This is a genomic window from Aeribacillus sp. FSL k6-2211 (assembly GCF_037966125.1).
Taxonomy (GTDB): domain Bacteria; phylum Bacillota; class Bacilli; order Bacillales; family Aeribacillaceae; genus Aeribacillus; species Aeribacillus composti.
Genome location: NZ_CP150190.1, coordinates 3533357 through 3764042 on the forward strand (window position 1 = coordinate 3533357; position 230686 = coordinate 3764042).

Below are 230686 nucleotides of genomic sequence, written 5' to 3' on the forward strand. Positions count from 1 at the left end.
TACGGAATAGAACTCATTGGACCAGAAAATGGAAAGAGGGCTCTCCTTGGAAACATTATAATGGAGAAATTGGATGAAAAAAGTTTTTTGCAAGCAATTGAAAGGCAGATAAAAGAAGAGAAAAATGAAAAAAGGGAAAAAATTTTTGAAATCATTGATGAAGAAAAAATAAAAACGGTTGAAGGAGTACTTGAAAATTTTCGGCAAACCATTTTATTTTCTATTGCGGACAGTGCCTATATTGCTCTTGCAGTCCATTTAATGCTGGCAGCGGAAAGAATCCAAAAAGGCGAAACAATCGATATCGATCCTCAAGTTTTTCAAGAATTGAAAGGCACAAAAGAATTCGAATCCGCCCGCATGATCGTCAAAGAATTGGAAAAAGCCTTTCAGGTCAAGTTTCCTGAAGCGGAAATCGGCTATGTCGCGACTCATTTATTAGGAGCGCGCAGAAAAGAAGATAAAGATTTTTCCTTCTTTGATGTAGATGTAGACATTTCAAGAAAGGTCCATGCGCTCATTGAATTTGTTTCCAACAAAACCGGCTTTCCCTTGACGGAAGATCAATCTTTATATCAAGGGTTGGTAGCCCATTTTGTCCCTGCTATTACACGTTCAAAAGAGAAGATTCATACGCACAATCCTCTGCTGCAACAGATCAAAACAAAATTTTCCGCCCTTTTCGCGTCTGTCGAAGAAGGGGTAAAAAAAATCTTTTATGATCTTCAGTTATCAGAGGATGAAATTGGCTTTCTCGTACTGCATTTTGGCTCCGCTTTAGAATCAAAGATGGAGAATATTTCGCTGCAAGGATTAGTTGTTTGCCCCAGCGGAATCGGTTCTTCCAAAATGCTGGCAACGAGACTTCGCAAGGAATTTCCTGAAATAGAAAACATTCATATTGCTTCTCTTATTGATTTGAAAAAGCTGGATGTCAGCCAATACGATATTATTATTTCAACTACCGATCTTCCGTATCGTCATGTGCCATATATTACAGTTAATCCGCTGTTAAATGAGCATGATATCGCCAAAATAAAAAGGTACATGAATGAAAAGCTGACAGAATTCAAAAGAAGCGAAAACAATGTTCCGGGCATTCCTTTCCGGAAAAATCCTTCAAACGATATGATTCACATCATCGATCAATTTTTTGAACTGGGCGATATTATCAAAACAGTTTTGCTCCATTTCAATGTGAGCTTGCTTGAAAATACAGGACAGCATAAAAAAAATCTTTTGGAAATCGCCCGCACATTGCATAAAGAAAAATTGATCACAAATGATGAATCCGTTGCGAAGAAGCTTTTGGCGAGAGAACAAAAAGGAGGATTGGGAATTCCCGGGACAAAAATTGCTTTATTTCATTTAAAAGATGAAGAAGTATTGATTCCTTTATTTCGTATTTATGATTTGGACAAAGCGGACAACGTCCTCGGAATGGACGGAAATGCGATGGAAATCAGCCGGATATTGCTGCTTTTAGCTCCTGAACAGCTAACTCAAAATAAGCTGGAAATATTAAGCCAAATCAGTTCATCTATTATTGAGAGCAATAGCAGTTTAACACTATTTGAAAGCGGAGATGAAGCAGCTGTCTATCATAAGCTGAATGAGATTTTCCATCGTTATATGAAAGAAAAATTTTTTAATTGGAGTGACTAAGATGAAGCAAATATTAACAGCAGAGAATATTGTTTTAAATGCAAAAGTGGACAATCAGGAGGAAGCTATTAAATTAGCTGGAAAGGTTCTTGTGGATAACGGCTATGTGAACGAACATTATATCAGCAAAATGCTTGAAAGAGAACAAATCACTTCCACATACATGGGAAACCATATAGCTATTCCTCATGGAACAGAAGAAGGAAAAAAAGACATTTTATCATCAGGTATTTCCATTATTCAAATTCCTGAAGGCGTAGAATATGGAGAAGGCAACATTGCTAAAGTAGTGTTCGGAATTGCCGGAAAAGACAACGAACATTTGGAGCTCTTGTCGAAAATCGCCATCCTTTGCTCAGAGGAAGAAAATGTTGACCGTATAATCAATGCAGCAACTAAAGAAGAATTAATCAATTTATTCAATGAGGTGGAATAAACATGATCGCTTTGCAGTTCGGCGCTGGAAATATAGGAAGAGGATTCATCGGCGCTCTTCTAAATCAAGCTAACTATGAAATATATTTTCTTGACGTGAATGAAAATCTAATCTCTGAGCTAAATAAAAGAGGAAGTTATATCATCGAATTAGCCAGCGAAAAAAAAGAAACAATCACCGTCACAGGTGTCAAAGGAATTAACAGTGCAAAACAAACTGACAAAGTTATCGATCTCATTTGCCAAGCTGACTTAATTACAACGGCTGTCGGTCCAAATATTTTAAAAATCATTGCACCGACAATCGCTTCAGGACTTAAGGAACGATTTAAACAGTCAGTCCAGCCTTTAAACATTATTGCATGTGAAAATATGATCGGCGGCAGCCAATTATTAAAAGAAGAAGTGGGCAAATCGCTTACAGATGAAGAAAAACAAAAATTGGATCAATATGTTGGCTTTCCTAATGCAGCTGTCGACCGCATCGTTCCATTACAAACCCACGAGGACCCTTTAAAAGTTTCTGTTGAACCATTTTTTGAATGGGTCGTGGAAAAAAAAGACATAAAAGGAAGCTTGCCAAATATTCAAGGAATCACCTATGTTGACGACTTAAATCCATATATTGAGCGCAAGTTATTTACTGTCAACACTGGACATGCTACTGCAGCTTATTTAGGCTATTTCAAAAATATAGAAACAATCGACAAAGCTGTATTGGACCCGTTTGTCCGCCCAATTTTAGAAGGCGCGCTAGCTGAAACCGGCGACATGCTGGCGAAAACTTATCATTTTGATCGTTCCGAGCATCAAAAATATATCGATAAGATTATCTCTAGATTTGAAAACAAACAAATTTCCGATAATGTCACTAGAGTAGCCAGATCACCTATTCGCAAGCTTGGCGCAAACGACCGATTAATTTTACCAGCAAAAAGATTAATGGAATTCGGTCAAAAACCTGAAAATCTTGCAACAGCCGTAGCAGCTGCGCTATTGTTTGACTATAAAGAAGACCAAGAGGCAGTCGAATTGCAAGAAATCATTAAAACAAAAGGAGCAGCTGCAGCTTTGAAGCAGTACAGCCAGCTTGACGAAAACGACCCGTTAACAAAACTAATTCTTGAAAAATATGAACAGCTCATCAAATTGAAATAATGTAAGCAGGATGGTTCATTCTGCCTGTTTAAACACGGGGCTGTCCGATAAGTCCCTAAAATGAAGCAAGTGGAGAAAAACAATTCGTTTCTCTCCACTTGCTTTTATATTTTTTCGATTTTTATCTGAAAGTAGCTGGCGGATGCCGGCTACTTTCAGGAAGTTGTGGGCTAATGCCACAATCCCGTCAATCAAATGTAATGAACAAGAAAACATATTCATCATTCACAATCAATACTAAAACTATACAAAGAAGGCTGACTCAACATCGCTGAAAAGCAATTTGTTGAATCAGCCTTTTACTTTTGATTTCTCCGATGCTCTCGCCATGAATTGGAATATATGATAGGAAGATGCTGCGCTTTTTCCAAGGAATATACGTAAACAAAACCTTCTATATTTTGCCGGCTATCCTTGACCCAAACACGCTCATACTCATTATTCGGCCGGCCTTCTAAAAAATCCTCCAGCAAATCCATTTGCCTTAATCCTTCTTCTGTTACAATGAGCCATTCACCGGCAACTTCGTCTTCTCCTTCATCAAGAACAAGCGCTGGATAATCTCCTACATCATATAGGCGTCCTTTCACATGCCCCTTTTTGCAAGAGATTAAATAGGGCTCTACAACATGATGATTTGCTTCGCCGACTAACAACGTTCCATACACAAAAACTTGATAAAGCATGGCAGCTCACCTCAAAAAGTATAATCAGATCAGCGAACACCGACATTTAGTTGAAAAAGAGCTATTGCACACTTCAAAAAGCATAGTCCGGTCAGCGTGTCTATGAAAGCTAGTATGTATAAAAATTTGTTTCTTAGACGACAAATACTTCGGAAAATCAAGTTGAAATGAGCGATTGTCCACCTTAAAAGCATAGCCTAGCCAGCGTGTCCTATGAAAGCTAGTATGTATAAAATTCGTGCCTAGACGACAAATGTACCGGCAAACTAATTGAAACGAGCTACTACCCACCTCAAAAATCAAGTTGAAATGAACGATTCCCCACCTCAAAATGCATAGTCTGGTCAGCGAGACTATGAGAGTTGACATGTATAAAAATTTGTTCCCTAAGCGGCAAATGCACCGGTAAACTAATTGAAAAGAGCTACTACCGAATAATTTTCATAATCATCCGATTCAATACTTCGGAAAACACTAGTCCCATGGCGATAGCTCCTGATATGATAAAAGCTTTAGCTGCTAGTTCAATCGCCGTAAAATAGTCTTGCTCGACTACATGACGCATGGCATCATACGCAATCCCTCCTGGGACAAGCGGAATAATACCTGGAACAGAAAAAATGATGATCGGCGCTTTATACATTTTCGTAAACAAGTGACTAATGAAGGCAACAAGAAGCGCTGAAATAAATGCAGTGATAATTAAATCCATCTTAAAATGAATCAAGAATAAATACGCAAGCCATCCAACTGCTCCCGCAATTCCGCATGCAAATAACGTCTTTTTTGGTACATTAAAAATAATTCCAAATGCAAATGCTGCAATAAAGCTTGCTGCAAGTTGTGACAGCATGACAACAATCCTTTCAATTAATAAATCGATAAAACGATGGCAATTCCTGACCCGATCGCAAAAGCTGTTAAAAACGCTTCAGCTCCCTTTGATAATCCCGCCACTAAATGTCCTGCCATCAAATCGCGGACAGCATTCGTGATATGCAGCCCCGGCACAAGAGGCATGACAGAACCGATAATAATTTTATCTAAATCTGTCCCGATGCCCAGCTTCACCTGCCAAATGGCTGTAAATCCAATGACAAACGATGCTAGGAACTCTGAAAAAAATTTAATTTTAGCAAAACGATGAACATAAACTAAAAATGCAAAACCTAAACCGCCTGAAATCATGGCAGGAACAAAATCTGCCCACTTTCCTTGAAACATGATTAAAAACCATCCGCTCAAGATGGAAACGGAGGTCAATTGCAGCCAAACTGGATATTCAGGTTTTGATTCGTCTATTTGTTTCAGTTCCAACAAAACTTCATCAACAGATATTTCACCCTGCGCCATCCTTCTAGAAATGTTGTTCACCATCGCAACTTTATTTAAATCTATTGTCCGTTCCAGCACACGTACAAGTTTTGTCTGTTCCATTTCGTCAATGGAAAATATAATTCCAGTGGGCATAGCAAAACAATGAGACTGCTTTACACCAAGCGATGTAGCCATCCTCTGCATCGTATCCTCAACGCGGTACGTTTCCGCTCCATTTTCTAGCATAATTTTACCAGCTAGCAAACAGGCTTCAATAATCTTGTTGGAATTTAATTGCACGCTAATCTCTCCAATAAACTTCATTTCCTATTATTATATCCAAGTCTTTTGGTAAGTGAATGGCAAAACGATTCAGCCTTTTATAGGTCTTTAAGTATTAAATCTTAGCACCTCATCGACCAAATGCTCAAGCTTTTTCTTCTGATCAATTTGGGACATCACCGCGTAAATCAGCGCTCGCCGCGGAACAGAAGATTGCAATTCTTCCTTTAGAAAGGATAGCAATTCCTTTTGCTCCTCATCTGCCGATTTTTTTATTTTATCAATTTGATTGAAAAGGGATTCCTTTTTCTTTTTCCGATTCAAAGCCTCTTCCGGCTCCAGCCTTTCTACTATATCCGGATCAAATAGCTGATCCTTCGCTTTCACAACATTTTCCGCTATTTTTTCAATTCTTCTCAACGAATAAGCGATTATGCTGTTAATTTCTATTTCTGCTCCGGCAGTGACAGCGAAATGAATGGCGTTTTGAACCATTCCATACAACAACACGGCCAAATCAACCGAATACGGACGTATTTGTTCCCCGAATACTTCTGCAATCCTCTTCTGTGCCCAGCAAAGTTCATCAAAATGATACTGCTGCACCAATCCTTTAAGCTCTTCATCTTCTGACATCAGCACACCATAAAACAGAGCGAATAGTTTATTTTCTTTACTGATTTCCATCTTGACTTGAATTTGTTCGATAAACGCGTTTTTATCGTTTGCTTGCCTGCCAGCCAACACTTCCATTCTCCGCTGATCTGTTTCCATTTTAATCTTTTCAAAAATACTAATTAAAAGTTCTTTTTTCGATGAGAAATAATTATAAAATGTCCCTTTCGATATCCCGCTTTTATCTAAAATATCTTGAACTGATGTTCTCACAAATCCCTTTTCAACAAAAAGAGTATGCGCCGCTTCCATTACTTGTCTTTTTCGATCGTTCAATTTGACTGCACATCCTTTATGATTGAACTCAAAAATAAAAGTTATTGTTGATTTTTTTATACTATCAGTATATATTATTATTATCTTTTATAACAACAGTATAAAATAATATACTATAAGTACAAGGAGGATTCTCGCTTGACCAATCATGAAACATTAAACAAACCGCCTTATGGGATGATTGCCATTTTATTTGTTGGTGCCTTTGTGTCTTTTGTTAACGAAACGTTTCTAAATGTTGCACTTCCATCCATTATGAAGGATTTTGAAATATCTCCTTCATCCGCGCAATGGCTGTCAACAGGCTACATGCTGATTAATGGGATTTTAATTCCTGCCAGCGCATTCTTGTTGCAAAAGTTTACGAATCGCCAACTATATTTAACAGCAATGAGCTTGTTTACAGCCGGTACAGTGCTAGCTTCACTTTCGCCGACATTTGGCGTGTTATTGGTTGCAAGAATGTTTCAAGCGGCCGGTTCAGCGATCATGGCTCCCTTATTAATGAATGTCATGCTTGTCGCTTTTCCTGTTGAACGGCGCGGCACAGCAATGGGATTTTTTGGACTCGTAATGATCACTGCGCCAGCGATAGGGCCAACGCTATCCGGATGGATTGTTGAGCATTATTCATGGCGTACATTGTTTGACATCGTTATTCCGATCGCTGCTCTCACACTCATCCTTGCAATCTTTAAATTAAAAAACATTTTGCCGCAAAAACAAATATCTTTGGATATTTTATCGCTCATCTTATCAAGCATCGGGTTTGGCGGCATTTTATACGGGTTTAGCTCCGCCGGGGAAAAAGGCTGGGATTCCGTTCATGTATATGGAACCATTATTGTCGGAACGATCAGCTTAGTCTTATTTATTATGCGGCAATTAAAAATGGAAGAGCCTCTTTTGCAATTTCGAATTTATAAATATCCGATGTTCGCCTTATCATCCGCAATTTCGATCATTCTTTCGATGACGATGTTCTCAGCGATGCTGCTTATGCCAATATATATTCAAACAATTCGCGGCATTTCACCTTTTGATTCCGGACTTTTAATGCTGCCGGGAGCAATCATCATGGGAATTATGTCGCCGATAACAGGAAGGCTTTTTGATAAATTTGGTGCTAGAGCGCTCGCCATTATCGGCTTATCTATTACCATTTTTACAACATATGAATTCAGCCACTTAACAATGGATACATCCTACAGCTTTTTAATGCTTATGTACTCATTAAGAATGTTGGGAATGTCGATGGTGATGATGCCCGTCATGGCAAACGGAATCAATCAGCTGCCGCAAACCATGAACCCGCACGCTACAGCGATGAACAACACGTTGCAGCAAGTTTCAGGAGCTGCTGGTTCAGCGCTGCTGGTCACGCTCATGCAAAACAAAGCAGAGTCGGAAGCGGAGCGATTGGCGCAATCCGCAGCGGGTGATCCAGCAAAAATGGCCGATATCATGAATGAAGCAATGCTAAATGGAATCAACTTTTCTTTCAAAATATCAGTGTTAATTGCACTGATCGCCCTCGTTCTCACTTTCTTTATCAAACGGGCAAAACCAGAAGGAGAAACATTTTTAAAACAATCCGCATCATAAAATAGAAAGCCTCTAGACTAAGTTCATCAGTCTAGAGGCTTTTTCATTCAAAATATCTAGATTTTCCAGCCGGAATTAAAAGGCAGCTTCAACAGCAGCTGAACATTTCATACCTATTTACTTATCATCAACCCTCTTATAATCAAAAAGCTGCAGAGACTGCTTCAATAATATGTTCTGCATCAGAAGTTGACATCCGATACAGTTGCCCCATTTTTCTTTTGAAATCGCCTTGCCGCATGGAAACAAATAAGGCTTGATCCGACAATATATTTAACCCGTTATTTTCTCGTGTAGCCGAAGCATTCAATTTTTTCTGCGGATTTACAGCGCTTCCCAAACAGCGGCGATTCCTTGTCCTCCGCCAATACATGCAGATACAGCGCCATATTTTTTGTTTCGCCTTTTTAATTCATAAATAAGAGTTGTCGTGATTCTTGTTCCGCTTGCAGCAAGAGGATGTCCTAGCGCAACGGCTCCCCCATTTACATTACCTATTTCAAGATCAAAGCCTAATTCTTTTTGGCATGCTAAATATTGAGCAGAGAAAGCTTCATTGATTTCAATTAAGTCCAAATCAGAAATCGTTAAATTTGCTTTCTTTAATGCATTTTGAATAGCAGGAACCGGACCGATCCCCATATACTTCGGTTCTACTCCTACAACATCCCAGGAAACAAGGCGGGCAATCGGTTTTAACCCCTTTTCTTCTGCATAATCACTTGATGCAATGACAACAGCTGCTGCTCCATCAACCATACCGCTTGCATTTCCCGGCGTGACAACACCATTTTCAATAAATCTAGGCTTTAATTTACTAAGCTGCTCCATGCTCGTATGGCGGATATGTTCATCTTGATCAATAATGATGTCTCCTTTTTTCCCTTTCACAGTAACCGGTACAATTTCTTCTTTAAAATACCCTTTTTCTCTCGCTGCAATCGCACGCTCATGGCTAGATAAAGCATGACGGTCAATTTCTTCCCTCGTTAAATTATATTTGACAGCTAAATTTTCAGCTGTTTCAGCCATTGTGCAGCCGCCATACGTATCATATAGTCCATCCCATAACCAGTCTTCTACAACAGGCGAACCTAGAGGACTTCCCCATCTCATACCGCGAATGACATGCGGTACTTGACTCATATTTTCCGTGCCGCCAGCCAGCACAACATTTGCTTCTCCCGTTAAAATGTAGCGGGCGCCTGTTAGGATTGCTTCAATCCCCGTCCCGCATAAACGATTAATCGTTACGGCAGGAACTTCAATCGGGGTGCCGGCTTTTAATCCAACATGTCTTGCTAAAATGTGTGCATCTCTACTTGATTGCTGAACGTTTCCAAACACAACATGATCAATTTCATCAGGCGAAATATTAGATTTTCGAATAGCTTCTTTAGCCGCAAATGCACCTAAATCAGTCGCAGTAGTGTTTCGAAATGATCCAGATATTTCAGCAAATGCCGTTCTTGCTCCTTCCAGCAAAACGATATCTTTCATTTTATTCACTCCTCTAAACATTTCGGTATTCCAACAGTTCCTTTGCATGTATCAAATATTTCTGATGCGTTAGTGTATAAAAAAACGTTTTCATTTATCAGAATAATGAAAATTATTTACACGCTCATTATAAAATTACGAAAATTAAATAACAATGTTAAAAATACTTAAAAATCAAAGGAGAATTCAGCAAATTTGCGTATAGATGAACTAAACGTCAGGTAAAAACGTTTTTTCAAAAACAACCGCTGGATTGTTAATAAGGTAAAAAATGGAATGATGTCAAAATAAGTTGGGGTGAATATTTTCGATCATTTGATGAAAGTATGATGGTTTAGTATTGGATCTTGAAGAATTAGAGATACATTATATTCTAGAAAAAAAGAATTAATTATTAAACCACTCTGGAATGTACAATTTAAAAATGGTAGAAACCCGGAAAAGAAGATGGCAGCTTATCTTATGGTACTAATCCGGACGTGTTGTTTTTAAAAACCAATCATCGAATATTACATTTCTCGCTTTAAGAAAAGGACAGGTCATTTTTATGTACGAACGTTCTGGTTGTTCGATTATTTTTATGGCGCTTTCTTTATATCCCTTTTCCAGCTTGGTTCTTTCGTTTTGAGCAATAGCGAACTTTTCATGAGTTAACCTCTTTTGTTTCTACTAGAGTTCTATATAGAGACAGCGAATACATTCTTAAATGGTTCTGTAAAATATAAATAAATGAAAAATTTTACTTGGTGTGACAAAAAAAGGGAGGTAAAATGAATATTAAGTAATTGCAATATATTGTATAGGTTTAATAAAGAATTGGTGATTAAAATATTTAACCATACCTAAAAAAGCAGTTTTCGTACTTCTAAAGAAGCGAAATATTAAAAAATTTAAAGAAAATAATACGTGATGAAGCCTTTTTTGGTTGGATTAGAAGTAAAGACGAGTTTTATCTAACGCTGCTAAAGAGTTACTTTTGATCTTAAAACTCAGCTTACTTCTCTTCCCAGCTAGACTACTAGATACTTCATATTTCTGATGATGATTTAACAGCTTTTAATCGAAAAAAAGGATCATTATTTTTGAAAGAAGGTGCGAAAATGATTAAAGAGCTTCATCGTTCTTTAATGGAACAATTCGAACTATTGGTTTCGTGGAGAAGATATTTGCATCGGCATCCTGAGCTTTCTTTCCAAGAAGAAAATACACCAAAATTTATTGCAGAGAAGCTTTCCTCCTTTGGGATTGAGGTAAAAACCGGTATCGGCGGAAATGGAGTTATCGGAATGATCAAGGGCGGAAAAGAAGGAAAAACCATTGCCTTCCGCGCTGATTTTGATGCGCTTCCGATCCATGAAGAGAACGACTCTCCTTACAGATCGTCCGTAAAAGGAGTTATGCATGCCTGCGGCCACGACGGGCATACAGCAGCTCTCCTCGGGGTTGCAAAAGTATTAAGTGAAATCGATCGCAGCCGTTTAAAAGGCAACATCGTATTCATCTTTCAGCACGCGGAGGAAAAACCGCCCGGCGGCGCCAAGTTTATGATTGAAGATGGATGCCTAGACGATGTTGACCTTGTATTTGGCGCACATGTTTCCACTGATATTCCGTACGGCAAAATAGGCTTACGAGAAGGACCCGTTATGGCTGCTGTCGATGCATTTACGATTCAAATAAAAGGAAAAGGAGGCCATGGGGCCCGTCCGCATGAAACAGTAGATGCTCTTGTCATCGGCAGCCAAATTGTGAACTACTTGCAGCAAATTGTCAGCAGACGCGTGAATCCGATAGATTCAGCTGTTGTGACAGTTGGTGTGTTTCAAGCAGGAACAGCTTTCAATGTCATTGCAGAAAACGCTAGAATAGAAGGGACAGTAAGAACATTTAATCCAAACGTTAGGAAGCAAATTGAGGAAGAGATCAGAGCGATTGTTCAAGGGCTATGCCAAGCTTCGCACGCAAGCTACGAAATTGATTATTTAAACGGCTATCCTCCAGTTATCAATCCTAGAAATGAAACCGAACAATTGCGAGCCATTATTAGCGAGACGTATGCATCTGACTGTTTTTATAATTATCAGCCGTCAATGGGAGCTGAAGATTTTGCATACTACTTAAAGCATAAACCAGGTGTTTATTTTCATGTCGGTGCAAGAGGAGACGATCCAAAAACTCATTATCCTCATCACCATCCCCGCTTTGACTTTGACGAGCGTGCGCTTCTCGTCTCAGGGAAAATATTTTTAAGTATTGTCAATCATTATCTTTTACAATAAAAAATGATGTCAATTAAAAGTGGTGCAACAAATTCGAAATGTACATTGAAACAACAACAATGATGATTTTATGTAGCGAAACTGTCAACAAGCAAATGCACATTCTGTTCAGCCGCTTCGATCCATACGTTAAAGAAACGCAAACAAAAAATGCGAAATTTTGTACGCAAAGTAATAGTTTACAAGGAAATGCAGGTTTTCTGTTATAAGGAGAAAACCTGCATTTTCAATAAATTTTTGAAAACAGCTTACGTACATTTTTCGCGTTTTATTTCTATATTTCTTGAGAGATGTTTTTGGTGTATAATAATGTTCATTGAGCTTAAAATTTCCCATTGGCGAGCTACTCGCCTGGGACTTTTATTTTTTTCTTTTCCGGTGTGTTACTCCATTTGAAAATCTTATTTAAAAACTTGTAAATATTTTTGCTTTCTTTCGCAAGTAGCGGTCCTACGATCGCTAAAATAAGAACATAAAGGGCAGTAAAAGGAGTTAAAATGGGATTTAATCCTGCTGTAATCCCTAAATTTGCAACAATGATCGAAAATTCTCCACGAGCCATAATGGTTAAACCAATATTGGTAGAAGCTTTATGGGATAGCCCCGCTTTCCTCCCCGAAATCATACCAGCTACAAAGTTCCCAGCAATTGTGAGTGCGGCAGCGCCTAAAGCTAACCAGATCGCACCAGCTAATGTTGATGGATCAATACTCAATCCAAAGCTGAAAAAGAAGATTGCGCCAAAGAAATCTCTAAACGGAACTACCATATGTTCAATGCGGTCTCGATAGTCAGTTTCTGAAAAAACTAGACCTAACAGCAATGCGCCAATCGCTTCTGCAACATGAAGGGTTTCTGAAAACCCAGCAACAAAAAACAATGTAGCAAATATAACAATAATGAAAATTTCGTCAGATTTAATATTCAACCATTTATTTAATAAAGGCGAACCTTTTCGTGCAATGAAAAAAAACAGCAGCATATAGCCAACCGAAATAAGAACAGAGGTAATGATACCGAGGACAGAAGTAGAGCCGGCAAGCAAGACACCTGACATTGTGGTTAAAAATAAAGCAAGAAAAATGTCGTCAAATAAGATGATCCCAAGGATTAACTCTGTTTCTGGATTTGCTGTTCTTTTTAAATCAACAAGGACTTTGGCGACGATTGCACTGGAAGACACGCTGACAAGCCCAGCAATAATAAGAGTCTCCATCCATGGCATCCCGACGATAAATCCATATAAAAGGCCTAAAACAAAATTGATTGCTACATAAAGACTCCCGCCTACCACAATATTTCGGCCTGATTTCATCAATTTTCCAACAGAAAATTCCAAACCTAAATAAAAAAGCAAAAACAGAACACCAATGCGTCCTAAAAATTGGATAATTTCTTTACTTTCAATAAAGGTTAAGTCGATAATCCCAATCGTTGGGGCATGCGGGCCAACAAGCATACCTAGGACAATCAGGAAAGGGATAATGGAAAATTTAAGCTTATTTGCGATAATAGCTGCAATTGCAACAAGGACAAGTGCTGTACCAACTTCAAAGACTAAATGATCCATCTATAAACCTCACTCCTTTCCTTTGTTCGATAATAAGTTGTTAACTAGTTGTTTTAGTTGGTTTCGTTCTCCTGAAATTACTAATGTATCGCCTGCCTCAATCACCGTATCCGGACCTGGGTTGTGTGTCTTCTTTGTCTTTTTTTTCTTAATAGCAATGACCGTAACTCCATAATTGTTTCTTATATCAATCTCACCGATCGTTTTATTCACAACTGGTGCACCAGGTTCTACTTGATACCATTCAATAATTAAATCATCAAACGCAAAGTCAACGGTTTCTAATGCTTTAGGTTTATATGCCATTCCGCCTAAAATTCCAGCAATTTGTCTTGCTTCTGAGTCATCAAATGTGGCAGTACTTAAAACCTCATCATGATCATCTGAATCAAAATGATAAATTTCTCTCCGTCCATCATCATGGATGACAATAACAAGCTTATCTTGGTTCTTTGTAATAATTTCAAACTTATATCCAATTCCCGGAAGTTCACTTTCTCTAATATTCATGTAAAAATTCCTCCTTATAAATGTTTTAAATGAATGGATTAAGGTTGTTGAATATTAAAGGTTTACATCAATTTCCGTTCTAATTTTTTCATCTTTCGAAATTCCTAGATATTTGAGTGTTTCAGAAGGAGACGAATGGTGAAAATATTTCTGAAGCAAAGAAATGGCGACTCCTCGTTTATAGGCATGAAATCCAAAGGTTTTACGCATAGAGTTCGTTCCAATTTTCCCTTGTATGCCGACCGCTTCTGCGGCACGATGGATAATGCGGTAAGCCTGTTGACGCGTGATGGGCTTTTTCGTTTTCGCGGACTGGAATAAATAATCTTCGCGGTTCAATTGTCTCGATTGGATATAGTGGAGAATCGCCCTTTTTACTTTTTGGTTGAGATACACTTCCTTAGTCGTTTTAGATTCTTTATGTGGAAGCAGATAAAAATCCTTTATGTAGCCGTCATCCCCCAAAACATCTCCTACTTTTATTTCCAATATTTCTGTGATCTTTAAACCGGTATTGATGCCAAACACAAAGAGTACATAATCTCGCTCTGAATGCTTTTTTAAATATCTTTTCATGGCATTGATTTGTTTTATATCTCTTAGAGCTTCAACATATTCCATATAGTTATTCCCCTTAATCCACGTTACTTAATACTATTATATACTATTATTATGTAACACGCAAACAAAGCTTTGGATTTTAAGACGAAAATAAGGGATAAGGTAAACAAACTGTTTTTTTTATGTTTAGCATGTTTAGCAGTTCTGTTATTCCTAAAAAAGAGGAATTTTAATATGTAATCCTGCCCGTTTCAAGCCTTCTTTAAACAATTTTGCATACAGTATTTTCTTTATTCCATTTCATAGGAAACAATTTAGGTACCTGCTTTAAATCTTGCACTTTTATGAATTTCGCTTGAACCTCATCGCTTCCCAAATTTCGAACTGCACCTTTGTCCTTTTGCGGCATGCCCTAAGCCCATATTGTGCGCCATTAAAATAATCGTTTTTGCTCAATATCACAAAATCATCAAGAAAAGACTGATCTATTTCTAGAAAATCGGCTTATTGACGCCCCCATTAATGTTTTAGAAACGTTGATATATCGGTGTTTATGATTTTTTGTTTTCAATGGCGATTTGACTTTCTAAGACAGCCTCCAAAGTCATCACAACCAAGCACAATTGAAAGAAACAGTTATGCTATACTTTTATATAAAAAAATGACGATTTTTCGTTCTGTTTGTGGCACATGATAAAGACGTTTTGAACTGGGGTGAAAAGCCAATGCACATAAATGGAATAGAAGTGAAAGGTAAAGTTGTCGACAGACAATCTCGTTGCAAGCATTACCATAAAGATGTGGATATTATTGCAATCAAATTTTATTGCTGCCAGACTTATTATCCATGTCATAAATGCCATGAGGAAGAGGGATGCGGAAATCCACAAGTTTGGCCCAAAGCCTTGTTTGATGAGAAGGCGATTTTATGCGGCCATTGCGGGAAAGAATTGACTATTAATGAGTATTTGCACAGTGCATATCAATGCCCGAACTGCAATGCGCAGTTTAATCCAGGCTGTGGACTTCACCGTCATTATTATTTTGAAACTTAAAAAATTCATTTCAAAACGCATTACAAAAAGCCATTTCAAACTTACATTTATCAAAGTTTGAAATGGCCCTCATTTTTTAAAATAGACGTGTGTTACATACAATCTCAAAAACTAACTAAATTTTAAACTGCTGTATTAATCGATCAAAATCCATTGCTTCTTTATCCAAATGTTTTGCTGAATTTGCTACTTCCTTCATAGAAGAATTAGACTGTTCAGCAGTAGCTGTCACCTCTTCTATTCCAGCTGCAGATTCTTCTGATACAGATGCAATACTTTCAATGGATTCTCCCATTTTTTTCGTATTGTCAAGAACACTGTTAATCGATTCTGACATACCGCGAATTTTATGCGAGACTTTTTTAATGGTCTCTTTTAGTTCATTAAAGATATCACCTGTTTTGGAAATAGTTTCCGTACCTTCTGCTACGTTTCTATAGCCATCCTCCAATGAAATAACAACATTTTTAGATTCAGTTTGAATGCCTTGAATGATAGAAGTAATTTCCGAAACAGAGGAAGCTACCTGTTCTGCAAGCTTGCGCACTTCATCAGCGACAACTGCAAAACCCTTTCCATGTTCTCCTGCTCTCGCAGCCTCAATCGCAGCATTCAACGCTAAAAGGTTTGTTTGATCGGCAATTTCTTGTATGACGTTAATTAATTTGGCAATATCGTTTGTTTTTGTATCTAACCCTTTTACCATTGCGAGTGAACCTTGAATTTTCGCATCAATTGATTCCATTTTTTCGATCGATTTTATCATTGCCTGACTGCCATCCTCCGTCAGCGTAAGCATGGAGTCTGAAAACGTCTGCACTTCTTGTTGATTTTTTAATACATTTGTTACGATCGATTCAAATTCATTCATCTGTTCTAATAGCTCTGATGCAGAGTTCGCTTGTTCTTCAGCACCGCTTGATAATTCCTGCATGGTAGAAGCAATCTGTTGGCTGCCTTGCTGAACCTCTTCGGAATATTGTGACAGCGTTCTGCTTTGTTTGCTTAAATTGCCTGAAACATTTGTCATATGTCCAATAATCTGATGCAAGTTTCCTTTCATTTTATTCATAGCATTGATTAATTGGCCGATTTCGTCTTTACCGTCATAAATGACTGCATGACCTTGCAGGTTCCCGTCTGCGATTTGATTCGCCATTTTTACTGCTACAAGTAAATTTTTCCTTATCGTCCGCGTAATAAGGAAAACCACTGTTACCCCAAGAACGATTGATAAAAGGACAGATAAAACCAATATGAGTAGGCTGTGCTGCATAACATTGAATGTTTGATTGACAGCTACAATGCGTTCTTCATCTACGGCCTTTGTCAATTGATCTAGCTGAGCAACTGTTTCTGTACGCAATTCAGCGATTTGTTCTCTTAACTTGCCGATTTCTTCCTTGTTTCCACCCTTCAAAGCCGGAACTAGCTGGTTTAAAAACAGATCATTAATCATTTCCTTGTTTGTTTCAATATTTGCTAATAAATCCCGTTGATTTTTAGTCTCCAGTTGAGACTCTATTCCCTTCTTTTTGTCTTCATACTCCTGCATACGATCATTAAACTCTTGCAAGTTTTTTTCATCCATTGTATTTATATAATCGGCCACTCGTATGTCAGCAGCTCTGAAAAGCGAAGCCATTTCTGTTATATGTACAGCCTTTTCTCCTCTACGGTCAATTTGTTCAATGTTGTTTTTTATTTGAAAAAATTGGTTTCCTATAATAATAGACGCTATAATAAATAATCCCACTGTTACGATCAAACCAATTGAATATTTCCAGCCAATATTTAAATTTTTATACATCCGTATCATAATAATCCCCCTCGTACCTTCTTATGTAACTTTTTTTCTTTTTCTAGTTGGAGGTTACACATCGGCAAAGAACGTATGGAATCACTAAAATGAAAGCGGCAAAGCAGGAAGCTATTTGAATATAGCTGTTGCAAAAGAGCCGGAAAATACTAAAAAGAAAGCAGGTAAGCCAGAAAGCACTTAAGCTGCCGCATAACCAAAAATCTTTCTATTTTTAGCACCGACTAAAATATAAAAACAACCATTTCGGGAAAAATGCAATATAAAATCTTTCCGAATGGCATCACGAATAAGAAGCAAGCCGAATGCTAACCAAATAGATAAAATATTTTTCCTTTAGAAGCTTATATTCATTATCGTCTCACCGCTTTTTCAAGCCATTGGAAACTCCCCCTAAACCAGCCTCTGATTCATGCAATGCTAATTTCTCTTGCATTATGACAAAAGCACTAGTATATGTTTCATTTTAAACCTTTACAAAAATATTTTCATTAAAAAACTTAAGGATTACAACAAACTTGGGCAATAAGGCACTCAACACAAATTATTGTGAAATTTCAATCTCTTCACATATCTAAAAAGATGTGACAATTCAGACATGTATAAAGCAAAGGGGGATATGGAGTATTTTAACCCACGCATCCGTATTGGATGCGACTCAATGTTTTATCTAAACTAAGTGGGATATAAAGATTTCAATCCACGCATCCATAAAGGATGCGACGGCACGTTGGGGCCGAAACGGACAGCATATTATTATTTCAATCCACGCATCCATAAAGGATGCGACGGCGTAATATTGCGTTTTTAAAAGTAAAAATTGGATTTCAATCCACGCATCCATAAAGGATGCGACGAGCACGTATGGTTTGAAGATGAAATGATTAGTTATATTTCAATCCACGCATCCATAAAGGATGCGACTTTTTCGGAGACAAACCTATTCAAGATATTATTAATTTCAATCCACGCATCCATAAAGGATGCGACATGCGCATTGTATCAAATTTGTCGAAAAATAAAGATTTCAATCCACGCATCCATAAAGGATGCGACTCTGTATCGATAGGATTCCCCATAAATTCTTGTGAATTTCAATCCACGCATCCATAAAGGATGCGACCTTCACCATCCCATTGCGACCACTTCTCGAGTAAATTTCAATCCACGCATCCATAAAGGATGCGACCAGAGTTGTCAAAAATCGTAAAACAAAAAATTAATATTTCAATCCACGCATCCATAAAGGATGCGACGTTTTTAGTATTCGGGTTCGTTATACCTTTTTTATTTCAATCCACGCATCCATAAAGGATGCGACTACAATAAGCCGAGCACAAAATCAGTAGCATATCAATTTCAATCCACGCATCCATAAAGGATGCGACTGCTTCTTGCTTTTTAGTTTCAGAGACAATATCGATTTCAATCCACGCATCCATAAAGGATGCGACAAGGACGTCGAGGCATACCTCAAAGACAAAAAAATTTCAATCCACGCATCCATAAAGGATGCGACCTTTATGCCCAGTCTTATTGTCCTTTCTAAGTTTAATTTCAATCCACGCATCCATAAAGGATGCGACCTTTATGCCCAGTCTTATTGTCCTTTCTAAGTTTAATTTCAATCCACGCATCCATAAAGGATGCGACATCAACCCAAGGCTTAGTCTCATTTAATACTAGATATTTCAATCCACGCATCCATAAAGGATGCGACTTACTGTCAGTTGCGTTTCGCCCTGCGCATTTTTATTTCAATCCACGCATCCATAAAGGATGCGACTTTCGGCAGTCAGCTTGCCCCACCAAGCTGTTGATTTCAATCCACGCATCCATAAAGGATGCGACATTTAAAGATCTTACTAATGTTTTCTTCCGTTATCGATTTCAATCCACGCATCCATAAAGGATGCGACGTCGGGTATCGTCCGTGGCATTTGGATGTAGTGAAAATTTCAATCCACGCATCCATAAAGGATGCGACGTCGGGTATCGTCCGTGGCATTTGGATGTAGTGAAAATTTCAATCCACGCATCCATAAAGGATGCGACATAAGTTCGGCGATTGGCTTGATACAAAACAAAAATTTCAATCCACGCATCCATAAAGGATGCGACTGAGCATTTGCTGAATTTTTTGTCGGAAAGGATATTTCAATCCACGCATCCATAAAGGATGCGACGAAACAGACCGTCTTGCAGCTAAGCTGGATTATTTATTTCAATCCACGCATCCATAAAGGATGCGACGACAGCGCAAGAACTCAATAAGTTAAAGCAAGAAATTTCAATCCACGCATCCATAAAGGATGCGACTTTGTCCAGCCTTTTATGTTCTTCGTTATGACATTATTTCAATCCACGCATCCATAAAGGATGCGACATAGCCGTTTTGTTTAATCGATCTTGATACTGTATATTTCAATCCACGCATCCATAAAGGATGCGACGCCGATGTTTATTTGCACGTATCACGAAAACAGATTTCAATCCACGCATCCATAAAGGATGCGACGGAAACGATTTAACGGTAACTCGTGGATATGCCGATTTCAATCCACGCATCCATAAAGGATGCGACGTTTTTCACTTCTTCCGCTTCTTGCGCCTTCTTTTATTTCAATCCACGCATCCATAAAGGATGCGACATCACAATCCTGATCATGCCTATACGGATCCGTTATTTCAATCCACGCATCCATAAAGGATGCGACTTTAGGAGGACTTACTCAGTATATTCAACCACGAGATTTCAATCCACGCATCCATAAAGGATGCGACGTCATCAATACTACGACAAATACAAACGCAATAAAATTTCAATCCACGCATCCATAAAGGATGCGACCACAGCTGACTGTCCCCACGATCGGGAGTTTGGTATTTCAATCCACGCATCCATAAAGGATGCGACACTGAAGAAATCGCCAATCCCATTCGCATAACCAGATTTCAATCCACGCATCCATAAAGGATGCGACCTGACCTTCTTATATATAACTTCACCGTTTACAAATTTCAATCCACGCATCCATAAAGGATGCGACGTTCCGGGAGCGCTCAAAAAAGCTATCGATATTTTATTTCAATCCACGCATCCATAAAGGATGCGACGGCCATTGTGCAACCGAGATTAGACAGCATTTCCATTTCAATCCACGCATCCATAAAGGATGCGACAAAACTGGGCAATTGAAGGCTTTTTATGACCATGATTTCAATCCACGCATCCATAAAGGATGCGACCTGTTTCAGCATTAGACATTCTAGTTTCTAACGCTATTTCAATCCACGCATCCATAAAGGATGCGACTCTTCCCAAAATTCATCTTCATCTATAACATCAAATTTCAATCCACGCATCCATAAAGGATGCGACAGCGCTTAACCATGGATGGGATTGCAGAGGCGTTATTTCAATCCACGCATCCATAAAGGATGCGACGGTGTAGTCCGCACACGTTCCGTCACACTTTCGCATTTCAATCCACGCATCCATAAAGGATGCGACCTATTTGTACTTGTTAAGATACCGTAACAATGATATTTCAATCCACGCATCCATAAAGGATGCGACAAAATCCAAATCTCATCTATCCTGGGCAAAAGTTATTTCAATCCACGCATCCATAAAGGATGCGACCTGAATCTCTCAAACGAACTGTTTGACAATGTTTCAATTTCAATCCACGCATCCATAAAGGATGCGACTCTTTTAGATGTTCAATATACTGATCTTTGTTTTATTTCAATCCACGCATCCATAAAGGATGCGACTTTATGGAATATTGCGTATCGGCCGTCATAATGGGATTTCAATCCACGCATCCATAAAGGATGCGACGCGAATGATTTAGAAAAAATCGATACAGCCGTTACAATTTCAATCCACGCATCCATAAAGGATGCGACGTAAACGCCAGGTAAAAACTTCTCAATCGCTTGGTATTTCAATCCACGCATCCATAAAGGATGCGACTGAATATCTCAAACTGCCCAAACGTGAACAAGATATTTCAATCCACGCATCCATAAAGGATGCGACATCGTTGGCTCGTTTGCACACCATCTGTAAGGCTTATTTCAATCCACGCATCCATAAAGGATGCGACGCCCTTGCTGGGTTGGTTGAATAGATTCAATATTAATTTCAATCCACGCATCCATAAAGGATGCGACAGCACGTTGGGGACGAAACGGACAGCATATCATCATTTCAATCCACGCATCCATAAAGGATGCGACCTGATCAATTTTCAATAGGAGGGATTGACGAATATTTCAATCCACGCATCCATAAAGGATGCGACGTATCTACAGTCAACTCAAACAATAAATCGCGAAGATTTCAATCCACGCATCCATAAAGGATGCGACTCCAATGCATTTTCGAGTAAAGCCTGCACCTGTATTTCAATCCACGCATCCATAAAGGATGCGACTTCTGTCGGCAGTACAACATACATCAAGCAATAATTTCAATCCACGCATCCATAAAGGATGCGACCAGATACGCCGGTGAACCGTTTGCCGTCTTTTACAATTTCAATCCACGCATCCATAAAGGATGCGACCATATCGAATATTTTTCCATCTTTTTTAACTATATTTCAATCCACGCATCCATAAAGGATGCGACGCGATCGGATACTACAAACGCAAGAACAATAAACATTTCAATCCACGCATCCATAAAGGATGCGACGATGTTGACTACTAAAGCGCTCGAATACGCACAAATTTCAATCCACGCATCCATAAAGGATGCGACACTTTCTTGCACATTCTTTGCATTGATTCATCCGTGATTTCAATCCACGCATCCATAAAGGATGCGACTGTTAAAGCCGGCGGAAAAAACCGCAAAAATGATGATTTCAATCCACGCATCCATAAAGGATGCGACGCGTACAAAATTTCGGACAGTCCGTGCAAAAAATTATTTCAATCCACGCATCCATAAAGGATGCGACGCTAATACCGAGCCAAGCCCGACCGGAAACGGCGGATTTCAATCCACGCATCCATAAAGGATGCGACGTTTTTTCACGATTTCATCTACTTTCGATTGTGATTTCAATCCACGCATCCATAAAGGATGCGACATGTAACTGTAATATTTGTAGCGTCGACGGTAACATTTCAATCCACGCATCCATAAAGGATGCGACGCGTTTTTTCACGATTTCATCTACTTTCGATTGTGATTTCAATCCACGCATCCATAAAGGATGCGACGGAGTGAAGGCGAGACAAACGATCTTCAACTGGCATTTCAATCCACGCATCCATAAAGGATGCGACCTAAACGTTATCAATCGAACATACAGACGGCAGTTATTTCAATCCACGCATCCATAAAGGATGCGACCGCCCAACCTGTTGTTGTCGCCATCTGATCCCAAAATTTCAATCCACGCATCCATAAAGGATGCGACGTTCTGTCGGCAGTACAACATACATCAAGCGATAATTTCAATCCACGCATCCATAAAGGATGCGACCGTTCGTTCGTTTCAAATGTTTTTTCAAACATACATTTCAATCCACGCATCCATAAAGGATGCGACCAAAGCGCGTCCCAGTCACCTGTAAACAACGCAGAATTTCAATCCACGCATCCATAAAGGATGCGACCTTTGACTGTTTCCAAACTAGAAAAACAGCTTGGATTTCAATCCACGCATCCATAAAGGATGCGACGACTTGCTCCTAAATCTAGCAATTTCCCGAAAATATTTCAATCCACGCATCCATAAAGGATGCGACCACATCGTCCAACGAATAGACGTTGCGGTTGACGATTTCAATCCACGCATCCATAAAGGATGCGACAACGTGGCTTAGCGGATTAATACAACGCTTTAATATTTCAATCCACGCATCCATAAAGGATGCGACCGGTGTGCAAGAGATGAAAACGCTGGGTGACGCAATATTTCAATCCACGCATCCATAAAGGATGCGACGGAAATACAGCAAATCGATGCAGGGCCGGTGAATATTTCAATCCACGCATCCATAAAGGATGCGACGTTGGATACAAGGATTACTTTTATGTAGGACTTGGGGAATTTCAATCCACGCATCCATAAAGGATGCGACACCGTCGACATCAAGATATCAGAGATTTCATCGAAATTTCAATCCACGCATCCATAAAGGATGCGACTTGAATTCGGGAAAGACCTGATCGGGATTGAACGATTTCAATCCACGCATCCATAAAGGATGCGACTGCCGTTGGGTCTTATCGCGGGCATTCAACGAATATTTCAATCCACGCATCCATAAAGGATGCGACCGGTGACGGTGACGTAAACTATCATTTAATCGATATTTCAATCCACGCATCCATAAAGGATGCGACGTCGTTAGTTTATCGCCAATTCTCGACATGGACATTTCAATCCACGCATCCATAAAGGATGCGACATCTTTTAAAATTGGAACAACGTAGCTAGAACATTATTTCAATCCACGCATCCATAAAGGATGCGACGATGAACTATTCGGCAAAAACGCTAAATTCGCAATTTCAATCCACGCATCCATAAAGGATGCGACTGGGATACCCCATATGACGTCGCCAACAGTCCGAATTTCAATCCACGCATCCATAAAGGATGCGACGGATATGGGCCCGAACGTGAAGATGGCACAAGATTATTTCAATCCACGCATCCATAAAGGATGCGACTTTCCAAAGCCGGTCAAATTCCTGCACTTCTTTCATTTCAATCCACGCATCCATAAAGGATGCGACGAATATATCAAGCCATCGCTGAAATGGGCTGATTTATTTCAATCCACGCATCCATAAAGGATGCGACTGGAACTGGCGGCGTTGATGGTTCAGTTACGCTTATTTCAATCCACGCATCCATAAAGGATGCGACACAGACAGCACAAAAATATGAGAAAAGGAGTTGAATTTCAATCCACGCATCCATAAAGGATGCGACGAGTAATCAGCAGCCAACCACGAAACCACGTTACAATTTCAATCCACGCATCCATAAAGGATGCGACCTAAAATTTGTTTGATTCTATTTTGCGCTTCCTATTTCAATCCACGCATCCATAAAGGATGCGACAGCGATTTTTCCTCAAAATTACTTAAATTGATGTAATTTTGACAAAAAACCACCATTTTCTTTATAAAAATAAAGAACTTTTTTCAAAAAAAAAATAAAATATGGCAATAATTTCAAAAAAATCAGGTGCGAATGCATCAAGAATTTCAAGCTCACTATACATTCGCACTAAAAAATTATAGGATCCTCTAAATCAAGTGATGCTTTCACACCTATATGCTCTACTCTAGACTTATAATTGTTTCCTAGTTGATAGAACCTGAGACTATCTTTATTTTCATCAATAATATTGGTAAGTTCTAATTTTAAAGCTGTAAATTGGGCTGCATCGACGTTACATTCAAAAACTGAATTTTGGACTCGTTGGCCATAATTTTGGCATACTTTTGACACTTTCCTTAATCTTTTTTGTCCTGCACTGCTTACAGTACTAACATCATAAGTTATTAAAACTAACAAAATTTACACCTACTTCCATAAAAATGGTGGATACTCATCCAAATCATCACGTAAATGACGGGCCAATAGTAAAGCTTGTGCATGTGGAACTAATCCCCAAGTTATTTTCTCGCCTAAATATGGATGTGTTATCTTGTCTTGTTTTCTATTTTGCCATGCAGATAAGAATTTCTTTCTAGCTTCATCTGTCATAATTACAGCTCCATTTTCTTTTTTTATAAAATCCTCTTTGTTAACAATTTTTTTATTAATCAATGTTAAGACAAACTTATCTGCGTAAACACCCCGCAATTCTTCCATTACATCTAAAGCTAAAGATGCTCTTCCTGGTCGATCTCGATGCAAAAAACCAACATATGCATCGAGACCAACCCCCTCCAACGCTGATGCCATATCATTTGCCAATAACGTATAAGCAAATGAAAGCATTGCATTCACGTTATCTAATGGCGGTCTTCGTGATCGCGAGTGGAAATAAAAATCCTCTTTTTGCTGTAATATCATCTGATTAAACAGTTTATTGTAACTTATAGCAGCTTGTCCTTCCAAACCTCTTAATCTTTCTAAATCTTCACACTCTCGCACATCATGAATGATAGATGATAAATGTTGAGAGATTTCTTTAAAAAGAGCTACATCCACTCGTAATGGATAATCTCTAGTCATTCTTTCTATTATCCATTTATTGTTATAAATCTTTCCAATAATAAAGTTACGTGCAATTTTTACCGACATAACTTCATCTTCAGACACACGATATTGTTTCTTTCTAAGGATGACGTTACCCTTGCTTTTTCCGATCACTCTTGCCAGAAATCGACCGTTCTTAGTTAAAAAAACTAATGAAATATTTTTTTCTGCACAATATCCCATTAATGCAGGACTTGCACCAGTATAGCCAAAGGATACGATTGATTCTAAATTATGAAGCGGTAATCTACCTATCTTCTCATTCTCTTTTAAAAGGACAATATTATCGCCGTCTAATGATAAATAAACATCTGATTGAGTGATAAATAATGTGTTAAGCAGTTTTTTCATTCTTTTATCTTTCCTTCAATATAACTTTTTACAGTCCGCTTATTCATTAAATTTGGCAAACAAATATTTTGGAGGGAACAGTTTTTGCAAAAAGATCCAGTTTTCACTTTAGGCGTATACTTGCGCTTATAATGATCATGCATTTCTAAGACAATTGACCTTACTTTATTTTTATTTTCTAATGTTATAGGTATTTCTACTCTCCGTTTTATCTCGTTATAAAACATATATCCTGTGTTTATTTTGCAAAGTAACATCTCCTCTAAACACATAACTTGTGCTGTTAATTGCAATATATCTGAATCATTTATTTTCGGCTTTCCACGTTTATATTCTATAGGATAGGCAACATATTTTCCTTCAGCACCCACTATTTCTACACCATTATTATCTTTAACAAATTCAACAACATCACAAACACCGGTAATTTTCAGTTCATTTGACTTTACAGGCATTGCTCGAACAATCAGTTTATTGCCACGCTTCTCTCGAATAAATGGCTTGTCAGCTTTTCGATGAAGATATTGTCCTTCAATCGTTCTTACATTTTCTTCCCATTGCTGTTCAATATGAATGAGAGCCCATTGGCGTCTACAAAATTGAAAATGCTGAATACCGGACAACATTAAATAAATTTCTTCCTCATTATTTACCATCGATGACCACAGCTTTTAAACCATCTAGCTCATTTAAAGTGATCGTATAATCATCAATCGATTTTGGTTCTTCCACATTTTTTTCAATTTTTAATAAACGATGAACTTTAGCGGAAGAATATTGTCCCAGTTTTGAATTGTGCTCCCACCAATAAACTTTGTGCACTTCCATGCTTCCTTCAGGTCTCGCAGCAGATGCGTCATTCTCAAACAATGTAACAAGAGCTTGTTGGATTTTTAGAGCATCTTCATTTGTAAATCCTGTTTTTTCTGCCAATTGCGTATTCATACTGCCGTAAAAAACATACACACCAAAATCAACACGATGCTTCATTCCCATAGTGTCAGAGCTGCGTTTTTCATTTGTTACAGAATTTACACTTTTTGTAATCTGCATGCTGACAATATCAACAGGGTCGACACTTGTTGCCGTATGGATTGAAACAGGACCACGAACACCGACAGATAAATCGGATCCTTTAAAGGCAAAAACTTGACCAAAGGCCCGGACATCTATCCATAACTGGCAAGCTATCTTCGCAAACTCTTCACTTGAGCCGTTTTTAGAACTCATAATTTTCTTTAATTCCGGGTGTGCTTCTGCACGCTCTTTTAAACTTTTAAAATCATCGACTTTTCGATCATTCGATTGAACAAAAATGGACTCTCCCATATCCTGCAGTCGATTTCTGATTTTCCGTTTAATGGCCACATCCGAAATCTCTCCATGTCCGTCATAATTTTGTCTCGGACGGTTTCCATTCAATGGATCTCCATTCGGATTGGCTTTTTTAACCGATAATACAACAGCAAAATCAATTTTATGATCTAAGATTGACATATTACATTCCTCCTACTTCATTAGATGGTTCAGTATTTTTTTCTGATTTTTGATATAATGCATGTCGTTGGCTATAAAAACCTAATAGGTATTTACCAGATAACGGTTTGTTATTAAAATCTTCAAATTTAATTCTAGAAGCCACTTCATCAATTAGTTTGGACAAATATAGCCCTCTTGTCCCGAGCCTCATTTGATAAGGTTGAATACTTTCCTGAATGATCTTCCATGTTCTTGCGGGGTGTTTAGAAAAAGCGTTCATATATCTGATGGCGTTAGTAGCTCGCGTTTCATCAGAATCTAAAGCGCGTCTTTCCAACACATCCGCAATTGCTAATAAACGGCCAAATAAATAATCGCGGTCGTTATTTTCTGTATCTAGCGCCACATTTAATCCCTCCTGTTTATTAATTAAAGCGCAGGCAATACTTAGCGTTTTTTCCCATTCCCAGTTTTCCATTGCCACTGGATTTGAAGCGCGATAAAAAGCGCTTCTTATAATGTCTAGTGGAATTTTTTTATCATCGACAATGCAAGGAAAGATGCGCTCCATCAGCCCTTTCACCACTTTATCATTTGCTGTCGGCCCGTAAGCAGCAAACGCGATATCTTTAGTCGCGGGAGCCCCGTAAAATTGAACCGTTTTCTTTTGTTCATCTTTTCGATAACGATGGAGCCACACACAAGTCGAATGCCATTTAATCAGTCTATCCAAATACAGTTTTCTATCCATATTTCGATAATAAAGCACCGCAAGACGCCCCGGGGTAGCAGAATCAAGGATTAAAATATTCACCTCAGACTTTGTTGTCAGATTCGCTTTATAACCCTCCAAAGCTTTGGCTACTTCATTGGCAAATTCCTGATTCGTAAACGATTTTCTTTCTTTTTTTTCTAATGGCATGGGATGGATAGCAAAAGTATCTTCTGTCGGATCTGGAAGATTAATTTCATCATTTCCCCATACAAGAAACACGCGTTGGTCAATGATTTTTCCCTGCCTGTTAATCAGCCATTTCAATGCATTATGCGCCTTTTGGGAAACATCATAACTAATGCTGGCCACTTCATTACTTTCATGGAAACGTCCCCTGAACGTAAAACCACTCGTATCATTGGCAGAAATTAGTTTCGCTTTATCGCCAGCATTTCTAATTTTGTTTGCGTGTTTGTCAGTGCGTGGCAGCTTTTTTCCCGTTACATAACATAAATCTTCATCGCTATTATTTAACAGATCTTTGTAGTAGGAAATAAATGAATCATACATTTCAGGATCGTTCCAAACCTTTGTCAATATAGTACGAGGTGAATAAACATTAAAGCGAACAAAAGCACTCTCCACTCCAGCGCTAATGACTGAAAAGATAGGCGGTTTGCTCCCATACAAAGATTCGTATTTTTTATCCCATTTATCGATTAAATGCCCATTAGGATCTAAGTACAAAACGTTTGCATCCACTAAATCTTTAATTAGCCGCTTTTGGCTTAAATAGTTATAAATACTTTTTACTTTTTTTGTTGCATAGGGTGATTCTGCCCAATCTTTCAACTGTTGAATATAATAGCTAAAAGGTTCTTCTTTTTTTATTTTTCCACCATATGTAACAAAATCGCCTGCTACATAACTTAATTTATCGTGAAGCGGATAAGGAGCTATTTTCGTACTAGTCCGGTTCGCGGCATCTTCTGTGCAAGGGATGACAGTCACCTCTTTAATGACTGTTGCCGAATGGAATTGCCCGTCTTCTGTGATATTCACTTCAATATGCGCGGTTTGAGTCGTATGAGAAATCGGCAACAAAGTATACTCTTGTTCATTATGCTTTTTTTCCATTACACCTACACGATCTAAATTGGATTCATATGTCTCATATAAATTTAATAACCAGCTCATTTATTCACCTCCCCCTCCTAATTGATTTAGCAGTTTTCATCAGCAGATTCAATATTTGTTTTATCGAAATGCTTCGGATCCATTTTTTTGATTTTTCGAACATGTGTACATTGATCTGGCCTAATAAACTGAATAATGCCATTCTTCATAACTGGATTCCATAGACGTACTTCCATTTCGTTTCTACCGGTTTCATCTGGATAATTAATCCCATGAACCATGGTACCTAGATGAATATCGCCATAATCATCATAAAATCCTTCACCTTCACCAAATACACACGGTTCAACATACCCTTGGCATTCTCTAGTGCCTAAAAAGATATCTCTTCGTCCTCCAGCTTTCAGTGAACGTTTTAGTATGTTGTGATGCTTATGTTCGTTGCGATCAAAAGCAAGATCAGGACGGTGCGGATTAAAAACAAAATGTGCACGCACTTGATATCTTACGTCTTTTAAATACGTATAATGAGCCAGTGTATTTCCCCCACCATATTCAATTGGCCGAATGCCTTTGGATTCCATTCGAATCGGATTCATCACTCGAACCTCATCAATGATAAAAAGTATGGTGGGCTTCCAATAAATCGACTCGACAATTCCTTTTAACGCCTGGTAGGTTGGCACTTGATAGGACAGCTTTTCACCTCCCATTTTTGTCAAAGGATCCGTGAATAAGGCGTAATCACCATAAACTTCAAATTCAATAGCGTTTCTCAATACAGACACCTCCTTTTTGAATTTTTTAATAATTTAATAATAATCTTTTTTCAGAAAATATTCAAATTAAATAATATAGTATATGAAATATAATATTTGAATCTTGATTATGGTATAATAAATTGTCGCTTTTAAAAGCGTGGATTGAAAAATATATTATATTATTTGAAAGAGGGTGCACCAATAGTAATTGGCACCCTTTTGATTGTACTTTATTTTATTTAAGACCCCAGACCCCTCTTAAGTAAGCATCTTTTAAAATATACTTACATCCAAATGGCTGTCATTTTCAAGGTTGAGGCCGAATTCCTTATCATATGCTCCTTCTTTTAAGGCTAGGACTTTGCCGTCTAAATAACGCACTAACCCATCATTTTTGATTAATTGTTCGCGCTCATAATCGAAGATGTTGATCGTATATTGCTGAGCCTTTCGCAAAAGCTGGGAAAATTCATAAATGCTTTTATTGCTATTGAATTCAGCGATAATTTCTTTACCATCACCATACGGAACAATTACGGAAGTAGTCATGTCGTCAATCACTCGGAAATGTTCAGCCGCTGTTTTATAGCTGCTTACTAAAAATAACGGAGGAAGCGCACCATTTTTTTGAAAATATGCTTGGCTATAGGAGCTTTTTCTTCTATTGGCTATCAATAGCTCTACCATTTCTTTTTTCAATTTCGGTATAAAATAATTCAAACTCTGCTTGAATTCCGTATAATACTCTTTAAAATATCTTTCCATCGCTTGCATAGACAAGATGCTGCCACCATGATTGGCCTGATCGCGGCTTATATCAATCAAAATTCTTTTCGCAACTTCTTTTCCAACAGCTATTTCTTTTAAACGATTTAACTTTTCTTCTTCATGGTCTATAACATAAACATTTTGTATGTCCTTTTCACCGTGCCGATTGCATCTGCCTGCAGCTTGTGCAATGGAATCTAATCCTGCTAATGAGCGAATCACACAATCGAAACTAACATCTACCCCCGCTTCAATCAGTTGGGTGCTTACACAAATTACTTTATTACCCTCTTTCAGATGATCTTTTATTTCACCTAAAATTTTATTACGATGAGCAGCACACATTGATGTACTCAAATGATAAATTGGTAAATTTAACTTCTTCATTTTCAATTGAGTATATAGATCTTTCACAACTGATTTCGTATTTAAAATAACTAACACACTTTGTACTTCTCTTATTTTTGCCTCAATAAAATTGGATAGTTTTTCATTATTAAATGTTTCATTTGTTGCTTTATCAATGATTTCCACCCGTTTAAATGCATTAATTACATAATTTAGGTTTTTGACCATTTCCGCATCCGTATTTATTTCTAATTTATGCTCAACGAAGTCTAATGCTGGTTGAGTTGCAGTGCAAAGCACGATGCTGGAGCAACCATAAGTTTTTAAAAAGTTTAGTGCCTGATTAAATAGAGATACACATGAAATAGGAACTTTTTGCACTTCATCAAAAATAATCACTGAATGACTTAAATTATGTAGCCTCCTAATATTTCTACTCCCATTTGCGTAAAAAACGTTCAAAAATTGTACAATCGTTGTAAAAATAATTGGTGAATCCCAATTATCTTTGGCTAATTTTAATTTTTGTTGCACACTAATCAAGCCATCTTGATTTTCATCATCATCTATATCTTCAATAACGTTTGAATGATGCTCTAATATATTGGCATCATCTTTTAATATTTTTCTAACTTCTTCTGCGTTTTGTTCAATAATAGTTGTATAGGGGACTACAAAAATGATGTGTTTTTTGTTATAAAGTTTCGCGTGTTTAAGAGCATATCTTAAACTTGCTAATGTTTTCCCTCCACCAGTTGGGATAGATAACGTATATATTCCTGATGCTCTCTCAGCAAATTTATCACACTGATCAGACATTTCTTTTCTTAGAAGATTAATAGGTGTACAGGCATCCTTTTGTTTACTAAATGAATTGATTTTTCTCATGAGCCTTTCGTAGTATATATCAAATAACTCTTCATGATTGTTTATAGGGTCATTGGTTTTATTTTCTTCAAATAATCTTGTATTCGTTCTATCAGCATCAATTAAAGCACTAAATACAAATTTGGTTAAAAACATTAGTTGCTTTTCATAATTTCCTGATGACTCTTTTGCTAAAAATTGTTTTAACTCTTCAGCTGCTTTGTCAACATAATTATGAAAATCTCTCTCATTCATAACATATTTAAAAAAATATTGCTTTATCCTATCAAATTCAGGCAATTCTTTATCACGAACTCTTTTTAAGTAATTTGATTCTAAATCTGGATTTAAAAAATCTTGAAGATACGAGTGATGAGAAATTATCGCATTTCCCACCACTTCTGCTAAGAGACCTTTATGAGGATCTAACTTCTCGCTTGTATGAAAAATCTCATAGAGAAGTTTCCCACCTGCAGTTGAATGGTCAACACTTCCTCTTCTAGGCGGTGCATCAGGATTATTTACTGCTTCTAATATGTATTTTCTAAATTCATTTGTGCATTTTCCAAGATCATGAAGCACACCCGCAAGACCAGTTAAATGTCTTACACCTAGCTTTTCCCCATAGGATTCAGCTAAATCTCTTACTTCTAACAAATGATCTTTAACAGTTTGTATTTTATTATCACTTTCGCGTATATGGGCAATAAACTTCATTTAATCCCGCTCCCTGCGATATTTTTAAATATTTGCACCTACTCTAGATACACTAAAATTTCATATTAATATTCGATAAAGCAACGGGTAGCCTTTCAACCTCAAATTGGCATCGAAGTCTCATTTCTTTTCCCTCCAAGCTTTTCTATCATCATCCTATCATCTATTCCGGAACTTAATATGTCAGTTTAAAAAATTTTTTGACATTTTTTCTACTTCTTCCTCGACGCTTTGGCGAAGTTCATTCGGACCGAGCACCTGAACTGCAGATCCCATGCTTAATACAAAACTAGTTAATTCCGGCAACCCGGACATCGTCGCCCGAAAAATGATGGATCCATCTTGTTGTTGCTCTATTTCTTGATCCTCTGAATAGATCTTTTCACTTAAAATCTTGGAAAATGGTGGTTTTACATGCAATTCAACAAAATAGGTATCAGCATAAATACTCGTTTTACCTATATAGTCTTCGAGCCGAAATGATTCATCACGCTGAAACCTTTCTTCATATATTTGATAATCTTGAATTCTAGTTAATTTAAAATCACGATAATCATTTCTCAGCTCACAATAAGCAATGCAATACCAAAATTTTTTATACGGAATCAGTTTGTAAGGATGAATGATGCGTTCAGTGCGGTCTGAATTTAAAGCCTCATAAACAATTTTCACTTTTCTGCGAGCCGCGATTGCAAAATTTAATTGTTCATACTTATCTTTTTCATGATTCCAATCGACATTTGCTTTTTCCTCTAAAATAATTGGCTGCCATTCAGACGAAGACTGAATCTGCTGTTTGGAAATACTTTGAATTTTCATGACGGCACTTTCAAAATCATTGAATTGCAAAAAGGTAGGATGATTTTTTAAATATTCACTTGCCTTTACTAACGCTTCTAATTCTTTTGGTGAAAGCGACAAGTATTCAAAAATATTGCTTTTCGGCAGAACATAACCTCCATATCTTCCCCTAGCTGTCTGAATATGGAATCCAGCCATTTCTAATTGATCTCGATAAACTCGAATAACCCTTTCACTTAATTCAAGTTCTTCTGCTAATTCTTTAATTTGCATTCGTCCTCGTGATTTCAATAAAAGAAGCATTCGAAAAGCATTGACAATTTTCGACATAATGATACCTCCAAAATACCTAACAACATTTACGTGTAATATTTTACCATAGTAAATTAATCCTATAGATAATCTGTATGGAAAATTTATAAAACTTTTGAAATTAGGTCTATTAGAACAGAGTGTGATCGCTTCAACCACAGAAGATGCTCTTGCCATCGGCTTTTCATAGTAAAGGTATCTTTAGCACACGTTAGGTGAACAAAGGCATGGACATTTCATAAAAAACCGTCGAGCAGAAATTGAGGAAGATATTTTTGAAGGAAAACTTACAGAAGATAGGATCATTTTGAAAATATAGGAGAATTGGCTTTATCCACAACTAAATGCAAGACAACTTGATTACGTGTCAAAATTTTATCCTCATTCCTGCTCTTTTTTCGCGCATAAAAGCAAGGCTCTTTGCAGAAGGATCAGTGCTCGCAAACGGCGTCATTGTTTTTTGCTAATAAAATCCTAAAGGGTCAAAGTCACAATGAATCCATCTTTATCTCCTTTTTCACTGATTTCCTAAGTCAGCTAAATCAATTGCTGGGATATACAGTCGAAAATAATGAAGAAAACGTTGATAGTTGATCTCGTTAACAGCAAAACAGCTGCAGACATCGGAGGATTCATTTTTTCCACATGAAAAGCATTGTTTCTTTGATTTCTTCTCTTGCTATGTTCATGAACGAACACAGAGGACAGTGTGTGAAAGCGGGACGAATAACGTAATGCAGATTTCCATAAAATAACGCTGATTCGCTCTGTTATTCTTTTCAGCCCAACCATTTCTAAATTTGCAGCATGCTTTTTAAAAAAATGAAGCAAAAGTGTTGACTAATTTATAGTAATCTTATAGGATTTAATTGACTAATGAGTCAGTCAGGGGGGGTATAGTGCAGGCAGAAGCTCGAAGACAGGAAAGAAAACAGCAATTATTGCAAATTGCATTAGAATTATTTGCGACAGTTGGCTATGAAAAAACGAAAGTCTCAGATATCGTCGCAAAAGGCAATGTGTCCCAAGGGACATTTTATTGGTATTTTAAAAGCAAAGAAGCGATCGCGCTTGAGATGCTGGAAATAGGTCGTGCCCAACTTTTAGATGCAATCAAACTAGGGTACCGCACAAAAAAAGTGGACTTGCAAGATTCCGTTGCTTCCACGACACAAATGTTTGAACGTATTTTTCATTTCGCTGAAAACAATAAGTATTTCATGAACATATTGCTAAAAGGCATTCATTCTCAGCCAAAGATACAAGAAAAAGTGGAAGAGATTAAAGCAGACATGGAAACAGCTTTTGCGGAAAATATTGCACAGGCCAAAGAACTGAAAATGATCTCGCGTGAAGTAGATCCAAAATTACTGGCAGTATTCATCATGAGCCTCCTGGAAGGAGTTTTAGCCAGATGGCTATTTCAATCGCCATCATCAAAAGATGCATTACAGCAAAAAACACTTCAACAGCTCATTGAAGAAACTGTACACTTTGAATTTTTTGGAATCTTTGGTGTCTAATGAAGGAGGATAAACATGAAAAAAATAAGATGGTTCATTTCACTCATTGCAATAGCAGCTCTAATACTTTCAGCATGCGGCAATAACAATGATCAAAAAGAAAAACAAACTCAAGATCAAGAGAAAAACGCATTACAGGAAATCAAAGATAAAGGCGAAATCACTGTCGGCATTATGGGTACTTATGCACCGTATAACTTTATGAATGAAAACAAAGAATACGACGGCTTTGACGTTGACATTGCGAAAGAATTGGCAAAACGTCTAGGAGTTAAAGCAAATTTTGTTGCACAAGAATTTTCTGGTTTAATTCCAGGGCTTCAAAAAGGTAAATTTGATATTTTAGTAAGCCAAGTGACAATCACAGATGAACGGAAAAAACAAATCGATTTTACAGAACCATATATTACAAATAAAGTCAAAGTGATCGTTCGGGAAGACAATAATGACATCAAATCTGTTAATGATTTTAAAGGAAAAACAATCGGAGTTGGGCTTGGTACGAATGATGAAGCATATTTGCGAAATGAATTATTGCCAAAAGTGGGCGATTTTAAAATCAACACATATGATGACGTGATTACAACATTAAAAGACTTGGATGCTGGCAGAATTGATGCAACGATCAACAATGTCTATGCATTAAAACCAGTCATTGAAGAAAACGGCTATAAAATTAAAGCCGTCGGCGATCCAATTAAGGAGGACCAAGCTGGCGTTGCTGTGAAAAAAGGCAATAAAGAATTGGTGGATGCTTTAAATAAAGCATTGAAAGAAATGAAAGAAGACGGAACATATAAAGAAATTTATGTAAAATGGTTTGACGAAGAGCCGACCGAAGAATGATGAAAGTAGGTTGCCAAAATGGACTTAGTCATTGAAAACTTGCCTTTTTTGTTAAAAGGGGCATATTATACATTACTCATTACTGTAGTTTCCATGTTCTTCGGTTTAATCATTGGTTTAATCATTGCGATTGCCCGGCTTAAGGGCAATCGCATTCTGCGTGGTATAGCAAGAGCCTATGTGTCCATTATTCGGGGGACACCGGCATTGGTGCAAATCGTCATCGTTTATTATGGCTTAGTTGATTATGGGATTGAATTAGGCCCATTAACTGCTGCGTATATTGCACTAAGTATTAACATCGGCGCTTATGTTTCAGAAGCGTTTCGCGGTGCGATTCAATCCATACCAAAAGGGCAAACAGAAGCAGCGCTCGCAACTGGTATGACGGAACGCCAGGCGATGCGCCGAATTATCATCCCTCAAGCGATTCGCTACGCTATCCCCCCACTTGGCAATACATTTGTCGGAATGTTAAAAGAAACGTCGCTCGTATCCGTTATTGCGGTCACAGAATTAATGCGCTCTGCTCAATTATTAGTGGCGCAATATTATGTTTACATGCCGTTTTATGCAGCCATTGCAGCGATGTATTGGATTATGAGTACATTCTTTACATTTTTATTAAATAAAATCGAAAAACGGCTGTCTGTTTATTAAGGTGGTGACAGCATGATAGAGATTAAAAATTTACAGAAAAATTTTGGACAGCATGAAATATTAAAAAATATTTCATTATCCATTCCAGCCCATCAAGTAGTGGCAGTCATTGGTCCAAGCGGTTCAGGAAAAAGTACGTTTTTAAGATGCATCAACGGACTTGAAACAATTACAGGCGGCACCATTACAGTCGACGGTCACGTGATTGATGCAAATGCTTCAAAAAAAGCACAACAAAAAGAAATTTATGCCATTCGTCGAAAAACAGGGATGGTGTTTCAACAATTTAATTTATACCCGCATAAAACGGCCGTCCAAAATGTAATGGAAGCTTTATTAGTAGTGAAAAAAATGCCGAAGGAAAAAGCATACAGCATCGCAGCCAATTTGTTAGAAAAAGTCGGGCTTGCAGCAAAAGAAGATGCTTATCCGTCTCAGCTGTCAGGCGGGCAGCAACAGCGTGTAGCGATCGCAAGAGCTCTTGCGATGGAACCGAAGTTGATGCTATTCGATGAACCGACTTCTGCACTTGATCCGGAGCTTGTAGGAGAAGTATTAAAAGTAATGAAAGAATTAGCAGAAGACGGCATGACGATGATTATTGTAACGCATGAGATGAAATTTGCCCGGAGTGCCGCTGACCGCATTTTATTTATGGCAGACGGCGTTATCGTAGAAGATGCGAAGCCAGCAGCATTTTTTGAACATCCGCAAACAGCGCGGGCACAAAAATTTTTGCAACAAGTTACAGAGTTTTAAAAGAGAGGAATTGAACAATATGCAAATTAAAGCAACATGGCAGGGCGGCCGTGCTTTTGAAGCAGTCGGTCCATCCGGATACAAAATGGCAATGGATGCCACGGAAAACTACGGTGGAGAAGGAAGTGCCGCAACCCCAACAGAAATGCTCCTAGCGGCTCTTGCCGGCTGCATTGGAATTGATGTAACGATGATTTTAAGACATGAATTAGATCATATTGAGGCAATTGATATTACAGTCGACGGCACGCGTCGCGAAGAATTGCCCTCTTCTTTCACCGCTTATACCATCACATTTACAGTAAATGGGGATATAACGCCGAAAAAAGTTTGGCGCGCCATCCAATTAGGCAAACAAAAATATTGTGCGGTTTCTGCATCTTTAAAGGGTGACGTTACGTTCAAACTAATATTGAACGGCAAAGAAATTCCTGCTGAAAAAGAGTGAAAAAACGAAGTAAAGTTTTGATTGCAAAGGATATTGAAAAATCTTTTGCAATCATTTTTTATACAAATTTTGTTTTAGCAGCTGCCTTTAACTACCTATTTTCTTGTTTCTAACAGCTGTTCCGCTGTCCAAGCCGGAGTGTTTGCGGTTTTAACTAACTATTTTCTTGATTGGGGCTGTCTAATAAGTCGTTTTTTCGGCTTATTGACGGCCCCCTTTATGTTTTAGAAACGTTGAAATATCGATGTTAATGATTTTTGGTTTTCAATAGGGATTTGACTTTCTGGACAGCCCCGTGCTACATTTTTTGTTTTTGCTGAAAAAAATAAACGACCTTTTCCCGCAATTCATTTGGAAAAGGCCGCAATTCGGATATCTATTCTTTTTCCAATCAATTTTTGTAACTTTCTTCACAAAAATCGCTCTGCCATCTTTTATTTATAAATTTTCGACAGCACGCTCATCTTCTTTTACATAGGAATATGCTAGCTCATGGAAGGACACTTGATTTCCAATAACATAGTCATGTTGTTTTCGATTTTCATGCGCTTTTTGGAACACATCGCTGTGGAACCAACCTTCGAAGCTTTCTTTGTTCTCCCATGTTGTGTATACACGAACTTCGTCATAATCTTTTAATCCGTCTGTTACTAAGAGATCTAAACGAATGAACCCAGGAAATTTCTCAATTCCCTTTCTAATTTTAAAACGCTCCACTAACTTTCCGGAATATCCTTTTTTCACGCGAATGGAATTGGTAACGATGTACATTCTTTTTTCCCCTTTCTTTTGAATCGTTTTGGAATAAACATTGGTTTTCCATCCATATCATGGATGGAGACAGAAATACCAAATACCTCTTCAAACATTTTTTCCGAAAATACTTCCTCTGGACTGCCTTGTTGATAAATCGTCCCGTCTTTCATCACGATTAAGCGGTCACTATACTGTGCGGCTTGATTCAGATCGTGAAGAATCATGATGACCGTCCTGTTATACTGTTGATTGATCGTTTGGACAACCTCCAAAATTTCCAATTGATGTACAATATCTAAAAACGTGGTCGGTTCATCCAATAATAAATATTCAGTACTCTGGGCAAGAACCATCGCAATCCACGCTCTTTGCCTCTCGCCTCCTGATAAGGAGGACAAGTGTTGATGTTCATATTGTTTCACATTGGCAAGAGCTAACGCCCAATCAACGATTTCTTTATCTTCTTGACTGAATGGGGCAAATTTGCGTTTATAAGGGTTCCTGCCGAACTCTACTAATTCACGTACGGTAAAATCGAGCGTAACATCATGTGTTTGCGGCAGCATAGTTAATTGTTTTGCGATATCTTTTCGATTCGCAGAAACGATATTTTTTCCATCGAGAATGATCTCGCCATTTTGGGGCTGTAATAAGGCAGCGATGAGCCGCAGCAAGGTGGATTTTCCTGATCCATTAGGCCCGATAATACTAATCACTTCACCCTTTGGCAATTCCAGATTCATTTCGTTGATGCCGAATCGTTTGGAATGGTGGTAAGTCAGATCTTTAACGGTGAGCATGCTTCACTCCCCCTTTAAAGACCAAATATAGGAAAAACGGACCGCCTAGAAAAGACAGCAGGATCCCTACCGGCAGTTCAATAGGATCAAACCAGCTTCTTGCCGCAGCATCTGCGAACACAACGAGTATGCCGCCGCCTACACAGGATAATGGCAGCAAATAACGATAATCGTTTCCGATGAGCAATCGAATGATATGCGGAACGATAAGCCCTACAAATCCTACCAGTCCAGCAACACTGACGGCTATTCCAGCTAAAAGAGCACTGACAAAAATTAAGAAAAATCTGCTTCTTTCCACTTGATGGCCTAATAAAGTGGCCACCTCATCCCCCAGCATCAGCATGCGGATATGTTTGATGGAAAAAAACGCTAATACCAGTGCAAAAATGGCATAATAAACAATCATCTCTACATGCACCCAGCTTACGCCGCTAATCCCGCCATTTAGCCACGGCAGAACCGCTTGAACTTTGTCGCTATGTAAAATCATAATACATGACATGATCGCACCTAAAAAGGCGTTGATTGAAATCCCGACCAGCATAATTCGAACAATGGAAGTTCCATCTTGCCAAGCTAGCAAATAAATGAGCATAGCCGTAAGAAAAGCGCCAAGAAAGGCTGCTAAAGGCAAAATGTGCAGTTGATCGGGATACAGCACCATGATCACCGTCGCTGCCAGTCCTGCCCCAGACGTCACGCCAATAATACCGGGATCCGCAAGCGGGTTTTTCATTACACCTTGTAAGATAGCACCCGAAACCGCTAAACACATGCCGACAAGCAGCCCAACGAGAATCCTTGGGAGCCGCAAATCCCAAACAACACGGTACACTAACGATTCCTTATCGCCCATATCCGCAAAAAATTCCTTAAATGAAATAGAGATACTGCCTGCTGTCAGGCTATAGAATACGCTTAGAAACAATAAGATGATCAGAATGATGATAAGCCATATTCGTTTCTTTCGATTCATCATGAATCCTTTCCTATATCTTTCAAGCTTTGACGCATATATTCCACTGCTTCTGTGATCTTTGTCCCCGGATTAGTGCCAAACAAATTCGATGGCAGCACCACAATGTTTCCTTTTTTTACTGCATCTAAGTTTTTCCAAGCTGCATTTTTTTCCATTTCTTGTTTAAATGCTTTTTCTACCCCGCTAGGATCACCGTGTGTGATTAAGTAAATGATATCTGGATCAGCTTCCACCACACGTTCTACCGCTAATTGAGCGTATTGCGGATATTCTTTTAACTTTGGAAAGTTCGATGCTACATTAATTCCGCCCGATTTTTCTAAAATATCTCCTGCCAATGACGTTGGGAGAGCTGCTAAAAATGATCCAGGTGCTCCATAAACAAGCAATGCTTGAGCTTCGGAAGCTTCCGTTTGCTTCTCAACGACTTGCTCGATTTGTTTAATCAGCTCTTGAGCTTTCGATTCTTTACCGAGAAGAGTTCCATATGTTTCGATGTTTTTCTTTATATCTTCAATGGAATTCGCTTCCGTCATGAGAGTTTGTATTCCTTGATTCTCCAATGCGGGGATGTTTTTATCAAAACCAACATTGGCAATTAACACATCTGGCTTCAAACTTACGATCTTCTCTATATTCGGCTGGTGTGTATTTCCGATTTCTTCTACTTTTTCTAATTCTTCCGGTATCTCTACCTTCGTACTAGGCCTGCCGACAATTTCCCCTCCTAATTGATGAATGATATCCATATCACCGATCGTTAATGAAGCAAATTTTTTCGGATGAGTGTCAAAAGCAACTTCACGACCTGATGCATCGGTCACTTTCACTTTGCTTTCTGTTACTTTTGTCCCTCCTGTTGATTCAGTTCCTTTTACCCCGCATCCGGTAAATAAGAGCAATAAGAAAAACGTGAGGGTGAATTGGAAAAGTTTTGTTTTCAAAAGTATCCCTCCTTTACCATTTTAATTAAAAATGATTATCATTGTCAATTGTTATTTTCGAAATTTTCAACCATTTACTTGTTCTCCTTTAATTTTGCATGTATGACAAGTCTCCCTTCTCCTCCAGGAAACGTGTAATCACAAGTAGATAAAGTTAAAATTTGATCATTCGGTTCGATATCAATATCGGTCTTATAAATGGAACGATCTTTTAACTGATTGACAAATGATAAAAATTCGTCATCAGAGGAAAATTCAGTATCGATATAATAAAAATCTGTAGTCGTTTTATATACTGAAAAGATTTCAGCATCGTAGCTTTCATATAACGTATCAAAATAAATGGTGCGGTGATGCTGGAAAAACGATTCATCCAGATATTTATCTAATTGTCCAAACATCGTGTCATCTTTCATACGATGTCCGTAAAGGATAACATTTTGATTTAGGCCTTTCACATCATTTCGATAATCCATAAAAATGCTTCCAGCCCTTGATTTCTCTTTTTTATAATTTCTTGTTAAATAAAACTCATTGTTTTCCGCTTGAAGAATCGGATACGAAATGTATGTGTCGGGAATTTCAATCCAACCAACAATATCTTGGTTAATGCGCTGCAATTCAATAAAAGACGAACGAATTCTTTCAAAGTCCTTGCCTTCGTGAGAAGTTCTCTCGGTACGATTTTCTTGATAAACCTCTTGAATTTCAGCTAAAACTTGCCGGTTTGTATAGTAATCGTAAAGGATACTTATAATTTGATACGCTGAAAAAAACAAAATCCCAATGCAAACAATGCTAACGAGTTTCCCAATGATCTTTCTCAATCCCCGATCATTCATGTCGCATTGTCATTCCTTCTAGCAACTCCCATTGGCACAACATAAAATCCGCTTTGATCATTATGATTGACTATGGCTCTTACCCCATAAATGCTTTCAATCATTCCTTCCGTGATCACTTCTTTTGGAGAACCTTCCGTCACAATTTCGCCGTTTTTCATCACAATAATCCAATCACTATAACGAATGGCTTGATTCATATCATGCAGCACCATCACAATCGTAATGTTATACTCCCTGTTTAACTTCTTGATGAGCTCTAAAATTTCGAATTGATAATAAACATCCAAATATGTTGTCGGTTCATCCAAAAACAAAATAGGAGTTTTTTGCGCCAATGCCATCGCTATCCAAACTCGCTGTCTTTCTCCCCCAGACAGCTGTTCTACTTTTTCTTTTCGTTTTGATTGCAAATTGGTAATGGAAAGCGCCCAATCAATCACTTCTTCATCCTCTTCTGAGTTATAATGATGAAAAAAACTTTTATACGGCATGCGGCCGTAGCTCACCAGGTTTTCGACATTGATATCAAAAGGAATTTCATTTTTTTGATGAACAACCGATAGTTTCTTCGCCAATTCCTTCGGCTTATATTGTTGAATCAATTTTCCGTCCAAAATAATCTGGCCTTTTTGCGGTGCATTGTGGCTAGACATAACTTCTAATAATGTGGACTTTCCGCATCCATTCGGACCGATAATCGTCGTAATTTTACCAGGTTCAACAGCAAGGTTAATTGATTTTAACTGATCCTCTTTTTGATTATATGAAAATGAAACATTTTTAACCTCCATAGATGCGATCACTCCTTCTAATCAATATAATCAAAAAGGGACCGCCGATTAATGACATAATGATGGATGCAGGAAGTTCCGTCGGCGCTAAAAACACCCTTCCGATTGTGTCGGCCGTTAAAATAAGCAAAGCTCCTGATAAAATGGAGAATGGTGTTAATATTTTATAATCTGAACCGACTAATAGCCGTCCAATATGGGGAATTAGCAAACCGACAAATGCAATGACCCCAACAGTTGCGGTTGTGACGCTTGCCAAATAAACTGCAATCGCAGATATAATAACCCGAGCTCTTGTCACGTGAAGCCCCAGATTTCGCGCCGTTTTATCTTGTAAAGCCAGCATGTTGCACCAAGAATAAACGAGCAAGGACAATATTAAACCGATGGAACCATATATAACAATTGTTTGAACATCGTCCCACGTTTGTTGAGATAATGTTGATGCAGTAGCTTTCGCAGAACTGGTTGTCGTATAGCCTCTGTAGTTAAAGGATTCATATAATGCAGTAAACACCGCATTGACTGCCACCCCAACTAAAATTAATCGAAGGGGGCTGAGTCCTGATTTCCATGAAAAGGAATAGACAAGAAAACAGGCAAGTATCCCTCCAAGAAAAGCAAACAGCGGCATCCAAAAAAACAACGTAGGAAAGAAGCTGATCATAGTTAATGCAACAAAATTGGCTCCTGAAGAAATCCCGATGATCCCAGCTTCCGCCAAAGGATTTCTCATAACTGCCTGCAATAATAATCCCGATACCGCCAAATTTGCTCCAGCAAAAAGGGACACAATGATCCGCGGAAATCTCATATCCTTTATGACTTCTACATCTTCATTTCCACCAAACAAAAGGCCTCTGATCAACTCAGCAACGCCAATTTCCAAACTTCCGTTCACAATAGAGAAAAAAGTGACAACAACCAGCATTGTGGTCACTACTGCAAAAGTTAGCCACGTTTTCTTCATGGATCAGCACCCTTTTCTTTTTTTGTCCGCTTATTCATGAAACTCAGGATACAAATATTTCACCAATTCATCTAAAGCTTCATCCGCTCGAATGGTTGCGGTAGTCGGGAACAATTCTTCTTCCAGATCATACACCCTGCCATTTTTGACAGCATCAAAATGCTTCCATATATCGTTTTTCTTAAATTCTTCATCGAACATTTTGACTACTTCCTCCGGCATGCCGTGAGCAAGCCTTAATATGACATCGGGATTGGACTCATATAAATATTCTGTGTTAGATTCTAAATACTCCACTTTCTCTCCTTGAATCACGTTGTTTCCACCCGCCAATTTCACTAGATCGCCAATATAGGAATGCTCTGTTGCCACTAAGTAACTTCCGGGAACTCCGAGTAAGATTAAAACATTTGGTTTTTCCAAGTTACGAGTTTTTTTCTGGATTTCTTTTACTTTTTTTTCGAATCTATCAACGATCTTCTTCGCTTGTTTTTGTCGTTCATATTTTTCTCCGAGTGCAAGAATTTCCTTTTCCATTGATTGAAGACTGGTTAAATCCAAAAAATCTACTTGAACGTTATGTTTTTCAAACACTGGCTCTAAATCATATTGAATAGTTGAAACAGAGTATACATCAGTAGGTTTTAAAGACATCAAAACTTCCATATCAGGATTTTTAGCATACCCCACTCTTTTCGCATTCTTATACCGCTCCGGCAGTTTTTTGCTGCTTGTGGGGACGCCAACTAAATCAATATCTAACGCATCAAAAATTTCCGTAACGGCAACAGATAATGAGACAACTCGATGATCCTGTTTTTTCGGCTTTTTTTGTTCCGTTGATTCAGCAGCAGATGAAGAACAACCGGCGACGACAACCAGCAGCATTATCAAAAGGATCAGCCATCCCATTCTTCTTTGTTTACACACTTAAACAAAGCCTCCCCGCTTTCGACCGACCTAAAAAGTCGTTGTCATATTTTTTAAATAAGAAAATGTTGTCTTGATGCGCATGTCCGCATCAAGACAACAGTCAGGTTATTTTTTCAAATGAATAAGGAGCCTTGAGCGATTCTTCCAAACTATGATGGCAAGAGATCCTAGCAGCAATGCCAAATACAAACCAATTTGGGAAAGATCAGCCGTTTTGGCATTCACGGTTGAATTATTTGAGTTATTGGAAGCGTCATCGTCTGTCGACTGTTGATCTGCATCTCGGTTAAAGGTTAGTGAATCGTCATCACTATTGCTATTTTGTTGATTTTGATCCTGATTTTGGTTTTGATCTTGATCGGTGGAATTCGTATTCTTCGTTGGAACGCCTGTTCCATCATATGGTTTTACACTATCTGGATCAAAAGCAATTTGGATATCATACGTATTGTGATATTGAAGATCTGGAATATCCACCTTGATCTTAGCATTCACTTTTTTAGATAAATCTTCGATCGGGAAACCTACTACTCTTGTATCTTCTTTTTCATTTTTGCTTCGCACTTCCACATCTTGATATTGGCCGTTTCTTTCCACTTGTAATTTCGTGATCCATGAGCTTTTTAGCAATGTGAACGCAACATCTAATTGTCCATTTTTTACAGTTAATAGTGCCGGGCTGACAACATAATCATTGACCATTGACGGTTCTTCTGTACCATTTTTTAATACAGTAAATTCCACGGTATATAAACCGTCAGCCAACTCATTTCTTGTTTGGCCGCCATTGTTATTTCCAGAATTTTGATTGTTATTGTTCGATGGATTGTCTCCAGGCTTATTTGTACCCGGATCTTTCCCAGGATCTTCTGGTTTTTGTCCATCCTCATCCGGCTGATCCTTCTTTACTGGTTTGATGCTGTCTACATCAAACTGGATTTGAACCGTATAAGATCCATCATAACCATATTGCGGTATAACAACTCTTGTTTGAACATTCAGTTTTTTCGTTAAATCGTCCACTTCAAACTTGACGACTCTTGTGTCTTCTACGTCATTCGTCGATACAACCTCCGCATCGACATATTGACCGTTTCGCTCTACTTGAAAGCTTTTAATCCATCCGCTGTTTTTTAACGTCACGGAGACGTATTTTTTGCCATCCTTCACCGATAAGTGAGCCGGTTTCACAGTATAGCCATCCATCATCGAGATATCTTCTGTCTTGTCTTTCAAGAACTTAAAGTCAATCGTATATTCACCGTCTTGAAGCTCTTCAGCAGGCTGTTCATCCTGATCGCCATCTTCTCCCGGCTGCGGATTTGGCTCAGTATCTCCAGGAGTTGGATCTTTCGGCTCTTCCCCATCTTCTTGACCCGGATTTTCAGGCTCTTGGCCTCCTTCTTCCGGCTGCTCCGCCTGCACTGGTGTAATGCTGTCTACATCAAACTTGAATTGAACGGTATGCGTCATTTCATACATGTTCGGAACCGAAACAGTCAATTGAGCATTCAATTTTTTTGTTAAATCGTCTACTTCAAACTTGACGACTCTTGTATTTTTTTCTACATTCGTCGATACAACCTCTGCATCGACATATTCGCCATTTTGCTCTACCTTAAAGCTTTTAATTAATGAACTGCTTTTTAACGTCAATAAGACGTATTTTTTACCGTCCTGCACTGTTAAACGGGCCGGCTTCTCTGTATAGTTATCCATTGATGAGATATCATCTGTCCCGTTTTTGAACACTGTCAAGTCAATCGTGTATTCTCCGTCTTGAACCTGTTCTCCAGGCTGTTCATCTTGATCACCGTCTTCTCCAGGTGCTGGATCTTTCGGTTCCTCGCCATCTTCTTGACCCGGATTTTCAGGCTCTTGGCCGCCTTCATCCGGCTGTCCATCCTGCACTGGTGTAATGCTGTTTACATCAAACAAGAATTGAACAGTATGAACCGTATCATATACACCTGGTACGGCAACTCTTGTTTGAACATTCAGTTTTTTCGTCAAATCATCTACTTCAAATTTGACGACTCTCGTATTTTCTGTCTCATTCGTCGATACAACCTCCGCATCGACATATTGACCGTTTCGCTCTACTTGAAAGCTTTTAATCCATCCGCTGTTTTTTAACGTCACGGAGACGTATTTTTTGCCATCCTTCACCGATAAGCGAGCCGGTTTCACAGTATAGCCATCCATCATCGAGATATCTTCTGTCTTGTCTTTTAAGACCTTAAAGTCAATCGTATATTCACCGTCTTGAAGCTCTTCAGCAGGCTGTTCATCCTGATCGCCATCTTCTCCCGGCTGCGGATTTGGCTCAGTATCTCCAGGAGTTGGATCTTTCGGCTCTTCCCCATCTTCTTGACCCGGATTTTCAGGCTCTTGCCCGCCCTCTTCCGGCTGCTCTGCCTGCACTGGTGTAATGCTGTTTACATCAAATTGGAATTGAACCGTATGAACTGTATCATATACACCTGGTACGGCGACTCTTGTTTGAACATTCAGTTTTTTCGTTAAATCATCCACTTCAAACTTGACGACTCTCGTGTTTTCTGCTTCATTCGTCGATACAACCTCCGCATCGACGTATTCACCATTTCGTTCTACTTGAAAGGTTTTAATCCATTCGCTGCTTTTTAATGTCACTGATACATATGTTTTGCCGTTCTGCACTGTTAAGCCGGCCGGCTTCACGGTATAGCCGTCCATTGTCGAGGTATCTTCTGTTCCGTTTTTCAAGACCCTAAAGCCAATCGTGTATTCTCCGTCTGCTAAAGCCGATTCAGCAAAAACAGGCTGTATTTTGACGGTCGGCAATAATAGCAGGAAAACCATAAAAATGGCAAAAAACTTTCTAATCCTTTTCTTCACAAGAAACCTCCCCTTCTACGAAACTTTAAATCTAGATTTGAATTTAAAAATTAGAAATGCTGCAGATAATAAAAATAAACCGATGAAAACATAAAGTGACGTGCTGTCACTAGTTTCCGGATTATTTTCTGTCTGCTTGTCTGTTTCATTTTGATTGTTTGTTTTATTTTGACTACTTTTTTCATTGCTTGTTTTTGTAGAAGCAGAGGTAGATGATTCTTTTGAACTATTAGAATCTGAGCTAACAGCTTTAATGCTATTTTGATCAAACTTTAGTCTTATTGTGTAATGGCTGTCATAAACACCCTCTCCAGGAAATTCGTCTTCTGGAATATAAACATGTATTTGAGAGGTTACAATGTCGGGAACTTGATCTACTTCAAATTGCGCAACTCTTTTATTTGCAGAAGTATCTGTGCTTATCACTTTTGTATCTACATTAGAAACTTTAAATTCTTTAATCCACGAACTATGATTTAATCTTACTTGAACAAAGTATTTGCCATTTTTCACAATTAGTTTTGCAGGCTTTTCCCAATAATCATTGGCTATGGATACCGAATCATTATCTGCTTTTAAAACTTTATAGTTGATGGTATATGTTCCATCAGCCAAGGAATTATTCGCCGATGCCGGCAATGAAGCATAAAAAACTACAAAAAGTAAAAAGACGACTGAAAAAATTTTTTTCATTTTTTGATCCGTACCCTCCTTTAAAATTTAATTAATAGATTGTTATATTCCAGAATTAAATAGCTTTCCCCCTTTCGGCCACTTATCAATAATGATTCTCAATCTCAAGAGTCATTTTATTAATAACGATTCTCATTGTCAATAAATTTTTATGAATCTTCCAGTTTTCCATCATTATAGAAATTTTTCATTTAGTAGTTTTTTATTTAGTTGGATACTCCGTATTAGAAGACTTTAGTCGAACTTTTTACAAGAAAATAGAAAAATCTTGTTTAATTGAATTTCATCCATAAAAAATAATTTGTATTTATCAGAATGATTGATTCGCCTTATGTCTGAAAAATTATTCGGACAGTGTATTATTCATGTGAATATAGGCTATCGATTAACAAAATGAATAGAAAAAAATGGAGATGCAACAAATTAGATCAGTTCCCTTTTTTCGGACATGAGGTAGTGTGATGTTAAGGCCAAGGGGGAAAATGAAATGGAAGATTTGGAGTATTTTTAAAAAATGCTTTTTCATTGATTAAACTTTATTAAGAAAATTTAATGTTTGTACCAGCACTTTCTTCTTTATGTATCGATAACGCAATATGAACTCCATAAAAATATGTATGGAGAAGCTGTTATCTCCATAAAAATAAGTTTAGTTTCTATAAAAAAGTAATATAGAGCAGATACAAAAACGGTAAAAATTAGACATAAACTTTTTTTAAAAAGTTTGAATACGAAATGGAGTGTGAAATGAAATTAATTATTTTTGAATAATTTTTTTAAATAATATTCGCCAGCTGTTCTATATGAGTTTACAACTGGGCAATAAAGTATTGAAAATACATATAAGCATTTCTTCAAACAATAATATTTTCGCTGCACCTACAATGAAACTTCAAAACAAGCTCATAATACTAGTAACTCTCATTTCTTTTTATCAATTTGTCCGATCTGTACAATCAACTGTTGACTTTCAAATTATTAAGATCTATTATTATAGAAAATTAAACCTAGCTAAATAGTATGATTTAAATTTGACACGACTCTAGTTAGATGGTGCAGATTTTTGAATGGATAAAAGGTGCAGACGACGAAGCGGTAGGTACAGATTTAGCATTACTCATCTACTAACAGAGTGTGGATCAAATACATCCTCTCGTTCATCAATTGACACTGCAAAGATAGTGATTCAAAAGCTTGCATATGACAGAGCCTATCCTTATGCAAATGAAATCATATATAACTTATGACTGCACAGTCAGTTGGATTAATAAATGTTCAGGCATTTAGAATGCTCATTCCTCAAACGTCGGCTGCAGCACTTTCAAATTTTTGTACAGCCACTGTCAATTTTATTAAAGCACATCATTAAGTCATAGGGTGCCATTGCATGAAATAATATTAAGAGCCTATCATGTCGCAATTTTTTGAATTTTATATTGATATGTAGTTTTGGAGAATATTTATAAAACTACCAGACTTAAGCTTGAAGGCAAGAGGTGGATAACATGCTGGAAATTAAAAATGTACATAAATCATTTGGGAAAAACAAAGTTTTAAACGGAGTTGATTTAAAAATAGATAAAGGGGATGTTGTCGTCATTCTTGGACCGAGCGGATCAGGAAAGACAACACTGCTAAGATGCATAAATTTTCTTGAAAAAGCAGATCAAGGTCAGGCAATTTTTGGGGATATTCAGGTTGATCTTCATAAAGCAACCAGAAAACAAATTCATGCAATAAGACAAAAGACTGCATTTGTATTTCAAAATTACAATTTGTTTAATAATAAAACAGCATTAGAAAATGTAACAGAGGGGCTCATTATTGGCAGGAAGATTCCAAAAGAAAAAGCGAATGAAATTGGAAAAAAAGCATTGGATAAAGTAGGACTGTCCCACAAATACAATGCTTACCCTAGTGAATTATCGGGCGGGCAGCAGCAAAGGGTTGGCATTGCAAGAGCGATTGCTTTAAATCCAGACATCATTTTATTTGATGAACCAACTTCCGCACTGGATCCGGAATTAGTTGGTGAAGTTTTAACAGTTATGAAGCAAATTGCCAAAGAAGGAACAACAATGTTGGTTGTAACTCATGAAATGTCTTTTGCGAAAGATGTTGCCAATCGGGTGATTTTTATGGATGGCGGAGTCATTGTAGAAGAAGGATCACCTAAAGAAATTTTCACACATCCAAAAGAAGAAAGAACAAAACAGTTCTTAAAGCGGGTAATACCCGAGGATTTTACTTACTATATTTAAACAATTGAACAGCCTTTGTCCTTTCACATCACTGTAAATACAGACCCAAACATAGAATTCCTAGCCCTAAACGATTCAAATACGAATTGTTTAGGGCTTTTGCCGAATATTGATTGATTTCCTTCAATATCCTTTACGAGCACCACTATTCAAGCTGTTTCCACTGGGCATCCTACGGAATGAACATATCAGGATGTGGATTCTCCCGTAAAAATAAAGAACCTTCGAAAAGATCCATCTTTTCCCATTAAAGCATTAAATATCTATTTCAGCCAAATATTTTAACGACACGACAAGCAAAAGCAAGTTTCTCAAGAACGTGGTAAAATAATAGCATCAGCATAGCACTGTTCAGCAGCGCTGTATTCTTTCGAAATGCATGAGTACAAGCACTTTATTGATCCAACAGTAATGCAAATTCTCACCCGTTATACGAAGAAGTTTTTCGCGGAAGATTTCGATCAAGTGGCAATTATACAAAGCTGAATATCTATCCATATGTTTCCGGCAAAAATGTCCTATTCTTTTGGAACCCGGCAAATGTAAGCATCGTCGTCTATGCAATGAACAAGCAGTTCATCGGTTTTACCCAGATTTTATCCCATACGTTCGCCAACGTTTTCTAAAATAGGCAATTTTGAAAACGTTTACTTTTTATAATTTGTCAGATTTCCTGACGATAATATTGAGAATGCTGCATTTTAAAAAAATAATCTATTTAAAGACAGTTTAAATGGGCTGCTGCTTTTAATAAAGACGGAATATTTTCATTATAGATTATTAAAACCATTTTAAGGAGGTGGAATCATTCAATTAATGATTGCAGATGTTGTGCTTGAGCCTAATACCATGATCGCTGCCGAATGTAATGAATTGATGACGACACCTTTGATTTGTGAAACTGCTGAACAATCGGCAAGATTAATTCAAAATAACTATGAACTAACAGAGATTTTTATATATGCTGACCCCGTGTTTTTCTACTTAGCAAAAGCGCGTTTCCTATTAGTAATTTTTCGTATTACATCCCTTTTGCAGGATAAATGATCGGCAAAGAATCGATCAATCAAAAAGGAAAGCCAGGCCGAATTTAGGAAAAATCAATATCATGAAATTAGCAAAACACGTAAATGAAAAAGGAAAAGCAAATATTTAGTTTTCTTCATAACTGTAAATCCTTGGAGAATTGGCTGCATTTATAGAAGCAAACAAAATGTAATCTGCGATTCTCGGTGTTTGGCTGACCATGTAGATATTCTTTTTTTCGCTATATTACTCTTTATGTTACCTTCGGCGGTATGAGCTTCTTGCGCAGGATATTTTAGTACGAATATTGTTTAGACTCTCCTAATTGTTTAGAATTTTTTCAATAATGATCGACTAAACGGGTGATTCTTGTTCATTTCAATTGACCCTTCATTATTGGTTTAAGACTGTAAAAATGCAAAAGGGGGGCAAGAATTAATGAGGAATTCATTAGGCTATCCACAATTACTTTCGCAGTTGCGGCAAGACGATTCCCTAGACCTTTTGGCAGACCGTATTGGTGAAATGCTTGAATGTCCAATTACGATAGAGGATTCAAATCATCAGATCATTTCCTACAGCAGACATAAGGAAAATGTAGATGAAGCAAGAATGGCCACGATTATGAGTAGAAAAGTGCCAGATAAAATCATTAACAGTCTTTGGAAAAATGGGATTATGGCAAAACTGTTCGAAAGCGATGAACCTGTTATTGTCCCTGCAATCAAAGAAGTTGGACTAGGCAACCGTGTCGCTGTTTCGATTCGAAAACATAATGAGGTTTTAGGTTTTATATGGGCACAAATCAATGATAAAACAATGGACGATGATCAATTGCATTTGCTCAAGGAAGCTGCAAAGCTTGTGAAAAACCAGCTCCTCCTTCAGCGAATAAGAAAACGAAAAGAAGAAGAGAGTCATCAAGAATTTCTATGGAAGCTATTAACAGGTCATCTGAACGATGTGTCTAAGATTAAACACCAGGCTAAACGAGTTGGGGTTAATCTGGATGGAAGGCTTGCTGTTGCTATCATTAACTTTGAAAATGATATAACACAAGCTATTGAAAAACATGCCTATTATTTAGCTGAAACATTGCACCAAGTTCAAGTAGTCAGCAAATTATTTGATCAAAATCAACTAATATTGCTTACCCGGCTCAGAACAGAAAAAGAGGCGATTAACGCTCTTTCCGGTTTTATTAAAGATTTTATCAACAAAATAAGTATGCGTTTACAAATCCGAAATATATCTGGTGCTTTCGGCTCTGTTTACCATTCTCCGGAGCATGTTCATTGCAGCTATAAACAAGCATTGAAAGTATTAAGGCTTAAGGAAAAATTCCCCGATGAATTACAGCAAAAATATAGTTTTCAGGAGATCGGCATCTATCAGTTTTTAGATGAACTTTATCAAATCCGAGTTCGTGACCACTATCAAAGTGAGGCAATCAAAAAATTAAGAGAGTATGACCTCAAGCATCACACCGATTTATTGCTTACGCTTAAAAGTTATTTAGAATGTGACTGCAATGTTTATCAAGCAGCGCAATTATTACATGTTCATCCGAATACGTTAAATTACCGTTTAAAAAGAGTAGTAGAAATAACAGGAGTAAACCTGAAAGACCCTAACCAGAAAATAACATTATTTCTGGATTTAAAACTTGAAAGCATGAATGTCGAGTAATTTGTATATTTACACAAATTACTTTTGCGGTTTTCTGATTTTTTCATAAAGTAAGGTTCAACTAAAAGAGATATGATAGTGGTGCAGATGTTATTTTAAGGAGATGGTGAGGATGATCATCGGGGTACCGAAAGAAATTAAAAATAATGAAAATCGTGTAGCTATCACACCTGCAGGGGTTGTGCAATTAATAAATGCAGGACATAAAGTAGTTATTGAAGCAAACGCTGGAATCGGAAGCGGTTTTACCGATGAAGAGTATAAACAGGCTGGTGCCGAGATTGTTGAAAGAGCTTCAGAGGTTTGGGAAATAGCAGAAATGATTCTGAAAGTAAAAGAACCCCTCCCGGCTGAATATGTATATTTCCGAAAAGGGTTAATTTTATTTACCTATCTTCATTTGGCAAATGAACCGGAATTGGCCAAAGCTTTAGTGGAAAATGAAGTGACCGCTATTGCTTATGAAACAATTACTGTCAATAATACATTGCCATTATTGACACCAATGAGCGAAGTTGCCGGCCGCATGGCAGCTCAACTCGGGGCGCAATATTTGGAAAAATCTAAAGGAGGAAAGGGAATACTGCTAAGCGGTGTTCCTGGTGTCAAACGCGGGAAAGTCACGATTATTGGCGGCGGTGTAGTCGGAACGAATGCAGCAAAAATTGCACAAGGCCTTGGTGCAGATGTAACAATTATTGACTTAAATCCTGCTCGCCTGCGTCAATTAGAAGACATTTTTGGTTCAACTGTGCAGACGTTAATGTCAAATCCTTATAATATTGCAGAATCTGTCAAAGACTCCGATTTAGTTATCGGTTCGGTGCTGATTCCCGGTGCAAAAGCACCTAAGCTTGTAACGGAAGAAATGGTAAAATCTATGCAGCCCGGGTCAGTCATAATCGACGTTGCTATTGATCAAGGCGGAAACTTTGAAACGATTAATTATGCAACAACTCATGACAATCCTATTATCGAAAAATATGGAGTGCTGCATTATGCAGTCGCCAACATTCCAGGTGCGGTTCCACGTACAGCAACAATTGCCCTAACAAATGTCACGATTCCATATGCTGTGCAAATTGCTTCCAAAGGTGTAGTTCAAGCAATTAAAGAAAGTGAAGCGATTAAAACAGGCGTGAACGTCATGAATGGGAATATAACCTTTAAAGCAGTAGCACATGACCTTGGCTATGACTATGTTCCAGTCGATGACGTTATCTCCGAACGATTGTATTCTTAAAACGGTGATGAAACACCCTTCATGCTTAGCTGTGAAGGGTGTTTTTAGGATTCTTTAAATGGACGAACGTTCATTTGCATTTTTATTCCATCTTTTTTTCGGCACATCATGCCAATTATTGAATAATAATTCTCAACAACACTCAGCAACTGAAAATTAGATGTGTGTCTTAATGCCACCGTGTACGGACTTTGCATACCATAAAATCCAGAAGGGGAGATCGCGTCCAACAACGATCTCCCCTTCTTATGTATCTACTATTCTTCTAATAGCAATGATTTAAGTTCTTCTAATCCTTTTTGACGCTCAATTGGATCCAGAAACCCCACGCATGAATAGATTCTTAAGCAATAAAAAAACACCCATTCACAATTGACCATCAGCTAAAATGAATGGGCATTTAAAAATTTTTAGAGCATATGTTCAGGAAAAACCTACTTTGGGACTGGAGGCTGCTTTATTTTATCGAGTAGAGGACTCTACATAGCCTTTCTGACCCAGCACATAGAAGACATCTTGACGGCTCTCCAAAATGTAGGAGGGAGCAGGCTTGCCTCGGTTCGCCCGGTGAGAAGCAAGGTGAGCCTCGCTCTTCTCCCAGGCTTTCCAAGCCTCTTCTGATTCCCAGCGAATCATAATTAGGATCTCTTCATTCCCTTTTCTCTTCCTTTTCTTAAGCACGCTTAAATCGATAAAACCCGACTGCTGTTCGATTATTCCCTGTGAAGTGAAGCGGTCAACAATTCGATCGGCATGTCCTTCTGTCACTAAAATAGTTTTTATTTGAACAAACACTCACATTACTCCTTTCATTATGATTATACATTATTATAATTGATAACAATTATCATTTTCAATAATACCCGCAAGAAATATTCATCTTTTTTCAAAACTCTTCTCTATCAATTCATTTAAAAAGATGATGGCCAATAGCAAAGCGCCTGATCCACAGCACAACATATGACGATATAGCTCCGCTGTCCCCACCAGATGAAAAATTGAATTGCCGGCACACTATCACTATTTAATTGTTTCTCTACCTGTCCGGCTTTCGTATCAGATACTCCATTAGCCAAGATAATATTCATTCATTATTTTAAAAAACTATTTTAATATAAAAGTTCACAACAAAAAAACACACGTTTATGAAGTCAAACGAAATCAGCTCCTAACATGTATTTTTTACGTGACAATATTGTTGTCAATCTTGATAAATAAGTTTAAATTTTATCCAAGACAGGTGTCTTTTTACGAACACAAGTTTTACAATGCTTTTAAGGCTGCGGCAGAGCAAGCTCTTTATTGTCAAAAATGGCTTCTCCATAATTCCATTCAAATTCCGCATGTGTGTAACACCGTAAGGATAAACTCTTTTGGTTATCATAATAAAACTCCCCATGAAGATAAACAGATTTTTATTTTTTAATCTGTCTACCTAATGGGGAGGCATATCAAAAATCAAAACGTCATTAAAACAAAAAACACATAAACATCAATATATAAACGTTACGAAAACATTAAAGGGGAGGTCTATAAGTCGAAAAAACGACTTATTAGACATCCCTCTTTTTTTCGTCGTGACAAAAAATTTTTAAAAACGGATTATTTTCAATTATATTCTATTATTCTGCAATTTTTTTATATTATCTCTGCTTTAAAATCATTGACTTATCAGTCTCTTTTCTTTATTATAGAAACAATTATCCACTGATGAAAAGTGGCTGTTTTAAACTTTATTCATTCCACACCTTTGTTTCTCATCCAAGAAATTAGCTATAAACCGGTTCTTTTTCGTTTACACCAGAGATCGGTTCTTGTCCGTTTAGACCAAGCGTCTCTGCTGTTGAAGTATGAAGTTCATGGAAAAGATCCGGGTTTTCCACTAGTGACACACCATAAGAAGGAATCATTTCTTTAATTTTCGGTTCCCATTTATTCAAATGTTGAGGGAAGCATTTTTTAATTACTTCAAGCATTACGTGTACGGCAGTAGAAGCTCCAGGAGAAGCACCTAGCAATGCAGCGATCGAGCCATCTGCAGCCGTAACAACTTCTGTACCAAATTGAATCGTTCCTTTACCGCCAGCTTCAGTATCTTTGATAATTTGCACACGTTGGCCTGCGACGACTATATCCCAGTCCTCTGATTTAGCCGTCGGGATAAATTCACGCAACTCATTCATGCGCTTTTCTTTCGTTAACAGAAGCTGCTCGATCAAGTATTTTTCCAAAGAAAAGTTTTTAAAGGCTGATGCCAACAAAGTTACGAAATTGTGCGGTTTTACGGAAGCAAACAAATCCAAATTTGAACCAGTTTTTAAGAACTTAGGCGAGAAGCCTGCAAACGGTCCAAAGAGCAATGTTTTTTTGTTGTCGATATACCGTGTATCAAGGTGCGGAACTGACATAGGAGGTGCACCAATTTTAGCCTTACTGTAAACTTTTGCATGATGCTGCTCTACAACTTCTGGATTATTACATACCATAAATAATCCGCTTACAGGAAAACCACCAATATGTTTACCTTCTGGAATACCAGATTTTTGAAGCAAGTGCAGACTTCCCCCGCCGGCTCCAATAAATACGAATTTAGCCTTATGGATTTCAACTGAACCGCTATTGAGATCCTTCACTTTCAATTCCCACAAACCGTCGCTTGTGCGTTTAATATCCTTAACACTATGCTTGTAGTATATTTCGACATCTTTCTCTTTTAAGTAGTCAAATAACATGCGTGTTAAAGCTCCAAAGTTAACATCCGTACCTGAGTCGATTTTGGTTGCTGCGATCGGTTCATTCGATGTACGTCCTTCCATTATAAGCGGAATCCATTCTTTCAGTTTTTCCGGGTCATCAGAAAATTCCATTCCTTGGAATAATGGATTGTTTGATAGCGCTTCAAAACGTTTCTTTAAATATCTCACATTATTTTCCCCTTGGACTAAACTCATGTGGGGCAGCGGTCTGATGAATTCCTGCGGATTTTGTATTAGATTGTTTTTTACAAGGTAAGACCAAAACTGTCTGGAAACTTGGAACTGTTCATTAATTTTTATAGCTTTGCTAATATCAATAGATCCATCCGGTTTCTCGGGTGTGTAGTTAAGCTCACATAGTGCAGCATGCCCCGTTCCTGCATTATTCCATTCATTAGAGCTTTCTTCTCCTGGTTTGTCGAGTTTTTCAAACACTTTAATTTCCCATTCCGGCGCTAATTCTTTCAACAGTGTCCCTAAAGTCGCACTCATAATTCCGGCACCAATTAAAATAACGTCTGTGTTAGTTTGTCTGCTACTCATTTTTCCCCATCCTTATCCCCAAATATTTGTAGAAAGGATGCAGGCGACCTGCCTAATTCAAAGCTCTACATGGCTTTCGCCACACGCCTTTTCTACAACAATTATATCTTAATTATAGTATATCATTATTTAAGTATAGTTCATTATTAGTATTTCTAATTAAAGTCCATCACGATTATTTATAGATTTACAGATTCTATATCAACTTTATACAACCAGACCGCTAAAATTAATTTTTTCTTGAAAATGAATCATTTTACTCCACCAACATATCCTATTATTCACCAATCATCAGATATCACCTGAACGAATGAGATGTGCTGTTTAAATAAGAGTTTCTACCGATAAAGAAGATCAAAAAAGAATCCATAAGCAGTCAAATAGAGCTCTTTATGGGATATATCTTGGTTAAAGGGGGATATCGAAAATTTTTACGTTGATGCAAACACGAACAGTTACACAAAATAAAACAGATAAATCACCTCTTCAAACAACAGATGATGAACATGTCACTCAATTATAAAATCAGTCACTTATTCTGCCTCCCAAAATAGATAATTTTAACAAACAGTTCCAATTGTTTTTTAGGATTTATCCCTTTGTTTGCTTATCTTGCCAGCAGCGATGATGTTCTGTCATTTTTTGGCGTGGATTTCACTCTATGCAAAAAAACACAAATTTTTACATATAGGATGTATGTTTGAATTTGATCATTTAATATTAAGTCACTTTACAGAGGATCGACCACATAAAAAAATGAGCCACTTGATTTCCCAATTTTCAAAACCTCTCTTATGCTTGTAAGTATCAGAACATTCAAACATAAAGAGAGGAAGAAAAGGATGATCAGTATGGCTCAATTTCATAGTTTCCTACGATTCTGAAGCTCTAGTAATTTTTTGAATCAACATTTTTCAATTCCTTGAAAAACCGCTTGAAGCATCTTTTCAATCTCGATGACCGGATCTAGTTCCTTTTCGAAAATAAACCAATCATATAAAGTTCCCCGCATGCACCTGGAAATGATCATGGCCAGATCTTGTATTGAAAAATCTTTGGTGAACTCCCCTTTTTCCTGTCCCTCTTGTAAGTAATTTTCAAGAATGTGATATAATCTTCGATTCGTATCCGCCAGAAATTTTGCGCTTTGGGGATTCATATAAATCGTTTGCATTAACTCTTTCCCTAAATCGTTTTTCAAATACTTCATTTGTGTGATGGAAAGACGTATAATCTTTTCCTTAGCAGATAAATCATTCGGCAATGTTTTGCAAAATTCATCATAAAAGTTATCAATTTCCTTAAACTTTTCCAAAAAAATTTCTGACTTCGAAGCAAAATGCCCATAAAAGGCTCCCTTCGACGTTTTGCTTTTCTCGACGATTTCATCCACAGTGACTTGGTTATATCCTTTTTGACTAAACAGCTCCAAAGCTGTTTCCAAAATTCTTTTTTTGGTTTTAAGCGCTTTTTTTTGCTTTGCATTTAATGTCATAAAAAAATCCCCTTTTTTCCTAACTCAACTTGTCTTTTATTATATCTAATGGTCTTGGAAAACCTATTATACAAAATATTCTAAATTAACAAAATATTATTGACAAATCAAATATATTGAAATAAACTATGGTCTATAAAGACTACAGTCTATTTTTTATGTAAGCGTTTACTATAGGGGGTGAAATCGATGGATATTATTGGAGAAAGAACGATAATCGATTTGCTTCATGAAAAATGCAGGTTACACGGAGATAAACCATTTCTTGTCTTTGAAGATAATAACAAAAAAACCACCATGTATACTTATCAGACGTTTTTGCAAAAAGTAAATAAATTCAGCCGAGTACTTTTGGATTTAGGGATTCAAAAAGGCGACCGGGTTACTCTCCATCTTCCAAATGGTTCTGACTTCATTGTCTGCTGGTTTTCATTAGCTAGAGTCGGTGCGGTTATGGTACCAACAAACATCCTCTCGACTGCAAATGAAATGGAATATACAATAGCCCACTCGGAATCGGTTCTCCTAATTACAGAAGAGGGGTATTGGGGAAAGTTTCAATCAATTCAAAGCAAATTGCCAAATCTTAAAAAAATATTGTTAAGCCGCTGCAAAAATGATCTATACAAAGAAATAAGCATGGATCATTTAATTGAAAAAGCAGAGGGAGACATTCCTCCTATATCCCTCAAAAGCGATGATATTGTCTCCATCATGTATACTTCGGGAACAACTTCTAAGCCGAAGGGATGCATGATTACTCATGCCAATTATCTTTATACTGGCGAGGCTGTTTCGAAGACCCTGAACTTTACCCCAGAAGACAGGGCTTTGATCGTACTTCCTCTTTTTCATGGCAATGGCCAATACTATCTGTTTATGCCTGCCTTAACCGTTGGAGCAAGTGTTGCCATCACGGAACGGTTCAGTGCTTCCCAATATTTTAAGCAGGCAAAAAGGCTGCATGCAACGGTCGGTTCATTGTTTGCAGCTCCCATCCGCATGATTTTAGCACAGCGTTTTGATGAGGCAGACAAAGAAAATCCTCTCCGCTTAATCATCTTTGCCCAATCAGTCACGCCTGAACAACTGCAGGAATTTGAACAAAAATACAATGTACCGCTGTTGCAGCTATACGGAATGACAGAAACTGTAGCACCGCCATTAATGAATCCATTATATGGGCAAAAGGATAATACCGGAATCGGAAAGCCCATCCTCAGCGCCGAAGTCAAACTTGTGGATGAAGCGGGAAAAGAAGTACCGGTCAACAAACCCGGTCAGATCATTGTAAAAGGCATTCCGGGGCGCACTATTATGAAAGGGTATTTCAAAAATGAAAAGGCAACCAACGAAACTATTCAAGACGGCTGGCTGTATACAGGGGACAACGCCATTATGACAGAAAACGGTTATTTTTACTTCGTTGATCGGAAAAAGGATATGATTAAACGTGCTGGAGAAAACGTAGCGGCAATGGAAGTAGAAAATGTAATCATGGAACATCCGGACGTGTATGAAGCTGCTGTCATCGGCGTGCCTGATGAGATGCGGGATGAGGCCATTAAAGCGTTTGTAATTTTAAAAGAAGGAAGACAAACGACGGAACAGGAGCTGATTGAACATTGCCGGAACCGTCTTTCAAAATTTAAAATACCGAATACCATCGAGTTTGTGAAGGACTTTCCTAGAACGTCTGTCGGAAAAATTCAAAAACATTTGTTGAGGAAATCCGAAAATTTACTTTAAAATCATTCAATTTACTTTTATGTACCTGCTTTTCCAATATTTTAAACCTCGGAATGTCGTTAATGAAATTCCGCCGTTCCAGTGCAAGCGATAATGAAATAACCGTGAATTCCCTCAAAAAGAGAATTTGATTATTAGATATGTGAGATGAGGGGTGTATTTTTATGAACAAAATCCGTATCTTGTTTGCCAGCTTATCAGGGTCTGTCATTGAATGGTATGATTTTTACCTATATGGTACTGCTACGGGACTTGTGTTTTCATTTCTATTCTTTCCAAGTCATGATCCGGCTGTAGGATTGTTGCTTTCTTTTGCAACCTTTGGCATTGGCTATGCAGCCAGACCTATCGGCAGCATTATCTTCGGTCATTTTGGTGATAAGATGGGAAGAAAGGCCGCTTTAATATTTACACTTATTGGAATGGGCGGAAGTTCATTTTTGATTGGTCTTCTTCCTACTTATGAGCAAATTGGTATTTGGGCGCCGATTATACTCGTCCTTTTAAGGCTCATCCAAGGTATTTCCCTTGGGGGTGAATGGGGTGGAGCTGTTCTGTTGGCCACCGAATATGCCCCGAAAGGCCTTCGCGGACTGTATGGTTCCATTCCCCAGTTAGGTGTACCCATCGGTTTAGTTCTCGGTTCATTAAGCTTAACGGTTATTAGTTATTTTACTTCTGATACACAATTTTTGGCATGGGGATGGCGGATTCCGTTTTTATTTAGTGTCGTTCTGATTGGACTCGCGCTCTGGATCCGAAGCGGAATTGAAGAGACTCCTGCCTTCAAACAACAAAAGGAAGCTGGAGCAATTGCGAAAATACCATTTTTGGAAACGTTCAAAACGAATTGGAAAAGTGTTTTGCATGCTATCGGTTTAAAAATTGGGGACGGATTTTTCAATGTATTCTTAATGTCATTTATTCTTTCTTATTCTACGGTGTACTTGGGGTATTCCAACCAAGTGGCACTAACAGCCCTTACCATTGGCTGCGCGACTATGATTATCACCATTCCGGTTGTAGGATACTTGTCTGATTATATTGGCCGAAAACTCATTTATATTGTCGGATTAATTTTATTGTTTATCTTATCTATCCCTTATTTTTCATTGGTTGACGAGGGCGCTTCCTGGTTATACATCATGCAAGGCGTGATGCTGGGAATCATCTGGGCATCGATTTTCGCAACACAGGGCACCTTATTCTCCGAATTATTTCCGGCATAGGTTCGCTACACAGGTTTATCCTTCGGGTATCAAGTGGCAGCCGCCATTGTTGGTTTCGGTCCAATGATTTGGACAACAATGGCCGAATCCTTCGGTCCTTCCCCATGGGTCTTTGGCGGATTTATGATGGGAGGCATTATATTATCCCTTATTTTAAGTCTGTTAGTTCCGGATACGAGAAAACGTTCGTTATACGATCATCATATTGAAACAGCTGAAAATAATTTCAGCATAAAAATGTAAGGTAAAATAAGATTTCTATCCTTCCACGGGGTACCATAAAATTATTGAATGAGGTTACCCTGTTTTCATTTTTAAATAAACTCGTTTGGTATATCTATGTGTGGGGCCTAATTATGGTGTGAATGCCTCTTACGCAGTTGCTAGAAACGAAAAACTCAAGGGTGGAGCCACTCCCTGAAGGAAAGGGGATGCCTTGACATTATTTGAATCTCTCATGCTCGCTATTTCCTCTGGGGGTGGATGGACCAATACTGTCTTTTTTAAAAAAAGTAATCCGCTCTTGAGTTGGCGGCTCAGAGTGGATACAGTTAGTGCCGCTGAATCGGCTGGTCCCCCTGACAGAGAATCGTTTAAAGACGGTTATCAATGTTCGTCGTACGGATAACTTTTTCATCCACCACCAATTTATATGTTTATTATATCTTTTGTACAAAAAATGAAAGACTGCAGCCAAGGAATTTCCGTCCTAAGGTACTTTCCATCATTAGGAAACGGTTTATTTATTCATTGAAATACAATGTTACTCGAAATGGAATGTATAGATATCACTTCTCTTGCTCCGTAAGCATCTCCAGCAATTTTTTCAAAGCAAAGGAGCGGTACCGACCCTTTTTCGTGATAATACCAAGATGCCAAAGAACCTTTTCTTTCAAGGGAACAATAACAATATCCGGATTATTTTGTTTTCCGCCTATCACTTTCGGCAGCAATGTGATCCCCATTTTTGATGAAACAAGCTCCAAAATTAAATCCCATTGGGAACTTTCATAGGCGATATTCGGGGTAAAACCAGAATTTTTGCAGGTGTTAATAATAAATTCATGCAACGTAAAGTTTTTTGCAAATAATATAAAGCTTTCCTTCTCCAATTCTTTGACGGACACCCTTTGTTTGCAGGCCAGAGAATGATCCTTGTGGATAAAAAGGACGAATTCATCCGTAAAAAAAGAAGAAATGTGAAAAATGGATTCATCCACCGGCAGAACCACAATGCCGACATCAATTTCCCCCTCTTCTACCAGCTGCTCTACTACCCTTGCGCCAACCTCCACCAACTCCAATTTGACATTCGGGTATTGTTGATGGAAGTTTCCGGCAATGGAAGGGAAAAACAACGTTCCAATAAGGGGAGGAATGCCGATTTTAATTTCTCCAATGGCGACGTTTGCCAGTTCATCCAGCAGCATTTTCGTTTCTTCCAAAATACTCATTAACTTTTTTCCCTGTTCATAAACAACTTTTCCTGCATCCGTCAATTGAATATGCCTCGTGGACCGTTCCAATAGTTCCATATGAAATTCCTCTTCCAGCTTTTTCACGGCTTTACTTAATGACGGCTGGGATAAATAGGAGTGCTCCGCAGCTTTTGTAAAACTCTGATGATTGGCCACCTCAATAAAGGATTGAATGTCCCGAAGTTCCATCGAATCCCCCTTTTTATTCCCAAATGTAATAAATAAGATTCATTTTATTTATTTTACTTTACCGTTTGTCCCTGTGTAAACTTTTATGTAAGCGGATGCAAAAAGGGATTTTGAAAGCGATTCCATCATGCGCTCATTTACTTGTTCTTATTTTTTAACGGAACCGGTGGAAAAATCAAACAGAATTTATTATTTGCTAAAGGGAGGAGAAACCATTGAAGACACTTACATCCTTTTTCAACCGGGTGGTGCAGCGTTATTTGCCTGATGCCTTGCTGTTCGCCATTATTTTAACGTTTTTAGTATATTTATTAGGTGTTTTCTTTACAGACAACAGTCCAGTGGACATGGTCACCCATTGGGGTTTAGGTTTTTGGGATTTACTGGAATTTACCATGCAGATGACCCTTGTGGTTGTAACCGGCTATATATTAGCAAACACTCCCGTCATTAAAAGGCTTTTGGCGAAAGTAAGCACCTTTGCACGCACCCCTGTCCATGCCGTCATGCTTGTAACCATTGTTTCATTAATCGCCTGCCTGATTAATTACGGTTTCGGGCTGGTGATCGGCGCTTTGTTTGCCATACATGTTGCCAAGCATGTTCCATCCGTCGACTACCGTATTTTAATTGCCAGTGCATACAGCGGATTCCTCATTTGGCACGGGGGATTTTCCGGTTCGATCCCACTTACCATTGCAACCCCGGGCCACTTTTTGGAGGAATCCATGGGCGTGATCCCAGTGACGAAAACCCTTTTTAGCCCGACAAATTTATTTATTGTTATTGCCCTTTTGATCACCTTGCCGCTGTTTAACCGTTATTTGTTAAAAAATGCAGAGAGCCAGCTCGAAGATCGAACGAAATGGGTGATTCCAAATGAAGAAGCAGCAGCAGTAGAACATGTGACACCTATGACACCAGCAGAAAAATTGGAAAACAGTCGGACAATATCCCTGATCATCGGCATTATGGGAATTGCATTTATTGTTTATCATTTTGCTGTAAACGGATTTAACCTAAACATTAATATCGTCAATTTTATTTTCCTTTTCCTTGGAATTTTGCTTCATCAAACACCGAAAAGGTTTCTGGATACGGTAGCGAACGGCGTTAAAAACGCCGGTGGGATTATCATCCAGTTTCCCTTTTATGCTGGAATTATGGGAATGATGATTCATTCAGGATTGTCTGAGCAAATCGCATTATGGTTCGTCAGTGTTTCGACCGAACAAACCTTGCCTTACCTCTCCTTTCTTAGTGCTGGCTTAATCAATATCTTTGTTCCATCCGGGGGCGGGCAATGGGCGGTTCAAGGACCGATTATGATTCAGGCAGCAATGGAATTGGGAGCAGATCCGGCCAAAACAGCAATGGGGGTAGCCTGGGGAGATGCTTGGACAAATATGATCCAGCCGTTTTGGGCGCTTCCCATTTTAGCGATCGCAGGCCTCCACATCCGAGATATTATGGGATTTTGCGTCATGATTCTAATTTTCAGTTTTATCCCGATCTCCATTGGATTTCTGCTGTTTTAAAGCTTCAGTTGTCCCACAACAAAAATTTTCCCAATATTCTATGTTTTGCAAACAAATCCCAAGAATGCTGTTATGACGCCAGCATTCTTGGGATGGATTTTTTAAAGTTTATCAAAAACTATCATTTGCTTTTAATCCTTTTTTGTTCCTTCTCCGTTTGACGGGATTGACGGTATCCCGGGTGTTTTGACAATGGTTCCCTTTTTATTGTTCCAATTAGGAACATGATCGTTCCAGCATTCTTGTCTAATGATGGGACTGGATGCATATTTTCTTGTAAAAAATACTCCCACTTTGCTGTTTCTCCTTAAAAAATGTTGCCGTGCTTGCTGTGCTGTGCAGAAGGTTACTATCTCCCCCGTTAGATACTGAGGATGAATCGAATCCCGGCCGATGAGCTTTTTCAAATAATTTTTGACATAATCCAATTAAAGAAGACCGTTTTGTGTCCTGAATTTGTGCATTACAAAACCAAATCTTTCACAGCCAACTCAATCATTTTCATTTTTTCCTCATTCATCATTTTCTTCTCCTTCTAAACTATTGGATAATTCCAATTTCAATTTTCTATTGAAAACGTTAATAATAGATAAAAAGATCGGTTCTATCACTCAAAAACCGTAAACCAGAAAAAATCACCATCTCTTTTTTCATAGAGGAGAAGAAAAATAAGAGAGGATCGCAACAGGGAAAGCCTATTGCATTTTATAGAAACCTATTCGCAAAAGACATATCAGTTAAACGATGTGCCTTTTTTTCAATAATCTGCCTCCCAAAATACAAAATAGATAATTTTAACAAACAGTTCTAATTGTTTTTTGGATTTGTTCCTTTGTTTGGTTTTCTCGCCAGCAGTGGTGTGATGTCTGTCATTTCTGGACGTGGTTTCTCACCCTATGTCGAAAAAAAACACTAACTTTTATATATAAGGTCTATGTTTCGGTAAATCCGTTTTTTGTCACAAAAAGGGAGAAAATACAGCAAAGAAACTCCTGACTCATAGGAGCAGGAATTGTTTTTGTCATTGTTTGACAGAGTATTTTTCTAAAAAAGATTGTACAGCCAGTAGAGAATTCTCGAAGCATATTTTACGCAATCAATGCAGGAGTGGATCGAAGCTTGTAGAGATAGGCTGCGAGGTGATGAAGCAGGAAATTCTCATAGAAACATGGAGAAGCACGCCACTTTAGTGAGGGTGTGAGGTTCCACCGCGGTAGAAAACTGCTAATCCATTTCCATAAAGAATTTTTGTAAACGTTCAGCAGCCATTCGATATGCCTTTTTCCTATCACGAGGACCAATTGCAATAACTTCCATTCTTATCGGCCGTCCTTCAACTTGCCGATAAATCACCCTAATATTTAATAACTTTGATTTAATCCTTGCAAAACCATGTAAGTCCCCATGTAGTGATTCAGCAGCTCCGTCAGGCTTAAATAGGGGGCCTTGCTTTGCCCTCCTTAATATTTCTAATAAAACGGTTTGCCTATGTTCTTTGTTAATCGCTTTAATATCTTGTTTAACATCTTCAACAAATCTCAGATCGACATTATATTTTTCTAAAACCAATGCCTGCAAATCTTCAAGTGTCTTCACATCCATCTTCCTCTAATAATTTCATTAATTCATTTACATTCATATCGTCTTCATCAAAAATATCTGATAAGGTTTGATTTGCAGGTTTATCTTTACGTGCATAGGCTTCTTCCATAACGTCTTGATCAAGCGCTTCTTCTAAAACTTCTTTCATTTGAAGCAATGTTTCAAAATAATCTATATTGACGACTACAGCTTGTGCATTTTTCTTTTTTGCATTTTGAATAACAAATACTTCATCTGTGAAACCATTAGAAAAAAGATCCAGTATTTCTGATAATTTTTTTGTTCTCGAAATGTCCGTTACGCTTAAAACATTTGTTTTCAAAAAATGCAATGTATTCGTGTTAGCAATAGGATGTTGTTCTTTTTTCAATGTATGAACACCCACCTTCCATCCCCCTTTCCTTTAATAAATGCATTATTAATCTATTTGATACACGTAATTCTACACAAAAAACAACACATTTATATGCTTAAAATATACAAAGCAACATAAATATGTTTCATTCTCTTCGCGAGTCCTGTTCCTAACAAACTGATAATGATAAATTTCAATATCCTTGTCAATGAACCCTCTTCTTTGTGCGGCCAGTAAGGTTTGATACATGTTTTCCTTTTCCACGACATTTAATGTAAATTCTGTTTTCAGGTCTTATACCTTTTTCACAAATATATTTAACCAAATTATAACCGATTCTTCGCAAATTTCCTTTTTCATCTGTTCCCAAATCATGATCCAACGAAAGAATATGCACATGTTGTTTCTTGATTTATGAAATGGCTTATTCATTGTTCCCACACCTATTAAGCCAATCGGAATGTCCGATAAATCATCCAAATATAGATTGATCCAACCATACTCTCGGAGAGGTTCAATGTACCAATCTGTATATGACCATCCCATCCGTTATATGCTTGATCCATGCATATTTCATTTATTTTTGCACCGTTATTCAACAAAACCCTCGATATATCCACATATCCGAAATAGCATGCCGTGGATAGAGGGGTTTTTCCGATTTTATCTTTTCGGTTAATCCATCCACTTTTGGAATAACAGCTTGCAAGAAAAAATCTAGTTTATTCATGAATACCGCCCAATACAACAAGACTTTGGCCTTGTATTTACTCGTTTACTTCATAGTCTTGCAAATATGTCTTCAATCTGCTTTCCTCATTTGAATATATAGCTTCAAGATAATCCATACCCTTTTTCTTTTTTTACTTTTATACGAATCCGCGAAGAAAAAAATCTTATTGCAGCTAGAGTATTCGATCAGTAAAAAGGCAATCCATTATGATCAACAGCTTGGTAAGAATCAAGAAATTGGAAATATCATGTATTTTGCAAATATTGTCATGGATAGCTCAAAAGGGAAAAAAGCACTCATCGCTATTGGACGATGAATGCTTTCCATTGTTTATCGATTGCTTATTCAATAAAGAGCCTTACAAAGAATTACATGTAAATACACGAACAAAATGTTTATACGTGAAGCCGTATTTTCGGCAGTTTTTTTCAATTACATCTTTTCTCTTACGCCTTGATTTGAAACCCAAAAGTCACAGTCTACCCCTGAATTTATTTTCGCAAAAAAGGAGCTTAAAAATAGACAATAAATATTATTCATTTATTTTTTTCAAGGCCTCTTCATCTGCGATCACTGTCACATCATTATGCTGTCTTAAAATTGAAGCAGGAAACTCTTCAGAAATATCACTGTTACCCAATAGCCTTGCAAGGGCGTCCGCTTTCTTTTTACCAGAAACAAGCAGCAAGATTTTCTTACTTTCCATGATCGTTTCAATTCCCATCGTAATTGCTTTCGTTGGTACTTCGTCGATCGACTGAAAGAATCTAGCATTTGCTTTTCGCGTTGATTGATCCAGTTTAACAATATGCGTTCTGCTTTTAAAGCTGGTCCCTGGCTCATTAAAACCAATATGGCCGTTTAATCCCAGTCCTAATATTTGTATATCAATTTTATTTTTAGAAATTAATCTGTCATAAGTCATACACTCTTGTTCCAAATCTTCAGCCATTCCATTAGGAATATGAACATTTTCCGGTTGAATATCAACATGTTGGAATAAATTTTCATGCATATAATAGTGGTAACTATTCTTATTTTCTTTAGGCAGCCCAACGTATTCATCTAAATTAAAAGTAGTTGCATGTTTAAATGAAACTTCCTTTTGTTGATATTTTTTGACCAAACAATTATATAAACCAATTGGAGTTGAACCTGTTGCAAAACCAATGACTGGTCTTTTCAAACTTTTCATATGCTCTATGACTATATTAGCTGCTTTCTCACTCATTTCTTCATAATCTTTTACTTTAATAATTTCCACGTCATTTCACCTTTCTACAAAATCATTATGGGAATCTTTACTCTGGAACAAAATATTTTATATTTTAAAAATCGTTCTTAGTGCTCTTGCTACTCCATAATGATCATTATCTTCAACAATCATGTTTGCTTTACTTTTTACATAATCAGTTGCATTTCCCATCGCGATTCCTAATCCAGATGATTCCAACATTTCGACATCATTTATCCCATTACCGATTGCAATCACTTCTTCAGGCAATATATTCAATTGTTGAATGGCAGATTGAATACCGGTCCATTTAGAACCTTTTGGATATACCTCGAGTCGATCTCCTTCTTCAAAAACATAATCCTCCAGCACTTTCTCTTTAAGAACTTTACGTTGTTCAGAATTTATATATAAAGTTAATCGGTGCGCTTCGCAATCCGTATCCTCTAAATTTGTCTTTTTTGCAAATGGCAGTAAATGTTCTTCATATAAAGGCTGATTAGATCGTGAGGTACTGTACGAAAAGTGAATATACTTGCCGCCATATTGATAAGTTTGGCTGCAAAGATCATAGGCAACTTTTGATGATATTTTTACATCATGAATGATCTTATTATTTAAAAATACAAGGCTGCCGTTATAAGCAGCATAAAGCCAACACTGTAATTTATCACCATAAATTTTTGAGGCTTCTAAAGACCTGCCTGAAGCCAAACCAACGATAATCCCCTTCTTTTGCACTTTATGAATAGATTCTATGGTTTCATCTTCAAGCTGATTTTTAGAATTCAAAATTGTCCCGTCTATATCCAGAAAGACAGCTCGATACATTTAAAATCTCCTCCAAAATTTCCATTAACAACCATGCTCTTGCAGTAAAAATGATCATTTTTATTGGATCAATTGATTAAATTCCCCATAGAATCATAAATTCCTACAAGTTCAGGATTGGCGGAAATATTCTTTAAGACGGCAACATGGGCATTTGTAACAAATACTTGTGTGCGAAAGGCATATATGACCGTATCTCCCACTCGTACTCCGTCTGTCGCCAATGAGCCGTAATAATCAATATTAGTCGGAGCATTATCAATTGTAGGAACCCGCTTTAGATTTTGTCTATTTGTTCCAACTAATGCTTCCTTCATATGTGAACGTGGATAAAATCCGCCGCCAAAAACATATGCATGATTATTATATAAATGGGATACCTCCGATACATATACCATCGCAGGTTTTTCTTCCAAGTTTTGTGAAGCATGCAATGGAGTCGTTCCAATTAATGCATGACCGGGTTCTCCTTGTGTTGCACCATTTTCCTTTAATAATTTCATTGTTGCGGTAGAAGTGGCACTTGGCATATTCATCTCAAGCTTTTCATATCCTCTATTCATTAAAAACAATTTTGCAGTCTGCATGGATTTGACATTCGGGGTAATGGTTGGAACATCATCTTGAATCAATATACAAGGAAAACTTGTTAAACCGGCTATTTCAATGCCTTCCAATTTTTCCATAGATTCAATATCTTTCACTAACTGTTCAAATGTGAATCCACCTTCTTGACCGTTATATATATAATCGTCTTTGTTTGCAATGCGCAAAAAGACTTTTTGTTTTTTTCCCATCTGTTGAGCAATTCTGCTTATATTTCGAGCATTTTCATAACTAAAAACTGTAACATAATCAGGATTAAGATTTAATATTGTTGATATCATATGGACAGGTATTTGAACGAGGTGTCCAACATGGCCAATCTGAATGCCATTTTTACTAAGAGTCATGGCCTCCCATGGATCTACGGCGACTGCCTTCTCAATCCCTGATTCAACAATAGCTTGCGCCACCAACGGATTGCGGCCAAATTGTTTTGTCATAAAAAATAGTTCAATATCCTGTTTTTTGGCTTTTTCAGATAAAGCTTTAGCATTCCTCTTTACTGTATCAAGATCTATTACATAAGTATTGGGTGGGATAATTCCTTGCTGATGAAAGTCCAATGCAGCTTCTATTAATTTTTTGTTATGCATTATTGTCGATTGTAAAAACATCCGTCAGTCTCCTCTTTCCTTTTTGCAATATTTGAAGGAATGAAGTTCCGTTTTCAGTTTTATTAAGTCCAAGATACTCTGCAGAAGTTGCAGCGATATCTGATAGTGTCTTTCTTTCTCCAATTTTAACGGGGGATATTTGTTTATGATAAACTAACAGATACGTTTTCTCTCTTGTATGTTGATTATGGCCAATCGTAGGATCATTCCCATGATCCGCACTCATAATCAACAGGTCCTGTTCTGTCATTTTTTCCAGTATTTCCGGCAAATATCTATCGACCACTTCAATACGATCCGCATAGCGGGCTGGATTCTGTGCATGTCCGGCCAAATCTGTTTCTTGTACTGTTGCAGCAATTACTCCATGTTTTACATTGTCCATTTCATGTAAAATATCCTTCATTACTTGTTCCGTATCGACACCCGGAAATCTATTGGCGCCTTCACAATAAATGACATCCTGCATTTTTCCAATAAGAGAAACTTCCATTCCGCTTTTTTTCGCCAATGTTGGCAGCTGAAATTCAGGAGAGATGCCAAAACCTAAATGACGTACTTGATACCCTTGTTTATATACATTTGATTTAGGTGAATTCACCCCTACTAATCCATCTTCCCGTCTTTCTACTGATCGTTGCAAGTGTTCGGGTGTTACATTTTCGCCACCAAGGACAATCACACGATTGACTTTAACATTTTTGCGCACACATTGCCCTATTTTTAATACTTCTTCAAACGGAATATAATCTAGCGGAGCACTCACATTATAAATTTGGCCGTAATCAGTTTCGATATTATCAGCGACGATGACTAAATCATTGACTAATAGATACGGCAATTCAGGATTTGGGATCGTTACTTTATATCCTTCTTTTTCTAGAGCACGTTTTACTTGATCCATATTTTCAACAAAAGGAGCTAAATACGCTTTTTTTGGTTTTGTTCCCATAATTTCATTATGCCCTTCAAAACTGTCTGCTCCTTGATGCATAAGGTTCAAAACACCGTAACTGGCAATATTATCAACATTTTTTAATTTCGGATGATGTAAAATTTTATTGATGCCCAATCTTTCAAAGTTTGGAATTTTCAATGATGGCACTGCATCAATAATATGATAAAAAGTATTGGCGCCGACATCTAAAGGGTGATAGTCTTTGGCATCTTCCATATAACCGACACCTAAGCTGTCCAATATAATAATAATGACTCTTTTGTTCATTTTTGATCCCCCTTTACTATATTTCCTTATGATTTTCGGTTGCCCGATGAATGGATTCCTCTAGTATTCTTAAAATTGTTTCCGCTCCGCTTCTTAATGGATTAATACGTATCATTTTTTTGGCTAATGTTGGATCTGACGATAAGAAAGTGCCGGAAACTCTATAAAACATTGGCACAACTTCGTATTTTGATTCGGCGCCGACCGGATTGGGTGCCGCCCCTAATTCATTGGCATGATAAAGTACTTCTTCTGCGATTGGTTCAGTAAATTCCACAAGTAAAACTTTTGATTGTGCATTGGCTAAATAAGCCCTTTTCACACCCTTTACTGCTCCATTATTAAGGGCATGGACTAATTGATCATTCACGCTTGCTTGTATAGCCAACATAACGGGAGCATATACAAGACCTCTTAATGCTTCCAAAGCTTCATAGCCTTGAACTTGGCTTCCTCCGGAATAATTCATTTTTTCTATTTCCTTGATTAAATCCTTTTTCCCTAATATGATTCCAACACCTTCTGGACCTAATAGCTTAAACATTGAGAAGGTGGACAAATCCGCTCCCACTTGCACCCCAATATTTTCTACTTTCATTGCAGCATAATTGTCATCTGTTATTATAATTAGAGCCGGATCAGCCGAACGTATTATTTTTATTGTTTCAGCCAAATCATAATGATCATCAATTTTTTGCCTAGTATGCTGAATCAATGCGCCTTTTAGTTTTGGATTTTGCCTGATTGTATTTTTGATTTCTTCATGATTGTGAAAATCCGCATATATCGGCATTATCCCCATTGATTCTAAAGTTGTTTTGCTTGTTGGATATATAGGTGCATCATGTACAAGGAGCTGATCACCCGGCTGCAAAAAACTCATAAAACCAAACCTCAATGCACCTGTTCCAGCGCCGCGCACCAATAATGCCTTCTCTACGCCAAAGAAGTCAGCTAATGTTTCTTCTACTTTTTTTGTAAATTTTGGTTTATTAATGCCTCTTACAACACCTAGATCACCAAGCGAAATCATTTCATCGCCGCGAAAATGCCTTGTAATGACATCAACGAGCTTAAACTGTCTGCGCTTAGCTTCTTCAATAGAAATACTCTTTAGCGGATAAGTTTCCATATCATTCACCTTACCCTTCCATAAAAGCACGTGGGTTATGAATCAACATTTTATCGATTGATTCACTTGTAATCCCATAAGATTGCAAAAGGGGGACAAATGTGTCCAGTAAATAGGAATACCCTAATCCACCTTTATATTCGAGATGTGATTTTCTAGTAATATCCATAGATAATAGTACTTTGTCGATATACCCTTTATCCTGTATTTTTTTCAACATTTCTGCTCGAACGCGATCCGGCATGTAACTTTCTTTTCCTATTGTGTCAAATTCTACATATACTCCTTCTCTTAGCATTTTTAATACATAATCGGCGTCTCCTGTTAAATCAACATGTCCTATGACCACTCGATTTAAATCTACTTCATGCTTTTTAAAGAATTCCACTTGTTCATGTCCTAACGTTCCGATAGAAGTATGTGTAGAAATTGGTTTTTTCGTTTCCTTATGAGCGATGACAACTGCTTCAAACACTTTTTTCTCAGCTTCTGTCCATTTATTATAACTTGTTCCAATTTCACCAATAATTTCAGCTTTTGCATCTGTTCCTTTTATTCCTTCGACAATTTCCTTTATCATTCTTTCTGCCAGCTTTTCTTTTGTTTCCCGAAATACTTGAATCGGGTAAAAAGAATCTTGATAGAAACCAGTAGCGAAAATAATATTAATCCCGCTTTCTTCTGAAACCTTTTGGACGTATGTAATACTTCTCCCCATTCCGATATTGGTTACATCAATAATATTACGTACACCCTTTTCATATAATTTTTTAAATTCTTTGACAGTTTCAGGAAATACGTCCAACCGGCAATCCTCATTATTTTTTACTTCAGAAAGGTCAATGGTTGTATGCTCATGCATATAGGTAATCCCTTTTTTCAACATTAGATACTTTCCCCTTTTTTAATAATTTCAAGTGAACATCTCTCCAATCCCAAAATGAGATTGGAGAGATGCCATTGTATTTAACCAACCTGCCATAAACCAACTGCGTAAAGAAGATTAACGATGATCCCCAATAATATGACCGCTATTGGCCCAACAGCCAATTCAACAAGTGGTTTTGATGCCATCCGGTTGATTAAATAAAATCCAATGACCCAAAAGAACCCGATTCCTGGAGCAATTTTTTCCGCTGCCATTGCACTGCCGATTAATATCGCAATTCCGAGAACATCTGCCAGCGAAGTTCGAATATGCTCTCCCATCTCGCGTACGCCAGGCAATTTATCCATACTTTTTGATACTGCTGATAATGATATGACCTCCAAGTACATGACTAAAGCACCCAACACAAATGCCAAAATCGGTATATCTCTGAAAATAAGACCGACTGCAAATACTAATGTCGTACCAGCTAAACCATAAACCCCCGTTACAATGGCAGTTGAAAAAACTAAAGGAATAAATCCGATCGCACGTGCAAATGTAGCAATGGCTGCCTCTGTATAAAGACCTTTATTAATCAATGCTTGAGGCATTGCATCAACTGCTAAAATCAACATGGAAGATGTTAAAGAAACAAGTCCACCCATTAAAGCTAATAACCAGCGATTCTTCTTAATTCGATTTACACGTTCATTAAAAATATTTACTAAATCGGCATTTGTAGTATCCTCTCCGCCTTTAACTCTAGAGGCATAATAAACCATCATTAACATTCCTATTAATAACGCCATTCCTTCAGGGCTAAGGGAAATATCGTATCCTGCGACTTTAAATGTTCCAAACTTTTCGAATAACAAAAAGGAGGCTAAAGTGACAATCGCCGTGACAGCAGCTTTTTTTAAACCGTGCTGATACCCAACGGCAATAGCAGGAAATACTGTAAATGCAATAATAATCGGATTACCGATAAGACTTAAAGAATCTATGAAATTTACTGGAAGCATGTTAAATAAATCTACGACAAATTGCAAACCTAACACTATTCCTATACTATAAACAGCACCGAGAACTCCGGCTGTAACCATTCCTATTTTATTATCTGGAGTCCAAATACCAATTATGTCGCACGCTAATAAAATACTATGGCCAATAATAATCGTAGCTCCTATAGAAAGAGGGATGCCGAAGCCGACTATTAATCCAAAACTCAATGCAAAACTGGTTGCAGCCAGTTCTCCTCTTGTCATTCGATTTTCAAGGTATTCAGGCATAATGGGACGCAACCCGTCATTAAACACCGCTACCCCGCGGTTTACGAGAATAGAACCTAACGCACCGACAGCAACTATGACAATACATTGAATGAGATTCAAATCCATTCTACTCACCTCTGTTTATTCATTTTTTATACTCAACTTTCGCACATTGTTAGACATTGTCCGATATGATTAGGTAGAAAATGCCACCCTTTTCTTCATTTGATTTTTCAAAATGCCCCAATCCAAAAAACTTCTTGTTGGCAAGTGCTTGACAAGGATCGATCAGTGTATGTAAAACGTTTATGTCATCCTTGTCTCGCACATCTTCGCAAAACTATCAAAAGGTTTGCCAACGGATCTTCTTCCGATATCATCCATCAAAATCATGTAAAAACAGTGATTGTATCAATCATCAACTTGTCATAAAAGCGGCCTTGCAGCTGCTTGCCTAGGTTTTAAGGGATACGGATTTAAAAAATACTTCATATTGGATGATTTGGGCAAGGCTGTATCAGCACTTAAAAGTGCAAGCCATTCACTGTGTTCACAGAACTGCGGACAAAAAGAATGTTAGTGAACGTAAAAAACGATAAATAGTATCTTTTTTACGCTGATTTTTATTTTGAAACACTGGAAAAAATCGGTTCACAAACAGGAATAGCCTATATATTTCTTGATATTAGCCTCTCTTAGATGATATATTTAACTATGAAATTTCTTTTGGTAATTGCGTAAAGCAGGTTTCTTTCATTACCATTTAAATGACACCTTTTTTCTTTTGTTAAAAGTTTCGTCACCCATATTTTCCCCAAAAGAAAAAGGTGTCTTTCTTTTTATTAATCACATGTTCCAAAAAAACAATTTGCATTTTTACAGGGATTGAAGTGAGTTCCATCAAATGTTTAGAAAATATAAAACTGCGAAAGCTGATTATTTTAATAAAGCAGGAATTAGTATATTCAATATATTTTTTGAAGATGATGCCGTAAATCCAAATGCAATTTTGCCATCATTCACTTCCTTTTCGATTTCTTCCTTGGTTTTTATGGTACTTGGAGATGCCAAAGTAACGCATTTATCTTTGCCTAATAATGCAATTGCCATTGCAAGCGCTCCACCTGATCCGGTTTCACAGGCACCAATATAATAGTCAGCTTTTTTGTTTTTGACAGCCATAACTGCTTCCAAATCACTTTTAACGGATACTTCTACATTATTTCCTCCGATTTCTTTCACTTGCTTTTCAATTGCTTGTTTATTCAACTGTCCACCTATTACAATTCTCACCATAGAAAAACCCCTCCTATTTATTTGATTCAATAACTCGATGAAGATGCAGATAAAAATAGACACGCTCTCCTTCAGGGAGTTCTTGGCCAACCAGTGAATTTATATGGTTTATAATTTCTTCTATATCCTCTTTATAAGGCGTCTCATTCACTTCATTCATGATTGTATTGGAAGGACCATCTTCGCATTCACCCCTTTCCATTCTAGTTAAAGCCATTGACATATGTGTCCAAAACATTTCCGAGTTGTCAATTACCTCCTTTTTGAATTTTTTTGATAAGTAATCAAATGTATTTAAAGTTACATGAAAAGCTTTTTGTGTAATCACACTGCTTGTTAATAAAATAGTTAACTTTTCTTTCACTTGAATGCTATTCACTTTTTCTTTAACCTCCAATATACTGTATTTAGTATTTTGTTTTAAAAAATTTTGTGTCTTGTATAAAACGCAAATTTTTATAGTGTCTTATACTGTTTGATTTTCGGATAATATCTTTAATCCCGTAAATGATAAATTAATGTTTTAATAGCGTGGTATTTTTTCCCCCTTTTCAACACTTTTTTGTATGTCCAGTATTTTTTGAATATCAACTGAATCCCACTTTTCTGCTATTTCTTGTTCTCTATCACCATCAATCACAATAACAGCTTCTGTTGTGTCTCGGGAAATTTTCTTCGCTTTCGCTGATTGAAAATCGATTGCTTGAAATGTTTGATTCATTCTTTTGTCATCGACATTCCAAACAGCTACATCAATTTGTTTTGAATTAAGCATATCGAATAACTGCATATAATTGACATTGACATATTCGACATTCCTGTTTTCAAATTCAGCAAATGTCAGCTGCATCTGATCTGGAGACTCCATATCCACGCCAACTCTTAATTTATCATTAGTTACATGATGATCTGAATCAGCTAAGAAAATCTTATGAGCGGATACATAACTGTTAGCTCCAAATTTCTTGAAAATTTTTAAATTTGGATATTCTGAAATGATATTATCTGCTGTCATCTTAGAAACAATTGCAAAATCACTTCTCTTTGTCCGAACCGCCTCAATTCGATTCAACCCGCCGCGCATATAAATTAAGTTTATTGTTTTTCCGGTTGATTCAAATGCTTCCACTATTCCTGTCGCTAATCCTTCATATTTCCTTGAATATGGAAGCGGCATAGAGCCAATTAATGGGGCGATACCGGCAATCTCAAGCAATAAATTGTTGTCCTTGCTAATTAGATACGTGCCTAAATGGCCTCTGGCCTCCAATTTAATCGCTTTCATTTCCACCAATAAATTTAATGCACTTTGTACAGTTCCCCTGCCAATGGATAGTTGGGCGCAGTAGTCAGAGATACGAGGAATTTTATCTCCAACTTTTAATTTTATCAATTCTTTGGCAATGTTTTTTGCTGCTAAACCATTTTTAGAATAAAATTTTTCCCACATACTCTATCTTCCTTAAAAAACAATATACTATATTCTGTACAGTAAATTATAAGCAATTCCTATTAGATTTGCAATAGGTATTTTATACATAACAAGACATTAAAAATGATTTTATAGATTAAGACACATACTTATAGTATTTCTTTGACATTATCACGCAAATTTTCTTCTTAAATAATTTTCAAAAAAAATGTTTCATTTTTTTGAACTCCTTCACTTATCAGTTGTCTTTGTTATTATATACCTAATGAATGAACACCAGAAATGCTGCATCAATTCATTAATCGAATTGATGTAAAAGAGGCCAGGATAGTGGCATTAGCCCACAACTTCCTGAAAGTAGCCGGCATCCGCCAGCTACTTTCAGATAAAAATCGAAAAAATATAAAAGCAAGTGGAGAGAAACGCATTGTTTTTCTCCACTTGCTTCATTTTAGGGACTTATCGGACACCCAGCTCGAAAATTGAATAGAAACTGGTGAGATTAAACAGATACGCTGAATGTACTTCCCGATGAGATGGTAGCACCATCGATAGTATTGCCTTTCCCATAATATGCCTCGCGCCATGCTTCAACGTATATTGCGCTAAACTCACTAGTTCGTGCCATTTCTGCTTTTGTCATCACCATTGTCCAACCATTATTTTGTGAATAATGGGCAATGACATTATTACCTGCATCTTTGAACTCCACAAAGGATATTCGGCCTTTGCCGGCAAAACTTTGGGATGCTTTTGCGATAATACCTTTTCTATCTGGAGACGCAACGGAAATATAGCTTTTCATAAGATTTCTGTAGCCCGCAGATTCACCGCCACAGATACCTTTGGCGGCATCTTTTTTTGCCTGTTCAATAATAGCCTCTCTGAATTCTTCTTCACTCATGGCAGGGGCTGTTTTCGTGCAGAAATCGAACCTGGTAAAGTCAGGGGACGGAAAGCCATTCATCCGCAGCCTATTGTCAATTTTTGTTCCAAGCAATATATTGATTAAGTTGACATCTAATGGTTTTATACGACTTATTTTCCATTCACTCCTTTGCATAGGATTTCGCCTGATACTTTGCTGGAAAATATCTGGAGATAACCACTACTTACCTATCCGGGTTTAAGATGTTGTTTAGTAGTTGTAGTACACCGTCAGCTTTATATTTTTATATGTTTTATAACCGGGAGACAAACTGCTGACGTTGGTTCCCGTATAGTAAAGTTGATATGTGCCATTCGCAAGCGTGCCAATCAATCCTGCAGAAATTTCTGTTTTGTTACCAGATCCCCATGGTGCCGATGTCCATCCGGAAATGTTACTGGTTGTTATATACAATCTGTTTGACAGGATTGCGCCAGAATACGACATCGTGTTACAATCAGCAACGACCTTTGTAATGACCGCATCTGCCGGTAATCCGGAGACATTAATTGTAGCAATAGACGAGGAACCACTCTCACCCGGGTCAAGATACAGACTCATTGAACCGATTGTTCCAGAGGATGAGGTGAATGTTTTCGATGACGAAGCGGCGAATGCGGTTGTTGTCATGAAAAATACTACGACCATCACAAGCAATAAACTGATTAACCTCTTTGCTTTCATATGAGCACCCCCTTTCAAATGTTATTTTTGAGGATTCACCAGCCCATAGAATAATTGACCCTCATTATATATATCGTCCAGATATTACCATTATTTTACACAAAATTTCATATTTGTCACTTACTCGTACCGCGGCATCGTAATGGCAAATTTAGTACCGATCTCTTTGAACGCTATCAGCGTAGCGAACAAGCATTATTGCTTGCTATGATGGAAATAGTGGTAAACGGTGTTTCAACTCGGAAAGTACAAAAAATTACAGAACAATTATGTGGCAAGAAATTCTCGAAATCCACTGTTTCAGCCCTTTGCAAAAAACTAGACCCTATAGTCCATGAATTTAGAATGAAGCCCCTACAAACTCATTACCCTTTTTTAATTGAGATGCCTTGTATCTTAAAGTGCGGGAGAATAATCGAGTCCAGTCCAGGGGTCCTCTAATCGATGGGGATGGCTTTTCGCATTTCCTTCTCCACTCTGGACATGGCCTCGGTAAAGCTTACGCCGATCCCTCGCCCATGTTTTGGCCGATACCAGCAAATACCTTCGAGGACGAATTGATACTAAGCAGGCTTTTGGCGCCGTCCACGATGCCGGAGAAGAAGCCGGATACCTTTTCGTCGAGCCACGAAGCGAGAGACTTGATGCCTTCCCACAGACCGGTTACGATGTTCTTACCGATTTCAAATACAGCGCCCACGGCCTTTCCCAAACTACTGACAATGGCCGCGATAATCTGCGACAGCGAGGCTACGAGCTGCGGAATCGCTTTAATTAATCCTGCCGCGAGCTGAACTGTAAGCTCGATGCCCATTGCGATAATCTCAGGCAGGTTATTGGTAATAAAGTCCACTATGTCGGTAATGATCTGGGGCAGGGCTTCTACAGCTTGGGAAGCGCGTTAGAGCAAAACCTCGAGGTGTTCTTGTTCTTTAAAGACTAACGTCACAATTTCTTCATCGGATCGTCGACCAGTCGAAATGAAAGCAGAAATCAATAGGTTTTAGAACTACTGCATCCACTTGACATGGATCCTCTACGGGTATGCCTCTAAGCCGGGAATTCAGATAATCTGTACAACTAGCCGGCATGCCCTCCACTCATGTAAAGTTTCTAGAACAGATCACTTATGATTGGTGTGCAGCATCATTTAGCGGTCTATCTGCTTGACCTTAATTTCGTTGTCCAGTTAGACGATTCATACTATTAGCGATTGACGTTCATAATACATTTCAGAATGGAGAAGCTTTAGCTGAAGTACGGACTTTTTATGGTTTCCATCTTCATCTTATAAAAGTATTCAAAACACGTACTATTTTATCTAACATAATGTACTTTTTTACGCGTATTGCGTATAATAATATATAGAAGTATATAAAATGAATACCAAAAGACTTGGAGGTGTGATGATGAGCGAGACCAAAAAAATCATTGGAGAAAATATAAGGAAATATTTAGATGCGAAAGGTGTAAAACATAGCTGGGTTATAGATCGATTAGGAATAAGTAAAGGTGCTTTTTATAGATTTCTTAAAGGTGAAGGAAATGTTGATCAATTTGAGGAGAAAATGTTAAAGCTGTTTAGAATTAAAGATCCGTTTTATTTTCATCGTAAAGAAATGGATTTGCCTAAAGGTGTCAATGAAAAAATTGAAGAACAAAATTTTATGGATTTTGCTGCACTTTCTTTAAATGGAGAAGTGAATGAAGCATTTAAAGAAGGTATGAAAGTTTTTAGAGAATTTGTAGAATTGATTGATGTTCTCAAACCTTTGTCTCATTCACCAGTTATGTTTGGGGGAGAACATCGTGATCAATAAAGAGAATATAGAACAAGTAGTCAATTTTAACCGAGATTATTTGCCTGAAGTGAAATCAAAAATTGAGATGTTAAAGTCTTCCGGTGATCCTCTTATTGCCCCTAAGCCTTTAGAATTCATTAAAACTTATTTATATGAAAATGCACGCGTATTAGAATTTCCCATTAAAAATTATGATTATGGCGGTTTAGTTTTTTATTACAATCAGGATTTTTATATACAAATCAATACAGCACAGCCTAAAATTTATGAGAACTTTATGTGGGCGCATGAGTTCTACCACTTTTATTTTGATAAAGATAGAGTTAAGAAAAAAGAAGAAAATTTTGTTATGGTAGATAGTATTTTTGATGAAAAGGAGAGACTGCCAAATCTTTTTGCAGGTGAAATTCTTATTAATGATCATATTTTAAATCGGAAATATGCATTTTTGAAAAAGGATAACAGTCTTAGTTTAGCCGATATTGCAGTTCATTTAATTCCTGTTTTTGAAGTTCCTTATAAGGCAATCGTAATAAAACTGGTTCAAAATCAATTCATTACCATAGATGAAGCGAAAGATATTATTGATTATGATTATAAAAATAACCTGCCTGATGAAATAGACTGTACCTTATTTGCAGCCAGCAATAAAATTAAAATTGACGATTATAAAAACTTGATATCAAAAGCGGAGAATAACCTAAATGAAGAAGATTACCAATCCATTATCAATAAATATAAAAAATTATATCAATTAGTGCTAGATTGGCGAAAAGAGTCAGCGGGCGAAAGTGAAAATGAAGGCTATCGAAAATCCTAAGATCCGTCCCATAAAACCTTTTATCCAATTTCATTTGGATAGCCTAAAAAAGTCTCTATACGCTAATCAAGCACTTTACATTATAGATAATATGATGCTGTCAAAGCTAAGGAAGGATGCTGTGTGTAATCCTTTCATAATACAAAAGGGATTTCAATTTTCTAAACTTATTCTTATTCCAGACATCATCCTTGAGGAAGCCTCCAAAAACTTACCAGATGAAAAGGCATTTGAACAATACTATTATGAATTATTTCGAATTCTTTCTACAGAGCATGAAATATATGTAGTAGATTTAGAAATCATATTTGAATTATTAAGGGATATGATTGGCACAAAAGAAACTGCATTCAATATATTGAAAAACATATCTTTAGAAGCTGTCAGAACGAATCAAACAATACGTGATTCCATTAAAGAAATCGATTCTCATTCTGAAGCTGCTCTAGAAACATTAATTGGTTGTATTATTGCCAATGGAAAAAATGCCGGCGAACGTTTTATCACTATTTTTTCCCTCGCATTATTGAGCTTGTATTTCGGTCCTGTTTATATCGTCAGTGAAGATGAAAAGGGAATTTATGGACCTTTTAGGACATTTTTAAACAATGAGAGGTTAATGGAATTAATTAATATCGATCATACTTTTGACCTTATTCAACTTTATCAATTCATGTCCTATGAATCCTTAATTCTTTCTCTTTTTCATCAAGCTGATTTAAGTAAAGAAGAATTGTTCGATTTGATTGAAAAAAGCAATCGTGATCAATCAAGAAATATTCTATATAGTTTGAACGGAACCTCTTTTCACACACCCATTTCCAACCAAAAATTGGTTGAATGGATTAGCCAACAAATAATCAAAATACAATTTTAAAAGTTCCTGTCCTTTCATGAGGCAATTCCTGAATTTTCTTCATTGACTAAATCGTAATAAAAGCAGATGGAGCTCCGAAAATCTTTACGGATTCCGGCTCCCTCTGCTTAATTTTCCCTCAAAACCATCTTCGCCACACACTCCACATGCCTTGAGTGGTGATCGCAGACAACATATAGATGTAGCAGTGTTTGCCATTAAACCTAAAACTTAAAATCCAATATTATTTTTCAAAGAGTGGAGCATATTTTCGTACTTCAGGCAACCTATTTTCTTGCGAAATCCTCTTCCAATGCTGCAATTTATTACAGTAATTCGATTTACCAAGTTTATAAATATATGCTGCCAATCCTGTAGATTCAGAAAAGATTTCAAAAAAATCATTTGATATTGAACTATTCTCATAAAAACCATTTGTTAAATCATTGTACATAGTTGTCAAAACCTTAATTATAAGTAAATATTCATTTTCATCAAAAGTCTCAGGAGCGTAATTTATAATATACCTTAAAGTTCTTATTACCTCTAATAATGTATTTTCTTTTCTATATTTAAAAAGGTATAATATTTCTTTTTTCAGCTCTGATAAATCCAAATCAATCTCATTATACTTTTTGAAAACTGCTAAATCATAAATCGAACTAATTGCAGACTTACTTATTTCAACATTATTATCTAAGATACCTTCAAAAGTTTTTTCTAATTCTTCCTCCGATATAATCTTTAATCTCAAAAGAACCGGAATTAATAATAAAGCAATATTATGTTGATTTTTATCTATCTTAAAATATATTTCTGATATTTTTTCTTTTTGTTTTTCTGAGAGATACTCTAAAGGAATATTTGCTAAGAAAGAATTCTTTAAAAAAATTACTATATAAAGTAAATCTTGATTTTTTCCAAATAATTCATCTTTTTCTCCTTTAAGTAACCAACTTTCTTGATCTTCCCACCAATAAAAAAATTGCTCTAACCACTTTAGATAATTTTCTCTTGACACTAATATATGAGGTTCTTTTTTCGTTCTAATAAATCTAGGAAATACGTTACGTAAATCCTGTAACAAAACTTGAAGAGCATTACCGATGGATACAACACCATTATGATAAGATTTAGGAATAGGCTGTTGTATTCTTTTTTGTATATAATCATTTTGAAGTTTCTCATCTTGTGTTAACCGAACAAGAAAAGATTCCAAAAAACAATAACTAAATCCACTTTTTTCCTTTAGAATTATATTTCTTATACTTTCTCTAACTCTAAAATCAATTTCTCTATCCAAATTCTTAGTTAATATTAATTTAATCAACCTTGATAAGGCTGCATCACGTATATTACTTTTTTCTCCATCTAGGATTTTTAAAAGTCTATCAATCTCTTTTTGATTAAATTCTATATATATTCCTTCGGCATCATCCAAATCAAATTCAAATTTATAAGAGGGGTCAAAGAAGTAATTTTCATCCAAGTCAATATCTTTTAATTCTCCATGTGGATCCCCGATTATCGGAAGTTCAAGTACTTTACTAAAAAATTCTGCTCGTTCATTCTGGTCTTTATCAAAAATAATTCTCTGAAACAAAGATGCAAGTACTTTTATAATTGAATAGATATTTACTTTGTATAAATCCCTATCTTTGTATAATTCCAATATTAAATTATCAGCTTTTTTCTTTTCATCCTTCGTTAAAGCAAAATACAGACGAGATAGAACTTCTAATAATAACTCAACTTTCGTATTCTCTTTATTTTTTATTCCATTAAAAATTATTTTAAAAAGATTTGATAAACTAGAAGCATTGGATTTATAGATGCTCTCTCTAGAAAAGAAATCATCAATATTCTCTAAATTACCAATTTGAATGAATTTAACCCATGAATAAAATGGATAGATTATTTCAAGATTTTTTATTGCTTCATTAATTGTTTGTCTATTAGTAAGATACATCCCCCATTCCTCAGAAATCATTAGGATAGCATAGGAATCAACCATCTCAGGTTCAAAAAAATTAGAAAAACTATATGTACGTTTAATTTTGTTTGAGTCAAAACTCTTTTTGACAAAAACCCCTGATTTTTTTGCAAAAGGTTTAATTCTGCTATACATAAAATCTAATTCCTTTAGAGGGTTACATAATTTTGATTCGAGATAGTTTAGCCTATCTTTGCTATTAGTTAATGAGTAATGGTGATTTAACTGAATTAAGTTTACGAGAATTAAGCCTTCTAAAGATAATAAATGATAATTATTCCTACTTATGGTTATCAATTGTCTAACTCTTTCAAGGGTTTCCTCTAATTCTTCAATAGCTTTTTGCTTTTCACCAATTTTCAACAAAATAATCGCTTTTTTTAAAGACCAATCTAAATCTTTTTTTGATAAATTCCATTTATTCACTTTATTTCTCACTTCTTCAAAATCAAAGTTTGAAAGTTTAAATTGTATTTCTTCATAAATTAGTTGATTCTGTTGTTCATTTGTTAATCTTATTTTTTTCAAGGATTTAGTATATTTTATATATTCATCTTCATTAAAACCTAATCTTGCTTCTTTCACTAGTCTTAAAACAATAAAGGCAAATAAATTAACATTTATTTTTGATAGTAAAACTTCATCTTTTAAAATCTCATCAACAAACCCCTTTAAAAAATTGCGAAAATTAAAATCTAATGGTATCTGAAATTTTTCGTATACCCATACTAATTCATAAATAATTGATATTTTTATTGAAATATCATCTTCATCCCTTATATGTCTAAGTATATTATCCTTACTTAATTCTATATTGCCTTTGTTCTTTTTCTTAATTATATCAGGCACGATTAACCAACCGGGATAACTTTCGCGGTTATACTTAAAAGTTTGTAATACTTTATCAAGATTTGAAGAACTATATGGAAAAGGTTTATATGGCCACTCTTTTTTATCCTTTCTATCTTTATAGGAAAGGAAATCAAATATATCTTTAAACATTTCCTTATATACATCTTTATTTTCAGTTTCTTTATAAACATCTTTAAAATCTATAAGAGTTATATTTCTTTCCCTTAAAAGAGCTTCATTTTTTTGTTCATTATAGGCTAACATATATATTTTAGGCATATGTTCCCCTAAATTATCGCGTACCCATTTTGTCCATTTTTCAAAATTGGGATCATTGCCGGAAAATCCTATTAAGACAAAAGTGGTTTCCATTATAGATTGTTGTACCATATTTACAAAGGGAGTAAATTTTTGCTCATATGTATCATAATCCTTTTTTGTAAAAATAAAAGGTCTTTTCGATGGAAAACTACCATGTAATTTAATTATTCTGGGCGAAACGGAACTTGGTATATCATTAATATCATATATTACTTGGTAACTTCGTTCATAAACATGAGGCAATGTTCTTTCTAGTAAAGTATCGTAATTAGTGGTATATACATCTGCCCATGGTAGTCGCAGTAAACTTCTATGGAGTTCACCCGGTTCATAATTTTGATCTGGTATTGCCTGTTTTATTAACTCATCCAGATTTGTTCTTCCATATTCCTCTTCATAAATTTGAGCCAAAGACAAAACGTCAGTCTCTTCCGAAATATTTATATGTTTCAATTCCTCAGCAATTTTACTTTTTAAATCTGACCATAAAGACATGCTTTCCAAGGATTCATCAAGTTTTTCAGCATTTAAACTAAATCCCGCACCCACCATTACAGATACTCTACTTTTACCATCCTCTGACCATAATTTGTTACGAATATCTTCCAAATGTTTGTACATTTTTAACTTTCCTTCAAACTTATTCATCGCAAATAAAATACCTCCCTCTATAAATGTTGATATATCAACGGTTGTAGCCGTTTCAGGGGTGTCAAAAAAATATTTTTCGACAAAGTTCCTAACATTATTTCTTAAATATGTGTATATCTTACATTGACTGGGTACGCTTCGCGGCCACTACTGGTTAAATTTGGTTGTAGTGGGGGAAGCGTATGGGATGCACCGTGGATCTCTGCATCGCTGATGATGACGAACCCTCCCATGTCTCTTGGCATCCTTGCGCCTACATTCCTTCGTTCGGTCTAGTCATCAGGCAGAGGCCGGCTAAGCTCCTTTAGGGACTCAAGGTCGAATGGATGATATCGCGCCAGCTTCTCCGTGTCATCCTTGTTGTCTAGAGAATCGAGACTATAGGCATCAAGCAGCCGTTTCGAGGCCAAAGATGTCCTGCATCATTCGCTTCGCATCGAACGCTTGGTGCTTCGTACATACAGCGTGCAATACCTTCAATAATTTTCCGCATAACACCACAATCGATTGCTTCTTCCGCAACGGATTATCAGGACGTGTCGTGTAATAGTCGTGCAGCTGCCGAAACGCTTCGTTGTGGCGGATCATCGGCATCATCACGCGGAAGAGGAGGGCGCGCAACCGCCTTCTTCCACGCTTGGAGATCCGTTTTTGCCCTTTGTGTTGGCCGGAGGAGTTTTCCCGTAAGGTCAGTCCCGCAAGTTTCAATAATTGGCGCGGATCCTGATAGTGGGAAAAACTCCCGATTTCCGATAACAGTTCCACGATCGTCGCATCCCCTAAGCCCGGAACAGTTTTGAGCCATTCGTATTCCACGGATGTTTGCACAAGTTCTGTCAGTTGCTCATTCAGTGCCTCGATTTCTTTCTCCAATTGGCGGTACCGGCGGACAAGTGTGGCGATTTCGATACGGGCCATCTGTTGTCCTTCCGTTACGCCAATGGAGTGTTGGGCCAGTTCCATCAGCTTCTTCGCTTTCGGCTTTTGTGGCGATTGTAATCCCTCACTTTGCTGGTAAAGGGCCAGCACCTCTTCCAGCTCTTTTCCTGCCAGATCACTCGGAAATGGCGTATATTCCAGCACCGCGAGCGCCATTTTCCCAAATGACGGGAAGACTTGGGAAAACTCCGGAAAATATCGATCAAGCCAGCGAATCATTTGATTTCGAATCGCTCCCCGTTCTTCCACCAATTTGGAGCGAAATGTCGCTCCAACGCGCAGTTCGGCCTCCATCCCTTTCAGAATGCGCGGATAGCTGAATCGGCCGTCTTTCACTAACCGGGCAATGACGAGCGCGTCTTTCGCATCATGCTTGGTTGGAAGGTTATCGTCCAGCTCTTTGGAGCGCTTCACGTGCATCGGGTTTGTCATGACGAGAGGAATGCCCTTCTCGTCAAGAAAGTAAGCGAGATTGAGCCAATAATGTCCCGTTGGCTCGATGCCAACGATCACCTCGGTTTTTCCAAATTCCTTCATGGCTTCCACGATGCACTGGTACAACCATTCCAATCCTTCTCTCGATTGCAGAACGGGAAACGGCTTTTTTAACACCCTTCCTCGCTCATCCACAAAGCAGGCATAATGTTTTTTCTTTGCGATATCCATCCCAACAACCAGCGTTTGATCGGTGACTTGATTAATCTTCTTGTTTGAGATAGAATTCATGTATAGTCCTCCTTGGTATCCAAATTAGGGGTCAATTCGTGCGATTGACACCCCCGAATCATACCAAGAGGGCTTTTTTTATTCAAGTCCCCGAAAAAACTTCTAACAGGAATGCTCCTTATTCTTTCAATGTGGATTTCAATAATAACACTTTAATGATTGAGCCACAGTTTCCTGATAGATCCTGTTTAATGGTAAGCATTCGATTTAAAAGTTAAAGAATAATACCTGTAATTGGTTTTTAAACTAACTGCATATCAAATTCATCCGAATTCCATATGTATCAAGCAAATAAGATTGAGTAGAAACTAAAATTCTATCCATATCCCCAGTTATCTTTTTACTATCCACTCCCGGTTGAACAATATTTATTTCTAATTTAGAACCATACACTCTTAGTTTGTTCTCTATTTCTTTTAGTTTATCAAGATCCCCTAATTCAAATCGTGATACAGTACTTTTTTCCATCCTTTGAATTTCTCTTTTACGCATTCTTTTCACAATTTCTTTAGTATTTTGTTTCCAAATAACTGACTTTTCTGCTTGACCACAGACTTCATATAAATCACTAACTCTCGAACCGGGTGAATCTCCGTGAGAATACTTGCAATGATAAAATTCAAAAATAATATCGTTTTCACTTTCCTTTATAGCAATTATATCGGCAATCTCCCCCGCATCATCATCATCAAAAACAATACAGTAGTCACCAGTATCTAGTAATTTTTTTATGACATTATATTGTATGGAATCAGAAAATTTTTCGATTGTCTGTGATTCTTTTTTAATGTTTACCCCCATTGATTTCCAATCCCAAGAAAAAACTTGATTTGACGGAAAACTCTTGTCCTCATGGCTATCTTTTAATGTTACATATAAATTTCCTTCAAGAGTTGACTGGTCTACAAATTTAATTATTGGCGGATATTCTTGAAAGAAATCAGCAAGAAGAGTTTTTTTCTTGCTCTTAACAATTCTTGTCTTATTTTTGGAAACTGATTTAATTCGGAAAGAATTATCCGATATTGATAATTCAAAGTTCTCTTTAAAACCTTCATTTCCAACATAGAATTGTAATACATCCTTTTTTGATTGTATTTCTGGCAATTTAATATCAACTTCGTATATAGGTATTTTAATTCCATCTCGTTCTAAAAATAAATTATCATCAGTAAAAAAATCTAACTCCAATGGCCAATCAATTCTATAGGGAATTTCATTTGGAAGTGCCTTGATGACTTTAGGAACTAATACTCCCTCTAGTATTTTTTGAGGATCAATAGTAGGATCTAAAACTTTGTCTATTATCTCATTGCACCAATTCATCCAATAATCTATACTTTCAACCCATTTCGCCCAAATAGTCCCTTTATGGGAACAACCAATGCTAACCTTTCCTTTGCCATTGTATCCGACTCCAAAAAGATTAGACTTATAACTATTACTTTTTGAGGCCTCAGATAAACCTTGTGCTATATCTACGCCAGCAAACATTTTGTATCTTATTGGGCCATTAATGGCAGAGTTTAAACCAACCGTCGCAAGCATAAGACGATTAATACCATATAGACATCTAAATATATTTTCTCCAGTTATTCTGTTACTCTCCCCGAAAATAGCTTCAACAAGCTTATTCGCTAAAGATTTATCTGTGGCATTAACAAAAGCAACATTTTTGTCTTGATTCCAGTAAATTACATATAATTCCCAACTAAGGTTTGAAATATTATGTTGAGTAGTCCATCCAACATTACTTTCTTTCGGTTCAATAATGACTAAAACTTTCTCTTCATCGTTAATATAGTACTTGCATATATTTTCATCGAGAACTGTAGTCCACTTTTCCCATGCCCATGATTTTGTTTTTACTATATATGCATACATACTAACTTTTGGAATAATTTGTTTTATACCAATTTTATCGATACCGTTCCCTTTAAACCTTTCCTCTAAATCTTGTAAAGCTATTTCACGATTGATAAGCCCTTCTGATTTGATTGATAGTAATTGATTCCAATCTGAATCTCTATTATATAAATCTCTTATAGCTTCTTGCACTTCTTCATTTGCAATATTTACTACAATTTTTGCATCTCCTAAACCTTTTTTTGTTCTGGCAAATCTCCCAATAAATTGAAGAGTTATAGGAAGGGATTTGTATTTATCATGGATTGCCGCTATTTTTAAGTTTGGTATATCAATGCCTTCTCCAAACATATTTACACAAACTACAATTCTAGATTCTAAGTTTTTCAAAGCTTGAATCCCTTTTCTCTTTTCACTATCACTAAGACCACTAATTAACAAAACTGGTTTAAACTTTTTATATTTCTTATTATATATAGAATCGTATAATGCCTTTGCACGATTTTTTGTACTAGCCCTAACCAATAATATATGATCGTATCCAGCATCAATGTCCTCTTCCAATAGCTTAACTGCTTCCCTCGCTATCATTTCATCACTTTTCTTATCATTAAATTCTTCTAATGGATAAAACATTATTGGTTGAAAATATCCTTGTTCTTGAGCCTTTGATAGAGGAAAATTATATATAATTTTTCCATCCATCTTTTTTTCGTCATTTCTGAAAGGAGTTGCCGTAAATTGAAGAATTCTATTATTAACAAAAAAACTTTTGAATTTACTCCATGTTTTTGCACTAATATGATGTGCTTCATCAACTATTAAAGTATCAAATTCTTGTGCAAGGTATTTCTTATATTCATCTGGGAATAAATTCGCTAATTGCATAGTTGTAACAATAATATTAGCTGGATCAACAAATTCCCTAAATTCCTCAAAATTATCAAATTGACTTGCTAACAGCGCAACATTAGGCGGCAGAACATATTTGTCATCAAGAATACCAATTTGGTAAAGAACCCCAAATGTTTTTGCTTTATCAAAAATTTGTTGCCTAAGTAGATTAGAAGGAACCACAATTAAAGTCTTTAAACACTTTTCGGCAACAATTGTAGCTAACATTGTTTCTGTTTTTCCAGTTCCAGTAGGCATAACAATAGTAGCTGCTTCTCTACTAACTGTCCAAAATGAGCGAATTGCACAAATTGCTCCAAATTGAGGTGGTCTCAGTCCTATTTGATTATTACCGTCAGCAAGAACTTCTTTAAAACTATTATTCCAAGTAGTGACCACATCTTGGGGTTTAAGAACTTTATTTTCATTATTAATATTACAGAAAAGAATATTATTTCCTTTTTTAATTTGTTTTGTTTTCATCTTATCCCTCCCACCTTATAGAACTACTCATAATATATACCGTTTTTCTTGTATTCAAATAATAATATTTTATCAAAAAATTCTTTAGCTGTTCGAAGTTCATATTCTTACACCAGATTCATTTTGCTAATATCTAAAAGTCTGGTGATTTAATGGGACATATTCCTTTCCCTCGACGGGCTATAAGGGCCAAATCGCGGCCATTCGGGCTGTTTAGTGCAAAATAAAAGTTACTCTTACGCAATCTTGGTGATAGGAAGAAGTTAATTGAGAAACTGTTTTTGACACCATCTTCATCCCTAATTCTTCAAAATCCTTTTATTTTGTCTCACTATCTTTCTTTACATTAATGAATTAAATTATTAAACATCTTTCCATTTCATTAATTACACAGTTGATTAAACAGGCATCTTAGGGGCAATATATGAACCCTCTAAGATGCCTTTTCTTTTATAATTAAAGTGAAAAGATTTTATTATATAGTTATGCCCCCACAATATCCTCTGAATTTCTGTTAATCTCATCGATAATGCTAATGATCCTCCGCGCGTCGTCCATGTTATCTTTAAAGAGTTCGACAATGCTGCCGACGGTTTTGAACGGTTCTTCCTGCAGCACCCGCTTGTCCATAACCCCGTTTTTCACAAAGTAATCGACGATCAATTTGACAAAACGGCTTTGCTGGATGTTCAACCGTTCGCTTGATAAAAATTCGGAAAACGCTTCGTTGGCGGCCTGTGGGTCAAGGCCGACGATTTGGCGGACAAGTTTTGTAATCGGTGTGTCTCCGAATTCTCTTTTATAATCTTCCTGTGTGCCAAGCTCATTCCAAAGAATATGCTCCAACGTTTTTAAGTCTTGGACTGTTAGCTTTTTATTATTTCGCAGCTTATAAATGGCCATCTGGTCGCGGTGTTCGTGCAGATAATGTTCCACCTTTTTCCGATAATTTTTCAGATCATTGACAGTAAACATCGGACCGTTTTCTTTGACCTCTAAAACTTGGTCTTTAAAGTTCGTATAGTAAATTTTTTGCGTTTCTTTTTCAAGGAATTTAACTAAGTCACGCAACGCTTCGCGAACAGCTTCCAATTCGAAAATATCGGCTTCGCTCCAAAACTCTTCCGTTTGCACCTTTTCGATGATGTATTTTTGCTCCATCACTTGAGGAATCGAACCGAGTTTCGACAATGCCTCTGCAGTACGAATCACACTCCGAATCGGCCTCGTCGCATTTTTCGTTTGCAGTTTTGCCAACTCAATCGTGTACATAAGCAAATCAAAACGTTTCGCCAATTCATCATCGTTTAGCGGAACAATCAGCGGCGAAATATGTTCTTTGATTTCATTAACATCTATCGCTGTTAAGGAGTCCCATTTAGTCCGGTTTTTAAACTTGTGTACGTATTGAATATGTTGGCGTACGCGGAAGTTTTCTTCGTTTAACTTATTGATTTCCGCTAGCACCTCGTCAATCAATTCATTGCGATAGGCAATATACTCTTCTTCTTGGTATTGTAAATGCTGCAGTTCTTTAATGATTTCGATTTTGGCATTAAATAGACGCTCCGTTAAGCTTTCCACCGCTTTTCCTTCGATTCCTTTCGGATTTTCCCGGAAAAACTCAAAGTTGCCGCAATAGTCAAAAATAAGGAAATGCGTTTTATCTTGTCCGACTCCGAATAAGTCTTTGCATAAACGGGTTCCGCGTCCAATCATTTGCCAAAACTTTGATTTGGAGCGTACCTTTTTATAGAACACAAGGTTGACGACTTCCGGAATATCCACTCCAGTATCGAGCATATCGACCGATACCGCAATTTGCGGCAATTTGTTACGGTCGGAAAAATCATCGATTAATGTTTGGTAGTAGTTCACGCTGTAATCAATGACTCGTGCAAAGCCGCCCTTGTATTCAGGGAACAATTGATCAAAGCGCTCCACAATCCGTTCCGCATGACGATGATTTTTCGCAAAAATAATCGTTTTGCCGAGTTTGTCTCCGCCTTCGACGCGAATTCCTTTTTCCATTAAATCTCTCAGTACCGTATCAATCGTATCGTCATTAAACAGCCATTCGTTTAACGCTGCACTGTCAATATCCTCGCCTACTTCATCATCAAATGTTTCTTCATATCGTTCTTTTTCTTCATCAGATAACTCATCGTAATGAATGCCCTCTTCAAGAAATTTAAGCTTTGTTTCAATGGTACGATAATCCACTAAATATCCATCTTGAACTGCTTGATCTAACTCATAGGCATAGGTCGGCACACCGTTTTCCAGATCAAACACTTCATACGTATTGCGGTCAATTTCGTCCTTTGGTGTGGCGGTAAGCCCAAGCAATATTGCGTCAAAATAGTCAAAAATTGCTCGGTACTTCTTATAAATACTGCGGTGGGATTCATCGACGATAATTAAATCAAAATGCCCGACGGTAAAGAGGCGTTTGCCGTCTTTTCGTTTCGCTTCGTCAATCGCGTTCATCATTGTCGGGTACGTCGAAAACACCATGCGGCTTTCCTCTGGATTATCTTTGTTATCGAGCAAATTACAAAGTGTCAAGTTCGGCAACAAATGGCTAAAGCTGTTTTTGGCTTGCGTTACCAGAGTTTTGCGGTCCGCTAAAAACAAAATATTTTTTACCCAATTATGACGGGTAAGAACATCGACAATCGAAATCGCCGTCCGGGTTTTGCCGCTCCCCGTCGCCATGACAAGCAACGCTTTGCGCCGTTTGTTCTCGAGCGCGTCGCATACGGCTAAAACTGCTTCTTTTTGGTAATAGCGATTTGTTATGTTGTCATTGATTTGCACATTTTTTAGCGGCCGCTTCATCATGCGGCTTTTACAATAAGCAAGCTTAATTCTTCCTTATTGTAAAAGCCGGAAACTCTCCGCGCCGGATAGTTCAGATCGTCCCAAATATACGTTTCAAAACCGTTTGTGTAAAAAATGATTGGACGTTGGCCGTGCATTTTTTCAATGCAGTCGGCGTACAATTTCGCCTGTTGCTTTCCTTTGTTCGGGTCAGCGGTTGTTCGTTTCACTTCGATAACCGCAAGCGGCTTACCGTTGTCGCCAACAAACGGAAAAAGGCGTCTGATGAGGAACTAATTATTATTCCAAACGCTCATGAGCCGATTATTCCAAGAGACGTATTTGAAGCTGTACAACATCAGATGAAATTACGGTCAAAAACAATCCCTGCTCCAAAACGGCACCTATTTACGAATATCGCCTATTGCGCTGATTGCGGCAAAGACATGTGGTATCGCTCAAATCATAAAGTTATATGTGCGGTGGATATGCCAGATTCGGCAAAAAAGCTTGTAGCAGCCATGTCATCAAAGAGGAAGTACTTAAACAGACCATCATTCATGACATCCAGTCTCTCATGCAGCAAATTGATAAAGAAACTGGATAAAATAAACAAGAAAATTGACGCCTTAAAAGCACGAAAACGCAAATATATCGAGCTGCTCGCCGATGAAAAAATCACTTAAGAGGATTATCAAGATATGATTGAGGCAAATAGCAAAGAAATCAATGAGCTTGTCATTTCAAAAAAAGAACTTGAATCTTTGTTATCAAGCCATAAAGTTGTCGAGAATATCCAAAAGTTGAAGCAGGAATTGGTCCAATTTTTAAACTTTGATGAATTAACACCGGAAATTTTGCATTGTTTAATTGATCGTATTGAAATTAAAGCGAATAGAACTCCAAAAATCTTTTATCGATTCTCCGCCCCGAAAATTGAATAGAAGCAGGAAATTTTTAATTATTTCCTGCTTCTTTTTGTAAAACCATCTTCGCCACACACTCCACATGTCTTGAGTGGTAATCGCAGATAAATCGATTTAGCAGTGTTTACCTTAAAATGGTCAACTTTTAATCTTACCGGTTTACTTCTAAATACCGGAGTTATATATTTATTAATGTTTTCAATAATAAGGTCTAATGCTCTTTTTAGTAACAAAATTAATATAAATAGACAAAATTTCACTAAACAGGTTCGTAAATTTATTACTCAGTATTTCTTTTATCAATTTTTTAGTTTTCTTTACAGATTCCTCCTTTTTCTGTTTCCTCTTCTCTTTCTTTTTCCTTATATGTGTAATGACCCCTTCTTTCATTCTAGCTAAAATAAAGTTTTACTACGAAACTCATATTTTTTACTTTTTTCCTATTTTCAATTGTACTTTTGACTATAAGATGCTGTGAATTGTAAACGTAAAATAATTTCCACCTATTATGGAGGGGATCACTTAGCGCTTAGTTTAATCTACATTAAAAGGTTATTATTTTTTGGAGTAAAATATTTTATTTCAAGCTGTGAATAGTTTTGTACAGCAAGTTATTGACTTATTAAAATTCCCTTTGTCCCTCTACCTTCAACATTTCCTTATCTATAATATCTACTAATTCTTGACTACTATATATATACATAACTACCTCTTTATCCTCGTCTTCAATTTGTATTTCAACTTGAATTCGTATTTTTGTCTGTTTTCCTTTATAAGTCACATCAAAGGTTCCAAACTCTATGAGCTTATTATCTTCATTTGTTCTTTCTATTTCCTCTTGAATCAATTTAATATCTGATATTAGGTCAATAAAGTAGACACAAAAATTTATAAATTTTTTAGCAGCTAGCGCGCTATCGCTTGGTGGTCTTTTAAAAATAATTACGACGTTTCCTAATTATTTTTAAAAGGTAAATTTTCTGGTCTAACTATTCTATATAATATGTTCATTAAGCTCCCTTTTTATAGTACATACGTTCGCATTCGGATGGCGAAAAATACTCTGTTGCGGAGAGAATACGTTTATTGTTGTAAAATATTTCTATATACTCAAATATGCTCTTTTTTGCTTCCTCCAAAATATAACGAACAGTTTGACGCTTAAAGTCTTCCTCGTACCGCCTTTGTTTTTTTGTCATGTAGAACCTCATTTTTTAATCTATTATTACTATAATAATCTGTGTCTACTTTTAGTCTAACATCAGTTATGTTACATTAACTAAAACAATAAAAAACAGATTGATAAAGACTACTTATTAATAAAAGATAAATCTGTAAAGGATGTTAAAGGGGCTAAATGGCATTTCTTTAGAAGTGATAAGACAGGTAAAGTCGGTGCAAGTAAGTCTGTAAAAGATTATTTGAAATCTAAAGGAATTTCCTATAAAATTTATGATTAAAAATAAAGGGATTCCTAACAACAATTTTTCTCAAATGCTAAGGAATCCCTTTATTTTTAAAAGACATTTTCATAATGAATGACTATATGTTAAAAATGGAGGGACATCATTAACATGTCTACAAAAGCCCGTCAAACTATGACAAATTCATTAAAAAATATTGTTGTTCCATATTTACGAGAACATGGTTTTAAAGGGTCATTTCCCCACTTTAGAAGACAAAATGAAGATAATATTGACCTCATTACTTTTCAATTTAATCGTCATGGTGGATCTTTTGTAGTAGAATTAGCTGTTTGTCCAGCAGATGGAGTTACAATGAGTTGGGGAGAAAAAATCCCCCCAAATAAAGTAACGGCACATGATGTAAATGATCGATATAGACTTAGTGAAAATCCAAATGACCCAGATGCTCGATGGTTTAACTATGAGGCTGCAAAGAATCAAGAAGATTACGATTTAGTAGCAAAAAAAGTTAAAAACTTACTACATGTCTCAGATCCTAATTGGATAAAAAGTCTATTTTAGATTCCCCTTAATTAATCCTGCCGCGAGCTGAACTGTAAGCTCGATGCCCATTGCGATAATCTCAGGCAGGTTATTGGTAATAAAGTCCACTATGTCGGTAATGATCTGGGGCAGGGCTTCTACAGCTTGGGAAGCGCGTTAGAGCAAAACCTCGAGGTGTTCTTGTTCTTTAAAGACTAACGTCACAATTTCTTCATCGGATCGTCGACCAGTCGAAATGAAAGCAGAAATCAATAGGTTTTAGAACTACTGCATCCACTTGACATGGATCCTCTACGGGTATGCCTCTAAGCCGGGAATTCAGATAATCTGTATAACTAGCCGGCATGCCCTCCACTCATGTAAAGTTTCTAGAACAGATCACTTATGATTGGTGTGCAGCATCATTTAGCGGTCTATCTGCTTGACCTTAATTTCGTTGTCCAGTTTTTGTATATTTAAAAAATTCTGATGTTAAAATCATAATTATTGAACGAGAGAACACTTTCTAAAATACTGTTTTTCTTTGAATTTCTTCGATTTTCACAAGGATACATCCAGAATGGACTCAGAAATCAGTATTGGATCTTGAATATATTTAACCATCGTCCCCCCTATCACTCCAACTTTTTAAAAGAAAAGAACGATTTTTTCATGACACACAAAAAACCCGGCACGTTCGTATCGTGCCAGGTTTCTATATTCGCTACTCATGGTTCCATTGGCTTTTTGCTCTGCGCCTCTTTATCAATGTTGCGACTTGATGCTTGATACTCTGCTTTCCTTTTTATGATCTCGCATGTATACAAGGAATAACGAACTTGCAAACCATGTAATTAAACCAAAAATAAAACTTCCCCACCAATTGTGTGTAAATTGCAGGGAAAATAGCACAGCTAATACACAAATAAAACAACCGACCATTCCATAAACTGATCCTTGCGCTGTTTTTGCTGCTTCTTTAGATCCGTTCTTCGTGCCAACCATCATCACGGCAACGACCATAACGGCTGGGAATGCCGCGAAAATCCCCCCGATAACTTTCCATGGCAACAGTTTTGCCGCTTCATAACTTAGTACAACTGCAGAGCCACCAAATAAAAAACGGAAAAATAAATCACGTCCGTCCATAAAAATCACCTTAACTTAGAAATATCTTGAAATAAAAGCATAAGCAATGGAAACAAGAAACCATCCAGCTAGCGATTGTGCAAGCCCGCGTTTCCAACCTTGCTTAGTGCAAAGATAAACGACCGCTATTGCACACATAATATTCATGAACATCCCGACAACTGCCCCTTGGGATAGAACAATCGACTTTTCCACTAGCTCACCGCCTTTTACATCTAAGCGAAGTGTCAATAATGGCGTGAAAAATACAGCAGGAAAGGCCGCAAAAATTCCTCCGACTTTTGATCCTAATTTTCTTGAGATAATGGTAGAAGCGACGACCGCGCCTCCGCCTAATAAAAATCGAATAACAATTCCACTCATCGATAATATCTCCAAGATAGATTCATCCTTTCTTTGGCGACCAATCTAGCGGAATAAATATTATTTTTGTATATTTATTTGTGAATATTTTCACGTATATATTGTAAACGATGATAGTACAAACATTTGTGAACTTTTATTTAATTTTTTGATTGTAACGCTTACACTTCCAAAGTTGTGGCAAATATTTGAATAAAACTTAATGGTTTCAAAGTCTTTCTTACTTTCAACCACGACACTTGTTGTTTTCATCCTTGTAGTAATATAATTTACAGTAAATCCATTTAGCCATCTTATGAACAACGTAATGCAAGCATTCAAAAGTATGGCAACTGATGATGACAACATTTTTGTTTTCTCTTCTAAATTATAACTGTCAAGAAAGAAAAACGGCGCTGATCCGAATAGCATGGGTTGTTCGGATCAGCGCCGATACGAATCGTAATCCAATTGTGCCCCGCCTCACCATGGGATAGTCAAGTTAAGCGGTGGCTCGCCGAGTGCGTCAGCCAACTTCTGTTTGATGTCGGCTAATGCCTCCGGTGACACGGCTTCAGCGCGCAGAACAAGGATTAGCTGCGTGTTCGACGGACGTACCAGCCCCCAGCCGTCTTTGAACTGAATGCGGGCACCGTCCACGTCCACGACCTCGTGACTGCTCGCAAACCGCTGTTTGACCGCAGCGATGGCTTCCGCCTTCTGCTCCTCCGGGCAAGGCACGCGCTTCTCCGGAGTGGCGTGATACCGCGGGACATCTGCAAATAGCTGCGACAGCTTGCGGTCATCGTTGGAGAGTATGCGCAATAGCCGTCCCGCCTCAAAACAGAATTTGTTAAGGGTAGATATTTCGAAACTTTAGACCAATTGAAACTGGAATTAGATGATTATGTTCATTGGTTTAATCATGTTAGAATACATGGAACACCAGAAGGTTCCCTTTACCCGGAAGATATGGATTTCTCCATAACGGACTCTGCTGACCTTGAAAGACTTAATAAAGAAAACTGGAAGATCATTAAAGGGGACTATCCCTTCAAGCAGATTTCTACAATGCCCTGAAAAAGTTCATCGGTGGAGATATTTCAAAGGAAGATTACCACGACTTTGTTTCTATGGTACAAGATAAGTTACAACATCTAGAGATGGAAAAGTCAACGATAAAAAAAGCAATGGTTGACAGTCAGTCACCTCTGACTTATCAACCATCAGAAAGCAAGTAGATGAATTTCTATCCTTCAAAACCCTTACTACTGAAATGGTTTTACGGTTTATTGAACGGATAGAAGTAGATAATAACCAAAATGTTAAAATTTACTACAAGTTTGCGCCGATTGAGTGTGTAAAAGTTTAAACACGCTCAATCATTTTTTAACACTAGCCGTGAAACACACTCCACATGCGTTGAATACAGGCTGTAGATAAATTATTAACGACAAGGGCAGTGGAATTCACCAAACTTAATTAGAGTAATGGTACGGCTCACCGCAATAATTTAAGAGGAAAAAATTAATTAATAACTCAGCTTTCGCAGTCCAAAATCTTGTTTAAATGCTTGATGTAAATGGTTTTGGGGAGTACAAAATTATCATTTGACATTTTTTAAAACATAAAGAAAGACACCTATTCTTTTGGTAAAATATTGGTGACGAAACCAAATCCAAAAGAAAGGTGTCACCACTATGATAACGAATAAAGACTACTTTGCGCAATTACCAAAAGAAATTAAACAAGGATTTTCCGAATTAAATATTGGATATCATTTAAGAAAAGCGAATATTACGAAACTTTCCGGGTATTCTTGTCTTACTGTTTTCAAACTGATTTTTCTTTTAGTCTTCCAATATAAGAACTGGTTTCGTGCTTTTATGAGTAAACGATCTCAGGATCTGCCCGGAAAGGATACAGTCTATCGCTTTTTAAATACACCAACCTATCATTGGAGAAAGTTTCTGCTTTCATTAAGCAGTGAAATGATCCGTCTGCTTCAACCATTAACTTCAAAAGATCGTGTCACAGCTTTTGTGATTGATGATTCTGTCTTTTCAAGAAACCGTAGTAAGTCGGTTGAACTGTTGGCTAAGGTTTTTGATCACTCTACCCATCAGTACTTGAAAGGGTTTCAAATGCTTACCCTTGGCTGGACCGATAGTTTTACTTTTATTCCCGTTGATTTTGCTCTTCTAAGTTCACCGAAAAAGGAAAATCGCCTGCAAGAAATCAATACCAATATTGATAAACGAACATCTGGCTATAAGCGTCGCCAGGAAGCTCTGAAATCAAAACCGGACGTGGCTTCAGCTTTACTTGATCATGCGCTTGAAAAAGGGATTATAGCTGACTATGTTCTCATGGATTCCTGGTTTACACAAGCGCCTTTAATTGAGAAGATTACGAACAAAGGGTTATTTGTCATTGGCTTGGTGAAGCAATTAAAGCAGCGATACGTTTACAATGGTGAACGTTTCACACTGAATCAACTTTACAAATTGGCAAAACCTCACATGGGTAAAAAAGACATTCGCGGATCCGTTTATGCTACTTTAGACAATGGAATTCCAGTAAAAATTCTATTTGTACGAAACCGTAATAAACGGAGCGAATGGCTTGCCATTCTCAGCACAGATACAACATTAGAAAATGAAGAGATCATTCGTATTTACGGCATGCGTTGGGACATTGAAGTCTTCTTCAAATGCAATAAATCCCTTTTAAATTTAGAGAAAGAATTCCAGGGACGTTCCTACGACATGTTAATTAGCCATACAACCATTGTTTTTACACGATATATTCTCATTGCTTGGCAAATGCGAAAAGAGGAGGATCCTAAGACGATTGGCAACCTTTTTTACATCCTTTGCGAAGATGTAAAAGACATAGATTTTATTACTGCCCTTCAATCACTTATTGACCTTTTCCAAACTTTGGCGGAAGCCGAGGTTTCTTTGAACATGGACATCTTTAAAAATCAAATGAATAAATGGTTGGCCACTATACCTAATTATATCAAGCAATGCTTAAATATTTCTGTGTGCGAAAGTTGAGTTAATAATAAAAAACGTAGGAGGAAGTTATTGAAACTTCCTCCTAGTTTTATTCTCTCCTTTATGAACAAACATCACCAATGTTTAAAGTGCAACATGTAGTAAATATAAGTAATCAGATCTATTTTTCTACTCTTAGATTTAACATTTTATGTAATCCGATATGAGGATTATTATCAGAAGGATCGATTGGAACACTTAGATACTCTTTTCTTATAATTTGGAACACTCTGTACATCTGTTCGTTTGGTAATGAAAAAGATTTAATGTAATAACAACTGGAATCTTTCATATCAGCCATAATAATGTTGGGATTTAATATCAGTAGCATTGCATTAAGTTAATTTTAATTTGTCAAGCCCAATTTTATGTTAAATTTCATCTTTTTGGATATAAAAAAACTCCTTATAATTAGGATTGGCAGTCCTATCCAAATCCTAAGAATAAGGAGAAACCATTATGGATAAGAATACCACAGAATCCACAATAAATGAACTATTTAAAGAGATCGATCCAATAACTTTTTCAAAACTAATTAATGTGATTGACGTTGACAAATACATTAAAAAATTAACGGCGTATAAGTTTTTACAACTTTGTATCATCGCTCAGTTAAACGAATTGGAAAGCTTAACAAAATTGGCCAAACATTTGAAAGACAAGGAAGAGTTGCAGACATATCTGGAATTTGATGCAATTAGTACTTCGCAACTTTCTCGCAAATTAGGCCAATTATCCCCTCAACTGTTTGAAAAAGTATTTAAATATCTGGTCTTAAAGATCCAAGGGCAAATGAAAAATGCCCCGATCATCCGAAACATTGGTCGTCTTCTGGTCATTGATTCTACCACGATGAGCATGAGTTTGAGCCAATATCCATGGGCAACTTTTCGTAAGACAAAGGCTGGTGTTCGACTCCATTTAAAGGTTGTTGTAACGAAGGATATCACTGTTCCGGATCAAGGGATTATCTTACCCGCGAAACATGCCGATCGCACACAGATGGACGAACTCATTGAAATCGATCCAAATGCGATTTACTTGTTTGATCGAGGGTATGTCGATTACAAACAGTTCGACCGCTTATGCCGAGAAGGGGTGCGATTCATTACCCGGCTTAAAAAGAACGCAGAGATTGAAGTTTTATCGGAACGGATTCCCAATCCAGAACGTTTGATTTATAGGGATCAGATTGTCATTTTAGGAAATGACCGTAATCATACCAAAATGACTCATCCTCTCCGATTGATCGAAACGGTCGACAGCGAAGGGAATCCCGTGATCATCATAACCAATTGCTTTGATCTTTCTGCGGAAGAGATTGCAGATTTATACCGATATCGCTGGAAGATAGAGACCTTCTTTAAATGGATGAAACAGCACCTTAAGATAAAAAGATTTTATGGAAAAAGTCAAAATGCCGTTTACAATCAAATTTGGATCGCCCTAATCACCTATTGCTTACAGGCCATGCTCCAATTAAAAGTGAATCACGATGGTCCTTTATTAGAGATCAAGCGAACTTTACAGAATCTGCTTTTTAAAGGTTTTGACTGTTTTGTTCGCTCCCTTTTTAAAAAGCCAATTCGAACGTCCAACGGTCGGAAAAAATACCATTGGGAAAAAGATTTTGAAACCATCGTGTACCAATTTGAAGAAGGGGAGGTGGAACACCTAGACGATTTAGTTTATGATCCAATGTTTCTGTAATATATTACCAAATTGTGGAAATGGACTGCCGATTAAGACGTCATTGTCCTTTTAAGCTTGCTTAGAAAGATTGTATGTCTGAATATTCAGTTACATGAAATAACTGGAATTTTTATTGAGCTTGACAAACATTAAATTTTTTTATGCAACGCTACTGATTTAATATAAAAGAATTATCTTGAACCTTAACTAAACCCTCGATGTGTTTATGTAAGTCCCCAATCAACAATCTGCTCTGGTATAGCAATTCTTCGTTGATAGGAAAAATAGAAAGTTTATCCAAATTATTTTTTATGTCTTCCAAATACTTTTTTAAATGAGTGTACTCCACATAGGTTTTTGGTATTGGCTCATAATACGGTTGGACAGTTCGAACACTTATAATTCCCGCTCCTTCTATCAGAATGTCTTTTCCATTTATATATTCAAATTGATGATTATTGCTACCGTTTGATCTAATTTTACAATACTTTTCAAAAACAGCTAAATCTAATTTATTGTTTAAGTCCCTATAATCTATATTTAGATACCTGCCAAAATAAGAGTAAAAAGAATGAATACAATCACTCAAGTATTTTTTATATTCCTTTAATCTCTTGAAATATTTATAAATCGAACCAAATAAAACATTTACATATAAAAATGTTATGCTCATAGCAAAATTCTGCAACGTTCTAACCAATCCCTTATAAGTAAAATCAAAATAGGGTATATCTACAAAAACAATTTTGTGTACCAAATGGCTAACATATTTTTTTTCTAAATTACCAAGGATAAAACTTATCATAATAATGGCTAAAGTTACATAAGTCAATGCGGCATTTGAAAACATAAAGTATTTGATAGCTCTTGCAGTATAAATTAATTTCCGCACAGCTTATCAACATCTCCTTGTTTACGAATTTATGTTCGTATTTATCTTCAAAAAAATTTCGTTTTTTGTTTCAGAACATCGTTTTCTTTCCTTACTCTTTATTTCCTCTCCCACACTTCATAACAAAAAGGGCATTGCCAATGTGTGATCCTATCGAGTTCTCTATTATAAACACCAATTTTCAATCTAGAAAAATAAGGAGGTGAATAATGTTCTCTCAAGTGATAAGGAATTTTTTCTCCAATTAGGTTGGCTCCACAATGTGGACAATGTTCAATTGGTCTTTCTTCCATGCTCCCCCTCCTCAATAAAATAATTATATACCATATAAAGGGAAGGAGGAAAGAAGGAAGAGAAGGAGAGACGGTTTCGTTTGTATGGTGAACTTAAAATAGCGAAGTGGTTAATTTTACACCCCGTTGCTTAAAGGTTTTCCTGTAAGCTAATATTGAACCCCCTGATATGTTCGGTTTCCACAAGTCCTTTGCATTGTTGTAACCGACCTTCAACTCCTTACTATATTTATATTCTTTTCATACTGCTTTGTCTCTTTCCTTTTCCCTATTCCCTCATTTTCATTCTAACTATATCCAGTCAAAATAAACTTTTGCTAAATTCCCCCTCCACCCCGCATTCTTACGTCCACGGTTAATCTATAAATCCCACATTTTTTCGATTTTTGATTCGATTTTTTACCCGATTTTTTCGCAAAACTTTATTTTTTAATTAAAATAAACATTTGGCAGAAAAAGAGAAAAGGCTTGAGGGACAAGGGTTTTTCCTTTCCACTCTCGCCTTTTTTCACACGCTTATCAAATTTATTTTTTAACTTCCACAAGTTTCTACTTTAAATCCCAAATTTTTATTTTGGATCTACATAAGTATAGGCATAAGGTTTAAGAGAAAAGATCTTCTTTAGGAGATAAACCACCGTAATCCCCATCATAAACCTCTTCTAAAAATCACTTACTCCTAAGTAAACTTACCCTTGTTATAGTCTCTTTTTTAGGATTTTAGATAACTTATCTTCAAAAGACTTGAAGCTATCATATCTCAAAATAAGTTCACAAAGTTCCTTTCGGAAGTTACTCTCATTCCAATTATTTTTCTTAGCCTCAGAAATGAGTACATTAAAGAGAACTTTACCATTCACAAAATAATCTTTGTCATCTTTTGCAACCCCGTTTTTTTTCAAATCCTCCTTTTTGGCATTCTCAATGTTCTTTCTGTATTCATTAAGAAACCAGTCTATCTTTGTTTCATTTTCAAATAAATTATCTCTAATTTCTCTCATTAGATTTTGATCTGGGTTATCAAAAAGTTTTGTTTTTAAATATTTTTCTAAGCTCTCAATTGGCAAAAACAAAACGTCATTTTTATCAATATGAGTCCATTGTCCGTTTCGCTTCTTTTCAATTAGTTTCTTTTCTGCAGCTTGCTTTACATCCCCATCAATGATGCTTAGAAGTTTTACTTTGCTTCCAAGTATACGCTCCTTCAACAAGTTATTATGTAATTCTAAAATATTTTCATATCCACCTACTGGAAGTACCTTGATGAGTTTATTTCTCTTGGCATCGATGTTTTTAAGAAATCTCTCAACAATATTCCATGCTAAATCATCTTCCACTAAAATAATAACATCATGTCTATCGTGCATATATATATCTCTTGTGATATATGCAGGGTAACATGGCGTTTTGCACGTAACGATGTTATTTGCCCCTTTCTCAAGATAGAACAGATTGTTAACATCTAAGTCACGAATTATTTCAATGGAATGCGTTGCAAAATACACTGTTAAATTATATTTTTTTGCAAGATTCTTCATAAATTTAATAAGACGTTTTATTGCTGATGGATGCAGTGCTAATTCGATCTCATCAATTAATATCAACTTGTGTTTTTTATTATTCGTCCTTATTACCAAGTTATATAACAAGTGAAGCAAGTTAATTAACAGGCACTCCCCTGTACTCATAGAGAATTGTGAAATAGTTCCTCTTTCATTACTAAGAAAATACGGAACTCCATCAAAATTATACTTTTCCTTAGCCTTTCTCCTATCAATTCTATATAGTTTTGGGTAATGGTAAATATCACCATGAAGTATTTGACTTAAGCTCTCTGATATAAATTTATCTGCTTCAATTAAGTCACTTTTATCTATATGTAATAACCGTTTATATGAATGATATGTGGTATTCCAAAAACGAGTCCCTCTTGTAATACTGCCTTCTTGAAATCCCTCTAAATCAATCTGCCCATTATTTTCAACTAAACACCAGTTCCCATTTATTGGTTTCCATACTTCATACCTGAATCCGTGACAAAACATCTTTACAATGGTCGCAAACCGTTGATACGATAAGGGAAAACGACGTTGACGATTCTTCATCAAGTAGGTGATGTGATGAAAGATTTCCCGATTCGGTTTGTATTGACAGATGAAGCGATTACCCCAAGTGCTGGGCTTGCTCTCGTTGGCTACTTACTCCATCGAACGAAACTGGATAAACGGGTAAACGCACTTCGGCTTCCAACGGTTCGTCGAGAAGTGCACATTTCCCATAGCGATGTCATTCGCTCGATGATTGGCTTGCTTGCCACAGGAAAAACGGATTTCGATCATATCGAAGCGTATCGTCAGGACGATATCTTTTCGGCATCGATGGGGATTCAGCACGTGCCTTCCTCTCCAACCTTGCGACAACGACTCGATCAGCTCGCTTGTCTTCCGATGACCGAAACGATTCTTTGGGAGGAGTCCATACGTCTGTTGATTCAACGACATGCCACTTTGTCCCCTTGTTGGACCAAAGGAAAGACGACATGGCTTCCCCTTGATATAGATGGTTCCCCATTTGACAACTCCGATACGAAAAAAGAAGGAGTCAGTCGAACGTATAAAGGATTTGACGGTTTTACACCGTTGTTTGCGTATGCAGGGAAGGAAGGGTATCTCGTTCATGCCGAGTTGCGTCCAGGGAAACAACATGTGCAAGACAACATGCCCTCGTTTTTAGTCACCGCTATCCGTCGAGCTCGTCAACTGACTTCATCTCGTCTGCTTGTTCGCATGGATGCAGGAAACGATGCAGAAGCGAATGTGCACGTATGCCTAAAGGAAGACGTGGACTTTGTCATCAAGCGAAACTTACGCCGAGAATCGACAGCGCTTTGGTTCCAGATCGCTTCGCAAAAGGGCAAACGTGTCGATGATGGACAAAGCGAAGGAGTACAAACCTATGAGCTATGCCTTCCACAGAAGGCAGCGATCGATGGAAACACGTATACGTACGTTCAAGTCACCCAAGTGACGGAACGGACGATGGAACGCAATGGACAGCTGATGCTCGTTCCTGATTATGAAGTGGAAAGCTATTGGGTGCGGCTCAAAGGATACGAGCATGTTCGAATGAGCGATGTGCTCGCGTTGTATCATGACCATGCGACATGCGAACAGTTTCATAGCGAACTGAAGAGCGACTTAGATTTAGAGCGGCTTCCATCTGGGAAGATGAAAACGAATGCGCTCGTGTTGGTCATGGGAGCCTTCGTTTACAATCTTCTTCGTCTGATTGGACAAGATCTATTAAGCGATCCGAGACATCCGTTGCACCACAAAGTGAAACGCCGCCGCATCAAGACGATTATTCAGACGGTGATCACGATGGCAGGGCGACTCGTCCGTCGATCACGACAGATCTGGATGAAACTGACGCGAAGGAGTGGCTATAGCGAGCCCCTACTGAACGTCTATCAGAAATGGAGAGAGGCAAGATAACGAACGAATGTTCGGGCACTGATGTCCAACGTCACTCCCTGTGCTTTTTTGTCTATTTTTTTGGTTCGTATACCTAAAAAAGAGATTTGTTCCATTTTCGGAAATAGAGATGACATAGGTCATAAGCATAAAAAGGGTTTTATGGATTATCAATCCATCAAAATTACAACAAAATCAAAGTCGATTTCAATTCATCACGGATTCAGGTTCATATTTATCCTCAATCTGATACTTGATAGAAGAAGTACTATCGTAATCACCATTCTTAAACATCGCAAATGTTACAGGTCTTTTAATTTTAGGAGCAACAGCCATCATCAATGTGCTTTTCCCTGATCCATTAACCCCTGTTATAGCATATACATCTGTACCAAGAGGCATATCTATAGTCATTTTGGAAATTCCCCTAATATTTTCAATTTCAATATGTAATGTCTTTTCCAAATTATCTTCACCTCACATCCTACTATCTCAAGTCGAAAAACAACCTGTATTTATACTATACATAATGGTTAAAAGAAATATTGTAAGTTATCCTTTATAGAGCTGTTTCCTACTTTTATAAAACTCCACCTTCATCAATATATTTCTTCTTTCACATTCCTCTACTTTTACCCTTTTATAATGCTGCTTGTCCTCTAAGTCAACTGTTCCTCACGAACCGTTTTTGATACCATTTTCATCCCTAATTCTTCAAGTTGATGCCTTTGGGTTGCTGTCAAAGGCGGAGTAGCAATAAATAAAAAGTCCTTGGCACGACTTAAAGCAACATACAATATTCTGATGTCATCTTCATTACTATTAATATCTGGATTAAGAAATAATTCTAATAATTCAATTTTATCTAAAAATACAAGAACTGACTCAAACTCTGCCCCTTTTGCCTTATGAATAGTTCTGATTGTGCTTGTTTTTTCTTCAGGAATTTTAAGGTCATTAATTAAATCTGACATCATTGTTGTTTCAGCAAAGTCTTTAGCCTTTCCTTTTCCATAATTCGTTATTTTATAACCCGCTTTACTTAAGAATAAGGATAAATCATTGTAATAGTTATATAGTGAGATATTCTCAATGCTATTTGGATAATTCATTACATACTCCAATAAACTAACCGCCAGGCTTCTTTTCTGCATAGACGTTATGGTTTGCCCCTGACGGAAAGGGGATTTCAATGATCTATTCCGATCAGTTGTAAAAACTTTCATCATTTGTTTTACAGCTACTTCATAACGTCCTTCTTTTGCAAACTGTCTTGCCAATATAATATTTCTCATGAACCTATCTCTCTTTGACGAATCTGTTTCTGAAAAAGTATCCCATACATTCAATGTTTTTACATCTCTTAAAATTTTCACTGAATCATTATATCTGGCTAACACGCAATAATCATTGTTGAGGTTTTTGTTTTCTCTTTCTCTATGGAAAATTGCTATTAACTCCATAATATTGTCATCATTATATTCCATAAACATAACAGGATAACTTTTCCCTTCCCTAATGGGCGTTTGTTGTAAAGAATCATGTTTTCGTATAAAGTTAAGTATTTTAACGATACTTGGGCTACTTCTTCTATTTTGCGTTATTTTAAAGTTTAGTTGGTTCGGAAGAGAAAACGCTATAAAATCATTTCTGGATGCTCCCTGGAATTTAAATATTGATTGAGCTGGATCTCCTATTACTCCTACTACAGAACCTTTATACGCTAACCACTTAATAATCTCCGTTTGAATTGGATTGGTATCCTGAAATTCATCCAAGAATATGAACGGATATTTAGCAGATAAACAATCTAATATGATAGGGAACTCTTTTAATATTTTATAAGAAAAATACAGAACATCTTCGTGATGGATAATTCCTCTTTTCCAGCACAACTTCTTATAAGAAAGTAAATGATCCTTGCTAATATAATATCCATCTATTTTTTTATTAACATTTCTGCGAACTCGTAAGACGATTTCATCTTCCTTCAAATACCATTCCAGCGCCTCTAAACATTCTTTAATTTGGCTGTCATCTTTCATGTAGAAAAGGTTATTGGCTTTTTTCCATTCCATTAGCCTCCCATTGGACACTTTATTCTCCTCATGTCCATCCATCTCGGCTATATTTACTAATGTAGTCCCATCTGAATTACGTAATAAGTAGCAGTAAGGTTTTACGATATTTTTATACAGAAAACTATGAATAGTTGAAACCTCGACTCTTTGAATATCCGTTCCTAATCTCTCGATAATCTCTTCAGAACCAACTGTAGTATATGTAATACATGCAATTTTCGACACCTTTCCAAGTCGCTCAGAGTTTTGTAAAACATTTCTAATATGTTTTACAAGCCAATGAGTCTTTCCTGCTCCTGGACCTGCAATTATCTTAAAATGTTTATGTAAGTCCTTCTTGTCCATTAAATATTCAGAATCAATAGTAATAGCATCACTTTGGAACATAGTAATCCCCTCATTCCTTATAACATACCCAATTAAAAGCAGACTTAATATGACTTGGCAGAATTAACTTAGCAGATTTATCATTTTTCAATCTATGAGCTATTTCAAGAGCTAACTCACCTTTCCTTCCATCTGCATACTTTAAATATGATGCAGCATATCTTGCTCTCTCTTTTTCTTCTGGTAACCAATCGCTATTCTCTAAAGACTCAAAATCTTCCAACTTAATGTTTTCAAACAAAATTGGATTCAAATAGTTTTCCCAAGCTAAATCATATTCAAATGTTTTTCCTTTACCTGTTTTATTATAAAAAATTTCAACATTAACACAATTTCTTGCTATTTTTCCAAGATTTTCAAGAGCTCCAGAAAAAGGTTTGTATTCATAATTATCATGGTCTTGATTCAATTCAAACGGATAGCAAGACTTCCAAGTCCTTTTTTTACCTTCCTCTGCCTTCTTTGGCTTTTTGCATGGATCAGTATCAATTACACAGGCTACTCTCTTTTGTAATGCATATCTCTTACGATCTGTACTAATTCCTGCCCCAAACATTTTTATAAAATGGGAAAATGTCAAAGCATCTGCACGAACAATTGCTACATGATTCCGTTCTAAATCGCATCCTACTGATTCTGCTAGTACAGGAAATAAAATCAATTCAGCCATACCTTCAACGAATAAAACAGATTTTGCAAACAACATAGCCGATTTCGTTGCATCAAGAAAACGTTCTACATATCCTTTAGATTTTTGGTCCTCAGGACTGTTCGAAAACACTCTACCTGGATACTTTGCTTGCACTTGTTGTTTGTTATCTCTCTCGAGGCAAATAATCGGATCTAATCCAACTGCTGATGTTATTTGAGTTGAATGGGTGGTAATAAAAATTTGACGACTCAACGTCTGTTTATCGATTTCTTCTTTTAAGAACTTTAGAAAATTATATTGTAAAGCAGGATGTAGATGAGCTTCTGGTTCCTCTATTAACAGTATTGGAAATGTTTTTGCATTTTCGCCATATTCCTTAGATGTAATCATTTTGAATTTCGCCAAAATTAATGACATATAAATGAGGTTATTATAACCCAGACCATTGTTAATGATAGGAATTTCAATACCTGTTTCATTTCGGATAATTAGACGTAGAATTGAAAGTACATCAGCTTCTTCTAATCGACCATCGATGTCTGGTTCTCCCCCAATTGCTGCACCAGTATTTTGGGCAAAGCGAAGAATTTCTTTTCTGTTCAGACGACTAACTATATTTTCAACAACTTTATTAGAATACTTTTGAAACTCTTGTTTAGAACTTATTAGAGAATCAGAACTCTTTTCATTGTTAGGTTCATTATCTTTAAAATGCGTTAAAAGCTGTTTAAGAAGTGGATTTCGTCCTGTAAACATCTTGCTCTCTACATCTCTTAGTGCATCTAAAGTCTCGCAATGAATTTTTTCTAAATACTCCGTTTCAGCCCTTATTTTATTTTCAATTTTTCCACCATAAATTCTAGATACATACTTCTTTAAGAAATTCTCAAGTATCTCCCATCTTTCTTTATCATTTTGTGCCTCTTTTATGGCATCTTTATATTCTTTCCAATTCGATTCTGGTAGAAAGTATTTATAAGTAAGGGTTGCTTCCCAAGGTGACTCTAATTTTGTAAGCCAACTTGCTACAATCGCTTTATCTTCTAAGGTGTCATTATGCGAGGATCTTAAGGTAGCAGATATTATAATTTCAGGGGGATTATCTAAATCGTCAAGCTCTTTATTAAAATCGTCAATAGATGGTGTCTTCGATACAGATCTGTTGAAAATGTATTCAATTGCTTTTATTATGGTTGTTTTTCCCGAATTGTTGCTACCAATAATGACATTTAAACCTTCATTAAACTCTATCTCAAATTCGCTAAAACACTTAAAATTCTTAATATACAACTTAGAAATGTACACAATAATGCCTCCTTATTTTAAACATGGTAAAATGAACCAATTAATATTATACATCATCCTTTTAAAAGATTGATTTGTCATCCTAACTAAAAAATTCTAAAAATAAAAAAGTCATGAAACTCTGTTTTCTCATGACCTTATGGTTTTCACAAAATGATTTTTACTAATCTACTTATTTTTCCCTAGTCATATATTACATATCACACGTGTGGATTATCCAAAATTAGAATCGGCATTTCCTGTTCAAAAGAATAAGCGATATGAAGTTTGATACCAGAACACTCCCCATGATAGACCGCTCAAAGAAGACAGTTTTTTATTGTCGCCATAGTAGTAGAATCGATAATCAACAGCTATGAGAGAACTTTAGGGCTTATCGTATTTTTTAGTTACTTTGAATACGATCAAATGAAAAAGCATTTTATAACGCTGTAAGGGACATGTTTCGCTTTTTTGGCAAATGTCGAGTGATCAACGTGTGGCAAGCACATAAGAGACTGATACATCCGTACTAGACCGAAAACTTTTTCATTCGTGAGTAGCCATGACAAAGTAATTCAAAAGTGTACAAACATTGATTACTCGAGTCGTATCACTCAACGATTCATGGAGTTCTTCCTCTGTCACATGTTTTGCAACAAATTCGAGAGTATGATAGCTTTTCTTTTTCATAGAGTGCACCTCTTCTCTGGATTTGTTTGGTGGTACTTACATTCTACAGGAAGGGTGCTCTTTTTCTATGCACAACTGGTTTTTATTGATTGGTAAACACGCATGACTTTCTTATAAAATTCCTACTATGCAAGACAGGAGATTTTACAGCTCTTCTTTTGTTTTAATTTCAATGTCTGTTGTTTCTATTGGATATTGATAGTCCTCAATCACTTCGACAGCCTTTTCAAATTGTTTTACAATCTGCATCTCAGTTATAAAAGTATCCCCCATAACCCATGTAATAAAAATTGTGCGAACCGTCGCTTTAGTTCTAATCACTAGCCACAAGAACGCAAACCTGTTCTTTGCTGACACCACGATGTTTATGCTTGTCTCCTTACGATTTATAATCCCACGTTTACCCCTTTTCTGAGTATAAGAAAATAGGTTTCGTTCACTTCCTCAATACCTTCAAATTGGTCAAAATTCATTTGTTTCAAAGCATTGAACAACTTGTATCACCAGTAAAAAAAAAGCGTAACCCAAGTCCCCCTACAATTCAGTAGATTTTCACAGGGAATACCTCTTAAGAATACACTCAACAAAAGCAATCCACTCAATACCCTTACGTGTACGATAGAGAACGGTATTGGTCATATCAGAAAACGTTTTGCGACAGCACTTACACTTATAGAGTTGACGACCATTGTACTTTCCAAAGCGAAGAACATACTAGCTTATACAATGACGACACTCAATCCATTCTTGAAGCGAGTTTCACACACGACCTCCGACAGAGGATGAATGGGTAACATAGCGTTTCAACCATTGATATTGATAGACTTTCTCTTTTTATGTAAGGATTCAATTTTGACAAGAATTTAAGGAAGTTATTGAATGTCTTACTCATACCGTCGCTAACTCCTTAAAACGTTTTTATTCCTTGATCATAGCAAGATTTCAAGCAATAATCAAAAATCAACAATACTCTTTTTAGCAGATCTTTAAAAAGAAAATTTGTATAAATTATTAATCAATCGGTAAAACTACTTCCATAAGGAATATTATGGAGGTAGTAATGTTATGAATAACATTACGAATAGGAATTTAAGCATTAAAGGTATTATGAGCGTTCTTTGGGATAAAGATAAGAACAAACGGTTGCTTGGCAAAACATTCGACGAAGTAACATCCAAAGATACATATGACGCATACTGGATTTGTCAATACGAAAATAGAGGTTGCTCATTTATTAAATCTCCCAAACAAGTGTACCAGGCTATATACAACGGTTCACCTGTTTGCAATATTTGCAATGAGGTGCCGTATGAAAGAAGCATCGCTTATAAAGCACCTAAACAAGTAGAGATGTACTGGAATTTTGAAAAAAATAGTGCAAATAATGTATTCCCTGAATACACTCCGTATCAATCAAACCGTATGGTATATGTTATGTGTAAAATACATAATTGGGGAATAAATGAAAATGAAGAAAAAATGCAACGATGTGCAGACTTAGTTGATCATGTACCCTGTCCATACTGTAACAAAGAACTCGCAACTCCTGAAAATAATTTAAAAGTTCGTTTTCCACACATAGCAAAAGAATTGCATCCTGATTACAACGCTGAGTTAATTCCACCATTTTCATCAAAGAGTTACCCTTTTTGGTGTGAACTTTGTCAGGATTACTACACAAAACAAGTGAAACTTAGAACTTCACAACATCAAGGTTGTCCCAAACATAAAAGTGCGCATCAAAACTCAAAAACACAAGGTTTGCTACTTCTCCTATTCAACGAAATTATTGGTGGTTTTAAAAAACATAAGTTAAAAGATAAAAGATGGTCAAATGGAAATTCAGTTGAAATTGACATATATAGTATGACTTTAAGGTTGGCAATCGAATATGACGGTGCACAACATGGGACAGCGAATCGAGTAACAAGTGATCAGAAAAAAAATGACATGCTACAAAATCATAACGAGGTATCAATGTTTATCAGGATAAGAGAAGAAGGTTTACCACCGTTAAAATATCATGATAATCAATTTGAAGTCAGTTGCGGGAAACATGAGCCAAGCTACCGATTTTTGATTCCTGCTATTCAAACAACCCTTCAAATTATCAAAAACAAATATGAATTGCCAATAATGGAGTATTCGGAACAACAATTATCCGTCATGATAGATAATCTGCTGCCTAAGGTAGAGGGAAATGCTTTTATAGTTAAAGAAAACAGCTTTGCCGAATTTGCACCTGGTCTTCTCAGGCACTTAGACTCTGACAACAAAAACCCTTTTACTGTTTCAAAAAGTTCACATCATACTTTCAATGTAAGATGTCCTAATTGTGGATATAGATTTTCAAAAAATCAAAGTAAAGCTAAAAACTTAATTTCTTCGAAAGGGAAATGTAAAAAGTGCCTATACTATGTGGAAAATATTCATATAAAAAACAGCCCACTCGTTAGATGGCATAGAACCGTTCCTTTTAACAAAAGTCTTGCAGGAAATAACCCTATTATTGCAAAATTCTATTCCAAAAATAACGTTATCCCTGCTGACAAAATATCTTATAAAAGCAAGTATCATACAATCTGGAATTGTCCATTTTGCTTAGGTGAGTATACATCCACAAATTATACTCAGTTAAAAAATGGATTTAAATGCAAAATTTGCAACAGAAAAGCAATAGAATTTGCTGAAAAAGAGTATCACAATAACGCAATGGGAAACCTTTAATATAGGTTTCCCATTTCTCTTTATTCACTCTTATTTTTTTACTGAGCACTGGAAAAGTTAATCAATTCTGCTTTTCTCTTAACTGCTCAAAGCCTACCAACTAAACAAATCAATATCCAACTAAATTTCTTCATACTAGGTTTACCTTGAATACTATCAGTACTAGCCCAGTTCTTATGTGTTAATGAAGAATATGTCGAATTTTGAATAAAAGCAATTTCTCTTCTGTATAATGCAATGACAATACTTTAGAAATTGGAAAGGAGTTGTGAAAATGGACAAGGATACTTTCTTTACTATGACACCTGAAGAAAGAGTAAAAAAAGTAAATGAACTACTTCAAAAATACGAGTTAAAAGAAATAGCTGATCTCATCGGTATTCCATATAGTACCTTTACAAAAGAAATGCGCAAAGACGATTACTTCTACCATCAGACGGACAGAAAGTATTACCGCTTCATACGAGATGAGAAAAATATAAAAGGCAAATACAGTGATTCAGAAGTATTATCGTTCATACAAGAAAATTTTGACACACTAAAGTCGCTGATACAAAATTACAAATCATCTTCCTTTCTTCTTCTCGATGAGCGTGTATACCGAAGCAACGCCAATTTTGTAAATAAAAGCATTAAAATGAACAGCGAAATTTACGAGGAATTTAGCAAATTCTGCGAAGATAACTATCCCCAATACCAACTACAGCACCTCGTTGCACAAGCATTGATTGATTTCATGAACAAATATAAGCGATGAAACAACAAAAGAGCCGAGAGTGGCTCTTTTGCTATTCATTCATATCTTTTCTATTCTTCATAGTGCTCGTTGTATTATAGAACTCATAAGAATACTGTTTGCCTTGACTTTCTTTGAAATTCTCTTTTCTAACTCATCACAAAGTTCCATAAAATTATTCAATCTTGTAACAATTCTTTTCTGCTCTTCTTTTGGAGGTATTGGAATTAATATCCTCTTGAGTTTTGTTCCATTAAAGTTCGCCTGTCCATTTTGTTGAGTAATATGTGGTTCAATTTGGGTTGTTCTACAAACAGATGAATTTATAAAATAGTTTACATATTCTGGAACAAGATATTCTTTAAATAAACTTACCCTAATCAAATAAGAGGCAAAAGTGTATTCGTCATCATTTCCTAAGTAGCAACCGCTTTTCCCCACTAACTCATAACTATTTGTACGGTTAAATAAAATATCCCCTTTTTTCAGGTAGAGCCTTGGTAAATCTTCAATAGATTTTTCAACATACTTCAAATCATCGTATACCACTTTACCACCTTTTATATTATTCATTCGCAACACAGGAACACCCACATTAACTTCTGTAGCCTTGTGCGAAGTTCCATACTCAACAACCTTGCTAAGATTCCCAAGTCTTTCCCATTCCCAACCATTTGGCAGTGCATAAGGAATTTCATCGGATGTAATCGGCGGCAATGGTTTTTCCTTTTTGATTTTTTTCTCGGCAATTAGTCGTTCTTTCTCTTCTTTTATTCTCTGCAACAATACAGAAGCAGGCTCATCGTCTGGATTTTGTTTAACCAATTTTCCTTGCACAGCAAGGCTCAATATACTGTTCCGTAATAGTTCAATATCCTCTTTCGTATTGCAAAGGTGTTCCATGTTTTCAATTGCAAATTGCAAGTCTTCCATTTGCGAAGGATTGTTATAGTCTTGTATTTTAGTAAACACACTTTTGTTTAAAGCGGAAAAGAGCTTCTCTTTCTGCCTTATCTCTTCCTTCAAGGTATCAAGCAAGTGAAACAACTTCTGTATTTTCGCCACTATCTCTTTTTGCTCTTCAAGAGGCGGGAGTGGGAACAATTGCATCGACATGTATTTTCCAGATACTTCATTGAATGTTGTACCAGATGCTTTAGAATTTAATTCTTCCCCAAGGAAAAGCAAATAATAGTAAATGTATTTATTCATTTCCATAATGTAAGGGACTACAGATTTGAAGCCTTGGTTCGTACTAATCTCATTTTCTGCAATTGCCACATAACCAATAGGTGCTCGACTCGAAAATAGAACTGTTCCTTTTGGCATAAGAGTTGCCGAGCTTTTTTGTAATCCAAGTTGACTAATATCTCTCCTACCTCTTGAAATTGTAACATTTTTATTTCCACCTAAATCAGCGGGAGTTATCCAAGGCACTCCCTGTCCTGGTTCTGCCCAATATTCAGCCACTTGTGATTTTGGTGTTCCACCACCTACGATTTGTCCAATTTCTCCTAACCTAACCCACTTCCAATGACTAGGTATATTGAAAGGCACTTCATCTGGCGTTATCGGCGGTAATTGCTTCTCTTTTTTTATTTTCTTCTCTTTTATCAATCTTTGCTTTGCTTCTTCCATTCTTTGCAACAGTTGGGATACAGGCTCATTATTCGGATTTTGTTCAACTAATTGCCCCCTAAACGCTAATTTCAGGATAAGCTTCTTTAACTGTTCTACATCTTCTTCTGTTGTTACTACTTCGTGAAAGTGCTTTAGTAAAGCCTTCATGATGATACCTCTTTCACAATTTTTAATAACTCGTCTACAAGTTTTTGCTTCGTCTCCTTAACTCGTTCCTTTGCTTCCAGATACTTCTGCAAAGCAACAGATGGTTCTACAAGCTGCTCTTCCTCCGAATGAGGGTTTTTAATATCTAAATTGTAGCCTCTCGCCTTTACCTCTTCGATGGAAACCTTCCACGCATATTCATTTTTTTCTCTATTGTTCCACCATGCTTTTTCTCGCTTGAACTCTTCGATTCGAATCGGCTTTGTTTTGCTGTAAGATTTTTGCCCCTCTGGATATGGATGTTCGTAATACCAAATCTCTTTTGTTGGCTCTCCTTTGGTAAAGAACAGTAGATTCGTGCGAATGCTCGTATACGGCGCAAAAACACCGTTTGGCAGTCGTACAATAGTATGAAGGTTACATTCTTCTAATAGTTTTTCTTTAATTCTCGTCTTTACACCTTCACCAAACAAGAATCCGTCAGGAAGAACAACGGCAGCCCGTCCACCATCTTTCAATAATGTTAGAATCAAAACCATAAACAAATCGGCTGTCTCTTTTGTGCGAAAGGCTGCAGGGAAGTTAGCCTGAATCCCTTCTTCCTCAATCCCGCCGAAAGGAGGATTTGTCACGATAACATCTACTTTGTCCTTTGCTCCATAGTCTCTTAAAGGGCGGGATAAAGAATTATCACGGCGTATTTTAGGAATCTCTATACCATGTAAAATTAAGTTTGTCACACTTAAAATATGTGGTAACGGCTTTTTTTCGATACCTAAAAGTGATTCTTGAAGAATTTGAAGTTTTTCTACTGTATCGGCTTGCTTCTTTAAATGAGCTAACGCACTTGTTAAAAATCCACCAGTCCCACATGCAGGATCTAATACTTTCTCCCCGATTTTCGGATTTACCATCTCCACCATAAATTGTGTAACTGCACGAGGTGTATAATACTCCCCTGCGTTTCCAGCGCTTTGTAAATCTCGTAAAAAAGTTTCGTAAAAATCATTAAACAAGTGTCGGTCTTCAGACTTATTGAAGTCAATTTTATTGATTTTATTGATAACTTGACGCATCAATGTTCCTGATTTCATATAGTTATAGCTGTCTTGGAAAACTTCTTTAACAATATATCCTCTCGTATTTTCCTCTACGCCAGAAAGTTCCTTAAGTGCAGGGAATAATTTGTTATTTACAAACTCCAACAATTCGTCTCCTGTCATTCCCTCGTCATCCGCTGCCCAGTTTCGCCAACGGTACTCCTCTGGAATTGGAGAAACATAATTATCATCTTTAAGTTCTAATTCTACTTCCTTGTCATCAAAAATCTTCAAGAAAATCATCCATACAAGTTGGGCAATACGTTGCGCATCTCCGTCCACTCCTACGTCCTGACGCATAATGTCTTGAATCGATTTGACTATATTTGCTATGCTCATGATGTTCCTCCTCTGTTATTGGATCTAAGCTGATGTATAAATTTGTTGTTCCAATTCTCTAATCGCTTTCAAGTACTGTTGCTTCCCACCAAAACTTTTCACAATTTCTACAAGTGAGCCAAATTGATCAAACGGAGGCAGTTTAAGCACTTCCATGCTTTCGATATTCTCAACCCCTTGATCAGCATACTTATCGAGCAAAGCTTCAAGTACCGCTCTGGCTTTATCACCGTACTTGGAGAAGTAGTTTCTTTTCTTCACATTCATAGCTCTTTCTTTGCGTGTTAAAGGTTTCATATCAAACGCTACATGACAAATTAAATCAAATGGGTCATAATCTCTTCCTACTTCTTCCTGAAGTTCATCTAATAAAATACCTTGTTCTAACAGCTCTTCAATAATAGCTTGCTTACGTTCTGCACTATTCCATTTTTGCAAAAACTCATCCAAAGAAGCATATTCTTTCTTAATTGTCTTTCTAGTGTAATCCTTTAAGGACTCCGTAATAAGTTTACCATCTTCACTGTAATATTGAACACGTTCGTTAATGACTTGTACTTTAACGTTGTTTACGTAATATGTCTTTGCTCCGTTTTCCCCTTCAGTTTCTCTGTTCATATCCTCCCCTTCTCCTACAAAATCAATAGGAGAAACTGACGAAATGTCATTATCACTATCATCTTCCTCTACATCTGGAGGAATTAAAGGATCCCCATCTTTTGGTTCATATATCTGAACAGGATCTCCGTCGAATGTAGGGTCAGCAAATAAATTCGTTACTCCCCGAAAGTCCATGATTGTAAAAGAAAATTTATTGTACTCTTCATTTACACGAGTACCTCTTCCGATGATTTGCTTAAATTCGGTCATAGAATTAATATTTGCATCAAGAACAATAAGCTTGCATGTTTGTGCATCTACCCCCGTCGTCATCAGTTTTGACGTAACTGCTATGACTGGGTAAGTACTTGCAGGATCAATAAAGTTATCAAGTTCTGCCTTTCCTTCCTCGTTGTCTCCTGTAATTCGCATAACATATTTGTGGTTTTTGGCAACTAAATCGCTATTTTCATTCGCTAATGCCTGTCTCATCCGCTCGGCATGTTCAATATTGTTACAAAAAACAATTGTTTTCTGATAGCGATCTGTCTTTTTCAGATACTCTGTTATTTTTTTTGCGACTATTTTAGTACGTTCTTCTAATACAAGATTGCGATCAAAATCTTTTACATTATATATACGGTCTTCAATCACTTGTCCGTATTTATCTTTCATTCCCTTGGATGGTCGCCAACCTTCCACATCTTTATCAATGGTGTATCTAATTACCTTGTAAGGAGCAAGAAAACCGTCTTCAATTCCTTGCTTTAAACTATAGGTATAAATTGGTTCTCCAAAATAATGAATATTAGACACGTCTTTTGTTTCTTTTGGAGTAGCAGTAAGACCGATTTGTGTCGCAGGAGAAAAATACTCTAGAATCTCTCGCCATGCCGAGTCTTCTCTGGCACTTCCACGGTGACATTCATCGACAATAATTAAGTCAAAGAAATCAGGAGAGAATTCCTTATAAATATTCTTCCAATCTTCAGACCCAGACACTCCTTGATAAAGAGCAAGGTAAATCTCATAAGATTTATCTACTTTTCGATTTTTTATTTTCGTCATTTTGTCTCCAAAGTGTTTAAAATCATTTGCCATCGTTTGATCCACTAAGATATTTCGATCCGCAAGAAATAAAATACGCTTTTTCATTTTGGACTTCCATAATCTCCAAATGATTTGAAAAGCAGTCAACGTCTTACCTGTTCCTGTAGCAAGAACAAGTAAAATGCGATTTTGCCCTTTAGCAATCGCTTCCACAGTTCGGTTAATAGCAATTCTTTGATAGTATCGAGGAGCTTTACCACTTGGATCCACAAAATAATCTTGAGTAATAATCTTTTCTTCTCTTTCCGTGATTCCTTTCCATCGTTTGTACCGCTCCCACAACTCTTGAGGAGATGGAAATTGATCCATAGGTATTTCTTTTTCAATGGGATGGCTTTGACCTGTTCTGTCGTGAAAAAGAAATGCCTTTCCATTTGAACTAAAAACAAATGGAATATCTAAAATCTCAGCATATTCCAGTGCTTGCTGCATCCCGTCACCAACGGAATGTTTATCATCTTTTGCTTCAATAATAGCAAGCGGAAGATGTGTTTTATAGTACAAAATATAATCCGCTCTCTTTGCCTTTTTACGAGTATGCATCTTTCCCTTGACTACAATGCGCCCTGCAGTAAACGTAACTTCTTCCCGTATTTGTTTATGTAAATCCCAGCCTGCCTTAACCAAGGCTGGCGTGATAAACTTTGTACAAATATCCCTTTCTGTATAACCACTCTTTTTCAATAAAAATCCCCTCCATTTCATCTTTATTACTTTTTGTCAAGTGTCTTTAAACTCATTTTACCAAACATTTTAATATAGTTTAGATGTTTTCTTTCTTTTAACTGTCATCAATACAAACAAAATGGGGCTGTCCGATAAGTCCCTAAAATGAAGCAAGTGGAGAAAAACAATTCGTTTCTCTCCACTTGCTTTTATATTTTTTCGATTTTTATCTGAAAGTAGCTGGCGGATGCCGGCTACTTTCAGGAAGTTGTGGGCTAATGCCACAATCCCAAACTCGACATGTACCTTGTCGAGGCCCCGCAAAGAAAATCTGCGGAACGACCGATTGCCCTTGATGTGACCGAACACACTTTCTGCCTCGACTTTGCGTCGAGCGTAGATAGCGGCTTTCTCTTCACATTCAAGGGCTGTTTTGGCCTTTGCTTTCATTTCTTCGAAGATGGGATTCCAGTGAACTTGTCGGTTGCCTTTCGCTTTTGTGCATTTCGCTTTCAATGGGCAATCGGTACAATCTTCACATTCGTATATTTTGAAGCTTTGTTCATAGCCAGATGGATTCTTTTTGTTTTGGTATTTTTTAAACGTTACTCTCCTTCCATTCGGGCAAATAAAACAATCATCCTCTTCACAATAGGTCCAGTTTTTGGCATTTTTAATGTCTTTTTTGTATGTACGTGTTTGTTCTTTTACATAGCTCCCATAAGGAATTAGAAACTCAAACCGGGGCTCTTTCTCATCACCAACTGCATATACATAGTTTTCTTCACTACCATAGCCTGCATCCGCAATAACTGTTTGGGGCATCGGTAATGAACTGGAGGCTAGCTTCTCCATATGTGGGATAAAGCAACGTGTATCGGTCGGTCGTTGATGAATAGTATAAAACAAGATAAACTGATTCTCTGTCCCCATTTGCACGTTGTATCCGGGCTTGAGCTGACCGTTTTTCATATGGTCTTCTTTCATGCGCATGAAGGTTGCGTCTTTGTCTGTTTTCGAGTAGCTGTTACGGTCACCGAACATTTCCTTTTGTTCTTTGTATCTTGCCATTCGGGGCAGGAAATCTTCCCGAATTTGTTTCACCGATTTCTTTAATTGACTGCGTTTTTTTCGCTTCTCTTTCCGAATGGATGTATCGGTCTCCTTTTCGATTTCTTCCGTTAGCGTTTCAACTTTTTCTTCTATTTCTTTTGCGGTTTCCTCCAGGTTTTGTTCGGTGATCTCTGTATGTTGATCGCTTTCCTTTTGCCCTGTTCCGGCTTCTAATTGGGTTAATTCATGAATGTGCTTTAGTGTTTCTTGGATTTTTTCTTTTAATTTCTCTTCGAATTTCAAAGTGGATTTTTTCCACACAAAAGAATACTTATTGGCATTGGCTTCGATCTTAGTGCCATCCAAAAAGTAGTTTTCCATCGTGATGTAATGTTCTTTTATCAATTTGAGAATCATGACTTCAAAGAGCTCATCCATGAAAGCTTTCATCCGTTCCCCTCGGAACTCATTAATGGTGCGAAAATCTGGTTGTTGCATCGCTGAAAGCCACATGGCAGGAATATTTTCTTTAACGAGTTTTTCGATTCCTCGGCAGGAATAAACCTTTTGAGAATAAGCATACAGAATGATTTTCAGCATCATTTTGGGATGATAGGAACTTCTGCCGCCGCCTTTATAATGAGAAAACAATTGTTTATCTGGTATCGCCTCCACCATTTCGTCCACGACACGTGCCACGTGATGTTCGGGTATGAGAGATTCAATATCATAAATCATTTGAACTTGACGGTTGTTATATGGTTTGAAAGTAGGGGCTAAATTTCTTTTGGCAGGAGTTTTTTCTTCTTTTCCATCTAGAGGAAGTGTCATTTGTGTGTTATAATTTTCACGAGTAATCATTTGATTGCTCATAAAAAATCGTCCTTTCTGTAATGTTGTGTGGTAACTTCATTTTACTAGAAAGGACGATTTTTTTGTGCATTTTTTTTAAAAAGTGAAAAATGAGGGGCTCCAAAAAGTCAGTTACCCTGACTTTTTGGACAGCCCCTTCCTATTTTTAGGAATTAGAATAGGGTTAATTTTGAGGGCTTTTAATTGAGTGAGGAATTTGCGGAAGTAGTAGCGGGTATACTTCTGTTTTGCTGACTCAATACCGTGTCGTGAAACATATTTCAAAAACTCAATAAGCTGTTCTTTCTCTTTTTTTGTGAGACTGCTTTGATTAATTCGAGTTCTCGCTTTGTTAATCTTGTAGTAGTCTCCTTCATAAAGTAAGGCGCCAAGATATTTTGACATATAGTGTCTATATAAAGATTCCTTAAAATACTCCTCTAACCATTTTTCCCGTCCTTTCCCTGATTTCATATGATTTAAATGAGAGTTTTGTAGTCGTACCTCAAATCGAAAAACATCTTTCTCGTAAATTTCAGGAATCCTTCCTTCTGCCTTTACATCTTCTTCTTTATCGTAACAACATCCTTGCACACTGTGTGAGTTGAAATATATAGTAGTGTCATACTGATCATACTTTTTCTGAAAACGAAACTTTTCTACTGTTTTTTTATACAGATGTAACAAAAGTTCACGATGCTTAGTATCAGGAATTTTTGCATCAAAACGGTAATCGATTCTAAGTAAGCAAATTCGATCAAACATAGTGACGTCTAAAAACAAATAGAACAAATATTTTTTTATTTTCTGTTCAACTTGTGGGTAATCTGACTCCTTTATATCTGCTTTTCCAAGCAACTTAATGAAGTCAATGATAAAATGCAAACGAAATCCATATTTATTAACCATCCAAGTCGTAAACGCATTAAATTGACAGTCTACTTTTTTCCCAATCTCAGTATAAGGTACTGCAAAACGTTGTTGTAGTTGTTGTACTTCATCAACGTTTAACAAAATGTAAAAATGGGCTGTGTGAATCACTTAGTACACACTCCTTTCCTAATGGATAGTGGTATTACGGGAAAAACTTTTATTCATTTATAAGTATTCTACATTCCTCAACTGACACAGTAATTCGTAAAAAACGAAAAAGATTTCTTACCCAAAGTTTTTTCCCGAGCTACACATATTTATTTTCCTATCAAACAACCTTGAACCGTTTAAATCAGACGCCATTGTCATTGTACTTTGAATGTCAAGTAGTTATAAATATTTTTTATGTTCTATAATGTTTTAGTTCCTTTACTATTCCTTTATTCCATGCAATAGGTCGAAGTCCCTCACAAAACAATAGGTTCACATTTTGTTTAAACTATACTTTACTATATCGATTTAACACTTTAACGTAAAAAACCTCAAACACATAAACTATAGACATTCCTCCCTAAACTCGTATACTTAAAATCGCAATACAAAATATCTGCAAATCTCCTCCAAATTCTTCTCGTGCTTTATCATACTAAAACCTTCTTCTACTCAATTTTATCCGTTGTTTAGCAGCTCTACTTGACATTACAGATAATCACTTTTTTGCTTTAAAGCAAAAAATCTCGAACACAAAAAACATTTACTTTTGATTTAAAATCTATAGAATGATAACCATCATCCCCTTTCTATATCCAACATATTCCTCTTTATTCCCCTACAAAAGATCCACAGGAGGTAAAGCAATGCAAGTAGAAAGAATTTTCAACAATGAATCTACGATTACCCTCGAGAGTATTCTCCAATCCATTATTATCGAAAAAATTGACATCATCATTGCTGATGCCTATGCTAAAAATAAGGTGAATTCCACTGCCTCTTCTGATGAGAAAGGAGAGGAAGTGGCATGAAAAAATGTGCTGTTTATATTCGTGTGTCAACAGATAAAGAAGAACAAAAAAAGTCCTTAATTCATCAAAAAGAGCTTTTCATGAATCTTCTCGCTCAAAAGGGATGGGATCTCTACAAAATTTATGTAGACGTTGAAACAGGAACAAAATCTAACAAACGTCCTAAACTTCAAGAAATGATTCAAGATGCGAAAGAAGGGAAGTTCGATCTAATTCTTGCGAAAGAACTTTCCCGTTTAGCCAGAAACGGGCGTCTATCCTATGAGATTAAACATTTAGCTGAACATAAGGGCATAGATATAATAACGCTGGATGGCGCAATCGATACAATGTCAGGAAACACGCATATGTTTGGTCTATATGCTTGGATGTATGAACAAGAGTCGCAAAGAACCAGTGAACGCATTAAACATGTTCTTCGTTTAAAAGCTCAAAAAGGGGAATTTAAAGGGTCGGTTGCGCCTTATGGCTACTACGTTGAAAACAAAAAGCTTAAAATCCGTAATGATTATACAGTTGATGTCGTGAGACGAATTTTCAGATCATATATTGCTGGAAAAGGTTTTGATCGAATTGCACGGGAATTGACGGAAGAACGTATCCCTACTCCTGGAGAAGTGGAAGGTAAGGTGAATGCCAGCAGGGTTTGGCATGGCTCAACTGTTCGTAAAATATTGGAAAATCCGCATTACACAGGCGATTTAGTTCAACAACGTGAAACAACAATAAGTGTGACTTCTAATCACCGCAAAAAACTCGATCCTTCCGACTATATAATAGTTGAAAATGCACATGAAGCAATTATTTCTAAAGAAGAATTTATGCTTGTCCAGCAATTAATAAAAGAACGACAACGAAAACGACCACACGCAAAAATACATTTGTTTACAAACATTGCATTTTGCGCAGATTGTGGAAAGAGTATGCACTTTAAAGCTAACCGTAAAGGATATGTATGCGGCAACTATAATAAGCATGGTCACACCATCTGTTCTGATCACTTTGTTAGAGAAGATGAATTGATTAACGTCATCACTAACGATATTCGTCAATTATTTTCATTACTGTCGGTTGAAGAATTTCAAAAGAACATTGAACAAAAAGTTACTAAAATATTAGAACGAGACAAAAAGAAACTTTCAAAAATTAATGACAAGATTGAAGCTTTGAAACAAGAGAAAATAAATGCACTGCGGATGAAAGTGAATGGAGAACTTTCAGAAGAGGAATATCAATTACTAATCGAAGATAATAATCAACAACTTGCAAAGTTAATGAGAGAACAACGAGAATTGAACGAAATCTTAACGCACCAAAAAAACATTAATTTTAAAGAGCTAATGGCTCAGCTTGAACAATTTATACAAGCACCAAAACTTGACGAAGAAATCCTACACAAGTTAATAGAACGTATAGAAATTAAAGAAGACGGGAGTCCGAGAATCTTTTATAGATTCTCGAACTCGTACATATCTTCTATTTTTTTACGAGCAACGCACAGCACTCCACATGCGCCGTATGCGGGAACATGTCGACTGGCTGGACTTCTTTTGTTTCGTAGCCGCCTTGTTCTAGGATGGCAATGTCGCGCGCTAATGTCGCCGGGTTGCAGGAGACGTAGACGACTTTTTTTGGTTTCATTGCTATAATTGTTTGAAGCAGTGAATGATCGCAGCCTTTTCGAGGAGGATCCACGACGATGACGTCTGCGCGAATTCCTTGTGCATGCCATTTGGGCATGATCTCCTCTGCTTCACCGACGGCAAATTCAACGTTCTCGATGCCGTTTAGTTTTGCATTTCGTTTGGCATCTTCAATGGCATCGGGCACAATTTCCACGCCGTACACTTTTTTAGCTTTTTGCGCAAGGAAGAGTGAAATCGTTCCGATCCCGCAATAGGCGTCGATGACCGTTTCTTCTCCGGTAAGTTCGGCGTATTCTAACGCTTTTTCGTAAAGCACCTTCGTCTGTTCAGGGTTCACTTGGTAAAAAGAGCGTGCGGAAATGGCAAACTTAATTGATCCGATATAATCATATATATATTCCAAACCCGAAAGCAGCTTTGTTTCTTCGCCAAATATGACGTTTGTCCGTTTCGGGTTTATGTTTTGGACAATCGATCGAATGTTTGGAAATTTAGCGGTAATTTCAGCTAAAATTTTCTTTTTATGTGGAAAATCAGCTGTTCGGGTAACGAAAACAAGCATCGCTTGCTTTGTTTGATACCCGTAGCGGACAACGATATGGCGCAGCCATCCTTGATGGGTTTGTTCGTTGTAAGCCCGGATGTGATAGCGGTTCAATATCGCTTTAACTTCTCGGACAATTCGATCGTTTTCCGTCTGCTGAATGAGACATCTCTCCATATCGATAATTTCGTGCGTTCTTTGCTGATAAAAGCCTGCAATCAGGGCGCCTTCCCGCTCCCCGATTGGAACCTGTGCTTTATTTCGATAATTCCAAGGATCGCTCATTCCGATCGTTGGATGAACCGTGACTTTTTCTACATCCACTTTTCCGATGCGGGCAAGCGTTTCTTTTACTATTTTTTGCTTATGGCGCAGTTGGCCGTCATAGCTTACATGCTGAAGCTGGCAGCCTCCGCATTGTTTGTATATAGGACAAAGCGCATCTGCCCGATCGGGGCTTGTTTCCGATAATTTCATGAGACGTCCGTATCCATAGCCTTTTTTTACTTTGACAACTTTGACTGTTCCCTTTTCTCCAGGCAAAGCATTCGGGACAAATAAAGGAAAGCCGTTGATTTTGGCTACTCCTGCCCCGTCATGTGTTAAATCTTCAAACAATACATCGTAATAATCATTTTTCTTCACTGGTGCTTCCATGTTGTTTTCTTCCTTTTTGATCAGAATGGACTGAAAAAATTGTATCACAACCGTAAAAATGACCCAAGTGATTTTATTATTGTCATAATAGGAAATACTATTGTAATGAAAATATAAAAGGGCGGCACGTAACATTGGTTGATGAAAAAGCGTCTATATTAGCTGAAGGAGTGAATTTACATGGATCAAAGTTTTAAAGAGTCACTCATCGAACAGCTTATTGCCAACGGTGTTTACAAAGGGGAAGATGGACAACAATTATATGAATTGAACGTCATTGAGTTGTTAAAACTTGTCAATAAAATTGAAAGCGATCATTACCATTATGGAAAATAAAAATTTCGTTTTTCCAGCTTGAAAGCAAGGCTGTAAAAACAGCTGCACCTTTCTTTCATTACATTTTGTTTAACAAGCTGCCTGCAAAGCTTTTGCAGTGGTTTTTTTAAGCAAAATGTTGCAGACAAGTCATATAAATCGTTGAAATTAGCGCGGGGAGCCGCATTTCATCTATTCAAAAACGGTAAAGAGCAGCCTATTCGCTGCTCTTTTCAATTGGCGCGTTTTTTTCTGCTTTTTCTTTCGACATGATGATCTCAATATATTGATACAGGTTTTCAAATTCAGCAGGCAGGAGTCCTCCGTATTCGCCGTCCAAGTTTAACTGCATTTTGTCTTCTGTCTTTACTTTTATCCGATTGGCTTTTGTATAAATTACATTTTCACTGTGAATATGCTCGCCTTTTAACGCCAAGCTGGCAAGGCGAATAAACTCCGCGAGGCTGACTTTTTTCAAAATCAGTAAATCAAACATGCCATCATTTAAAATTGAGTCTGGAGCCAACTTTTCAAACCCTCCGACCGAATTTGTCAAGCTGATTAAAAACAGCATGATCTCTCCTTGAAACAGCTTGCCATCATATTCAATTTCCACCTCTGTCGGATGGATGGAAGGGAGCATTTCAATGCCCTTTAAATAATAAGCAAGCTGTCCTAAAACGGTCTTTAATTTGCTTGGAACGTCATAAGTAAGCTCTGTTAATTTTCCGCCGCCGGCAATATTAATAAAATATTGGTTATTCACTTTTCCAATGTCTATTTTCCTTTTTACGCCGTTCAGCAGCGTATCGACTGCGTGCAAAATATTGTCGCGGGGAATGCCGATTGCACGGGCAAAATCGTTTGTAGTTCCGACGGGGATGATTCCGAGCGTCGGACGATTTTCCATGACTGCGAGCCCGTTCACAACTTCGTTCACCGTACCGTCTCCACCCGCAGCGATAATGAGGTCAAACCCGCGTTCAGCAGCCTGTTTCGCTGCATTTGTCGCATCTCCTTCACCGGTAGTAGCATGGCACGATGTTTCATAGCCGGCCTCTTCAAATTTAGCAAGAACTTCAGGGAGCTGTTTTTTGAAAGCCTCTCGACCAGATGTGGGGTTATAAATGATTCTTGCGCGTTTCATTCACATCATCCTATACTATCCATTTCTATTGTAAAAATAGAATCATTAATAGATTATTCCTTTTTGCCAAAACAAACAAGTTTTTTCTATCATTTGTGTTCATTTATACTACTTTTGTCAATAAACGTTTATTCTATTTTTATTTTGATAAAACTGTTCACCATTTAAACACTTTTTTCAAATTCCAGCTTCAAAAATTCACGGATGGGTTTTATTTCCATTTTACTATAAATAAAACACCCAGCTGCTAAGCTGAGCGTCTATTAAAATTATCGTTTCTTTATTTCTTGTAATAACAATTTGTTTACTAATTGCGGGTTGGCTTGCCCCTTCGTTTTTTTCATAATTTGACCGACTAGAAAGCCAATCGCTTTATCTTTTCCGTTTTTAAAGTCGATAACCGATTGCTCATTTTCATCCAATGTTTCGATTACAAGCTTTAAGATGGCACCTTCATCAGAAATTTGAACAAGCCCTTTTTCTTTCACGATTTTTTCAGGGTCTCCACCTTTTTCAATCAGCTCTTTGAACACTTTTTTCGCGATTTTGGAGGAGATGGTTCCATTTTCGATCAGCTTGATCATTCCTGCAAGACTTTCCGGGGTGAGCGCCACTTCAGACAACTCTTTTTGCTCTGCATTTAAATATGCTGATACTTCTCCCATCAGCCAGTTAGAAGCTTGTTTCGCATCAGCTCCGGTTTTAACTGTTGCTTCAAAGAAATCAGACATTTCTTTCGTCATTGTCAGCACTTTAGCATCATACGCTGGGAGTCCAAGCTCTTCAACATATCGTTTTTGGCGCGCATCCGGCAGCTCCGGAATCGATGACCGGACTCTTTCTTTCCACTCATCATCAATGTAAAGAGTGACTAAATCAGGTTCAGGAAAATAACGATAATCGTCTGATCCTTCTTTAACGCGCATTAAAATCGTTTTCCCTGTAGCCTCATCAAAACGGCGTGTTTCTTGTTGAATGACTCCGCCGGATAAAAGCACTTCCGCCTGACGTTTTTCTTCATATTCGAGCCCTTTGCGCACAAAGTTAAATGAGTTTAAGTTTTTCAATTCTGTTTTTGTGCCAAATTCTTTTTGTCCGATCGGGCGGAGCGAAATGTTTGCGTCACAGCGAAGAGATCCTTCTTCCATTTTACAGTCGGATACGCCAGTATATTGAATAATTGATTTTAATTTTTCCAAATATGCATAGGCTTCTTCAGGTGAGCGGATGTCCGGCTCTGATACAATTTCAATCAGCGGTGTTCCTTGACGGTTAAAGTCTACAAGAGAATAGCCGTCGCCAGTATGCGTCAATTTGCCAGCATCCTCTTCTAAATGAAGGCGCGTAATGCCGATTTTCTTTTTCTTTCCGTTCACTTCAATTTCAATCCAGCCGTTTTGACCGATCGGCTGATCATATTGGGAAATTTGATATGCTTTCGGGTTGTCCGGATAAAAATAGTTTTTCCGGTCAAACTTTGTATAAGTAGCCACTTCGCAGTTCAATGCCATCGCAGCTTTCATTGCGAATTCAACGGCTTCTTTATTTAAAACGGGCAAAACTCCCGGGTATCCGAGGTCAATGACCGTTGTGTTTGTATTTGGTTCAGCACCGAAAGCGTTTGGTGCACTGGAAAAGATTTTCGATTTCGTTTTCAATTCCACATGTACTTCAAGTCCGATGACCGTTTCAAAGTTCATTAGTTCTCACCCCTTACAGTTCCGGTTTTTGTTTATGGAAGTCTGTTGCTTGTTCGTATGCATGGGCAACGCGATAAACGGTGCTCTCGTCAAAATGCTTGCCGATGATTTGCAATCCCAGCGGCAGGCCGTTGGCAAATCCGCAAGGTACGGAAATAGCAGGAACTCCGGCAAGGTTCACATTGATTGTTAAAATATCGTTCGCATACATCGTGAGTGGATCGTCAATTTTTTCGCCGATTTTAAATGCTGGAGTCGGGGTTGTCGGTCCGATGATGACGTCATATTTTTCAAAAACGTCTTCAAAATCTTTTTTAATAAGCGTGCGCACTTGCTGCGCTTTTTTGTAATAAGCATCATAATATCCAGAGCTTAATGCAAATGTACCGAGCATAATGCGGCGTTTCACCTCATTTCCAAAGCCTTCCGCGCGTGTTTGTTTATACATATCGATCAAGGTTTCAGCGTTGTCGGAGCGATAGCCGTAGCGGACTCCGTCAAAACGGGCGAGATTCGCAGATGCTTCGGATGAGGCAAGCAAATAATATGTAGCAATACCGTATTTGGAATGCGGCAAAGATACTTCTTCCCATTCTGCGCCCAATCCTTCGAGTACTTTTAAAGCAGCCAGTACGGCCTCGCGCGACTCACGGCTTACCCCTTCACCTAAATACTCTTTCGGAACCGCAATTTTCAGCCCTTTAATATCTCCAGTTAAAGCGGATATATAATCAGGAACTTCCACATTTGCACTTGTGGAATCCATTGGATCAAGACCTGAAATGACTTGAAGAAGGTAAGCGTTGTCTTCAACAGTTCTTGTTATCGGTCCGATTTGATCTAATGAAGACGCGAATGCGACTAATCCGAAACGGGAGACTCGTCCATATGTAGGCTTCAAGCCAACAACCCCGCAGAATGCTGCCGGCTGGCGAATCGAGCCGCCTGTATCAGAGCCTAGTGCAAACGGAACTTCTCCTGCGCTGACAGCCGCTGCGCTGCCGCCGCTGGAACCGCCCGGAACCGCTTCTAAATTCCATGGGTTTTTCGTCTTTTTAAATGCGGACGTTTCAGTGGATGATCCCATCGCAAACTCATCCATGTTTAATTTGCCGATCGTAATCGCTTCAGCTTCTTCCAGCTTGCGCATAACCGTTGCATCATAAATTGGGTCAAAGTTTTCAAGAATTTTGCTTGCACAGGTTGTGCGTAAATCCTTTGTCACAATGTTATCTTTAATCCCTATCGGCATGCCAAACAATAAACCGTATGTATCTTTTTTTCCTATTTCATTATCCAGTTGTTTTGCTTTTTCCCGGGCTCGTTCTTCATCGAGGGTTAAGAAAGCTTCTACCTTTCCGTCGACTTCTTGAATGCGCTTGTAAGACTCGTCGACAAGATCGGAGACGGAAATTTCTTTTCGGTGCAGCATTTGTTTTAATTCAGATATTTTATGATCAAACAGAGCCATGTTCGCTTCGTCCTCCTTACTCAAGAATGGCTGGTACGCGGAATTGTCCGTCTTTTTGGTCAGGAGCATTTTTCAACGCAACTTCCCGTGGAAGACCCGGCTCAGGTTGATCTTCGCGCATGACATTTTTCATATCCAAAACGTGGGAAGTTGGTTGAACGTTCTCCGTATCCAATTCATTTAACTGCTCAGCAAACGTTATAATCGCGTCAAGCTGATTGGTAAACATCTCTGCTTCCTCTTCCGTAATTGCCAAGCGGGCAAGATGCGCAACATGTTTTACTTGTTCTTTCGAAATGCGTGACATTCCAATTCACCTCCACTTTTTCGAACACACTGCAATACTCTGATAATATCAAATTTTAGCCAGATAAAGCAACACCCCCGAAATGTTGAAACAATATTGCACGAAGGCAGGCTGAAAAAAGCCCCTCTTACAGATGATTTTCTTTTCATATGTAATTTTCAAAACGTCGAAGGACTTCAACCAAAAATTCAAATATAGGTACATTCGTCCAAACGTTTTATTCATTCGTGAATATAAAAATATTGTACGGTACATTATTCGGAGGTGAAAAACATGAGTTTTGGATTCGGTTCTTGTCAAGGCTACGGTTACGGAGGATATGACGGCGGATTCGGGTACGGTGGTGGATTCGGACACGGCGGCGGATTTGCCCTTATAGTAGTATTGTTCATTTTGTTGATCATTGTCGGTACTGCTTTTGTAAAGTGGTAAACACCGTTTAACCAAATGCCCGCCAAAAAACGATCAATATAAAGGTGATTTCAAAATCCCCCCTTTTTGAAATCACCTGTTTTTTTTATTGAAAAACATGAACTGTTGGTTTTTCCTGTCCTGCCTCTCTTACGATGAGCGCTTCCGGGCCTCTTGAAGAGTTGATGGTCACTTCCAGAGAAATATAGTCTTTGTAATATTCCACAACTTTCCCAGTTAAAAATTGTGTAAAGGCGATGACTTCTGTTTTACCGTAAAACTGAACCGGTATTTCTATTTTCATTTGCTTCATTTCACCGTCTTGATAAAAAGCTTTCCCAATGATACCTGTGTAGTTAGGGAAAAAGTCTTCAATATCACCTTTCAAACGTTTAAATGTGTTGGCATCATCCGGTTTTTTCTTTGTTCCCTCTTCAGATGGGAAAAAGTAATACTCTTCGTTAATATTTTCCCACTTTCCGATATTTTCGCTTCCGCCATCAACGATTGTTCTTGCAAAAAAGTGCCCTGGAACAATCGAAGATTTAGGCGCTTGTTCGTAAAGGGAAACGACAATCGGCACTTTTTCTAATCCTTCTATATCTCGAAGCCTCTTCACAACCACTTGTGCGATTTCCTTCCCTTTCTTTTCAATGGTGGCCTTGTCTATTTTATTTTCTTTTTGGATGCCGTCTTCCGTGCGGTAATAATAAACAGAATTCAAGGCCAAACCGATCGACACTCCGCCAAGCTCAAGTGTTTTTTCATCTTTTTTTACAAGGTAATTATGTTCAAGTATATGCGTTACATAAATGGGGCTTTTTTCGGAGCTTTCTGGCGGATTTAAACCTTCATTTTTGAAAGATTTATCCTTTTTTTTCGCTTCTTCTAAATCTTTTCCTTCCAGCTTGCGGCTAAGCCAGTTTTGGACAGTTTTTTTGTCTAAATATTGTCCTTCTTGAAACACATATTTATCCGTTGGAAACTTGTCGCTGGCCATCCGCATAAGACCAGTTTCAAATTCATCAACATCAAATCTTGTATTGAGATTGCTTGCCACAAGCCCTCGCGCTTCACTCGTTTTAAAAGGCACGAGCATCTTATAATAATCTTCCGAAATTCTGTATTTCGGAATAATTGCTTTTTCTTCCGTTGATTCTTCCGTCTCTTGTACAATTTGCTCCGGTTCTCCAATGTCCTGCGAGCATGCACTGAGCACAGCCATGCACGCTGCCGCTATGATCAAAAGTTTTTTCAAGGTACCTTCCCTCTCCTATTTCCTTAGTTCTTCAAGTAAACGAGACTCATCCCAAACCTCTATGTTTAATTCGCGAGCTTTTGCAAGCTTGCTGCCGGCATCTTCACCAGCGATTACAAGATCTGTTTTTTTGCTCACACTGCCAGTAACTTTTCCGCCTCTTGCTTCAATTTGTTCTTTTGCTTCATTGCGGGACATTTCAGCAAGCTTCCCTGTTAAAACGATTGTCTTACCGGCAAAATACGAATCCCCTTCATCTGAATTTGTCCGTTTCGGACCTTTATACGTCATATTGACGCCGAACGACTTTAATTCTTCAATCAATTCTTTTACTTCAGGCTGTTCAAAAAAAGTAGCGATGGAATCAGCCATTTTTTCTCCGATTTCCGGTATGTTGATTAATTGTTCTCTTGTCGCGCTTTGCAGCCGATCCATTGTTTCAAAATGCTCTGCTAAAATCTTGGCGGCTTTTTCGCCGACATAGCGAATGCCTAAACCGAATAAAAGGCGCTCCAGCGAATTTTCCTTCGACCGTTCAATCGCGTGCAACAAATTATCCGTTGATTTTTCACCCATCCGTTCAAGCTGAAGCAATTGGGGTTTTGTTAATTTGTATAAATCCGCTACATCTTGAATCAAGCCTTCTTTAAACAATTGGGTGATGACGCGCTCCCCTAGTCCTTCAATATTCATCGCATTTCGGGAAACAAAATGGATGAGACCTTCGCGAATTTGCGCCGGACATTTTGGATTAATGCATCTAAGCGCAACTTCTCCTTCCAACCGGACCAGCTCGCTATTGCATTCTGGACAGTGCGAAGGCATCCGAAAATCCTGTTCATTGCCTGTTCTTCTGTCAACAAGAACATTTACAATTTCAGGAATGATGTCCCCGGCTTTTTTCACGACGACGAAGTCCCCAAGCTTAATATCTTTTTCCCGAATCAAATCTTCATTATGAAGGGAAGCTCGTTTGACGGTTGTCCCGGCAACCTTTACAGGCTCTAAGATCGCTGTTGGGGTAATGACGCCGGTGCGTCCGACAGCGAGTTCAATATCCAGCAGCTTCGTCACCACCTCTTCTGCCGGAAACTTATAGGCAATCGCCCATCTCGGGCTTTTCGCAGTTGCCCCGAGCGCTTCCTGCTGACGCAAACTATCAACCTTAATTACAACTCCGTCAATATCATACGGAAGCTGAGAGCGCTTTTCCAACAATTGATCAAGCAGCTCGATCACTTCGTCGATGTTTTTGCATTTTCTGCGTTCACGATTTGTTTTAAAGCCGAGTTCATCAAGCAAGTCCAATGCTTCACTATGAGAAGACACTCCGGTATCGCCAAGCTCTGCTATGTTATAGACGAAAATATCTAAATTTCGTTTCGCGGCAATTTTTGGGTCTAGCTGGCGCAAGGAACCAGCCGCAGCGTTTCTCGGATTGGCAAACGGAACTTCCCCTTTTGCAATGCGCTCCTCATTTAATTTCTCAAATGATGCTTTCGGCATAAATGCTTCCCCGCGCACTTCCATCGATAAATTTTTCTTTAGTCTCAAAGGGATCGAGCGGATCGTTTTTAAATTTTCCGTGATATCTTCCCCCGTCGTGCCGTCTCCTCGTGTTGATCCTTGTACAAACAGGCCGTTTTCATATCGAAGGGAAACCGCAAGCCCGTCAATTTTCAGCTCCACTACATATTCGACATCCCCAACTGCTTGGCGGACTCGCCTGTCAAAGTCACGCAAGTCCTGCTCATTAAAAGCGTTTGCCAAACTTAGCATCGGCACGCGGTGCGCCACTTTTCGGAAAGCATCTAAAACAGCGCCCCCCACACGCTGGGAGGGAGAATCAGGGGTTTTCAGCTCTGGATATTTTTCTTCAAGCTCTATTAGTTCTCTCATGAGGCGGTCATACTCTGCGTCAGGAACAGACGGATTGTCAAGAACGTGATATTCATAATTATATTGATTCAAAAGCTTGTGCAATTCTTTTACACGGTTTTCTGCCGTACGTTTGTCCATATGTGTCAATTCCTTCCTTCAAATAGTTACTGTACTTTTTCAATTGGTGCAAATTTAGCAAGCAACCGTTTTATGCCGACAGGACTTGGAAATGCCACGTCAAGTTCTTGATCCTCCCCATCGCCTTTCACTCGGACGACAACACCGACACCCCATTTTCCGTGCACGGCTTTATCACCTACTGACCAAGCCTTTACATCTCCTCCCGCTGATTTCGCTCCGATTGTTCTATTTAGTTTCGGCTTTGGAGATTTCTTTTCATTTAAGTCTTCTAAAACCTCTTTCGGCATCTCTTCAATAAAACGAGATTCCGGGTTCATGTTTGTTCTTCCAAAAAGGGTCCTCATTTTCGCATTTGTTACATACAATTCTTCCTCTGCCCGCGTTATCCCGACGTATGCCAGCCGGCGCTCTTCCTCCATTTCCGCCTCTTCCATCAAGGCTCGGCTGTGAGGAAATACACCTTCTTCCATCCCGATCATAAATACAACCGGAAACTCTAAACCTTTTGCCGAATGGATCGTCATCAATAACACGGAATCTTTCTGCTCCGATTGCTCTTCATCAATGCGGTCAATGTCCGCAATCAAGGCCAAATCCGTTAAAAAGGCGACGAGGCTTTTGTCCTCATTTTGCTTTTCAAAGTTTTGAGTTACAGATAAAAATTCATCAATGTTCTCTAAACGACCTTGGGCTTCCAATGTTTTTTCCTGCTTAAGCATCTCCCTGTAGCCGGTTCTGTCAAGAATCTCTTCCACAAGCTCAGTAACAGACACATAGTCTTGCATTTGTGACAGCTGCTGGATCAATTCACGGAATTCCGTCAACACTTTCATAGCACGAGTGCTGACCCCGATATGTTCCATTTCTTCTAAAGCAGCAAACATCGAGATACCTTGCTGGGCTGCATAATTCATTATTTTTTCAACGGTTGATGCACCGATGCCCCGTTTCGGAACATTGATGATTCGCACCAAACTAATATCATCATTCTGGTTTGCCACTAGACGCATGTATGCAAGAATATCCTTGATTTCTTTCCGGTCATAGAACTTTATGCCGCCGACAATTTTATAATCAATATTCGATTTTAACAGCACTTCCTCTATGACACGGGACTGTGCATTTGTACGGTACAATACAGCAATATCGGAAAGTTTTCTTTTGCCTGATTGGACGAGCTCTTGAATTTGCTTGGCGACAAACTGGGCCTCCCCAATTTCGTGATCAGCCCGGTAGTAAATAATTTTTTTCCCCTCAGGGTTTTCCGTCCATAAATTTTTCGGCTTTCTGTTCATATTATTTTTAATGACTTCATTAGCCGCATGCAAAATACGCTTGGTAGAACGATAATTTTGTTCAAGCAAAATCACTTTAGCGTTCGGATAATCTTTTTCAAACGATAAAATGTTTCCGATGTCCGCCCCTCGCCAGCGATAAATCGATTGATCCGAATCGCCGACAACACAAATATTTTGAAAACGGGATGCCAGCATCTTTACAAGCGTGTATTGTGCGCGGTTTGTATCTTGATATTCATCAACATGAATGTATTGAAATTTCCGCTGATAATATTCGAGTACTTCTGGAACACGTTGAAAAAGCAGTATCGTTGACATAATGAGGTCATCAAAATCAAGAGCTTGGTTTTTCAACAATTTTTTTTGGTAGTCGATATAGATATCGCTGACAATTTGCTCCCACACATCTCCTGCTTGACGAGCAAATTCCTCCGGGGAAATGAGATCGTTTTTCGCGCTGCTGATAGTGCCGAGAATAGCTCGAGGATCATATTTTTTAGGATCAATGTTTCGTTCTTTTAAAATCCCTTTGATGACAGACAATTGGTCTGATGTATCCAATATCGTAAAATTGCGATTGACGCCGATCCGGTCAATATCTCGGCGAAGGATTCGCACGCACATCGAGTGAAAAGTGGAAATCCATATTTCCTCAGCGCCAGGGCCAAGCAGTTGTTCAATCCGGTCTTTCATTTCCCTCGCTGCTTTATTTGTGAAGGTAATAGCAAGAATATTCCAAGGTGCTACCCCTTTTTCTGCCATTAAATAAGCGATCCGGTGGGTGAGAACCCTCGTCTTGCCGCTGCCTGCACCCGCCATGATTAAAAGAGGACCTTCCGTATGCTTCGTCGCTTTTTGCTGCTGTTCATTCAAACCTGAGAGGAGCTGCTCAGTCAAAAAATGCATTCAACACTCACCTCATTTTCACTTTCTTTACCCTTTAACAGCGCGGACAGTTTCAAGCGCTGATTGTAAATTTTCATAAATGGCATTCCCGACAACGATGATGTCAGCGTGCTCGGCCATTTCTTTTGCTTGCGCAGCATTTTGAATGCCGCCCCCATAAATAAGCCTAGTATTCGTTAAAACCGATTTCGCTGCTTTTACTGCTTCAACATTGCCGTACGTTCCGCTATATTCTAAATAAAAGAGCGGAAGATGAAACATGTTCTCCGCCATTCTCGCATACGCTTTAATATCATCCAAATTAAGCTCCGTCTTTGCTTCGGTCAATTTTGCCGCTTTACACTCTCCATTTAAAATGCAATAACCTTCCATTAAAATATCATTCCAGTTCATAATGTCACCAAACTCTTTCATTGCTTGGTGATGCAGCTCCGTAATCCATGTAGTATTTCGGCTGTTTAAAACCGTCGGAATAAAATACAAATCAAATCCTGGAACAATCGATTCTAAATTCGATACTTCCAGCACGCATGGAACGAGAAAACGCCGCACCCGCGAAAGCAAAGAAAGAACATTATCTTCCGTTACATTGTCGCTTCCTCCAATGATAACAGCGTCCGTTTTTGATTCACAAATTTTTTCAAGCTGTTCATCGGAAATGGCTTTATCCGGATCGAGCTTAAACACATGTCTCCACTCGTTCACATCATACATACATAATCCTCCATTTCATATACCATTTCATTATTATATCAAATTATAATAGGACAAAAAAATGGTGAATCAATGAAAGTCTGTAGATGTATTAGAAAGAGTTTTTTTAATATGAGAGGGGGTTTTTTTTAAGCTATGTTGAAGAAGCCTTTCAGAGTTTTAAAAGTTCTAAACTAAAAAAGAGCTGCTGATTTCACCCAGCAGCCCAATTTATGACGAAGCGTTGTCATCTTTAATTCTTTCAAGCGCCATTGCATAAGCATCATTTCCGTAATTCAAGCACCGCTTTACCCGGGAGATTGTCGCTGTCGATGCACCTGTTTCTGTTTCAATTTTATGATATGTATAGCCTTCCTGAAGCATTCTAGCAACTTCAAACCGTTGGGCAAGCGATTGGATTTCATTGACGGTGCAAAGGTCATCAAAAAAACGGTAGCATTCCTCCAAATCTCTTAAAGAAAGGATAGCCCGGAACAATTGGTCTAACTCTCTCCCCCGCAGCTTGTCAATTTGCATGCATCATTCTCCTTTCTCAGCTGAATTTTGAAAAGCCTTATCCAAATCTGGCACGATATTGATCCAAGTATGGCCGGGAACTAATTTTACTTGTTCCTCATTTTCATAAGGAAGGATGCGTCCGTTCACATTTTTCCAATCGACCCTTTTCATCATACCTTTTTGCAAAAGAATTCCCTCGCCCCCAGAGTTTAAATCAATCGTTCTGCGACCGTAATCATCAAGAAAACGATGATCCGTTTGGACAATAAAAATGTTGTCTAAAAGAACAGGTTCTTCCGTTTCGCGATCGACTGTCAGTTCGTCCCCGGAATACCGCTTATACCGGCCTAGCTGCTGATCGAATACATATTTAATGCGCCATTCCGGTTTAGAACCATAGGAAACAACAGCTTCTAACATTTCTTCTCCAGAAATGCCGCTTATTTCTTCATCTGAAAGAAAAGGCAACGGGGCAACTTCCTTTGTCATTGAATACCCGTTTTCTTTTGCTCCTTTTACGACATTTTCAAAAGAAATATACGAGTTATGAGGAGCTTTCCGGGTTGAATCCCGCCAAAACAGCGTACCATCATAAAACAGACCGTTTAAATAGTCTAGATGCTCTGACTCCAGCATTTCTTTAGCAGTGGGACTCCAGCCGTGACTGATATAAATTGCTTCATACCCTTTACTCAAATCGACAAAATATTCCCGCGCACTTCTGACTGGACCGATAATTTTTGGCTTCTCGCTTTGATAAATGGCTAAAAAGCGTGTGATCGTGCCTTCAGCTAAAGCCTCGTAAACAATATCCGCTTTATTTAATCCTGATTGAGGCCTCGCTTTCGGATGGTTGTTAATCATGACAGCAATTGGGCGGCTGTCAATGTTTCCGGTCGCAGCATTTCCTGTCAAAGGGCTTACGGCTGTTTCTTTTTCAACTGGCTGATTTTCAGATGATGACGGTTCGTCATTTGTTTTCTCTTTTTCTTTTTCATTTGTGCAAGCTGTTATAAAGACAAAGAAAAGCATCGTAAATAAAATCAATGTCCTTTTCATTCATCCACAACCTTAACTAATTTATCCCTTTTATATTTTAACGTATTATTGTCGGAAAGAGTATTGTTTTTTTCATAACATCATAAATTCCTTCCTGTGTAACCCGGATATATGGTAAATGTGTGGAAGATAAAAAGAGCAGGCTGTGAATCGGGTCTAAATATTTATAGCCCTTTTCTCGCATAATTTGGACTAAACCATTTTCCTCCTTAATGAGATCTTTAAATTTTTTCGATGACGCAGCGCCGTTAATGTTAAGAGGCATTTCATGAATCACTTGGCCATTTTCCGTTATTACTATTCCCCCGCCGATTTCTTTCAATCTGGAAAATGCATGCATCATATCTTGTTTGTTTTTCCCTATCAACACCACATCTCCAGTCGTTGAATAAGTGCTTGCAAAGCCTTTTATCCCCTTTGCGAAGCCTTTTAACATTGTATTGATCCGCCATTTCCCTTTTTTATCGATGACAGCGAGGAAGCTTTCGTCATGATCTAGCGGAAGTTCATCAACGAAGTTGTCAATAGTGATGGAATACGGCTCAATAATAACCGTGTTTCTCATTTTTAATCCCATCGGCATAGAAAATTGAAGATCATCCATTGTCAAATCCCAATCAAGTTCAAGCGGTGCAACTTCATATTTGTTCCAGTCTGCTTGAGGGAAATGATCAAACACCTGACCGTCCTTATGAATCCATTTCCCTTTCGCCAAAACAGCCACTGGGTTCGGGTTATTTTTCGCTTCCAGAAAATTTATGGAGGCTAACCTGCCAGGACCGATTACTCCCAATTTTGAATCAAGCATATAATATCTAGCAACATTGTACGTTGCCATTTTATAAGCCTCAAACTCTGGAATTCCGGCCTCCAGCGCTATTTGAATGGTCTGATTAATCATTCCATTTTCATAAAAAGCAGGCGTTGAACCATCCGTTGTAAAAAACATTTCGTCAAAACGATTAACTCCAAATGCAAGCAGCTCTTCCAACAATTTCGGCAAATCCGGCCGTATTGAAGAATAGCGGAGCGGCACGCTGTATCCGCATAACAACCGATTGTATACTTCTTCTCCGCTAATAGATTCGTGATCGGAATCGACACCAAATAATTTCATTTTTGTCAATGTTTTTCGAGAAGCCCCTGGAAAATGGCCTTCTACACGCTTCCCGACCTTTTTTGTCTCATGAATCCAGTGTAAAAACAAGTCATCCCCTAAAAGAAGCTTTGGCCAGCCTGTCAATTCTCCTCCTTGAATAACGGCTGGATGCTCGATCCATTGTTTCACGACATCTGGCGGAATGCGTTGATCTTCTTCTCTGCATTCCGTTTGCAAGTCATAGCGGGCCCACCAAAAAAACTGAACTGGAGAAGATTGCATATCTTCAACAAAAGAAAACGCTTTCTTTTTTGGGAATTGTAATAGCAAAAATAGGTTATCGCATATTAGTGTTGTAGTTCCCGTTTGCGATACATGTTGTGCAAGCGAATGAGGATTATATAATTGAAACGGATGGGCGTGCGGTTCAATATAGCCAGGAACTAAATAAAGTCCTTTGCAATCAAATATTTCCGTATTTGCTGTTTTTTCCGGCTCCTCATTGCCGACATAAATAATGCGGTCTTTATAAATCCAAATATTTGACTTCACCCACTGGTTTAAATATGGATGTAAAAATACTGCATTTTTCAACCACAAGGTTGGTGCTAATCTATTTGAAACGACATCTATATGTTTACGAATTTCATGGGCTTTCCAAAAAGCACCAGATCGCATGATCTGCTCAGTCCTCCTCAATTAAAAGTAATTACTCAAAATAGTGACTCTGTTACTTTATATATTAACATATGAAAAATATTAAAGCACTAAAGTTTCTTACAAAATTTTGAACTTGGGATAACGGTGCAGAGGCTTTCTTGATTGATCGTTTCCTAATAGAAGAAACGCTGGTTTATTTTTAATAATGAGCGGTCAAAATAGGAAGTTGTTTAAGAAGAAGCTATGTCAAAAATGCCGATTACATTCCTTTATAAAATGAAAAGGACAGGAACAACCTCCTGTCCCATTGGAAAGGTTTATAAAATATGTGGTAGATATGTCTTTTATTTATTAGTATTCATCGGTTCGGAATATTGAAAGCCAAATTCGTTATAGTGCGCGATAGCCGATGTCTTTACGATAAAACAAACCTTCCGTCTCAAGCTCTTTTAATTGCTTGTACACTTTTTCTTGCGCATTTTTTAAATTATCTCCAAATGACGCCACAAGGTATACACGACCCCCGTCTGTTACAAATTGGCCGCCTTCCTCTTTTGTTCCGGCATGGAATAAAAGGGCATCCGCACCAACCTTTAACAAACCGATCGGTGTTCCTTTCTTATAGCTGCCCGGATAGCCTTCCGCCGCCACAACGACTCCCAACACCGCTTGATCTGTCCATTCAAGTTCAACCGGTTCTCCTTTTAACACTTTCAACATCACATCGATAAGGTCTGATTTTAGCCGAGGAAGAACTACCTGTGTTTCTGGATCTCCAAATCGCGCATTGAATTCAATCACCTTCGGGCCGTCTTTTGTCAGCATGAGGCCGGCATAAAGAATACCGGTAAATGCCGCTCCTTCATTTTTCAAAGCTTTCGCTACCGGCTTTAAAATTTTCTCTACAGACTCTTGAACAACATCATCAGAAATTTGCGGGACAGGAGAATAAGCCCCCATTCCACCTGTATTCGGTCCTTTGTCTCCGTCAAAGGCCCGCTTATGATCCTGCGCAATCACCATCGGGTAAATGTTTTCCCCGTTTACGAAAGCCATAAGGGAAAACTCTTCACCTGTCAAAAATTCTTCAATTACAACGGATTTTCCTGCTTCTCCCAGCTTATTTTCCTTTAAATAGCCGGACAGCGTGTCAATTGCTTCTTCATTTGTCATCGCAACAACGACACCTTTTCCCGCCGCAAGCCCATCCGCTTTAATCACAATCGGGGCGCCTTTTTCTTCTACATATTGCTTCGCTTTGGCAAAATCAGAGAACGTTTCATAATTGGCAGTCGGAATGTTATATTTTTTCATTAAATTTTTTGCAAATGATTTGCTTCCTTCAATAATTGCCGCTTCTTTCCTCGGTCCGAATACAGTTAATCCAGCGTCTTCAAATTCGTTGACAATACCGTTCATTAAAGGAATTTCAGGACCAACAATGGTTAAATCAATGTTGTTTGTTTTGGCAAATTGGATCAATTCGTCTGTTTGTTCTTCTAAAATCGGAACTCTTATTGCAACGTCTTTCATACCATCATTGCCAGGCGCGACATACACTTTTTCAACGAGAGGGCTTTTGGCCGCTTTCCAAGCGATCGCATGCTCACGGCCCCCTTTTCCAATAACAAGTACTTTCATCATCAGTCATCCCCTTTCTTAATGTTTGAAATGACGGACTCCAGTAAAGACCATTGCAATTCCGTATTCATCCGCTTTTTTTATCGAATCTTCATCGCGAATGGATCCGCCTGGTTGTATGATTGCTGTAACCCCTGCTTTCGCTGCTTCTTTAACGGTGTCAGGCATTGGGAAGAACGCATCTGATGCAAGTGCACTGCCTTTCGCTTTCTCGCCAGCCTGTGCAATCGCAATTTTTGCAGCACCAACCCGGTTCATTTGGCCTGCACCAACACCAACGGTCATTTCATCTTTTGCCAAAACAATCGCATTTGACTTGACGTGCTTCACGACTTTCCAGCCAAGCTTTAAGTCCTTCCATTCTTGTTCAGTCGGCTGTCTTTTTGTTGGGATTGAAATGTTCGCGTCATCGAGCGTATAAATATCTTGATCTTGAACAAGAAGGCCGCCGTAAACAGATGTCAGCTGCTTCTCCGGTTGGAATTTTTTCGAAAAGTCGATCGTTAACAATCGAATATTTTTCTTTTTCGTTAATATTTCAAGAGCTTCTTGGCTAAACGAAGGGGCAATGATAATTTCCAAAAAAATTTCGCTCATTTTTTCAGCCGTTTTCTGATCAACTTCACGATTCAGTGCAACAATGCCGCCGAAAATTGAAGTCGGGTCCGCCTCATATGCCCGATTATAAGCTTCAAAAATGGTGTCACCTGCGCCGACGCCGCACGGATTCATATGCTTAACAGCGACCGCTGCCGGTCCATCAAATTCTTTGACAATGCTAAGTGCCGCATCCGCATCTTTAATGTTGTTATACGACAATTCCTTTCCATGGAGCTGGACGGCTTCGGCAATAGATGATGGAGGCGTGATCGGCTTTTTATAGAACGTTGCCTGTTGGTGAGGATTTTCCCCATAACGAAGGGATTGCTTCCTTTCAAATGTCACAGTAATCGATTCAGGCTCTTCTTCCCCTGCCTGCTCTGTTAAATATTCCGCAATCAGTGCATCGTATGCAGCAGTATGACGGAATACTTTGGCAGCCAACTTCCGTTTTGTTTCTATGCTTACTTCTCCGTTCTCTTTCAGTTCGGCTAAAATGACGGGATAATCTTCAGGATCAACGACAACCACTACATCTTGGTGATTTTTTGCAGCAGCCCGAAGCATCGTCGGCCCGCCGATGTCAATGTTCTCGATCGCTTCCTCAAAAGTCACGCCATCTTTGGCAATTGTCTCTTTAAACGGATATAAATTCACAACGACTAAGTCAATCGGTTGAATACCGTTTTCCTCCATCTGCTTCATATGGATATCATTGCTGCGAACCGCTAGCAGCCCCCCGTGAATAACAGGATGCAGCGTTTTAACTCTTCCGTCCATAATTTCCGGAAAACCGGTTACTTCCTGAATTCCAATGACATCTATTCCATTTTCCTCAAGAAGCTTTTTCGTTCCGCCAGTGGAGATTACTTCGATCCCAAGATTGACAAGCTCTTGCACAAACGGAATGATGTTTGCTTTATTAGATACACTGACAATTGCCCGTCTGATTGTCATGCTTTCACCTCTAATTTTTCTAAAATTTTTCCTATTGTTTCAGGATAAAATGAATGCTCGATTTTATGGATTTTCTCTGCAAGTGTATTAGCATCATCATCTTCGCTGATTTCAACCGCACGCTGAGCGATGATCGGGCCTGTATCCATTCCTTCATCAACATAATGGATGGTGACACCCGTAATTTTTACGCCGGCACGGAGCGCTTGTTCAATTGCATGTTTTCCCGGAAATGCAGGAAGCAAGGAAGGATGTATATTCACAATTCTCCCCGCAAAAGCGTCAAGAAGAGTGTGGCCGATTAAACGCATGTAGCCGGCCAGCACGATAAAGTCCACTTGATAGTGCCTCAATTGCTGTAAAATATCTTCTTCAAACTGTTCCTTCGACTCATATTGCTTCGGATCAAAAACAAAAGCAGGAATCTGCTCCTTTTCTGCCCGCTCCACTACTTTAGCACCGGGTTTATCACAGACTAAAAGCATCACATTTGCTTTTAGCTTCCCGCTCTTTACATGGTCTACAATCGCTTGGAAATTAGAGCCGCTCCCGGATGCAAACACCGCGATCCGCTTCATGAAAAAGGCCCTCCTTTCAGCCGAATTCCGCTTCCTTCTTTTACCCGGCCGATGAGAAAAGCCTTTTCTCCCAGCTTTTCAAGCTTATTGAGGCACTGCTGAACAACATCTTCTTCGACCGCCAGAACAAAGCCGATTCCCATATTGAACACTTCAAACATTTCAGACAAATCGATATTTCCTTGCTGTTGAATAAAGGTAAAAATCGGATGAATCGGCCATGAACCGAAATCGATTTCTGCTCCAAGCCCTTCCGGAAGCATTCTCGGGATGTTTTCAATAAACCCTCCTCCGGTAATATGGGCCATGCCGTCAACTTTATATGCTTTCACAAGCGGCAGGACAGAAGAAACATAAATTTTTGTCGGCTTTAGCAATTCTTCTCCGAGCGTTTCGGTTAGAGGCTCGTATATTTCATGTAAATCAAGCTTATTTTCTTCCAAAAGCACTTTGCGAACGAGTGAATAACCGTTTGAATGGATGCCGTTTGATGAAAGGCCGATGAGAAAGTGCCCAGGCTTGATCCGTTCGCCTGTGACAATGTTTTCTTTCTCGACAACACCGACAGCAAAGCCGGCAATGTCGTATTCATCTTCATCATATACGCCGGGCATTTCCGCTGTTTCACCACCGATGAGCGCACAACCCGCCTGCAGGCAGCCATCGGCAACACCTTTAACAATTTTTTCAATTTTTTCAGGGTCTGCTTTCCCGAGCCCCAAATAGTCCAGGAAAAAAAGCGGCTCCGCACCTTGTGCCAAAATGTCGTTTACACACATAGCCACAGCGTCTATTCCAATCGTATCATGTTTATCCGCCATAAAGGCAAGCTTCAGCTTCGTTCCCACTCCGTCTGTTCCGGAAACAAGCACCGGCTCTTTATATCCTAAGTTTGCCAGATCAAACATTCCGCCAAAACTGCCGATCCCTCCTAAAACACCGGGACGCTTCGTTTTTTCCACATGATTTTTCATGCGGCGAACTGCTTCATAGCCCGCATGAATGTCCACACCTGCTTCTCTATACGCTTTGGACATGAATTATCCTCCTTCGGTCTGTCATATTAGCCTTTCTCATGAGGAAGAATCGTATCTTCATAAATGTCTGTCGGATATTTTCCTGTAAAACATGCCATACATTGCCCGCGAAATTCACCTTCATATTTCCTTCCGATCGCATCCAGCATCCCTTCTGTGCTTAAGAAAGCAAGACTATCGGCGCCAATGATGCTGCGAATTTCTTCTACAGTATGAGAAGAAGCGATCAGCTCCTCATGAGTGGAGGTGTCAATACCGTAATAGCAAGGGTTGGCAATCGGCGGTGAACTGATGCGGACATGCACTTCCGTTGCCCCTGCTTCCCGCAGCATCTTGACAATACGCTTCGATGTCGTTCCTCTTACGATTGAGTCATCCACCATGACAACCCGTTTGCCTTCCACTACCCCACGGACAGGGGAAAGCTTCATTTTCACTCCTTGCTCTCGCAATGATTGGGACGGCTGAATAAACGTACGGCCGACATATCGGTTTTTAATTAAACCGAGCTCGTACGGTATACCGGATGCCTCGGCATAGCCGATCGCCGCAGATATGCTGGAATCCGGAACTCCAGTCACTACGTCCGCCTCTACAGGCGCTTCTATCGCAAGCCGTTTGCCGAGATTTTTTCTTGCAGTATGAACATTTATTCCTTCCACATTGCTGTCAGGGCGTGAAAAATAAACGTATTCCATCGTACAAATCGCACGGTTAATCGTTTTGGAAAAACGTTCGCTTTTCAGTCCTTCACCATTGATGATGATAAGCTCGCCAGGCTCAACGTCCCTTTCTAGCTGAGCTCCAACAGCATCAAAAGCGCAGGTTTCCGAAGCGACAACATATGCATCACCGAGACGTCCGATAGATAAAGGACGGAGTCCGTTCGGATCAAGGGCAATCATCAGCTCTGTTTCCGTCATGATTAAAAAGGCGTATGCCCCTTTAATCATCGTAAGCGCGTTTTTCACTTTATCTTTTAGCTCTAAATAGCCGCTTCTTTTAATTAAATGAGCAAGAACTTCTGTATCTGACGTTGTTTGAAAGATGCTTCCTTGATTTTCAAGCTGATGCTTCAATCCGGAAGCATTCACTAAATTTCCGTTGTGAGCTAATGCGAGACCGCCTTGCTCCGATCGAAAAAGGAACGGCTGGACGTTTTCATAACCGCCTCCTCCAGCCGTCGCATAGCGAACATGGCCAATAGCTCCTGTTCCTTTTAAATTGTCTACCCCATTGGCAAACACTTCTGTGACAAGTCCTTCCCCTTTAAACCCCGTCAGTTTTTCGCCGTCTGTTACGACAATCCCTGCTCCCTCTTGTCCGCGATGCTGAAGGCTGTGCAGACCGTAATAAGTGATTTGAGCAGCGTCCTTATGACCCCATATGCCGAATACACCGCATTCTTCATTTAGCCCCTTTATTTCAGCAAGCATGGGATAGCTCCTTTCCAAGCTTGTTCTAACTCTTCCACTGATGCTTGAATCAATGTTTCTCCATTGCCGTTGACAATTTTAAGAATTCCGCTGTTTGTGACCGTTCCGATAGCTTCAGCTTGAACAATCTTTTCAAACGCCTCTTTGTTTTCCGGTTTTACGGAAACGACGATGCGGGACTGGGATTCGCTGAACAGCCCTGCCAATGCATCACCGTTGATCGTTATTTCCGCCCCAAGGCCCGTTCCGATTAAGCATTCACTTAGCGCAACGGCCAGGCCTCCTTCGGCAACGTCATGAGCCGACTGGACAAGCCCTTCGCGAATGGCAGCTAACAGCTGATCTAAACGTTGCTTCTCTTCTTCCAGGTCAATTTCCGGCGCTTTGCCAAAGATCTTGCCTTCAAGCATTTTTTGCAATTCACTTCCAGAAAATTCTGGTTTTGTCTCACCGAGCAAATAAACGATGCTGCCCGCCTCTTTAAATGATTGCGTTGTAATATGATCTGTATCTTCAATAAGTCCGACCATCCCGACAACCGGAGTTGGATAAATAGCTGTTCCGTTCGTTTCATTGTACAAGGAAACATTTCCGCCAATGACAGGTGTATTTAAAGCTAAGCACGCTTCGCTCATGCCGTCCACCGCTTTTTCAAGCTGCCAAAAAATCTCCGGTTTTTCCGGACTGCCGAAGTTTAAACAGTCTGTAATAGCGAGCGGCACCGCTCCTGAACATACGATGTTTCTTGCTGCTTCACTAACTGCAATTTTTCCGCCGACTTCTGGATCTAAATATAAATAGCGTGAGTTGCAATCGGTTGTCATCGCCAAAGCTTTTTTCGTCCCTCTGATTCTTAGGACAGCCGCATCAGAACCCGGCGCCACGACAGTGTTCGTCCGCACCATATAATCGTATTGGTCATATACCCACTCCTTGCTGGCTATCGTTGGCTGTTTCAGCAATGCAAGAAGCGTTTCTTTGTAATCGTCAACTTTTGGAACATATGGCGGCATGCTTTGAAACTGGCGATAATATTCAGGTTCTTTAGACGGTTTATAGTAAACAGGCGCATCTTCCGCAAGCGCATCAACAGGAATTTCCGCAACGATTTCTCCTTTATGAATAAGGCGCAGCATCTTGTCATCTGTAACTTTACCAATCGGTGCAGCCTCCAGATCATATTTTTTAAACAGATCAATGATTTCCTGCTCCCGCCCTTTTTTAATTACGAGAAGCATTCTTTCCTGCGATTCGGATAACATCATCTCATAAGGAGTCATTCCTGCTTCCCGCTGAGGAACAAGATCCAAGTTCATTTCAATTCCTGATCCCGCCTTGCTCGCCATTTCTGCCGATGAGCTTGTAAGCCCCGCTGCTCCCATATCTTGAATGCCGACAAGTGCATCAGATTTGATTACTTCAAGGCAAGCTTCCAAAAGCAGTTTTTCCATGAAAGGATCTCCAACTTGAACAGCCGGACGCTTTTCTTCGGAAGCTTCCGACAATTCTTCGGAAGCAAATGTAGCTCCGTGAATGCCGTCTCTTCCGGTTTTGGCTCCGACGTACATCACTGTATTGCCGACACCAGTTGCTTGCCCTTTTTTGATATCTTCATGGTTTATGAGTCCGACACACATCGCATTGACCAGCGGATTTCCTTCATAGGAAGCGTCAAACTGCACTTCTCCTCCAACGGTTGGAATTCCGATACAGTTACCGTATCCGGCAATGCCAGCGACAACTTCTTCAAACAAATATTTGACACGCGGGCTTGTAAGTTCCCCAAAGCGAAGAGAGTTAAGGAGAGCGATTGGTCTGGCTCCCATCGAGAAAACATCGCGAATAATGCCTCCGACTCCTGTTGCTGCACCTTGATACGGTTCAATTGCAGAAGGGTGGTTATGGCTTTCTATTTTAAAGACGACGGCTTGATTGTCGCCGATATCAACAATCCCTGCTCCTTCACCAGGTCCTTGCAGCACACGTTCTCCTTTTGTTGGAAACTTTTTTAATACTGGTTTTGAATTTTTGTAGCTGCAATGCTCTGACCACATAACAGAAAAAATTCCAATTTCCGTGTAATTCGGCAATCGTCCTAATATTTTTTCAATGAGGGCAAACTCCTCATCACTAACTCCCATTTGCTTATAAATTTTGTCGTTTTTTATCATTTCTGGACTTGGTTCAAGAATTTGTGACATGAGCTTCCCTCCAACTTCTTACAATCGATTGAAACAATTTCAACCCGTCTGTGTTTCCTAAAAGTTCGCTGACTGCCCGTTCCGGATGCGGCATCATTCCAAGGACATTGCCGCGTTTATTTACGATGCCTGCAATGTTATTTAAGCTTCCGTTCGGATTATCTTGATACGTAAAAACAATTTGCTTGTTTGCGATTAACTCTTCAAGAGTTTTTTCATCACAATAATAATTTCCTTCCCCATGTGCGATCGGAATGGTGATAATTTCGCCCTTATCATATTTGTTCGAAAACATCGTTTCGTTGTTTTCCACCTTTAATTTCACAGGGCGGCAAATAAATTTCAGCTTCTCGTTCCGTCTCATGGCACCCGGAAGAAGACCAGCCTCAAGCAAAATCTGAAACCCATTGCAAACGCCAAGTACAGGCTTCCCTTCATCTGCAGCTTTCACAACTTCCTTCATAACATTGGCAAAACGGGCAATGGCTCCGCTGCGCAAATAATCGCCGTATGAGAAGCCGCCAGGAAGGAGAATGCCATCGAAGCCACTTAAATCTTGAGCGTCATGCCAAACGTATTCGACTTCCTCTCCCAGTTCGTCTTTAATGGCATGGTACATGTCAACGTCACAATTGGAACCCGGAAAAACGATCACGGCAAATTTCACTTGACGGCTACCTCCTCTATTTCATAACGGTAGTCTTCAATCACAGGATTTGCTAAAAGCTTTTTACACATTTCGTCTACAATCTCTTCGACATTTCGATCCGTTTTTCCGATTGCTAGCTCCATGTACTTCCCAATCCGAACATCTTCCACTTCGTTGAAATTCATTGAATGTAAAGCATTTTTCACCGCATTTCCTTGAGGATCAAGCACACTTTCACGCAATGTAACATATACTTTTACTCTGTACATGGAACTGTACCTCCTAAACGTTTTAAAATCTCTTTATAAGCATCCGTCAAATTGCCGATATCCCGGCGGAATACATCTTTATCAAGCTTTTCATTTGTATGTTTGTCCCAAAGTCGGCACGTATCAGGGGAAATTTCATCTGCAACAACAAGCGTTCCGTCGTTTAGCAAGCCAAATTCAAGCTTAAAATCTACTAGTCTCACGTTTCTTTCATGAAAATGCTTCAATAAAATATCATTTACTTTGAAAGCTAATGTTTTTATTTCATCCAGCTGCTCTTTATCCGCAAGCCCTAGTAGTTCAATATGGAAACTGTTAATTAAAGGGTCTCCCAGGTCATCATTTTTATAGTAGAACTCAATGATCGGCTTTTTAATCTCAGTTCCTTCGGCAATGCCCAATCTTTTGGATAAGCTTCCTGCCACAATATTTCGTACAACTACTTCAATCGGAATGATTGTCACCCGTTTGACAAGCTGTTCATTTGACGAAATTTTTTGAACAAAGTGGGTCGGAATGCCGTGTTCATTTAACTTTTCAAACAGCAAACTTGAAATTTCATTGTTTAGCTGTCCTTTGCCTACAATCTCAGCTTTTTTCTCCCCATTAAACGCGGTAGCGGAATCTTTATAATAAACAAGAAAAATGTTGGGATCGTCTGTTTCATAAATTTTTTTCGCTTTTCCTTCGTACAGCAATGAGCCCTTTTGAACGGTCATGATCATGCCTCCTAATGCGGAATATTGGCCTTCCATTTTATGTCAAGGGGCAGGGCAGTTTTTGCGATTTGCCGAGCCCCATTTGGACATCTACTGTTCTAACCCGCAGCGTTTAAAAATGTAATCCACATTTTTCAAATGGTAATTGTAATCGAAGCAGTCATCGATTTCTTCTTTCGAAAGCTCTGTTGTAATTTGTTTTTCCGCTTCGATCAGCTCTCTAAACGGAACTTGGCGCTCCCACGCTTCCATCGCTTTCGGCTGAACTAAATCGTATGCTTCTTCACGTGTCATACCTTTATTGATCAGCGCAAGCAAAACCCGCTGTGAGTAGATCAATCCCAGCGTTTTCTCCATATTGCGCTTCATATTTTCCGGGAAGACCGTCAAGTTTTTCACAATATTGCCAAATCGATTTAACATGTAGTTCAACGCGATCGTAGCATCTGGCAAAATGATGCGCTCTGCCGAAGAATGAGATATGTCGCGCTCATGCCACAATGGAACATTTTCGTAAGCCGTCAGCATCATTCCGCGAATGACCCTTGCCATTCCTGTCATGTTTTCCGATCCGATCGGATTGCGCTTATGCGGCATTGCAGATGAACCTTTCTGTCCTTTGGCAAAAAACTCCTCCACCTCGCGAGTTTCGCTCTTTTGCAAGCCGCGAATCTCAACTGCAAACTTTTCAATCGATGTAGCAATTAAAGCAAGCGTAGCCATGTACTCGGCATGTCGATCACGCTGCAATGTTTGCGTCGAAATCGGCGCCGGCTTTAAACCGAGTTTTTCACACACATACTGCTCCACGAACGGATCAATGTTGGCATAAGTGCCGACTGCTCCGGAAATTTTGCCGACTTCAATCTCTTCTCTTGCGCGTTTAAACCGCTCTAGATTTCGCTTCATTTCTTCATACCATAGCGCCAATTTCAAACCAAACGTTGTCGGTTCTGCATGCACCCCGTGCGTACGCCCCATCATGACGGTGTATTTATGCTCCAACGCTTTATCTCTTAAAATAGCGATGAAATTTTCCAAGTCTTTTTGTAAAATTTCGTTCGCTTGCTTTAGCAAATAAGATAAAGCGGTATCCACGACATCAGTGGAGGTCAATCCGTAATGCACCCATTTTCGTTCGTCGCCAAGCGTTTCTGATACAGCACGGGTAAACGCCACTACGTCGTGCCTTGTTTCCTCTTCAATTTGCTTAATTCGGTTCACATCAAATGAAGCACGTTCACGCAGTTTTTTTACATCTTCATTCGGGATCACACCAAGCTCCGCCCACGCTTCACATGCTAAAATCTCCACTTCAAGCCAAGCTTTAAAGCGGTTTTCTTCCGTCCAAATCGCGCCCATTTCAGGACGTGTGTATCGTTCAATCATTCCTGCAACCTCCTATTGATCTCTCCGTCTTGTTTATGAATAGCTTGTCAAACATTCCAAATTTGAGTCGATTCGATATATGTCAATAGTTCCTCAATTTCATCACTGAAGAACGTAATATGTCCCATTTTTCTGTTGATTTTTGCCTCCGCTTTTCCATATAAAAATAATTTCCCTTTTTTCAGCAGCTCTTCGTTTTTCAACACAGGCTCTAGATGCTGGCCCAGTATATTCACCATAATTCCTTGATGAATGAGCTTCGTGTTTCCGAGAGGCAATCCGCAAATCGCGCGAATATGCTGTTCAAACTGCGATGTTTCACATAAATTTAATGAATAATGACCTGAATTATGAGGCCGGGGGGCGAGCTCATTTATATAAATTTCATCGTTTGCCACAAACATTTCAACTGCCAGCGTTCCAATCAGCCCAAGCTTCGCCGCCAATGTTTTTGCTGTTTCCTCCGCCTGTTCCTTCAACGAATCAGAAATTCTTGCAGGTACAATGCTTTCGTGCAAAATATTGTTAACATGAATGTTTTCGGCAACAGGCAATGTGCTGACTTCACCTGTCACGCTTCTAGTGACAATAACCGAAATTTCTTTGTCGAACGCGATCCATTTTTCCAATACACAGCGTCCGTTCTTCAACAAAGCTTTTGCTTCTTCTATATCTTCTTCTTGCTTTAGTACAAATTGGCCTTTCCCATCATATCCTCCGCGGCATGTCTTTAAAACACTCGGGATGCCTATGTTGGATACGGCTTGATAAAAATCATCTTCTGATTCAACGACTTCATACGGCGCAACTTTCACACCAGCGTTCGCCACAGCTTCCTTTTCCGTCTGGCGATCTTGTGTAATGGCGAGCAGTCTGCTTCCTTGAGGCAAGTAGGCGTTTTGCTCAAGCCAAGTTAACGCCTCGTAATCAATATTTTCAAATTCATACGTTATACAATCGCTCACCTTCGCAAGCTCTTTGATTGCATCCAAATCATCGTAACGGGCTGTGATTTCAATGTCGCTCACTTGGCCGCATGGAGAATTCGGTGTTGGATCAAGCACCGCCACACGATATCCCATATTTTTGGCAGCGATAGCCATAAATTTGCCTAGTTGACCGCCTCCAATGATTCCAATTGTACTTTGAGGCAAAAGTTTTTTATACAAGCTGATCACTGCTTTCCATGACGTTTTTTCTTATATATTCTCGCCGTTGTTCAAGCTTTTGCTGAACATCAGCATCATTGATTGACAAAATTTGCGCCGCTAACAGACCAGCGTTCACCGCGCCCGCTTTTCCTATCGCCACTGTTGCAACAGGCACGCCGCCGGGCATTTGCACGATCGAGAGCAGCGAATCCAGTCCGTTTAACGCGTTTGTTTTAACCGGAACTCCGATGACAGGGAGAGTTGTTTTCGCTGCAACCATTCCCGGCAAGTGTGCTGCTCCGCCTGCGCCTGCAATGATCACTTGAATTCCGCGATCCCTGGCAGTGCTTGCATATTGAAACATCCAATCAGGTGTGCGATGGGCAGAAACAACCTTTTTTTCATAAGGAATATTCAGCTCATCTAATATTTCACAGGCATGCTTCATCGTTTCCCAATCTGAAGTGCTTCCCATTATCACTCCAACGACAGGATTCATGGCGATGCTCCCCTCTTTATTTTTAATTATAGGTTGCCACCTTCGTTAAAAATCTTGACAATAATTGAAAGGCATAAAAAAAGCCCGCTTCTGCATTTTCCCTATCAATAAGGGAAAGTAACACAAACCGGGCATAAGCAATATGTATGCTCAGTTGAAAAATCTTGCCGATTACTTTCCCTCATAGTCCAACAATTTACGGTTGTTGGGTAGAAACTTTTGGGCCATATTCCCAAGATTATATGAGGTTTTAGTTTTCATATGCTGTTTTCGACTCCATCTTAACAATGAAAAATCATTATGTCAACGATAAAATCGAACATTATTTTTCTTTAAACACCGAATGTTCGGGTTTTGATGAACCTTGATCATGATCTGTGACGTTTTCACTTCCTTCTAAAACAAAAGAAAAGGATCAGACAGCATTTCAGTCTGACCCTTCGACTTCTTATTAATTGACAAGAAAGATGAAATAAAGCAGAAATACAATCGATAAACCATACAAAATCGGATGAATCTCTTTTCCTCTTCCTTTTAGAATCATCGTGATCGGGTAGAAAATAAAGCCGATAGCAATACCGGTTGCGATGCTGTACGTTAATGGCATTGTAATCAAGATTAAAAACGCCGGAACAGCAATTTCAAACTGATCCCATTTTATATGCCCTAAAGATGATACCATTAAAACTCCGACAATAATGAGCGCTGGAGCCGTAACAGAAGATGTAATAACGCTCAATAGCGGCGAGAAAAATAAAGCTAATAGGAAACATCCTGCCGTTATAATGGAAGCAAAACCTGTCCGCGCGCCTGCCGCAACCCCTGCTGATGATTCTACATAAGAAGTGGTTGAAGATGTTCCTAAAATCGCTCCGACAACTGTTCCCATTGAATCAGATACTAAAGCTCTGCCGATTCGCGGAAGTTTATTGTTTTTCAATAACCCTGCTTGATTGGCAACCGCAACCAGCGTTCCTGCCGTATCAAAAAAGTCAACAAACATAAACGTTAAGATTACGACAAGCATTTGTAAAGAAAAAATATCTCCTAAATGTCCTAAAGCTACTCCAAACGTCGGAGCCAAGCTCGGAATTTCCCCAATAATTTTATCCGGTTTTGGAACAAGGCCAAAAATCATTCCGACAACGGCCGTAATCACCATGCCGTAAAACACGCCGCCTTTCACTTGCCGAACCATTAAAATAATCGTAATAGTTAATCCAAAAATAGATAGAAGAGTATTTCCATTCCGCAAGTCTCCCAAGCCGACAAGAACAGCGTCATCATTAACAATTATGCCTGCATTTTGAAAACCGATAAATGTGATAAACAATCCGATTCCCGCACCGACTGCATGCTTCAGCTCCGGCGGAATGGAATCAATAATTTTTTCCCGCAATCCGCTAAGCGTCAGCAAGACAAGAAAGAGACCTGAAACAAGAACACCTGAAAGGGCTGTTTGCCAAGGGATGCCGTACGTCAAAACGACAGTAAAAGCAAAGAACGCGTTCAATCCCATACCGGGAGCAAGAGCTACCGGATACCGTGCCACAATACCCATGATGAGCGTCCCGATGGCTGCAGCCAACGCGGTCGCAGTGAAGACAGCTCCTTGATCCATTCTCAATTCATTGGGAAAATCAGCAACAGAGCTTAATGAAAGCGTTGCTGGATTGACAAACAAAATATAGGCCATTGAAAGAAAAGTTGTAATTCCGCCAATAATTTCCCTGCGGTAATTAGTGCCAAGTTCATCAAATTGAAAATATTTTTTCATTATAAAGTCCTCCTACAATTGGCTGTATAAAAAACTTTAAGCAAAAAAATAAGCGCTCCATTCCAAGGATGCGCTTGACCATGAGGTTGCTGAAAGCCCAATGTGAGAAAGGAAAAGGATCCTCTCCTCCTTCAGCCATCGAACCGTCAACACCTCGTAGTCAAGCTATTTACGGTAGCTTGGTAGAAACTTTCGGGCCATATTCCCGAAATTATACGAGAATGTTTATATTTATTATATAAAAATGATAATTCCGATTTATACAAGTTGGTCAGATTTATTCCCATTCAATTGTTGCCGGCGGCTTGCTTGTAATATCGTAGACAACTCGGTTCACGTGCGGCACTTCATTGACAATCCGCGTAGAGATCACTTCCAGCACTTCCCACGGAATACGAGCCCAATCTGAAGTCATGCCGTCAATTGAAGTGACAGCACGGATTCCAATTGTATGATCGTACGTGCGGGCATCGCCCATCACACCTACGCTGCGGATGTTAGGCAAAACGGTGAAATATTGCCAAATGTCCCGCTCTAATCCGGCTTTTTTAATTTCTTCTCGTAAAATAGCATCGGATTCCCGAACAATCTCTAGCTTTTCTTCCGTTACTTCTCCTAAAACCCGAATGGCTAATCCTGGTCCCGGGAACGGCTGCCGCCAAACGATTTCATCTGGAATACCAAGCTCTGTTCCAAGTGCGCGAACTTCGTCTTTAAAGAGTGTATTCAATGGTTCAATCAGTTGAAATTTCATATCCTCCGGAAGTCCGCCGACATTGTGATGCGATTTGATCGTTTGCGCCGTCTGCGTACCGCTTTCGATAATGTCTGTATAAAGTGTTCCTTGAGCAAGAAACTCAATGCCCTCCAATTTTGCCGCTTCATCATCAAAAACATAGATAAACTCGTTGCCGATGATTTTTCTTTTCTTTTCCGGGTCAGTAACACCCTTCAATTTTTCTAAAAAGCGGTCTTTTGCATCTACTTTAATGACATTCATGTTAAACCCTTCGCTAAACGTCTTCATGACGCTTTCCGCTTCCCCTTTGCGAAGGAGTCCGTGGTCAACAAAAATGCACGTTAATTGATTGCCGATCGCTTTATGGATTAAAACGGCTACAACAGATGAGTCCACCCCGCCGCTTAGCGCGCACAGCACTTTCTTATTTCCGACAGTTTTGCGGATGTTCTCTATTTGCATTTCAATAAAGTTTTCCATCGTCCACGAATTTGTGCACCCGCAAATGCGGAAAACGAAATTTTTCAATAGGTCGTTTCCAAATTCTGTATGGCGCACTTCGGGATGAAATTGAACCCCGTACATGTTCCGCTCATCATTGCTGATTGCGGCGAATGGACATGATGGGCTAACGGCGTCTACTTTAAAGCCGTTCGGAATATCGGCCACAAGATCCCCGTGACTCATCCAAACGATTTGATCATCAGGCAAGCCTTCAAACAACGGCGATTTTTCCTTTACTTGTAAAGCTGCTTTCCCATATTCCCGGTGCTTCGCCTTTTCCACTTTTCCCCCGAGCAAATAGGTCATTAATTGCATGCCATAGCAAATTCCGAGCACTGGAACCCCGAGTTCAAAAATCCGCTCGTCGCAGCGAAAAGACTTTTCGTCATATACGCTGTTTGGACCCCCTGACAAAATAATTCCTTTCGGATTCATTTTTTTGATATCTTCTATCGACAGCGTATGCGGATGAAGCTCGCTGTAAACACCAAATTCGCGAATTCTGCGCGTAATTAATTGATTGTATTGGCTGCCGAAATCTAACACTAAGATCATGTCTTGGATGTTCTCCAACGTGTTCACCTCATTATTTTGATGGATCAATATATTGTTTCACATCTGACTTCAAAAAAATAGAATTCTACCGAAAAAAAGGCAGAATTCTAGTACATCTACTAACTTCTGCCTTCATAGTCGGGTTATTTACGGTAACCCGGTAGAGACTCTCGAACCATATTATCGAGGATATACGAAGGAGCTTCCCGCTATGAATTTTTTCTTATCATACCAAGTGATCAAGACCCGGTCAAGAAGTTGTTTTTTTGATTAAATCTTCCCATAATTCTTTCGATTGCTCCCATTCCTTGCTTGGATCATCGCCCCGATACAGCGCCCGCTCATAAATGTAAGTTAATTGCGACATACTATTTGTTCCAAACATTTGATCAATCTGTTTTGCATATTCCCTTAACGTTTGCCCGTTTTCCCGTTTGTAGCCACATCTTTCCAGAGATTTAAGCAAAAGCCTGTATGCTTTCAAAAAATCTTTCTCATCATGATTCCATTTATAGAAGCTAGTCATCCAACTGGTCATCCATTTATTTCTCGTTTTGAAAAGTATTAACACACATGCCGCTATCAACAAGATGAAACCGATGGAGACAATAACAGCTGGTGATAGCGAAAAAGGGAATTCCTTTGGCTGCTTAGCATCATCCGTATCGATTTGTTCTTGACTTTCTTCCTCAAGCGGCTGACTTTGTTCTTGTTCGGCAGCGGATGAATCTTGTTGATTTTCATCTGATTGATGTGCAAATTCCTGCGGATTGGAAAAACCGATCGTCGGTTCAAAAGGGACCCAGCCAAATCCAGAAAAATAAACCTCTACCCACGAATGGGCATTGTTGCTAGTTACTTCATACACTTCCAATCCTTCGCTTGTCGTTTCCACAAACTGCCCTGGGGTATATCCCTTTACCCAGCGCGCCGGAATTCCGACAGACCGAAGAAGAACAACCATAGATGTTGAAAAATTGTCGCAATATCCTTTCTTCGTTTCAAATAAAAACTGATCGACATAATCTTCATCCAATTCCGGGACAGCCACATCATTCGTTTCATATACAAACGGTTCTTTCAAAAAATACTGTTCAACCGCCTTGGCTTTATCATAAAAGTTGTTTTTATCTTTTGTAATCTCCACAGCGAGATTTTTCACGCGTTCCGGAAGGCTTGCGGGAAGCTGCGTATATCGTTCAACCAATTCTTTTGGAGCACCTTCATTCGAGTGAACAGCCTGCAATTTTTCAATTTCAAACAAGGGATAAGAATATTTCAAAGAATAACTGGAAAGCCGTTCCCCCGATTCATTAAACATTGGGAATATATTCTCCGTAACATGATCGATGCGGTATTGATCAGCATCACTGGAAATTTCCTGCAATCCAAGCGGATAAATAATATGCTGATATGGATATTCGCGCTCAATTTCTACAGTCGAAACAAGCTGTTCCGTTTGAACCTGACTACTCGTCAAGTTTAAATACGGACCGATAAATCCATTTGCAATGGAAAATTGCCTGTCACTTGTCATCCAGCCTTTTCCTGTATAAACATCTTTTGTTTCAACTCGCCAATAATGCTGTCTTTCTACATACGCCCGAAAAGCAGGTGCATCGTTTGGAATGAACGGACCGCCCAATTGCTCATCATTGGTACCATAACCGATTTTTTTGACAACCGAATTTGACAAATGCTCCCCTTCTCCGTCCTGTTTATACTTCGAAAAATACGGTAAAGGGTCTGGCCATTGGGGGGCCGCTTTCGGAGCGAGCCACCCGATCGCAGCGGAAACAACAATCATTGCCAAAAGCGGCACAATCCATTTCCAATACAAAATAGACCTAAACGGAATTTTCTCCGAAAAAATCATCCTTTCAAAATAAAGAAGACCTAAAAGGAAAAATCCTACCACCGCTAACCGTATAATCGCATAAGTTGCATCATATGGCGAAAACGTATCTAATACTGCCACATACGTAATAGTTAAAATTAAAAATAATAAAATTCTTTTTCTCTGAATAATCCAATAGTTTAATAAATAGACAAGCAGCCACAATAATACAAAGAAAAGAAACGTCCGGAATGGAGGAGTCATTCCGCCGAAATACCTTTCGGTGATCAAGTTTAAGTTATAGCGAAGATCATGAATAAATTCTAAAATCCATCCTATTTCAAAAACAGAGCCGTTGTAAAACAGCTGATGAATAAAAAAGAAAATATAACATAATTTAACCGGATACGAGATATACCATTTTAGCTGCATAAATGTAAAAAAGAGAGAAATTCCGATAAATATAACGAAAATAACGGTATAGATAGAATCAGTCGAATATTCAAGCGGCCGCAGCCATTCCCACAGCAAAATAAACGATAGCAAATATAAACAAAAGTTAACGATTTGCTGTTTCATTATCGGCTTCCCACCCTTTGCGCTGCATCTCGGAACATGCCGGCGTCAACAGTGCGGACAGTTATCGAATGCCGCCGCAATTTATCTATTAGTTCTTGATCTCTTCTCGGCTTTTCAACCGCTTTTGTCACATGCCAAATGGTGACATGACGCGGCTTCGGAAACGCTAGAAGCTTGTCAATCAAGGAAGGGTGTAAATGACTTGTCATAATCATGATAGATGAATGCTGTCCCCATTTGTTCAATTCCTCTAAAAGCTGGTTGATAAACTCGTCCTCACCATCGCAATCCGCTACTGCCAAATGATACAGGATATGCTTCCAATGATGCTCATGATTTGATATAGGAAAAACTTTCTTCGTTTTCCCAACCGAAACTACCCCGAGCTTGGAACCGTTTTTGAGCACTGCTTTAGAGAACGAAGCTGTAAATGAGATAAGCTCTTCAAATGACGATGACTTTGTTCGATCGATGAAACAAACAATTTGTTGGCTATTCAGCTGCTCAAATTCCTTTGTCATGATCGAATGGCGTCTCGCTGTCGCCTTCCAGTCTATCCACGATAATTTATCTCCCGGTTCATATTCCCTTACCCCAGCAACGATCGAAACATCTTTTATATATCGTGTTCTGGCAAAACCTGCATCCTTTTCAAGTGAAAGTTGTTGGGGACGGTACTGAAACTCAAAAAATGGCGGATAGACCACAATGTGATTTTTTGCCGAATAAATGTTTTCTCTTTCAATGATTCCAAACAAATCTCCTGTTTTAAATCGCACTGTTTCAAAATGATGGGATCCCCTCGGAAGATTAGATAACGAATATTGGAATGAAAAACGTTTTTTCCACCAAGGAAACAATACAATCTTCGCTGATCCCGAATTTTTCAGCTTTTCAGGAAGGACATCCTCAACGATTCCAAAGAAAAAAGGGAAGGGAAACGGCTGTTCAATTTCGATAGTACAAACAAGCGGTTCACCTGCTTGGAATTCTGTTTTAGTTAATTTGCGCCGAACTCGCAGCTTCTTCAGCGGATAGAGAGCCAACGCAACAGAATAAACAACAAACGGCAGCAATGAATACAATAAAAACCAGCTGACAAATCCTCCTTGAAAAATGGCATATGCAAAGGAAGCCGCCACAAGCAATATTAAAAAAGCAAGGTTCCACGCCAGCCGTGTGCCTTTTAGCAAGCTTTTCATTGATTTCACAGCGACCTCACTACAGGCACAGGGATTTCGGCAAGAATATCTTCAATTATTTGTTCAGCTGTTTTCCCTTCATAACGCGCTTCAGATGTTAAAATAATGCGATGAGGCAGGACATGCATGGATAAATATTGAACATCATCGGGGATCACATAATCTCGGGCATGAATAAACGCATACGCCTGAGATGCCTTCATAAGCGCAACAGAACCACGGGGACTGACTCCTAAATAGACGGAATCATGGTTCCGCGTCTTATTTACGATGTCTACAATATAATGTTTAATCGTATCATCTACATATACTTGTTTGATTTCTTCCTGAAGTGTCGTTAATTCGTCTTTGGTGATGACTGACGTTAGTTCATCAAGCGGCTGTCCTTTTTCAGCTCTTGTCAACACTTCTACTTCTTCTGTAACGGAAGGATAGCCCATTTTCAGTTTTAGCAAAAATCGATCCAATTGAGCCTCCGGCAACGGATAAGTTCCTTCATACTCAACCGGATTTTGTGTCGCCATAACGAAAAAAGGTTTTTCAAGCGGCATTGTCACGCCATCAATGGTGACACTCCCTTCCTCCATGCCTTCAAGCAAGGCGGATTGGGTCTTTGGTGAGCTTCGATTTATTTCATCGGCCAAAATAATATTAGCCATAATCGGTCCTGGTCGGTATTCAAATTCAATCGTTTTCGGATTATATATCGATACTCCAGTAACGTCTGAAGGCAGTAAATCAGGTGTAAACTGAATTCTTTTAAAATCAGCCCCAACAGACTTTGCCAATGCCTTCACCATCATCGTTTTTCCAACTCCGGGTACATCTTCGAGAAGCACATGCCCTCCAGCAAGCAATGCCGACAAACTTAAAATGACCAGTTCACTCTTTCCTACAATAACTTTTTCAACATTTTCGACAATTTTTTCTAATTTTGGATGCATCGTCTCCCCTTGCATTTATAGGCCTCCCAATCATCATATCTGCACTTCTAACTCTATTATACAATTGCCTAATAGCAGAAAAAAACGATTCGTTTTCAAACTGTTTAAAATTTATTGTACATTGTTCCGTTTTCTTCTGAGAAAAGAAGCAGGAATATAAATTTTAGAATTTTCACAAATTTTATGTGGAGTATTCCTAGTTTTCCTGCTTCTAAATGAATGGGATGACGTCATGCTAAATAAAGTAAATGCAAGGGAATGATCGTTAAGAACGCTTGTATAGCATTGCCCAAATTTCTTTTAAAACAGGCATTTGTTCTTTCTCTTCTTCACTTACTTGTTCCCAAATGATTCCTTCCGGCTTTGAATAAGGAGTGTTCGTTTTGATCAATTCTTTTTCTGTAGCAATCCAATCAACCGTCAAATCATACGGATCAATAGGAAAATCGTCTTCTACCAGCTGAATGCTATGAACAGTCGTGACGACAGGAACAGAAGGCTGCCCAAGCTCCCGAATAATGGCATATTCGCGATCAGCATATCCTTCGCCTTTTCCAATTCTGCGCCCGTCCCTATGGACTGCAACCGATCCAACCACGATGAAATCAATAGTTGGCAGCTGATCGAGAGAGATCTCCCTTCCGAACGTATTCATATGTTTCAAGCTGGCGGCTTTTCTCTCTTCTCCTTTTGGCACCCATTCAGGCTTCACCATGATAAAACCGGATTTTAATCTTGGAGTTGGCATAAGAAGAGTCTTTCCATCAATTAGCACTTTCGTCCGAATTGGAAGCTGCGGAGCATCAGGGTTCACCTTTACGACGTTTGCCGATTTATATTCAGGCATCGAAGCAACAATTTTTGCAGCTTGTTCAGCTCCTTTGAAATTTGGAATTCTATTTTTCAGCGGAAACGGAAAGCGTCCAAGCTTCTCTTTTTCAAGCTGAGTCCATATTTTTTCCCTGACGGCCTGTTTATCCATCTTCTAAACCTTCTTCCTGCGCCGTGATTTAACCTTTACAAATAAAAAAGCAGTGGTGAAACTTTGTAAAAACAGCCAATTGACAAACGAAAAGATGATGTTTTCATATTCTATCTTGGGGCTCATAGAACAAGAACAGCGGTATACTCCGGGAATCTAAAATATGTGTCGGAAAATCAAAAGAGCTGCCATTCTTACGATTGCCCAATTTGAAAGCTGAAAGGTAGATACCATTTTGATTCAAGATGGGAGATAATTTTATCAATATACTGCCAAGTTCACTTCGTTTTTTTTAAGAGCTCGATTTGGTATTGATGAATCAGCTTATCAAGTTCCTGGCTGATTTTTAACACAACCTCAGATGTATATCCATATTTCTCAGCCAATGAAATCATATATGCTCGTTCATTTTCTATTTTAATAGATAGAATATTCATTTTATTCATTTTTCAGTAACCCCATTTTTTACGAGTTTTAGTAGTATTAATAGTACCATACTCTTACGAATAATGTAAAGATTTGTAATTTATTGAAGAAATTTGCGGGAGAAGGGGGTAAATTCCCCCATTTAAAAAGTATTGGGGTTTATTTTCTCGACCGTGTAGAAAAAAACGTTCCTAGCACAATAAACCCATTGTAAAATTTTTAAAATAGCGTTCACTTAAAAAATCGGATAATCATTTTTGCAAATTTCCTGAATGGATTGTATTTTCTGATGAAAATCCTCTGAAGCAGCCTGAGCGTGCAAGAGGGAGTAGAGTTTATTGGACAAATTGTTATGATTATAAAACTTGCGCTTTATTTCATTTTGACTTCAATGAGCCCTAAGAAAAGATACATATTGACCGCAGCATAAACATCAAAGAAGCCTTGGCTCGACGATAAATCAAACCCGCCAATTTCTCGCATCCTCTTCAGTCGGTAACGAACATACCCTAATGAAACATGCATTCTTTCGGTTGTTTTATATAGATGTCCGTTATTTTCAACATACCAATAAAGCGTTTCTAATAAATCTGAGCATGCTTGTCATCGTAGTTTTTTATTTTTTGAAGCATTGTATGTGAAAGGGCTTCCATTCCTGGTAAATTTTCAGAGCATATTAACTTCGCAACCGCTAAAAGCTCCTAAAATGCTTTGACTTTCGCATTGCTTTTAGAAAACTTCATAATCTTAATTGTTTTTTCTGCTTCTTTTAATCCTTTTTTCAAATCTGATGCTTGCTGACATAAACTGCTGATCCCCAATTTCATTTCAAAAGTTTTAATCTCGGAGAAAATCTGATCAATTAGCCATTGCCCGCATGAAACTTCAGATGAAAATTGACGGATAAAATCTTCAGGAATAACAGCAATCAGCTGATTGACTTTTGTTGTCATTATACATGCAAAACCTTGCTGCTTGAACAATTTATTTAAGTTTTCAGCTGCTGCAGTTTTATCATGATTAAGCGAATCTTCAAGCTCTTTTCGATTAAACTCTTGGCCGCTGTCCAGATGAAACAAAAACACATATTGCGGTTGATTAAGATTGTATCCCATTAATTTTAATCGGTAAGTAAGCTCTTCTTCTGAAAATTCCCCCCTAAAAACGGCGTTCAGCAATTCTCCTTTAATTCGCTGTTCGTTTTCAAACGCAGAAGTTTCATTTATTATTTGCATAGCACAAATGGATGCCGCCTTTTCAATGACGATATAGTCCAATTCCGAAAAGCCTTCTGATTCACGAATTAGTGAAACATAACCAAAAATGTTGTTTCTTACAAAAACAGGAGATATTAATTTTTCAAATGTATAGCCTTTTGCTGAAGAAACTTTTACCCGATTCGTATTACATTTTTCTTTTATATCTACTGTTTCCACTTTCTCCCACACATAATCAGCGCTGTTTAAATAAATTTTTCGAAGCGAATCGCTCGCTTCAATCAACTGACGGTGAGAGTTTTCCAGCAGAAGAGCACAATTCATCTCAACCGCTAAAGTGTTCAATATCCCCTTTAGTCCACACCCGTTTAATAGCGAATTTGTCAACTTTTCATTAATCATAAGAGCTTTCTTAAACATTTCTTTCTGCTTTTCTATCCTTATAAAAGCTTTGTCTAGCTCTTGTCCTAAATTTTCCTAATAAGGCAGCTCTTTTTCGATTTCTTCTCCCCAATCCTAAAACCGGTTTGGCAATCCAATGACAATGCGGATCACCCTTTCCTTCACACTCAACTTCTTTAAAAATTACTTTTCTACCCAAATGATTGCTCACATATCCGCCTGCAAATCCTATTAGTGTAAAACATACTGGATCAGAAGATAATCCAAAGGTTGCAATATGGTGTTCAGCTTCTTGTGAATGCTTCCAATAGCCTTCTGAATAATAATCTTTTGTTACAGGGTCGATATACAGCTCTTTAACTGAAATGCCTAAATCAGCCGTTATGCCGTGCATATGCGAACAAGCGATAAACAGTTCTTTCAATGTCAGCGTATGATAAGCATCTTTCCTTCTTAAATGATTTGAAAAATTATTGCCACAATCCCAGCCATACCGTAATAAAAAACCTTTAGCTCTGTCGAGACCTAAAGCTGAAATTAAATGATTTCGCAAAGTATTTAAGATTGCCCAGATTCAGGCAAAAATTTCATCATTTCGTTGGAGTCTAAAACTTCCCCCATTTCCGTCCCCCCTCACCACAAACTATTAGCATTTTTTATCAAAATTATCATAATATTTAATAAATTTTCAGGAAATTTTATATAAGATATCAGTAATGAACAGAATTGATTCTGTTAAAAATGTAAGCGTTAACAAAAAGAGGGGGGAGAATAATATGAATAAATTTGAAGAACAAATTTATAATTGCATGAAACCCGTTGAAGAATTGCTGGCTAAAACAACCAATCCACTGCATATTGCGATTCTTGAAAACTTCCGCCGACACGTGCATCTGGAAGGCGCCGGCATGTTCAATGAAATTGTTTCTTCCGATATGATGGTCGATCACCCCGTTTATCGTGTTACTTGGGGAAGCGAGCCTGCTGTTATTGAAGGAAAGGAAGGAGTCCTCAACTTCTATCATATTGCATCAAAATCAGTACTTTGGCATTCTGATGACTTGCTGGCTGTGGCTGATTGGGGAATTGCAGATGAACTGACTTTCCACCAATTAATTAAAGGCCAAGGATTGCTTGATTTAGGATTTGAAGTAGATGATCCGGACAAAATTTATCATTACTCAAGCCGTCAAGTATTTTTATGGCCGTATGATGAAACGGGGAGACTTAAGGGAGAGCATCTTTACGAAGATAAAAGTACAGTAAAAATTATAGAAGTGGATCCTGCTGACGTCATCACACCAGAACGAGTTGCCGAAATCCACCGGGAATGCTTGACAAAATTAGAAGCAGAAAAACCGCCGAAATATTGGACGCTGGAAGTTATAAAACAACAGCTGGAAGGCAAATGATAAAATGAGCTTTCATGAAGACGAACACACGATCATTCATTTTTTAAGTCTAGTACATCATGAATGAATGCCCGACGCGAGGGAGCTAATATAACTCTCTCGCGTTTTATGCATCTAAACATGGCAAGCTGGCAAATTTATGCCCAATTGTAATCAAAGCAAAAAAAGCCGTTAAACATTTCGAATCATAAACTAAACGATTGGAATATCAGCAAATCTATCATTTCCTTTAAGCTATTTCCGCCTTTACAGAAAATATAGAAGCTTCATAAATCCTTTCCAATCATTTTCTTCTGCACAGAAATCAAGCAGCAAACAGCCTAAATATGTTGATAATTCGGGAAATGGGCAAAAAAAATATATTGGCACATACACGTTTTTTATAAAAACATACTGACATTCATGACAGATAATACGGACTGATCTGGATACACAGTTCGTTTTGCTATTTTCCATTTTCCATTCACTTTCCGAATAATATCTTCTCTTTCTCCGAACAATTCCTCGGTTTTTGCTTCTGAACTTCGGCTGCGCTTAAATAGAAAATAACTTCTAACCTTATATTCATTAGAGCTAAAGCCAGGCTCAACGACCACATTGCTTATAAAATGCCTCTGCCTTGTAGGCGGGTTTTCAACCCAGGCTGATTTCGTATAAAGTCTTTCGACCTTTATCTCTATGTCCTTTTTCGAATCTGCAAAATAAGTCATTTCAGTATTCAAATTGCTTCCCATTTTGTTATCAACAGTTACCCGCAGGGGCATCGTGTATTGAATATCATCATCAAGCAATTCAAGCCATTCCCGATATTTTCGGTGGTCAAGCAAATAGGCCTCATAATATAAAAATTGAGAAATTTCATATTGAATATCACTATTCATGAGATTTCACCTCTGGCTCTTTCGTAATCAGCTCCAGCCAGTATTTATGCATACTTCTTGCAATATGATCTGTATAGCAAGTTGGGTACGCTTTTCCCGGTCCCGGAAAATTCTCATCCGGATCTAAGTGATCTAATCCCATTAAGTAGTTGAGCATATTGTTGTAGCTGAGATTTCGATCTCTTGCCATTAACCCTTGGCTGGCCTCAACAATGCGAGCCCAATTTTCCGTATCATCCTGTTCAAGAGTACCTGCCGCGCCAAACGTTGCAATAAAGCCTTTGTACGATTTTTCCTTATAATCTTCCGGCAGCGCCTTATCAATCATATACCAAATCCAAATTTCAACTTGATCGGGCCCTAACGGCCGCCATACTCTAAATTGAAGATGATTATACTTTGTTCCTTCTGTTCCGCTGCAAGAGCTTAAGAATGATAGATTTGGAAAAACTCCGCCAACAAAATTTTGAACTCTAGAAAAAATGTCCAATTGTTCTTTATTTAAATTTTTCTCAAACATCGACCACATCGATTCAGGCATACCTTGGTATATGTTATTCGATCTTCCAGTAGCAGATGTAATTACATTAATTCCATGTCCGTTTGACAAAACAACTTGATGTCCATATGATGCATACAAAGGATCGCTCGGTGTAAGCTTCAATTCCACGGCGGATCTATGAGTCGTTTGAACATGGTAAGGATCTGCCGCGAAATTTTCACTTGTCATTTTCCAATTTGCTTTTGCCACCCATCGTTGAGGGACTCCCCTCACTTCCATCCCTCCGTCGCTCCGGCCAAGCATTATATCAAAATACCATTTCATTTCGCCTAAATAATCTTCTAAAGACATAGCGTCAGGATCAAGATTTCCAAAAATCATTCCTTGATAGCTTTCAACACGAGGAACTGGGCGCAGTCCCCACTCGCTTTTATCCATCGATTCCCCAAATACTTTATTCCCTGCAACAACCCCGATCAGTTCACCGTTTAAATTATAAGTCCAGCCATGATAAGGGCATGAAAATGCTTTTTTATTTCCATAATCTTCTGTACACAAACGAACACCCCTATGAGAACAAGAGTTCAAAAATGCGTTGATTTCTCCATTTTTATTTTTCACTAAAATAATCGGGTCATCGACCATCATCCTCGTAACAAAGCTTCCTGGTTCTTTTAATTCCGATTCGTGCGCCAGAAACTGCCATGTTCTGCCGAAAATTCTTTCTTTTTCTAGTTCGTATATTTCCGGATCTGTAACTAACCATTGAGGAAATCGGCCGTTTTCTATATTTTTCTCAACTTCCTTCCAATCTATCGTTCTCATATCCGTTCCCTTCCTCCTTTGGTTATTGGAATATTCGGAATTCTATGCCGCCAAACTCCCGGCTTTTGGGCAAGTTAGGTTAGTACAGACCTGTTGTTTATACTAAAGCTTTAGTCTTTCTTTTTTGCTTATACCTAAATACGTATCTTTTATTTTTTCATCTTCCAGCAAATCGCTCGCTTTTCCTTGAATGACAATTTCTCCGCGATCCAATACACAAGCGTGATCTGCAATTTGCAAAGCTGCTTTGACGTTTTGTTCAATTAACAAAATGGTCGTTCCAAATGTTTTTTTCATTTGCTTTAAAATATTCATAATGTCTTTGACAATAAGCGGAGCCAATCCTAAAGACGGTTCATCCAGCATCATTAGTTTTGGCTTCGCCATCAGCCCGCGGCCTATGGCAACCATTTGCTGCTCGCCGCCGCTCAACAATCCGCCCGGTCGATCCAACATTGTTTTTAATTTAGGGAAAAAGTCTAGAACTTGCTCGAAATCCTCCATAACACTTTTTTTGTCATTTTTATATCGGTGATAAGATCCTAACAGCAAATTATCCTTAACAGAAAGATCATCAAAAATTTGTCTTCTTTCCGGGACAAGACAAATGCCTTTTTCAACGATCTTTTCTACTTTACCATAAGAAATTTCTTCATTTTCAAATACAATGGTTCCTGATCTCGGTTTATAAATGCCTGCTATTGTTCCAAGAAGGGTGCTTTTCCCGGCGCCATTTGACCCTACCATCGCAAAGATTTCGCCTTGTTTTATTTCAAAGTGAATCCCTTTCAAAACGTGCAAATATCCGTGGTACGTATGAAGGTTGTCTACTACTAACATTAGATTGCTTCCTCCTCTCCCAAATAGGCTGCAATAACTTTAGGATTGCTGGCAATTTCTTCAGGCGTTCCTTCTGCAATTTTTTTCCCATAGTCAAGAACTACAATTTTATCTGCAATCGACATCACCGTTTCCATATCATGTTCAACAAATAAAAATGTCATCCCTTGTTTTCTCATATTTTTCAGTACATTCACTAGATTGCGGGATTCCTGCGGATTCAGCCCGGCCATCGGTTCATCTAGTAAAATAAATGAAGGCTCTGCAGCTACTGCCCTGGCAATCTCTAATAATCTTTGATTTCCATAAGGCAATGTTTCAGCTCGTTCAAAAGCTAAATCAGCAATACCGACCTGTTCAAGGCATTGCAATGCTTTTTGCATTACCTCTTTTTCTTCTTTATAAACGTTCGGCAATCGCAGGCCTGAGCTTAAAATTCCAGTTTTTAATCTTATATGGCTTCCTGTCATCACATTTTCGATGACGGTCATATTATTAAATACTTGCAAATTTTGAAATGTTCTTGTCATCCCTAGACTTGCAATTTGATAAGGTCTTTTCCCGATGATGGAAACGCCTTTAAAGGTTATTTTTCCACTTGTTGCAGGGATGACACCTGTCACTAAATTAAAAAGGGTTGTTTTGCCGGCGCCATTTGGACCTATTACAGCAACAATTTCCCCTTTTTTCACTTCAAACGAAACATTTTCAACGGCATTTACACCGCCGAATGATTTTGAAAGATTTTCGACTTTTAATAATGTTTCCTCAGTCATGAATATCACTTCCCGTTGACTTCTTTGAAAATGCTGAAACTGGTTTATTTTTAAAGCTTGAAGTGATTCTTTTGATAAAATGAAAGATCGCTTTTGAAATTCCATTTGGCATGTATATTAAAATAACTACAAGCAGCACGCCGAAAAATACAATTTCGAATTCCCCGCTAGCATTGGGAATAATTTTCGGTACAATATCTTTCAACAATTCTCCTAAAAATACATATATCGCTGCTCCGATCAATCCGCCCCAAATATTCCCTATCCCACCGATGACAACCATTATTAAAAAGTAGATAGATGTCATCATTTCAAACAATTGAGGATTTATAAAGGTGACATAGTGTGCGTATAAGCTTCCAGCAATTGAAGCATAAACGGCGCTTAATACAAAAATTTGCAATTTATATTTATTAATATTTATACCAATTGCTTCCGAAGCAATTTCGCTGCCATGGATAGACATTAAAGCTCTTCCGACTCTTGATTGAACAATATTGCGCGCAAAGAAAATTCCTAAAAAGACAAAGATCCAAATTAAGAAGTAAAATTGAAAATCTGTTGAAAATGAAATGCCGAATAAGCTTAAAGGAGGTATGCCAAAAAACCCGTTTAATCCTCCAGTTATTGTTTTCCACTCTTTAAAAAATGTAAATATGATCACTCCAAATCCAAGAGTGGCTAAGGCTAAATAATGCCCTTTTAGTTTAAATACTGGAATACCAATGATTAAAGAAACGAGTGATGCAATAATCGCCCCAACTAAAATTCCTATCCAGGAAGGCATCTGCAATGTAGCCGTAAAATATGCAGAGGTATAGGCACCAATACCGTAAAAAGCTGCATGCCCGAGGGAAATTTGCCCTGCATATCCGATTAATAGCGTCAGTCCAGTCGTAACCAATGAGTAAAAACCGATCATAATGAAAGTACTTAAAATATAATTATTTGATTGAAAAATAAAAGGAAGAAGCATAATAACGACAAAAAAGATAAGAGGACCTTTCAAACTCCTGTTGTATATTTTCGTTAAATTGTTATCCATTTTTTCCTCTCCTCTAAACACGTTTTCCTGATACTTTCGAGAACAATCCATTTGGCATGAAGAATAATACGATTAAAAGAAGAGTGAAGCTAATGGCATCTTTATATCCTGAAGATAAATATCCTTCCGTAAAAGATTCTAATATTCCGATTAAAAATGCTCCGGCAATAGCAGCAGGTGCATTTGACAACCCTCCAATTACTGCAGCAATAAATGCTTTTAAGCCAATCATGATTCCCATATCATACGAAGCACCCGAAATGGGGGCAATCACTATTCCTGCGAGCGCTCCAAGACCAGCACTAATGGATACTGCCCAAAACGACATTTTTTGGGGGCTGATTCCCATTAGCCTTGCTGCAAAACGATTGACAACACAAGCTGTTACCGCTTTTCCTAAGTAGGTTTTATTAAAAAAGTAGTAAAGGACAGCTAAACTTAATAAAGAAATGCCGATAGCCCATAAGCTTTGCGGCTGAATGGTAGCATCCAAAAAATTGATATTCTGATTTCCAGAGAAAGGACGCAGCGCCAAAGGCTGAGTTCCCCAAATTAAAATGCTAATTCCCCGAAATACAAAAGCTGCACCTATCGTAATAATAAGAAGTGTTGCGGTTGATGAATTTCTTGCAGGATAAATTGCCAACCTTTCGAACAAACCACCGATAATCGTGACTATGACAACACTTACTGCTATTGCAATAATTAATGGAAAGCCCATATTGACAAACGAAATACAAGTAAGTGCACCCAGCATGGCAAAATCGCCTTGTGCTAAATTTAAAAGGCCGGTTATGTTGTAAATAATGACAAATCCGATAGCAATCAGTGCATAGATGCTTCCAATGGTCAGTCCAGAAAAAATTAACTGGATAAATTGGCTGGTCAGTTCCATTCCCACACTTCCCTTCTATTTTTGGTCTTTAGGGATCTTCCCCGTACTTTTAATCGTTGAAGATCCCTTTACAGCATTATTCTGCAATGACAAATTTGCCGTCTTTGATTTGAACCATAACTAAGCTGCTTTCATCAAGGCCAGTATGATTATCTTTCGAAAAATTGAATATTCCGGAAATTCCAACAAAATTTTTCGTATTTTCGAGCTGTTCTCTAATTTTTTCTTTGTCAGTTCCGGCTTTTTCAATTGCATTCACTAATAAATAGAATGCGTCCCAAGTATGGCCTCCAAACGTATTTGCGTCGTAGTTGAATTTTGCTTTAAAATCCTCTTTATACTTAATAAGTGTTTCTTTTTGCGGATCATTATCCGGCAATTGTTCAGCGACAATTAAACGCCCTGCAGGAAAAATAACTCCTTCCGCTGCTTCTCCGGTTAACTCAATAAACTCTTTAGTACCAATTCCCTGACTTTCAATAATGGGAAGTTTCATTCCTAATTGATGGAGATTTTTCGTAATAACTGAAGACTCCTGAGCAGTTCCCCAAACGATAATTGCCTGTGGATTTGATTTCTTTACGCGAGTCAGCATCGCTTTCGCATCATCAACAGTTGCTTCAAATTCCTCTTCAATAACAGCTTCAATGCCGTATTCACCTTTCAGGCGATTAAATTCTTCATGAGCACTTGTGCCGTATTGGTTGGCAACATTCAGCCAGGCAATTTTCGTTAAATTTTTTTCTTTCAAATAGGCTAAAATTTTAGGAATTACTACATCATCACTTTGTGTCGTTTTGAAGATCCATTCCCGTGAAGAATTATCATCAGGTTTTACAATTTGTTTACTTGTAGCTGATGCAATGAATGGAGTTTTTGACTTTTCTGCAAGCGGCACCATTGCTAAAGCATTTCCGCTTAGCGTACCCCCAACAACAGCCAATACTTTATCCTGCTCAATTAATTTTTTCATAGACAGCACGGCTTCATTTTGATCGGACTTATCATCATAGGCAATCAGCTCTATTTTCTTTCCATCTATTCCATCGTTTTCATTTACTTGCTCCACCAGCATTTTTACCGTTTCCATCTGTGATTTTCCTAGAGGAGCACCGCCGCCCGAAGCTGAATAAATAGCACCAATTTTAATGACATCGGAACCACCGGAATCATTATTTTTTCCACCGGCGCTTTCAGAATTTCCGCATGCTGCCAGCATAGAGAGAAATAACATCAAAATGATCAACGAAACAAATTTTTTCAACGTAACCCCCTCCTTTATTTTTGGCAAAATTCCTTAAAAGCTTTATCTTTCTTAGTGACAACGCTTTCATATTAGTGAAATCAGAGGACCACCCCTTTCCTTCGACCAACAAATCATCAATAATATTATATATGATTTAAGATATGGTTTCAAATATTTAAAAAATTCTATCTTTTCTTCTTCCTAACATTTTCTACTCATTCAAAATCCACTTGTAGAGAAAGAAGCTTCATCTATTGATTTTCTTCACAACAAGGGTTTAGAATTTGATCTTGTTATCTATTAATATATATAAAATAATATATGATATTAGCCAAAAAAATTTCCTTGAACAAATCCAACTGAGTACGATCAGTTGAATTTGTTCGAAATTGTTTTATTATGAAAATTTTTGCCGATTTCTGAATGCTTCTGCTGTATTTAATTTGTGTTGGCGGACAAATTCCTCAATTTGGTTGGGCGGAGCCTTTTCTCGAAGCAATCGAATAATTTCTTCGTGCTCTTTAATGGACTCTTTAGAGCGCTTCGGAACGAGTGTGAAACCATAAGTCCGTATCCGCTTCATCCTCTGCCAAATTTGCTTAATCTGCTCCTCTAAAAAGTTATTGCCGCAGTTTTCATATATTAAGGTGTGGAACTGATAATTTAATTCACTGAATTGCTCTAATTCAAAATCTTGCAGCGACTGTTTCATCTTTTCGTTTAATTCTTCTAATTTTTTGATCGTCTCCTCCTTTATAATATTAGAACTTAAAACAGTCGCGTAGCCTTCTAGCACCGCCAAAACCGAAATGGTTTGCAAATACTCTTTTTCGTTGATATTGCTTACAACTGCTCCGCTATACGGCTTATATTGAATTAAGCCTTCTGCTTCCAATTGGCGGATCGCTTCTCTGACAGGGATGCTGCTTAAATTCAGCTCTTTTGCAATTTGATCGATTACTATTCGATATCCAGGCCCGTAAGCACCATTTTCAATTCGTGAAAGAATATAATCATATGCAATTTGTGTTTTATTTTTTACCTTCTGTTCCATACTTATATCATATATTAAAGAATATATACTAACAAGCAAAACGAGTTAGCTTTCCATTATTGTTGAGCCGAAATCGTTTCGGCTTTTTTTGATTTACCAAACTGAGGAATGTGATGATCTCCAATCGCCACATGAATTACTTGAACCTCTGTATAAAAATCAAAACTATAATGTCCGCCCTCTCGGCCAATACCGCTATATTTCGTTCCGCCAAACGGGATTCTTAAATCCCTGACGTTTTGCGAGTTTACCCAAGCCATTCCGCTTTCAATCGATTGGACAATTCGGTGTCCGCGCTTCAAATTGTTCGTCCATACATAAGCAGCCAGCCCATATTTTACATCATTAGCCATTTTTATGACTTCTTCTTCAGTCTCAAATGGTATGACTGCCATGACAGGTCCGAATATTTCCTCTTGAGCCACTTTCATACCGTTATGGCAATTCAGAAGAAGTGTCGGTGGAACAAAGTTGCCGTTTTTCAATGATTGCGGAACGTTTCCTGAAAACACTTCTGCCCCTTCTTTTTTGGCTATTTCAATGTAATGTAAAACGGTTTCCCAATGTTTTTTGTGAATTAGCGGCCCTAGTTCTGTCGAAGAATCCAATGGATCCCCTACCGAGATATTTTGCACACGCTCTTTCAGCCGTTCAACAAAGGAATCATAAATCGATTTTTCCAAAAACAACCGCGAATTGGCTGTACAGCGCTCCCCGTTAAGAGAAAATACTCCCCAAACGACAGCATCCAAGGCTTTTTCCAAATCAGCATCGGCAAAGATAATTGCAGGAGATTTTCCTCCTAGCTCCATAGAGGTTTTTTTCAACGTATCTGCGCTATTTTTTATTATTTCAGCACCTGTTGTCGTCTCGCCCGTAAAGGAAATGAGCCGGACATCAGAATGTCTCACGAGGGACGCGCCAGCTGTTTCCCCAAAGCCGTGAACGATATTAAAAACTCCCTCTGGCAGTCCCGCTTCATGAATAATTTCAGCCAGCTTGTTGGCAGTCAGCGGAGACCATTCAGCAGGTTTTAGGACAACCGTATTGCCAGTTGCCAACGCCGGAGCCACTTTCCATGTTTCCAGCATGAACGGAGTGTTCCATGGCGTAATTAAACCTGCCACCCCAATTGGCTTGTAAATAGTATAATTAATAAAATCTCCGTCTACTTTATACGCTTCTCCTACCATGCGGCTTTTAACCATTTGTGCATAAAATCGAAAGTTTTCAGCTGCACGGGATGCTTGCTTTTTCGTTTGACTGATTGGCAATCCTGTATCTAGAGATTCCAAATAAGCAATTTCTTCCGCATTTTCTTCAATTAATGCAGCAATTCGTAAAATATACTTCATTCTTTCATCTACCGACATTGTTCCCCAAGGGCCGTCAGCAAAAGCTTTTTTGGCAGCTTTTACTGCTAAGTCAATATCTTCTGCAAATCCTTCCGCTACCTCATTGATTACTTCATTATTAAAGGGATTAATATTCTCAAAGCTTTTCCCTGCAACTCCCTCTACAAACTTGCCATTGATATAATGAAGAACTTTCCCAACTTTATATGTGGTCATTTCGATTCCTCCAAGCACGCAATTAATTTTTGTAGCGCTGATGAATGTTATTATATTTGTACGTTCCAAATTCACTAAATTCATATAGTTCTAAAGACAATGCAAGATATCTCCTTTTGAAAAGGATCGAAAAATGATCTTTCATCACAGCAAAGATCTCATCACAAACTGCTTTTTTATCCTCTTCAGTACGCCCAGCGCCAATCTTTAGCGTACCGTGGACAAAGGCATCGTCTTCAGAGCCGTCAGCCACACAATAATCTTTCAATTCAATGGCTCTAGATCTCACGCCTCCAATTGGAAATATATCGCTTTTGGAAATCAGCACATCATTAACTTTTTTCAGCAGCTCTGGAATTTTTGCCTCTTTTTTGATATTGTCGGTATATTCTAAAATAAAATGCGGCATAACGTCAGCTCTCCTTTAAAGTATTGGTGACGGAGAAAAGATTCTGAATGACAGCTTCATATAATTCGATTAATTAAACGTCCAATCCCTTCTATTTCTGTAATCACTTCATCGCCAACATTAACATTGACCGCTCCTTTAGGTGTTCCTGTGAGAATTATGTCCCCGTAATTTAAGGTCATAAAGCTAGTTAAATACTCGATTAACATAGGGATTGTAAAAATCATATCTTTTGTATTTCCTTCCTGCACTAACGCTCCATTAACGTAAGTACGAAGGACCAAGTTCATCGGATCTGGTATATCTTCTTTATCGACAAGCCAAGGGCCTATCGGGGTGAATGCATCGCGATTTTTCACGCGCAAATTAGGCCGGTAATAGTTCTCTAAATAATCTCTGACAGCGTAGTCATTTGCAACCGTATATCCTAAGACATATTCATACGCTTCACTAGCCTTGACATTACGCGCCATTTTTCCGATTACCACTGCCAGTTCACATTCATAGTGCATAAAATCTACATCAGGAGGACGTTTCGTTTCAGATCGATGCCCAACAATCGTATTCGGTCCCTTTAGAAACACAAGCGGTTCAGTTGGTGCATGAAATGACAGCTCTTTAGCATGATCTGCATAATTCAAACCTAATGCAACAACAGTCCGCGGGCTTACAGGCGGAAGCCAGACTACGTCCTTTTCTGTCACTTTACGATGATCATTCAGTTGAAGGAAGCCGTTATCTTCAATTGCTTCATAAATGGTGCCGTTCATAGCAACTCTAGCTCGTTTCATCGCACAGCCCCCTTCACATAATCCGCTTCATGAACAATTGTATTTTCTAGACTGCCTACACCTTCAATTTCAATGCGAACATGGTCTCCTGCCTTTACTAAAGGCGCTTGCTCAGGAACACCTGTCAGCAGCACATCTCCTGGATAAAGCGTCATAAATTCTGTTATATCAGCCAGCAGCCGAGCAACTGGCCGGATGAAATTTTTCGTGTTATTTTTTTGTACAAGCTTTCCATTGACAAAAACGCGAATGTCCAATGAATCAGGATCAACTATCGATTCCTTTTTGATGATCCACGGACCAACCGGATTAAATCCATCTCTTGCCCGCTCCCTAATCGCCGGACGATAAATGTTTTCGTGCGGAATTGCTACATCATTCACAACTGTATATCCAGCAACATATTGAAAGGCTTCTTCTTCCTTTACTTTAGTGGCAGTACGCCCAATGACCACGCCGAGTGCTGCCCCTACTTCTAATTCGTCTGCATCCTCAGGCAATGGTATGGGGCTCCTGTAGCCACTTAATGTGTTAATCGGTTTTATATATAAAATTGGCGCTTTCGGCGGTTCGTTATATGGTGAATGTGCCATTTGCTCACGATATCGATGAAAGACGCCTTGATAATTCAAAAGGACACCGTAAATCGTACCTGAAACCGGCGGCTCCCAAGAAAGCTGATTGACGTGATATTGAGTTCCATTTAAAAACATTGAATTGTTTTCTGGATCCACTTCGGCTTCCGTTATATTTGGCATTCCAAAAATTTTCACTACTGCATTGCCCATCCAATTCACTCCTTAGCAGGCGCAATACATCAGCCCTTTTTAGCTTGCCTTAATTTTTTACTTTCTCTAAAAGACCATATTTTTGCAGCGTTTGCCGAATTCTTTCTTGAAGCTCCTCCGCAGGCAAATCAAGAGGCAATCTTAATTTCGGCGTGATTTTTCCCATCATTCCAAGCGCCGCCTTTACAGGTCCCGGATTTGTCTCGGCAAATAAAATATCGTTTAATTCCATTAACTCGAAATGGAGGTCCTGAGCTCTCTTTATATCGCCTTCAAACCAAGCGTCATGCAATTCCGCAACTTTCGCCGGTTCCACATTAGCCGTTGCACTAATAGAACCTGCCCCCCCGATTGCTAGCATTGGATAGCATAAAAGCTCGATTCCTGAAAATAGTAAAAAATCTCTTCCGCAATGAAGCAGCACCCGATTCACATGCTCAAAATCTTTATTGGATTCTTTTGCACCGATAATGTTCGGGCAATCCTCCACTAAACGAGCCATTGTTTTGACCTCTAAATTTACAGCTGTTCTCCCTGGGATGTTGTAGATAATGATCGGAATATCTACAGAATCAGCTACTGCTTTAAAATGCTTATACAACGCATGCTGGGACGGCCTATTATAATACGGAACAATGACCATCGCAGCATCTGCGCCAATTTCTTGTGCAAATTTCGTTAGTTCAAGTGTTTCATCATGATTAGTCGATCCTGTTGCCGGAACAAACGGGACTCGGCCATTCACTGTTTTTTTCGCCAGCTCCATTACCTGCTTGCGTTCCTCCGTTGTTAATGAACTGGGTTCGCCAGAAGTTCCTGTCACTGAAATCCCATGGCTGCCGCTTTCAATTTGCCAGTTGATTAAATTTTTCATCGTTTCAAAATCAATATTGCCTTCCGCATCAAATGGAGTAACAACAGGAGCAATCGATCCTCTTAATCTTTGCTTTATTTCGTTATAAGACATATATAAGCAACCTCCTGAACAAAATAATTATTATCTGAATATTTCAAATCTAATCAATTTATTTTTATTATATATATAATCATATATGATTTCAACTATAAATTGTTATATGACTGTTCGGCTAAAAAGATCATAAACAGCAGCAACTGGTCGATCAAGCAATTGTTCTATGAACCTCAATTGGACATTATTTTTTTCTGCTATTCTATCCAATCCGTCAATAACACCCTCAAATAAGTAAGGTTTTAATGTTTTGTTCGTTATATGGCATAAACCGTTGTAAATGTCTCATTGAATTCTATTTGGATTTTATAAATTCCCGGTTTAGGCAGGAAATAATCATGATCGATTTGCGCTTTAAAAATAAAATTGTTGTCAGCATCCCCTCGTTCCATCGATTTGACTAAACATGAAACACGATAATAATCCCCAAGATAATGAGGTATTTCATTTACAAGGCCTGACTCTAGCAGCTTCCGAATCATGGAGGAGCTTATTTTTTCTTGTTTATATTGGATTTTCGGAATAGTCGTCACATCAAAAAATCCCGTTCCAACGTTTTTCAGCTTCTCCATATTCCCTTTTCCTTTAAAACCATACGTAAAGTCGAAGCCGGCAACGACATGTTTGCACATCAAGCCTTTTAAGTATTGATTCACAAAGTCTTGATCGGATAATTCAGAAAAATTTTTATCGAATTTTACAATATACAGTTTCTCTACCCCTAATTGTGAAAAGATTTCCATTTTGGAAGGAAGCGGCGACAGATAGGAGATAACTTTTCTATCCGTTTCAATGACTTGACTTGGATGTGGAAAAAACGTCATCACGGCAAATGTTAGTTTTTTTACTTGCGCGATTTCTTTCGCTTTTTCAATGATTTTCTTATGTCCTAAATGCACTCCATCAAAGAAGCCGACTGCCATGACACACGGCTCGGGCTTGCATTCCGCTAATACTTTGGAATTGTTAATATAAACGACTTCCATCCATTCACCCCGCGTTGGCATGACTAGCCAAATTTCTATATTTTCCTTCAAAAAATAACAATGGGTCACCTTCCTTCATATAAATGTCAGTCACCTTTCCAATGTATAAAGTGTGGTCGCCGGCAACATGTGTATTGTATACGTCACATAAAATATTTGCTAACGAATTGGGCAGCACCGGTTGATCACCGACCCAATCAAAAGTAACATTTTGTTTCTCTTTTAATTGGCCGGCAAAAAGCATCGATAAATCTTGTTGTTCTTCAGACAAAATATTTACTGTAAATTTTCCTGTCTGCTTAATGATTTCATTCATTTTTGCTTTTTCTCCAATTGAAATGAGAATTAGTTTAGGATCTAAAGAGACAGACATAAATGCATTTGCCGTCATTCCGCGTACTTCCCCATTTAGGGCAGTCGTAATGACAGTGACTCCTGTCGCAAACTTCCCCATCGCATTTCGAAACGTGCGATCATCCATGTTACACACCTCTTCCTACGTTTATTTATACTTGCCGATTTATCACGACTAATTTTAGCTCCGTCATTTCTTCAATCGCATATTTAATTCCTTCTCTCCCCATTCCGCTCTCTTTCACTCCGCCGTATGGCATATGATCGACTCGGAACGTCGGGATATCATTAATCATTACACCGCCTACTTTTAGCTCTTCAGCCGCATATAAAGCATGGTGGATATTTTTTGTATAAATCCCTGCCTGCAGTCCATACCGGGAATCATTTACATACTCAACAGCCTGTTCAATCGATGAAACCTTTTCGATTAACACTACAGGGCCGAAAATTTCTTGACAGGAAACTTTCATATCAGGTTTTGTGTTGAGTAAAACCGTCGGTTCGACAATATTTCCTTTCGCATTTCCCCCTGTTGCAACTATTGCACCTGTTTTTTTAGCTTCTTCGATCCAGCTGATGACACGGATTACATCATGTTCGGAAATCAGCGCTGAAACATCTGTTTGAAAATCCAGCGGATCTCCTGTTGTCAGCTTTTCCGATTCTTTCACAAATGCATTGACAAACTCATCATATACATGTTCATGTACGTAAATTCTTTGCAGCGAGATGCATACTTGCCCTTGGTTAGAAAAAGCCCCTTTAACACATCTTGGAATGATGCTTTTAACATCAATTCCTTCATCTACGATCAAAGCCGAGTTGGAACCTAACTCAAGCGTGACACGTTTCAAGCCTGCTTTATTTCTGATCTCTTTTCCGACTTGCGGGCTTCCTGTAAACGTAATCATTTTAACCCGCTCATCTTCTACGATTTTTTTGCCAACGATGCTGCCGCTTCCTGTTACAACATTTAATGCACCATCAGGCAGTCCTGCTTCCTGCAATAATTCAGCTATAAAGAAAGCAGATAACGGTGTTTGGGAGGCCGGCTTTAAGACAATCGTATTTCCGGAGGCAATGGCCGGTCCTACTTTATGCGCAACTAGATTCATTGGAAAATTAAACGGAGTGATAGCTCCTATTACACCGATCGGTTCACGAACCGTATAAGCAGTCCGATTTTCCCCGCCGGGCGCCGCATCTAATGATAGTGCCTCACCATGAATTCTTTTTGCTTCTTCAGCCGAAAATTTATATGTTTGAATGGTTCTTTGCACTTCCTCTAATGCTGTTTTGATTGGCTTCGCCGCCTCTTTTGCAATAATTTCTGCCGCTTCCTCTTTCCTCTTATCTAAAAGCATCACCAGTTTTTCCAAAATGTGTCCGCGTTCATGTTTTGGCATTTTCGCCATTTTCAGAAAGGCGTTATGTGCGGCTTCGATCGCTTTTTCAACGTCAGCTTCTGAAGCAATTGGAATTTCTGCAATTACTTTTTTATTATATGGAGAGGAAAGAGGAGCATAATGTTCTGCTCCTACCCAACTTCCACTAATAAACAATTTTCTTTTCATCGCTACCTCTCTTTTCTTACTTAAAATTAAATGACAAAATCAGGTTTTAGCTTTTGCACACTTGGTTCTTTTAGTTCAACTAACTCTCCGCTATGAATATCAAATACTTGTGATGCTTCATTAAACCAGCAGTCCGGTGCTTCATGCCCCCAAAATGTTTGGCGTCTTGGATCATTTATATCCCAGCGAATCGGCAGAAAATCCGGATCGCTTGTCAAGTAATCTCCATTGTATAATTCAATTCGATGTCCATCTGGATCACGCAAATAGAGGAAAAATGCGTTTGAAAGACCATGGCGTCCAGGGCCTCTTTCTATATTTTTCGCATATCCCATAGCCGCTAACACATCACAGGCATGAATGAGACTAAGTTGATCCGACAGCCAAAAGCCGATATGGTGAAGACGAGGGCCGTTTCCATTCATAAATGCCAAATCATGCACATTAGGTTTTCGATGCAGCCATGCAGCCCATAATTCATTATTTTCTGTTTCGGTATACTCAGAACACGCAAACCCCAGCTCTTTTACGTAAAAGTCATATGCTTTTTGTACATCCGGAACCATGCAATTAAAGTGGTCAATTCGCTGTATTCTTGCTCCTTTATATAAGTCATATCTTTGCAGCAGCCTTTCGACCGTGTCCATTCTGGCAAAAAACTCAACTGGAAGACCTGAAATATCCTGCACACGGAAAGCCCTTTCAACTGCATGCTGATTTTCTATCCATTTTGGATTCATATTTTTTTGTTGAAAATAGTCATATAATTTGTTTAAATCCTCATCGGAATAAACCTTGTAACTGATCGCTTCCACACCAGGCTGCTCTGCTTTTTTCAACACCAGGCTGTGATGATTATGTTCCTCATACCCTCTGAGATATAAATGGTTTTCATCAGCCTCTGTCACAACGAATCCTAAAGCGTTTTCATAAAAATCGCGTGAAGCCTCCAAATTTGTCACCAACAGTACCGCCCTTGCACAACGAATAATATTAAAATCTACCATCTTGAAAGTCCCTCCCTATTAAATTCCCCCGAGAATAGAAAATTTTCAGAAAAATATAGTTTGCTATAATCATATATGATATTGTATATTAAGTCAAATTCAACTCGCTATGCTGTCATGATCGCTTTCACAATTAACGTTTGGCACCTTCATTTATTGTTTGTTAAACAGTTGTTACTTTTGTAGTTCCTAAAAATTCACGAACCAAGTCTTTGAAATAATCTTTTTCGTACCCGTCAAAATAGACCATACCCATGCGGACCGGATCTCCAAAGAAATAATATTCATAATGAGTTTGACGGCTTCCAAATGCGCTCATTGTAATATCCCAAGCTAAACGGAACAACTGAACGCGCTCATATCCATCAATATTTGCTCCTTGCATCGCTCTTCTGACAATATCGCCGATTTCTTCATTATTAAAATCAGCTTCTGTCGGAATGGCCATTAATCCAGAAGCGCCAAGAATCCTTAAGATTTCCACTAAACGAGGGTAAATTCTTGGGTACCAATTTCGAGCAGCATCAAGCGCAGCAAAATCCGGCGTCATTGTTCCCCATTTATCAAGCTTTGCATTATGTTCTGCACGATATAAATGACTGCGCATTGTCTCAAGAGTCAGCATAATTTCTGTTCCTTTATCTTTTACATGCTGAAACTGTTCAATTCCAATAGCCTCCATAATTAAAAGGACAACTCCAAGTATAAATTCAGTTTTCACTACATTTTTGGCAACTACTTGATGCGACATGTGGACAACGGCATTCGTCTCACGGAAGGTTCGGTTGCAAATGGAAGAATTGCCGCAGACAAATACCCGTTCCCAAGGAACGAAAACGTTTTCAAACGAAACAATAGCATCTCCTTCTTCAAATCGCGACCCGAGCGGATGATCCCAATGACTTTTTCCATAGTCAAAGGCTTCGCGGCAAATAAATTTTACGCCTGGAGTATTATTTGGAATTGCAAAAGCTAATGAATACGGGTCATCCCCTTCACTTGATTTTTTAACTGTTGAAGGAAAAACTAATATTTCATCCGTTATGCCGCCTTGCGTAGCCAACAAACGAATCCCATCAACAATAATTCCATCTTTATTTTTCTCGACTAAATGCAAGGAAACATTTGCATCCTTTTGCTCATGCTGAGCTTTAGAGCGATTAATCTGCGGATGTATAAGGGTATGTGTTAAAGAAATATCGTTTTCTCTCGCATATTCATAATATTTTCTTGCGTTCTCCGCATACATTGGATCATCTTCTGCGAACAGATCATTCGCTATTCCCATTGCCATCACTTCAGCATTTAAATAATCTGGAGACCGCCCCATCATTCCGGCGGAAGTTCGAGCCCATTCCTGTATTGCTTCGCGTCTTGCAATCAGTTCTTCTTTTGTGGTAGGCTGCATAAATGTTATACCGACTTTTTCTCCTGTTGTTGGTGAAGTATACAGCATCTTATCAGCTTTTTCATATTGAAGATCGTAAAGCTTTGCCATTGATTGAATCACATTTTTCAATGCAGGATGCTCCGTGACGTCATCAACTTTCTCCCCATGAATGTAAACGCTGCTTTTCGCTTTCTTCAAACGCTCAATATACTCTTTTCCAGTTTTTGCAGGCATCTTCATTCCCCCTTAAATAGATTTTTTCATCCACAATTCGATTTACTTTTTTGAATCTTCAAAAATAATATAACATATGATATCATATATGAAAAATATGAAAAAAATTGGTTTTGTATATAAAAAAAATATGCACCTTCACATGAGGTGATCAGATTGATTGACATTAAACAGCTGAAATATTTTGCAGCGATTGTCGAGGAAGGACAAATTACACGCGCGGCGAAAAAGCTGCATATGGCGCAGCCGCCTTTAAGTCATCAGTTGAAGCAATTGGAGGAAACGCTTGGAGTCATTTTATTAGAACGGAACGGAAAAAAACTTGAATTAACGGAATCCGGGAAAATTTTCTACAAAAAAACGAAACAGCTCCTTCATCAATTGAATGATATGATTTTGGAAGTCCAAGAAATAAACGATGGAACGAAAGGCACATTATCAATAGGATGTGTGAAATCATGCTTTTCCTATTTACCCAAAACAATGCGGAAGCTTCTTGAGAAATTCCCCAATGTCAAATTCCATTTAAGAGAAGGAGATACATTCTTAATCAGTGAATTTTTAAAAAGCAGAGAAATAGAGGTAGGGATTATACGATTGCCCATTGATACCGATGAATATCAAACAATAAAACTGCCAAGCGATCCATATGTGGCCGTCATCCCGCAGCATTGGAATTATAAACATCATTCTATTCAAATGAAAGATATAAAAGAAATGCCTTTGCTTCTATTACACCGAATCAGCGGGAAAGGCCAGTATGAAATGGTTGTGAATGAATGCGCGCGGCATGGATTTGAACCAAAAATTTTATGCGAGTGTCCTGATGTAACGATTCTTTTATCATTAGTTGCAGAAGGTGTAGGTGCAACGATTGTCCCAAAATCTGCCGTTTCCAATTTTCAAATTCCAAACATTCAAATGCTGGAAATTGAGGATTCATCCATTACAGCTGAAGCATCGATAATTTTCGAAAAAAATCGGTACCTGTCTAAAAGTGCAGCGAATTTTATTAAGATACTAAAAACTGAATATCCGATTGATGATCAGCTTGGCAGACCGCAGCCAAATAAATAAATGCACACCGAAGAGAATTTTTGTTTGGAATTCATGTCTATTATAGTGGCACAAGGACTTAAAATTGAAATCGAGAGAAGACCTCGACTTAACTAGATTAAAAGGCTGGCTTCTTTTCTCAATATTCTACGGTTGTGTTCGCAAAATATTGGGCGGCGGATAGTTTTCATCAACTAAAAAGTGATGAAGAAATATATTTCCTCATCACTTCTTAGTTCCTGTTGTTGCCCATGTCAATTTATACGTAACTTTCTTTTTGGTTCCTTCGTTAACGAGCTTGAATCTGTAACGATCTTTTGGTGAAAATTTCGGTGAATCGAAACGGGTTGTGCCGTTTTTGTTAGCATTGATCGTTTTGATCGTTTTCCAGCTTCCTTTATTATTTTGTTTAATTTGTATATACAGCTTAAATGTTCCTTTTGCTGCACTTGAAGCTTCAATGCGTCCGTATGAGATGGAGACATTTTTTGTGCTGCTCGTCCACTTTTCTTGATAGCTTGGCGTTTCGACATAATTGGTAAAATAGCCGCTTTTGTATTGAAAAAGAGAAAGACCTGCTGCTTTTTTCGGAACTGCTCCAAAACTAGCAAAAGCAAAAAGTATTAAGACAACAGCTATTGCACCTATTATGAAGTTCTTTTTCATTATGAATATTCCTCCTATCCCATCATTATCCAGATTGATTATAATATGGGTGGATCATAAATGCATCCTCCGAATGAACTAACATAATTTAGTAGAAAGAACCGATTTTTGAAAAATAGTATCTTTCAATCTATGAATGACAAATTGCTGCTTCTCAATCAGCACACAGAGGAAAAATTGAAGGTCATGAAATTGCCGAAAACGTATTGAAAAAAACGCATGAAATAGTGCTAAATGTCCAGAAGTCCTGATTACGGAGAAGAGCGCTTTTAGGTTTTAAGTTGTTTTCAGCTGACAGGGACACTACCTAGTGAGAAAATCATCCTTTCAGCAAACAGACAAACTCGTCCAAGACGTTTGAATCGCTGCGCCCATTTATAACTGTGCTCCGACAAACTTGTATTAGATGTTATGAAACTGATCCAAAAGCGGGAAAGCTCGCAGCCTGTATTATTAACGCGCCGTTAAGAGGTAAATTGCAAAATCAACAGAGGTTTTGTGGACAAGCAGCCTTGATAACCTTCTTTGTTTTACTAGATAAATTGGGAAAATCTCCATGCTCAACTTTAGATCGGTCAATCGCTTACTTCCATTTTTCTCACATAAAAGACACCTTTAGAATACGTGCAGCACAATTTCTTCCATAATAGATTCCGCCTTGATGTAAAATATATGTTTGGAGGATAAAAACATGAAACCAAAGGTGATAGTATATAAAAAATTGCCTGAAGATATTTTAAACAGCTTGAAACAAGTATGTGAGATCAAATATTACCCCGACAGTGAAGACTATTCTATATTCTTGCATGACTTACATGACGCTGAAGGGATGATTGGCGCAGGAATGCGAATCGATCAGCATTTTTTAAAGCAAGCTCCAAAATTGCGAATTGTCAGCAATGTTTCGGTTGGATATGACAATTTAGACATTCAGGAATTAACGAAACGAAACATTATGGCAACCAATACACCTGATGTTTTAAATGAAACAACGGCTGATGCAATTTTTGGGCTGCTCCTTATAACAGCTAGAAGAATGGCGGAGTTAGATCGTTACGTAAAAGAAGGCAAATGGGAAGCCCCGATTGGAGAAAATTTATTTGGTGTTGACGTTCATCATAAAACACTTGGGATTATTGGCATGGGGAAAATCGGCACCGCCATTGCCAAAAGAGCACATTTCGGTTTTGGCATGAACATTTTATATCATAACCGATCCCGCAATCAAAAGGCAGAGGAACAATTTCATGCCATCTATTGCGAGCTTGAGGACTTACTAAAACAATCAGACTTTGTCTGCCTTATGACGCCGTTAACATCAGAAACAAAGCATTTAATCGGGCTAAAACAATTTCAATTGATGAAACGAAGCGCCATTTTCATCAACGGTTCAAGGGGCCAGACCGTCAACGAAAAAGACCTTATTTACGCGCTCCAAAACAAACTCATTTTAGGTGCCGGGCTTGATGTATTTGAACAAGAACCTGTCCCGAAAGATCACCCTCTGTTAAAAATGAATAATGTCGTCACATTACCGCATATCGGCTCAGCAACTTATGAAACGCGGTATGCAATGGCAAAACTGGCGACGGAAAATTTAATAAAGGGGCTGAAAGGATTATGTCCGCCCAATTTAATAAATCAAGAAGTGATGCGAAAGTGAATTGCTAATTTCAAACATTGACCATCGGAAACACTCCTTTCCAAAAAATCTTTTCAAAGAAAAAAGCGTTCTCCACGGAGGCGCTTTTTTTCTTTGAAAACATAAAATGTGAGTCCTTAAACTGCTGCTTGCTGAAACCTAGATAAATAATGATTCATTCAAGCCGTTCTAAGGTCAGCCTTTAGCTCCAGGCTGAGGAGGCTCGCACTCTTTTTCAATGGGCTGCTTTTTCTGTTATATTTCATTCGCTGCTGATGATTGTGCTGAAATAATCAAATCGTTTTCTTAAAGCATTCAGCAGTCATGGATGCTAGTTTTTATTTGCAGATCGGACGTTGGATGATCTGCTTTTTTTTACGTATTTACAGTAGATGAGCAAAATCACTAACATAAATTTACATCGAAACAAAAAAGGAGACATGAACCCGATTCCTTGGTTAGAATAGATGTGCCAACAAACCATTCACACAAGGAGGTTCATGTCTCATGAATAGATTAGCACATCATCAAGGAATCCACAAGTTTTTCACGATGTTGGGGTTGGCACTTTATTTTTCAAAACCTGTCATGAAGCATCTCGTTCATATCGTGGATGCGATGATCACGAAAGGCTTTTCTGGAACGTTGACCGATCTTCATCATTGGAGCTTTCACCCCAATCATCGAACGACACTCAGCCATTTTTTCACGAAAAGCCCTTGGGATGAAGAGACGCTGCTTGGCAAACTCCAGCAATGGATGCTTCATCGTGTCGAACGGATCGCCAAACAGAAAAATCAACCCCTTTTTGTTTCGATCGATGATACGATTTGCCAAAAAATCAAGCCTTCGTCACGGGCAACGCACGCCATTCAAGGGTGTGATTGGCACTATTCTCACACAGAGAAAAAGTCGATCTGGGGACATTCTCTTGTTTGGCTCATGGTTCATACGATGACCCAGGCTTTTCCCTTTGCGTTCCGCCTCTACGACAAGGCGGCTGGGAAAAGCAAGGGGGAACTCGCGATCGAGATGCTTTCTTCTTTGGATGTACGCCGTCCCGTTTATGTGCTGATGGATTCGTGGTATCCATCGCAAGCGCTCGTGGAAGCCTGTCTGAAAAAAGGATTTCACGTCATCGCGATGCTCAAAACGAACCGGATTCTCTATCCGAAAGGCATCGCCATCCAAGCCAAACAGTTTGCCCGCTATATCGAACCGAACGACACCCATCTCGTCACGGTGGGAGAAGAGCGTTATCGCGTGTATCGCTACGAGGGATCGCTGAAAGGTCTCGATGATGCCGTTGTGTTGTTGGCTTGGAAAGCCGATCAGCCGATGACACCTGAACATCTTCACTGCGTCTTGAGCACCGACCGGGAGCTAAGCGATGAAGAGATCTTGCGCTACTATGCCCAGCGTTGGTCGATCGAATGCTTTTTTCGACAAGCGAAAGACCAGCTGAAGCTCGATGGGTACCGCGTTCGTCAACGTCGTGCGGTGAAACGGTATTGGATCTTGGTGCAACTCGCTTATGTGTACAGTATGGTCGAGTCCAACCGGGATTTCTCTACTGGGCTTGATCTTCTCCGAACGAAGAAAGGGCATAGTCTCGTCGAGTTCATTTACCATGCAGCGAAGCAAGATATTCCCATTGATGTCGTTAAAAAACAGCTCCATGTGGCATAAGGGGTACTCCGTTTGTCTCTTTTGGTATGGTAATTATTGTTATGAAAATTGCTCATCTACAGGTATTTAGTTAAATAATTCGTGAAATGGAATTTTTTTAAAAAGATACTTTTTACAAAAATGTCATTTATGTTAATATAAAAAAAGATATTTCTATTTTCCGGTCATCAGATGACCTGTTTATCTGTTGTCAGAAAATTTAATAAAATGAAAGGAGGCGGACAAAGCTCTAAATGAACTGAAAGCTTCGTGAAAATGAAAGCGTTTAAACAATTCGATTTTATAACGAAAAATTTGAAGAAGGGGAGAAAGCCATGGTCAAGGGTAAATGGAAAATATTGATTGCCAGTTTAGTAGGAAGTGCGATTGAATGGTTTGACTACTTTCTTTATGGAACAGTTGCATCATTAGTTTTTAACCAATTGTTTTTTGTTAATGAAGACCCTACAGTCGGATTATTAATTGCCTATACTTCTTTTGCTTTAGCGTTTTTCCTCAGACCTGTTGGCGGAATTATTTTCAGCCATATTGGCGACAGGTTAGGAAGAAAGAAAACATTGGTTTTAACCCTTAGCTTAATGGGAATTGCCACATTTGGCATGGGGGTAATGCCTACGTATCAAGTGATCGGAATTTGGGCTCCTATCTTTTTGACTCTGTTGCGTTTCATACAAGGTTTAGCTCTTGGCGGAGAATGGGGAGGCTCTGTTTTACTAGCTGTTGAATATGCTTCAAAAAATAATAGAGGTTTTTTTGGAAGTGTACCTCAAATGGGAATTTCTTTAGGATTGATTTTAGGCACCCTTGCCCTTTCAATTATGTCACTTTTGCCGCATGATCAATTTATGTCATGGGGCTGGCGTGTTCCATTTCTGTTAAGTGCATTGCTTGTAATTTTCGGGCTGTGGATTAGAAAAGGAATTGATGAGACGCCTGCCTTTAAAAAAGCTCAACAAGAAGGAGAGGTTGCTAAAATTCCATTGGTAGACACTCTTCGCTACCATTGGAAAGAGGTTTTAATTGCGATGGGTGCAAAAGTCGTGGAAACTGCACCGTTTTATATATTTGGTACGTTTATTGTATCGTATGCCACTTCAACTTTGAATTTTGATAATACAGATGCATTAAATGCTGTACTGATAGGCTCTATCGTAGCTACAATCGTCATTCCGCTCGTCGGAAGCTTATCAGATCGAATCGGACGAAAAACGATTTATATTAGCGGAATTATACTCACTATTTTATATGCGTTCCCATATTTTTGGATGCTTCAACAAAATTCGGTGTTTTTATTAATTTTAGCAACGGTGATCGGCCTAGGCGTTATTTGGGGATCTGTGAATGCAGTTCTCGGCACAATGATTTCAGAAATTTTTTCGGCCAAAGTTCGATATACGGGAATATCTCTAGGCTATCAGCTTGGGGCTGCAGTTGCCGGAGGGACCGCACCGTTAATTGCAACCGCTTTATTAGTGGAATTTAACAATTCCTACATTCCTGTTGCCATTTATATTATTTTCGCTGCATTGATCAGCTTCATAGCTATTTGGTCTGTAAAAGATGGAGCGAATAGAGAGCTGAATGATAAAGTACAAATAAAGGCTTAAGAAAATTACAAAGCCCAGATTATTCCATTCCATGTGGATAATCTGGGCTTTATTTCTCACCATACTTGGGGTTGTTAATATAAAAATGAATAATTTTTCCATTAATAGGTATAAAAAAGCGAAAACTCTGGTATCGTAATTGTTGACTAGACAAACTAATTTATCAAATCTATGCTGCCATTACCATCTTTTTTATGGTTTCTATGCCTTCTGATGAAGTGCCTGCTGTTTTTCCAACCCAAGCAGCACCTCCATGCATTCTTTGTCCCATTTGCTTTTGGAAAAAATAAAATAAAACTCATCAAAAAGGGGGGATGGATACCGAAACAACGCACATCTTTTCTTTCGTATCCGCCTAGAAACGGGAAGGAAATTTGTCACCCCCGCCTTTTGATAATGAACCTTTTATTTTGCAATCTTCCTTATTTTTCATACTTCACAAACGGATCAGCAATGGTAATTTTTTGCGCTTCTGCATCGCTGGTGCCTACATATAGATCAGCTGTTCCATCCCCTTTTCTGATTAAACCGCCGCTGAAAACTACATTGACAAGGTCAGGCCGCTTGGCAGCGCCTTTCAAAAAATGGGATCTCGTTGCAATGAGTTCCATATCAGAAAATTTCATTGTATCAGGATCTAATACAAACACCATCGGATAATAATGGCGGTTCCCTTGTTCATCTTTGCTTGCTATATGTCCGAGCACACCAATCAGACCGTTAGAAAGCAAATGCAGTTCGTTTGCTCCTCCCCATTCTTCATCCGTAAATTGGCCCTCTAAAAGCGTGGCTTTTTCGAGATTTTCGGGATTAAGATCATCAAGAGTCGGTATTCGGATAAACCCAATTTTGCCGAGACCGCCTTTCTCGCCTTGAGGCCTTGTCAACACTCCAATTGATCCGTCTTTTAATTCAATCACTCTGATATCCTTCATGCCTTCAGGACCTTTAGCGAATTTTTCTAAATCTGCAATATTTTTCCCTTTATAAAAAAGCGTTCTCCACCAAAGTGAGCTTTTAAAAGTGGGATGCGGAAAAATTTCAACTCCGCCAAAAACTAAATCTCCGCCAATTCTCGTCACGAACGGATCCTGCAGCTGAAATTTCGGCGCTCCTTCTTTCGGAATCCACTTTCCATCCCGATTTACAAAGAAATATACTTCTGAATGCTCGCTGTTTCGAGGCTCTACTCTACCAGCTATGACAAGTTCCCCATCATCTAAAAACGGCGCCGAGATATTATATACGTCCCTATTTCCTACACCTTTGAAAATTAACTTTTGTGGATTGATCGGCTGAGGAGCATTTTCAAATTCTTTTAGCAGCTTAGCGCTTGACTTAATGCCCGTTTTCTCCAACCGCACAAAAGCTCCCTCCACACTTTTGCATTTCTGTTTCTAGCAAAGATTTTCTGATGTTTTATCATATTCAATTCCAATGATGCTTGACAATGATGTGTAACGGGGGAAAAATATTTTACAAATGGATTCATCATATTATTTACCTTTTCAAAAGAATTCTTTTAATTATTTTACATAACAAAAGTATTTCGTCAATTATATCATTTACAAAGATCAGCAAATTATTTATATGCCCTGCCCTATTTCAAATAAAACATTTTCAAAGTTTTTCCATTATTTCTTCAAGAGAAATTTCCGCACCTGCAACCGATTGATCCGATGCACCATAATAAATCCGAACTGTACCATTTTCCGTCAAAGCTCCGCATGTAAATACAACTTGACCGAAGAATCCGTTCATTTCATAATCCGCTTCAGGCTTTAAAATGGGTTCCTCCGTCTTAGCTAACATTTTCCCAGGATCATTCAAGTCTAGAAGCAAAGCACCTAAAGAATAGCAGTCGTTTTGATCAGCGCCATGATAAATAGCCAACCAGCCTCTATCGGTTTTAAACGGAACTGCTCCCCCGCCAATGCGGCAGCTGTCCCATCCTTTTTCGCTAAGACTAAGCAAATGCCGATGATTTCCCCAATATAAAAGATTGTCCGATTCAGCAATCCATATTTCCGGTCTGCCGATTCCTTTCGGTACAGGTCGATGCAGCGCATAGTACTTGCCATTAATTTTTTCAGGAAAAATGGCCACATCTTTGTTTTCAGGATGAAAAATTAACCCTAGCCGCCTGCATGTTTTAAAATCAGTTGTTGAGGCAAGCCCCACTCCAATGCCTTCAGGCGACACTGCGCTGTACTGAATGTAAAAAGATGCACCAATCTTAGTAATTCTTGGGTCTTCAATTCCCCATGCTTCACGTTCAGTTTCCGGATACATGAAAGGTTTATCATCAATGGTGAAATTCCGTCCGTCTTTGCTGCGGGCAAGTCGAAAATAAGATAAAGATGTGACATAGGCAGCTCTATGCATGGAATCACTGTAAAAAATCATTCTTGGGTCAGAAAAATCATATCTTTTGTCATTTTTTTGCAATTCCATCTCTTTCAGCTTTCCTTTTCCTGAAGAAAAATCGATATAAGAAATTTTCACGACATTTGGATCAGTACAGACAGGACGTTCAGCAACGCGCAGCAATAAAAGCACTTCGCCGTTCAACTGGGCAACACCAGCATTAAAAACTCCTATTACTTCATGTCCACGGTGAAAAGGTTTTACATCGTCCGGAGCAATCAGTGGATTTTCTGGAAAACGAAAAACTTTCACAACCAATGCCTCCTGTTTTAAAAAAATCTAGGAAGTTTTTTGAATTGCCATGTTATTTTTCTTCAATGTCCCCTTTTCAATTCCTGTTACCAATTGTGATCGAATGTTAAACAATCCATGATCAACGTTTGAATTATCTATCCAAAGAACATCTCATTCATGCCGCATCGCTAATATAAATATTCAGAATAAAAATCAAGGTTGATATGGCAATTTTCAATCAAAGGTAAGAGTTAAAGCATGAAATCCAGCTGTCCAAAAATCCACAAACACCTCTTGAATGGATTGGCAAGGCAAAACGCAGCACTTATGTATTGAAAGATGAGCCATTATTTTTATGGTGACAAAACAAACGAAAGATTGACATACTGCATAATGACAGGGATGGTTATCAAGGAGTGTACAGAGCAAATTCAAACAAAATTCTCTATATAAAAATGACAGTCCGATGGGTTCCTAAAATGAAGGATTGGGGAGGAATACTACTGTGAAGGACAAAAATAATCGAATAAAATTTGTAAATGTCCTTCATAGAGGCAATGAAGTCCAACAAGAAGCAATTGTATGTGCTGAATGTCCATCATAAAACTTTTGAAGAACGTAATTCAGAAAGAGAACATCAGAAAAATCCTTCATAAGACTTCTGAAGGATTAAACAAGATAGGAAAAAATGGTTTGTCCGATAAATCCCTAAAATGAAGTGGCGCCAAAAAGTCAGTTAACTTGGGCACCTCTCCAACGGAATATTTTGACTGTACCAAATGAATGGCTCCAAAAAGTCAGTTAACCCTGACTTTTTGGACAGCCCTACCATCTAAGCGTCTATTCATTTCGATTTTTTCCACCTTAGTCTGTCTTAAAAACGCTTGGCAGACAAGGAACTGATCTTTAGGGAAGATGCGAATCGAACCAAAAAAGTTCATGAGCGGACGAGGCCAGTGACGCTGGATGAAAGCATTCGCCGACAGTCTGAATGCCTCCCAAATAAGGAAGGCTAGACTTTGTTCAGCTGTTTTTATTCATTTGTATATTTTGCAAATGAAGCTCCAAGCAGGTAACAATAGTTCAAATGGCAAGAATAAGCTTTCCGCATAGCTCAAACAGCGGCTGAAAATTAAAGCCTAATTTCCGGATAAAACAATACTTTGCCGATGAACTCTTTTTTTTCTAAAATTTTTTCAAACATTTTCGGTCCTTCCTCTAACGTGATGCGATGTGTGATCAGCGCCTCAGCGTTTATTTTTCCGGTTCTCATACAATCGATGGTCGTTTTCCATTCTTTTCCCGGAAACGGAGACGATATGGCATTCCAAGATCCTAATACGGTTAATTCGTTTCGGACGATTTTTTCAAAGTAAAATCTTTCGACTAGGACGTCTCCGTATGGAATTCCCATAAATACAACCTGCCCTCTCTTTTTCGCTAATGAAAAAACTTGGGCGGAAGTTACAGGGGATCCCGCTGATTCTACAGCAATGTCTACTCCTTTTCCATTCGTCAGCTCCATGATTTGATCATATGCCGATTTTTCAAGAGGATTAATCGTAAAATCCGCTCCCATTTCTTTGGCAATATTTAATTTCTGATCATCGATATCAATCGCAAAGATTTCACTTGCTCCAAAAATTTTTGCCCATTGGACTGCGAGAAGCCCGATAGTTCCGCATCCCATGACAGCAACGCTGTCACCCGGCTGCAACGATGTCCGGTAAAGCCCGTGTACGACAACGGATGACGGCTCAATCAAAGCAGCGGAGTCATAGCTTATCTCGTCCGGTATTAAAAGCACATTTTCACTAGGCAATTTCACATATTCGGCAAAGGATCCCGGCTGTAAGGCTCCAATAACATGCAAGCTTTCACATTGGGACAAAATCCCTTTTTTGCAGCTTTCACATTTACCGCAATATAAAGCAGGACAGCCGACAACCCTGTCTCCTGCTTTTACATGAGAGACAGAAGGACCAACTTCTACCACTTCACCGGAAAATTCATGTCCCCAAATCATCCCTTGTACGTAAGGTCCCAGTTTTGCATATCTTGAAATGTCTGAACCGCATATGCCTGTTGCTTTTACTTTAATGATCACGTCGTTCTCATTTTCTATCCTTGGTTCACTAGCATCCTCGAACCGCAGATCTCGTTTTCCGTAAAGTTTTAGTGCTTTCATTTCCTATTCCCTTTCCCGCATGGTTTAATTTTCGTTATGAACCTTCATATCTTGCTCCGAACGAACACCTTTAGATTTATTTTTGAAAAGCTTGTAAAATGCAACTGCCAACACGATTGAATTTATGATAAATTGATGTTCAATATAAAAATCGCTGACCATTCTCCCATACGGTCCAAGAATAAAATCTATGATGCTCTCAATCATTTTTTCACCTTCTTATTGACATGTTTGTCAATACTTTACTTCTTCCCCTTTGCCAAGACTTACATGAGACATATCCCCACCTGCTATGCGGTGGGGAACAACTGATTATTCATGAACAGGAGTTAAAATAACTTTAATTGCATCGCCGCTTTTAATTGCTTCGTATGCTTTATCCCATTCAGAAATGTTGAATTGATGTGTTACAAGTGTTTTAGTATTTACTCTATTTTCATTCATCAAGGCTAAAGACGGCTCCCAATCGCTTGGTTTTTGACTGCGAGATCCGGTAAATACAATTTCTTTTTGAATAATTTTTTCCATATCAATAGGGATTTCAGATTTTGCATAAATGCCAACCTGTACAAATTGGCCTTTCTTTTTCAATAAATCGAGCCCCATGTTCAAAGCAGGTACAGCACCGGTACATTCAAATACTGCGTCTACACCGTAGCCATCCGTCAATTCATTGACTAATTGTTTGACGTCTTCTTCTTGAATGTTTACGGCATAATCCAGTCCAAGCTCTTTTGCCTTTTCCAGCCGCAGCTTGTCATTGCTTAATCCGGTTATGATAACTTTAGCTCCTAAATCTTTTACGACTTGAGCGACTAATAAACCAATCGGACCGGGGCCGAGTACTAAAACGACATCACCTTGATGAATCGTAGCTTTCTTAACTGCATGATGTGCACATGCAAGCGGCTCCGTCATCGCTGCAGATAGAAAATCTACATTTTCAGGAAGCTTATGAACACTTTCTTTACGTGCAATCAAATAGGTTGCAAAGCTTCCATCTTGCTGCGTGCCCAGCCCTTTTCTGTTGCTGCATAAATTGTAATCACCGGACTGACAGTATTTACATGTTCCGCATATATAATAAGTAGTTTCAGAGGTTACCCGATCTCCTACCTGAAATTCAGTTACATTCTCCCCGACTTCTGCTACTACACCGGAAAATTCATGGCCTAACGTAACGGGGGCTTTCACTTTGTAATGTCCTTCATACGTATGAATGTCCGTACCGCATATTCCGCTGTATTTCACTAAAATTTTGACTTGATCCGGTCCGACTTTCGGTTCTTCCACATCTACTATTTCCAAGTTCCCAAATCCTAGTTCTTTTTTTACTAAAGCTTTCATTTCTTTATCCCTCCAGCAAGCTGCAATATTGGAGACTATTAATTGAATAGCGCAAAAATTCTATAGATGACGTAATTGATCAGATTTCCACCTTGGTCGATACTAGAGATTTTGCTCGCTCCTTCAGGCATGTTAAATTTAGATTCTACAGCCATCTCAGTATGGAGCGCCGCCAAATCTGTCGCCATGTACAGTGACAGGGCGATTAACAACGTACCAACGATTACCGAATGAACAATGTTTCCTCTTGCAGCACCGACAATAAATGCAACAATGAAAGGAATGGTAGCTAAGTCCCCAAACGGAAGAACGTTATTTCCAGGTAAAATAATGGCGATTGCTACTGTGATCGGTACTAAAATAAGAGCTGTTGAAATTACGGACGGGTGACCAATTGCAACGGCAGCATCTAGCCCGATATAAATATTTTGTGCGCCGAATTTCTTTTGAAGCAGTTCTCTAGCTGATTCAGAAATCGGCATTAAACCTTCCATTAAAATTTTCACCATTCTCGGCATTAACACCATAACTGCTGCCATAGACATCCCGATTTCGATCGTATCTCCGACAGAATATCCAGCCAATAATCCTAATGCGACACCTAAAATTAGCCCCATAAAGATCGGTTCACCAAAGATCCCAAATCTTTTTTGAATCGTTTCCGGATCAGCATTTAAATTTTTAAGACCTGGTATTTTTTGAATCAATTGGATCAATGGGATACCAAGAACTGCGTATGAAACCGTGCTTCCCGTTGCAACAGAAATTCCCGGAAGCCCGAAATATTTATCAAGCATCGGAGCTGTCCAATCTGCAATTTTCAAGCAAGCAATTTGGAATAATACCGCGGCAATTAAGCCTTGAATAATACTGCCTGATAACGTATATACAATTGCACCGGTAAAAGTGTAATGCCAAAAATTCCAAATATCTACATTCATTGTTTTTGTCGTTTTTGTCACAAGCATCAAAACATTTACTAACAATCCGAGAGGAATGATAAAGGCTGCAATTGGGGAGGCCCAAGAAATCGATGCAGCAGCCGGCCAACCTACATCAATAACATTCAGTTCGATTCCAAATCGATCAACCATTCCTTGAGCTGCCGGCCCTAGATTATTGACTAAAAGATCAACTACTAAGAAAATCCCTACGAATGCAACACCAATCGTCAAACCGGCCCGAAAGGCTTTTCCGGGTTTTTGTCCGAAAATTAACCCTAGTATAAAAATCGCCACGGGCAAAATAACTGTTGCACCTAAATCTAAAAATGCTCGTATCGCATCAACAAAACCTTGCATATTTTTCCCCTCCTTAAACCCCTACCAAAATAATCAAACGTTTGTTTAATTTTTCAGCGCTTCCAAAATTTCTTTTTTCACTTCATCCAGTCCAATGCCTGTTAAGAAAGCGCGTGCATTAATAACCGGGAACGGGTACTCCTGCTGTACAATTGTTGTACTAATTAATAAGTCAGCCGTGTCCACATAAGAACCAACTTCTGTAATTTTTATTTGAATAATTTCACATTCAATGTTATGTTCTTTGCAAAGCTGTTGCACCGCATCATTAACAATAGTTGAAGTAGCAATTCCAGCACCACATGCGACTAATACTTGTTTTTTCTTCATTTCAATTCATCTCCTTTAAATCTAAACATTCTATAATTTTTGTTTTGATTAATGTTTTATTTTTTTCTGTTGTTAAAAACTTGATGACATCCTCGTTTTGAAAGATGCTTATCAGTTTTTGCAAAATTTTCAAATGAGAATTTTGCTTGTCGATCGCTAATAAAAACACAATTTTTACCGGAGTTTTTGCCTCCTGCTCCCCCATGATTCCAAACTCAACAGCGTCTTTTAGTATCGCCAAGCTGATCGCCTTTTTATTGACATGAACGGAATCCGTATGGGGAATGGCGACAGATATATTACTGGAAGTTGGGAGACCGGTCGGAAAGGTTTTTTCCCTCTCAATAATTGCATCTATAAAACTCTCTTTTACAAAGTTTTTTTCGTAAAGATGGTTTCCCATTACTTTCAAAACTTCTTCCTGATCCTTCGCTTTTAAGTCGCAAAAAATCAAAGATTCATCAAAATGCAAATCAATCACTGGTATATCACCTACTCCATTAATAAAAGAGCTTTTATTCTTGTGCATATAATTTCAGAACTTCATGTAAGTCTTTCATGCTTTGTGCGTTCAATACTTTATTCAAATCCTGTTCATTTCTCACTAAATTCATTAATTGCATGAATGCTTTTAAATGTTGATCTTTATCTAAAGCTGCAATCACAATGATTAACTTAATGGACTGATAGTTTTCAAAGGCTACTCCTTTTCGCAATTTCAATAAGCTCATCGATAAACGATTTACTCCTTCATCAGGTGAAGCATGTGGAATAGCTACATGTTCACTGATGACAAAATAAGGATCTGATTGGCAATGTTTGATCATTGCTTCAACATATTGTTCTTTAATGCTTTTATCCTTCAGCAAAGGCTGGGCCGCCAGTTTAATCGCTTCTTCCCAACTACGAACCGAATGGCGGAATATTATCGTTGAAGGAGTAATTAAATCGCATAAATTCGGATTTTTAATAGAATGATTTTCTAACTTGTTGTTAGAGCCTTGGTGAATATAGCTTTGAATCGCATTGTAAAGCTCTTTTTTATTTTTAATGACAGCATGCTTTTCAATAATTCCCATTAATTCTTCAACATTTATTACTTCAGGTACAAACCCATATAAGTCAGACATCACTTCTTTTCGCAATCGTCTTTTTTCTTCAGCACCAATAAAATGATCTACAAGGAAGAACTTTTTATTTGTTTTCAAATAAACTGGAGAAAAGACAATGTCATAATCCATTTCATATTGTTGGAATTCGCGCACAGACAATGAATCAAGAAAAATAAATTCAGGAAACAGTTCTCTTAGCGTCCCATACATCAATCTGGAAACTGATATTCCTTTTGGGCAGACAACTATGGCTTTCATTCTTTGGCTAATATTGTCGCCCTGCCTGGAAAGCCACCCGCCGATTAAAATTGTTAAATAAGCAATCTCACTTTCCGGAATAGCTGAACCGATTAAATCTTCCAGCGGTTTAACCGATTTTTTAACAAGATGATGCAATTCCTTGAAATTTTTATTGATATCATCAAGAACATCATTTGTATCAGTTAAATTGTATTTAATTCGAAAATAGGCGGGCTTCATATGAAGGACGAGCTTTTGAAGAAGCTGCTCTTTATCCTTCAAAAAAATGAACGTATTTTTTTCAAAGTTGTCGATCACTTGACTTAGCGCGCTTTTTAATTCAGGAATTTCTTTATCAATCTCCTCTTTAGACCAATAAACATTCGTTGTCAGCAAATTCAGAGTAATAAAGAGCCGTTCTTCCTCTGAAACATTTGGAAAATCATGCAAAAGTTCTTCCGTTGCCAAGTATTCTTTTGTGCCGGAAATCTCATTATAATTAAGGTTAAAAGAACCGATATGATGGCCTTTCCGTATTCTTCTTAAAATAAAAATTAAAATATAAGGCATTAACTCAAGTTTTTCGTCTGTAAATTTCAGATTTAACGATGCCTCCACTTTTTCGAGGCGATTTTTAAATTCCTCTAACTCATCTACAGATAATTGCGAAATCTGAATGATCTTTTCTTTTCCTTGATCTGCTGTCCAGATGCTGTTCGTGATAGAGATTAACAGTTTCCGGCATTGAAATTCGTCTCCCTCAATGACGTATCCATATTTTCTTGAATACTTGTATTCAAGGCCGTGTTGTTCGACAATATCCTTTACTTTTTTCAAATCGTCAATAACGGTATTCTTGCTCACTTTTAGTTCAGATGTGAAATGAGCCAACGATAAGGCATCCATTCTCGTTAAAATCATCAATATAATGAAATGGACGCGCTGCAGTTTCGATAAATCATAAAAATCGACTGATTGAGTATTTTCCTTTTCACTCAATACTTTTAGTAAACTCGGATCTACAACAAAATAGCCGTGATTTGTCCTTTCAATCTGAGGGAAATTTTGTTCATAAAGCCAATCATTGATCTTGGAAAAACTATAATTGATCTGTCTCTTGCTCAAGTTGAATTTTTGAGCAAGTTCATTGCTACTAATGTTTGGATTTTTGATTACTTCTTTCAAAAGACAATTGCTTCGAATGTCTAGTAGCATTTGTACCTCCTTTCTAAGCACAATTTTAGGCCACTTTTCCTAAAATTGATTACGCTTTCATTCCTTTTTTTGAATTTTCGCTTTACAATTTTGGGATGAACTGATCTGTTCTCGTTATTATCAAATATTAAGGACACCTTCTGAACGAATGACATCCTCCTTCTGATAAGTCTCATTTTCAGGCATTAAGGCAGTCCGAAATGGATGCTGCATCAAGTAAATGGATTTAAATCCAATTACTTATTTAATTTATCTATAGACTTCCCAACAAGGATTTAGAATATAAAGAAGTACAAGGTCAAAGATCTTACCCAGTCGCTTGTAATCAACAGCGACGAAAAAACTGTCCATCCGGAAAAGATAAGACGGGATTCGTTTGACACTTACTGTAAAATCGAATGTCCTTGGATGTACGAGCTCTTCTTAACCGTCTTGTTAGGAATCAGCTAATATACTAACACAATTACATAATGTTATTTATAATTTCATAAAAGAAACATAATGAAAAATATTTAAAATTTTATCTAAATTTTAAAATATAATTATAAAAAATCCATATTTTATCATAAATTAAGGAAAGATGTATGAAATCATAATACAAATTCTTATTATTCATTCGTATAAAAAACGTCATTTTTTTATTGAACTCAAATGAAATTTACTGTATATTCTAATTATTCTTATAATTAAAAATTCTATGGGGTGGGATTAGCTGATGAGCGATTTTTCAAATGAGAAATTCACGGTTGCTGCCGTACAAGCCTCTTCGATTTTATATGACAGGGAAAAATGCTTGGAAAAAGCTATTTCGTTAATTGAAGAATCCGCGAAACAAGGGGCTCAATTAGTTGTATTGCCTGAGTCTTATATTCCTGGCTATCCGTATCACATCTGGTTAGGAACACCAATGTGGTATCATGAACTATTTAAGGAATGGTTTCTCAATTCTGTAGAAGTACCTAGTAAAACAACTGATGCTTTATGTGAAGCTGCACGAAAACATAATATACATGTCGTTATTGGTATTTCAGAGCGAGATGGCAAAACATGCTATAACACAATTTTATTTATTGATAATAAAGGGAAAATTTTTGGCAAACACAGGAAATTGATGCCGACTCATGTTGAGCGTGTTCATTGGGGCATGGGAGATGGAAGTTATCTAAATGTTTATGACACAGAGCTGGGACGAATGAGCGGGCTGGTCTGCTGGGAGCATACTATGGATTTGGTACGTCATTCCCTTATCGCACAACGCTCCCAGCTGCATTGTGCCGTATGGGTAGGATTTTCAAGTATAACGGGTTGGGATACATTATTTGATATGTCTACTGAACTATCTGCGCGTTATCATGCTCAAGTAGGCGGATGTTTTGTTATCAATTGTCAAAGTACAGTCGACAAGGACAATGTGGAAAAGTTAACACAGACTGAATATCAAAAAGAGTGGATAAAGCCTGGAGGGGGCTGGACGGCGATTATCGCACCCGGTGGTTCCATATTATCCGGTCCTTTAAAAGGAAAGGAAGGTATTTTGTACGCTGAAGTTGATATGAAATTAATTGCTGATATGGCACATTGGCACGATGCCATCGGACATTATTCACGACCTGATGTGACTAGTCTTCTGTTAAACCGCGAGCCTTATAAAGTGCTCCGAGATATGAACAATGCCAATAACATTAGTAATCCGAAGAATGGAAGTGGTCATGATCAACAATCTGTTGATCAAATAATGAACTTGTTAAAGCAATTAGAACAAAATCTTCGAAGCAGTGAATCAGATGAGCTCAGCAGAAGATTATCAGAAATTCAGCGCGAAGCCGTTCATGCATTTACAAGGGGGAATTAACCATGTGTCTTTGTTCTTTCGGTCCGAATTCTGGTGTTCACACTTATGATGTGACAAAATCAAAAGTAACGTATTTCAAATATAATATCAATGATCGTACTTTAGTTACGAACAAACAAGAGCAAGCAGATAGTGAAGCGTTGCCTAAGGGAAAAAGTCAATCATTATAAGCATATGCAACAAAAACTCCCTTGTTTTTCTCGAAACTAGGGAGTTCTGAATGACAGAAATATAGCCAATTTTTCAAACGAACGAACATTCGTCTGTTCTTCATTATAAATCGCCGACCAGCAACCATTACGGATCAGCAGGTTGCAAATAAACAGAGACAAACAAAATCCGAAATGCTTCTGACCGCAAGCTGCCATTGACCGTCATCTTGTATGGAAAGAGCATCTTGAAATTTTAGCTCAGAGTTAAGCAGGAAAAATCAGGAGCTTTACAATCGGTATTTCGAAAGAACGGCTCTTCTTGTGATTATTTTGCAAAACGAGGTGCTCTAAGTATGCTCCTATAGTCTATGATTTCACGATTCCTTGACGCCACATGATCCAATATGAAACGGAAACTTTATTTTATACGCTAACTCTTGAAAGTCTATAAAAGGATTGCGGTTTCCCTGTATATAATAAATCGATTGGTTCCGATGCTTTTCATAGATGGAAACGGGAAACGATTCATGCCAGTGAATCAGTAAAGAAAGATTAATTTGTTTAAGGCTGCTTTTTTTTATTTCATTCGGGTATCGCAATAAAAAATACATCATTGCTCTCGCAACAGTACCTTTGCCATGTTCCGGTTCGAATCGGCCGTCTTTAACAACTCCGCAGCGATTGCGGATTTTTTCTTTTGGCGATTCCGGCTGATAAAAAGAAAAATCATGAAAAGGATAATTGGATCGTTTGACATTGCACTCCGGATGACAAACAAATAAATGATGCAAATCGCTTTTCATCGGTTCCCGTGCATGAAACCAAGACTGCGGAACAATATGTTCTGTATTATATTTTAAACGCAAGTCAATGCTTTTCATCTTTTTCAATAAAGAAATGTCCTTTTTGCTGACTATTTCTAAAAGAGCTTGAAATTGCTCATATCTTTTTTGAATTATTTCGAAATCTTCTTGTATGATTCGGCTAGGATCGCTTTTTTCGCCAGAATAGATGCTTTTCACTGTTCCATCCGGCTGCAAATCGACCCACGTATACAAATAATGATCTTTGCATATAAAATACGGCAGCTGATTTTTATGTGTTTTTTTCACTAGATTATGATAATGGTAAAATAGGTTCAGCCCCTTGATTTCTTTTCCGATGACATTTTTGTAATAATGCTCTATATCTTTTTTATCTTTTTCTGGATCATAATAAAACTTCGTGTTTTGGCGGATTTTTTCCTGATTCTGCAAAAGAGTAAGAGATGTCCGAGTACGATCTTTTTTCTGCCACTCCTTGTGCTCTGCAATATTTTTAATTAAAGGTGCATCTTTTCTCCTTTTTCTTCCCATCATTCCTCATACCTCAATAATTAGTATCATGCTTGCAAACAATGAAACTTTGTTACTTTTGCAGCTTGCGAAATACAAGAAAAAATTTTCATCGTCAACAGCCAATCAAAAACCTTCTATTATTCTTTATTAATGGAATAATGCCAAACTCCTTTTTCCATCTCCTTTCTAATTTTTCCGTTGAATTCTAAATAATCTAGATGTCCTATAATTTCAGACATCACAAGCGAAAACTGCTCCGAATACTTATTTCCATAATAGGCTTGGGCTAGACCGCTCGCGGTTGTTACCCCGTTTAAAATGAGATTCATAATTTTTTCCGCTTTTTTCTCAATCCCTTTTAATCTTTTATTTATTAAATCTTTCGGGTCTTGAATGAATACACCGTGTCCCGGAAATACGAGATCAAGAGGCAAATCCGAAACTTTCTCTAAAGAATGTTTATGCTGGAGTAAAGTCGGCATCCGCCGTCCAAAAGAATCGGGTTCGACAAGTGCGTTGCTGGATATATGCTGAATCAGCAAATCACCTGAAATCATCCAACGATGCTTTGGATCATACAGCGCAATTTGATCCGGAGCATGTCCGGGCACCTCGACAATTTGAAAATCCAAATGGCTGCTCTCGACTGGAATGATCTCCGCTTGGATAGCAAGTTTTCTGTTTTTCACAATCGATTCTTTTAAATAATCGACCTGCTTTCTCCCTGCTTCATGACATCCCATTTCCTCATATAATTTAGAAAAAAACTCCACCCTCATCTCAAGAAATTGGCGGTCTCTCTTTAAGCGCGGGATCGCATTTTTGTGGGCATAAACTTGAATGGGGTGATCCGCAATGATTCGATTCACTAATCCGACATGATCTATATGGTTGTGAGTTAAAATGATTTCGGTTAAGTCATGCAAAGCCAACCCGTTTTTTTGCAGCGTTTCCAACAATGCATTCCAACAAGCCTCATGATCCAAACCAGCATCTATTAAAGCAAGGGATTCTTTTGCTTTCACTAAAAAAAAGTTGATCGTTCTTAAATTAGACGGAACATCGACGATAATCGGGATGATTTCATAATTTTGCTTGCGAAGCTCCATATTTTTACTCCCCCTTTGTTTTGACGAACCAAATAAACCGCTTAAAACCCCCGACTTTAAAATTTGATACAAAGCGAAAAAAAGAGTTATGTGATTTGTTTCAGTCCTTGCAGTGCAGACGCTTACTTTAACCAAATCCCCATTTTTGCCATACCCTTTGGAAAATTTAGAACTGTATAAACATATTATATGTTTTTTTAAAAAGGTTTGTAAAAGAGAGGCTGCCAATTTATTTTCCATTTGTAACATGTAAGGCAATAACAAATATAGATCCGGTAGTACGGCCGCTGATTTCACGCTAATTTTACATCAAAAATCCCCATCGCCAACCGGCCGATAAGGTACTGTAAATTGACGCGCTTCATATTAAATACCAAAGCTCTTTACTGAGAAATAAATAACCCTCTTCCTTATTTTCAATGGAAAAGGGAAATCTGCTTGAACATTAAAATTCATAAATTCTTTTTTACATGTTGATCTAGGTCCGAAACAGGCAAAAGAACTAGCAGCTTCTTGCTAGCATTCTTATACATAAAATAAATCCGGTCGAATGAAAAAACGATTCAACCGGAAGTTAGTTTTTCAATAATTTCTGAATATCTTGCTCAAAATCAATCGGTTCGTCCCATGGTTCATATCTATTCACGACTTGACCGTTTTCATCAATTAAATATTTTGTAAAATTCCATTTAATATCGTTGCCAACCAGCCATTCAGGGTATTCATTTGTTAGTTTGATTTTTAATAGCTTTTCTGCCGTATTCGATTCATCAAATCCGCGGAACGGCGCCTCATTTTTCAAATATTCGAATAATGGATGAGCGTTTTTTCCGTTCACGTCGATTTTTGCAAACATCGGGAATGTGACGCCATAATTTAATTGGCAAAAAGAAGCTGCTTCATCGCTTGTTCCCGGCTCCTGTTGATCAAACTGGTTGCATGGAAATCCTAGTATTTCAAAACCTTGATCATGAAATTTTTTATATAGCTTTTGCAATTCTTCAAACTGGTATGTAAATCGACATTTACTAGCGGTGTTCACCACTAAGAGCACTTTTCCTTTAAATTCTGCTAAAGAAACTTTTTCGCCGTTTGCTTTTTCTACTTCAAATTGATAAATAGACATGGGAAACACCTCTTTATCTATTATTAAGTTATAATTATTATAATATAAAAATATTATCACGCAAAAAAATTGCTCTCAGTTACAAATTTGGAAACTTTTTTCCTGAATCAAAAAGAAGGTGAATGCCCGCCTATTTTTTCAATTTGAAGCATTGATTTTTTAGAATGGCTGCCTTAGTCCTCCTTTACTATAAAAATTTGGGAGCTCTCGGCGGAATCCATTAATTTTTGAAAATATAAATTTCCTAAATAACTCGAGCCTTCACAAGTATTGATTATTTTCCGGCGCTCGCAATTAAGTTGTAATTAGATACACTCACTAATTCCTTCATCCATTTCTTGTGTTAAAGTGATAAAGTAAGCAGGCAAAAGTTCTCCTTCAACCGTTCCATACTTATAAGTATTCAACCACTAGTGCCAGCTGGACTTTTTGTCCAATCTTTCCTTTATCTTAAGCTCCCGCCTGCAGATCATCATAATCTTTGAGTTGGCTTGAATGGACAGTGAACAAATCCCATCTAACCAAAGAAGATTTGGAATTTTTCTTACTAATTCTGCCAATTTAATTGTACCTCAAATCTTCCATATAGAAAATGATTCCGGACAACTTGCGTGACTTTTTCTTATTTTCAATGTTGTCAAGGCGTAGTGATCATAAATTATTGCCGGCAAGCAAACTGCTGTTAAGAGAAAGGATTAAAAAGCAAAAAAAACCGGGCGAAAAAATGGGTGCCCGGTTTGCTGTCTTATTTACTTGTTTCACTTAAATCTTTCACAGTTTATCCATTTATCCATTGAAGCTGCAAAAAATCTTTTATGTATATGATTCATTCACTGAATCTATTCAGCCTCATTTTTCCCTTCTATTGAAAAAAGTCGGATGAATAGCCAAAGATGAATGGAAAATATCCAAATTTTTATTCACTCGCAATCTTTATTTCGGTATTCAATCCAATTTCAGGGATATCTTTATTTTCCAAGTACAAAGTGCCCGGCAGTTCCGGTGTTGTCGATCCGTCAAAGCGCAAAGTAATATGCCCCAATGTTGTTAAGTTTCTTTGCACAGCATCGCCGACAGCCGTGATTTCAAATTTTTCATTATTAATATAAAGCTTCTGTCCAGCTTGAATGACTCCTTCCGCCTTTACGACATCAATGACATAACAAAAATCTTTCAGATCCTGCGGAGCTTCATTACCAAATAAAATAATCATTTTCTCTTTCAAAAAATGATCGGCCATTGTTCCGATTCCTTTTATTTTATTCTTATAAATGATTGTCATAAAGTCGGCACAAACCTGTTACGGTTGTGCCTTCCCTCCCATATGTCAGATTTTTGCAAAACTCATGATGTTATAATTACAAATTTACGAATCATAAAGTCCGAAGCTTGCCAGCCAAGCGACAAACACCCTTGGAACCCCGATTAAGAATCTTGAATAAAGGACGGACGGTACACCGACCTCTACTGTTTCAGGTTCTGCTTCTGCAAGTCCTAAACCTACAGGTATAAAGTCACAGGCGTTTTGCGTATTGATGGCAAACAATGCTGGCAGCGCCAAGTTTGGCGGGATATTCCCTTTGCCAATTTCCACTCCAATCAGCGTCCCGATAATCTGAGCGATTACTGCTCCAGGTCCAAGCAAAGGGGATAAAAATGGCAATGAACAGATAAACCCGATTAAGAGCAATCCCCATATATCGCCAGCCAGCGGCGACATGATCTTGGCAAATACGTTTCCGATTCCTGAACCTTGAATAATTCCAATCAGCAATGATACAAAAGCCATGAACGGAATAATCGTGTTAATCATTGTTTGCACTGCTTCACGTCCTGCTTGATAGAACGTGCTAATGACTTTTCCTGCGCCAAGTCCAATTTTCGTTAGTAAGTTTTTATTGGAGCTTGCTGCCATTGTTTCAGAAATCTTTTTATCACTGCTATATTTAAACTCTCTTTCAGGTTTTTCTTCCGGGATTTTTTCTTCAGCCGGAGCCGCCTGTCTAGCACTCTCTTCAACGGGCTGAATTTGATCCAACCCCACATCTGAAACGTAAATATCTTCCGTAATATATTGGGCCAACGGTCCGCTTTTTCCTGTTGGCATAATATTGACAGTTGGAATGCGTTTTTGCGGATAGATGCCGCAGCGTAATGTACCGCCGCAATCAATAATTGCAAGCGCAATCTCTTCATCCGGTACTGATGTTTTAAAACCGTTGACCGGCTCGGCACCTGTCAGTTCAGCAATTTTGTCTACAATTTCAGGCTTTGCTCCTCCGGTAATATAAACAATTTTATTTCTTTTTTCCGTCGGTGTAATGATGAGCGGTCCGCCAAAACCGCCGCTGCCCTTCACAATTTTTATCGACCGATATTTAGCCATTTCCCATTCCTCCTCCTTTTCTAACGATGATGTAACGTTACTTCTGTTTTCAATTTAATATTTTGCTGTTTTTCTACTATTCTTGTTGTAAAATCTGTAATCCAGCCTGCGAAGAAGTTCATCACGAGACCGACAAGGAAATAACGGACAGCCAATTCTGCAGTGCTCAAACCTAGTTTCTCAATTCCAGAGGCAATACCGAGCCAAATAAATAATTCCCCTGGGTTTATATGTGGAAATAAACCGTTGCTGGTATGGCAAAAATATGCACCTGAAGCGAAATAGCTCGGTTTATATCTTTCCGGCAAAAAACGTCCTAATGACAACGCCATTGGATTCCCTAGCATAAATGAACCGACAAGCGGCAAGACTAAATATCTTAACAACGGGTTTTTAGAAGATGCCATCGCAAGTTTATTGACCCGCTTTTCTCCAATAAGCTGAATGAATGTATTCATACAAACCATCAATAGCAACACAAGCGGAACAATGCTTTGCATCCACGAAATAAATGTTTCTGCGCCAGTTTTAAACAAATTCATAAAACCTTCAGCAATCGTAACAATAATATCCACGTTCCTCACCTCTTCATGATTTTTTTACCGAAACAATGTTTTCTGCCTGCATCATGATTCGTTTAAAGATACTCGGCTTTTCGGGAATTTCCCCGCCGCTCATAATAATCTTATAATTGCTGACCGCATCCAAAATAGCTGATTTCAATAGCTTGTTGCAATGAGCCATATCGGCTTCTCCAAGCGTTTTTATATTTTTGCCCGTAAAGCCTTTCAATTCCCGAACTTTCGCTAAAACTGTAACCCCTTGTATTTTCATTGCTTTCAGAATCTTCCCGCTGTCGGAAACGGCAAATAATACAATGGTGCCCGCCCGAATTCTGCCGGGGCGCTTTCCGATTGCCACTTTTCCAATCTTTCGCAGCTCTATATACGCTTTGGCAAAATGTTTAATTTGAAAATAACCTAATGCCAATTGCACGATAAATGCTCCTGCTATAAAAAGCATAATGATGATCAATTGCATCCTATCACATCCCTAAGATTGATGATGAACTGCTTGCTTGTTCGAGGCATTTTGTAAAATCTTCGTAGCTGGCTGCATCGGCCAATTCCTCTACCTGTTTCTGATCAGAGGCGATTTTGATGATTTCATCGTAAATTTTAATCAGGAGGCTTGCATCATTATCGGCTTTTTCCGGTATTCCCAACAGAAAGACAAGCTTGATTTCCTTCCCGTCAACCACTGCTTTTTCAGGAAAAACACCGATCGCCATTTCAATCTGATTGGACTTGTAGTTAACTGTATGCGGCAAGGATATATACCGGTCAAAAACCATTGATCCTTTCTCTTCCCTTTCTCTCAGCCTCTCTTTAAACCCTTCGTCCAAATAGCCTTTCTTGACTAAAACGTCGATCATATCATTCACATTTTCGTGGTAGCCTTTATTTGTATCTAAGACGAAGAATTTATCTTTGTTGAGTAAAAGTTTTAAAATTGAACGGTGATTGCCAAAATCTTTCATTTTAAATTTTTTCCGATAGGTCATCTTTTCTATTTGCCTAGAAACACTCGCTTCGTCAAAGATTTCGTTAATTATGATGACAGGTGGATCAATTGCAAAATGAAGCTTTACTGTTGAAAAGACCATATCGTATTGATTCAAAAGCTCTTTTGAAATTTCAATTTCAGAGTAAATATCAATTTGAGTATTTGGATTTAATATGCGCTGCAGTTGAATAGAGACTAATTTGGCAGATCCCCGCCCGGTTCCGCAAATGACTGCAACTTTTTTTAATGCTCTCGTTATTTCATCATGTTGGGCAATGAATACTCCGAAATACAAGGATAGGTAGCCAAGCTCATCTTCAGGAACCTTCAGTCCATACTCTTTCTCAATTACTTGCCCGGCAATTTCGGCCAATTTAAAGGCGACAGGATACTTCTCCTTCACATCAGCCAGCTGCGGATTTTTCAAACGCACATCAAACATCAAGCGGTTCAGCATAAAGGTTAAATGATACAGAATATCTTTGAAAAATGTTTCATTTTCGAAAATAATGCTTTTATCAAACCCTACTTGTTCGATTATTAAGTCCAAGAGACGTTTAATATCGTCGGAAATTGTAATGTCTGCAATTGTTCGAATGTTTGTCGGCGTTCTTCTTCCCGCGATCGGCAATGTTATAAACAGTATTTCAGGTTGTGAAATTTCAACCGGCAAATGCCGTTCGATTACGGAAACGATTTCTGAAGCAATCGAATAGTCCTGTGTATTTAATAGTTTGTTATATTTTTCATCCAATTCCGTAAGAGGATGATTTTTTATAAAACGATCCAACATGACAATAATAAATTGCATTAACTTTTTTTGGGTGGTAGACTCTAAATTGTAGTGATTGGCAATCTTCATTATTTCTTCTTTAATATCTTCATCCAGCGGGTAATCCCCGTATAAATAGTCATAGACGTTATCTAATATAAAAAAACGGATATCCAGTTCATTTCCTTTTAGGCTCATCCCGCTGTTCGGTTTTCCATGAATGGCTAAATTGTAAGATTCCAACGCTACGGCAGCTTTTTTTATTTCATTTACAAGAGTTGTTCTCCCCAGATTCATGTCAAAAGCGAGCTCATCCAGCGTATTCCTTCCTTTGCTGTTGATTAATCGATCAATGATAAAAGCGATACGCCTTTGTGATGAATCCAGCATGTTTTTCTTCTTAGAAACGGTTTCAATGAAATCATCAAACCTATGCCCATCTTCAATAAACAAATGGTAGCCTTTTCCCTTTTCGTTTTTGATGGCTGCAATCCCATTCAGTTCACTGTTAAGTAGCTTAATATAATTGCGGATTGTTCTCGTGCTGACCCCCAATGAGTTGGCAAGATAATCCAAAGAACAATAGGATTTTTTTTGAAACGTTTCTAGCATTTGAACAACACGGCCATCAATTGTAAAATCCAACAATATTCACCACCTTTTACGTAAAAATAAAGTGACATAGTTTCGTCTATCAGTCAAAGGTAGTGATTGGAATTTTGTGATATTTCGTTATAGGACCATTTTTTTAGGCTGCTGTGATCTTAACCGCGGGATTTGCCTCCAGAAATATTAACTGTCGTACCAGTAATATAACTTGCACGGTCTGAAGCCAAGTAAGAAACTAAATCGGCTATTTCTTTTAGTTTACCCGGACGCCCAAGAGGAATGGAATTGCTGTAATCCGTTGACAATTGATCAACTGTGACTCCTCGAGTATAGGCAAGCGCTTCATTATAAGCATCTGACGTCAAGCCTGTCGGTTCGTTGATGCCAGGCGCCACCGCAACAACCCGGATATTGTATTTGCCGAGTTCTTTTGCCCACGAACGAGTGAAAGCTATTAATGCTCCCTTTGTCGCGGCATAGCAGCTTTGTCCAGATGATCCTTCCTGTCCGGCTTCGGAAGCAATATTGATAATAACTCCTTTATTTTGCTTAATCATTTCTCTGGCAGACGCCTGTGCACAAAGGTAAGGACCTTTTTGATTGACAGCTACCATAAAGTCAAAATCTTTCTCATTCAACTCGTATTCAGGTTTTTCACCTTTGACATCGACTAACAGTCTTGGCAGGTTGACTCCGGCATTATTTACTAAAATATCGACTGAGCCGAATAATTTCACGGTTTCGGCCACCATTTTGTCAACGCTTTCTTTTTTTGTAACGTCACATTTTAGAAAATAAGAACCATTATCTTGCGGTCCTTCTTCTCCATTTAAATCGGCTACAACAACTTTTGCCCCATTTCGGATCAGTTCGTTTGTGATATGTAATCCGATCCCGGAAACGCCGCCTGTTACAATCGCCACCTTTCCTTCTAATTCAAGCCATGAGTCACTCATTACGATCTCCTCCTTTTGATCTAGTCTCTGCTCATTAGATGCTTTTAGTGTAAAATGTTTTAACCTTTTATTTAATACACAGTTTTTCACTTAAAATTGAAAAGTGGTGCATGAGCGGACAAAACGGTGGAAACAGATTGGAGCTGTAGAAATGAAAGAAAGTCTTACCTGCTTTCAAGGGTGGCTATAAGCCAAAAGACATATAAAAGTACGGAGTAACGAGAAAAAGACGTTCAACGTTCCAGAAGAAATACCGTAATGAACGCAAGCGCACGACGTAACGAAGCGATATTCGTTCATGAAAGCAAAATGGTGTAAACCGCACGCTTTCAGCAGCTGATAAATATATGAATGAATCGTATTGTTTTATTTTTATTGCATGAATTTTAGACTACAGGAAATCTATGATTTATTAACGAAAAAATAATCTTTCTTATCAAATGAAGGATTAGACTATAAATCCCTAATTTTTAGTCAAAAAACGATGCAAAACTTATCATTTCAAAGGCAATGGGTGTTGAACCACGATTGTATTCCTCCTTGTATTCACTAACGGGAAGCAGTCTTCATGTTTTCATTTTTACACTATCAAATGTGTGGACTGAATTTGCAAGATTTAATGCTTTTGAATTACTCTAAATTGCTGATTTTCATTTACATAATATTACAAAAAAGTTTATTACGGCATCATACTTAAGGGAATAAGACAAGCTTAATTACTTGTGAGCGGCAAAATAGACTTATAGGAATATTAAGTGAGGTCATCATTTATATACCTACTAATGCCCAATTAGAAATTAGACTAGTTTTAAATGAATATAGATTCAGGAGTGAAAAGATTGCGCAACATTCATTTTATTATTCATTATGGTTTTTTTGGTTGGCTGCAATAATGTAAATGAATTAATGAAAGATGAGAAAACTGCAAGTTACGGAATTTTTGAGCTGAAATTAAAAGCCCCCAAAGCGGTTAAAAACAAACAAGAATTTGATATCATTGCAGCTTTTAAAAATAACGGAACTGAAACAACTTTATTTCATAGTAAACCAATAATAGAATCGTTCATTATAAAGGATAAACGAGGTGAAGTAATTTATTCAAAAGATTAAACATCAAACAGAGTTTTATATAAAGACGAAATCAAGCCTAATCAAAAATTTGAGGAGAAATTTCATATAGCTATAGATAAAACGGGAACATATTATGTAGCAGTCAACACTTCCAAATTATCTGAGAGCGAGGATGTTGAAGGCAAAAGATTTTCCATGAAGAACATAAAAATAAATGTTGAACAACAACATATAAGCAATCTTACAAATTAAACCCGGCTTTTATTATGATCCCTCTTGTGCAGACAGTTAGGAAAAAGTTTAACCTTCGTTTTCTGCAAGAAAAAAATACAGAGTGTTGCAGTATATCTTTATCAAAATTTTGAATAAATGTATATGTGATCTATCCATCAAGGGCTTGGCGTGAATCCTCTGTAGCCATGATTCTTTAGTCAAGCGCCAGCTTCAACAGTTTTGGCAAAACCAAAAAAGGTTATCATGCAAGCTCCGACAAGAAATGAAATTGCAAGAGGAGCAAGTTTTGGCAAAACCAAAAAAGGTTATCATGGCTCCTCTTCCATGTAAAGCCCCATTGCATATCACTGCATAAGGATTTTGCAATTCTCTGCACTTTTATTTTGCAAAAAACACCTAACCTGTCTCACAGAGGGATTTTTCACGGAAATAAAAGGATAAATATACTGATGAGTTTCAATGATGGTTGTTTAGGAATCTTAAACAGGAACGACGTTTAGATAAAAAATTTCTTGAAATATTCGTCAGTAGGTTAAAAAATGCGAAACCTCAAAAAAGATTGATCAAAAGCATTTGCAGACCAGAGGAAACTTTTATCGTACTGCCTGAAGGCCACATTTCGTATAGCCTTTTTAAACATCTACTCTACTATCGGAAATGACAAAATAACCGATGTTCCTTGCCCTTCTTCACTTTCAATTTTCATCGTCCCGTTATGTAAAGCAACAATTTGTTTGACGATTGAAAGCCCGAGGCCTGTTCCCCCTGTTTCTCTTGAACGCGATTTATCTGTCCGGTAAAAACGTTCCCCTATACGATCCAATTCTTTTTTCGGTATGCCTATTCCATTATCCCGAACGATAACAACAGCCCGCTTCTCTTTCTGATACAATGCAATGTTGATCATCCCGTTTTCGAAGGAATACTTAATGGCATTGTCAATCACATTACAAAAAACTTGATGCAGCCGGTTCATATCTCCCATAATGATGATTTCATCATCTAAATCTGTTTTGATGGATATATTCCTTTTCTTCAGCGCAGGCGCAAACAGTTCTAATGAATCAAGAATCAATTGGGAAAAGGCGATCGGCTCTGCTTCAAGAGTCATATCTTTGTTTTCCAGCTCATTTAATTGTAATAAGTCGTTTATGAGCTTCTGCATTCGCGTTGTTTCTTTATTGATGAGCAGAAGATGATTTTTCGCCTCTTCTTTTGATGAATAAGCTTCATCCAGCAAGATTTGCGTGTATCCTCCAATATATGTGAGAGGGGTTCTTAATTCATGAGCCACGTTGGATAAAAATTCTTTCTTGCGCTCGTCTTGTTTTTCAAGAGATTCCGTCATTTTGTTGAAGGCGCTCGCCAATTCTCCTATATCATCTGACGTTTGGATAGGAACTCTTTTAGAAAAATTTCCGCGGCTGATCTCTTTTGCAATCGTTTGAATAGTTCGCAGCGAACGAAAGATCGAATGAATTGAGTACGTGATAACAAAATAGATCAATACGAAAAAGATTAAACCGAACAAGATTAAAATCGGAATGCCTTTACTAAAAACCTCTGGTATTTCGGCTAAAGGAATATAAATATATATAAAACCTATTAAGTTCTGTTCGTGGGTTAGCGGGAATATTGCTCCGACAATCTTTCGATCCAATTCATGAACATAGCCCTCTTTAACTACGTATTGCCCGGATGAGAGCTTTTTCTCATCTTCTTGACTGATCAGATGTTTGTAATCAATTTGATACGGAAAATGTTGATGAAGCTCATCTAATTGATCAACAGCTATTACTTCATAAGGTGAAATGAGATTATACCATTCAATTTTTTCTTTAATATCTTCACTAAGCGAGCCGTAATGAAAGTGAGCAGCTGTCTGCTTTCCTTCAAAAATAAGCCGCTCTTTCACACTGCGAATGTAAAGCTCTTTATATAGGAAGTGAATGAACAGAAAAGAAAACAAGATGGAAAAAATGATGCTGATGAAAAAGAGCAGCAATACTTTCTGACTAACTGAAAAATGTTTTATTTTTTTCAAGACGGCACCTCAAACTTGTAACCGATTCCCCAAACGGTTTGAATTAGATGGCTGTGCTCCTTTAATTTTAGACGAATCGTTTTAATATGAGTATCAACGGTTCGTTCACTTCCTGCATAATCGGAATCCCATATTTGGTCAAGCAATTGACCACGTGTAAATACTTTTCCTTTATTTTTGGCTAAAAGGAATAATAGATCAAATTCTTTTTGTGTGAGCGCAAGCCTGCGGCCTTCAACAGTGACAATCCGGCCTTGAAGATCAAATTGCAACGGTCCAATAGCTGCTATTTTTACATCGCTTGCAATTCGATGTGTTCTGCGAAAAATCACTTCCATACGCGCCAAAAGCTCTGAAGGATGAAAAGGTTTTACTATATAGTCATCTCCCCCAATCTTTAAACCTTTCACCTTATCTTCCTCATTCCCTTTTGCCGTTAAAAAAATGACTGGAGAATCAATTTGAAGATATTGCCGCATTTCCTCGACTAAAGTAAAACCATCAATGTAAGGCATCATGACATCAACGATCAGCATATCCGGGTTTTCCTTTTTTAATCTTTCAAGTGCTTCAAACCCGTCTTTTGCTTCCAAACATATATATCCTTCTCTTGTCAAATACGTTCTAATCAGCTTTCGCATCTTTTCTTCATCATCAACGATTAACACCTTTAAAGACATCAGCCACTTGACACCTTCTCTCAACTTATTAAATGAATTTTCTAATTTATTAATTATAACCAGAAATTATGAAATTTGTTTGAAGTTTTTCATAAATTTGTCCTAGTAAGCTCCGAGCGATAGAAAGGCAAGCAAATGCTTCACATGACTGTCCATCATGTTTAGACCTCCTGCGATTGGATTTGACAAATTGCCAATTTTAAAAGCAAAGGCCAGTAAATGAATGTAAGAAAGGAAACAAATGTAAAAAAATATCCAAATAGGCTTCATAGTTTTCACACAATTATACGCTAACCTTCAATTAGAACAATGACACTGAAAAAAGGATTCCGTCATGAAAAAATTATGGTATTTAATCGTTTTCTTGATGCTTTTTTGGACACATCCATCCAGCATCCATGCCGAAAGCACATTGCAATATCTGATTGATCAAGCTCCAGAGCACTCAATCGTGAGAATACCGAGAGGCGTTTATCATGAATCGATTGTGCTCTCAAAACCTGTTACGTTACAAGGAAATGGACAAGTAACCATTCAATCCTGCCGTAAAGAACCCGTCATCTCCATCAAAGGTCAACGCGTTTCAGTAAAAAACGTAACTGTCATTCAATGCAGCCAAGAGAAAAACGCTGCCGCCATACAAGTATCAGGAACTCATCACCGAATTGAACACGTTCATATTCGTACAAAGGGGATCGGGTTAAAGCTTGAACACGCCTATCACACCGTCATCACACAAAGCTCGATAAAAGGTGAAAAACAACATAACGGGATTGATTTATGGAAGTCAGAACAAAATGTCATTGAAAAAGTCAGAATCGAAAAAGTGAGAGATGGGATTTATATAGAGCAAAGCGATTATACAACGGCCGTCCAAAACCTCATCCAGCAATCAAATTACGGCATACACATTATGTATTCTGACCACATAACAATTCAAAAAAACATTTCCAAAAATAACGTGGCAGGAGCGATGGTCATGGAAACAAAGGGTGGAAAAATCGAAAATAATGAATTCATTTTTAACAACCGCAATGTTCATGCTCAGGGGATTCTTTTATTTGATGCGACAGAGACAAAGGTGGTTCGCAATAATATTTCTTATAATCGAGTTGGTATTTTGGCCGAAAGCGCCTCCAATAACCTTATTTTATCCAATGAAGTGCGTGGGAATTTTATTGGCATTCAATTCAAAGAGGCGAACGGAAACATCGTTTCAAACAATACGTTTATTAGCAATGTAAATGAAGCTCAAGCTTTGAGCAGCTCGGACAATGAAGTGAAAAGGAATTATTGGGACGCCTCTCTAAAGCTTGATGCCGATGGATCCGGTTATAGCGACATACCTTATAAAACGAATCCGTTCTTTTTAAGTTTGACGAAGGATATTCCAGAATACCAGCTGTTTTTCCATTCACCAGGCATGGTTGTATTGCAAAAATTATGGAAAAGTCCAGACAATGAAGCGATGACGGATGACTCGCCGCTTATGACAGCTAAAATACAAGATGAATCAAAGTCATCTTCTGGAGTGATCATTGTTTTCAGTCTTCTCTTGTTTTTAGGAAGCATTACTTTATGGAGGATAGGGAGGAAAAAAGAGGATGCGTAAAATGTATTTCATTTTCATGTTATGCGCTCTACTGATTATCACTGCTGCGTGCGGAAAAAAGGAAGTGTCGCCAAGAGCCATTGATGAAAAAAACGATAAATGCGCTCAATGTAACATGGCTGTAATGGATAATCAGTTTGCAACACAGCTTATTTTAAAAAATGGCAAAACATTCGTTTTTGATGATATCGGATGTATGTATAAATGGAAAAGCGAAAATAAAAATGAAAACATCGAAGCGGAATTCGTCAGAGATTATCATTCGAAAGAATGGGTTGAATCTGATAAAGCAACCTACGTGTATGATCAATCGATACGGACGCCAATGGCCTACAACGTCATTTCTTTCCAAGATAAAAAAGATGCTGAAGCCTTCATTTCAAAAAATAGCGGAAAAATATTAAACTTCGATCAATTGCAAGATCATAAATGGAAAATGAATAAAGAAATGATGGAAAAGAATATGCAGGATGGTCATACGGATATGAATGGCGACCACAGCCACATGGATGAGGGCAATGATCATTCACATGAATGAAGGGCAAATTTATAAGTGCCCTTTTTTTACAGCGGGAGGAGTTATGCGGAACATATGGAAAGCCGAATGGCGTTTGACAATCAGGCAGCGTTCTTCTTACACGTTTGTGTTTCTATGGATTTTCGTTTTATCATTACTATTTTTGTTAGAGCGGAATAACCCTGCTCTCACAGGCTATACAAACATGACAGGCACAATCGCCAACATTGTGCTGTACATCGTACCACTGTTTATGCTGGTGGCTGGATCGTTTTCCATCGCGAATGAAATGGAAAATGGCCAGTGGAGTCTTTTATGCACGTATCCGTTGCCGACTATTGCCTATTGGGTTGGGAAGCTTTGCGGGCAATTGACCGCACAATCTGCCATCTTCAGCTTAAGCTTCAGTTTGAGCCTTTTGGTCGGCACTTTATTGGGAAGTTCATTATCTTTGAAATGGGTGCTCATTTTATATATTTTTTCTATCTCGCTAATATGGTTTTTTCTCGTCATCGGCTTGACCATTGGCTCGTTTTCAGAAACGAGATGGCAAGCTCTCATACTTTCGGTCGGCGTGTGGTTCTTTCTTATCATGATATGGCCGACTGCAGTCATTTCCGTTTTGAGCTTTGTCCCTTATCCGATGATAGCTCCGCTTTTAAAGGCATCTTTATTCTGTAATCCGGCGGAATTGCTCCGCATAGTATTTGTTGTTCAGCTTGACGGCGGAGCTGTTTTTGGACAATCATACGACGAGCTCATCTCTTTTATGCAAACAAAAGCGTTATGGGTGCTGTTCGTCGGTTATATGTTCATCTTTTCAAGCATCATGCTTGCATTTTCCGTCTGGAAGCTTGAAAGGAAGAAAAGACAATGACAACATTACAAGTCTCCGACGTTTCAAAAAAATATAAAACAAAAGTTGTGCTTTCTTCCATGTCACTGGAAGCAAAAAAAGGGGAATGCATCGTATTATGCGGCGGAAACGGAGCCGGAAAAAGCACGCTTCTTCGCATTTTGGCGGGTATTTCAAAACCGTCCTCCGGGGACATTGTTTTAAACAATATCAGTCTAATTAAAAACAGAAAAAACTATATCGAGCAGATAGGCTACATGCCCGATGATTTTCATGCTCAGCAATTCATGACCCTTCAAGAATTTTTATCATTTTATGCCAAACTGCGGAAAAAAGATCAATCATCTGTAAAAGACATTTTAAAAAAAATAGGTTTGGAAGAATTTAAAAGAGAACTAGTGAAAAATGTATCAAAAGGAATGAGGCAAAGACTATTATTAGGACAAGCATTGTTAGGAAATCCAAAACTGCTCTTGTTAGATGAGCCAACAAATGGTTTAGACCCATTTTGGATTGATCAGTTTGTCAATTTGATAAAAGAACAAAAGATGAAAGGCACAATCATCATTTTTTCCACTCATATGATGGATGTTGCCGCAGAAGCAGGCGATCAAATTCTGTTTATAAAGGAAGGCTCTATTATTGACCATATGAAAAATACAATTCATAAGGAAAAAACCGCATTGCAATTGTTGAGGTTATATCGACATGATCTATAAAAGTTTTTGTCATTGCTTAAAAAAAGGGTGAAAACAATGGAATTTGAAAGAATAGATGCAGTAGCAAAGGATTCAAAAGCATTCACTGATAAACAAACGAAAGCTTCTTTATATAAAACAGTATGGAGATGGCATTTTTACGCAGGGATTTTTTTCGCACCGCTGATTATTTTTTTGTCTATTACCGGAGGAATTTACCTGTTTAAACCGCAAATTGAAAATTACATGTACCATGATCTTTATTACGTCCAACAAGGTCAGCAAAAAATTTCATCTACAGAACAGATTCATGAAGTGAAAAAGAATTATCCACATGCAAAAATTACAGGTTTTACACCTTCCGTTGCACCGGACAGATCATCTGAGGTTGAAATAATGGTGAACGGAAAAAGTATATCTGTGTTTGTCAATCCATACAACGGCGACATTATTGGAAAGTTAAATGAGAATGCACGCTTCATGGCATGGGTGAAAGATTTGCATAACGGTGAATTATGGGGCGGCACCATTGGAAACTGGTTAGTAGAGCTCTCCGCTTGCTGGTTCATTATCCTAATTATTACTGGTGTTTACTTATGGTGGCCGCGAAATAGAAAATCTCTTTTTGGGACATTGATTCCGCGAATAAACCTGAGTAAAAGAAACCGCACGTTTTGGCGCGATATGCATGCCGTTACAGCAATCTGGCTTTCTCTTTTTATCGTCGTACAATTGTTTTCTGGACTCATGTGGTCCGGTGTTTGGGGAAGCATGGCACATCGTATCGTTGATCCCATTTCCGGAAACCCGGAAGGAGATCAACCATGGGAAAAATATGCATTTCCTAAATCAACAATTCCAACAAAAGAAATAGCAGATGTTCCTTGGGCAGCTGAAAACTTACCTGTGCCCGAATCAAGTCCCAATGGGGTGAAAACAATTTCTGTTGATAAAGTTATGCAAATTGCAGAAAAAAACAACGTCCAACCGGGATATAGAATTGCATTTCCTGATGGAGAAACCGGTGTATATACGATCTTTCTAGATCCTGCTGACGTCTATCCTAACCGCCCACTGCCTTGGGCGCAACAAACGCTGCATATAGATCAATACAGCGGAAAAGTTTTAGCTAAATTTGCATGGAGTGACTATGGTGCATTGGGAAAATTAATTTCACTAGGCATTGCATTTCATCAAGGAGAATTTGGATTCATTAGCCAGCTTTTCATGCTTGCATTAACTATTGGCATTATAATGATTGTTGTAAGTGGCGTTATAATGTGGTGGAAGCGAAAACCGAAAGGCAAATTGGGTGCTCCGGCTTTGCCAGAAAACTTTAAAATGTTAAAGGGAGTAGCCGTCATTGTCATTGTTCTAGGTCTTTTCTTCCCATTAGTAGGCGCGTCACTATTGATAGTGTGGGTTTTGGATTATTTCGTCATTAAAAGAATTCCCATTGCGAAACAGTGGATCGGGTAGAAAGCTAAATGGGAGTATCACACGAATAATGAATAAATTGTTATCAACCATTTACTGGCACCAGAGCCAATAAATCATTTCGCCTGTCAGCTCATCGATTGCATACGTCTGATTCCGTGAATCCCAGGTCAAGAGAGGAAAGTTTTCAAGTTCGTGCGCGCTGGCAGGCGCCTTCAATGTTGGCACATGCTTTGCAGCAGCTACCCACTCTCCCATTTTACTGGAATAACAAGTATAACTCCTCTATCTCGTCCACAAAATTCAGGTAACTTCCTTTTTACAAAATTGACCTGAACAGCTGGCAATAGTTAGTCATGTAATGAGAGTCTCGTTCCTTCCCGCTTAAAAGGAGTTGGAGGATAGTTTCTTTTTCAGCTCATCGAGCTCTTCTTCAGTTAATTTTGTAACCGACATAATAACTTCCTGTTCTAGCCCTGAACGAAGCATTTCTATGGCTACCTGTCGAACTCCTTCTTCCCGGCCCTGCTTCAACCCTTCCTCCCATCCTGCCCGCCGTTCGCCTTGGAGGTTTGACAATTGATCCCGCAGCCATTTCAAACGCATTTCGTATTCATAACGGTTTACCGGGTTGACACTTAAGCTTTCCCATTCTTCCAGCGCTTCACGAATTTCCTGCTCATTCATCGCAAACACCTCCAGTTTCGATTTTTCACTTTTCGCCATCCCTGGAGACATGAAAAAAATTTAGTTCATATCTCTTTTCACATAAAATGAACTATTCTACTCATGGTCAAAAAAGTCATTCATCCAATAGTTTCTTCTTCAGCTCATCTAGCTCTTCTTCAGTTATTTTTGTAACCGACATAATAACTTCCTCTTCTAGCCCTGAACGAAGCATTTCTATGGCTACCTGTCGAACTCCTTCTTCCCGGCCCTGCTTCAACCCTTTTTTCAGCCCTTCCTCCCATCCTGCCCGTCGTTCGCCTTGAAGGTTTGACAATTGGTCCCGCAGCCATTTCAAACGCATTTCGTATTCATAACGGTTTACCGGGTTGACGCTTAAGCTTTCCCATTCTTCCAGTGCTTCACGAATTTCCTGCTCATTCATCGCAAACACCTCCAGTTCACTGAGCATAAACTCATCGATTTTCCCCTTTTTGGCGTCTACTGCTGACAGCATCATCAGCCATGGATACTCTGGCAATCGTTTTATTTCTCTGTTATATTTCTTCCATTTTACCATAAACTGCTGTAAATCAATGACGTGAAATTCAAGGTGCGGACTCCAAAGAAAATGTTCTTCATCTTCTCGTATATGGAAAACCGTATGAAATCGCTCCGTTTCATGAGGAAAAAGCCGATAATTAATGATGGTAATCATAAAGGTAGGGGGAAGCATGCTGTACGGCTGTCCTTTTGCTAATGACCGGGAGAAAACCCTCGCCCAGTAATACAAAATTCGTTCCGGTAAATCGTGCTGATTAACGATTTGAATTTCCACATTAATGCGCTCGCCTCGATCCGTCAGCACCAGTACATCAAGCCGGTTCATTTTTCCATCTTCTGTCTCTTTCGTCAGCTCTGTGCTTTCAAACTGAACATCGACAATGCGATCTGCTTCGCTCCGATGTAAAATCGCATTCAAAAAAGCAATGGTAAGCGACTTGCGGTTCGGGTTGCCGAACAGCTGCTTAAACATGAAATCCATCTTCAAATCGAGGTATTCTTTCATAGTGAAGATCGTCCTTTCGAGGGAGAATAAAAATTAAGAGGAAAACATAAGAGGGGGAAAGATTAAAAATCGTAACAGCTAGGGACAAGTATTAATATTCTTACCAAACAGAACATATGTTCTGTAAATAATATAAAACTAACTATAAGAAATGTCAACCTAAAATTTCAAACTTACTGTAGTTGAGCAATTTTCATTACAATAATTACCATGTAAAAAGAGACAAACGGAGTACCCCTTATGCCACATGAAGCTGTTTTTTAACGACATCAATGGGAATATCTTGTTTCGCTGCATCGTAAATAAACTCCACGAGGCTATGTCCTTTCTTCTTTCGAAGGAAGTCAAGCCCGGTAGAGAAATCGCTGTTGGATTCGACCATACTGTACACATAAGCGAGTTGCACCAAGATCCAATACCGTTTCACCGCCCGACGTTGACGAACGCGGTACCCATCGAGCTTCAGCTGGTCTTTCGCTTGTCGAAAAAAGCATTCGATCGACCAACGCTGGGCATAGTAGCGCAAGATCTCTTCATCGCTTAGCTCCCGGTCGGTGCTCAAGACGCAGTGAAGATGTTCAGGTGTCATCGGCTGATCGGCTTTCCAAGCCAACAACACAACGGCATCATCGAGACCTTTCAGCGCTCCCTCGTAGCGATACACGCGATAACGCTCTTCTCCCACCGTGACGAGATGGGTGTCGTTCGGTTCGATATAGCGGGCAAACTGTTTGGCTTGGATGGCGATGCCTTTTGGATAAAGAACCCGATTCGTCTTGAGCATCGCAATGACGTGGAATCCTTTTTTCAGGCAGGCTTCCACGAGTGTTTTCGATGGGTACCAAGAATCCATCAGCACATAAACAGAACCGTGCACATCCAAAGAAGAAAGCATCTCGATGGCCCATTGACCCTTGCTTTTCCCATCCGCCTTGTCGTAGAGGCGAAACGCAAAGGGAAAGGCTTGCGTCATCGTATGAACCATGAGCCAGACGAGAGAGTGTCCCCAAATCGACTTTTTGTCCGCGTGAGAATAATGCCAATTACACCCTTCAATAGCGTGTTTCGCCTGTGACGAAGGCTTCGTTTTTCGGCAGATCGTATCATCGATCGAAACAAAAATGGGGTGATTCTTTCGCTTGGCCGTTCGTTCCACATGACGAAGCATCCACTGCTGGAGTTTGCGAAGCAAGATTTCTTCATCCCAAGGGCTTTTCGTGAAAAAATGGCTCAGTGTCGTTCGATGGTTGGGATGAAAGCTCTCATGATGCAGATCGGTCAAGGTTCCCACAAATCCTTTCGTTGTCAGCGCATCGATAATATGAACGAGATGCTTCATGACCGGCTTAGAGAAATAAAGGGCCAGCCCCAACATTGCGAAAAACTTGTCGATTCCTTGGTGATGTGGTAGTCTATTCATGAGACATGAACCTCCTTGAGAATGGTTTGGTGACACATCTATTCTAATCAAGGAATCGGGTTCATGTCTCCTTTTTTGTTCGGATGTAAATTTATGTTAGTGAATTTGCTCATCTACAGAAACTTATTAATAGGAATTTAAATAATGAAGTTTTTTACTAGATTTTTGAACGTTTCCAGCCCGCTACAATTCAAAACAGCAGAGACAGGCATTTTTTCAGTTTTACTGTAAACGCTCAAGTAATGCTGTTAAAGCCTTACTGCATCATATAACAATAATGAAGATAAAAGAGGAAAAACATTTAGATGAAGAAAAAAACAGAAATGACGGAAACCTTCATCGTCTCGCTTGATACAGGTGTCCAAAAGTAATGCACTTCAATAAAAACATCCATGAGTAATTT

At 38.2% G+C, this 230686-nt stretch carries 189 protein-coding genes, 6 pseudogenes, 1 CRISPR repeat array and 3 riboswitches (1 of these 199 only partly in view); of the genes and pseudogenes, 49 read left to right on the forward strand and 146 right to left on the reverse strand.

Translation table 11 applies throughout. The annotated features are described in order from the left end of the window. The 3 genes in view from NSU19_RS17070 to NSU19_RS17080 are tightly spaced (at most 2 nt apart) and all read left to right on the forward strand, a layout consistent with a single transcriptional unit that may run on beyond the window. Positions 1-1665, forward strand: the 3' portion of a protein-coding gene (locus NSU19_RS17070; protein ID WP_339197587.1) for a transcription antiterminator. 438 nt of this gene lie to the left of the window's left edge; the window shows 1665 of its 2103 coding nt (coding positions 439-2103); its start codon lies off the left edge, out of view; the stop codon is at positions 1663-1665. 1 nt (position 1666) lies between these two features. Continuing rightward, complete coding sequence (locus NSU19_RS17075; RefSeq protein WP_339197590.1) at positions 1667-2101, forward strand: PTS sugar transporter subunit IIA; 435 nt, start codon at positions 1667-1669, stop codon at positions 2099-2101. A 2-nt stretch (positions 2102-2103) separates the two neighbouring features. Continuing rightward, on the forward strand, positions 2104-3258 hold the full coding sequence (locus NSU19_RS17080; RefSeq protein WP_339197593.1) for a mannitol-1-phosphate 5-dehydrogenase: 1155 nt from the start codon (positions 2104-2106) through the stop codon (positions 3256-3258). A gap of 15 nt (positions 3259-3273) precedes the next feature. On the opposite strand, the gene NSU19_RS17085 is transcribed toward NSU19_RS17080, so the two are convergent. From NSU19_RS17085 to NSU19_RS17105, 5 genes are all read right to left on the reverse strand, one after another. Continuing rightward, a complete protein-coding gene (locus tag NSU19_RS17085; RefSeq protein ID WP_311066541.1) occupies positions 3274-3483 on the reverse strand; it encodes a hypothetical protein in 210 nt (69 codons plus the stop codon). A gap of 74 nt (positions 3484-3557) precedes the next feature. Next, a complete protein-coding gene (locus NSU19_RS17090) occupies positions 3558-3944 on the reverse strand; it encodes a gamma-glutamylcyclotransferase family protein (protein ID WP_066250059.1) in 387 nt (128 codons plus the stop codon). 427 nt (positions 3945-4371) lie between these two features. Next, positions 4372-4797 (reverse strand): threonine/serine exporter family protein, encoded by a 426-nt coding sequence (locus NSU19_RS17095; protein ID WP_339197596.1) that lies wholly within the window; start codon positions 4795-4797, stop codon positions 4372-4374. 17 nt (positions 4798-4814) lie between these two features. Next, on the reverse strand, positions 4815-5507 hold the full coding sequence (locus tag NSU19_RS17100; protein WP_339200041.1) for a threonine/serine exporter family protein: 693 nt from the start codon (positions 5505-5507) through the stop codon (positions 4815-4817). Positions 5508-5651: 144 nt separating this feature from the next. Next, positions 5652-6494, reverse strand: coding sequence for a TetR/AcrR family transcriptional regulator (locus NSU19_RS17105; protein ID WP_144598416.1), 843 nt, complete (start codon positions 6492-6494; stop codon positions 5652-5654). A gap of 177 nt (positions 6495-6671) precedes the next feature. On the opposite strand from NSU19_RS17105, the gene NSU19_RS17110 reads away from it, so the two are divergent. Then, positions 6672-8099 carry a DHA2 family efflux MFS transporter permease subunit gene (locus tag NSU19_RS17110; protein WP_339200043.1) on the forward strand — a complete coding sequence of 476 codons (1428 nt, stop codon included), beginning with the start codon at positions 6672-6674 and terminating at the stop codon, positions 8097-8099. A gap of 142 nt (positions 8100-8241) precedes the next feature. Here NSU19_RS17110 and NSU19_RS17115 read toward each other — a convergent pair whose 3' ends face one another. Further along, positions 8242-8439, reverse strand: a complete 198-nt coding sequence (locus NSU19_RS17115) for a hypothetical protein (protein WP_339197599.1) — start codon at positions 8437-8439, stop codon at positions 8242-8244. Next, positions 8424-9599 carry an acetyl-CoA C-acetyltransferase gene (locus tag NSU19_RS17120; protein WP_063386832.1) on the reverse strand — a complete coding sequence of 392 codons (1176 nt, stop codon included), beginning with the start codon at positions 9597-9599 and terminating at the stop codon, positions 8424-8426. The genes NSU19_RS17115 and NSU19_RS17120 overlap by 16 nt, the downstream gene beginning before the upstream one ends. A gap of 1100 nt (positions 9600-10699) precedes the next feature. On the opposite strand from NSU19_RS17120, the gene NSU19_RS17125 reads away from it, so the two are divergent. After that, the gene (locus NSU19_RS17125; RefSeq protein WP_339197602.1) at positions 10700-11878 is read left to right on the forward strand and encodes a M20 family metallopeptidase; all 1179 of its coding nucleotides are present in this window, start codon (positions 10700-10702) and stop codon (positions 11876-11878) included. Positions 11879-12221: 343 nt separating this feature from the next. On the opposite strand, the gene NSU19_RS17130 is transcribed toward NSU19_RS17125, so the two are convergent. From NSU19_RS17130 to NSU19_RS17140, 3 genes are read right to left on the reverse strand one after another with little or no spacing between them, the layout of a single operon-like run. Beyond that, a complete protein-coding gene (locus NSU19_RS17130; RefSeq protein ID WP_144598418.1) occupies positions 12222-13448 on the reverse strand; it encodes a cation:proton antiporter in 1227 nt (408 codons plus the stop codon). 9 nt (positions 13449-13457) lie between these two features. Next, a complete protein-coding gene (locus NSU19_RS17135) occupies positions 13458-13958 on the reverse strand; it encodes a cation:proton antiporter regulatory subunit (RefSeq protein ID WP_066250077.1) in 501 nt (166 codons plus the stop codon). A gap of 54 nt (positions 13959-14012) precedes the next feature. Continuing rightward, entirely contained in the window at positions 14013-14579 is a 567-nt protein-coding gene (locus tag NSU19_RS17140; RefSeq protein WP_130157422.1) for a tyrosine-type recombinase/integrase, read from the reverse strand. A gap of 665 nt (positions 14580-15244) precedes the next feature. Here NSU19_RS17140 and NSU19_RS17145 point away from each other — a divergent pair. Then, the gene (locus NSU19_RS17145; protein WP_066250083.1) at positions 15245-15574 is read left to right on the forward strand and encodes a CHY zinc finger protein; all 330 of its coding nucleotides are present in this window, start codon (positions 15245-15247) and stop codon (positions 15572-15574) included. 115 nt (positions 15575-15689) lie between these two features. Here NSU19_RS17145 and NSU19_RS17150 read toward each other — a convergent pair whose 3' ends face one another. The 9 genes and pseudogenes from NSU19_RS17150 to NSU19_RS17190 form a co-directional block, all read right to left on the reverse strand. Further along, on the reverse strand, positions 15690-17393 hold the full coding sequence (locus tag NSU19_RS17150; protein WP_327848742.1) for a HAMP domain-containing methyl-accepting chemotaxis protein: 1704 nt from the start codon (positions 17391-17393) through the stop codon (positions 15690-15692). 626 nt (positions 17394-18019) lie between these two features. Further along, a CRISPR array of direct repeats spans positions 18020-24493; the repeat unit is 32 nt; unit sequence ATTTCAATCCACGCATCCATAAAGGATGCGAC. Positions 24494-24661: 168 nt separating this feature from the next. Further along, positions 24662-24952: a CRISPR-associated endonuclease Cas2 gene (gene cas2 / locus NSU19_RS17155; protein ID WP_094244427.1), complete on the reverse strand. Its 291-nt coding sequence runs from the start codon at positions 24950-24952 to the stop codon at positions 24662-24664. Positions 24953-24961: 9 nt separating this feature from the next. Beyond that, positions 24962-25993 carry a type I-C CRISPR-associated endonuclease Cas1c gene (gene cas1c / locus NSU19_RS17160; protein ID WP_094244426.1) on the reverse strand — a complete coding sequence of 344 codons (1032 nt, stop codon included), beginning with the start codon at positions 25991-25993 and terminating at the stop codon, positions 24962-24964. Then, the gene (gene cas4, locus NSU19_RS17165) at positions 25990-26649 is read right to left on the reverse strand and encodes a CRISPR-associated protein Cas4 (protein ID WP_130158742.1); all 660 of its coding nucleotides are present in this window, start codon (positions 26647-26649) and stop codon (positions 25990-25992) included. Before cas4 ends, cas1c begins: the two co-directional genes overlap by 4 nt. Then, complete coding sequence (gene cas7c, locus NSU19_RS17170) at positions 26639-27490, reverse strand: type I-C CRISPR-associated protein Cas7/Csd2 (RefSeq protein WP_094244424.1); 852 nt, start codon at positions 27488-27490, stop codon at positions 26639-26641. The genes cas4 and cas7c overlap by 11 nt, the downstream gene beginning before the upstream one ends. A gap of 1 nt (position 27491) precedes the next feature. Next, entirely contained in the window at positions 27492-29384 is a 1893-nt protein-coding gene (gene cas8c / locus NSU19_RS17175) for a type I-C CRISPR-associated protein Cas8c/Csd1 (RefSeq protein ID WP_339197606.1), read from the reverse strand. Continuing rightward, a pseudogene (gene cas5c, locus NSU19_RS17180) lies at positions 29385-30103 on the reverse strand (type I-C CRISPR-associated protein Cas5c). Between the two features lie 255 nt (positions 30104-30358). Next, a complete protein-coding gene (gene cas3 / locus NSU19_RS17185) occupies positions 30359-32785 on the reverse strand; it encodes a CRISPR-associated helicase Cas3' (protein ID WP_339197610.1) in 2427 nt (808 codons plus the stop codon). 183 nt (positions 32786-32968) lie between these two features. After that, a complete protein-coding gene (locus tag NSU19_RS17190; RefSeq protein WP_339193387.1) occupies positions 32969-33916 on the reverse strand; it encodes a WYL domain-containing protein in 948 nt (315 codons plus the stop codon). Positions 33917-34797: 881 nt separating this feature from the next. Between NSU19_RS17190 and NSU19_RS17195 the strand changes: the two genes are divergently transcribed. The 5 genes from NSU19_RS17195 to NSU19_RS17215 are packed head-to-tail and all read left to right on the forward strand — an operon-like array spanning position 34798 to position 38134. Continuing rightward, positions 34798-35421, forward strand: coding sequence for a TetR/AcrR family transcriptional regulator (locus NSU19_RS17195; protein WP_232515597.1), 624 nt, complete (start codon positions 34798-34800; stop codon positions 35419-35421). A 15-nt stretch (positions 35422-35436) separates the two neighbouring features. Beyond that, positions 35437-36267 (forward strand): transporter substrate-binding domain-containing protein, encoded by an 831-nt coding sequence (locus NSU19_RS17200; protein ID WP_063387722.1) that lies wholly within the window; start codon positions 35437-35439, stop codon positions 36265-36267. A gap of 18 nt (positions 36268-36285) precedes the next feature. Beyond that, positions 36286-36927, forward strand: coding sequence for an amino acid ABC transporter permease (locus NSU19_RS17205; protein ID WP_130157528.1), 642 nt, complete (start codon positions 36286-36288; stop codon positions 36925-36927). A 12-nt stretch (positions 36928-36939) separates the two neighbouring features. Next, positions 36940-37686, forward strand: a complete 747-nt coding sequence (locus NSU19_RS17210; protein ID WP_066250100.1) for an amino acid ABC transporter ATP-binding protein — start codon at positions 36940-36942, stop codon at positions 37684-37686. A 19-nt stretch (positions 37687-37705) separates the two neighbouring features. Continuing rightward, positions 37706-38134 (forward strand): OsmC family protein, encoded by a 429-nt coding sequence (locus NSU19_RS17215; protein WP_063387719.1) that lies wholly within the window; start codon positions 37706-37708, stop codon positions 38132-38134. A gap of 438 nt (positions 38135-38572) precedes the next feature. Here the strand turns inward: NSU19_RS17215 and NSU19_RS17220 are convergent, their stop codons facing one another. From NSU19_RS17220 to isdC, 10 genes are all read right to left on the reverse strand, one after another. After that, positions 38573-38905, reverse strand: a complete 333-nt coding sequence (locus NSU19_RS17220) for an antibiotic biosynthesis monooxygenase (RefSeq protein ID WP_063387718.1) — start codon at positions 38903-38905, stop codon at positions 38573-38575. After that, entirely contained in the window at positions 38875-39690 is an 816-nt protein-coding gene (locus tag NSU19_RS17225) for an ABC transporter ATP-binding protein (RefSeq protein WP_130157530.1), read from the reverse strand. The genes NSU19_RS17220 and NSU19_RS17225 overlap by 31 nt, the downstream gene beginning before the upstream one ends. After that, positions 39677-40672, reverse strand: coding sequence for an iron ABC transporter permease (locus NSU19_RS17230; RefSeq protein WP_339197614.1), 996 nt, complete (start codon positions 40670-40672; stop codon positions 39677-39679). The genes NSU19_RS17225 and NSU19_RS17230 overlap by 14 nt, the downstream gene beginning before the upstream one ends. After that, positions 40669-41616: an ABC transporter substrate-binding protein gene (locus NSU19_RS17235; RefSeq protein WP_339197617.1), complete on the reverse strand. Its 948-nt coding sequence runs from the start codon at positions 41614-41616 to the stop codon at positions 40669-40671. The genes NSU19_RS17230 and NSU19_RS17235 overlap by 4 nt, the downstream gene beginning before the upstream one ends. A gap of 74 nt (positions 41617-41690) precedes the next feature. After that, on the reverse strand, positions 41691-42458 hold the full coding sequence (gene srtB / locus NSU19_RS17240; protein WP_063387714.1) for a class B sortase: 768 nt from the start codon (positions 42456-42458) through the stop codon (positions 41691-41693). Beyond that, entirely contained in the window at positions 42455-43252 is a 798-nt protein-coding gene (locus NSU19_RS17245; RefSeq protein ID WP_339197621.1) for an ABC transporter ATP-binding protein, read from the reverse strand. The genes srtB and NSU19_RS17245 overlap by 4 nt, the downstream gene beginning before the upstream one ends. Continuing rightward, on the reverse strand, positions 43242-44222 hold the full coding sequence (locus NSU19_RS17250; RefSeq protein ID WP_063387712.1) for an iron ABC transporter permease: 981 nt from the start codon (positions 44220-44222) through the stop codon (positions 43242-43244). Before NSU19_RS17250 ends, NSU19_RS17245 begins: the two co-directional genes overlap by 11 nt. Before the next feature lie 30 nt (positions 44223-44252). Continuing rightward, positions 44253-45134: a heme ABC transporter substrate-binding protein IsdE gene (isdE, locus tag NSU19_RS17255; RefSeq protein WP_063387711.1), complete on the reverse strand. Its 882-nt coding sequence runs from the start codon at positions 45132-45134 to the stop codon at positions 44253-44255. 126 nt (positions 45135-45260) lie between these two features. After that, a complete protein-coding gene (locus NSU19_RS17260) occupies positions 45261-48035 on the reverse strand; it encodes an NEAT domain-containing protein (RefSeq protein ID WP_339197623.1) in 2775 nt (924 codons plus the stop codon). Between the two features lie 15 nt (positions 48036-48050). Next, positions 48051-48728: a heme uptake protein IsdC gene (gene isdC, locus NSU19_RS17265; protein ID WP_339197625.1), complete on the reverse strand. Its 678-nt coding sequence runs from the start codon at positions 48726-48728 to the stop codon at positions 48051-48053. 1505 nt (positions 48729-50233) lie between these two features. Between isdC and NSU19_RS17270 the strand changes: the two genes are divergently transcribed. From NSU19_RS17270 to ald, 4 genes are all read left to right on the forward strand, one after another. Further along, a complete protein-coding gene (locus NSU19_RS17270) occupies positions 50234-50989 on the forward strand; it encodes an amino acid ABC transporter ATP-binding protein (protein ID WP_063387708.1) in 756 nt (251 codons plus the stop codon). An 816-nt stretch (positions 50990-51805) separates the two neighbouring features. Next, entirely contained in the window at positions 51806-52036 is a 231-nt protein-coding gene (locus NSU19_RS17275; RefSeq protein ID WP_339197628.1) for a hypothetical protein, read from the forward strand. A gap of 417 nt (positions 52037-52453) precedes the next feature. Then, a complete protein-coding gene (locus NSU19_RS17280) occupies positions 52454-53704 on the forward strand; it encodes a PucR family transcriptional regulator (protein ID WP_130157537.1) in 1251 nt (416 codons plus the stop codon). Positions 53705-53816: 112 nt separating this feature from the next. Next, on the forward strand, positions 53817-54947 hold the full coding sequence (gene ald / locus NSU19_RS17285; RefSeq protein WP_130157539.1) for an alanine dehydrogenase: 1131 nt from the start codon (positions 53817-53819) through the stop codon (positions 54945-54947). Between the two features lie 462 nt (positions 54948-55409). On the opposite strand, the gene NSU19_RS17290 is transcribed toward ald, so the two are convergent. The 3 genes from NSU19_RS17290 to NSU19_RS17300 all read right to left on the reverse strand — a co-directional run bounded on the left by NSU19_RS17290 (position 55410) and on the right by NSU19_RS17300 (position 59741). Then, positions 55410-55742 carry an antibiotic biosynthesis monooxygenase gene (locus tag NSU19_RS17290; protein ID WP_327856954.1) on the reverse strand — a complete coding sequence of 111 codons (333 nt, stop codon included), beginning with the start codon at positions 55740-55742 and terminating at the stop codon, positions 55410-55412. Positions 55743-56716: 974 nt separating this feature from the next. Further along, positions 56717-58246 carry a malate:quinone oxidoreductase gene (locus tag NSU19_RS17295; RefSeq protein WP_339197633.1) on the reverse strand — a complete coding sequence of 510 codons (1530 nt, stop codon included), beginning with the start codon at positions 58244-58246 and terminating at the stop codon, positions 56717-56719. Positions 58247-59150: 904 nt separating this feature from the next. Then, positions 59151-59741 carry a helix-turn-helix domain-containing protein gene (locus NSU19_RS17300; RefSeq protein WP_339197635.1) on the reverse strand — a complete coding sequence of 197 codons (591 nt, stop codon included), beginning with the start codon at positions 59739-59741 and terminating at the stop codon, positions 59151-59153. Between the two features lie 189 nt (positions 59742-59930). Here NSU19_RS17300 and NSU19_RS17305 point away from each other — a divergent pair, with 189 nt between their 5' ends. From NSU19_RS17305 to NSU19_RS17315, 3 genes are all read left to right on the forward strand, one after another. Continuing rightward, positions 59931-61490: an AMP-binding protein gene (locus NSU19_RS17305; protein WP_339197637.1), complete on the forward strand. Its 1560-nt coding sequence runs from the start codon at positions 59931-59933 to the stop codon at positions 61488-61490. A 164-nt stretch (positions 61491-61654) separates the two neighbouring features. Further along, positions 61655-62719 (forward strand): MFS transporter, encoded by a 1065-nt coding sequence (locus NSU19_RS17310; RefSeq protein ID WP_339197639.1) that lies wholly within the window; start codon positions 61655-61657, stop codon positions 62717-62719. Between the two features lie 33 nt (positions 62720-62752). Next, positions 62753-62962, forward strand: coding sequence for a hypothetical protein (locus NSU19_RS17315; protein ID WP_339197641.1), 210 nt, complete (start codon positions 62753-62755; stop codon positions 62960-62962). A gap of 545 nt (positions 62963-63507) precedes the next feature. On the opposite strand, the gene NSU19_RS17320 is transcribed toward NSU19_RS17315, so the two are convergent. Beyond that, on the reverse strand, positions 63508-64386 hold the full coding sequence (locus NSU19_RS17320; RefSeq protein WP_339197643.1) for a LysR family transcriptional regulator: 879 nt from the start codon (positions 64384-64386) through the stop codon (positions 63508-63510). Positions 64387-64601: 215 nt separating this feature from the next. Between NSU19_RS17320 and NSU19_RS17325 the strand changes: the two genes are divergently transcribed. Beyond that, positions 64602-65924, forward strand: a complete 1323-nt coding sequence (locus NSU19_RS17325; RefSeq protein WP_311066567.1) for a short-chain fatty acid transporter — start codon at positions 64602-64604, stop codon at positions 65922-65924. A 131-nt stretch (positions 65925-66055) separates the two neighbouring features. Here NSU19_RS17325 and NSU19_RS17330 read toward each other — a convergent pair whose 3' ends face one another. The 14 genes from NSU19_RS17330 to yhfZ all read right to left on the reverse strand — a co-directional run bounded on the left by NSU19_RS17330 (position 66056) and on the right by yhfZ (position 79144). Then, positions 66056-66217 carry a hypothetical protein gene (locus NSU19_RS17330; protein WP_339197645.1) on the reverse strand — a complete coding sequence of 54 codons (162 nt, stop codon included), beginning with the start codon at positions 66215-66217 and terminating at the stop codon, positions 66056-66058. A gap of 931 nt (positions 66218-67148) precedes the next feature. Next, on the reverse strand, positions 67149-67520 hold the full coding sequence (locus NSU19_RS17335; RefSeq protein WP_339197647.1) for a hypothetical protein: 372 nt from the start codon (positions 67518-67520) through the stop codon (positions 67149-67151). Continuing rightward, positions 67507-67911: a hypothetical protein gene (locus tag NSU19_RS17340; RefSeq protein ID WP_339197649.1), complete on the reverse strand. Its 405-nt coding sequence runs from the start codon at positions 67909-67911 to the stop codon at positions 67507-67509. The genes NSU19_RS17335 and NSU19_RS17340 overlap by 14 nt, the downstream gene beginning before the upstream one ends. Positions 67912-68086: 175 nt before the next feature. After that, positions 68087-68278, reverse strand: coding sequence for a cyclic-phosphate processing receiver domain-containing protein (locus tag NSU19_RS17345; RefSeq protein WP_314736878.1), 192 nt, complete (start codon positions 68276-68278; stop codon positions 68087-68089). A gap of 868 nt (positions 68279-69146) precedes the next feature. After that, positions 69147-69878, reverse strand: coding sequence for a glucosamine-6-phosphate deaminase (nagB, locus tag NSU19_RS17350; RefSeq protein ID WP_339197655.1), 732 nt, complete (start codon positions 69876-69878; stop codon positions 69147-69149). Positions 69879-69935: 57 nt separating this feature from the next. Further along, positions 69936-70679 carry an HAD family hydrolase gene (locus NSU19_RS17355; protein ID WP_339197657.1) on the reverse strand — a complete coding sequence of 248 codons (744 nt, stop codon included), beginning with the start codon at positions 70677-70679 and terminating at the stop codon, positions 69936-69938. A 68-nt stretch (positions 70680-70747) separates the two neighbouring features. Then, positions 70748-71899, reverse strand: coding sequence for a YhfX family PLP-dependent enzyme (locus tag NSU19_RS17360; protein ID WP_066250150.1), 1152 nt, complete (start codon positions 71897-71899; stop codon positions 70748-70750). Further along, complete coding sequence (locus NSU19_RS17365) at positions 71871-73124, reverse strand: phosphopentomutase (protein WP_117017197.1); 1254 nt, start codon at positions 73122-73124, stop codon at positions 71871-71873. Before NSU19_RS17365 ends, NSU19_RS17360 begins: the two co-directional genes overlap by 29 nt. Positions 73125-73140: 16 nt before the next feature. Further along, the gene (locus NSU19_RS17370; RefSeq protein WP_339197660.1) at positions 73141-74256 is read right to left on the reverse strand and encodes an aminotransferase class V-fold PLP-dependent enzyme; all 1116 of its coding nucleotides are present in this window, start codon (positions 74254-74256) and stop codon (positions 73141-73143) included. 10 nt (positions 74257-74266) lie between these two features. Next, positions 74267-75142 carry a TatD family hydrolase gene (locus NSU19_RS17375; protein WP_063388784.1) on the reverse strand — a complete coding sequence of 292 codons (876 nt, stop codon included), beginning with the start codon at positions 75140-75142 and terminating at the stop codon, positions 74267-74269. Positions 75143-75222: 80 nt separating this feature from the next. Then, entirely contained in the window at positions 75223-76524 is a 1302-nt protein-coding gene (locus NSU19_RS17380) for a YhfT family protein (protein WP_063388785.1), read from the reverse strand. Between the two features lie 810 nt (positions 76525-77334). Then, positions 77335-77694 carry a DUF2620 domain-containing protein gene (locus NSU19_RS17385; RefSeq protein WP_063388786.1) on the reverse strand — a complete coding sequence of 120 codons (360 nt, stop codon included), beginning with the start codon at positions 77692-77694 and terminating at the stop codon, positions 77335-77337. Positions 77695-77707: 13 nt separating this feature from the next. Next, positions 77708-78073, reverse strand: coding sequence for a PRD domain-containing protein (locus tag NSU19_RS17390; protein ID WP_063388787.1), 366 nt, complete (start codon positions 78071-78073; stop codon positions 77708-77710). A 144-nt stretch (positions 78074-78217) separates the two neighbouring features. Further along, on the reverse strand, positions 78218-79144 hold the full coding sequence (gene yhfZ, locus NSU19_RS17395) for a GntR family transcriptional regulator YhfZ (protein ID WP_339193422.1): 927 nt from the start codon (positions 79142-79144) through the stop codon (positions 78218-78220). Positions 79145-79456: 312 nt separating this feature from the next. Here yhfZ and NSU19_RS17400 point away from each other — a divergent pair, with 312 nt between their 5' ends. Then, on the forward strand, positions 79457-79612 hold the full coding sequence (locus NSU19_RS17400) for a hypothetical protein (RefSeq protein WP_339197662.1): 156 nt from the start codon (positions 79457-79459) through the stop codon (positions 79610-79612). Between the two features lie 16 nt (positions 79613-79628). On the opposite strand, the gene NSU19_RS17405 is transcribed toward NSU19_RS17400, so the two are convergent. Next, the gene (locus tag NSU19_RS17405) at positions 79629-80189 is read right to left on the reverse strand and encodes a hypothetical protein (protein ID WP_339197664.1); all 561 of its coding nucleotides are present in this window, start codon (positions 80187-80189) and stop codon (positions 79629-79631) included. 75 nt (positions 80190-80264) lie between these two features. Continuing rightward, positions 80265-80738, reverse strand: a complete 474-nt coding sequence (locus NSU19_RS17410; protein ID WP_094244402.1) for a hypothetical protein — start codon at positions 80736-80738, stop codon at positions 80265-80267. A gap of 126 nt (positions 80739-80864) precedes the next feature. Here NSU19_RS17410 and NSU19_RS17415 point away from each other — a divergent pair. Continuing rightward, positions 80865-81181, forward strand: a pseudogene (locus tag NSU19_RS17415) (transposase); the annotation flags it as partial. 56 nt (positions 81182-81237) lie between these two features. Here NSU19_RS17415 and NSU19_RS17420 read toward each other — a convergent pair. Continuing rightward, a complete protein-coding gene (locus tag NSU19_RS17420) occupies positions 81238-81552 on the reverse strand; it encodes a hypothetical protein (protein WP_339195866.1) in 315 nt (104 codons plus the stop codon). A 565-nt stretch (positions 81553-82117) separates the two neighbouring features. On the opposite strand from NSU19_RS17420, the gene NSU19_RS17425 reads away from it, so the two are divergent. From NSU19_RS17425 to NSU19_RS17435, 3 genes are all read left to right on the forward strand, one after another. Continuing rightward, on the forward strand, positions 82118-82558 hold the full coding sequence (locus NSU19_RS17425; protein WP_339193423.1) for a hypothetical protein: 441 nt from the start codon (positions 82118-82120) through the stop codon (positions 82556-82558). Then, a complete protein-coding gene (locus tag NSU19_RS17430; protein ID WP_339197666.1) occupies positions 82548-83360 on the forward strand; it encodes an ImmA/IrrE family metallo-endopeptidase in 813 nt (270 codons plus the stop codon). Before NSU19_RS17425 ends, NSU19_RS17430 begins: the two co-directional genes overlap by 11 nt. Positions 83361-83481: 121 nt before the next feature. After that, positions 83482-84237, forward strand: a complete 756-nt coding sequence (locus NSU19_RS17435) for a hypothetical protein (RefSeq protein ID WP_339197668.1) — start codon at positions 83482-83484, stop codon at positions 84235-84237. A 223-nt stretch (positions 84238-84460) separates the two neighbouring features. Here NSU19_RS17435 and NSU19_RS17440 read toward each other — a convergent pair whose 3' ends face one another. The 4 genes and pseudogenes from NSU19_RS17440 to NSU19_RS17455 all read right to left on the reverse strand — a co-directional run. Beyond that, a complete protein-coding gene (locus tag NSU19_RS17440) occupies positions 84461-88030 on the reverse strand; it encodes an SIR2 family protein (protein ID WP_339197671.1) in 3570 nt (1189 codons plus the stop codon). 390 nt (positions 88031-88420) lie between these two features. After that, positions 88421-89698: an IS110 family transposase gene (locus NSU19_RS17445; protein ID WP_339197673.1), complete on the reverse strand. Its 1278-nt coding sequence runs from the start codon at positions 89696-89698 to the stop codon at positions 88421-88423. A gap of 246 nt (positions 89699-89944) precedes the next feature. Further along, positions 89945-92941: a DEAD/DEAH box helicase family protein gene (locus NSU19_RS17450; protein ID WP_339197675.1), complete on the reverse strand. Its 2997-nt coding sequence runs from the start codon at positions 92939-92941 to the stop codon at positions 89945-89947. A gap of 483 nt (positions 92942-93424) precedes the next feature. Further along, positions 93425-96027 (reverse strand): annotated as a pseudogene (locus NSU19_RS17455) (DEAD/DEAH box helicase family protein); the annotation flags it as partial. A 212-nt stretch (positions 96028-96239) separates the two neighbouring features. On the opposite strand from NSU19_RS17455, the gene NSU19_RS17460 reads away from it, so the two are divergent. Both NSU19_RS17460 and NSU19_RS17465 read left to right on the forward strand, forming a co-directional pair. After that, positions 96240-96371 (forward strand): hypothetical protein, encoded by a 132-nt coding sequence (locus NSU19_RS17460; protein ID WP_311067371.1) that lies wholly within the window; start codon positions 96240-96242, stop codon positions 96369-96371. A 94-nt stretch (positions 96372-96465) separates the two neighbouring features. Further along, on the forward strand, positions 96466-96708 hold the full coding sequence (locus NSU19_RS17465) for a DUF4368 domain-containing protein (protein WP_311066572.1): 243 nt from the start codon (positions 96466-96468) through the stop codon (positions 96706-96708). Between the two features lie 604 nt (positions 96709-97312). Here NSU19_RS17465 and NSU19_RS17470 read toward each other — a convergent pair. Further along, positions 97313-97537 carry a hypothetical protein gene (locus tag NSU19_RS17470; protein WP_311066573.1) on the reverse strand — a complete coding sequence of 75 codons (225 nt, stop codon included), beginning with the start codon at positions 97535-97537 and terminating at the stop codon, positions 97313-97315. A gap of 163 nt (positions 97538-97700) precedes the next feature. Further along, entirely contained in the window at positions 97701-97889 is a 189-nt protein-coding gene (locus NSU19_RS17475) for an IS3 family transposase (protein ID WP_339197679.1), read from the reverse strand. A 375-nt stretch (positions 97890-98264) separates the two neighbouring features. Here NSU19_RS17475 and NSU19_RS17480 point away from each other — a divergent pair, with 375 nt between their 5' ends. Beyond that, positions 98265-98678 carry a DUF4304 domain-containing protein gene (locus tag NSU19_RS17480; RefSeq protein ID WP_130156622.1) on the forward strand — a complete coding sequence of 138 codons (414 nt, stop codon included), beginning with the start codon at positions 98265-98267 and terminating at the stop codon, positions 98676-98678. A 726-nt stretch (positions 98679-99404) separates the two neighbouring features. Here the strand turns inward: NSU19_RS17480 and NSU19_RS17485 are convergent. The 3 genes and pseudogenes from NSU19_RS17485 to NSU19_RS17495 form a co-directional block, all read right to left on the reverse strand. Then, positions 99405-99788, reverse strand: a complete 384-nt coding sequence (locus NSU19_RS17485) for a DUF3147 family protein (protein ID WP_066250805.1) — start codon at positions 99786-99788, stop codon at positions 99405-99407. A gap of 15 nt (positions 99789-99803) precedes the next feature. Next, the gene (locus NSU19_RS17490; protein ID WP_339197682.1) at positions 99804-100151 is read right to left on the reverse strand and encodes a DUF3147 family protein; all 348 of its coding nucleotides are present in this window, start codon (positions 100149-100151) and stop codon (positions 99804-99806) included. A 462-nt stretch (positions 100152-100613) separates the two neighbouring features. Further along, positions 100614-100973, reverse strand: a pseudogene (locus NSU19_RS17495) (phosphomannomutase/phosphoglucomutase); the annotation flags it as partial. 857 nt (positions 100974-101830) lie between these two features. On the opposite strand from NSU19_RS17495, the gene NSU19_RS17500 reads away from it, so the two are divergent. Further along, positions 101831-103192, forward strand: coding sequence for a transposase (locus tag NSU19_RS17500; RefSeq protein WP_087960047.1), 1362 nt, complete (start codon positions 101831-101833; stop codon positions 103190-103192). A 459-nt stretch (positions 103193-103651) separates the two neighbouring features. After that, positions 103652-104902, forward strand: coding sequence for an IS4 family transposase (locus NSU19_RS17505; RefSeq protein ID WP_339192832.1), 1251 nt, complete (start codon positions 103652-103654; stop codon positions 104900-104902). 151 nt (positions 104903-105053) lie between these two features. On the opposite strand, the gene NSU19_RS17510 is transcribed toward NSU19_RS17505, so the two are convergent. From NSU19_RS17510 to NSU19_RS17520, 3 genes are all read right to left on the reverse strand, one after another. Then, positions 105054-105776: a hypothetical protein gene (locus tag NSU19_RS17510; RefSeq protein WP_339197684.1), complete on the reverse strand. Its 723-nt coding sequence runs from the start codon at positions 105774-105776 to the stop codon at positions 105054-105056. A gap of 98 nt (positions 105777-105874) precedes the next feature. Further along, positions 105875-106069, reverse strand: a complete 195-nt coding sequence (locus NSU19_RS17515; protein ID WP_013877490.1) for a zinc finger protein — start codon at positions 106067-106069, stop codon at positions 105875-105877. 698 nt (positions 106070-106767) lie between these two features. Beyond that, positions 106768-108174, reverse strand: coding sequence for an AAA family ATPase (locus NSU19_RS17520; protein ID WP_339197688.1), 1407 nt, complete (start codon positions 108172-108174; stop codon positions 106768-106770). A gap of 15 nt (positions 108175-108189) precedes the next feature. On the opposite strand from NSU19_RS17520, the gene NSU19_RS17525 reads away from it, so the two are divergent. After that, positions 108190-109563: an IS1380-like element ISGsp2 family transposase gene (locus NSU19_RS17525; protein WP_327847978.1), complete on the forward strand. Its 1374-nt coding sequence runs from the start codon at positions 108190-108192 to the stop codon at positions 109561-109563. A 186-nt stretch (positions 109564-109749) separates the two neighbouring features. On the opposite strand, the gene NSU19_RS17530 is transcribed toward NSU19_RS17525, so the two are convergent. The 4 genes and pseudogenes from NSU19_RS17530 to NSU19_RS17545 form a co-directional block, all read right to left on the reverse strand. Then, positions 109750-110007 (reverse strand): AAA family ATPase, encoded by a 258-nt coding sequence (locus NSU19_RS17530; RefSeq protein WP_339197690.1) that lies wholly within the window; start codon positions 110005-110007, stop codon positions 109750-109752. 194 nt (positions 110008-110201) lie between these two features. Then, positions 110202-112010 (reverse strand): ATP-dependent helicase, encoded by a 1809-nt coding sequence (locus NSU19_RS17535; RefSeq protein WP_339197692.1) that lies wholly within the window; start codon positions 112008-112010, stop codon positions 110202-110204. 10 nt (positions 112011-112020) lie between these two features. Then, positions 112021-113967: an AAA family ATPase gene (locus NSU19_RS17540; protein ID WP_339197695.1), complete on the reverse strand. Its 1947-nt coding sequence runs from the start codon at positions 113965-113967 to the stop codon at positions 112021-112023. 816 nt (positions 113968-114783) lie between these two features. Next, positions 114784-115531: pseudogene (locus NSU19_RS17545) on the reverse strand (hypothetical protein). Between the two features lie 173 nt (positions 115532-115704). Between NSU19_RS17545 and NSU19_RS17550 the strand changes: the two are divergent. Both NSU19_RS17550 and NSU19_RS17555 read left to right on the forward strand, forming a co-directional pair. Next, positions 115705-117366, forward strand: a complete 1662-nt coding sequence (locus NSU19_RS17550) for a zinc-ribbon domain-containing protein (RefSeq protein ID WP_339197698.1) — start codon at positions 115705-115707, stop codon at positions 117364-117366. Between the two features lie 274 nt (positions 117367-117640). Then, positions 117641-118123: a hypothetical protein gene (locus NSU19_RS17555; protein ID WP_339197701.1), complete on the forward strand. Its 483-nt coding sequence runs from the start codon at positions 117641-117643 to the stop codon at positions 118121-118123. A 57-nt stretch (positions 118124-118180) separates the two neighbouring features. Here NSU19_RS17555 and NSU19_RS17560 read toward each other — a convergent pair whose 3' ends face one another. From NSU19_RS17560 to NSU19_RS17580, 5 genes are all read right to left on the reverse strand, one after another. Continuing rightward, entirely contained in the window at positions 118181-119890 is a 1710-nt protein-coding gene (locus tag NSU19_RS17560; RefSeq protein ID WP_339197704.1) for a restriction endonuclease subunit S, read from the reverse strand. After that, a complete protein-coding gene (locus NSU19_RS17565; RefSeq protein WP_339197707.1) occupies positions 119887-121329 on the reverse strand; it encodes a class I SAM-dependent DNA methyltransferase in 1443 nt (480 codons plus the stop codon). Before NSU19_RS17565 ends, NSU19_RS17560 begins: the two co-directional genes overlap by 4 nt. A 24-nt stretch (positions 121330-121353) precedes the next feature. Beyond that, the gene (locus NSU19_RS17570; RefSeq protein WP_339197709.1) at positions 121354-123723 is read right to left on the reverse strand and encodes a DEAD/DEAH box helicase family protein; all 2370 of its coding nucleotides are present in this window, start codon (positions 123721-123723) and stop codon (positions 121354-121356) included. Between the two features lie 69 nt (positions 123724-123792). Continuing rightward, complete coding sequence (locus NSU19_RS17575) at positions 123793-125631, reverse strand: IS1182 family transposase (RefSeq protein ID WP_339197711.1); 1839 nt, start codon at positions 125629-125631, stop codon at positions 123793-123795. A gap of 111 nt (positions 125632-125742) precedes the next feature. Beyond that, positions 125743-126651: a phage/plasmid replication protein gene (locus NSU19_RS17580; RefSeq protein WP_339197713.1), complete on the reverse strand. Its 909-nt coding sequence runs from the start codon at positions 126649-126651 to the stop codon at positions 125743-125745. Positions 126652-127340: 689 nt separating this feature from the next. On the opposite strand from NSU19_RS17580, the gene NSU19_RS17585 reads away from it, so the two are divergent. Then, entirely contained in the window at positions 127341-127505 is a 165-nt protein-coding gene (locus NSU19_RS17585; protein ID WP_339197715.1) for a hypothetical protein, read from the forward strand. Next, positions 127502-128494 (forward strand): annotated as a pseudogene (locus NSU19_RS17590) (recombinase family protein); the annotation flags it as partial. The gene NSU19_RS17585 and the pseudogene NSU19_RS17590, both read left to right, overlap by 4 nt. A 487-nt stretch (positions 128495-128981) precedes the next feature. Here the strand turns inward: NSU19_RS17590 and rlmD are convergent. Continuing rightward, positions 128982-130352, reverse strand: a complete 1371-nt coding sequence (gene rlmD, locus NSU19_RS17595; RefSeq protein ID WP_339197718.1) for a 23S rRNA (uracil(1939)-C(5))-methyltransferase RlmD — start codon at positions 130350-130352, stop codon at positions 128982-128984. 180 nt (positions 130353-130532) lie between these two features. Here rlmD and NSU19_RS17600 point away from each other — a divergent pair, with 180 nt between their 5' ends. Beyond that, positions 130533-130688 (forward strand): Fur-regulated basic protein FbpA, encoded by a 156-nt coding sequence (locus NSU19_RS17600; RefSeq protein ID WP_082829588.1) that lies wholly within the window; start codon positions 130533-130535, stop codon positions 130686-130688. A 196-nt stretch (positions 130689-130884) separates the two neighbouring features. Here the strand turns inward: NSU19_RS17600 and NSU19_RS17605 are convergent, their stop codons facing one another. The 4 genes from NSU19_RS17605 to gatC form a co-directional block, all read right to left on the reverse strand. Next, positions 130885-131814, reverse strand: coding sequence for a diacylglycerol kinase (locus tag NSU19_RS17605; protein ID WP_063388805.1), 930 nt, complete (start codon positions 131812-131814; stop codon positions 130885-130887). A 269-nt stretch (positions 131815-132083) separates the two neighbouring features. Further along, positions 132084-133514, reverse strand: a complete 1431-nt coding sequence (gene gatB, locus NSU19_RS17610) for an Asp-tRNA(Asn)/Glu-tRNA(Gln) amidotransferase subunit GatB (RefSeq protein WP_339197721.1) — start codon at positions 133512-133514, stop codon at positions 132084-132086. Positions 133515-133527: 13 nt separating this feature from the next. Then, complete coding sequence (gatA, locus tag NSU19_RS17615; protein WP_094244375.1) at positions 133528-134985, reverse strand: Asp-tRNA(Asn)/Glu-tRNA(Gln) amidotransferase subunit GatA; 1458 nt, start codon at positions 134983-134985, stop codon at positions 133528-133530. Between the two features lie 16 nt (positions 134986-135001). Next, the gene (gene gatC / locus NSU19_RS17620; protein ID WP_063388808.1) at positions 135002-135292 is read right to left on the reverse strand and encodes an Asp-tRNA(Asn)/Glu-tRNA(Gln) amidotransferase subunit GatC; all 291 of its coding nucleotides are present in this window, start codon (positions 135290-135292) and stop codon (positions 135002-135004) included. A 273-nt stretch (positions 135293-135565) separates the two neighbouring features. Here gatC and NSU19_RS17625 point away from each other — a divergent pair, with 273 nt between their 5' ends. Next, complete coding sequence (locus NSU19_RS17625; RefSeq protein WP_082829587.1) at positions 135566-135724, forward strand: YjcZ family sporulation protein; 159 nt, start codon at positions 135566-135568, stop codon at positions 135722-135724. A gap of 85 nt (positions 135725-135809) precedes the next feature. On the opposite strand, the gene NSU19_RS17630 is transcribed toward NSU19_RS17625, so the two are convergent. The 28 genes from NSU19_RS17630 to NSU19_RS17765 all read right to left on the reverse strand — a co-directional run bounded on the left by NSU19_RS17630 (position 135810) and on the right by NSU19_RS17765 (position 170060). Beyond that, entirely contained in the window at positions 135810-136961 is a 1152-nt protein-coding gene (locus NSU19_RS17630) for a CamS family sex pheromone protein (protein WP_339197724.1), read from the reverse strand. A gap of 15 nt (positions 136962-136976) precedes the next feature. Next, positions 136977-138980, reverse strand: coding sequence for an NAD-dependent DNA ligase LigA (ligA, locus tag NSU19_RS17635; RefSeq protein ID WP_327856604.1), 2004 nt, complete (start codon positions 138978-138980; stop codon positions 136977-136979). 26 nt (positions 138981-139006) lie between these two features. Then, positions 139007-141187, reverse strand: a complete 2181-nt coding sequence (gene pcrA / locus NSU19_RS17640; protein ID WP_339197728.1) for a DNA helicase PcrA — start codon at positions 141185-141187, stop codon at positions 139007-139009. Between the two features lie 27 nt (positions 141188-141214). Further along, entirely contained in the window at positions 141215-141901 is a 687-nt protein-coding gene (locus NSU19_RS17645) for a heptaprenylglyceryl phosphate synthase (protein WP_066250770.1), read from the reverse strand. Between the two features lie 210 nt (positions 141902-142111). Then, positions 142112-142417: a YerC/YecD family TrpR-related protein gene (locus NSU19_RS17650; protein ID WP_063388817.1), complete on the reverse strand. Its 306-nt coding sequence runs from the start codon at positions 142415-142417 to the stop codon at positions 142112-142114. A 3-nt stretch (positions 142418-142420) separates the two neighbouring features. After that, entirely contained in the window at positions 142421-143458 is a 1038-nt protein-coding gene (locus NSU19_RS17655; RefSeq protein WP_339197730.1) for a DUF3048 domain-containing protein, read from the reverse strand. Positions 143459-143495: 37 nt separating this feature from the next. Then, complete coding sequence (locus NSU19_RS17660; protein ID WP_339197732.1) at positions 143496-145235, reverse strand: adenine deaminase C-terminal domain-containing protein; 1740 nt, start codon at positions 145233-145235, stop codon at positions 143496-143498. 372 nt (positions 145236-145607) lie between these two features. Beyond that, a complete protein-coding gene (gene purD, locus NSU19_RS17665; protein WP_339200044.1) occupies positions 145608-146858 on the reverse strand; it encodes a phosphoribosylamine--glycine ligase in 1251 nt (416 codons plus the stop codon). An 18-nt stretch (positions 146859-146876) separates the two neighbouring features. After that, a complete protein-coding gene (purH, locus tag NSU19_RS17670) occupies positions 146877-148415 on the reverse strand; it encodes a bifunctional phosphoribosylaminoimidazolecarboxamide formyltransferase/IMP cyclohydrolase (RefSeq protein ID WP_339197735.1) in 1539 nt (512 codons plus the stop codon). Further along, positions 148412-148993 (reverse strand): phosphoribosylglycinamide formyltransferase, encoded by a 582-nt coding sequence (gene purN / locus NSU19_RS17675; protein ID WP_066252087.1) that lies wholly within the window; start codon positions 148991-148993, stop codon positions 148412-148414. The genes purH and purN overlap by 4 nt, the downstream gene beginning before the upstream one ends. Continuing rightward, entirely contained in the window at positions 148990-150030 is a 1041-nt protein-coding gene (purM, locus tag NSU19_RS17680; RefSeq protein ID WP_339197738.1) for a phosphoribosylformylglycinamidine cyclo-ligase, read from the reverse strand. Before purM ends, purN begins: the two co-directional genes overlap by 4 nt. Before the next feature lie 26 nt (positions 150031-150056). Beyond that, positions 150057-151466, reverse strand: coding sequence for an amidophosphoribosyltransferase (purF, locus tag NSU19_RS17685; RefSeq protein WP_063388823.1), 1410 nt, complete (start codon positions 151464-151466; stop codon positions 150057-150059). Continuing rightward, positions 151451-153667, reverse strand: coding sequence for a phosphoribosylformylglycinamidine synthase subunit PurL (gene purL, locus NSU19_RS17690; protein WP_063388824.1), 2217 nt, complete (start codon positions 153665-153667; stop codon positions 151451-151453). Before purL ends, purF begins: the two co-directional genes overlap by 16 nt. Next, a complete protein-coding gene (gene purQ / locus NSU19_RS17695) occupies positions 153651-154334 on the reverse strand; it encodes a phosphoribosylformylglycinamidine synthase subunit PurQ (protein ID WP_063388825.1) in 684 nt (227 codons plus the stop codon). Before purQ ends, purL begins: the two co-directional genes overlap by 17 nt. Then, a complete protein-coding gene (gene purS, locus NSU19_RS17700; protein ID WP_063388826.1) occupies positions 154331-154585 on the reverse strand; it encodes a phosphoribosylformylglycinamidine synthase subunit PurS in 255 nt (84 codons plus the stop codon). Before purS ends, purQ begins: the two co-directional genes overlap by 4 nt. Next, positions 154573-155304, reverse strand: coding sequence for a phosphoribosylaminoimidazolesuccinocarboxamide synthase (gene purC, locus NSU19_RS17705; protein ID WP_327873372.1), 732 nt, complete (start codon positions 155302-155304; stop codon positions 154573-154575). The genes purS and purC overlap by 13 nt, the downstream gene beginning before the upstream one ends. Positions 155305-155394: 90 nt before the next feature. Then, positions 155395-156693, reverse strand: coding sequence for an adenylosuccinate lyase (gene purB / locus NSU19_RS17710; RefSeq protein WP_339197742.1), 1299 nt, complete (start codon positions 156691-156693; stop codon positions 155395-155397). 47 nt (positions 156694-156740) lie between these two features. Then, the gene (gene purK / locus NSU19_RS17715; protein ID WP_198318573.1) at positions 156741-157868 is read right to left on the reverse strand and encodes a 5-(carboxyamino)imidazole ribonucleotide synthase; all 1128 of its coding nucleotides are present in this window, start codon (positions 157866-157868) and stop codon (positions 156741-156743) included. Beyond that, entirely contained in the window at positions 157855-158343 is a 489-nt protein-coding gene (gene purE / locus NSU19_RS17720) for a 5-(carboxyamino)imidazole ribonucleotide mutase (RefSeq protein ID WP_066252098.1), read from the reverse strand. Before purE ends, purK begins: the two co-directional genes overlap by 14 nt. 164 nt (positions 158344-158507) lie before the next feature. Next, positions 158508-158609: riboswitch (purine riboswitch) on the reverse strand. A 185-nt stretch (positions 158610-158794) separates the two neighbouring features. After that, complete coding sequence (locus tag NSU19_RS17725; RefSeq protein ID WP_339197745.1) at positions 158795-160120, reverse strand: NCS2 family permease; 1326 nt, start codon at positions 160118-160120, stop codon at positions 158795-158797. 137 nt (positions 160121-160257) lie between these two features. Next, positions 160258-160359, reverse strand: a riboswitch (purine riboswitch). Positions 160360-160397: 38 nt separating this feature from the next. Further along, a complete protein-coding gene (gene guaA / locus NSU19_RS17730) occupies positions 160398-161918 on the reverse strand; it encodes a glutamine-hydrolyzing GMP synthase (RefSeq protein ID WP_339200046.1) in 1521 nt (506 codons plus the stop codon). A gap of 115 nt (positions 161919-162033) precedes the next feature. Further along, positions 162034-162135, reverse strand: a riboswitch (purine riboswitch). Between the two features lie 33 nt (positions 162136-162168). After that, on the reverse strand, positions 162169-164334 hold the full coding sequence (locus tag NSU19_RS17735; RefSeq protein WP_339197747.1) for a DUF4129 domain-containing transglutaminase family protein: 2166 nt from the start codon (positions 164332-164334) through the stop codon (positions 162169-162171). Beyond that, positions 164334-165536 (reverse strand): DUF58 domain-containing protein, encoded by a 1203-nt coding sequence (locus NSU19_RS17740; RefSeq protein ID WP_339200048.1) that lies wholly within the window; start codon positions 165534-165536, stop codon positions 164334-164336. Before NSU19_RS17740 ends, NSU19_RS17735 begins: the two co-directional genes overlap by 1 nt. 5 nt (positions 165537-165541) lie before the next feature. Continuing rightward, positions 165542-166495 carry a MoxR family ATPase gene (locus tag NSU19_RS17745; RefSeq protein ID WP_339197749.1) on the reverse strand — a complete coding sequence of 318 codons (954 nt, stop codon included), beginning with the start codon at positions 166493-166495 and terminating at the stop codon, positions 165542-165544. Positions 166496-166745: 250 nt separating this feature from the next. Then, positions 166746-167462: a 5-formyltetrahydrofolate cyclo-ligase gene (locus NSU19_RS17750; protein WP_144597442.1), complete on the reverse strand. Its 717-nt coding sequence runs from the start codon at positions 167460-167462 to the stop codon at positions 166746-166748. A gap of 278 nt (positions 167463-167740) precedes the next feature. After that, the gene (locus NSU19_RS17755) at positions 167741-167908 is read right to left on the reverse strand and encodes an aspartyl-phosphate phosphatase Spo0E family protein (protein ID WP_082829641.1); all 168 of its coding nucleotides are present in this window, start codon (positions 167906-167908) and stop codon (positions 167741-167743) included. 681 nt (positions 167909-168589) lie between these two features. Further along, positions 168590-169525, reverse strand: a complete 936-nt coding sequence (locus NSU19_RS17760; RefSeq protein WP_339197751.1) for a hypothetical protein — start codon at positions 169523-169525, stop codon at positions 168590-168592. Then, entirely contained in the window at positions 169518-170060 is a 543-nt protein-coding gene (locus NSU19_RS17765; protein ID WP_339197754.1) for a V4R domain-containing protein, read from the reverse strand. The genes NSU19_RS17760 and NSU19_RS17765 overlap by 8 nt, the downstream gene beginning before the upstream one ends. A 223-nt stretch (positions 170061-170283) precedes the next feature. Between NSU19_RS17765 and NSU19_RS17770 the strand changes: the two genes are divergently transcribed. Next, positions 170284-170919 carry a hypothetical protein gene (locus NSU19_RS17770; protein ID WP_339197757.1) on the forward strand — a complete coding sequence of 212 codons (636 nt, stop codon included), beginning with the start codon at positions 170284-170286 and terminating at the stop codon, positions 170917-170919. 380 nt (positions 170920-171299) lie between these two features. Here NSU19_RS17770 and NSU19_RS17775 read toward each other — a convergent pair whose 3' ends face one another. The 18 genes from NSU19_RS17775 to hpaB all read right to left on the reverse strand — a co-directional run bounded on the left by NSU19_RS17775 (position 171300) and on the right by hpaB (position 189060). Beyond that, positions 171300-171800, reverse strand: coding sequence for a 3-phenylpropionate/cinnamic acid dioxygenase subunit beta (locus NSU19_RS17775; protein ID WP_063388839.1), 501 nt, complete (start codon positions 171798-171800; stop codon positions 171300-171302). Beyond that, positions 171793-173127 carry an aromatic ring-hydroxylating dioxygenase subunit alpha gene (locus tag NSU19_RS17780; RefSeq protein ID WP_094244350.1) on the reverse strand — a complete coding sequence of 445 codons (1335 nt, stop codon included), beginning with the start codon at positions 173125-173127 and terminating at the stop codon, positions 171793-171795. Before NSU19_RS17780 ends, NSU19_RS17775 begins: the two co-directional genes overlap by 8 nt. Before the next feature lie 102 nt (positions 173128-173229). Then, positions 173230-173967: an ABC transporter ATP-binding protein gene (locus tag NSU19_RS17785; RefSeq protein WP_066252126.1), complete on the reverse strand. Its 738-nt coding sequence runs from the start codon at positions 173965-173967 to the stop codon at positions 173230-173232. After that, a complete protein-coding gene (locus tag NSU19_RS17790; RefSeq protein ID WP_094244349.1) occupies positions 173967-174743 on the reverse strand; it encodes an ABC transporter ATP-binding protein in 777 nt (258 codons plus the stop codon). The genes NSU19_RS17785 and NSU19_RS17790 overlap by 1 nt, the downstream gene beginning before the upstream one ends. Continuing rightward, complete coding sequence (locus NSU19_RS17795) at positions 174736-175788, reverse strand: branched-chain amino acid ABC transporter permease (protein WP_066252130.1); 1053 nt, start codon at positions 175786-175788, stop codon at positions 174736-174738. The genes NSU19_RS17790 and NSU19_RS17795 overlap by 8 nt, the downstream gene beginning before the upstream one ends. Positions 175789-175801: 13 nt before the next feature. Beyond that, entirely contained in the window at positions 175802-176683 is an 882-nt protein-coding gene (locus tag NSU19_RS17800) for a branched-chain amino acid ABC transporter permease (RefSeq protein ID WP_063388844.1), read from the reverse strand. 76 nt (positions 176684-176759) lie between these two features. Further along, the gene (locus tag NSU19_RS17805; RefSeq protein WP_339197761.1) at positions 176760-177947 is read right to left on the reverse strand and encodes an ABC transporter substrate-binding protein; all 1188 of its coding nucleotides are present in this window, start codon (positions 177945-177947) and stop codon (positions 176760-176762) included. Between the two features lie 379 nt (positions 177948-178326). Further along, the gene (locus NSU19_RS17810; RefSeq protein WP_063388846.1) at positions 178327-178983 is read right to left on the reverse strand and encodes a GntR family transcriptional regulator; all 657 of its coding nucleotides are present in this window, start codon (positions 178981-178983) and stop codon (positions 178327-178329) included. A 56-nt stretch (positions 178984-179039) separates the two neighbouring features. Beyond that, positions 179040-180554: a 5-carboxymethyl-2-hydroxymuconate semialdehyde dehydrogenase gene (gene hpaE, locus NSU19_RS17815; RefSeq protein WP_339197764.1), complete on the reverse strand. Its 1515-nt coding sequence runs from the start codon at positions 180552-180554 to the stop codon at positions 179040-179042. A gap of 22 nt (positions 180555-180576) precedes the next feature. Then, positions 180577-180963 (reverse strand): 5-carboxymethyl-2-hydroxymuconate Delta-isomerase, encoded by a 387-nt coding sequence (locus NSU19_RS17820; protein WP_063388848.1) that lies wholly within the window; start codon positions 180961-180963, stop codon positions 180577-180579. 56 nt (positions 180964-181019) lie between these two features. Next, positions 181020-181754, reverse strand: a complete 735-nt coding sequence (locus NSU19_RS17825; protein ID WP_327856613.1) for a fumarylacetoacetate hydrolase family protein — start codon at positions 181752-181754, stop codon at positions 181020-181022. Continuing rightward, positions 181751-182542: a fumarylacetoacetate hydrolase family protein gene (locus NSU19_RS17830; RefSeq protein ID WP_327856614.1), complete on the reverse strand. Its 792-nt coding sequence runs from the start codon at positions 182540-182542 to the stop codon at positions 181751-181753. Before NSU19_RS17830 ends, NSU19_RS17825 begins: the two co-directional genes overlap by 4 nt. Before the next feature lie 49 nt (positions 182543-182591). After that, the gene (gene hpaI, locus NSU19_RS17835; protein WP_130156668.1) at positions 182592-183509 is read right to left on the reverse strand and encodes a 2,4-dihydroxyhept-2-ene-1,7-dioic acid aldolase; all 918 of its coding nucleotides are present in this window, start codon (positions 183507-183509) and stop codon (positions 182592-182594) included. Between the two features lie 260 nt (positions 183510-183769). After that, positions 183770-184498, reverse strand: a complete 729-nt coding sequence (locus tag NSU19_RS17840) for an FAD synthetase family protein (RefSeq protein ID WP_339197768.1) — start codon at positions 184496-184498, stop codon at positions 183770-183772. 4 nt (positions 184499-184502) lie between these two features. After that, entirely contained in the window at positions 184503-184979 is a 477-nt protein-coding gene (locus NSU19_RS17845) for a flavin reductase family protein (RefSeq protein ID WP_144597410.1), read from the reverse strand. A gap of 25 nt (positions 184980-185004) precedes the next feature. Beyond that, positions 185005-186429 carry an aldehyde dehydrogenase family protein gene (locus tag NSU19_RS17850; RefSeq protein WP_339197770.1) on the reverse strand — a complete coding sequence of 475 codons (1425 nt, stop codon included), beginning with the start codon at positions 186427-186429 and terminating at the stop codon, positions 185005-185007. Between the two features lie 26 nt (positions 186430-186455). Beyond that, a complete protein-coding gene (gene hpaD, locus NSU19_RS17855) occupies positions 186456-187436 on the reverse strand; it encodes a 3,4-dihydroxyphenylacetate 2,3-dioxygenase (protein WP_063388855.1) in 981 nt (326 codons plus the stop codon). Positions 187437-187599: 163 nt separating this feature from the next. Further along, complete coding sequence (gene hpaB / locus NSU19_RS17860) at positions 187600-189060, reverse strand: 4-hydroxyphenylacetate 3-monooxygenase, oxygenase component (RefSeq protein WP_130156676.1); 1461 nt, start codon at positions 189058-189060, stop codon at positions 187600-187602. Between the two features lie 156 nt (positions 189061-189216). On the opposite strand from hpaB, the gene NSU19_RS17865 reads away from it, so the two are divergent. After that, a complete protein-coding gene (locus NSU19_RS17865; protein WP_063388857.1) occupies positions 189217-190137 on the forward strand; it encodes a LysR family transcriptional regulator in 921 nt (306 codons plus the stop codon). A 204-nt stretch (positions 190138-190341) separates the two neighbouring features. On the opposite strand, the gene NSU19_RS17870 is transcribed toward NSU19_RS17865, so the two are convergent. Next, a complete protein-coding gene (locus tag NSU19_RS17870; RefSeq protein WP_339197774.1) occupies positions 190342-190782 on the reverse strand; it encodes a hypothetical protein in 441 nt (146 codons plus the stop codon). A gap of 691 nt (positions 190783-191473) precedes the next feature. Here NSU19_RS17870 and NSU19_RS17875 point away from each other — a divergent pair. The 3 genes from NSU19_RS17875 (at position 191474) to NSU19_RS17885 (ending at position 195720) form a co-directional block, all read left to right on the forward strand. Then, positions 191474-192445 (forward strand): D-glycerate dehydrogenase, encoded by a 972-nt coding sequence (locus NSU19_RS17875; RefSeq protein ID WP_339197777.1) that lies wholly within the window; start codon positions 191474-191476, stop codon positions 192443-192445. Between the two features lie 486 nt (positions 192446-192931). After that, a complete protein-coding gene (locus tag NSU19_RS17880; RefSeq protein ID WP_339192808.1) occupies positions 192932-194113 on the forward strand; it encodes an IS701 family transposase in 1182 nt (393 codons plus the stop codon). A 314-nt stretch (positions 194114-194427) separates the two neighbouring features. Next, positions 194428-195720 carry an MFS transporter gene (locus tag NSU19_RS17885; protein ID WP_063388860.1) on the forward strand — a complete coding sequence of 431 codons (1293 nt, stop codon included), beginning with the start codon at positions 194428-194430 and terminating at the stop codon, positions 195718-195720. Positions 195721-196142: 422 nt separating this feature from the next. On the opposite strand, the gene NSU19_RS17890 is transcribed toward NSU19_RS17885, so the two are convergent. The 9 genes from NSU19_RS17890 to NSU19_RS17930 all read right to left on the reverse strand — a co-directional run bounded on the left by NSU19_RS17890 (position 196143) and on the right by NSU19_RS17930 (position 206114). Continuing rightward, positions 196143-197084, reverse strand: a complete 942-nt coding sequence (locus tag NSU19_RS17890) for a DUF1861 family protein (RefSeq protein ID WP_063388861.1) — start codon at positions 197082-197084, stop codon at positions 196143-196145. Between the two features lie 256 nt (positions 197085-197340). Continuing rightward, complete coding sequence (locus NSU19_RS17895; protein ID WP_327848109.1) at positions 197341-198399, reverse strand: glycoside hydrolase family 130 protein; 1059 nt, start codon at positions 198397-198399, stop codon at positions 197341-197343. Positions 198400-199513: 1114 nt separating this feature from the next. Further along, positions 199514-200569, reverse strand: a complete 1056-nt coding sequence (locus tag NSU19_RS17900; RefSeq protein WP_066251196.1) for a galactitol-1-phosphate 5-dehydrogenase — start codon at positions 200567-200569, stop codon at positions 199514-199516. A 24-nt stretch (positions 200570-200593) separates the two neighbouring features. Beyond that, the gene (locus NSU19_RS17905; protein WP_066251194.1) at positions 200594-200776 is read right to left on the reverse strand and encodes a hypothetical protein; all 183 of its coding nucleotides are present in this window, start codon (positions 200774-200776) and stop codon (positions 200594-200596) included. A 105-nt stretch (positions 200777-200881) separates the two neighbouring features. Continuing rightward, a complete protein-coding gene (locus tag NSU19_RS17910) occupies positions 200882-201916 on the reverse strand; it encodes a zinc-binding dehydrogenase (protein ID WP_063388865.1) in 1035 nt (344 codons plus the stop codon). Between the two features lie 38 nt (positions 201917-201954). Continuing rightward, positions 201955-203217: a PTS galactitol transporter subunit IIC gene (locus NSU19_RS17915; protein WP_063388866.1), complete on the reverse strand. Its 1263-nt coding sequence runs from the start codon at positions 203215-203217 to the stop codon at positions 201955-201957. 45 nt (positions 203218-203262) lie between these two features. After that, a complete protein-coding gene (locus NSU19_RS17920; protein WP_063388867.1) occupies positions 203263-203547 on the reverse strand; it encodes a PTS sugar transporter subunit IIB in 285 nt (94 codons plus the stop codon). 1 nt (position 203548) lies between these two features. Further along, complete coding sequence (locus NSU19_RS17925) at positions 203549-204028, reverse strand: PTS sugar transporter subunit IIA (protein WP_082829602.1); 480 nt, start codon at positions 204026-204028, stop codon at positions 203549-203551. Between the two features lie 34 nt (positions 204029-204062). Then, positions 204063-206114 carry a BglG family transcription antiterminator gene (locus NSU19_RS17930; protein ID WP_339197781.1) on the reverse strand — a complete coding sequence of 684 codons (2052 nt, stop codon included), beginning with the start codon at positions 206112-206114 and terminating at the stop codon, positions 204063-204065. Positions 206115-206829: 715 nt separating this feature from the next. On the opposite strand from NSU19_RS17930, the gene NSU19_RS17935 reads away from it, so the two are divergent. Then, positions 206830-207966, forward strand: coding sequence for a carbon-nitrogen hydrolase family protein (locus tag NSU19_RS17935; protein ID WP_094244334.1), 1137 nt, complete (start codon positions 206830-206832; stop codon positions 207964-207966). Positions 207967-207968: 2 nt separating this feature from the next. Continuing rightward, positions 207969-208136, forward strand: coding sequence for a hypothetical protein (locus NSU19_RS17940; RefSeq protein ID WP_157727840.1), 168 nt, complete (start codon positions 207969-207971; stop codon positions 208134-208136). 356 nt (positions 208137-208492) lie between these two features. Here the strand turns inward: NSU19_RS17940 and NSU19_RS17945 are convergent, their stop codons facing one another. The 9 genes from NSU19_RS17945 to NSU19_RS17985 all read right to left on the reverse strand — a co-directional run bounded on the left by NSU19_RS17945 (position 208493) and on the right by NSU19_RS17985 (position 217979). Then, positions 208493-209476 (reverse strand): endonuclease, encoded by a 984-nt coding sequence (locus NSU19_RS17945; RefSeq protein WP_327856623.1) that lies wholly within the window; start codon positions 209474-209476, stop codon positions 208493-208495. Positions 209477-209592: 116 nt separating this feature from the next. Further along, on the reverse strand, positions 209593-210564 hold the full coding sequence (locus NSU19_RS17950) for an MBL fold metallo-hydrolase (RefSeq protein ID WP_063388871.1): 972 nt from the start codon (positions 210562-210564) through the stop codon (positions 209593-209595). Positions 210565-211138: 574 nt separating this feature from the next. Next, positions 211139-211690: a glutathione peroxidase gene (locus NSU19_RS17955; RefSeq protein WP_339197787.1), complete on the reverse strand. Its 552-nt coding sequence runs from the start codon at positions 211688-211690 to the stop codon at positions 211139-211141. 916 nt (positions 211691-212606) lie between these two features. Beyond that, positions 212607-212972, reverse strand: a complete 366-nt coding sequence (locus tag NSU19_RS17960) for a PTS glucitol/sorbitol transporter subunit IIA (protein ID WP_117017161.1) — start codon at positions 212970-212972, stop codon at positions 212607-212609. 84 nt (positions 212973-213056) lie between these two features. Further along, on the reverse strand, positions 213057-214076 hold the full coding sequence (locus tag NSU19_RS17965) for a glucitol/sorbitol-specific PTS transporter subunit IIBC (protein ID WP_339197790.1): 1020 nt from the start codon (positions 214074-214076) through the stop codon (positions 213057-213059). 20 nt (positions 214077-214096) lie between these two features. Beyond that, positions 214097-214651: a PTS glucitol/sorbitol transporter subunit IIC gene (locus NSU19_RS17970; protein WP_339197793.1), complete on the reverse strand. Its 555-nt coding sequence runs from the start codon at positions 214649-214651 to the stop codon at positions 214097-214099. A gap of 13 nt (positions 214652-214664) precedes the next feature. Beyond that, positions 214665-215117 carry a transcriptional regulator GutM gene (locus NSU19_RS17975; protein WP_186439333.1) on the reverse strand — a complete coding sequence of 151 codons (453 nt, stop codon included), beginning with the start codon at positions 215115-215117 and terminating at the stop codon, positions 214665-214667. A 4-nt stretch (positions 215118-215121) separates the two neighbouring features. After that, positions 215122-217062 (reverse strand): BglG family transcription antiterminator, encoded by a 1941-nt coding sequence (locus NSU19_RS17980; protein ID WP_311066598.1) that lies wholly within the window; start codon positions 217060-217062, stop codon positions 215122-215124. A 116-nt stretch (positions 217063-217178) separates the two neighbouring features. Next, positions 217179-217979 carry an SDR family oxidoreductase gene (locus tag NSU19_RS17985; RefSeq protein WP_063388884.1) on the reverse strand — a complete coding sequence of 267 codons (801 nt, stop codon included), beginning with the start codon at positions 217977-217979 and terminating at the stop codon, positions 217179-217181. A gap of 906 nt (positions 217980-218885) precedes the next feature. Here NSU19_RS17985 and NSU19_RS17990 point away from each other — a divergent pair. Further along, complete coding sequence (locus NSU19_RS17990) at positions 218886-219089, forward strand: hypothetical protein (RefSeq protein WP_339197797.1); 204 nt, start codon at positions 218886-218888, stop codon at positions 219087-219089. Between the two features lie 835 nt (positions 219090-219924). Here NSU19_RS17990 and NSU19_RS17995 read toward each other — a convergent pair. Further along, complete coding sequence (locus NSU19_RS17995; RefSeq protein WP_066251154.1) at positions 219925-221328, reverse strand: ATP-binding protein; 1404 nt, start codon at positions 221326-221328, stop codon at positions 219925-219927. Further along, positions 221325-222008 (reverse strand): response regulator transcription factor, encoded by a 684-nt coding sequence (locus NSU19_RS18000; RefSeq protein ID WP_339197801.1) that lies wholly within the window; start codon positions 222006-222008, stop codon positions 221325-221327. The genes NSU19_RS17995 and NSU19_RS18000 overlap by 4 nt, the downstream gene beginning before the upstream one ends. Before the next feature lie 334 nt (positions 222009-222342). On the opposite strand from NSU19_RS18000, the gene NSU19_RS18005 reads away from it, so the two are divergent. Genes NSU19_RS18005 through NSU19_RS18025 form a run of 5 tightly spaced genes read left to right on the forward strand, consistent with a single transcriptional unit; the run spans position 222343 to position 227170 of the window. Beyond that, positions 222343-223620: a NosD domain-containing protein gene (locus NSU19_RS18005; protein ID WP_339197804.1), complete on the forward strand. Its 1278-nt coding sequence runs from the start codon at positions 222343-222345 to the stop codon at positions 223618-223620. Continuing rightward, complete coding sequence (locus NSU19_RS18010; RefSeq protein ID WP_066251149.1) at positions 223613-224158, forward strand: nitrous oxide reductase accessory protein NosL; 546 nt, start codon at positions 223613-223615, stop codon at positions 224156-224158. The genes NSU19_RS18005 and NSU19_RS18010 overlap by 8 nt, the downstream gene beginning before the upstream one ends. 43 nt (positions 224159-224201) lie before the next feature. Beyond that, a complete protein-coding gene (locus NSU19_RS18015; protein ID WP_144597383.1) occupies positions 224202-225014 on the forward strand; it encodes an ABC transporter permease subunit in 813 nt (270 codons plus the stop codon). Continuing rightward, entirely contained in the window at positions 225011-225712 is a 702-nt protein-coding gene (locus tag NSU19_RS18020) for an ABC transporter ATP-binding protein (RefSeq protein WP_339197808.1), read from the forward strand. The genes NSU19_RS18015 and NSU19_RS18020 overlap by 4 nt, the downstream gene beginning before the upstream one ends. A gap of 36 nt (positions 225713-225748) precedes the next feature. Then, the gene (locus tag NSU19_RS18025; RefSeq protein WP_339197811.1) at positions 225749-227170 is read left to right on the forward strand and encodes a PepSY domain-containing protein; all 1422 of its coding nucleotides are present in this window, start codon (positions 225749-225751) and stop codon (positions 227168-227170) included. A 342-nt stretch (positions 227171-227512) separates the two neighbouring features. On the opposite strand, the gene NSU19_RS18030 is transcribed toward NSU19_RS18025, so the two are convergent. From NSU19_RS18030 to NSU19_RS18040, 3 genes are all read right to left on the reverse strand, one after another. Next, positions 227513-227815: a hypothetical protein gene (locus NSU19_RS18030; protein WP_339197814.1), complete on the reverse strand. Its 303-nt coding sequence runs from the start codon at positions 227813-227815 to the stop codon at positions 227513-227515. Positions 227816-227930: 115 nt separating this feature from the next. Then, positions 227931-228863 carry an Rpn family recombination-promoting nuclease/putative transposase gene (locus NSU19_RS18035; protein ID WP_339197817.1) on the reverse strand — a complete coding sequence of 311 codons (933 nt, stop codon included), beginning with the start codon at positions 228861-228863 and terminating at the stop codon, positions 227931-227933. 238 nt (positions 228864-229101) lie between these two features. Then, positions 229102-230283 carry an IS701 family transposase gene (locus NSU19_RS18040; RefSeq protein WP_063388773.1) on the reverse strand — a complete coding sequence of 394 codons (1182 nt, stop codon included), beginning with the start codon at positions 230281-230283 and terminating at the stop codon, positions 229102-229104. Between the last annotated feature and the right edge of the window lie 403 nt (positions 230284-230686).

Bases quoted from the DNA above. Each gene is read 5' to 3' on its own strand.
- NSU19_RS17075 (WP_339197590.1), top strand. From the start codon at position 1,667: ATGAAGCAAATATTAACAGCAGAGAATATTGTTTTAAATGCAAAAGTG.
- NSU19_RS17080 (WP_339197593.1), top strand. From the start codon at position 2,104: ATGATCGCTTTGCAGTTCGGCGCTGGAAATATAGGAAGAGGATTCATC.
- NSU19_RS17085 (WP_311066541.1), bottom strand. From the start codon at position 3,483: ATGATGAATATGTTTTCTTGTTCATTACATTTGATTGACGGGATTGTG.
- NSU19_RS17090 (WP_066250059.1), bottom strand. From the start codon at position 3,944: ATGCTTTATCAAGTTTTTGTGTATGGAACGTTGTTAGTCGGCGAAGCA.
- NSU19_RS17095 (WP_339197596.1), bottom strand. From the start codon at position 4,797: ATGCTGTCACAACTTGCAGCAAGCTTTATTGCAGCATTTGCATTTGGA.
- NSU19_RS17100 (WP_339200041.1), bottom strand. From the start codon at position 5,507: ATGCTAGAAAATGGAGCGGAAACGTACCGCGTTGAGGATACGATGCAG.
- NSU19_RS17110 (WP_339200043.1), top strand. From the start codon at position 6,672: ATGATTGCCATTTTATTTGTTGGTGCCTTTGTGTCTTTTGTTAACGAA.
- NSU19_RS17120 (WP_063386832.1), bottom strand. From the start codon at position 9,599: ATGAAAGATATCGTTTTGCTGGAAGGAGCAAGAACGGCATTTGCTGAA.
- NSU19_RS17125 (WP_339197602.1), top strand. From the start codon at position 10,700: ATGATTAAAGAGCTTCATCGTTCTTTAATGGAACAATTCGAACTATTG.
- NSU19_RS17130 (WP_144598418.1), bottom strand. From the start codon at position 13,448: ATGGATCATTTAGTCTTTGAAGTTGGTACAGCACTTGTCCTTGTTGCA.
- NSU19_RS17135 (WP_066250077.1), bottom strand. From the start codon at position 13,958: ATGAATATTAGAGAAAGTGAACTTCCGGGAATTGGATATAAGTTTGAA.
- NSU19_RS17140 (WP_130157422.1), bottom strand. From the start codon at position 14,579: ATGGAATATGTTGAAGCTCTAAGAGATATAAAACAAATCAATGCCATG.
- NSU19_RS17145 (WP_066250083.1), top strand. From the start codon at position 15,245: ATGCACATAAATGGAATAGAAGTGAAAGGTAAAGTTGTCGACAGACAA.
- NSU19_RS17150 (WP_327848742.1), bottom strand. From the start codon at position 17,393: ATGATACGGATGTATAAAAATTTAAATATTGGCTGGAAATATTCAATT.
- cas1c (WP_094244426.1), bottom strand. From the start codon at position 25,993: ATGAAAAAACTGCTTAACACATTATTTATCACTCAATCAGATGTTTAT.
- cas4 (WP_130158742.1), bottom strand. From the start codon at position 26,649: ATGGTAAATAATGAGGAAGAAATTTATTTAATGTTGTCCGGTATTCAG.
- cas7c (WP_094244424.1), bottom strand. From the start codon at position 27,490: ATGTCAATCTTAGATCATAAAATTGATTTTGCTGTTGTATTATCGGTT.
- cas8c (WP_339197606.1), bottom strand. From the start codon at position 29,384: ATGAGCTGGTTATTAAATTTATATGAGACATATGAATCCAATTTAGAT.
- cas3 (WP_339197610.1), bottom strand. From the start codon at position 32,785: ATGAAGTTTATTGCCCATATACGCGAAAGTGATAATAAAATACAAACT.
- NSU19_RS17190 (WP_339193387.1), bottom strand. From the start codon at position 33,916: ATGTCGAAAATTGTCAATGCTTTTCGAATGCTTCTTTTATTGAAATCA.
- NSU19_RS17200 (WP_063387722.1), top strand. From the start codon at position 35,437: ATGAAAAAAATAAGATGGTTCATTTCACTCATTGCAATAGCAGCTCTA.
- NSU19_RS17205 (WP_130157528.1), top strand. From the start codon at position 36,286: ATGGACTTAGTCATTGAAAACTTGCCTTTTTTGTTAAAAGGGGCATAT.
- NSU19_RS17210 (WP_066250100.1), top strand. From the start codon at position 36,940: ATGATAGAGATTAAAAATTTACAGAAAAATTTTGGACAGCATGAAATA.
- NSU19_RS17215 (WP_063387719.1), top strand. From the start codon at position 37,706: ATGCAAATTAAAGCAACATGGCAGGGCGGCCGTGCTTTTGAAGCAGTC.
- NSU19_RS17220 (WP_063387718.1), bottom strand. From the start codon at position 38,905: ATGTACATCGTTACCAATTCCATTCGCGTGAAAAAAGGATATTCCGGA.
- NSU19_RS17225 (WP_130157530.1), bottom strand. From the start codon at position 39,690: ATGCTCACCGTTAAAGATCTGACTTACCACCATTCCAAACGATTCGGC.
- NSU19_RS17230 (WP_339197614.1), bottom strand. From the start codon at position 40,672: ATGATGAATCGAAAGAAACGAATATGGCTTATCATCATTCTGATCATC.
- srtB (WP_063387714.1), bottom strand. From the start codon at position 42,458: ATGAATGATCGGGGATTGAGAAAGATCATTGGGAAACTCGTTAGCATT.
- NSU19_RS17245 (WP_339197621.1), bottom strand. From the start codon at position 43,252: ATGGAGGTTAAAAATGTTTCATTTTCATATAATCAAAAAGAGGATCAG.
- NSU19_RS17250 (WP_063387712.1), bottom strand. From the start codon at position 44,222: ATGAAGAAAACGTGGCTAACTTTTGCAGTAGTGACCACAATGCTGGTT.
- isdE (WP_063387711.1), bottom strand. From the start codon at position 45,134: ATGGGATGGCTGATCCTTTTGATAATGCTGCTGGTTGTCGTCGCCGGT.
- isdC (WP_339197625.1), bottom strand. From the start codon at position 48,728: ATGAAAAAAATTTTTTCAGTCGTCTTTTTACTTTTTGTAGTTTTTTAT.
- NSU19_RS17270 (WP_063387708.1), top strand. From the start codon at position 50,234: ATGCTGGAAATTAAAAATGTACATAAATCATTTGGGAAAAACAAAGTT.
- NSU19_RS17275 (WP_339197628.1), top strand. From the start codon at position 51,806: ATGATTGCAGATGTTGTGCTTGAGCCTAATACCATGATCGCTGCCGAA.
- NSU19_RS17280 (WP_130157537.1), top strand. From the start codon at position 52,454: ATGAGGAATTCATTAGGCTATCCACAATTACTTTCGCAGTTGCGGCAA.
- ald (WP_130157539.1), top strand. From the start codon at position 53,817: ATGATCATCGGGGTACCGAAAGAAATTAAAAATAATGAAAATCGTGTA.
- NSU19_RS17295 (WP_339197633.1), bottom strand. From the start codon at position 58,246: ATGAGTAGCAGACAAACTAACACAGACGTTATTTTAATTGGTGCCGGA.
- NSU19_RS17300 (WP_339197635.1), bottom strand. From the start codon at position 59,741: ATGACATTAAATGCAAAGCAAAAAAAAGCGCTTAAAACCAAAAAAAGA.
- NSU19_RS17305 (WP_339197637.1), top strand. From the start codon at position 59,931: ATGGATATTATTGGAGAAAGAACGATAATCGATTTGCTTCATGAAAAA.
- NSU19_RS17310 (WP_339197639.1), top strand. From the start codon at position 61,655: ATGAACAAAATCCGTATCTTGTTTGCCAGCTTATCAGGGTCTGTCATT.
- NSU19_RS17320 (WP_339197643.1), bottom strand. From the start codon at position 64,386: ATGGAACTTCGGGACATTCAATCCTTTATTGAGGTGGCCAATCATCAG.
- NSU19_RS17355 (WP_339197657.1), bottom strand. From the start codon at position 70,679: ATGTATCGAGCTGTCTTTCTGGATATAGACGGGACAATTTTGAATTCT.
- NSU19_RS17360 (WP_066250150.1), bottom strand. From the start codon at position 71,899: ATGTTTTTACAATCGACAATAATGCATAACAAAAAATTAATAGAAGCT.
- NSU19_RS17365 (WP_117017197.1), bottom strand. From the start codon at position 73,124: ATGAACAAAAGAGTCATTATTATTATATTGGACAGCTTAGGTGTCGGT.
- NSU19_RS17370 (WP_339197660.1), bottom strand. From the start codon at position 74,256: ATGGAAACTTATCCGCTAAAGAGTATTTCTATTGAAGAAGCTAAGCGC.
- NSU19_RS17375 (WP_063388784.1), bottom strand. From the start codon at position 75,142: ATGTTGAAAAAAGGGATTACCTATATGCATGAGCATACAACCATTGAC.
- NSU19_RS17380 (WP_063388785.1), bottom strand. From the start codon at position 76,524: ATGGATTTGAATCTCATTCAATGTATTGTCATAGTTGCTGTCGGTGCG.
- NSU19_RS17385 (WP_063388786.1), bottom strand. From the start codon at position 77,694: ATGGTGAGAATTGTAATAGGTGGACAGTTGAATAAACAAGCAATTGAA.
- yhfZ (WP_339193422.1), bottom strand. From the start codon at position 79,144: ATGTGGGAAAAATTTTATTCTAAAAATGGTTTAGCAGCAAAAAACATT.
- NSU19_RS17405 (WP_339197664.1), bottom strand. From the start codon at position 80,189: ATGCAAAGGAGTGAATGGAAAATAAGTCGTATAAAACCATTAGATGTC.
- NSU19_RS17410 (WP_094244402.1), bottom strand. From the start codon at position 80,738: ATGAAAGCAAAGAGGTTAATCAGTTTATTGCTTGTGATGGTCGTAGTA.
- NSU19_RS17420 (WP_339195866.1), bottom strand. From the start codon at position 81,552: ATGGGCATCGAGCTTACAGTTCAGCTCGCGGCAGGATTAATTAAAGCG.
- NSU19_RS17425 (WP_339193423.1), top strand. From the start codon at position 82,118: ATGAATACCAAAAGACTTGGAGGTGTGATGATGAGCGAGACCAAAAAA.
- NSU19_RS17440 (WP_339197671.1), bottom strand. From the start codon at position 88,030: ATGAATAAGTTTGAAGGAAAGTTAAAAATGTACAAACATTTGGAAGAT.
- NSU19_RS17445 (WP_339197673.1), bottom strand. From the start codon at position 89,698: ATGAATTCTATCTCAAACAAGAAGATTAATCAAGTCACCGATCAAACG.
- NSU19_RS17450 (WP_339197675.1), bottom strand. From the start codon at position 92,941: ATGAAAACAAAACAAATTAAAAAAGGAAATAATATTCTTTTCTGTAAT.
- NSU19_RS17460 (WP_311067371.1), top strand. From the start codon at position 96,240: ATGTGCGGTGGATATGCCAGATTCGGCAAAAAAGCTTGTAGCAGCCAT.
- NSU19_RS17465 (WP_311066572.1), top strand. From the start codon at position 96,466: ATGATTGAGGCAAATAGCAAAGAAATCAATGAGCTTGTCATTTCAAAA.
- NSU19_RS17475 (WP_339197679.1), bottom strand. From the start codon at position 97,889: ATGACAAAAAAACAAAGGCGGTACGAGGAAGACTTTAAGCGTCAAACT.
- NSU19_RS17480 (WP_130156622.1), top strand. From the start codon at position 98,265: ATGTCTACAAAAGCCCGTCAAACTATGACAAATTCATTAAAAAATATT.
- NSU19_RS17485 (WP_066250805.1), bottom strand. From the start codon at position 99,788: ATGGACGGACGTGATTTATTTTTCCGTTTTTTATTTGGTGGCTCTGCA.
- NSU19_RS17490 (WP_339197682.1), bottom strand. From the start codon at position 100,151: ATGAGTGGAATTGTTATTCGATTTTTATTAGGCGGAGGCGCGGTCGTC.
- NSU19_RS17500 (WP_087960047.1), top strand. From the start codon at position 101,831: ATGATAACGAATAAAGACTACTTTGCGCAATTACCAAAAGAAATTAAA.
- NSU19_RS17505 (WP_339192832.1), top strand. From the start codon at position 103,652: ATGGATAAGAATACCACAGAATCCACAATAAATGAACTATTTAAAGAG.
- NSU19_RS17515 (WP_013877490.1), bottom strand. From the start codon at position 106,069: ATGGAAGAAAGACCAATTGAACATTGTCCACATTGTGGAGCCAACCTA.
- NSU19_RS17520 (WP_339197688.1), bottom strand. From the start codon at position 108,174: ATGAAGAATCGTCAACGTCGTTTTCCCTTATCGTATCAACGGTTTGCG.
- NSU19_RS17525 (WP_327847978.1), top strand. From the start codon at position 108,190: ATGAAAGATTTCCCGATTCGGTTTGTATTGACAGATGAAGCGATTACC.
- NSU19_RS17535 (WP_339197692.1), bottom strand. From the start codon at position 112,010: ATGTTCCAAAGTGATGCTATTACTATTGATTCTGAATATTTAATGGAC.
- NSU19_RS17550 (WP_339197698.1), top strand. From the start codon at position 115,705: ATGAATAACATTACGAATAGGAATTTAAGCATTAAAGGTATTATGAGC.
- NSU19_RS17555 (WP_339197701.1), top strand. From the start codon at position 117,641: ATGGACAAGGATACTTTCTTTACTATGACACCTGAAGAAAGAGTAAAA.
- NSU19_RS17560 (WP_339197704.1), bottom strand. From the start codon at position 119,890: ATGAAGGCTTTACTAAAGCACTTTCACGAAGTAGTAACAACAGAAGAA.
- NSU19_RS17565 (WP_339197707.1), bottom strand. From the start codon at position 121,329: ATGAGCATAGCAAATATAGTCAAATCGATTCAAGACATTATGCGTCAG.
- NSU19_RS17575 (WP_339197711.1), bottom strand. From the start codon at position 125,631: ATGAGCAATCAAATGATTACTCGTGAAAATTATAACACACAAATGACA.
- NSU19_RS17585 (WP_339197715.1), top strand. From the start codon at position 127,341: ATGCAAGTAGAAAGAATTTTCAACAATGAATCTACGATTACCCTCGAG.
- rlmD (WP_339197718.1), bottom strand. From the start codon at position 130,352: ATGGAAGCACCAGTGAAGAAAAATGATTATTACGATGTATTGTTTGAA.
- NSU19_RS17600 (WP_082829588.1), top strand. From the start codon at position 130,533: ATGGATCAAAGTTTTAAAGAGTCACTCATCGAACAGCTTATTGCCAAC.
- NSU19_RS17605 (WP_063388805.1), bottom strand. From the start codon at position 131,814: ATGAAACGCGCAAGAATCATTTATAACCCCACATCTGGTCGAGAGGCT.
- gatB (WP_339197721.1), bottom strand. From the start codon at position 133,514: ATGAACTTTGAAACGGTCATCGGACTTGAAGTACATGTGGAATTGAAA.
- gatA (WP_094244375.1), bottom strand. From the start codon at position 134,985: ATGGCTCTGTTTGATCATAAAATATCTGAATTAAAACAAATGCTGCAC.
- gatC (WP_063388808.1), bottom strand. From the start codon at position 135,292: ATGTCACGCATTTCGAAAGAACAAGTAAAACATGTTGCGCATCTTGCC.
- NSU19_RS17625 (WP_082829587.1), top strand. From the start codon at position 135,566: ATGAGTTTTGGATTCGGTTCTTGTCAAGGCTACGGTTACGGAGGATAT.
- ligA (WP_327856604.1), bottom strand. From the start codon at position 138,980: ATGGACAAACGTACGGCAGAAAACCGTGTAAAAGAATTGCACAAGCTT.
- pcrA (WP_339197728.1), bottom strand. From the start codon at position 141,187: ATGCATTTTTTGACTGAGCAGCTCCTCTCAGGTTTGAATGAACAGCAG.
- NSU19_RS17645 (WP_066250770.1), bottom strand. From the start codon at position 141,901: ATGTATGATGTGAACGAGTGGAGACATGTGTTTAAGCTCGATCCGGAT.
- NSU19_RS17650 (WP_063388817.1), bottom strand. From the start codon at position 142,417: ATGCAAATTGACAAGCTGCGGGGGAGAGAGTTAGACCAATTGTTCCGG.
- NSU19_RS17655 (WP_339197730.1), bottom strand. From the start codon at position 143,458: ATGAAAAGGACATTGATTTTATTTACGATGCTTTTCTTTGTCTTTATA.
- NSU19_RS17660 (WP_339197732.1), bottom strand. From the start codon at position 145,235: ATGCGATCTGGTGCTTTTTGGAAAGCCCATGAAATTCGTAAACATATA.
- purD (WP_339200044.1), bottom strand. From the start codon at position 146,858: ATGAAAGTACTTGTTATTGGAAAAGGGGGCCGTGAGCATGCGATCGCT.
- purH (WP_339197735.1), bottom strand. From the start codon at position 148,415: ATGACAATCAGACGGGCAATTGTCAGTGTATCTAATAAAGCAAACATC.
- purN (WP_066252087.1), bottom strand. From the start codon at position 148,993: ATGAAGCGGATCGCGGTGTTTGCATCCGGGAGCGGCTCTAATTTCCAA.
- purM (WP_339197738.1), bottom strand. From the start codon at position 150,030: ATGTCCAAAGCGTATAGAGAAGCAGGTGTGGACATTCATGCGGGCTAT.
- purF (WP_063388823.1), bottom strand. From the start codon at position 151,466: ATGCTTGCTGAAATAAAGGGGCTAAATGAAGAATGCGGTGTATTCGGC.
- purL (WP_063388824.1), bottom strand. From the start codon at position 153,667: ATGTCACAAATTCTTGAACCAAGTCCAGAAATGATAAAAAACGACAAA.
- purS (WP_063388826.1), bottom strand. From the start codon at position 154,585: ATGTACAGAGTAAAAGTATATGTTACATTGCGTGAAAGTGTGCTTGAT.
- purC (WP_327873372.1), bottom strand. From the start codon at position 155,304: ATGACCGTTCAAAAGGGCTCATTGCTGTACGAAGGAAAAGCGAAAAAA.
- purB (WP_339197742.1), bottom strand. From the start codon at position 156,693: ATGATTGAACGATACACACGTCCTGAAATGGGCGCGATTTGGACGGAA.
- purE (WP_066252098.1), bottom strand. From the start codon at position 158,343: ATGAATCCTGTCGTTGGAGTGATAATGGGAAGCACTTCAGATTGGGAA.
- NSU19_RS17725 (WP_339197745.1), bottom strand. From the start codon at position 160,120: ATGAAAAAATATTTTCAATTTGATGAACTTGGCACTAATTACCGCAGG.
- guaA (WP_339200046.1), bottom strand. From the start codon at position 161,918: ATGATCTTAGTGTTAGATTTCGGCAGCCAATACAATCAATTAATTACG.
- NSU19_RS17735 (WP_339197747.1), bottom strand. From the start codon at position 164,334: ATGAAACAGCAAATCGTTAACTTTTGTTTATATTTGCTATCGTTTATT.
- NSU19_RS17740 (WP_339200048.1), bottom strand. From the start codon at position 165,536: ATGAAAAGCTTGCTAAAAGGCACACGGCTGGCGTGGAACCTTGCTTTT.
- NSU19_RS17745 (WP_339197749.1), bottom strand. From the start codon at position 166,495: ATGCAAGGGGAGACGATGCATCCAAAATTAGAAAAAATTGTCGAAAAT.
- NSU19_RS17750 (WP_144597442.1), bottom strand. From the start codon at position 167,462: ATGGATAAACAGGCCGTCAGGGAAAAAATATGGACTCAGCTTGAAAAA.
- NSU19_RS17755 (WP_082829641.1), bottom strand. From the start codon at position 167,908: ATGAATAAAATGAATATTCTATCTATTAAAATAGAAAATGAACGAGCA.
- NSU19_RS17760 (WP_339197751.1), bottom strand. From the start codon at position 169,525: ATGTTTAAGAAAGCTCTTATGATTAATGAAAAGTTGACAAATTCGCTA.
- NSU19_RS17770 (WP_339197757.1), top strand. From the start codon at position 170,284: ATGAATAAATTTGAAGAACAAATTTATAATTGCATGAAACCCGTTGAA.
- NSU19_RS17775 (WP_063388839.1), bottom strand. From the start codon at position 171,800: ATGAATAGTGATATTCAATATGAAATTTCTCAATTTTTATATTATGAG.
- NSU19_RS17780 (WP_094244350.1), bottom strand. From the start codon at position 173,127: ATGAGAACGATAGATTGGAAGGAAGTTGAGAAAAATATAGAAAACGGC.
- NSU19_RS17785 (WP_066252126.1), bottom strand. From the start codon at position 173,967: ATGTTAGTAGTAGACAACCTTCATACGTACCACGGATATTTGCACGTT.
- NSU19_RS17790 (WP_094244349.1), bottom strand. From the start codon at position 174,743: ATGACTGAGGAAACATTATTAAAAGTCGAAAATCTTTCAAAATCATTC.
- NSU19_RS17795 (WP_066252130.1), bottom strand. From the start codon at position 175,788: ATGGATAACAATTTAACGAAAATATACAACAGGAGTTTGAAAGGTCCT.
- NSU19_RS17800 (WP_063388844.1), bottom strand. From the start codon at position 176,683: ATGGAACTGACCAGCCAATTTATCCAGTTAATTTTTTCTGGACTGACC.
- NSU19_RS17810 (WP_063388846.1), bottom strand. From the start codon at position 178,983: ATGGAACAGAAGGTAAAAAATAAAACACAAATTGCATATGATTATATT.
- hpaE (WP_339197764.1), bottom strand. From the start codon at position 180,554: ATGACCACATATAAAGTTGGGAAAGTTCTTCATTATATCAATGGCAAG.
- NSU19_RS17820 (WP_063388848.1), bottom strand. From the start codon at position 180,963: ATGCCGCATTTTATTTTAGAATATACCGACAATATCAAAAAAGAGGCA.
- NSU19_RS17825 (WP_327856613.1), bottom strand. From the start codon at position 181,754: ATGAAACGAGCTAGAGTTGCTATGAACGGCACCATTTATGAAGCAATT.
- NSU19_RS17830 (WP_327856614.1), bottom strand. From the start codon at position 182,542: ATGGGCAATGCAGTAGTGAAAATTTTTGGAATGCCAAATATAACGGAA.
- hpaI (WP_130156668.1), bottom strand. From the start codon at position 183,509: ATGTCTTATAACGAAATAAAGCAAAGATTAAGAGGATCGATTGCTCCT.
- NSU19_RS17840 (WP_339197768.1), bottom strand. From the start codon at position 184,498: ATGGAAGTCGTTTATATTAACAATTCCAAAGTATTAGCGGAATGCAAG.
- NSU19_RS17845 (WP_144597410.1), bottom strand. From the start codon at position 184,979: ATGGATGATCGCACGTTTCGAAATGCGATGGGGAAGTTTGCGACAGGA.
- NSU19_RS17850 (WP_339197770.1), bottom strand. From the start codon at position 186,429: ATGAAAAGAAAATTGTTTATTAGTGGAAGTTGGGTAGGAGCAGAACAT.
- hpaD (WP_063388855.1), bottom strand. From the start codon at position 187,436: ATGGTAGATTTTAATATTATTCGTTGTGCAAGGGCGGTACTGTTGGTG.
- hpaB (WP_130156676.1), bottom strand. From the start codon at position 189,060: ATGCCTGCAAAAACTGGAAAAGAGTATATTGAGCGTTTGAAGAAAGCG.
- NSU19_RS17870 (WP_339197774.1), bottom strand. From the start codon at position 190,782: ATGAAAAAGAACTTCATAATAGGTGCAATAGCTGTTGTCTTAATACTT.
- NSU19_RS17875 (WP_339197777.1), top strand. From the start codon at position 191,474: ATGAAACCAAAGGTGATAGTATATAAAAAATTGCCTGAAGATATTTTA.
- NSU19_RS17880 (WP_339192808.1), top strand. From the start codon at position 192,932: ATGAATAGATTAGCACATCATCAAGGAATCCACAAGTTTTTCACGATG.
- NSU19_RS17885 (WP_063388860.1), top strand. From the start codon at position 194,428: ATGGTCAAGGGTAAATGGAAAATATTGATTGCCAGTTTAGTAGGAAGT.
- NSU19_RS17900 (WP_066251196.1), bottom strand. From the start codon at position 200,569: ATGAAAGCACTAAAACTTTACGGAAAACGAGATCTGCGGTTCGAGGAT.
- NSU19_RS17905 (WP_066251194.1), bottom strand. From the start codon at position 200,776: ATGATTGAGAGCATCATAGATTTTATTCTTGGACCGTATGGGAGAATG.
- NSU19_RS17910 (WP_063388865.1), bottom strand. From the start codon at position 201,916: ATGAAAGCTTTAGTAAAAAAAGAACTAGGATTTGGGAACTTGGAAATA.
- NSU19_RS17915 (WP_063388866.1), bottom strand. From the start codon at position 203,217: ATGCAAGGTTTTGTTGATGCGATACGAGCATTTTTAGATTTAGGTGCA.
- NSU19_RS17920 (WP_063388867.1), bottom strand. From the start codon at position 203,547: ATGAAGAAAAAACAAGTATTAGTCGCATGTGGTGCTGGAATTGCTACT.
- NSU19_RS17930 (WP_339197781.1), bottom strand. From the start codon at position 206,114: ATGCTACTAGACATTCGAAGCAATTGTCTTTTGAAAGAAGTAATCAAA.
- NSU19_RS17935 (WP_094244334.1), top strand. From the start codon at position 206,830: ATGAGCGATTTTTCAAATGAGAAATTCACGGTTGCTGCCGTACAAGCC.
- NSU19_RS17940 (WP_157727840.1), top strand. From the start codon at position 207,969: ATGTGTCTTTGTTCTTTCGGTCCGAATTCTGGTGTTCACACTTATGAT.
- NSU19_RS17945 (WP_327856623.1), bottom strand. From the start codon at position 209,476: ATGATGGGAAGAAAAAGGAGAAAAGATGCACCTTTAATTAAAAATATT.
- NSU19_RS17950 (WP_063388871.1), bottom strand. From the start codon at position 210,564: ATGGAGCTTCGCAAGCAAAATTATGAAATCATCCCGATTATCGTCGAT.
- NSU19_RS17955 (WP_339197787.1), bottom strand. From the start codon at position 211,690: ATGTCTATTTATCAATTTGAAGTAGAAAAAGCAAACGGCGAAAAAGTT.
- NSU19_RS17960 (WP_117017161.1), bottom strand. From the start codon at position 212,972: ATGACAATCATTTATAAGAATAAAATAAAAGGAATCGGAACAATGGCC.
- NSU19_RS17965 (WP_339197790.1), bottom strand. From the start codon at position 214,076: ATGGCTAAATATCGGTCGATAAAAATTGTGAAGGGCAGCGGCGGTTTT.
- NSU19_RS17975 (WP_186439333.1), bottom strand. From the start codon at position 215,117: ATGCAATTGATCATCATTATGCTTTTTATAGCAGGAGCATTTATCGTG.
- NSU19_RS17985 (WP_063388884.1), bottom strand. From the start codon at position 217,979: ATGAGTGACTCATGGCTTGAATTAGAAGGAAAGGTGGCGATTGTAACA.
- NSU19_RS17990 (WP_339197797.1), top strand. From the start codon at position 218,886: ATGAAAGATGAGAAAACTGCAAGTTACGGAATTTTTGAGCTGAAATTA.
- NSU19_RS18000 (WP_339197801.1), bottom strand. From the start codon at position 222,008: ATGTCTTTAAAGGTGTTAATCGTTGATGATGAAGAAAAGATGCGAAAG.
- NSU19_RS18005 (WP_339197804.1), top strand. From the start codon at position 222,343: ATGAAAAAATTATGGTATTTAATCGTTTTCTTGATGCTTTTTTGGACA.
- NSU19_RS18010 (WP_066251149.1), top strand. From the start codon at position 223,613: ATGCGTAAAATGTATTTCATTTTCATGTTATGCGCTCTACTGATTATC.
- NSU19_RS18015 (WP_144597383.1), top strand. From the start codon at position 224,202: ATGCGGAACATATGGAAAGCCGAATGGCGTTTGACAATCAGGCAGCGT.
- NSU19_RS18020 (WP_339197808.1), top strand. From the start codon at position 225,011: ATGACAACATTACAAGTCTCCGACGTTTCAAAAAAATATAAAACAAAA.
- NSU19_RS18025 (WP_339197811.1), top strand. From the start codon at position 225,749: ATGGAATTTGAAAGAATAGATGCAGTAGCAAAGGATTCAAAAGCATTC.
- NSU19_RS18030 (WP_339197814.1), bottom strand. From the start codon at position 227,815: ATGAATGAGCAGGAAATTCGTGAAGCGCTGGAAGAATGGGAAAGCTTA.
- NSU19_RS18035 (WP_339197817.1), bottom strand. From the start codon at position 228,863: ATGAAAGAATACCTCGATTTGAAGATGGATTTCATGTTTAAGCAGCTG.
- NSU19_RS18040 (WP_063388773.1), bottom strand. From the start codon at position 230,283: ATGAATAGACTACCACATCACCAAGGAATCGACAAGTTTTTCGCAATG.